The organism is Micromonospora sp. NPDC005237, from assembly GCF_040607775.1.
In the GTDB taxonomy this organism is placed as follows: Bacteria; Actinomycetota; Actinomycetes; order Mycobacteriales; family Micromonosporaceae; genus Micromonospora.
Map to the genome: position 1 here is coordinate 226,487 of NZ_JBEXHJ010000007.1, position 227,290 is coordinate 453,776.

The following is a 227,290-nucleotide window of genomic DNA, read 5'->3' on the forward strand; positions in this document are numbered from 1 at the left end:
CCGCGCCCAGCGGCGCCAACGTGCAGCCGTGGCGGTTCGTCGTCCTGACCGACCCGGCCCGCAAACGCCGGCTGCGCGAGGCCGCCGAGGCCGAGGAACGGGCGTTCTACGACCGCCGCGCCTCGCCGGAGTGGCTGGGTGCGATCGCCGGGCTCGGCACCGACTGGCGCAAGCCGTTCCTGGAGACCGCACCGGCCGTCATCGTCGTATTCGAGGTGCACCAGGGGCCGCACAGCCCGAAGCCGTACTACGTCAAGGAGTCCGTCGGCATCGCGGTCGGCCTGCTGATCACCGCGCTGCACCACGCCGGCCTGGTCACACTGACCCACACGCCCAGCCCGATGCGGTTCCTCAACGAGGTGTGCGAGCGACCTGCGGAGGAGCGCCCGTACGTCGTGATGCCCGTCGGTTATCCCACCCCGGACGCCCACGTCCCCGATCTGGCCCGCAAACCCCTCGACGAGGTCATGATCCGTTGGTGAGGTCCCCGGTCAGGAACTCGACCAACGGCTCGACGTGTCGGTCCGGGCGTCGCCACTCGGCGAGCAGATCCTCCAGCAGGTGCTGTTCGTGGACGAGTTCCGTACCGCGGTAACGCCGGATCACCGGGTGGATGAAGGCGCTCTCCCGGGCCCGGTCGGGCGTCGGGTGCCGGTCGATGGCGAAGACGTCGCCGTAGTCGTCGCGGCCCCACCGCAACGCGAGCGTGTACCACTGCGTGGCCGCCGCGAAACGCTCCACGGCGTAGTCCTCCGGCAGGTCCTCGTAGTGGTGGATGTCGCCGGTGGCATCGTCACGGACGAAGGCGTCGCAAAGGTACTCGAACTGGGTCCACAACGCCGAGGACCAGTTGACGCGGTCGAGCATCAGCTTGGTCAGCGACACGGCGTCGGCCGGCGTCGTCGCGTACGACAGCGGCACGCCCTCGTAGCGCTCCCGCAGGATCCGGGTGAACGTCCGGAGGTTGTACCGGAAGCCGTCGATGAACGGCGACGACGCGTGTTTCGCGTCCCGCGCCTGGGCGATCGTGCCGGCGAAGTACAGGTCGTCGATGGTGCTGGACTGCCAGTCGGGGCGTAGGCCGGGCATGCGGCCGTCGCGCACCATCTCGGGTCGGGACGTCTCGTCGAACATCGTCGTGTCCATCCGGAACCCGGTGCACCGCAGCACCGTGTGGTAGTCCAGTTCGGCGGTCTCCCCCTCGGCGTGGGTGTACGTGATCGACACCCGGAACCGCCCGTCGACGGGCCGGATCTCGTCGATCGTGCAGTCCAACACCGAGTGCAGCGTCTTGAACTGGTAGCTGTCGAGGATCGCGCCGTACTGACCACGCACGTCCCCGGGGTGCTTGGTGTTCCACGCCAGTCGCAGGGGCTGCCGGCTGGCGAGGTGCACCATCGACGCTCGGCCGAGGATGGCCGACGCGGTCTCGAAAGCCGAGTTGCCCTTACCGATGATCAGGACCCGCTGACCGTCGTACGCCGTGGGGTCGACGACCATGTCCTCGTACCCGATGGCATGCTCGATGCCCTTGATGGCCGGCACGAAGGGCCGGCCCCAGCCGGTCGCGACGACCAGGCAGCGCGCGCGCACCTCTCCCTGGTCGGTGCCCACGACGAAGCCGTCGCCGCTGCGCGTGATCCGCTCGACCGTCGTGCCGAACCGGATGTTGAGCGCATGGACCCGCTGGAACTCGGCGAGGTAGCGCACCAGGTCGTCAGCGGCGGGCAGATACTCCTCGCTGAAGCGCGGGAACAGCAGGTCCGGGGAGTCGTTGAGCAGCGAGTTCCAGTCCCAGCGCAGGCGGATCTCCGGATCGGCGCTGTCGGTGTGCACCTTGTTCAGCGAGATGAGCCTGCGGTGGCGCGGAAACCGCCGGAAGAAGCCGCCGGGCTCGTCGCCACTCTCCAGCGTCAGGTAGTCGGCACCGTGCTGCTGAAGGTAGTAGCTCAGTTGAAGGCCGGCGGGCCCCGCCCCGACGATGACGTACCGGTGTTCACTGCTGAGCATCCTGCGGCCCTTCGACGGAGGGATGAATCCATCGACCATGGGATGCCAAGCGATATGTGTCAATGCCGTTCGTCATCTTCCCGGGAACGCGGAGAGGGCCGGTCGTACCGGAAACCCAATGCCTTCCGGGAGTCCCGATCCGCCTTGTAGGCGGCGCCGAACGCCAGGTTGATCGCGACCCGTTCCGCGGTGTCGTCGAAACCCTCGATGTCGAACGCCCGGAACAGCTGGGTACCGTCTCCGGGCCCGTTGCGAATCTCGATCCGCCCGTCCACGTCGATGTAACTGGACGCCGTGACAGAGCCCTTGTCGAAGACGTCGTTCGGGCCGGCGACCACGGATTTGTCCACGACGCTGGTCAACTCGTGCGGAGCCGCGAGGAGCTGTTCCAGCCGGGACTGGGCTCGCCGTACTCCCGCAGCATCGTCGGGCTCGAACACCCACACCCAGGTCTCCTCCGGGCGGGCGTTCCAGCAGATGAGTTCGGGCCCGGCGAACGCACCCTCGACATCGCACGTCACGAGCGCGTCGGGGAAACGCCGTCGCAGCTCAGCCACCCGTGTGGCGAGGCCGCCCGCGTACGCGGCGTGTTCCGAGATGTCCCACGCCACCTACGGCTCGCGCATCCAGGTCTTCGGGTCGGTCACGAAGACGCCCTTGCCCTGCTGCCGCCGGATCACCCGCAGCGCCTCCAACCGGGCGTAGGCCATCTGCACAGTCCCGTGGCTGACGTCGTATCGCACACGTAGTTCAGCGATTGAGGGCAGCTTGTCCCCCGGCTTGACCTTCTTCGACCTGACGTCGGCGATCACATCATCGGCGATGCGCCAGTAATCCGGCACTTCTCGCATGGCACTCCTCGCGTGGCAACCCGATTTGATCACACCGCGACGCACCTAACAAGCAGCGTCGACTTAGCTAGCATGTCTAGATACGTTGAAGCGGAGCCGGTCCTCGCGTGGCAACGAGTGCGGCTCATCCCCTCGGTCGGGGCGGGTGCGTGTGCCCGTCCCGACCCCACCACCAGGACCTCGCGCTCCCGCCTGCTCTCAGAAAGGACTGTCGTGGCTCAGGTGTATCGAGGTGGCCGGACCTACCCCGCCGGCTACGCGGCCCGGTTGACCCCGTACGAGGTGCGGACCCGCGAGTTCGCCGCGCATCGGCGCGGCGTCGACCCCGTGGAGGTACGCGAGTTCCAAGCCCGGGTGGCCGATGAGCTGGGCATGCTCAACGAGACGGTACGGCTGCTCAGCCGGGAGAACGACCGGCTCGGACGGGCACTACGGGACTGGCAGACCATGCACGCGCAGGAGTGCCGGCCGCCGCACGAGCAGCATCCCAACTCCGGCCACTGGTGACCGCGCGCCCCTCCCCCGGCGGCCTTCTCGTCATCGACGGTCGAGCCTCGGTGCAGTTTTCCGGGGACCGCGCCCTGACCTTCCGCGTCGTGTCGGTGTCGAACCAGCCGACGTACGAGGGCTGGGTCTGGTTGACGGGCTACGTCCTCGACCGCCGAGGCGACGCGACCGTCAAACGCGAGGTCTTCGTACAACTCGCCGGTCTCCGGACTCCGAACGGCACCGGGGAGATCCCCTCCACGGTTCGTCACACGTCGTCGACGCGTACCGTGCTCTCGGCCGGTACGGTCGTCCGGCCGGCGAGCGCCTGACGTAGCGCGGCCGACTGCTCCACCGAGCCGCCCCGGACGCCGAGGCTCCGTCGGGCCGCCCGGTAGTAGCCGTCCCGGGCCTCGTTGACCCCGTCCAGTTGCGCCGAGATGTCTTCCGGAGCTTCGACGATCCCCCGGGCCAGCCGCTCCAACTGCCAGATCGCGTCCCGCCAGGCCGCGGCGGCGAGCACCGTGGGCTCGTCGCCGAGAAGCAGCAGGTTCTCCCAGACGATGGTGCGCCGCGCGTCCGACTCGGCGAGCCGGGCGAGGCCCTCCTCCCGGTCGATCGGGTGGCTGTGCGACCCAGGCCGCAGGTGGGCCGTCATCCGCAACGCCACCGCGTGACTCTCCTTGAGGGCGTGCGCGAACTCGACGTACGCGTCGAGGCGTCGCTCGTCCCAGCGCACGTTCTGGCTACGACGCCAGCGCGCGCGGTCGGCGAGCGAGGTGGCGAGGATCGTGCCCAAGGTGCCGACCAACACACCGAGGAGCGCCGGAAGCTGCGTCAGGAACGTGCCCACGACGCCGAGGCTGCCGTACCGGGGTGGGCTGTGCCAACCCGCCGCCGGCGGACGGGACGCGACGAGGGGGCACTGTCCGTCCTGCTGCCGGTCGGGAAACGTGACCTGATTGAGGGACGTCGCGGTGGCACCCGCCGTCCATAGTGGTGGTCGGTCACCGATGTCGCACAGGACGGACAACCGATGAAGACGGTAGCGAACCTGGGCCGGACGGGCATTTCATCGGTCCCCGCGGACCTGCTGGAGCGGACCGAGCTTGAGGTGCTGTCCCTGTACGGCAACGAGATCCGCAGGCTACCGCCCGAGATCGGCGCTCTGGGGCAGCTGGAGAAGCTGGACCTCGCTGGAAACAGGCTGAGCAACCTCCCGCGCGAGATCGGCGAGCTGAAGCGCCTCCGCGAGCTGGATCTCGGCGGAAACCGGCTCACGGTCCTGCCCGAGGAGCTTGGTGCGCTGCCCGATCTGCAACTGCTCGACCTGCGGGGCAACCTGCTCAAGACCCTCCCGACGAGTCTCGCGCCGCTGCTGATCCGGGGTCAGCTGACGATCCGGCTCGACGACAACCCGCTGGACCAGGCCCTGATCGAGACGCTGCGTCGTGGGGACGCCGCGCTGGGGGCGTACCTGCAGAGCCTGGGGGACGGGGCTCCGCAGTACGAGGCCAAGATCCTGCTGGTGGGCGAGGGGAACGTCGGCAAGACGTCGCTGGTGGGCGCGCTCAACGGCGAGCAGTTCGTGAAGGGGCGTCCGACAACGCACGGCATTCAGATCCGGGAGTTGGTTCTGCCGCACCCGTTCCTGAACGAGACGTTGACGCTGCGCACCTGGGACTTCGGTGGCCAGGAGATCTACCGGGTGACCCACCAGTTCTTCTTCAGTCGACGCGCCATCTACCTGCTCGTCTGGCACCCACGCGAGGGCCAGGAGCAGGGCGAGGTGGAGGGCTGGCTGCACCGCATCCGACTGCGGGTGGGAACGGAGGCCTCGGTGATGATCGTGGCCACCCACGCGGACGAACGGCGGCCGGAGTTGGACTTCCCGCGCCTGCGGGAGCTGTTCCCGGGCATGATCGCGGGCCAGTACGCGGTGGACAGCGAAACCAACCGCGGCGTCACGGCGCTACGGAGGGCCATCGGCGACGAGGCGGCACGGCTGCCGCAGATGGGCCAGTTGACCAGCCGCCGGTGGGCCAGCGCCCGGGACGAGATCCTGGCGCAGGCCGGTGCCCAGCCGCAGATGTCCTTCGAGGACTTCGCCGCGATCTGCCGCCGTCACCGGGTCCGCGACGACGAGGTCGTCCACCTTGCCGAGTTGCTGCACGACCTGGGCCAGGTCATTTACTACGGCGACGACGACGGTCTGCGCGACATCGTGATCCTCAACCCCGAGTGGCTGACGAAGGCGATCAGCCACGTGCTGGAGGACCACGGCGTTCGGGCTGGCGACGGAATCCTCGAACACCACGAGCTGCGGCACATCTGGCGTCCGCGCGACGACGGCCTGTCGTACAACCCGGTCCACCACCCGTTCTTCCTGCGGTTGATGGAGAAGTTCGACGTCTCGTACCGGCTCAACGACGGTGACCGGAGCCTGATCGCCCAGTTGGTCCGGTACGAGCGCCCCCGGCTGCCGTGGGAGGCGACACAGCCGGTACCGGACGGTATCCGGGTGCTGCGGCTCACCTGTGAACTCGGCGAGAGCGCGCCGCCGGGCCTGGTCTCGTGGATCACCGTCCGCCACCACGACGCGTCGACGGGTCGGCACTGGCGGCGAGGCGTGTTCCTGCGCCATCCGATCGACACGTACCAGTCCGAGGCGCTGGTGGAGTTGCAGGCCGACCACAGGTTGGCCATCGAAGTCCGCGCTCCGTCGCCCGATCTCTTCTTCAACGTGCTGCGGGACAGCCTGGAGCGCCTCCTCACCACGCGCTGGCCGGGCCTGCCCTTCAAGCTGTTCGTACCGTGCCCGAGCCGCGACGCCGACGGCGTGGCCTGCACCGGGCGTTTTCCGCTCGACGGGCTGATCAAGTTCCGGGAGCGTTCGACGCGTCCCGGCCCGGTCCAGTCCGTCGGCCTGTTCGACGTGACCCCGGCGGCCGGGACGAACCGGCCGGAGGTCGTACTCCCCTGCCTGACCTGCCAGCAGGACCACGACGTCGCCGGCCTGCTGACCGGTTTCGTGGCGCCGCAGCCCTTCGGCGCGGAGCTGAACCGGCTGGAACGACGGCTCAGCACCCTCAGCCAGGAGGTCGGCCTGATCGGGGACCATGTGGCGGAGACGGCGTCGTTCGCCGCGGACACGGCCCACCACCTGCGCCGACTGGTGCGGGCCGTCGGCACGGAGGTGACCGACTGCCCGCGGCTGTTCACCGTCGCCACGATCCCGCCCATCGGCTGGCGTCGTCTCTCGTTCGGGCAGCGGTCGATCCGGATCACCCTCTGGTGCGAGCAGCCCGGCGAATGGCACACCTGGGACGGGGCCAGCTACGAGCTGACCCAGCCGCGCGCCTGGCTGGAGAAGGCCGCGCCGTACCTGAACCTGGTGTTCAAGACCCTGCGCCTCGTGTATCCGGTGGCGGCCTCGGTGGCCGGCTACGTCGCGCCCAACCTGGAGCACGCGCAGCGGGAGTTGGACCTGATGAAGAGTCTGATCGACTCGTTGCCCACGTCGCTCGCCGAGGACGCGCTGGCCGCGCCGCCCGAGTCACGGCACGCCCTGACCGTGGCACAGGGCGCCGCCCTGCGCTCGTTCAAGGTGCTGCTCATGGAGTTGGACGCCGTACGGACGTTTGGTGGGCTCGGCCGGGTGCTGACGTCCACCGGGGAGTTCCTGTGGGTGTGCCCGACCCACCGACGCATGCACGACCCAGGTCTGCCGGTGCTGCCCGCCTGACACCGCGCCGCCCCGATCGGTGGCAGCTCAGCAGAACGGCACGCGGCGTGTCGAATCGCTCAGCTGCCACCGATCACGGGCGGCCACAGATCCCGGCGCGTCGCGAGGATCGCCAGGGTCTCCCGGCGTACGTCGTCGGCCTCGTTGACCAGCCGGCGATGGGCGAAGCGGACCACCAGGATTCCGACGGTCGCCAACAGAGCGTCCCGGCGCAGGTCGGCCTCCCGCTGGCGAGGGACGCCATGGGTGGTGGAGCCGTCGAGTTCGATGTTGACCCGTTCCCGCTCGGCGAACATGTCGAGGTACACGGTGCGTCGCCCGAGACGCACCGGCACCTGCCGGCAGAACTCCGGCATGGTCGGGCCGGTGAAGACGTGCTCGTGGCCCCAGATCTCCAGCGGGCTACGGCATCCCTCGCCGAGCCTGGTCAGCAGGATCCGCAACGCTGCCCGGTCGGTCAGCTTCGGCTCGCTGCTGAGGGCGACCGCCAGCCGCTCCGGGGTGGTCAGCCAGTCGTGACCGCCCGGATCACCGGCGCCCGTCGCTCGGCGGACGGCAGGATCGGCCACGAGTCGACGATGGTCTGCTCAAGACGGGTCACCGTCAGCCCTCTGCGGACGACCACGTGCGGCGGCTCGATGACGAGGCCCCTGCGTCGGTGCACCACCACTCCCGGGCGCGTCCGTAGGCCAGCGTTGATCGGTGCGCTGAGGTGCAGTGGCTCGTTGGCAGTCGGCGCGTGCAGGCCCCATGCGGCGAGCGCGCTGACATGGCTGAGTGTCGCGCACCCCCGTGCCCACGCGAGAGCCGCGAGCGGGGCCACGCCCGGGTCGAGCTGCTTCAGGACCGGGATGCCCGGCCGACTGTCCACCAGGTGCGCCGCCACGAAGACCTCCGGCAGCACCCGTACCAATTCACCGCCGCGGCAGGCATGCTCCAGCGCCCACTCCGGCACCACCTGGGTCACCGCCGCGCGGGTGACCAGCCCTCCGGACCGTTTCACCAGTTCCCGCAGCACCGAGTTCACACCACGCACCGTGCGGCTCCGCCCCCGAGGGCCGCAAGGACCCCCGTCGGCCTCTGTGGACAGCACTCCCCATGTGGAAAACCCCCACGTGCGCCCACGTTCTGCTAGCCCGCGATGATCGGTGGCACCTCAACAGCGAAGCTGTCGGCGTGTCATGTCGCCCAGCCGCCAACGATCAAGGGAGCAAGGGAGCAACGGGGGCTCACGCGGCCAGCGTGGCGTAGCGGCCGTCGTGATCGAGCAGGCTCTGGTGGGTGCCGGTCTCGACGATGCGGCCGTGGTCGAGGACGGCGATCTGGTCGGCGTCGCGGACGGTGGAGAGCCGGTGCGCGATGGTGAGCACCGTCCGACCCTCGGAGAGCACGTCGAACGCTCGCTGCACGGCGCGTTCGGTTTCGGTGTCCAGCGCGCTGGTGGCCTCGTCGAGGACCAGGATGCGCGGGTCGCGCAGCAGCGTACGGGCGATGGCGAGTCGTTGCTTCTCGCCTCCGGAGAAGCGGTGCCCGCGGGAGCCGACCATCGTGTCGTACCCGTCGGGGAGGCCGGCGATGAGGTCGTGGATCTGGGCGGCGCGGGCGGCGGCCTCGATCTGGGCGTCGGTGGCGTCCGGCCGGGCGTAGCGCAGGTTCTCCCGGACTGTGGTGTGCAGCAGGTACGTCTCCTGGCTGACGACGCCGACGATCGCGGCCAGGTCGGTCAGGCGCAGGTCGCGCAGGTCGACGCCGTCGATGGTGATGCGGCCGGCGGTCGGGTCGTGCAGGCGGCTGACCAGTCCGGCGAGGGTGCTCTTGCCGGAGCCGGTCTCGCCGACGAGGGCGAGGCTGGTGCCGGCGGGCACGTCGAGGGTGATGCCGGCGAGGGCGGCGGTGTCGCTGCCGGGGTAGCCGAAGGTGACGTCCGCAAGGCGCAGGTGGCCGCGGACCCGGGCGGGGTCGAGGCGGACCGGCTCGGCGGGGTCGGCCACGTCGACCGGCAGGTCGAGGTATTCGAAGATCCGGGCGAACAGCGCCAGCGAGGCGGTCAGCGACACGCCCACGTTGAGCAGGCCCATCAGTGGCCGAAACAGGCCGCCCTGCAGGGCGGTGAAGGCGACGAGGGTGCCGATGCTCAGCGTGCCGGCGGCGCCGGGCAGGCCGGCGGCGAGGTAGATCACTGCCGGTACGGCGGCGAAGATGATGCTCATCGAGGCCATCCGCCAACGGCCGGCCAGCTCGCTGCGCAACTCCAGGTCGACCAGGCGGGCCGACGAGGCGGTGAACCGGTCGATCAGCGCCGGGCCGGTGCCGAGGGTCTTGGCCAGCTGGACGCCGCTGACCGACAGCCCCTCCTCGACGGTGACGTTGAGGTCGGCGAGTTCGCGCTGGCGCTGGTCGGTGATCTCGCGGCGCATCCGGGCGACCCGGCGGGTCAGCCAGATGGCCGGCGGGAGCACCACGAGCGAGACCAGGGAGAGCTGCCAGGAGAGCGCGACCATGGCGACGGCGGTGGCGACCACTGTGGTGAGGTTGGCCGCGACGGCGGTGGCGGTGGAGGTGACCACCGACTGCATGCCACCGATGTCGTTGGTGATGCGCGACTGCACCTCGCCGGTGCGGGTGCGGGTGAAGAAGCCCAGCGACTGCCGCTGGAGGTGGCTGAACACGTCGGTGCGCAGCCGGTGCATGACCCGCTGCCCGACCTGGGTGGAGATCCAGGTCTGGACGACGCCGAGGGCGGCGGTCACGGCGGCCACGGCGACCATGCCGAGGACCAGCCAGACCAGCAGGGTCACGTCGCCCTGCGGAAGGGCACGGTCGATCACGGCACGCAGCAGGAACGGGCTGGCCATCGCGACGACCGAGGAGAGCACGATGATCGCGGTGACGATGGCCAGCGCGGGTCGGTGGGGGGTGAACAGGCGGCCGATGCGGCGCAGGGACACCTGGCGGGCCTGCGTCTTCTCCTCGGCGCTGACGGTGCGGTGGCCGCGGTCGCGGCCCATCGGGGTGGGTTCCAAGGGGGAACTCCTTCCGGAGGCGATATGCTGAGGTTACCTCAACATGAGGGAACAACAGTATCGGCTGCTACCGTATTCCGGTGACCGAGGACACCACCGACAGCGGCGACGAGAGCCTGGCCGAGACGTTCTGGGCGGTCGCGTCCCGTCTGCGCCGACAGACCCGGGAGTCGTTGGCGCCGTGGGACGTCACCCCCAGCCAGTCCCGGGCGCTCGGCGTGCTCGGCCGTCACGGTGAGGTACGCCCCGGCACGCTCGCCGAGCACCTGCACATCGCGCCCCGCTCGGCCACCGAGGTCGTCGACGACCTTCAGGCCCGAGGGCTCGTCGAACGGAGACCCGACCCGGCCGACCGCCGGGCGACCCTGGTCGCGCTCACCGACGAGGGCACCCGCGTCAGCGCCGCCATCCGGGCCGCCCGCCGCGCCGAGGCGGACCGCTTCTTCGGCCACCTCCCCGACGCCGACCGCGCCGAGCTGGCCCGCATCCTGCGCACCCTGCGCGCATAACCGCCCCGCGCGCGGGTAGCCAGCCGCCCCGTTCGTTCGCCGGACCCCCGCCACCACCAGCCGGGGAGACGTGACAGGAGGCGCTCATGTCTGCCCTGAACCACCGCCACCCCGCCTGATGTGCGGGATCAGCGGGGAGGTGCGCTTCGACGGCCGGCCGCCCGACGCGGCGGCGGTCACCCGGATGACCGAGGCGATGCGCTCGCGCGGCCCGGACGACGAGGGCCTGTACGCCGACGACTGGGTGCTCCTCGGGCACCGGCGGCTGACCATCATCGACCTGTCCGATGCCGGCGGCCAGCCGATGGTGCGCGACGACCTGGGCCTGGCGCTGGTCTTCAACGGGTGCATCTACAACTACCCCCAGCTGCGCGACGAGCTGCGGAACGCCGGGTACTCCTTCGGATCCACCAGCGACACCGAGGTGATCCTGGTGGCGTACGCGCACTGGGGTGAACGCTTCGTCGACCACCTGGTCGGCATGTTCGCGATCGGGCTGGTCGACCGGCCCCGGCGGCGGCTCGTCCTGGCCCGCGACCGGCTCGGCATCAAACCGCTCTACCTCGCCGAGGCCCCCGGGCGGCTCCGGTTCGCCTCCACCCTGCCCGCGCTGCTGCGCGCCGGCGACGTCGACACCGGCATCGACCCGGTGGGGCTGCACCACTACCTGTCCTGGCACTCCATCGTGCCGGCGCCCAGGACCGTGCTGCGCGGCGTCCGCAAGCTGCCGCCCGCCACGGTGCGGGTGATCGAGGCCGACGGGCGCAGCCGTGAGCAGGTGTACTGGCAGCCCGACTACGTGCGGGAGCCGGCCGACGCCGGGATGGACGCCGCCGACTGGCGGGCCGCCATCTCCGACGCGCTGCGCACGGCCGTACGCCGACGGCTGGTCGCCGACGTCCCGGTCGGGGTGCTGCTCTCCGGCGGTCTGGACTCCAGCCTCATCGTGGCGCTCCTGGCCGAGGCCGGCCAGGAGCACCTGCGCACGTTCAGCATCGGCTTCGACAGCCGGGGCGACGAGTCCGGCGACGAGTTCCACTACTCCGACCTGGTGGCCCGCGCGTACGACACCGACCACCACCGGATCCGGCTCGCCGACGACGATTTGACGCCCGCCGTACGAGGGGCCGTGCTGGCCATGACCGAGCCGATGGGCAGCCACGACGTGGTCGCCTTCCACCTGCTGTCCGAGCAGGTGGCGCGGCATGTGAAGGTGGCGCAGTCCGGGCAGGGCGCCGACGAGGTGTTCGCCGGCTACGGCTACCACCAGCCGCTGACCCAGGTGCCCCGCCACGGCGCCGCCGAGACGTTCGCCGCCGCGTTCTTCGACCGTGGCCACGACGAGCTGCGCGCCATCGTCGGCCCGGCGTACGCGCTGGAGCACGACGCCAGCCGTGACCTGCTCACCGACCACCTCGCCGCGCCCGGGGCGCAGACCGCGCTGGACGCCGTTCTGCGCCTGGACACCCACCTGATGCTCCCCGACGACCCGGTGAAGCGGGTGGACAGCATGTCCATGGCCTGGGGGCTGGAGGTGCGTACGCCGTTCCTCGACCAGGACCTGGTCACCCTCGCCGCGCGCTGCCCACCGGAGCACAAGGTGGCCCAGGGCGGCAAGGGCGTGCTCAAGGAGGTCGCCCGGGAGGTGCTGCCGGCCGAGGTGGTCGACCGGCCGAAGGGCTACTTCCCGGTGCCGGCGCTGCGCAACGTGGACGGGCCGGTGCGCGAGCTGGTCGCCGAAGCGTTGCAGGCCCCGGTCGCGCGCGAGCGGGGCCTGTTCCGCCCCGAGTACGTGGCGCGGCTGCTCGCCGAGCCGGACCGGGCCGAGGCTGCGGCGGGCAGCAACAAGCTGTGGCAGCTCGGTCTGCTGGAACTGTGGTTGCAGACCCACGACATCCGTTGAGAACCGTTGGTCAGCCGGCGGCGGTGTGGGCGGCGAGGTCGTCGATGACCGCGCGCAGGTCGCCGGTGTGCTCCAGCACCCGTCGCTGTCGGGTCGCGCCGGTGCCGTCGCGGCGCAGCCGGGCCAGTTGGGCCAGCACGTAACCGAGATCGCCGTGACGCAGCAGCGCCGGGGCGATCACCGCCATCAGCTCGTCCACCAGGTCCCAGGCCGGTCGGGCGCCGCCGGCGCGCAGGTCGATCAGCTCGCCGTCCAGGCCGTCGTGGGCCGCCCGCCAGTGCGCCGCGGCGACGAGGCAGTCGCGCACGGGCGGGGCGAGCACCCCGGCGCGTACGTCGTCGGCCAGTGTCGCGACCAGGCTGCGGACCAGGGCGGCGACCAGCACGGCGTCGTCCACGGTCGGACAGACGTCACCGACACGGACCTCCACCGTCGGGTACGCCGACGACGGCCGGGCGTACCAGTAGACCATCGCCGCGTCCAGCATGATGCCGGCGGCGATCAGCTCGTCGACGGTGCGGTCGTAGTCGGCGGCGGAGTCGAAGTACGGCGTGGGGCCGATGCTGGGCCAGCGCTCCAACTGCATCGACCGCCAGCTGGCGTGGCCGGTGTCGTACCCGTCGTGCAGCGGCGAGTTGGTGGTGATCGCCTGCACCACCGGCAGCCACACCCGCAGGTGGTTGCAGACCTGCACGGCCAGCTCCCGGTCCGGCAGCCCGACGTGCACGTGACAGCCGCAGACCGCCGGGTCGTGCGCCACCGGCCCGTACCGGCGGGACATGGCGTGGTAGCGCGGCCGGTCGGGCACCGTCCGGTGCGGCTCGGCCACCGGGGTGGCGCCGACCGCCACGAGCCGGGCCCCGGCCACGGCGGCGGCCTCGACGGCGGAGCGGCGCAGCGCCACCAGGTGGGTGCGCAGCTCGGTGAGGTCGGCGCAGACCGGGGTGACCATCTCCACCATGCTGTGCCGGAACTCCTGGCGGCCCTGGTCGCGGGCCGGGCCGCGCAGCGCCGCCAGCACCTGGTCGGCCACCGGCAGGTTCCGGCCGCTGTCCGGGTCGAGCAGCAGGAACTCCTCCTCGACGCCCAGGGTGAGGGTGAGGGTGCCGAGGTCGGGCACGGTGTCGACGGTCGCCGGTCGGTACGCCATGGCCGCCTCCATCCGCTGCTGCGGCCAGGGGTGGACACCCCGGCCGACGGGCGGCTCGGTTTCCCGCCCGGGGCGGCCGGCAAACGCGCGGTCAGCCCGCCGACACCGCCGCCGCCCGACGGTCGAGAAAGGCCCGTTCGGCCGAATTGTCGGTCAGCGCGACGGCCGTTCGGTACGCCTCGACGGCCTCCCCACGCCGGCCGAGCCGGGCCAGCAGGTCGGCGCGGACGGCGTGCCGCACGTGGTAGCCGGGCAGATCGAGGCGGTCCACCTCGGCCAGCGCCGCCGCCGCACCGGCGACCTCGGCGAGCGCGACGGCCCGGTTCAGCGCCACCACCGGGCCGGGGGCGACCACCGTCAGCTGGTCGTACAGGGCAAGGATCTGACGCCAGTCGGTGTCGGCGGCGCGCGGCGCGGCGCTGTGCACGGCGGCGATCGCGGCCTGGATCTGGTACGGCCCCGGCCGGTCGCGGCGCAGGCAGCGACGCACCAGCGACTGCCCCTCGGCGATCAGGGCGCGGTCCCACCGGTCCCGGTCCTGTTCTCCGAGCGGCACCAGCTCGCCGTCCGCCGTGGTCCGCGCGCCCCGGCGGGACTCGGTCAGCAGCATCAACGCGAGCAGGCCCAGCGCCTCCGGCTCGTCCGGCATCAGCTCGGCGAGCAGCCGGGCCAGCCGGATCGCCTCGACGCACAGCTCGGCACGGACCAGGTGCGGGCCGGCGCTGGCCGTGTACCCCTCGTTGAAGATCAGGTACAGCACGGCGAGCACGGCGTGGAGCCGGTCGGGCAGGTCTGCGTCGCGCGGCACCCGGTACGGGATGCGGGCGTTGCGGATCTTCGACTTGGCCCGGACCAGTCGCTGCGCCATCGTCGCCTCCGGCACCAGGAACGCGCGGGCGATCTCGGCGGTGCGCAGGCCGCCGAGCAGACGCAGGGTGAGCGCGACGCGGGTGGCCGGGGCGAGCGCCGGATGGCAGCAGGTGAAGATCAGACGTAGCCGGTCGTCGCGCACGGGCCCCTCCTCGTCGGGTGGGTCGGCGGCGTACAGCAGGGCCGCCTGGGCGTGCCGGTCGACGCGGGTCGCCTCCCGGCGCAGCCGGTCGATGGCCTGGTGGCGGGCCGTCGTGATGATCCAACCGGCCGGGCTGGGCGGCGGCCCGCTGTCCGGCCACCGGCGCAGCGCGATGGTGAAGGCGTCCTGGACGGCCTCCTCGGCGAGGTCGATGTCGCCGAGGAGGCGCACCAGCACGGCGACCGCGCGGCCGTACTCGGCGCGGAACACCGCCTCCACGTCCGGCACGGTCAGTCTCCGGCCCCGGGCCGGAAGGGGCGGACCTCGATCGGCAGGGTGGTGGCCAGCGCGTAGCGGCGACCCCAGTGCAGGGCGGCGTCCAAGTCCGGCACGTCGATGATGGTGACGCCGCCCAGGTACTCCTTGCCCTCCACGAACGGTCCGTCGGTGACCAGGACATCACCGTCGCGGGCGCGCAGCACCGTGGCGGTCTCCGGCCCGTGCAGACCCTGACCGAAGACCCAGGACCCGGCGGCTGCCAGCTCGTCGCGCAGCTCGCCGACCTCGCGCATCACCTGTGCCAGGAACTCCGGCTCCGGCACCCCACCCTGCGGCTGGTGCATGCTGAGCAGGTAGAGCGTCATCGTTGTTCCTCCTCGTGGCGGCCGGCGCGACGCCGACCTCTCATCCTCCATACGAACGACTACCGCCCACCTCGACAGGCCGGCCGGAAAAAATCGGCCGTCCCGGCCGCGGGTATGCGACGCCGCGCCGGGCGGCCCCGGTCGTACGCCAGGTAACGGCACGGTGGCCAGCGCGTACGGGCTGCGGTGTCGCGCCGTCCGGGGCCGGGTGCGATGGTGTAGAAAGGCGGAGTGAGCGCAGCGGTGACGCAGGTGCCGGTCTTCGACCGAAGGACGGTCCACGGTGGCTGACCACGACCAGCCGCCCATCGGACGCACTGTCGGCACCGCTCTGGTGCAGCTCGGCGACGTACCTCTGGCGGACCTGCTGGCCGGCGCCGGTGACGGCGTCCTGGCCCACGTGCTGGGCACGCTGGCCGCCGAGAGTGAGCCGGGCCGGCCCGGCGACGTGTCGGCGTTCGAGTCGAGCTTCTGACCGTGCCGGCCGACGCCCCGCCGTCGGCCACCCGACACCGGCCTGCCGTGGCCGCGCCCCGCATCCGCCAGGTGGTGCTGAAGGTCCACTCACGGTGCAACCTGGCCTGCGACTACTGCTACGTCTACCGGCACGCCGACCAGGGCTGGCGGGCCCGGCCACGGGTCATGGCCCCCGGCACCGTGAGCCGGGTCGCCGACCGGCTCGCCGCCCACGTGGCCCGGCACGGCACCGACCGGGTCCGGGTGGTGCTGCACGGCGGGGAGCCGCTGCTCGCCGGCCCCGCCGTGCTCGACCGGACGGTACGCACGCTGCGCGCCGCGATGCCCTCCGGCGTCGCACTCGACGTGGCGATGCAGACCAACGGGCTCCTGCTCGACGAGGCGGCGCTCGACCTGTGCCACACGCACGGCATCGACGTCGGGGTGAGCGTGGACGGCGACCGCACCGCCAACGACCGCCATCGCCGCCACGCCGACGGCCGGGGCAGCTTCGCCGAGGTGGCCGCCGCGCTGCGCCTGCTGGCCCGGCCCGAACACCGGGCCCGCTACGCCGGTCTGCTCTGCACGGTCGACCTGGCCAACGACCCGATCGCCGTCTACGAGGGCCTGCGGGAGTTCGACCCGCCCCGACTGGATCTGCTGCTGCCGCACGGCAACTGGAGCGCTCCCCCACCCGGACGCCACCCCGACGACCCCGCCACCCCGTACGCGGACTGGCTGATCGCCGTCTTCGACCGCTGGTACGCCGAGACGCCCCGGCGTACCGGCATCCGGCTGTTCGAGTCACTGATCGCGCTGCTGCTGGGCGGACGCAGCGGCACCCAGGCGCTGGGCGCCGCCGAGCCGGACGTCATGACGATCGAGACCGACGGCACCATCGAGGGCACCGACACGCTCAAGACGACCACCGCGTCGGCGATGCGGACCGGCTTCGACGTCTTCCGGCACAGCTTCGACGAGGCGCTGCGTCACCCGTCGCTGGCCGGGCGTCCCACCGGGACCGCGGCGCTCGCGCCGGCCTGCCGGGCCTGCCCGGTCGTCGACGTCTGCGGTGGCGGCCTGTACGCGCACCGCTTCCGCGACGGCGCCGGCTTCGCCCACCCGTCCGTCTACTGTGCCGACCTGCTGCGGCTGATCCAGCACGTGCGGACGGTGGTGACCGCCGACCTGGACGCGCTGCGCCGTCGCGTCGCCGGGGCGAGCGTGCCGACGCCGGTGGCACGCCCATGACGGGCCCGCTGTCGGCGGCGCAGCTCGCCGGGCTGGCCGGGGGCCACGGCGACGCCGCAACGGTCGCGGTGTTGCGGGGCGGGCAGCTCGGTCGCCGACGGCTGCTGACCGTCGCCGCGGCCCGCGCCTGCCGTGACGAGCCACTGGTCCGGCAGAGTCTGGAGCTGCTCACCCGCGCCGAGCACGCCGACCCGGCAACGGTGGCCGCGGTGCTGACCCATCCACCGGTGACCGGATGGGCCCGCGCCGCGCTCGACGGCGCCGCCGGGCCCGCCTACCTGGCCGCGCTCGCGGCGGCGGCGGCGACCCGCGCCGGCCTGACGTTCACGCTGACGCTGCCCCGCCCGGCCGACGGTGTGCTGCCGCTGCCCACCGTCGGCGCGGCGACGGGCCTGCCCTTCGACAGCCCGGTGCGGCTGTCCGGCGAGGCCGGCACGCTGCGGATCGACGCCGCCAGCGGCGACGGGGACGGGGTACGGGTCGAGGCCGGCGGTGGCCGGCTGCTCGACGCGGGCGTCGGCGGGATCGGCTGGTTGCCGGTCCGCAGGACCAGGCCGTTCGACGCGGTCGAGGTGCTGGTCGACGACCAGGACCCGTGGCGCGACTGCTACCACCGGCCGTCGGCGCCCCGACTGGACGACGTGTCGGCCGACCGACTGGACCGGCTCACCGCCGAGGCCGGGCAGTGGCTGCGTGCCCACCTTCCGGCGCACGCCGACGCGCTGGCCGGGCTGCTGCGCACACTCGTGCCGCTGCGACCGCCGCCCTCGGGCAACCCGGTGAGCGCCACCAGCAGGGACGCGCTCGGCGCCATAGCGCTCTCCGTGCCCGCCGACGCGCGGACCCTGGCGCTGTTGCTCGTGCACGAGTTGCAGCACACCAAACTCGGCGCGCTGCTCGATCTGGTTCCGCTTCACCGCCCGGGTGGGCCGGCCCGCTACCGGGCGCCCTGGCGACTGGACCCGCGCCCGGTCGGCGCGCTGCTGCAGGGCGCGTACGCGCACCTGGGGGTGGCCGAGGTGTGGCGCTGCCGGCGGCACGAGGGGACCGCCGCCGCGTTCGAGTACGCGTACTGGCGGGAGCAGACCATCCGCGCGGTCCGGCAGCTCGCCGACGCGGCCGAGCTGACCGCGGCCGGCCGGTCGTTCGTGGCCGACATGGCGAGCACCCTGCGCGGCTGGCGTGACCCGGTCGACGGCGCGGTCGCGGCGGCGGTGCGGGACGTGGCGGACGCCAGCGCGGTGCGGTGGGGGCTGGCCAACCTGGTTCCCGACCCCATGGAGGTCGAGCTGGCGTTACGCGCCGTGCGGCGAGGCGAGCCATGGTCGGGCGGCGGCCCCGCACCTATCGTGACGGCCACCGCGGCTCGACCCGCGCTAGCCGTGCGCAGTGGCCCCGAGGCGGCGGTGTGCCGCCAACTCGTCGCCCCCGGCAGCGGGTTTTTCCCTGACGATCCGGCGGACCGGGCTTACGTCGCAGGTGACGTGGCGGGCGCGTTGATGGCGTACCAGCGGCGGCTGATCGATGATCCCGAAGACAGCGACGCGTGGGTCGGCTTGATGCTCGCTGCCCGTCGAGGCGGCCACTCCGACGCGGCGCACACCTTGATGGCGCGGCCGGACCTGGTCCGCGCAACCCATCAGGCGGTCCCTGATACCGATGTGCTCACGGTGGCAGCCGCCCTGACGCAACGTCGGTGATCATGGTACGCGTCCACGAGGAAGCGGCCGAGCCGTCGTCACCAGAGGCGTTCGGCGGCGGTTCGGGCGAGTTCGACGAGCGCGCTCAGCACCGCTGGGTCATTCCGGAATTCGGGATCGCCGAGGGTAAGGCTCATCATCTCCGCACCATATCGGACAGACACCTCGTAGATTCCGGAACCGGCCGCCGCCACCGCCTCGTCTCCGATGTCGACGACGTGCGGCTTGATGCCGCCCCCGAGGCCGAGCGTCCCGTTGCGCATGGAGGCGAACTCGGCCCTCGCGGACGCTTCGTCTGGCTCGAGGTCCAGGGCGAGATTGAGTCGTACGGCGCCGTCGAACCACGCGCAGCTGGGCCGGAAATCCGAGTCGAACGACTGCGCCTCCACCCACTGTCGCAGCACCCGTCGGACCTCGGCGAGGGAGAGCGCCTTGCACCACCTGGTCGTCGGCACAGTGGCCGGAGCGACCGAAATGGTCCGATCGCCTCCATTGACCACCCACTCCCTCTTGTCCGCCAGCCAGTCGTAGTTGGCGTCGAGGTAGCGCAACGTGCTGTCGTAGAGGGAGAAGGGGCGGCCACCATCGTCGAGGATGTGGGTTTCCTGGACGCCGTTGATCGTCACGTCGACCTCGATCTGGAACCCGATCCGGTGGGCGGGCCCGCCATGCCCCGTCACGTAGAACGGCACCCGCAGGTCCCCGCCGGCCGGCACGTCCAGGTCCTCGCTGGTCACGCCCAGGTACGACATTCTGACTGCCGGCCGATCGACGGACTCTTCGGGCCTCGCAAGCTGTACGACCTCGGTCTTGGTTGATGCGGGCGCGCCCAGGATGCCGAACGTCTCCGCGAAGCGCCAGTTCCCCGGACGAGGATCCACCGTGTAGTCGGAGTTGGTGCAGACGACGGCGGCTCGAGGGTCGACGGCCTCCGAGTCGACGGTTCGCACCCGGATGTCGCGGACGTTGACCTGCACCCGTCTCGGGACTCGGATCGAGATCTCTGCCCGTGCCTCACCGATGGCCGCGCCACCTATCGCCCGCATCCAATTCATCGCCTCCGCACAGGTACGGGCGGGAGGCGGCTTCTCGCCGGTCTTCAGCGGCGTGGCGAACGCGCCGATCTGGAAGGGCACCACGTCCGCGCGCACTGTGGCCGGTGGTGCTGACGCCGCGTCGACGGGCTGGACGTCGGGCGGTCCGGATGGTTGGTGTCGGCCCTCGTTCCGCACCACGAGAAGCGCAGTCAGGAGGGACGGCACCAAGAGGACGACAGTCAGGAGGACGATGCGCACGCCAGGTCTTATCCCGAACCCGCTACTCATTCCGGTTTCCGCCACTGCTCACGCCGGCAGTCCGAGCCGCACACCTGCTCGACCGGCACCCGTTGCACGCCCTCGTCATTCCATCGGTACGAGTGGGAATAGCGGCTGGTCAGTGCGGTCACCCGCATGGGAGAGCCGCCCGGAAGCACCGTCAGCGTCCGGGCCCGACCACTGACCACATAGTCGATCTTGATTGACCACTCGACATAGCTGGATTTCGTACGTCCGACGAAATTGAACCTCAGCTTCTCGCCGCCGGTCAGCGTGAGGCCGGTTGTGTCAAGATACGGACCGGTCAAGACGTCGTGCTTGCCGAACGCCTGCGCGGACAGACTGGGCCCGTCAAGATCGAATCCGAGCGCGACCGGACCCGCACCGGGACCACCCCCCGCCCGCGAAATGACGACCAAGGAATCGCTCAGCGGCACGGCACGCCGGTGCACGGAGGCGGTGATCGCGGTCAGGACAGCCGTATCAGAGCGCTTGTTCTCGATCGTGACCGCGGTCGTGGCCTGACCCGCCCGGACCACGCCCGCGGCGAGCAGGACAGCGGTGAGCCGCTCCGGGCTCTGACCGCCCGTCGTGATGCTCGACGGCAATGGACGGTCCGACACCCAGGCAGCATCCAGCTCCGCGCCCAGGTCGCGGTCCGGAACCGCGTACACCTGCAACGGGTCACTGCCGATTACGTCCGCGGCCCCATCGACCACCGGATCGAAGCTGCGGGCGACCACCACGCCGGTGAGGGCGGCCAGCAGGCCGCTCGCGCCGACGATCGCCGCCAACCGCGATGCCATCCTGCGCGACCTCGACGACCCGTTCGATGGTTGCGGCGGCCCTTCGGCGGGGACCCGGCTCCGTGGCCTACGCCGCCTCGACATATGCACCATCCCGTCCCACTAGAGCAGCGCCGGTTCGATGTAGGCGTTGGAGCGTTCCCGTTGGCGGGCCTGCATCACCCGCGGGTTGTCACCGCCGAAGAGCTGCACCAACTGGCCGAACGCCTCGTCGTAGAGCGCCCGGCCGGCGTCCGCCTCGCTCTCGGTGGCCTGCCGGCTCAACGCCAGGTTGACCGAGGCGGAGAGCGTGTCCGGGTGCTCGGCGCCCAGCGCCCGGGTCAGCTCCACGTACGCGGTGGTGTCCAGCAGCAACGCGTTGTCGCGGTCACCGAGGGCGAACAGGTCGTTGGCCAGGTTGAGGGTGGCCAGCAGGGTGTGTGGGTGCCGCTCGCCGAGGTTGGTCAGCAACTGGTCGCGGACCCGCTGGGACAGCTCGCGGGCCTGGGTGTGGTCGCCCTGCTTGCGCAGCAGCACGCCGAGGTTGTTCAGGCAGGCCAGGGTGATGGCGTGCGACTCGCCGAGCACCTCGTTGTAGCCGTCGCGCAGGCGGCGTGCCACCCGCAGGGCGGTCTGGTTGTCGCCCACCGCCGACCAGGTGGTGGCCAGGGCCATCTCGGCGGAGAGCGTGTCGGCGTGCTCACCGCCGAGGGTGCGCTGGTAGCGGACCACGGTCCGCTCGATCAGCCGGTGCGCGTCGGCGAAGCGCCCGAGCTGACGCAGGGTGAGCGCCAGCTCCTTCGCCGTCCGCAGGGTCTCCGGATGGTCCGCGCCGATCACCTTCTGCTGGATGGTGTAGGTGCGTTGCAGGACGCTGTGCGACCGCCACAGCTCGCCGGTGTCGCGCAGGCCACGCCCGTAGTTGCTGGCCGAGGCGAGGGTGGACGGATCCTCCTCACCGAAGCGGTCCCGCCGCCGCTCGTGGATGTTCTGGTCGAGCGCGGCAGCGCCGCGGAAGTCACCGACCAGGCGCAGCGACACGGCGAGGTTGTTCTCCGCGGTCAGCGTACGGCCGCTGTCGTCGCCGAAGCTGCGCACGCTCAGCTCCAGGGTGCGCCGGTCCTGCGCCTCGGCCTCGTGGTAGAGACCCTGGGCGCGCAGGTCCGCACCGAGGCTGCGGGCCGTCATCAGGGTGTAGAGGTGCTCCTCGCCGAAGATCCGCCGTTGCCGGTCGTAGACGTCCCGGTCGATCTCGTACGCCCCGTCGAAGTGGCTCTGCGCGCGCAGGACGTTCGCCAGGTGGAAGCGCATCCGCAGCTTGGTGGGGTCGTCCTCGTCGGTGTCGCGCCACGCGGCCAGCGACTCCTCGGCCAGTGCGCGGCTGGTGTCGTAGTCGCCCCGGCGGTAGAGGTAGCGCACGATGTCCACGACCAGTTGCCGGGCCTCGTCCATCGTGGACAGGTGCAGGCCGCTGGGGCGTACGTGCGGCCACAGCTCGGCGTACTGCGGCCAGTTGACCGGCCTGTCGGGGTCGCGTGGGCTGGCGGCGGCGAGCAGCAGTTGGGCCTCCCGGCGGGCCTCGTCGGGGTCGGCCAGCTGGTCCTGGATGACGAGCTGGACCAGCCGGTGGATCCGCACCGAGTTGTTCTCCGCGTCGACCTGGGCCAGGCCGTAGCGGCCCAGTTCGGCGGTGACCAGGCCCTGCAGGATCGGGTCGGTCAGCGTCGGGTCGATCGGGGCCATGAAACTGGCGAAGCGGTCGCCGGTGAGCATCGCGACCGGGATCGGCTCCGGCGCGTAGAACGAGCACAGCTCCAGCAGCCGGGCCGCCGCCGGCTTCTCCTCGCGCAACTGGCCGAGGGTGAACAGCCAGGTCGCGGCGAGCGCCTTGGAGTAGCCGGCGGACTGCCGGCCGTCGAGGATGCGCAGCAGGCCGGGGGTGTCCAGCGAGCTGAGGTACTTCTCGACCTGCATGGCGCTGGCCCGCAGGTACGCCGCGCCCTGCTCGACGGCGAGCGGCAGGTCACCGAGCTTCTCGGCCACCTGGGCGGCCTCGGCCTCGGTGAGCCCGCGGACCCGGTCGCGCAGCAGTTGGACGCTCTCGGCGCGGTCGAAGACGGTCAGCTCGGTCGCGGTGGCGTACTCGCTCCAGCTCTGGTCGCGGGTCGTGAGCAGGACGTGGCCGGGCCCCTGCGGCAGCAGCGACCGGGTGGCGCGGGTGGGCTTGTCGGCGTTGTCCAGGACGATCAGCCAGCGCCGGTCGGGCCCGGCGCGGCGCAGCGTGTCGAGCACCCGGCGGGCCGCCTCGGCGCCGCCGCCCGTGCCCAGCCCCATCGCCTGGCCGAGGTCGGCCAGACCACCGCGGATGCGGTCCTCGCTGTCCGCCGGGATCCACCAGACCAGGTCGTAGTCGCGGCCGAAGCGCAGCGCGTACTCGGCGGCGAGCTGGGTCTTGCCGACGCCGCCGAGGCCGTGCACGACCTGGGTGGCCGAGTCCGGCGAGGTGGTGAGCCGGTCGCGCAGCGCCTCCAGCTGGGCGGCGCGGCCGACGAACGGCGTCCCGTGCTGGCGGACGTTGGAGATCGCCGGGAACGGGCCGGGGAACCGGCCGACCGCGCGACCGCCGGCCGTGATCGTCGGCGTTCCCGCCGCCTCCAGCAGCCGGGTCCGCGCGGTGGACGGGTCACTGTCGGTGAGGTCGACCGGGCTGTGCTCGCTGTACGGGGCGGTCAGCCGCGATTCGTCGACCCGCAGCGGCACCAGCACTCCCCCGCCGCCGAGCTGGTCGCGGCCGGTGGCGGTCTTCCACACCTCACCCGCGAGGGAGGTGCTCGCGTAGTGCCGGGTGAGCACGGCCAGCACCCGGCTGGCGCCGCTGACGGCCCGGTCGAACTCGGCCCGCCCGCCGGCGAGCAGCGGCACGTCCAGCGCGCGGCGGTCCACCCGCAGCCCGGCGTCCTCCAACTGGTCGGTGATCCACTCGGCCCAGAGCCGGTCGGCGGAGGCGTAGCTGAGCAGCACGGCCTGCTCGGCGGTGAGCCGGCTCCGTTCGAACTCGGCCAGCGAGCGGCGACGGTCCGTCTCGCCGATCGGGTGCAGCTGCGTGATCCGCCCGTCGGTGATCACCGAGGCGAGCTGCTCGTACGCGGCCAGCAGGGTGCCGACCTGCTCGGGCCGGTCGCCGAACGCGGCGAGGATCTCCTCGTAGGCGTAGAACGTGCGGTACGGCACCTCGATGGTGTTCCAGTAGCGGGCGGCCGCCGCGTCGGAGAGGTGGTCGAGGAACGGGGCGAACTCGGCGCGGACCAGGTCCCGACCGGTCTCCAGCTTGCGCAGCTCGGCGTCCTCCACGCGCATCGGCACCGGCAGCAGCAGCGGCGGGTCGTCCGGGCGCTGGCTGCGGATGGAGCGGGCCACCGCCGCCGCGCCACGGATGCTCTGGGTGGACATGGTGAAGCAGTTGACGACCAGGTCGGGCAGTTGGACGGTGCAGATGCCGGCGACGTCGCTGAGGCCGGTGCGGCTGTCGATCAGCACCACGTCGTACTCGGCGCGCATCTGCGCCCGGACCGCGTCGATGAACGACGCGCCGCCCTGCCGCTCGTAGAAGTTGGCCCAGTCGAAGGTGCTCACCAGCCGGGAGTACGCCGAGTCCTGCTGCCCGGCGGCCACGAAGTCGATCACGCCGCCGTGGCTGAAGTCCCAGTTCAGCGAGACCGCGCGTCGTTGGATCTTGGCATGACCGGTGAGGATCTCCTGGGAGTCCTCGTCACGGTTGCGCTGCATCGTGGCGATCGAGTAATCCCAGATCATCTCGATGACGCCGGGGGTGGCGCGCAGCTCCTTGTCGCGCAGGAACGGATGAAAGTAGCGGTGCAGGCCCGGAGACTCCAGGTCCCAGTCGACGACCAGCACCTGCAACCCCTGGCTGGCCAGGATCCAGGCCACGTTGGCCAGCGCCATCGTGCGGCCGGTGCCGCCCTTGTACGAGTAGAAGGTCACGATCTGGCCGCGTGCCGTCTCGTTCACCGCCATGGCGTGCCTCCCCTAGGGACCTTCGAGGATCGGGCGAAGACCGGAGCCGTCGGTGGGCGGCTCCTGGTAGACCGTGCCCGTGCGGTAGATCCGACCCTGCTCGACCACCAGCACGTCCTCCAGTTCCTCCTGGAAGCGTGCGGAGGTCGCGATCTCGGTGCGCCACACGTCGCGGGTGTTGTGCAGCACGTCATGCGGGAGCACCCGGGCCAGGGTGTCCCACATCTTGCGGTTGCCGCCGGCAGCCGCGTCGTCGGCGGCCGTCCACGGCACCAGCACCGGCGCCCGCGGCGAGTTCACGTCCCGGTCGTAGCCGATCAGGCTGACCTGGTAGCGCGGCAGGTCGGCGGACCAGACGTCGACCACCAGCACGACGATCTGGTTGTGCGCCCGCGCCCACTCCCGGACCACGGCCAGCTCCTCGGCGTCCTCCACCGTCCAGCCGTAGCTCTTGGTGGTGGCGATGGCCCCGGCCCAGCTGCCGATCGGCACCTCCAGCTCGGGCCGGTACGGCCGCCAGTCCCGCGAGACCGCGCCGTAGCGGTCCTCGGCGCCGGGCCGGCTGCCGGCCAGCTCGGCGGAGCTGCCGGCGACCAGCACGATGTGCACGTGCCGGGCACTGGTGGCCCGCTGCACCGCCGTCGACATGCTCGGGCCGTGGTGCGCCTGCGGCCTCGCCGGCCGGTCGAAGGCACTGGTCACCTTGGACAGCACGGGGCGCTGCGCCGGCCGGTGCAGGGTGTGGTCGCGGGCGGTCTGCACGATGTGCCGGGCGAGCGCGTCGACGAAGTCCTTGTAATCGTCCTCGTGCCGTTTGCGCTGCTTGAGGGTGAGCAGGCCGTCCTGGGCGTAGGCGGTGCCGGTGTGGAAGTTGCGGTACTGGAAGCCGGCGACCGCCGTGGGCAGCCGGTCGCACGGGAGCCACTGCACCGGCACGATCGCGGGCGGACGAACGTGGAACTGCCGCTCGTGCTCGTCGATCCGGTCGGCGAAGACCTGGAACTCCCGACCGCAGTAGTCGCTGACGACGTACCGCGGCGAGGTGAGCGCGACCAGGCAGGCGCTGGTGGACAACGCGTCGGACAGGGTGTCCGGCCAGGTGCTGCCGAGCGGGATGTGCCCGTCGATGAACCCCGCCTCGTCCCAGTGGAGGGCGGCCAGCCCGGCCACCGCCTCGCTGAGATCGACGAAGAACTCCTGTATCTGGCTGTTGCGGTTGTCCTCCTGGGCGTAACTCAGGAAAAAGAGTGGCACGCCCGCCTCCGCTCACGGGTTCCACGACCGGTAGGCACAGTATAGGACCGTCGATGCCACCCCACCCGGACCGCGATCATCGCTGCGGGCCCGCGAAGAGTCATATGCCCGACGCTTTGGGGTAGACCGTCGCCGTGTCCGAGGGCCTCCGGGTGGTCGTGGTCGGCGCCGGCTTCTCCGGTCTCGCCGCCGCGGCGGCGCTGCACCGGGCCGGCGCGCGCGTGCGGGTGCTGGAGGCCCGCGACCGCGTCGGCGGGCGGGTGCTGACCCGATGGCTGCCCGACGGGACGCAGCTCGACCTGGGCGCCCAGTGGATCGGCCCGACCCAAAACCGGATGTACGCGCTGGTCGCCGAGCACGGGCTGGTCACCTTCGCCTCGGCGGCGCTCGGCGCGTCCACCCTGCTGTGGGCCGGCGAGCGGCGACCCGACCCGCCGGCGCAGGTCGCCCGGGTACTCGGGCTGCTCGACGGGTACGCCGCCGTCCTGGACCCGGCCGAGCCGTGGCGGGCGCCGGAGGCCGCACGGTGGGACGCGACGACGCTCGGCGGCTGGCTGCGCGCCACGGCCGGGGACGCCGACACGGCCGACTACCTGGGGCGGCTGCTCGCCGGCGGGCTGCTGGCTACCGCCGCGGACGAGCTGTCCCTGCTGCACCTGCTGTTCTACCTGCGCAGCGCGGGCGGCACCGGGCCACTGCTGGGCATGGCCGGCGGCGCGCAGCAGGACCGGATCGTGGGCGGTCCCGCGGCTCTGGCCGAGCGGATGGCGGCCGGGTTGCCGCCGGAGACGCTGCGGCTGGGCGCCGCGGTGCACACGATCCGGCAGGACGCGGACGGGGTAACGGTGTGCACCGACGCCGGGCCCGTCGACGGCGACGCCGTGGTGGTTGCGCTGGCACCGGCGCTGGCCGGCAGGATCCGGTACGACCCCCCGCTGCCGGCGCTGCGCGACGGCCTGACGCAGCGGATGCCGATGGGGTCGGCGTGGAAGGTGCACGCCGTCTACGCCGAGCCGTTCTGGCGTGCCGACGGGCGCTCCGGCGTGTCCACCAGCAGCGCCGGACCGCTCACCGAGACGGTGGACAACTCCACCCCGACCTCGCCGCGCGGCGTGCTGACCGGGTTCAGCTACGCCGGCGACGCCGCCGCGCTGCGGGAGATGTCCCCGGCGCGGCGGCGGGAGTGCGTGCTCGACGCGTTCGCGGCCGTGGTCGGGCCGCGCGCGGCGGATCCGGTGGCGCTTGTCGAGTACGACTGGTCGGCCGACGAGTGGACGCGGGGCTGTTTCGGCGGTGTGCTGACTCCGGGGGCGTGGCGCACGTACGGGCCGCGGTTGCGAGCGCCGGTCGGGCGGGTGCACTGGGCGGGCACCGAGACGGCGACCCGCTGGGCCGGCTATCTGGAGGGGGCGGTACGCGCGGGCGAGCGCGCGGCGGCCGAGGTGCTGGCGTACTGAGGTGTGACCATGGCCGGCCCGGTCTTCGGCGGGACCGGGCCGGCCCGGCCCGCGGTGCCACCCGCGCCAGCCCGGTCACGTGCGCGAACGGGCCGGCGCGGGCGCGCCGGTCAGGGGTAGGTGGTCAGGTACACCTGCTGGGTGGCCGCGTTCGCGGTCCCGCCGGCGTTGTTGATCACCCGGTTGATGGTGCCGACACCCCCGAGCGAGACGGTCACCATGTTGGTGAACCGCACGTTCGAGTTGGTGGGCGCCTCGATGGCCCGGTCCGCGACGACGGCCGGGTTGACGTTGAAGTAGCAGTAGCTGCCCAGGCCCCACGCCCCGTGGCTGGTGACCGAGTCGGCCACCTTGTACGCGGCGTACCCCCGGGTCGACCCGTTCATCCAGGCGGCCTGGTTGGGCGGGTCGTACGGCATCTCGTTCTGGTAGAAGTACGTCCGGCCGCCGTTGCCGTTCCAGACGGTCTGGTACTTCTGGTAGTGCTCGACGAAGAGGCCGTACATGGTGACGTTGTCGCCGTTGACGGTCAGTCCGGTGTCGGCGGTGTTCAGCGTCCACCCGGTCGGTACGCCGCTGGCGGCGTGGTCGGCCCGCCACAGCCACATGTGGTCACCGATCACGTTGTCGCTGTTGACGGTCAGCGTGTTGGTGGCCTTGCCGACATGCGGCCCGCCGATGCGGAAGAACACGTCGTGCAGCGAGGTCGGGTTCGTGGCGTGGCTCGCCGCCGAGCCGGACGGCCCGACCTCCATCAGCACCGGCGAGTTGGTCGTGCCGGCCTCGAACATCAGGCCGGCGACCTTGACGCCGTCCACATCGGCCACCCGCATCCCCACGCTGCCGTTGTCGGCCTGGATGGTGGCCAGGCCGAGGCCGAGGACGACCGTGTCGGCCCGGTTGACCTGGATCGGCTCGGTCACGTGGTGCACGCCCGGGGTGAAGAGCAGGTGCCGGCCCTGGGCGAGGGCCGCGTTGATGGTGGCCGCGCTGGTGCCGGGCTGGACGACGAAGAACTGCGACAGCGAGATCGACGATCCGGCCGGGGTCTTGTTGTACCAGCTGGTGCCGGTCGAGTTGGTGCGCAGGGCGGGGACGAAGACCCGGTACTCACCGGTGCCGTCGACGTACAGGAACGGCTTCTCCCGCACCTGCGGGGTCTGCGCGATGACCGTGTGCGACGGGTTGGGGAAGCTCGGCGCCGGGGCGCCGACGACGCCCTGGAAGACCATGTTCCACACCGAGCCGGTCCAGCCGTTGCCGAACTCGCTGTTGCGGGAGTACCACTGCTGCTGCGAGCCGGAGACGACCAGGCCGTCGATGCGGGTGTCGGCCAGCAGGCCGCCGCTGGACCAGCCGTCGCCGCCGTTCCAGAGCTGGATCTGGTTCTGCGCGCCGCGCAGGTGCATCCGCCGGTACGGCGCGGCCTGCGACACCGCCCAGCGCTCCACGGTCTGCCCGGCGGGCAGGGTGACCGAGAGGTTCTCCGCGGCCCGCCAGAAGTTCTGGGTGGCGTTGCCGCCCATCCAGAACGCCTCGGTGCGGACGTGGCCGTTGAGGTTGACGTCGTCGGGGCTCATGCCGAGCCCGGCGACCTGGGTGAAGAAGCCGAGGTTGACGTCGGCGGTGTAGGTGCCCGGCTTGAACAGCACGGCGTAGCGCTGCGGGCCGAACTGGTTGGTCTCCTGCTGGGTGAAGAGGGTGTTCAGTCGACTCTGGATGGTCGACGTCGGCGTGCTCGGGTCGAAAACGTACGTGTTCGGCCCGAGGTTGGGGTTGTACGGGTCGGTGGTGCCGACCGGGGGCTCGGTGGTGCCGCCGCCGGTCGTGTTCACCGCCAGCTCCCACAGCGAGTAGCCGTAGGCGGTGCCCCGGGCGGTGCCGTACACGCGCAGGTAGCGACCGCTGCCGGTGACGGTGAGGCTCTGCGTGCCGCCGGTGGCCGTCGTGGTCGAGTAGATGGTGGTCCAGGTGGACCCGTCCGCGGAGGTCTGGAGCTGGAAGGCCCGGGCGTACGCGGCCTCCCAGGTGAGCGTCACCCGGCAGATCGTGCGGGTGCTGCCGAGGTCGACGCGCAGCCATTGCGGGTCGCTGGCCGCGCTGGCCCAACGGGTGCCGGTGTTGCCGTCGACGGCGGCGGACGCCGGGGTGCCGGCGTTCTCGGTGGACGAGGCGGTCGCCGGGCTGCCCTGGGCGACGTTGGTGCTGCCGCAGGTGGAGGTGCCGCCGTCGGTCTCGCCATAGACCTGGAACTCCCAGAGCGAGTAGCCGTAGCCGGTGCCCCGGGCGGTGCCGTACATGCGCACGTACCGGCCGGCGCCGGTGACGGTGAGGTTCTGGGTGCCGCCCGCGCCGGTGGTGGTCGAGTAGATCGTGGTCCAGGTGGCCGCGTCGTCAGAGGTCTGGATCTGGAAGGCGCGGCCGTAGGCGCCCTCCCAGAGCAGGTTGACCTGGCTGATGGTGGCCCGCGCGCCCAGGTCGACCTGGAGCCACTGGGGGTCGCTGAAGGCGCTGGCCCAGCGGGTGCCGGTGTTGCCGTCGACAGCGGCCGACGCGGGGGTGCCGGCGTTCTCGGTGGACGAGGCGGTCGCGGGGCGTCCCTGCGACAGCAGGGTGGGGGCGGCCTGCGCCGGGGCGGTGGCCACGGCCGGGGTCAGGGCCGCCACCAGGGCCACGGCGACTCCGGCGAGGAGGTGCCGGACGGTCCGCCGCCGGGGACGCGGGCGTACGGATGTAGCACGAGATGTCATGACATCGCCTGTCGATAGGGCGTTACGGACGCCGGGGGTGGGGAGCGGTTTTCGCCCGTGGTGCCGTGGGTGGTGCCGCCGATGCGACGCCGCGGGGAGAGGAGAGCGCTCTCGTAGGAGTGTTGCGGCGAGGTTGCGACGGAGTCAAGACATCGATCTATAACTTCGTTATTTATCCCGAGGATCGGTTTTGTGTAATTCCCAACCCCCACCCCCGTCCCCCCAACCCCGACCACTTCCGGTGATCAAGAGGTTTGCGTCAGAAATCGCGCCCAGGATGACGCGAACCTCTTGATCACCGGGTGGAGGAGGAGGCGGGGTCAGGCGGGTCAGGCGGGTCAGGTGCGGCGGACGCCGCCGTCGGTGAGGAAGCGGGCGATCGGGAGGGTGGCCGCGCCGAGGGCCACCGCGTCCACGCCGAGGCGGCACAGCTCGATCGACGCCTGCTCGTACGGCTGGCGCAGCGCCTGCCGACCGGCGGCCTCGCGGACGGCCGGCAGCAGATCGCCCAGCGCCATCGCCGCCCACCCACCGAGGACGACCCGCTCCGGGTTGAACAGGTTGATCAGGTTGGCCACCCCCGCGCCGAGATAGCCGGCGGTGTCGTCCAGCACCCGGCGGGCGGTGGCCGACGACTCGGCGGCGGTGACCAGCGCGGCGAGCTGCGACTCCTCGTCCTCGCCCGGCACGGCGCGACCCCGACGCGCCTCGCGGTAGCGGTCGATGATCGCCTCCGCCCCCACGTACGCCTCCAGGCAGCCGCGCGCGCCGCACCGGCAGGCCCGGCCGCCGTACACCAGGGTGGTGTGCCCCCACTCCCCCGCGCTGCTGGACGCGCCCCGGTAGGTGGCGCCGTTGGTCACCACGGCCGCGCCCACGCCGGAGCCGACCAGCGCGAAGACGGCGTGCCGGGCGCCGCGCCCGGCGCCGAACCACATCTCGGCCTGGCCGAGGGTCTTCGCGCCGTTGTCGATGTGCAGCGGCAGGTCGGTGCCGGCGGCGATGAGGCGCTCCAGCGGCACCCGGTCCCAGCCGAGGGCCTGGGCGTGCACGACGGCCTCGACGCCCTGCTCGACCACGCCGGAGACGCCGATGCCGACGCCGAGCACGTCGGCGGTGGCCACCCGGGCCTTCCCGGTGACCACCTCGATGCCGGCCAGCACGTGCCCGGCCACCACGTCGGGCTCGGTGCGCGCCGGGTCGAGCGGGTACTCGATGCTGGCGAGCAGGGTCATCGCGAAGTCGAAGAGCTCGACCCGGACCCGGGTCTCGCCGACGTCCACGCCGATCACGAAGGCGTACCGGGGGGCGACCCGCAGCAGCATGCTGGGGCGGCCGCCGTCGGACTCGGCGGCGCCGGCCTCGGCGACGATGCCCTCGTCGATCAGGTCGGCCACCACGTTGCTCACCGCCGGCTGGCTCAGTCCCGTGCTGCGCACCAGGTCCTGCCGGGTGAGCGGAGCATCGAGGAAGAGCTTCGTCAGCAGGGCGGACCGGTTGCGCAGCCGGACGCTCCGGTTGGTGGCACGCGCCAGCTCCACTCGTCACCTCGTTCCCATCGGCCGTTGGTGGCGACTGTAACCGCACCGTGCTTGACGACCCACCTGCCAGCAACTTTAATGACGACATTCATTAAGCCGTGATGTAACTCCCGGGAAACGCCGACGGACCCCCGACGGCGCATCCGGAGAAACCCCGTCCGCAGCCGGCAACCGTCGCCGCACCCCTATCGACGACGGCGGCCGGCGGACCCCCACCACGCACCGGAAGGGCTGACCGTGTCGAGACGACACCTCGGGATATTCACCGCCGCCGTACTGGCCGCCGCATCGCTGACCGCGTGTGGCGGCTCCGGCGACGACTCCGCCGCATCGCCCAAGACCCTCACCTACTGGGCCAGCAACCAGGGCGCCAGCCTGGAGGCCGACAAGACCATCCTCCAGCCGGAGCTGGACAAGTTCGAGAAGCAGTCCGGCATCAAGGTCAACGTCGAGGTCGTCCCCTGGTCGGACCTGCTCAACCGGCTGCTCGCCGCCGCCGCCTCGGGCAAGGGCCCGGACGTGGTGAACATCGGCAACACCTGGTCGGCGTCGTTGCAGGCCACCGGCGCGCTCGTCGAGTTCGACGACGCCGCCCTGCAGGCCGTGGGCGGCAAGGACCGGATCGTGCCCGCCGCGCTCGCCGCCGCCGGCGCCCCTGGCAAGCCGCCGGCCGCCGTGCCGCTCTACAGCATGGCGTACAGCCTGTACTACAACAAGAAGTCGTTCGCCGACGCCGGCATCACCGCGCCGCCGACCACCTGGGAGCAGCTCGCCGAGTACGGCAAGAAGCTCAGCACCGGCGGCAAGTGGGGCCTGGCGATCGAGGGCGCCAACCCGTCGGAGAACGCGCACCACGCCTTCACCTTCAGCCAGCAGTACGGCGGCGAGTGGTTCGACTCGGCCGGCAAGCCGACCTTCGACACCCCGCAGAACGTCTCGGCCATCAAGCGCTACATCGACTTCATGGCCGCCGACAAGATCACCAATCCGAGCAACGCGGAGTACGCGCAGAACCAGTCGGTCTCCGACTTCGCCAACGGCAAGGCCGCCATGCTGCTCTGGCAGTCCGCCGGCTCGAACCTCAAGACGCAGAACATGCCTGCCGACGCGTACGGGGTGGCCCCGGTGCCGTTCCTGGCCAGCCCGCCGGCCGGCGGCAAGAAGGTCAACAGCATGGTCGCCGGCATCAACATGGCGGTCTTCAAGCACACCAAGAACAAGGACGGCGCACTGAGCTTCGTCAAGTTCATGACCAGCGACGAGGAGCAGACGCTCCTCAACAAGACGTACGGCTCGCTGCCGGCCGTGAAGACCGCTGCCTCCGACCCGGCGTTCAGCGCGCCGGAGCAGAAGAGCATCCAGGAGACGCTGGTCACCACCGCCGCCCCGCTGCCGCAGGTGCCCGACGAGAGCACCTTCGAGACCCTGGTCGGCACCGCGATGAAGGAGTTGTTCGCCGACGCGGCGAGCGGCAAGCCGGTCACCGAACAGTCGGTGAAGGCGAAGCTGACCGACGCGCAGCAGAAGATGCGCTGACCCACGCAGCGCCGGTGGCCGTGGTCGGGCGACGAGCCCGGCCACGGCCACCGCCTCCGAGAGGACCCCGATGGCAACCAGCACCACCGCGCCGAACGCCGACCGGCGCGTACCCCGGGCCGGGTCACCCGCCCGGGGGGCCGCCCGCCGGCCGCGCGGGCCCCGCCGCTCGCTCCTGCCGTACCTGCTGCTCGCCCCGGCCATCGTGCTGGAACTCGCCATCCACGTGATCCCGATGGTCGTCGGGGTCTGGATGAGCCTGCTGGAGCTGACCCAGTTCCACATCCGGGACTGGTCCACCGCGCCCTTCGTCGGGCTGGAGAACTACCGGGCCACGCTCGACCTGAACTCCGCCGCGGGCAAGGAGCTGCTGCACTCGTTCTGGGTGACCCTGGTCTACAGCGTGCTCTCGGTCGGGTTCGCCTGGCTGCTTGGCATCGCCGCGGCCGTCGTGCTGCAGAAGCCGTTTCGCGGGCGGGCCATCCTGCGGGCGCTGTTCCTCACCCCGTACGCCCTGCCGGTCTACACCGCCGTGATCACCTGGAGCTTCCTGCTGCAGCGCGACACCGGCCTGGTCAACCACGTGCTCGTCGACCAGCTCGGGCTGCTGAACGAGCGGCCCTTCTGGCTGATCGGCGACAACAGCTTCTGGTCACTGCTGGTGGTGTCGGTCTGGCGCAACTGGCCGTTCGCGTTCCTCTGCCTGATGGCCGGCCTGCAGAACGTGCCGGGCGAGCTGTACGAGGCCGCCGCGATCGACGGCGCGGGATTCTGGCGCCGACTGCGCTCGGTCACCCTGCCCATGCTGCGGCCGGTGAACCTGGTGCTGCTGCTGGTGCTGTTCCTGTGGACGTTCAACGACTTCAACACCCCGTACGTGCTCTTCGGCGGCTCCGCGCCCGAGCAGGCCGACCTGATCTCCATCCACATCTACCGCAGCTCCTTCAAGACCTGGGACTTCGGGTCGGGCTCGGCGATGTCGGTGGCGCTGCTGCTGTTCCTGCTGGTCGTCTCGGCCGCGTACCTGCTGATCACCAACCGCCGGAGGGACGACCATGCGTGAGACCGCCGGTGAGCGCTGGGGCCGGCGCATCGTGCTGACCCTGCTCACCCTCTTCGTCGTCATTCCGCTGTACGTGATGGTCACCTCGGCGGCGAAACCGTTGCGGGACGTGCAGAACGGGTTCACCTGGTGGCCCAGCCGGCCCACCCTGCAACCGTTCGTCGACATGTGGAGCACCGTGCCGCTGGCCCGCTACCTGGTCAACAGCCTGGTGGTGTCGAGCGTCGCGGCGGTCTGCTCGGTGGCCGTGGCCATCTTCGCGGCGTTCGCGGTCAGCAGATACCGGTTCCGCGGCCGGGGCGTCTTCTCGGTGACGGTGCTGTCCACCCAGATGTTCCCCGGCATCCTGTTCCTGCTGCCGCTGTTCCTCATCTACGTCAACCTGGGCAACGCCACCGGCATCGAGCTGTACGCCAGCCGCACCGGCCTGATCATCACCTACCTGACCTTCTCGCTGCCGTTCTCGATCTGGATGCTGGTCGGCTACTTCGACTCGATCCCGCGCGGGCTGGACGAGGCGGCGCAGGTCGACGGGGCCGGGCCGCTGCGCATCCTGTTCCGGGTCATCCTGCCGGCCGCCGTGCCCGGCGTGGTCGCGGTGACCGTGTACGCGTTCATGACCGCCTGGGGTGAGGTGCTGTTCGCCTCCGTGATGACCGACGAGGGCAGCCGCACCCTGGCCGTCGGCCTGCAGGGCTACTCCACCCAGTTCAACGTCTACTGGAACCAGATCATGGCCGCCTCGCTGGTGGTCAGCATCCCGGTCGTCGCCGGGTTCCTGGCCTTGCAGCGCTATTTCGTCGCCGGCCTCACCGCCGGTGCCGTCAAGTGAGTCACCCCATCCCGGAGGAGAACCGTCCCGTGCCCGACCTGTCCAAGCTGCCACCCGACTTCCTCTGGGGCGTCGCCACGGCGGCGTACCAGATCGAGGGGGCCGTCGACGTCGACGGCCGGGCGCCGTCCATCTGGGACACCTTCTCGGCGATCCCCGGCAACGTCGACAACGGCGACACCGGCGCGGTGGCCTGCGACCACTACCACCGGTGGCCGGAGGATCTTGCGTTGCTGCGCCGGCTCGGCGTGGACGCGTACCGTTTCTCGGTGGCCTGGCCCCGGGTGATGCCCGACGGCGTCGGGCGGGTCAACCCCGCCGGGCTGGACTTCTACGACCGGCTCGTCGACACGCTGCTCGCCGACGGGGTCCGGCCGTTCGTCACGCTCTACCACTGGGACCTGCCGCAGGTTCTCCAGGATCGCGGCGGTTGGCCGGAGCGCGCCACGGCCGAGGCGTTCGCCGACTACGCGGCGGTGGTCGCCGCCCGCCTCGGCGACCGGGTGGCCGACTGGAACACGGTCAACGAGCCGCTCTGCGTGTGCTGGATCGGGCACCTGGAGGGGAAGATGGCCCCCGGCGAGCGGGACCTGACCCGCGCCGTGCACGCCTCGCACCACGCGCTGCTCGGGCACGGCCTGGCCACCCAGGCGATCCGGGCCAACGCCGCCCGACCGGCGTCGGTCGGTCTGGTGCTCAACCTCAGCCCGATCGAGCCGGCGACCGACCGACCCGAGGACGTCGCGGCGGCCCGGCGGGCCGACGGGCACATCAACCGCTGGTGGCTGGACCCGATCCACGGGCGCGGCTACCCCGCCGACATGATCGACACGTACGGGGTCGAGCCGCCGGTGCGCGGTGACGACCTGGCGGTGATCGCCACGCCGACCGACTTCCTCGGGGTGAACTACTACTTCCGTCAACTGGTCGTCGACGACCCGACCGGCCCGGCGCCGTACGCGAAGCAGGTGCCGGTGCCCGGTTCGGTGGAGACCGCCATGGGCTGGGAGATGTACCCGGCGGGCCTGGAGCGACTGCTGGTCGACGTGCACGAGGAGTACCGGCCGGGGCGGATCATCGTCACCGAGAGCGGCTCGGCGTGGCTCGACGAGGTCACCGCCGACGGCACGGTCGAGGACAAGGAGCGCACCGACCACCTGGAGCAGCACCTGGCGGCGTGCGCGTCGGCGGTGGCCCGGGGGGTACCGCTGGACGGCTACTTCGTGTGGTCGCTGCTGGACAACTTCGAGTGGGCGTACGGCTACGACAAGCGCTTCGGGCTGGTGCACGTCGACTACGCCACCCAGCGGCGGACGGTGAAGGCGAGCGGCCTGCGCTACGCGGAGCTGATCCGCGCCCACCGACACCTCGCCCGCGCCACCGACGCCACCGACGCCGCCGCGCCGGTGGCCTGAGCCCGCAAGCCCCGGGCGCCGCAGCCGGCGGCGCCCGGGGCGCCCCACGATGGGCTCTGTGCGTAATTCGCCCGCTTATGTGCCACTGCCGATAGTCTGGGCCGGTGCGGGGCGGACCGGAGAACGAGACGACGACCGACGAGCGTCACTCGTCCCGGGTGGCGTTCGAGGTCAACGGCGACCGCCGTGAGCTGACGCTGGACAACCGCACCACCCTGCTCGACGCGCTGCGCGAGCACCTGGGCCTGACCGGGGCGAAGAAGGGCTGCGACCACGGTCAGTGCGGCTCCTGCACGGTGCTGCTGGACGGTCGCCGGGCGAAGAGCTGTCTCGTCTTCACGGTCACGGTGGACGGCCGGTCGGTGCTGACCGTCGAAGGGCTCGCCGGTCCGGACGACCTGTCCCCGTTGCAGGCCGCGTTCGTCGCACACGACGCGTTCCAGTGCGGCTACTGCACCCCGGGGCAGCTCTGCTCCGCCCGGGGCATGCTCGACGAGGTCGCCCGGGGCTGGCCCAGCGCGGTCACCGACGACCTCGACTCGCCGCCCGAGCTGACCGACGCCGAGATCCGGGAGCGGATGGCCGGCAACCTCTGCCGCTGCGCGGCGTACCCGCACATCGTCGCCGCGATCCGCGAGACGGCGACCACGCCGTGAGGCCGTTCCGCTACCACCGGCCGGCCGACGTGGCCGACGCCGTCGCGGTGCTGGCCGGCGAGCCGCACGCGGCGTACCTGGGCGGCGGGACCAACCTGGTGGACCTCATGAAGCTCGGGGTGCAGCGGCCCGAGCTGCTGGTGGACGTGACCCGGCTGCCTCTGGACACGGTCGAGGAGCTGCCCGACGGTGGGCTGCGCATCGGCGCGACGGTGCGCAACAGCGACCTCGCCGCCCACCCGGCGGTTCGCCGCGACTACCCGGTGCTGGCCCGCGCCCTGCTCGCCGCCGCGTCCGGTCAGCTGCGCAACCTGGCCACCACCGGCGGCAACCTGTTGCAGCGCACCCGCTGTGTCTACTTCCAGGACACCGGCAAGGCGTGCAACAAGCGCGACCCGGGCAGCGGCTGCGCCGCCCTGCACGGGCAGAACCGCGACCTCGCCGTGCTGGACTGGTCCGAACAGTGCGTGGCCACCCACCCGTCGGACCTGGCGGTCGCCCTCGCCGCGCTGGATGCCGTGGTGGAGGTGCACGAGGCCGACGGTCCCCGCGACGTCCCGCTCGCCGCGCTGTACCGCTCCCCCGGCGCGCAACCGGAGCGGGAGACGACTCTGGCGCGTGGCGCGCTGATCACCGCCGTACGGCTGCCCGCGTTGCCGGCCGCGCGCCGCTCGGCGTACCTCAAGGTGCGCGACCGGGCGTCGTTCGCCTTCGCGGCCGGCTCGGTGGCCGCGGTCCTCGACCTCGACGGCGACGTGGTCCGCGACGTACGCCTGGCGTACGGGGCGGTGGCGCACCGGCCGTGGCGGGCGTACCGGGCCGAGGAGGAGCTGCGGGGTCGACTGTTCAGCCCGGAGCTGGCGGCGCGGGCCGCCGACGCCGAGTTGACCGAGGCTCGGCCGCTGCGGCACAACGGCTTCAAGCTGCCGCTGACCCGGGCCATCACGGTGCGGGTGCTCAGCGAGTTGGCAGCCGCGTGAGCACCGGGGCGGTCGGTCGGGCGCATCCCCGGCTGGAGGGTCGGGAGAAGGTCACCGGCACGGCCCGGTACGCGGTGGAGTACCCGGTGGACGGCGTCACCTACGGCTGGGCGGTGCCGGCGGCCGTGGTCCGGGGCCGGATCACCCGCGTCGACACCGACGAGGCGCTGGCGTCGCCCGGCGTGCTCGCCGTACTGCACCACGGCAACGCGCCCCGGATCGCGCCGGGTTCGCAGCCGGAGCTGTGGTTGTTGCAAGAGCCGGCGGTGTACTACCGGGGGCAGTTCGTCGCGGTCGTGGTGGCCACCAGCCTGGAGGCGGCCCGCGAGGGTGCCCGACTGGTGCGCATCGACTACGACGCCGCGCCGCACAGCACCGTGCTCACCGACGACCACCCCGGCCTGTACCGGCCGGAGCACGTCAACCCCAGCTATCCGACGGACACGGCCGAGGGGGACTTCGACGCCGGGTACGCCGCCGCGCCGGTGCGGGTGGACGCCACCTACCGGACACCGGCGTACCACAACAATCCGATGGAGTCGCACGCCACGACGGCACGGTGGCACGACGGGCGGCTGCTGGTGCACGACTCGACCCAGGGCGCCGCGCCGGTGCAGACCACGCTGGCCGAGCTGTTCGGGCTGCCCCAGGAGTCCGTGCGGGTCATCGCCGAGCACGTCGGCGGCGGCTTCGGCAGCAAGGGCTCCGCCAAGGCGGCGGTGGTGCTCGCCGCGCTCGCCGCCCGGCACGTGGACCGCCCGGTCAAGTTGGCGCTGACCCGCCAGCAGCTGTTCGGGCCGATCGGCTACCGCACGTCCAGCATCCAACGGGTCCGCCTCGCCGCCGACACCGACGGTCGGCTCACCGCGGTCTGTCACGACGCGATCAGCCAGACCTCGACCGTCCGGGAGTTCGCCGAGCAGATCGCCGTCTACACCCGCAGCATGTACGCGGCGCCGCACCGGCGCACCACCCACCGGCTGGTCCGCCTCGACGTGCCCACGCCGTTCTGGATGCGCGCCCCCGGCGAGTGCCCCGGCGCGTACGCCCTGGAGTCGGCGATGGACGAGCTGGCCATCGCCGTCGGCGTCGACCCGGTGGAGCTGCGGATCCGCAACGACGCCCAGGTCGACCCCGACCAGGGGGAGCCGTTCACCAGCCGCAATCTGGTGGCCTGCCTGCGCGAGGGGGCGCAGCGGTTCGGCTGGGCGCAGCGGGATCCCACGCCTCGGGCCCGGCGCGACGGGCGGTGGCTGATCGGCACCGGGGTGGCCGGGTCGAGCTACCCGGCCCGGGCGAGACCGTCCTCGGCGGCGGCCACCGCCCGGCCCGACGGCACCTTTCTGGTACGGATCGACGCCACCGACATCGGCACCGGCGCCAGGACGGCGCTCTGGCAGGTGGCCGCCGACGCGCTGGGGGTGCCGCCCGAGCGGGTCGAGATCCGCATCGGCGACAGCGACCTCCCGGTGGCTCCCGTGGCCGGGGGCTCGATGGGCACCGCCTCGTGGAGCTGGGCCGTGATCCGGGCCTGCGAGGCGTTGCGCGGGAAGCTGCGCGACGGTGCACCGCCGGGCACCGAGGTCAGCGCCGAGGCGGACACCACCGACGAGGTGGGCGGGCAGCCCGAGCGGCCCCGGTACGCGTACGGGGCGCAGTTCGTCGAGGTGCGGGTGGACGCGGACACCGGCGAGGTGCGGGTGAACCGGATGCTCGGGGTGTTCGCCGCCGGCCGGGTGGTGAACCCGACGACGGCGCGCAGTCAGCTGATCGGCGGCATGACGATGGGGCTGTCGATGGCGCTGCACGAGGAGGGCCTGCTCGACGAGCGCTACGGCGACTGGGTCAACCACGACCTGGCCGCGTACCACATCACCGGCTGCGCGGACGTGGAGGCCATCGAGGCGTACTGGCTGGACGAGCGGGACGACGAGCTGAACCCGGCCGGGGTGAAGGGCGTCGGCGAGATCGGCATCGTCGGCACCGCGGCGGCGGTCGCCAACGCCGTCCACCACGCCACCGGCGTCCGCATCCGGGACCTGCCGATCCGGTTGGACAAGCTGGTCGGAGTTTCAGGTTTGGCTTAAATAAGCCAGCGGTGATATAAATGTCCCCGTGCACGCCTTCGACGTGCTGGGCGATCCGGTCCGGCGCCGCATCCTGGAGCTGCTCGCCGACGGCGAGCAGACCGCGGGCGCGGTCAGCGCGGTCATCCGCGACGAGTTCGGCATCTCCCAGCCCGCCGTGTCACAGCACCTCAAAGTGTTGCGGGACAACGGCTTCGCCAGTGTGCGGCCAGAGGGCGCCCGGCGGCTGTACGCGGTCGACCCACGCCCGTTGCGCGAGGTCGACGGCTGGTTGGAGCACTTCCGCCGGTTCTGGGCGCCACCCCTGGCGGCACTCGCCACCGAGCTGGCCCGGGGCCGACGCGAACGTCGCCTGCGCGGGCCCGCCGACCCACCCGAGGAGAGGAACACCTGATGTTCGACGCGACCGAGCAGATCAACGCCGTCCAGCGGCAGGTCGGCAGCCGCACCCTGGCCGCAGGCGAGGCCCGGGTGACCACGATCAGCCAGACCTACCAGGCGACGGCCGAGGATCTGTGGGACGCCTGCACCAACGCCGAGCGCATCCCCCGCTGGTTCCTGCCGATCAGCGGCGACCTGCGGCTGCACGGCACGTACCAGCTCCAGGGCAACGCCCACGGCACCATCGAGAGCTGCGAGCCTCCGCACCGCTTCACCGCCACCTGGGAGATGGGCGGCGAGGTGAGCTGGATCGAGGTGCGGGTCACGCCGGTCGGCGACGAGCGGGCGCGCCTCGACCTGGACCACATCGCGCATGTCGACCAGGACCGGTGGGCACAGTTCGGGCCGGGCGCGGTCGGCGTCGGCTGGGACCTGGGCCTGCTCGGTCTTGCCACCTACCTCTCCGGCGACGGCAGCGGCGTCCGGCCGGAGGACAGCGCCGAGTGGGTCGCCTCCGCCGAGGGACGACGCGCCATGGAGCTGAGCAGCCAGCTGTGGTGCGAGGCGAGCATCGCCGCCGGCACCGACGCCGACGAGGCCAAGGCCGCCGCCGAGCGCACCACCGCCTTCTACACCGGCACTCCGGAAGCCTGAGCGGCTCCGACGACGGCGGCCGGCCCGCCTGCCGCCGTCGTCCGGCGCCTGACGTGAATCCGACTCATCGGTTGGATCAGCGGCCTCTCCTAGATCCGGTAGGGTCACGCAAAGCGTTGCTGTGCTGTCGCAACGTAGTTGCCCACTGGATCACCTGGGGGTGCTGTGATGAGCCGACGGTGGGCGATCCTGATCGGAGCCAACGCTTGCGGGTATGACGTCAACCTGCCCAGCCTGCGCTATGCCGAGGACGATGCGCGGGCGGTGCGGGCGGTGCTGTTGGACGAGCGGATCGGCACGTTCGACGACGGCGACGTCGACCTGTTCATCGGCAAGGGCGCCACCTGGCGGGAGATCAAGGCCCGGCTGCGCGAGCGGGTGGTGGAGTCGCGCCCCTCCGACGTGCTGCTGGTCTACTTCGCCGGCCACGCCCTCGTGCCGGAATGGGGCACGCAGTCCGACGCGTACCTGGTGACGGCGGACCTGGAGGCCGACGGCCTGCGCCGCGAGCCGGACAACGGACTGCGGATGGCGTTCCTCAAGCGGGACGTCTTCGAGGCGTTCGCCGGCACCTCGTTCCTGATCCTCGACTGCTGCCACGCGGGCGTCTACCTGGACTCGGAGCTGCGGCACACCGAGGCGATGCAGACGTACCGCACCCAGGTCGACCGGCACAGCGCCCTGCTGGCGTGCCCGAGCGGCGCCGCGGCCCGGGAGAGCGAGGAGCACCGGCAGGGTGTGCTCACCCACCAACTGCTGCGGGCGTTGCGCGGCGAGGCCGCCGACCCCAGCGGGAAAGTCTCCTTCGCCCAGATGGCCACCTTCGTCGCCGAGCAGGGCATCCACCCCGCACCCGGACAGCTCGTCCACATGTGGGGCCCGACCACCGTGCTCACCCAGCCGCCGGTGTCCCGCCACGAGCGGCAGTCATTGACGGCCCCGGTCAACCCCGGCACGATCCGGCCCTGCAAGAACCCACTCGACGACCTGTCCAGCTCGATCACCCAGCTGCTCGGGCGGGTGTTCCGCTCGCAGTCTCGTCCGCCGCGTTCCGCCCAACGGGCGGGGCACGCCGAACGGGTCGAGGTAATCCGGTACGCCCTGGAAGCGGATTCGGTCGCGGTGGTGGAATCCAGCCCCACGGGTATCGGCCAGGTCACCTCCACGGCCCGGTTCAACAAGGAGGAGTTGCGACCGCTGCTCGAACTGAGCGCCGCGGACACGACCCTGGTCCGCACCTCCTCCCCCGGGCATGTGGTGGCCGACGACGCCGGCCGACGGATCCTCTGCGTACCCCTGTCCCAGAAGAAGAGCCGGAACCTCACCCTCGCGGTGGTCGATCCCGCCCTCGCCGCACTAGACATGGGCGAGCCGTTGGCCACCATGCTGCGGGCCATCTGGAACTCCGATGTCCGCGACGACCCGGTGCACGCCGAGATGCAGGTGCTCACCGCCCTGCGCTCGGCCTACGGCCGGCTGCCGGTGGATCTGTACTCGCACGCCTTCAGCCTCTACCAGAAGCTGATCGAGTCACTGACCATGGTGTTCCAGCCGGTGATGTCGCTGGACCGGCGGCCCGCCGGGGTGGGCATCCACAGCTACGAGGCACTGGCGAGGCGGCTGGAGACCGACGTGCGCGCGCCGGTCGCGGCCCTTCAGATGGCGTACGCCTGGGGTGACCGCTTCGTCATCGAACGCGACGCGCTGCTGCTGGCCAAGGCGATCGACTCGTACGCCGAGGCGGACGTCGCGTCCGTCTTCGACGTCACCAAGCCGATCTCGGTCAACGTCGCGGTCCGCTCGCTGCTCAGCGACGCCTACATCGCCCAGGTGCGCACGGCGATCATGGAAGCGAACCTGGATCCGCGCACCGTCACGCTGGAGATCTCCGAGCAGGACCCGATCCAGCCCGATCCCGGCGAGGTGTGGCCTCAGGAGCCGCTGACGTACTTCCACCGTCGGCTGACCAGCCTGGCCCGTGACCTGGAAATCAGCTTCGCGGTGGACGACTTCGGGGTCGGCTACTCGTCACTCGCCCGGATGGCGGAACTTCCGTTGACCCAGATCAAAGTGGACCGGGCCGTCCTTCACCACCCGCTGGCCGTCGAGGAGCTGGACCTGGTGACCCGGGTCGCCCGCTACGCCAGCGACCTCGGACACGCGCCGAACCCACGCGCCGTCATCGTGGAGGGCTTCGACGAGCAGGCGCCGGTGACCCTCAAGCAGATCTACGACCTGCGGATCCGGCACGTACAGGGCTTCATCTGCGGGGAGACCGCGTCGACGTCCCTGCGTCCGCTCGGCCAGAGCGTCCGGGACCGGATCGCCGCGATGGTGAGGGGTGACGATGACTAGCGTTCGACTGTTGCTACCGCCCGAGGTCGTCGCCGAGCTGCGCCTGCCACACGAGGGCGTTCGGGACGCGGGCGCCCTGACCCTGGCCATCGAAGGAATCAGCGTCCTGGCGAATCTGGCCACGCTGGCCACCCTGCAACCACAGGCCGAGGCGCTGGTCTCCGCCATCCGAGGTTGGCGGCTGCGCGATCCCCGCCCGACGGTGACGCTGACCGTGCGAGGCCCGGGCCTGGACCTCACCATCGAGCTGCCGCGCAACGTGAGCCGGGCGCAGTTGCTCGACCAACTGCGCCCGTTGCTCGACCGGGACGACTGAGCCTCGGGCGGCGCGTCGATCCGATCGGGCCCGGGTAACGTGCTGCGTCATGACCGGCACGCCGTACTCGCACTGCTCCTACTGCGGCACCGCCTACCCGACGGCGGCGGGATGGCCGCGGGTCTGCGCGGTCTGCGGCGAGACCGTCTGGCGCAACCCGCTGCCCGTCGCGGTGGCGGTGCTCCCGGTCCGCACCGCCGACGGCCTCGGGGTGGTGGTCGTCCGCCGGGACATCGAACCGGCCCGCGGGCTGCTCGCGCTGCCCGGCGGCTTCATCGAGTACGGCGAGGAGTGGTCCGACGCGCTCGTGCGTGAGCTGCGGGAGGAGACCGGGCTGGTCGCGGCGGCCGAGGACGCCCGGCTTTTCGCAGTGCGCGGCGCCCCGGCGGGCGGCACCATGATGGTCTTCGGGGTGCTGCCCGAGCGGGCCGTCGAGGACCTGCCGCCGTCGGCGCCCACGGAGGAGGCCACCGAGTGGCTGGTGCTCACCGACCCGGTCGAGCTGGCGTTCTCCACCCACACCCGGGTCCTCGCTGACTTCCTCACCCGCGACCACGCCGCCTGACGGCACGGCGGGCGGAATGGTCGGGGGTCAGTGGTTTGCGGGGTCGGTGGCGCCGGCCCGGTAGCCGCTGGCCTGCAACTCGAACAGCTCGCGGTAGAGGCCGCCGGCCGCCATCAACTCGTCGTGGTTGCCCTGCTGGACGAGGCGACCCCGGTCCATGACGAAGATCCGGTCGGCGTGCCGGACGTTGGCCAGCCGGTGGGTGATCAGGACGACCGCCCGGTCGGGCCGACGGCGCAGGTGCTGGAACAGGGCGTGTTCGGCGCGGGCATCCAGGGCGGCCGACGGCTCGTCGCAGATCAGCAGGGCGGCGTCGCGGTAGAGCCCGCGGGCGGCGACGAGCCGCTGCCACTGCCCGCCGGACAACTCGTGACCGTTCTTGAACTCCCGGTCGAGCAGGGTGTCGTAGCCGTGCGGCAGACCGACGATCATGTCGTGGGCGGCGGCCGCGGCGGCGGCCTCCTGCACCTCGGGGCCGGGTTGGTCGGGCGTACGGTCGTGCCGGCCCACGCGGATGTTCTGCCCCGCGGTGAACGGGAACTTCCAGTACTCCTGCGTCATCACGGCCACCTGAGCGCCGAGCGTCCGCGGATCCAGCTCGGCGGCGTCGACGCCGTCCCAGCGGATCGTCCCACCGGTCGGCTGGTAGAGCCCGGCGATCAACGTGGCCAGGGTGGTCTTGCCGGAGCCGTTCTCGCCGACCAGCGCGATCACCTGACCACGTCGGATCGTCAGGCTGACCCGGTCCACCGCAGGCGCGTCGGTGTCGGGGTAGCGCAGGCTCACCTCGTGCAGGTCGATCGTCTCGACGCCGTCGACCATCCGGTCGCCGCCGACGGGCACCCGGCCCTGCGCCCGGGTCAGGAAGTCCCGGTAGTCCTGGTAGTAGAGGGCGTCCTCGTACAGCGAGTTGGTGGCGACGACCGCGACGCCCAGGCTGGTCCGGGCGGACTGCAGGGCGAGCAGGGCGGTGGCCGCGGCGGCGAGGGCGACCATGCCGGCCAGCAGCAGGCCGCCGAGCACGGCGTACACCCCGAAGGTGGCCAGCCCCGCCACGCTGGCGCCGGCCACGCGGGTGCCGGTCTGCGAGCGCACCAGCCGCAGTTGGGCGCGGGTCTCGACGGCCATCACACCGCGGTACTCGGCGAGCAGGAAGTCGCGCATCTGGTAGGCGCGCACCTCGGCGGCGGTGTGCCGGTTGGCCATCAGGTGGGCGAGCATCCACATCCGCCGGCGGCGGGTGATCCGGGCCAGCATCGCCAGGTACTCCCGGCGGGCCATCCGCACCGCCGTGATCGCCTGGGGCACGGCCGCGAGCAGCAGGCACGGCAGCAGCAGCGGCTGGATGACGGTGACCGCCACGGCGGTGGCGAGCATCCCGACCACGCCGGTGACCAGGTTGACGGTGTGGTCGACGATCCACGCCGCCTCGCCCATCCCCCGGTCGCGGACCCGGTCCATCTCCTCGGCGAACCCGGCGTCGTCGAACGCGGCCAGATCCACGGCGGTGGTGGCCTCGAACAGCCGCAGCTCCACCTGATAGTTGATCTGCGGGGTGAGCCGCGCCTGGGCCCAACCGGCCGCGATCGTCAGACCGCCGCGCGCCGAGACCGCCGCCGCGGCCACGACCAGCGCCGGCAGGGCGGAGCGCACCCGGTCCGGGGTGGGACCGGCGGCGAAGAGTTCCCGCAGCACGCTGGTCGTGGCGAGCAGGCCGAAGGTGGTCATCACCCCGGCGGCGACGTTCAGCCCGATGGAGGCGACCGTGTCCATGCGGTTGGTGGCCCACGCCAGCGCCACCGCCTCCCGCACCAACCTCGGCAGGCGTCGGGCCACCGCCCAGAAACTGGTGTGCGCGAACGTGTTCGCGTGGTGCATCCACGCGGCGTCCTCCAGCTCCGGAAGCATGGAGCTGTCGTGAGGGTTGTCGATCGGCTGGTCGTCGTCGTGGGGCGCGGTGCGCGGGCGGGCCATCGAGTCCACGGACGCTCCTCGGGGGGCGGGAAGCACGAACGCCGCCCGAGACTACTGCCAGCGACCACCTGATGTCTTTAGGTAGTCGGCGCGTCGTACGGGTGTTTCGCACAGTCGGCGCGACGTCCTCGGTGATCGGCAGCAGCACCCGGAACGTGGTGTTCCCGGGCTCGACCTGCTCGCCGCGCAGCTTGACCTCCCGCAGCGCGTCCAGCGCCTCCGGCCCGGAGGCGGCGCGCAGCACCCGGTAACGGTCTCCGTAGTGGCGCCGGATGTCCCGGGCCACCGCCCGGGACACCGCGGGATCGTCGTCGACGGTCAGGATCACCGGGTTTGCCATGGCGCCAATAGAACCACCCCGGCGGGCTCGATCGCACCACCGCGTGGGCACCGACGCATGCGTGACCCGGCCCGGGACGGGTAAGCGGGACCGCCGCGGGAGGTGTGCGACCGCCGACCCGCCGGCGGTCGCACACCTCGGGGGGCCCATGACGGACGCGTCGCCGACCGACCCGACGACCTCGGGTCGAGTAGTGGAGCTGCGGGTGCACGGCGTCTCCGGGGCGGGCGCCGACCAGGTCCTCAACCGGCCGCACGTGCAGCAGGTCGCCGGGGACCGCAGCGGCGGGTTCTTCCGCCCCCGCCCGGGCTACCCGGACTCGACCGGCACGGACGGGGTGACGCTGGAGGCGTACCGCTGGAGCGACCTGCCGTCCGGCACGGCCGTACGGACGCTGTCGCTGGTGTTCCTGTTACCGTTCATGCTCTGCAACGTGGCGCTCTGGATGCGCCCGGCGAGCCTCTCGGGGAAACACGTCATCGTCGCGCTGTGCCGGGTGCTCGCGCTCACCCTCACGATGCTCTACGTGCTCTCCATCGTCGGGATGGCGCTGGACCTCGTCGCCTGGCGCTGCATGGGCTCCCCGACCTGCACGGCCGGCCGGAGCTGGCTGTCCTGGCTCGGCGAGCGTCCGCCCGGAGTACGGCTGGGTGTGTTGGCCCTGGCGCCGGTCGCCGCCATCGGGATCGTGTGGTGGCTCGGCGCGCGGCCGAGCCACTCGTACGACGCCTTTCGCACCGGCGCGACCGAGGAGACCTCCGTCCAGCAGTTGAGCGCGGTCGGCCAGTGGGACGGGACCCCGGTGGTGGGACGGCTGCGCTCGGTGCACGTCGCGGCCGCGTTCGCCACGCTGGACGTCAGCCTGCTGGCCGCCTGGGACAGCCAGAACGAGTCGACGGTGCGGGCGACGCTGGCGGTGGCGACCGGGGCCGTGCTGCTCGCCTGCGTGGTCCTGCTGACGACGGTACGGGGCATGGACCGGCCCAGCCCGGTGCCCCGGCTGGAGGCGGTCACGCGAGGGCTGCGCACGATCGCCTGCGGCCTGACGATCCTGGTGATCGCGTACACCCTGACCAGCCGCGAGCCGTGGCCGCAGAGCAGGATGCTGCCCGGGTACAGCGCCACGGTGGCCTGGTTGTTCGTCAGCCAGACCGTCCTGCTGGTGATCCTCGCAGCGGTGGTGATCTGGGCGCGCGGCAGCGGGCGACGCGCCGGCGGACAGCGGCTCCCCCGGCTGCGCGCGCTGGGCGCTCCGGTCTTCGTCACAGTCGGCGCCGGGCTCGCGGTGGCGTTCTCCGCCGAGTTGGTCTATCGGGTGGCCGACGTGTTGGACCGCAACAGCGGGTACCGGGAACGGTTCGCGTTCGGCCCGCCGCTGGCGTACAAGTGGGCGATCGTCGGGTTTTTCCTGGCAGTGCTGGCCGCGCTGCTAGTGGGCGTGGTGGTCACCGTGGCGACCCGTCCCAGCCGGTGGCGGGTCGCGCGGGCGATCGTGGCCGCCGACTTCCCGCATGCCCCGCCGGAGGCGGCGGCGCGGCTGCGCCGGGTCGAGCAGGCGGTGGCGCGGGCCCGGTTCACCGAACGGCTGGAACCCCTCGCCGTGGTCTACGCCGGGTCCGCCGCGCTCGGACTGGCCACCAGCCTGCTCGGTCTGCTCCAGCTCTATCCCGGGGACGTGTTCGAGCAGTACGTCGGCGTGCCCGACAGCCTCGTCAACTTCCTCATCGGGGCGGGCAGCTACGCGATCGGCGCGATCCTGGTCGGGCTCGTGATCGGCGGCATCTTCGCGTACCGGACAGCCGGGTTCCGTAGGTACGTGGGCGTCCTGTGGGATCTGGGCACCTTCTGGCCCCGGGCGGCGCACCCCTTCGCGCCGCCCTGCTACGCCGAACGGGCCGTGCCCGAGCTGACCAAGCGGATCACCTACCTCGTGGACCAGGGCGAGGGGGCGCTGCTGGCGGGGCACAGCCACGGTTCGGTGCTGCTCGCGGCCACGCTGCTGCAACTGCCGCCGCGGGTCACCGACCGGGTCGCCCTGCTCACCTACCTGTCGCCGCTGAACCGGTTGTACTCGCGACTGTTCCCCGCCTACGTCGACGAGTCGACGCTGCGCGAGGTCGGCGAGCGCGTCAGCTGGCGCTGGGTGAACCTGTGGCGCGACACCGACCCGATCGGTGGGTGGATGTTCGCTCCGCACCGGCCCGGGGACAGCGCGACGCTGGCCGGGCCGGAGGCGGCGGTGGACCGCCGGTTGAAGGACCCGCAGGGCGTGGTGCCCCCGCCCAGCGACAGCGTGCCGCCGCCGATCCTGGGCCACTCGCCGTGCGAGTCGCAGGAGCAGTTCGCGCAGGCGGTGCGGGACCTGGCGGCGCGGCTGCGCGCCCAGCTCCGGACGACCGACTGAGGGGACGGCCGGATATCGTCGCCGGGTGAGCCCGTCCAAGCAGCCCGAGCGCCGACTGATCGCCTCGAACAAGAAGGCCCGGCACGAGTACACCGTGCTGCGCACGTACGAGGCGGGCATCGTGCTGGTCGGCACCGAGGTGAAGTCGCTGCGCGAGGGACGGGCGTCGCTGGTGGACGCGTTCGCGCACGAACGCGACGGCGAGATCGTGCTGTACGGGCTGCACATCGCCGAGTACAGCTACGGCACGTGGACCAACCACGCGCCGCGCCGCAACCGCAAGCTGCTGCTGCACCGCTCCGAGATCGGCCGGATCCTGGAGAAGGTTCGCGAGGGCGGGGTGACGCTGGTGCCGTTGTCGATGTACTTCGACAACGGCTGGGCCAAGGTCGAGCTGGCCCTGGCCAAGGGCAAGCGCGCGTACGACAAGCGGCAGACCCTCGCCGAACGCGACGCCAACCGCGAGATCGCCCGGGAGCTCGGCCGACACCTCAAGGGCCACCCCCGCCGCCACTGACCGGCTGCGCAATACCGCCACGTCGCCGGCCTGGCGGATAGCAGATGCTGGCGTATCGAGCGGCAAGGCCATGCGAATGCGGGTGGCATGGGGTCTATACCCTCGCGGATGCGGCCCGCTAGGGTGAGGCGGTGACGACGTTCCGGATCGGCGCGGCGGCCGAACTGCTCGGCGTCAGCGCCGACACGATCCGCCGCTGGGTGGACGCCGGGCGGCTGCGCGCCGGGCGTGACGAGCACGACCACCGGATCATTGACGGCGTCGACCTCGCGGCGTTCGCCCGCGCGCAGGCCGCCGACCCGGACGCGGGCGCCGAATTCTCCTCGGCCCGCAACCGGTTGCGCGGCATCGTCGTCGACGTCCGCAAGGACACGGTGATGGCCCAGGTCGACATCCAGGCCGGCCCCTTCCGGGTCGTGTCGCTGATGAGCCGGGAGGCCGTCGACGACCTCGACCTGAGGGTCGGTTCGGTCGCCGTCGCCGTCATCAAGTCGACCACCGTGGTGGTGGAGCGCGCCGCGCCCACCACCCCGGCCGGAGCAAGGGCGGTCGGATGAGTCGTCGGACCAGATTCGTCGCGGTGGCGCTGGCGGTGACCGTGCTGGCGACGGCCGGCTGCGACCGCGCCGGCGACCCGGCATCCGGGGGCGACACCCGGGACGGTCGGGCATCGGGCACGGTGACCGTGTTCGCCGCCGCCTCGCTGACCGAGTCGTTCACCCGCATCGCCAGGGATTTCGAGGCCGCCAACCCGGGCGTCACCGTCACCCTCAACCTGGCCGGCAGCTCCGCCCTGGCCAACCAGATCACCCAGGGCGCTCCGGCGGACGTCTTCGCGTCGGCCGCGCCGAAGAACATGGCGACCGTGACCGAGGCCGGTAACGCCGACGGCACACCGCTCGTCTTCGCCCGCAACCAACTGGTGATCGCGGTGCCCAGCGGCAACCCCAAGGGCGTGACCGGTCTCGCCGACCTGACCCGCCCAGGAGTGAAGGTGGCGCTCTGCGCCGAGCAGGTGCCCTGCGGCGCGGCGGCGCGTACCGCCCTGACCGCGGCAGGTGTCGCGCTGACCCCCGTCACCCTCGAACAGGACGTCAAGGGAGCCCTGGCGAAGGTCAAGCTCGGCGAGGTCGACGCGGCCCTCGTCTACCGCACGGACGCCCGCGCCGCGAGCAGCGACGTGACCGGTGTCGAGTTTCCCGAGTCGGCGCGGGCGATCAACGACTATCCGATCGTCGCGCTGAAGGACGCGCCGAATCCGGCCGGCGCGCGGGCCTTCGTCGCGTACGTCCGCTCGACGCCGGCACAGACGGTCCTCGCCGCGGCCGGCTTCCAGGCGCCATGAGACGGGCCGTCCCCGCACCGTGAGGCGGACTTTTCCCAGCGCCGGGCGACAGACCCTTCCCGGCAGCGCGAGGCGGCTTCCCGACGTCGCGCCGCGCCGACGGGGGCGGGTGCCGGCGGCGCTGCTGATCCCGGCGGGGCTGGGGCTGCTCTTCCTCGTCCTGCCGCTGGCCGGGCTGGTGGTCCGGGCGCCGTGGACGACGCTGCCGCAACGGCTCACCGCGCCGGGGGCGCTGACGGCGCTGCGACTGTCGGTGCAGACGGCGACGCTGGCCACTCTGTTCTGCCTGCTGCTCGGGGTGCCGCTGGCCTGGCTGCTGGCCCGGGTCGAGTTTCCCGGCCGCCGGCTGGTCCGCGCCCTGGTCACCGTGCCACTGGTGCTGCCACCGGTCGTCGGCGGCGTGGCGCTGCTGCTGGTCTTCGGCCGGCGGGGGCTGCTCGGCGGCTGGCTCGACGCCACGTTCGGCGTCACGCTGCCGTTCACGACCGCGGGCGTGGTGCTGGCCGAGGCGTTCGTCGCCATGCCGTTCCTCGTCATCGCCGTGGAGGGTGCGCTGCGCGCCGCCGACCACCGCTACGAGGAGGCCGCCGCGACGCTCGGCGCCGGGCGGTGGACCACCTTCACCCACGTCACGCTGCCCCTGGTGGCACCGGGTCTGGCCGCCGGCGCGGTGCTGTGCTGGGCGCGGGCGCTCGGCGAGTTCGGCGCCACCATCACCTTCGCCGGCAACTATCCCGGGCGTACGCAGACGATGCCGCTGGCCGTCTACCTGGCGTTGGAGACCGACCTGGAGTCCGCGATCGTGCTCAGCCTGGTGCTGCTGATCGTCTCGGTGGGCATCCTGGCCGCGCTGCGGGACCGCTGGCTGGCCAGCCCGTGACCGCGCCGCTGCACGACGAGGCCGGAAACCCGCTGCTCGACGCCCGGCTCGTCGTCGACCGGGGCGCCTTCCGGTTGGACGTGCCGCTGCGGGTCGCGTCGGGCGAGGTCGTAGCGCTGCTCGGGCCGAACGGCGCCGGCAAGACCACCGCGTTGCGCGCGCTGGCTGGGCTACACCCGCTCACGGCCGGGCACGTCACCCTCGGCGGCGTCGACCTGGATCGGCCGGCGAGCCGGGGCTGGGTGCCCACCGAACGCCGCCCGATCGGCGTGGTCTTCCAGGACTACCTGCTCTTTCCGCACCTCAACGCGCTGGACAACGTGGCCTTCGGGCCGCGCCGGCACGGCGTCGACCGGCGGGCGGCGCGGGCCACCGCCCGGGACTGGCTCGACCGGGTGGGCCTGGCCGGCCAGGCGCACCGCCGGCCCCGGCAGCTCTCCGGCGGGCAGGCGCAGCGGGTGGCGCTGGCCCGCGCGCTGGCCGTCGGGCCGTCGCTGCTGCTGCTCGACGAGCCGCTCGCCGCCCTGGACGCCCGCACCCGCCTGGACACCCGCGCGGAGCTGCACCGCCACCTGGCCGCGCACCCGGGCGCCACGGTGCTGGTCACCCACGATCCGCTGGACGCGTTGGCGCTGGCCGACCGCCTGGTCATCGTCGAGGGTGGGCGCGTGGTGCAGGAGGGCGACGGCCCGAGCGTCACCGCCCGCCCGCGCACCGACTACGTGGCCCGCCTGGTCGGGTTGAACCTCTATCGGGGCCGGGCGGAGGGCCACGCGGTACGTGTCGCGCCGGAGCTGACCCTCAGCGTGGCCGACCGGCTCGACGGGGACGCGTTCGTCGCGTTCCGCCCGGCGGCGGTGGCCCTGCACCCGGCCCGGCCGGACGGCAGCCCCCGCAATACCTGGGCGGGCACCGTGACCGGAGTGCAGCGCCACGGCGACAACGTCCGCGTGCAGGTGGACGGGCCGATCGGCGTGGCCGCCGACGTCACGCCGGCCGCCGCGGCGTACCTGCGGCTGATCCCCGGCCAGCGGGTCTGGGTCGCGGTCAAGGCGACCGAGACCAACGCCTACCCGGCCACGACCTGACGCCTGCGCGACGCCGGGGCCGGTGACGGCCCCTCGACGAGCGGCGGTCAGTCGGTGAGCAGGTCGGCGTGCGCGGCGCGCAGCCGGGACAGTCCCGGGTCGCTGCCCGGGACGACGCGGCGGTCCAGCTCGGCCCACACCTCGGCCAGCGCCGTGCGGACCGCCCCCAGCTCGGCGGCGTGCCGCTGGCTGCTGCGACGGTGCTGCTCGTCGAGGCGGCGGGCCCAACCGGCGGTGACCGCGGCGAGCCGGTCGGCGTCGGCGCGGGCCTGCGCGCCACTGCGGGCGGCGGCGGCGGGAACGATCGCGGCGACCGGGCGGGGATCGCCGTCGCGGGTGACGACGGTGACGGCGTCGGTCAGCTCGGCCAGCGCGACGAGCTGACTTAACCGGGTGCGCGCCTCACGCAGCGGCACAGAACGCGGCGGGTCGGAATGCGGGGTGAGCGCGGGGACGGCCATGAATGCATGGTGCCGCCCGGGTACGACAGGAATCCGCCGTCGTCAGTGGACGGTGGGCGGTGACGGTGTGGGCCGGGCCAGCCACTCGTCGGCCAGCACCGACCAGACCTCCAGGTCGATGCGTCCGCGCGGGCTCGGGTAGAGCTGGCGGAGGGTGCCGTCGTGGCGCAGGCCGAGCCGGCGGGCCAGGGCGATGCTGCGGGTGTTGGCCGCGTCGGTGCGCCACTCGACCCGCTGGATGCCGCGCTCGCGGACCGCCCAGTCGATGATCCGGCGGATCGCGGGGGCCATCATGCCCCGGCCCTGCGCCGCCGGCTCCAGCCAGCAGCCGACCTCGCAGACACCGAGCGTGACGTCGAACGACACGAACATGACCCCACCGACCAGGGTGCCGCGCCACCACAGCCCCCAGATGCCGCCGCTGTCGCTGGCCCAGCGGTCGGCGTAGCGCTGCAACACCGCGCGGGCCGACGGCAGGTCGGTGGCGACGAAGGACGGCGACACCCAGGGCCGGATGTGCTCGCGCGACCGGTCGAGGTTGGCGAGGAACTCCTCGGCCCGCCAGGGTTCCAGCGGGCGCAGCTCGACCTCGTCGGTCAGCGGCAGGGCGAACACCGGGCCTCCTCCGAAAGTTGTGGGCACGACGACGGGTAGCAGGCTCGCACAGGTCCGCCGACTGGCCCGGGCCGGGTCTCACACCGGCAGGTACGTCCGCAGGGCGGTGAGCCGGTCGTCGGCGCGCAACGCCTGCCGGGGCACCCGGTCCCGCTCGGGGAGGAGGGGCAGCTCCCTGCCCCGACCGGCGGCCACCCAATCAGATGATCATATGGGTCCAGTAGGTGAGCCAGAGCACGAACAGCGCACCCTGCACCACGGCGAGGGCCGCCGTCAGCCACACGTCGACACCGGCGCCACGGGCCCAGCGGGCCAGCACCAGGGCCACCGGGAACACGGCCAGCAGGTAGCGCAGCAGGCTCTTGTAGACCGGCGGGCCCATCGACAGCGGCACCAGCACCATGAGCACGCCGTAGACCAGATACGGCAGCTCCCGGCGACGGAACCCGGCGACCAGCACGGCCAGCACGACCACGGCGAAGAGGACCCGTCCGGCGTCGCGCGGCTCTCCGGCCAGAGCGTCCCACACCACCGGCACCGGGTTCTGCACCCTGATCCCCCAGCCGACCTGTTGGGCGTGCTGGTAGGCGAACCAGTCCCCGCCGCGCCACCGGCAGAACGCCATGAAGGTGAACCATCCGGCGGGCAGCAGCAGCAACGGCCAGCCGATCCGCAGGTACCCGAGCAGGGCGCGTGGGCCGAGCCGCCAGTCGTGCTGACGTAGCAGCACCAGCGCCAGCGGCAACGCGACGAGCAGCCCGACCGACCGGCTCATCGCCAGGAAGTAGCCGAGCACGCCGACCAGCAGCCACCGACGTCGCTCGGCGTAGTAGAACGCGGCCAGCGCGAGGCACACGAACAGCGACTCGGTCAGCGCGGCCTGGAACAGGAAGGCCGTCGGCAGCAGCACCAGGTAGCGGGTGAACCGACGGGCCGCGTCCGCGTCGCCGAGCAGCAGCTCGGCCAGCCGGTAGCCGTACGCGAGGGCCCCGAGGAACGCGACGTTGCTGATCAGCAGCAGGGCCAGTGCGTTGTCGCCGCCGAGCAGCGCGCCGACCGGCCGGGCCAGGAAGGGGTAGAGCAGCGGGAAGCCGAAGTCCCCCCACGGCCGCCCGGTCAGCGGCAGCTCGCTCAGCCGCAGGTAGAGCAGCGCGTCCCAGGCGAACCAGAAGGAGATCCACCGGTGGCCGGAGACCTCCCGCTGCTGCGCCCACATCATCGCCTCGTCCGGCGGCGGCGCGCCCGGAATGCCGTCCCAGGCGTGCAGGACCAGCAGGCCGAGCAGGGTCAGCAGCAGCTTCGCGCCGATAAAGAGCCCGATGAGGTACGGCCAGGGCGCCGGCACGCGGCGGGCCAGCCGCGCGCCCGCTCCGGCCGCCCCGGCCAGCCGGACCGCCCACGCCGTCGCGTGCCGCCGGCCGCTTCGCCACCGGTGCATCCGCCCCGCTCCCCCGGTCCGCCGACCCACCCGCCGCGTGGGGGTGCCGCCCCTTTCGTTGTACGCCCCGATGCGCCCCGCCGGAGCGAAACGACCACGACCAGCAGGTGACATCCCAGGCATAACGGGTACGCGCCGCGCCTCAACCATCGGCAGGGAGTACGAGCGGCATGAGCGAGCAGCACGGCACGGTGGTCATCGGCGCGGGACCGGCGGGGCTCACAGCGGCATACGAGTTGCTCCGGCACGGGCGGCCGGTCCGGGTCTTCGAGGCCGACGAGGTGGTCGGCGGGATCAGCCGGACCGTGGAGCGCGACGGGTGGCGCTTCGACATCGGCGGACACCGGTTCTTCACCAAGGTGCCCCGGGTGGAGGCGTTCTGGCACGAGATCCTCCCCGACGAGGACTTCCTGACCCGGCCCCGGATGAGCCGGATCTTCTACCGGGGCGCCCTGTTCAACTACCCGCTGAGCGCGACGAACGCGCTGCGCAACCTGGGGCTGCCGGAGGCGGTGCGCTGCCTGGGCTCGTACGCCCGGGCCCGCCTGCGCCCACCGAAGGACCAGTCGCACTTCGAGGGCTGGGTGTCGGCCCGGTTCGGCTGGCGGCTGTACTCGATCTTCTTCAAGACGTACACCGAGAAGGTCTGGGGCATGCCGGCGGACCGTTTGCAGGCCGACTGGGCCGCGCAGCGGATCAAGAACCTGTCGCTGGCCACGGCGATCCGCAACGCGGTGCTGCCCCGGCGCCGCCGGACCGACGTGACCAGCCTGATCGAGGAGTTCCAGTACCCGAAGTACGGGCCGGGGATGATGTGGGAGCGCTGCGCCGAGGAAGTGCGCCAGCGCGGCGGGGAGGTGTCGACCGGCACCTGGGTGACCGCCGTGCACCGAGACCCGAAACGACGGCGGGCGATCAGTGTGACGCTCAACGGCGCCGGCGGGCAGCGCACCGAGCCGGCCGACGACGTGATCTCGTCGATGCCGATCTCGGAGCTGGTCGCCGCGCTACGCCCGCCGGCGCCCCCGGAGGTGCTGGCCTGCGCCGCCGACCTGCGCTACCGCGACTTCCTGACGGTCGCCCTCGTGGTGCCGGCCGAGTTCTCGTTCCCCGACAACTGGATCTACGTGCACGACCCGGCGGTACGGGTGGGCCGGATCCAGAACTTCGGCTCCTGGTCGCCCTACCTCGTGAAGGACGGGCGCACCTGCCTGGGCCTGGAGTACTTCGTCTTCGAGGACGACGAGATGTGGCGTACCCCGGATGCCGACCTCGTGGCCCTGGCCACCGCGGAGCTGGAGCGGTTGGGGTTGGTCCGCCCCGGTGTCGTGGAGGCCGGCCACGTGGTGCGGATGCCCAAGGCATACCCGGTGTACGACGAGCGCTACCAGCACAACGTGGACGTGATCCGGGCCTGGCTGGCCGAGGCCGTGCCGAACGTGCACCCGGTGGGGCGCAACGGCATGCACCGCTACAACAACCAGGACCACTCGATGCTCACCGCGATGCTGACCGTCGAGAACATCGCCACCGGCGCCACGCACGACGTCTGGTCGGTCAACGTGGAGCAGGACTACCACGAACAGTCGACCGGCGGCGGCGGTCGGCCGGGCACGGGCCGCGACGCGCCGGTGCTGCCCAGCCGGATCATCACCGCCCCGATCACCGCTTCCGAGGGCGCCGGCGCGGCCGGCGACGGCGGCCGATCCGCGCAGGCGCCGCTGGTCTGACGGACCGTGGCTCGTTACGGGAACGCCGGCGTCAGATCGGGCCGCTGGTGTAGATCTCCGTGCTGCTCTCGTTGCCGATGAACGGGTTGTTGACCGCCCACAGCAGACCCTCGTCGTACTCCGGCACGTCGAAGTTGCACATGACCCAGCCGGCGTCCGCGCCGCTGCTGTTGAAGCACTGCCGGCTCCAGTCCGGTCCCTGGATCGTGCCGGCGGCGGACGCGCCGTTCGCCTTGGTGTCCTTCACCCAGACCCGATCCCCGTACGCGGCGAAGCACGCCTTGGCGCCGGTGGTCGACACGCACCACACGTCGACACCGTTCGCCGCCGGCGGCGCACCGCTCGGCGTGCCCGTGGCCGCCGACGCCGCCGAGGCGGTGCCGACCAGAATGAGGGCCACGGTCGCCGGCACCATGATCAGCGCGCCGACACGCCACGTACTCGGCTTTTTACGCATCCACGTCAACTCCCCAGCATTCACCATGATCGTCATCCCGGTGCAGGACCGTAGCAGCCGGGCGTGACTACCATCCCCTCGTGATCGAGGAGTTGATCAGACGTGCTGCCGCCGAGGACGACGACGCGATCGAGGAGTTGTGCGCGATCGCGGACACCGACCCCCGAAGGCTGACCCCGCACCTGAGTCTCCTGCTCGACCTCGATGTGCTGTACCCGGCGAAGTTGTACCGCGCGGCGGACGCCGACGTGGTCCGTCGGGTCATCGAGCAGGTCGACAGCGGCCGCACGCCCGATCGGCTCAACCACCTGCTCATGGTCCTGGCGCACAGTGCTCACCCGTCCGCCGAGAGCGCCCTGCGTCGCTGGACGCCGCAGCCTCCCGCAGGTTCGGGCGAGCTGTACGTCAATGCGCTCCGCTACGCCCACGAGGGCGGCTGGACGGTCGGCTCGGACGGCCGGCGACGGGACCTGTGCGGGAACACCGCGTACCGGTGGGTCATGCGCGAAACAGCACCAGGCGCGGATCGGCCCGGCTGCCCCTGGTGTGCCTCGCCGCTGTGGGTTGCAGCAGACCTCGACACCACGGATGCCGCCATCGCTGCGGCACTGGCCCACACGGGGTGGTCCGGGCGGTTGGTGATCGAGACCTGCCACTTCTGCGCCTGCTACACGACGTTGTACAGCCACGTCATTCCGGCCGGTGGCGCCACCTGGTGGGCCGGCAACACCCGCCCGAGCTACCTCCCGGACGCCGACGAACCGGAGGACCCTCCGACGCTGGCGCCGGTCCTCGGGCAGGCCTTGGCAAGCCCGTATCAGGTCAGCGCCTGGAACCAGGGTGGATCGACACTGGGCGGCCGGCCCGAGTGGATCCAGGACGCCGAGCACGCCGACTGCCCCGGTTGCGGCGAACCGATGGACTACGTGGGTCTGATCGCTGGCGCCGACCTGGACGACTACGGCGAGGGCGCCTACTACCTGCACCTGCACCAGCCGTGCGGGTTCGCCGCGGTGAACTACCAGCAGAGCTGAGGGCCGAAAGGGGCTCCATCACGGGCCGGTGGCAATTCCGCGTTCGACTCAGAACCACGTCCATGGGCGGATCGCCCTCCACACACGTCCGCGCATCCGTGCGCGCCGCGGGTGGAGGAAGACCTCGATGTCCTCCAGCGCGTTGCCGGCGGTACCGGTGACGTGTGGCAGCGCCCGGGCTCGGCGCAGAGCGGCGACCACCCGGCGTTCATCCAGTTGACGGTAGACCCTTGCGAGATGCCCCAGGCACGTCGCTGCGAGCGCACTGACCTGGCGATCGTCGTGTTCGAGCAACCGAAGGTGCAGTTCCTGGAGCTCTCTCCAGTCCCCGTCGCCGTACAGGGCGGTGCCGACCATGGCGTCCAGCGCGGCCGGCAGATCGCCGCGGTCGAGCGCGGCGCGTACCTCATCCGGTGTCGATGGCGGCGGGTTGTGGAAGACGTGATGCTCGTGAGGCACCGGCGCATCCTCCCTCATCCCGCGCTGCGACGCGTGGCCCGAGTCGTCGCGCTCGGCTGGCGGCGCAGGACTCCACCGACGTCAGAGCAGTTGAAGGTAGGAGACGGTGGCCGCGTTGTCCGGGCGTAGGTGGCCGCCACACTGCCCTCGATCGAGGTGCTGCGGGACCGCTGCAAGGCATCCGCGGTGAGTTGATTACGTGGAGTCGGCAGCAGACCTGGCCCAAGGAGTTACCCGTGGCACTTGGCAGCGAGCAACGTCGTGGGGAACGCAAGCCGCGCATCGAAGGGCTGTTCGCCGGTGAGCAGGTTGAAGCCGCGCTCGACCTCCTGCACCTCATGGACATGGCGTGGCACGACTGCTACGGCCCCCAGGAACTGGAGGTTCCGCCTTCCGTGCTCGACGATGTCCTGTTGCTGGCAGGAGGTGACCTCGCCGTCCTGATCACGGTTGCTCGCGAGGCAGTTGTCGACTTCCGTGACGTCCGGATCGCCGCCGACGCAAGACGTACGAAGAGCAGGTAGCGGCGCACGCCTCCAGCAGCCTGGCTCCTGTCGTCTGCGAGCGCGACCGGGTCACACCGCCAAAGGGGTGGCTGTCACTTCAGGTGGGCGGCGAGCGGGATGTTCTGCGCCCGGAGGGCGGTGGCGATCAGGCCGGCGATCTGTCTGGCGCCGGCCGCCTCGAAGTGGGTGTGGTCGTTGCAGAAGAACGCGCCGACCGCGCCCGTCGAGTAGTCGCCGTTGTTCGGGCACAGCCTGAGCGTGTTGTAGAGCGCCACGCTCTTGGCGTGCAGGTCGATGACCGGTACGCCGTTGGCGGCGGCCGCAGCCGTCGTCTCGGCGACGAAACCGCGATTGCCGACGGCGGAGCCGCCGCTGCAGGTGATTGCCGCGACCGGGGTGACGAAGATTGGCTTCACCCCTCTGGCTTTGGCAGCCGTCGCCATGACGCCGAGCAGTTCCTTGAAGCGATTGGTGCCAACGTGTCGCGGGCAGGCCGAGTCACCGTCGTTGATGCCGAACTGGATGATCAGATAGTCACCGTTCTTGAAGCCGCTGCCGGTGTCCAGCATCGCCGACCACCGCGCGCTGTAAGCAGTCGAGCTGAGCGTGCACTCGCCGGCCGAGTTCTTGGTGGAGGTCACATTGCCCTCGTAGAGCCACGTCTGGATGCTGCGACCGCCGACGGCACTGTTCTGCACGGTGACGTTCGACGTGAAGTAGGACGCGAACTGGCTGCCCCAGCCGATCGGACAGGAACTGGCGTTCATCATCGTGGAATCGCCGGCCATCCACACCTTGATCGGCGCGGGTGCCGATGACGTGGAAGGGGTCGCCTGCGGTGTGCTCGGCTCGGGGCAGGGCGTTGGCCCCGGCGTGGGCGTCTGCGCGGTGGGGGTCGCTGCCGGTGGGCCGGCACAGGTGATGCCGTTGAACGAGAACGACGACGGCACCGGGTTGCTGCCGCTCCACGAGCCGGTGAAGCCGAAGTTGACCGATGCGCCGGAGCCGACGGCACCGTTGTAGCTCACGTTGGTGGCGGTCACCGCCGTGCCGGTGACCGTGACGGCGGCGTTCCACGCCTGCGTCACGCCCTGCCCGGGGGCGAGACTCCACCCCACGGCCCAGCTGGTCACCGCGTCACCGAGGTTGGTGACGACGACATCGGCCCCGAACCCGCCGGTCCACTCGCTGGTGACCCGATAGGCGACACCGCACGCCGGGGTGGCGGCCTGGGCGGTGGCGATGCCGAGCCCGCCGGCCACGACGGTCAGGACCGTTGCTGCCAGGACCACGAGACGCCATCGGCGAACCGTCATCGGGTTACTCCTGCCTTGATCGGAGACGCTTGCCATCATGTGGCGGCGGCGCACGGGAAGCCGTTGAGGGCGAAACCGGTCGCTCCGCCGAGCGGGCTGTCGGTGACGAATCCGAAGCTGACCGAACCGGCGGCCGGGATAACCGCGTTCCAGGAGGCGTTCACCGCCGTGGCCGCAGCGCCGGACTGGGTGACGGTGGAATTCCAGGACTGCGTGATCCGCTGACTGCCTGGCAGGGACCAGGTCAGTGTCCAACCGTTGACCGGGATGGTGGAGGTGTTGCTGAGCGTCACGTCGAACTGGGCGCCCGTACCCCAGTCACCGGTCTTGCGGTAGGTGACCGCGCAGGCCCCCGCAGGAGCGGTCGGCGCAGGGGTGGTCGGCGCAGTCGTGGGGGGCGGGGTCGTCGGGTCCGGGGTCGTGGTCAGTCGTGCGCTGAGGACCGGGGCCAGCCTGTCGGTGATGGCCTGATGGCCCGCGTCGTTCGGGTGCACCGAGTCGCTCAGGCCGCCGGACGGCAGCCAGCCGGTGGTGTCCACGTAGAATACGTTGGCGTCACCCGCGGCGTTGCGTGCCCGCACCGCCGCCTCCGTCTCCGTGGCATAACGACCGATGAACGTCCGCATGGCGAAGAGCTTGGCGTTCGGGAACCTGGCCCGGATCCTCGTGAGGAAGGTGGTGTACGTCGCCTGGAAGGCCGCGGCGCTCACGCCATGGCTCTTGTCGTTGGTCCCCAGGTTGATCACCACGCCGTCGGCCGTGTAGCGGGAGAAGTCCCACGGGTCGGTGCCGGCCTGGCCACCGGACGACATCCAGTAGCGTGTCTCCTGCGCCCAGCATCCATCGGTCGTCTCGGCCAGACACATGCCACCGATCGCGATCTGGGTGTGGTCGTAGCCGAGCCTCTCACCGACCTTGAAGCCGTAGTCGGTCACGGCAAGCTGACTGCTCGTGGCCCCTGCGGTGATCGAGTCACCGACGAACTCGACCAGCTTGGGGCGGGCCGGTGGCGCGAATGTGCCCGCGCCCGACTCCAGGATCAGCCCCTGGAAGACCGCGTCACCCGTGTAGGAGCCGGCCACCTGCCGGTAACTGACGATCAACGTGTGGTTGCCGGCCGCCAGCGCGGTCGGCGTCAGGTTGATCGTGCCGGAGCCCGTGAAGGACGTGAACGCCCTACCGTCGATGCTGGCCCACAGCTGGATGGTGTTGCGCTGCCGGAGCTTCACCGTTCTGCCGGTGAACCCGACCCGCAGGTACGCGCCGGCCCAGTAGGGCACGTAGGCCGAGGCGTTCGTCTTGTTCCACCGGCCGACGAAGCTGATGTTCGAGTCGGCCGGCGTGCCGTCACCGACCGCAGCCTCGGCGCTGAGGACCGGCAGACCTGCGGCGAGCACCCCGGCGGCGACTGCGATGAGGGCCGCGGCCCGCAGGGAACGAATCTTCGTCATCGGATGGGGTTCCAGCCGTCGTTACCCGCCAGGTAGGCGGTGGGTGTGTACTGGGTGGCGGTGGAGGCGCTCATCTGGGGCCGGTCGGCGTTGATGACGGCGCCAGCCCCGGTGCTGCTGTACTCGGCGAACCGGGCGGTCCGCCACGAGAAGCCGGACATGTCGGTCCAGGGGTCGGTGCGGATGTGTGCGCCCATCGCGACGCCCCGGTAGAGGACCTGACCGCGGGCGTTGACGTCGCCGCTGGGGTGCCAGGGCCGGCCCAGATAGACGGTCCTGGCGGGAGCGTTGCTGGTCAGTGTGGTTCCCCAGAACAGGAAGCCGAACTTGTTGTTGATGTCGGTGGCCGCAGCGGTGAGGTAGCCGTTGTTCGACGACGAGCCCCGGGTGAGCGAGTGCACGGTGCCGTTCTGGAAGACCATGGTGCCCCGCCCGAAGATGAAGTCGACGTCACCCTCCACGTAGGAGTTGCGGACGTAGAGACGCCGGACCGAGCTGACACTGGGTGCGTTGACCAGCAGGGTGTCCTGGTTGCCGAGGATGCGGACGTTGTCGAACTGCACCCGGTCGCCGGAGGTGTTGACGGCGACGGCCTGCTCGGCGTCGAGGGTGTTGGCGGCCTCGTTGAAGTCGTTCGACATGGTCAGATTGCTGATCGTGGTGTCGTTGGCATTGACGAAGACCGAGGCACTGCCGGACGTGCCGTACGTGCCGCCACCGGGCTTGGTCTGGCCGGCCGCGTGCCCTTCGACGATCACCACCTGGGCGGCGGAGCTGCCGGCGCCGGCCAACGTGAGGTGGGGCTTGTTGGTGGGAATGGTGACCACGCCCCGGTAGGTGCCGGGTTTGATGGTGATGGTGACCGGAGCGCCGTTGTTCGCCGCGACACTGTCGATCGCCGCCTGCACGGTCGTGTAGTTGCCGCTGCCGTCGGCGGCCACGGTGATGGTCGCGGACGCGGACGCGGCAGAAGCCATCGAGACTGCGGCGGCGAGAGCGCACACCGTCACCACCGCCACCGAGCGCACGCGAAGAACCCTGCCGGACGTGGTCATAAGCGTTCTCCGATCCCACCGGGCCGCTGCCGAAGATGATGTCGACCGGCAGACGACGACGTTAAGTGAACGTTAACATCGATGACCGAGAATATAAAGGTGGCGGGCACGGAGGGTGCGCCACCCGTTCATCCGACCTGAACGTCTCTCTCGGACGCGGCGGGCTCGGTGGCCACCGACGGTGTCCGCCTGGGCAGCAGGAGCGGGGTGGCGAGCAGGAGAACGCCGGAGATGGTGATCGCCGCGAGAGGGCTGGTGAGGGTCGCGAGGACGCCCCAGATCACCACCAGGGCCGCCTGGACGAGTCTGCTGACGGCACTCCACGTGCTGAGGACGCGGGCGGTGTGGCCGAGCGGGGTGCGGTGCAGTCGCTCGGTCGCGTAGATCGGGTTGAAGACGCCCATGCAGGTGATCAGCAGGCCCTCGACGACGATCACGGTGACGAGTCCGGGGATGCCCGGCTGGACGAACGCGAGACCGAGTGGGAAGACCGAGCGCAGCCACCCGGACACGATCATGACGCGGTGCCGGCCGTGGCGGGCCACGAGGCGCGCGGACAGGCGGGCGCCCACCAGGCCGCCGAGCGCCGGGACGCCGAAGGCGAGGCCGTACTGCCAGGCCGGGAGGTGGTACTCGCCCAGCAGGAGGACCGCCAGGAGCGGGGCGGTGGCCATGATGAGGCCGCCGACCAGGATGGAGTTGAGGAACAGCCCTCGCAGGGCACGGCCGTGCAGGATGAACCGCCAGCCGACCAGAAGATCGGCGCCGCGCAGCCGGCCGGCACGGTCCTGGGGCGACGCGACGTCGCCGCCGCGAATGCGCAGGACCGCGAGCGCCGACAGCAGGTAGCTGAGAGCGTCGGCCGCGACACTGACGACCGGGCCGAGCAGCCCGACGAGCGCGCCACCGAGGGGCGGGCCCACCGCCGTCGCCGCCCAGCTCGTGGCCTCGAACCGCCCGTTCGCCACCAGCAGGTGATCGCCCTGGACGAGATACTTGAGGTACGCGCCGGACGCGGCGGCGAAGGCGATGCTCGCGGTCCCGGAGAGGACCGAGACGACCAGCAACTGGCCGTAGGACAGCAGACCGAAGGCGTACGCGAGCGGGACACTCGCCATGGCCACGAACCGGATCAGGTCCATGGCGACCAGCACCGGACGCTTCGCCCGGCGCTCGACCCACGGCCCGAGCGAGAACGCCACGACCGCCGCGACGGCCGGTCCGGCCGCCGCCAGGATCGACACGGCGAACGCCGGCGAGTGCAGGACGCGAACCGCGATCAGCGGGAACGCGCCGTAGGCGATCCACGTGCCGTACGTGCTGACGGCGTACGCAGACCACAGCCAACCAAAACTGGACCCCAACCGTGCGCCCATCCGCCCCCCTCGTGACAACCGACGTTCGGGTCCGGGCAGCACACCAGCGCCGCCGACGTCGGCGCAAACAACCAACGTCCGGGCGTGTCACAACCAACGGTTGTACGGGTGGATGATGGTCCGGTGGATACCGAGGCAGTGCGATCGTTCGTCCGGGCGGCCGAGTTCGGGCAGTTGCAGCACGCGGCCGAGGAGCTGGGCGTGACGCAGCAGGCCGTGTCGAAGCGGATCGCGGCCCTTGAGCGCGCCCTCGACGTCCGGCTGTTCACCCGTACTCCCCGAGGGGTCGAGCTGACGCTCGACGGCCAGGCATTCCTCCCGCACGCCCGGGGCATCGTGGCCGGGGTGGACCGCGCCCTCGCCGCGATCAGACCGGGCTCGCGGGCCCTGCGGATCGACGTTCTCGGCCTGCGGTCCGCGCAGGCCGTCGTCCTGCACGACTACTGGCGGTCACATCCGGAAACCAAGCTCGACGTGGTGACCCTGCGGGTCAACGACCCGCGCGCGGCGGTCGCCGCCGTCCAGGCGGGCGACATCGACGCCTCGTTCCGCTCGGTCACCGACCCGACCACGCTGCCGCGCGACGTGCGGATGATCCACGCGTTCGACTCACCCCTGGAACTGCTCGTCGGCCCGCGGCACCCGCTCGCCTCCGCGCGCACACTGACACCGGCCCAGCTGCGCGGGCACCGGATCTGGGTCCCCGGCATCGCGCCGGGAAGCGAATGGTCGGACTTCTACGACCAGCTCGCCACCGACTTCGACCTGCGCATCGACGCCGCCGGCCCGAACTTCGGCAACGAGGTGCTGCTCGACATCCTCGCGGACTCCGCCGACGTGGCGACAGTCGTCGGCGCGCGCGACCGGTACCTCTGGCCGACGAACCACGACCTGCGCCGCATCCCGATCGCGCGCCCGACGCTCGCGTACCCGCTCTCGCTCATCCTGCCGCGAGCGAACCCGCACCCGGGCCTGCGGGCGGTCATCGACCACGTCGCGAGCCTGGCGCCACTGCCGGCGACGACGTGGCGCCCGTCCTGGGCAGCGAAACCGGGCGGCATTCCCGGAAGCTGATGGCCGCGAGCCCGCAGCACCCCGCCGGCCGACCGCACTCGCCGCGGTCGCGCCCTAGCAGGATGAACGGATGTCGAGGGCGACCGGACTGCGACGAGGGTTTCTTTTGGGGGCCGCGTCGATCCACCGGCCGCTCGTTCGACGTGTGGGGTGAGGGCCGAGGGGCGGCCCCGCCGGACGAGGAGAACAAGTTGTCGAAGTACATGCTGATCATGCGAGGCACCGACGAGTCGAACGCCGCCATGATGGCCTCGATCGACGAGGCGATGGTCGCGACCCGCACGTTCATCGAGGAGATGGTCAAGGCCGGTGTCCTCCTCGCGGCCGAGGGGCTGGACGATCCGGCCCAGGGCGTCGTGGTCGACTTCGGCGGCGAGGCCCCGGTGGTCACGGACGGGCCGTACGGCGAGACCAAGGAACTGTTCGGGGGCTACTTCCTGCTCGATGTCGCCTCGAAGGAGGAGGCGGTGGAGTGGGCCAGGAGGTTCCCCGCGGTCCGCGGCTCCAAGATCGAGGTCCGGCGGGTGGCCGAGGCCGACGAGGTCCCGACGGACAGCGCGAGCAACGGCCACCTCTGATGGGTACGGCCGACGTCGAGGCCGTCTGGCGGATCGAGTCGGCGCGGATCGTCGCCGCGCTGACCCGGTTCACGGGCGATTTCGAGCTGGCCGAGGACGCCGCCCAGGAGGCGGTGGCCGAGGCGCTGGTGTCATGGCGGCGTGCCTCCCCGGTCAATCCGGCCGGTTGGCTGATGGCCACGGCCCGACGGCGGGCCATCGACGCGATCCGCCGCCGAAGCGCGCTCCAGCAGCGGTACGCCCTGCTGGCGGTCGACGCGGCGGCCTGCCTCGTTGACGAGGACATCGACCCCGACCGGATCGACGATGACGTGCTGGCGCTGATGTTCGTCAGCTGCCACCCGGTGCTCTCCCCCGAGGCCCGGGTGGCGCTGACCCTGCGCGTGGTCGGCGGCCTGTCCAGCGAGGAGATCGCCCGCGCGTTCCTCGTGTCCGTGCCGACCGTGCAGGCCCGCATCACCCGCGCCAAGAAGACGATCGCGGCGGCCCGGGTGCCGTTCGAGCTGCCGCCGGCCGCCGAGCGCCGGGAACGGCTCGGCGGCGTGCTCAGCGTCCTGTACGTGATCTTCACCGAGGGGTCGACGGCCACGTCGGGCGACCGGTTGCTGCGCCCCGACGTCGCGTACGAGGCGATCCGGCTGGCCCGTACGCTGGCCGCGCTGCAACCGGACGAGCCGGAGGTGCACGGCCTGCTCGCGTTGTGCGAGCTGACGGCCGCACGCTTTCCGGCCCGGACCGGCCCGGACGGCTCGTCGGTCCTGCTGGAGGACCAGGACCGACGGCGGTGGGACGTGTCCGCGATCCGTCGCGGGCTGACCGCGCTGTCCAGGGCGTCGGCTCGCGGGCTCGGCCCCTACGGCCTGCAGGCCGCGATCGCCGCCACCCACGCGTCGGCGCCCTCCGTCGAGGCGACCGACTGGGAGCGGATCGTCGTGCTCTACGAAGCGCTCGGCCGGGTCGCCCCCTCACCGGTGGTCGACCTCAACCGGGCCGTCGCCGTGGCCATGGCCTCGGGCCCGGCGCACGCCCTGGCCATCGTGGACGAGCTGATCGCCGCGAACCGGCTCCCCGGATCGCACCTGGTCCCGACCGTACGCGGGGAGCTGCTGGCCCGGCTCGGACGGCGGGCGGAAGCGCGGGCCGAGCTGGAGCTGGCCGCGCGGCTGTGCGCCAACCAGCGTGAGCGCTCGGTGCTGCTGCGCAAGGCGTCGGAGTCAGCGAGCCCAGGACCGGTGCCGCCCAGGCCCTCCGGACCGACCATAGATTGACACTTTTCGTTACGGCAGTGATAGTAACTGCATACCGCTCCCATCGGATCGCCTGTGGGGACCCCGCCGGGTGGTCGACGCGTTCGCCTCGACCTGGCCCGTGGCCTGCGCTGACCGCTGCGGTCGCAGCGTGAACGAACAGCCGCCACCGCCGCCGCCGCCGGGAGCCCACCGTGAGATCCGTTGGAGGGGTGCATGAGAAGGAGATCGAAGATCTACGTGGGGCTGGTGACCGTCATCGTCCCGGTTGCCTCGGTGATCATGATGCTCGGCGCTACACCGGCCGATGCCGCCGTCGGCGGTTCCGGGCCCTATCCCGCCGACTACGAGACGTCGGCCAGCCTGGCCAACCACACCATCTTCCGGCCCCAGACCCTCCCGTCCGAACGCCTCCCCATCTTCGTCTGGGGCAACGGCGGGTGCTCTGCCAACGGCCTCTCCCAGGGCAACTTCCTGCGCGAGATCGCCTCCCACGGTTTCCTCGCCATCGCCAACGGAGCCCCGAACGGGTCCGGCTCCACCACCTCCCAGATGCTCACCCAGTCCATCGACTGGGCCGTGGCGGAGAACTCCCGGCAGGGCAGCAAGTACTTCAACAAGCTCGACACCACCAAGGTCGCCGTCGCGGGCTTCTCCTGCGGAGGGCTGGAGGCGTACGCGGTCTCGGCCGACCCGCGCGTCACCACGACCGGGATCTTCAGCAGCGGCCTGCTGAACGACGCCGACGACTACCAGCTCAGGAGGCTGACCAAGCCGATCGCCTACTTCATCGGCGGGCCCAGCGACATCGCCTACCCCAACGCCATGGACGACTGGGGCAAGCTGCCGGCCGGGCTGCCCGCCTTCATGGGCAATCTCAACGTCGGTCACGGCGGCACCTACGACCAGGCCAACGGCGGCGAGTTCGGCCGCGTCGCGGTGCTCTACCTCAAGTGGCGCCTGAAGGGTGACACCACCGCAGGCGCCAACTTCGCCGGCCCCGACTGCGGCCTGTGCCGCAACCAGTGGACCGTCCAGCAGAAGAACCTGACGCTCGACGGCGGCACGCCGCCCACCACGCCGCCACCCACGACACCTCCGCCCACGACGCCCCCGCCCAGCACACCCCCGCCCAGCACACCTCCGCCGACCACGCCGCCGCCCACCGGCACCCCGGCCTGCACCGCCGTCTACTCAGTCCAGGACCAGTGGAACGGCGGATTCGTCGCCACCGTGACCGTCACCGCGGGGACGTCCGCGCTCACCGGCTGGCGGGTCACCCTCACCCTGCCGAGCGGAGCTTCGGTCAGCTCGGTGTGGAACGGCGTCGCCAGCGGTACCAGCGGCACCATCACCGTCGCCAACCAGAGCTACAACGGACGACTGGCGGCAGGTCAGACCACCAGTTTCGGGTTCCAGGGCACCGGTAACGGCAGCGGCACCACCGCCACCTGCACCGGAAGCTGACGTAGGCCAGTTCTGCGGTTCGGCGCCGGGGGCGCCGGCCCGCAGAGCGGGCATGCCCTTGCACGGCTAGACGAGTAAGTCCTAACTCAAGAGGGGGCTGGGGCTGGGGCTGGGGCTGGGGCGAAGGACGCTGGTCATCCGCTTTGGCTGCCCGCCGTCTCGATGTGCTGTTGAGCGGTATACCTCAGAGGTATGAATATGACTCTGCGGTATACCGCTTACCACCGCATCCGCCCCCACGAAGGTGGCCGAGGGTCTACCGCAGGCCGGCGGGTAGCTGCGCCCCGACGGGTCATCGGCGGAGCGTGGCGGGGAACGATCAGACCTGTCGCCACACCTGGAAGGTCTGCTGAACTCGCCACGTTCCGTCGGGCTGCTGTGCCTCGTTGCGCCAGCGGAACTCGTCGGCGCAGATGTCGGAGAAGGTCCACCGCAAATCACCGCCGTCGAGCACGATCTGCTCGCCGACGCGGGCCGCCCGGAAGGTGTGCGTCCGCTGCCGGCCCGGCCCCACCCAGGTCGAGCGCCAGATTCCCGGCCCTGCCGTAGGATCGGGGAATCGCACGCTGACGCCGTGTTCGACGCCGGGCAGGATCCAGACATCGGTGGTCGCCCGACCGCCCAACGCGTACCCGAAGTGCCACTCGCCCCGGCGGACGGACGACGACCCGTCTGGGTCGTACTCGGTGCAGTCCAGCGCCCAGGAACCCGTGAACTGTCCAAACAGGCTGAGGTCGACGCCATCGGCCGGGCCGTCCGCGAGGAAGGCGGCACCGACGGCGCGGGATGAGTCGCGGAGCATGTCAGAACGATAGCCACACCACCGAAGCGGGTGAGGTAGCTCGTGACGGCGGCCCGGAACTGGCGAATGAGCGCACGTTCGGAGAAGTCCGGTGTGAGCGAATGCCCGATACTGCTGGACGTGAGTGAAACGGCAGGCCCGGACCGCTGGAATGTGGCGAACACGGCCCTGCGGGCGGCTGCCGACCGGTTCACCGAGATGGTGGCCGCCGCGCCGTCGCCCACGGTCATGGTCACCGACGACTGGACCCTCGCCGACACCGTCGCGCACGTGGTGTCGATCGCGGTGCTTTACGTGTCCCGAGTGGACGGCACGGAGGTCGGCATCCGGGTGCCGGGCCTGGAGGACATGCTCGCCGTCACGAACGTCGACACGGTGGCCGACGTCAACAGCCACGTGCTCGCCCACTTCACCGAGCGGGAGCCCGAAGTCCTGCTGCCGCAGTTGAACACCGCGATCGCCCGCCTCCTGGCCACGACCGCGGATCCGCGGTCGACGGTGAGTTGGCTGGGCAACGCGCGGGTGACGGCCGGCGGCCTGTTCGCCCATCTGACCAACGAGCTGCTCGTGCACGGCTGGGACATCGCGCGGGCGCTGCGCCGACCGTGGCCGATGCCGGACGAACACGCCGCGCTCTACTGGGACCTGTTCATGTTCGACATGCTGCGCGACTCGTACGGGGTGCTGCTCAACACCGAGCTGCCGATGCCTCGCCACCACGTGTCGGTGCAATTCCGATCGGCGTTCACGCCGACCACGACGCTGACGCTGGGCGACCGCAGGGTGTGGATCGCACCGCCCGACGCCCCGTTCGACGTGCGCGTGAGGTTCCAGCCCGCCCGTTCAACCTGATGATGTTCGGCCGGATCAGCATCGCGCAGGCGATGCTGCGGCGCGACGTCGTCATCGGCGGGCCACGGCCGTGGCGGCTGCCCGCGTTCCTCCGGGTCGTCCACATGCCCAACGGTCGGCTCGCGCCGGCGGGAACGGAGAGCGCCGATCGACGACGGAGCGACAGGCCGAACGGCAGCGCTGGCGACCGGTGATCGTCGTACGCCGCGACGGCCGGCCAGCTGTCAGCTGGCCCGGTAGGTGAGGTAGCGGCCCTCCGGCCAGCTGTGGAAGTTGTTGAGCTCGGTTGCCGGACCGCTGCAGTCGGGGGTCCGGTAGCCGGGCACCGAACCGAAGCCACCGCTCCAGGTGAGCATCCAGGCCGCGTCGGCCGGGACCTGGTGGCAGATGCCGTCGGGTGTGGCCAGCCTGCCGGCCACTTCGGTCGGGTAGCTCGAGTAGAAGACCAGGCCCTGGTCCGGGCTCTGGAACGGTTCGCCGGCCACCGCGGGCGACCCCGGCAGCGTCACGGCCAGCGCGGCGATCAGGACGGCGGCGAAACCCGCCGCGGTCCGGTGGGCGAATGTGCGCATGAGCGTCCTTCCCGGAACGGCGTTGAAAGAGCGGACCGAAAGCTGACTCGGTCCAGAGTCAGAGTGACACGCATCGATGCCTCAGTCCATCCGGGACGCCTTTCGACACGGATCGCGGCAGACGCACGCGCTTGATCACGTCGGAGAGAAACCCTCCAGGTCCCGCCCGGCCAGCTCGACGTCGGCCAGGGAAGGTCGCTGCCCCGGGGGCACCTGCGGCCCGCCTCTCGGTGACGCAGGTCGACGGGCGGCGGCCTACGCGTGAGTGCCGCCGGTGATGGTGGCCAACGCATCGAGCAGCGGCAGTGGGTTGATGTAGTCGCGGTACGACAGGATCTGACCGTCCCGGACCCGGAACACGGCGATGACGATCTGCTCGAACGCCGCGCCGGTCGCGACGACGCTGCCGAGCGCCGCATTCACGATGTCACGGAGCGTGTCCAGGGGACATCGTAAGCGCCGCCGCGCGGGCGCGGTGTCCCGCTGCCGCGTCAGGAAACCGCTTACCCGAGGCTATTGACGGTCGTCACTGGCTGTCAGTACCGTGATGCGGGCAGCAAGAAAGCGCTTTCCGACCCTCACCGTCCGACAGGGAGCGCCCCCATGCCCAAACACCTGCGCGCGATCTGCCTCGCCCTGCTCACCGTCGCCACCGTGCTGAGCACCACCACCGCCCTGCCCGCCGAGGCCGCACCGCGCTTCCGGGTGCTGGTCTTCTCGAAGATCACCAACTTCTACCACGACTCGATCCCGGCCGGCGTCGCCGCGATCCAGCAGCTCGGCGCCACTCACAACTTCGAGGTCGTCGCCACCACCGACGCGGGCGCCTTCACCGACGCCAACCTCGCCACCTTCGACGCCCTGGTCTTCAACAACACCAACTCCACCCCCGCCTCGGGTGACCTGCTCAACGCCAGCCAGCGCGCGGCGTTGCAGACGTTCATCCGCAACGGCGGCGGCTGGGCCGGCCTGCACGCCGCCTCGGCCAGCGAACGCGACTGGCCGTGGTACGAGGGCCTGGTCGGCACCATCTTCGACTACCACCCCGACTTCTCGGCCACCGGCGGCACGTACCCGGGCCGGGTCAAGGTGCTCGACCGCGCCCACCCCTCCACCCGCAACCTGCCGGAGCTGTGGGAGCAGAGCGAGGAGTGGTACAACTGGCGGACCAACCCGACCGGCAACGTGCACACCCTCGCGCAGATCAAGGTGCGCGACGGGATCAGCGGTCTGGACGAGGGCGTCGACCACGCGTACTCCTGGTGTCAGCGCTACGACGGCGGCCGGTCGTGGTTCACCGCCGGCGGGCACGCCAGCTCCCGGTTCAGCGAGCCGGCGTTCCTGGAGCATCTGCGCTACGGCATCGAGTGGGCCGCCGGCGCGGTCGCCGGCGACTGCTCCGCCACCAGGACCGGAATCTTCGAGCGGGTGGGCCTGGTCACCGAGAACCTGGCCGACCCCTTCGAGCTGGCCGTCGCCCCGGACCGGAAGGTCTACTACATCCAGCGCACCGGCGCGCTGAAGGTGGTCGACTCGAACACGCTCCAGGTCACCACGCTGCTGGACTTCGCCTACACCTCGGCGATGACCGACCAGTCCGACGGGCTGCTCGGGATGACCCTGGACCGCAACTTCGCCAGCAACGGCTGGGTCTACCTGCTCTGGTCCGACAAGACCCTCAAACAGCTCAACCTGTCCCGGTTCACGGTGGCGAACAACAGCGTCGCGCTGTCCTCGGAGAAACGGCTGCTGACCGTTCCGACGTACCGCGGCGTGGGCCGGGCCAACTCGCACATGGGCGGCTCGCTGGCCATTGACGCGGCCGGTCGCCTGTACGCAGCGATCGGCGACAACACCGACCCGTTCGCCTCCAGCGGTTACACCCCCATCGACGAGCAGGCCGGCCGGGCCGCCTGGGACGCCCAGGGCACCGCCGGCAACACCAACGACCTGCGCGGCAAGATCCTGCGGATCACCCCGCAGGCCGACGGTACGTACACCGTGCCGAGCGGCAACCTCTTCCCGGCCGGCACGGCGAAGACCCGGCCGGAGATCTACGCGATGGGTATGCGCAACCCGTTCCGGATCACCATCGAGCCGCAGACGAACGCGGTGCTGGTCGGTGACTACGGCCCGGACGCCCGCGCCGCCGACCCCAACCGCGGTCCGGAGGGGACTGTCGAGTTCAACCGCATCACCGCCGCCGGCAACTACGGCTGGCCGTACTGCGTCGGCAACAACATCCCGTTCAACGACTACAACTTCGCCACCAGCACCTCCGGGGCGAAGTTCACCTGCGCGGCGCCGACGAACAACTCCCCCAACAACACCGGCCTGACCACCCTGCCGGCGGCGAAGTCGGCGCTGGTCTGGTACGCGTACTCCGCCTCCAGCCAGTTCCCCGAGGTGGGCACCGGGGGCGGCGGCCCGATGAGCGGGCCGGTCTACGACTACGACCCGGCCAACACCCGCACCACGAAGTTCCCGGAGTACTTCGACGGCAAGTGGATCACGTACGAGTTCACCCGCAAGTGGTTCAAGACGCTCTCGATCCACCGGACCGCGCAGACCTTCACCAACTCGCGCTTCGGTCCCACCGCGGTCGGCGACCTCCAGTCGATCAACGGAATCTTCGACAACATGAGCTGGATCCAGCCCTTCGAGGCGGAGTTCGGCCCGGACGGCTCGCTCTACGTCATCGACTTCGGCGAGGGCACCGGCAGCGGTCGTGGCGGCAGCAACGCCGGCGCCGGCATCTACCGGATCGACTACGTGGCCAACGGCCGACCACCGACCGCGAAGATCGCCGCCACCCCGGACAGCGGACGCGCGCCGCTCGCGGTCAGCTTCTCCTCGGCCGGTACGGCGGCCGGTGACGGCTCGGCGCTCAGCTACGCCTGGGACTTCTCCAACGACGGCACCACCGACTCCACCGCCGCCAACCCGAGCTTCACCTACTCGACGGCCGGGAAGTTCACCGCCCGGCTGACCGTGCGCAACAGCGGCAACGGGTTGACCGCCAGCGCCGTCACCGACGTGGTGGTCGGCAACACCCGACCCACGGTGACCATCACCGTGCCCGACGGCGGGTTCTTCGACTTCGGCGACAAGATCCCCTACACGGTGATTGTCACCGACCCGGAGGACACCACCATCGACTGCGCCAAGGTGACCGTCCAGACCCAACTCGGCCACGACACGCACGCCCACCCGCTGGACGTCTACACCGGCTGCTCGGGACTGCTCGCGACCGAGGCGGACGCCGGTGACGGCCACGGGCCGGGGCAGAACCTCTACACCGTCGTCACCGCGCAGTACACCGACGGCGGCGCGGCCGGCGGCGTACCGGCGCTGACCGGCTCGACCCGGGCGCAGCTGCAACCCAAGAGCAAGGAGGCCGAGCACTTCAGCGGCCAGTCCGGCCTCACCGTGAACGACCGGACCACCGCCCGCGCCGGCAAGCGGCTCGGCGATGTCGACCACAACGACTGGGCGGCGTACGGGCCGGTGGACCTGCGCAACATCGGCTCGGTGACGCTCGGGGTGACCAACGGCGGGCTCGGCGGCGTCATCGAGCTGCGCACCGGCTCCCCCACCGGCACCCTGATCGGCTCGGCCACCATCGGCTCGACCGGCGGGTGGGACAACCTGGTCTCGCCCACCGTCACGCTGACCAACAAACCCGCCGGCACCACAGTCCTGTACGCCAGGTTCGTCAACGCCGCACAGGTCGGCGGCACACCGGACCTGCTCTCACTGGACTGGCTGCGGTTCAACGGGGCCGGCGTCAAGCAGGAACCGGGCGGGACGCTGTCGCTCGCGGCCAACCCGGCCAGCGGCACCGCGCCGCTGACCACCACGCTGACCGCCACCGCGACGGCACCGTCGGGGCAGAGCATCACCGACTACGCGTGGGACTTCGGCGACAACAGCGCCGTCACGCACGGCGCGACCCTGCGGTCGACGAGTCACAGCTACACGCGCAAGGGGACCTTCACCGCCCGGGTGACGGTCACCTACACCAGCGGGGAGACCCGCTCGCTCAACCTCACCGTCACTGCCACCTGATCGGGAGTCGGGGGCGGACAGGCCAAACCGCCGTCCGCCCCCGCCGAGACGGCCCTGCGGAGCCGCTGACGGCGCAGATCTTGGACAGTTTCCGTTCGGCCCGAACGGAAACTGTCCAAGATCTCCCCTCGGACCTCGGCGACATCCACCTGAGCGTGTGACATATTGCCCACGTCCGGGGGCAGCGAGTTCCGGCAGCCGATACCTACAGTCGGGGCCATGAGCACCGACACCGCCGTGCGGGGCTGGCTGCGCGACCGGGGCGCTGAGCAGATCGCGCATCCCGGGGGCAATCTGTACGCCCACCTGTGTCGCGTCAGCGACCGACTCGCCGCGCTCGGCTGCGACGGCGACGTGCAGGCCGCGGGCCTCACCCACGCCGTCTACGGCACCGACGGGTTCGACCTCACCCTGCTCGATCGGGCCGATCGTGCGGTCCTGCGGGATCTGATCGGCGCCGACGCCGAGGAGCTTGTCTATCTGTACGGCGCCTGCGACCGGGAACGCAGTTGGCGGGAGCTGGCCACGACCGGCCAGGTGTTCGACCGCTTCGTGGGTCAGGTGAGAACGACGAGTGGGGCTCAACGTCGGTCGCTCATCGACCTGAGCATCGTCAACGAACTGGACGTCATCGAGCGACCCGCCATGGGAGCGCTCCCCCACCTAAGCCGTCGACGGTTAATCGAGGATTTGCACGGTGTTACGGATCGCCGGAGATAGAAGATCACGTCGCGGCCACTGTGCCTAGATCGTCTTTCCAGGCGCTGGCAGAGCGGGATCCGCGCTCCCAGGTGGATGGTCAGATCGGGAAGCGGCCCTGGCGCCATTGCCAGTGGCGGCCGGCCGCCAGGTGGTCGACGATCGCGCGCTGGAGGGCGGTGCGGCGCGGCAGTTGATCGAGCGGCGTGCTCAGGGTGCGGAACGTGAACCGCAGCACCTCGACGTCGGCGTCCAGCCCCTCCGGCTCCTCGTAGGGCTCCAGCTCGAACCGTCGCTGGAACCGGACGATGTTGGAGTCCTCGGGCAGGTACTCCCGCAGCTGCGGGTCGAGCAGCCACGAGCCGCAGGAGAACTCCGTGTAGCGCTCGTCGGGGAAGTGGCGCGGGAAGAACGCGCGGGCCTCGTCGAGCGACGCCGTGATCGCCTCCGGCGTCAACGGTCCCGACTCCGGGATGTGCAGGCCGAGGGTCGTGCCGCCCCGGTGGTGCTGCAGCCGGCCCAGCTCGTAGACGCCGCCGCGCACATGCAGCGTCAGCCAGCTCTGCATCACCGGCCAACCCTCACCCCGCATCCGCCGATCGACGGCGAGATTGCGGCCCAGGTCCGCGAGGGTCAGCCAGGAAACGGCATCGGGCACGCCGTGGTCGCGGTGGTAACCCCGGACGACGTCGACCAGGGCGAGGTACGCGTACACGTAGAGGTGCCGCCACGCGTTGCCCCGTTCGCGCGGCAGCTCCGGACCGGGCGGCAGCCAGACGTGGCCACCGAGATCGGCACGGACCAGTGCGATCGAGCGGTCGAGCAGCCAGCACAGCTCCGGAGTCCACAGTGCGGAGTCGGGGTCCGGCCAGCCCGCCATGATCTCCGCGGCGTCGTCCGGCCGCACCGCGAGCCGGTCAAGGAGCGCGGGCGCGTCGGCCCTGGCTGGCAGCGGAGCCGACGGCTGGTCCCCGGCGAGCCGGTGCACACGCTCGACGTCCTGGACGGGCACCCCGAGCCGGGCGGCGATGTCCTCCAGATCCATGCCGACGAACCTACCGCCGGCCGGCGCCTTCCCACAGCCCGCGACTGCTCAGTCTCCAGGCACCGCCCCAGCGAGGTACACGGCGAGCGGGCGGCGCAGTACGGTGATGTCGCTGGTCGGGTCGCCGTCCACGACCAGCAGGTCGGCGTCATAGCCGGGGCGGACGCGGCCCTTACTCCGCCCCAGGCCACACACCTCGGCGCCGACCGAGGTCGCCGCGGCGAGGGCTGCTGTGGCGGGGATGCCACACGCGACGTACTCGACGAGCGTCTCCGGCAGGATCCCGTGCGGCTTCGCGGGGCCGAGGCCCGCGTCCGAGCCGGCCACCAGGCGAACCCCGGCCCGGTGCAGGGTGGCGGCGGCGGCGCGCAGCGCGGCCTCGCTGAGCCCGGCCCGCGCCGCCATCTCCACCACCTCCGGCGGGGTGATCACGGCTGGGTCGGTGCCGAGCGTGGCACAGACCGCCACCCCGGACATGGCCAGGCGATCCGCGAGGTCGTCGGGGACGTGGGCGCCGGCCGCGGTCACGCACGTGCAGTGCTCGATGCCGTCGACACCGACGCGCAGGGCCTGCTCGACAGCGCTGAGCGCGTGCGCGTGCGCCGTCACCGGCAGGCCGAGATCATGCGCCCGGGTCACCGCAGCGGTCAGCTCCTGGTCGCTGAACTGCGGCCGGGTGGTGTCGGTGCCGGGGGTGAACACCCCGCCGCTGGCCATGACCTTCACCAGGTTGGCGCCGGCCGCCGCCTGCTCACGCACGGCCGCGCGGATCCCGTCGACGCCACTCGCCTCGCCCCCCATCCACCAGCAGTGCCCGCCGACGCTGGTGATCGGCGCGCCCGACCCGACCACCGTTGGTAGGTCGTCGCGCACCCCCCGGTCCCGCCACCGCAGCACGGCACCGCGGCGGTCGCCCAGGTCCCGGACGGTCGTGACGCCGGCCGCCAGGTGCGCACCCAGTGACGCCTCGACGACCGCGTCGAGGTCCGTCTCAGGACGTTCGGCGAGCCGGCCGAGCGCGTCCGGCCCGGCATCGGCGCACAGGTGCACGTGCGCGTCGATCAAGCCCGGAAGCAGGGTGCCGTCCGGATGCTCGCGCACCGGCCAGTCCTCCGGCGCCTGCGCCCAACCCCGGTGCACGTCGGTGATACGACAGTCGTCCAGCAGGACCAGCACCCCGCCGTCCACGAGCCGCTCGCCGTCGAACATCCGCGCCGCCCGGACAGCATGCTTCGTCATCGGTCCTCCCCCGTCGAGCTGAACAGTTACCACCGGCTCTGCGCTGACGGCGCCCCGCGAACAAGGGGCCCTGGTCAGCCCGAACCTGCTCGCCGGTTTCCCGGCGCCTCCCGTGGGCACGGCTGGCGTCAGGCTCGGACCGGTCGAGGTGGGGCTCATGGCGTCCACGATCCGCGCCGTCGAACCCTGCCACCTCCCCTTAGGAGGCGAGCCCTGTCCCTCACCAGAGGGAACGGCGCCAGCTCATGGTGAGCGCCCCGGCGAGGGCCAGCCCGAGCAGCGGCGCGACGCCCACCCCGGCGAGCGTGCACCCGACCGCGAGCAGTGCCGGCGGCACCCAACACCACGCGGGCACGGTCCGTGGGGCACGGCCGCGCCGCCGTGCCGCCGCCTCCACGGCCATCGGCACGACAAGCACCGGCAGCGCGGCGGCCAGCAGGGTCAACCACGGCAGGACGAGGCGGTCGAAGCGGGCAGCCGCCAGCATCCCGCCGAGCACCGCGACGGCGAGCATCGCCACGCGGGCCGGCACCCGGGGTGCCAGGCCGCGCACCGCCAGAGCACCGGAGTACGTCGTGGTCAGCGCCGCCGCGAAGACCGCCACCGCGACGAACAGATTCGCGTACGCCGCCAGTCCCGAACCGGCGGCGAGCAGCGCGACCACGTCCGCCGAGCCGGTTCGCAGCCACAGGCCGGCGCCCGCGAGCACCCCGAGCAGCGCGGGCCCGATCAGCAGGCCCACGCACCAGGCCAGGTCCCGCCGTCGGGCGAGGTCGACGCTGAAGTCCGGGGCGCGCAGCGCGAACACCGCGGCGTACCCGATCAGCGCAGCGGCGTCGGCGAGCCCGCCGGCGGCGACACGGACCGGAGCACCCGGTGGCGGCAGCACGGTCAGGCACCAGCCGACCAGCACCACCGCGCTGAGGGTGGTGACGACCGCGACCCGGTTGCCGAGCCGGGCCGGCGCCCAGGAGACGGCGAGGACCGCCACCTCCAGCAGCGCCGGCCCGGCCCAGCCCGGCAGGTGCGTCAGAGCGGCGAGGGAGGCGCCGCCGAGCCCGACGTTGAAACCGTTCCAGCCGATCATGGACACAGTCAGCACGGCCGCCAGCAGCAGCCGCGAGGTGTCGCCCAGGTAGGCGGGCAGCACCGCGGTAAGCGTTCCGCCGTCGCCGAGCGGCCGGCGCAGGCCGATCCGGCCCTGCCCCCACAGCAGCGCCGCCATCAGCACCCCGCCGACCAGCAGGCCGGTCACCGGCACCGGGCCACCGTGCCGGGCGGCCATCGCCGCACCGAGCACGAGGGTGGCCGGCGCGGTGCCGATGCCCAGCCAGGCGCCGACCGCCGCCGGCCACCGCCGTTCGGGAGCCTCAGACAACGTGGCGCAGGTAGCCGGTGATCGCCGCGTCCAGCACCTCCGCGCCCGGACGCGCCCACACCTCGGCGGAGAAGACCTCCACCTCGATCGGGCCGACGTAACCGGCCGCGTCCACGGCCTCGCGCAGCCGACGCAGCTCGATGCAGCCGTCACCGGGCAGCGCCCGACCCAGCAACACGCCCTCCGGCAGCGGAGTCACCCAGTCGCAGACCTGGAAGGCGGCGATCCGGGCCCCCGCGCGGGCGATCTGCGCGTACACCGTGTCGTCCCACCAGACGTGGTACGCGTCCACGACCACGCCGACCACCGCCGGGTCGAACCGCTCGGCGATGGCCAGCGCCTGGCCGAGGGTCGCGATCACGCACCGGTCGGCGCTGAACATCGGGTGCAGCGGCTCGATCGCCAGCCGTACCCCGGCAGCCGCCGCGTGCGGTGCCAGCTCGCCGATCGCGTCGGCGACCCGGGCCCGAGTGCCGTCGATGTCCCGACTGCCGGGCGGCAACCCGCCGGAGACCAGCACCAGCTCGGGCGCGCCCAGGACGGCCGCCTCCTCGATGGCCCGCAGGTTCTCCGCACGCCAGTCGTCGCCGGAGAAGAAGCCGCCCCGGCACAGCGAGGTGACGGCGAGACCCGCGTCCCGGACCAGCTTCGCCGAGCGGGCCAGCCCGTACTGCGTCACCGGCTCCCGCCACAGCCCGATGCCCGGCACGTTGGCCGCCACACAGCCGGCGACCACCTCGGGCAACGGCCAGTGCTGGGCGGTCGCCTGGTTGAACGAGAACCGCTCCAAACTCATTGCTCCACACCCGCCACTGTGAAGAACGACCGCGCGCGGGCGGCGGCCAGGTCGACGTCGGGCAGCAGCCCGGCCGCGTCGGCCAGGGTGAGCAGGGTCGCCAGGTGCGCCGGGGACCGCCCGGACTGCGCGCCGCCGACCATGGTGAAGTGGTCCTGGTGACCGGCCAGCCAGGCCAGGAACACGATCCCCGTCTTGTAGTGCCAGGTCGGCGCCGCGAACAGGTGCCGGGCCAGCGGCACGGTCGGCGCGAAGATCTCGTCGTACGCCGCCAGGTCGCCCCGGTCGAGGGCCGCCAGCGCGGCGGCGGCGGCCGGCGCGATCGCCGCGAACACCCCGAGCAGCGCGTCGGAGTGGCCCACCTCGTCACCCCGGATCAGCTCCGGGTAGTGGAAGTCGTCGCCGGTGTAGAGGCGTACCCCCGCCGGTAGCCGGCGGCGCAGCGCGACCTCCCGGCCGGCGTCGAGCAGCGACACCTTGACACCGTCCACGGTGGACTGGTGCGTCTTGATCAGCTCGATGACCGTGTCGGCGGCCAGATCCAGATCGACAGATCCCCAGTAGCCGGTCAGCGCCGGGTCGAACATCGGCCCGAGCCAGTGCAGCACCACCGGTTCCCCGGCGGCGGTCAGCAGCTCGTCGTACACCCGCAGGTAGTCCTCGGGGCCGCGGGCGGCGGCGGCCAGGTGCCGGCTGCACATCAGCACCGGCCGGGCGCCGGCCGCGCGGACGTCGTCGAGCTGTTCGCGGTACGCGGCGGCGACCGCCGCCAGGGTCGCCGGGCCGGCCGGCAGCTGGTCGGTGCCGACACCCGCGACGATCCGGCCGCCCACGGCGCGGGCCTCGGCGGCGCTGCGCCGGATCAGCTCCCGGGTCGCCGGATAGTCCAGGCCCATCCCCCGCTGGGCGGTGTCCATCGCCTCGGCGACCCCCAGCCCGTACGACCAGAGGTGCCGCCGGAACGCGAGGGTGGTGTCCCAGTCCACCGCCGCCGGGGCCCCCGGCACGTTCTCCGCGCCCGGGTCGGCGACCACGTGCGCGGCGGCGTACGCGATCCGGCCGGTCGCCGGGGCGGCCGGGCGGGCGAAGCCGCTCCCCCCGGCCAGCCGGTGTCGCCGCCCGCCCGGCAGCACCACGTCGGCGGCGCTCATGCGCGCAGCTCCGGAACCTGGACGCGGACGCCCTCGCGGGCCGCGCGCAGCCCCAGCTCGGCGAGCTGAACGCCGCGCGCGCCGGCCAGGAAGTCCCACTGGAACGGCTCGCCGGCCACAACGTGCCGCAGGAACGCCTCCCACTGCACCCGGAAGCCGTTGTCGAACTCCTCGTTGTCGGGCACCTCGGCCCACTGGGCGCGGAAGTCCTCGGTGACCGGCAGGTCCGGGTTCCACACCGGTTTCGGGGTGACCGCCCGGTGCTGCACCCGGCAGTTGCGCAGTCCGGCGACGGCGCTGCCCTCGGTGCCGTCGACCTGGAACTCCACCAGCTCGTCGCGGTACACCCGCACGCCCCAGGACGAGTTGATCTGCGCGATGATCCCGCCGTCGAGTTCGAAGATGGCGTACGCGGCGTCGTCGGCGGTGGCCGCGTAGGTGCGGCCGTCCTCGTCGACCCGCTCGGGCACGTGGGTGGCGGTCACGCAGGAGACCGCGTTGACCCGGCCGAACAACTCCTCCAGCACGTAGTGCCAGTGCGGGAACATGTCGGACGTGATCCCGCCGCCGTCCTCGGCCCGGTAGTTCCAGGACGGGCGTTGGGCCGGCTGCCAGTCGCCCTCGAAGACCCAGTAGCCGAACTCGCCCCGCACCGAGAGGATCCGGCCGAAGAAGCCGCCGTCGATGAGCCGCTTGAGCTTGCGCAGACCGGGCAGGAACAGCTTGTCCTGCACGACGCCGGTGCGGACGCCGGCCGCGTCGGCCGCCCGGGCCAGGTCGAGCGCGCTGGCAGTGTCCTCGGCCAGGGGCTTCTCGGTGTAGATGTGCTTGCCGGCCTCGATCGCCTGGCGGATCGCCTTCTCGCGCTGCTGGGTGACCTGGGCGTCGAAGTAGATCTCGACGTCGTCACGGGCCAGCGCCGAGGTCAGGTCGGTGGTCCAGTCGGTGAGGCCGTGCCGTTCGGCGAGCTCGCGCAGCTTCGTCTCGTTACGCCCGACCAGGACCGGTTCCGGCCAGATGGTCGTGCCGTCGGCCATTGGCACGCCGCCGGACTCGCGGATGGCAAGCAGGGACCGGACGAGGTGCTGGCGGTAGCCCATCCGTCCGGTCACGCCGTTGACGATGATGCCGATGGACCTGCGGGTCATGGTGTTCCTTCCGTCGTGCTGGTCGTGCCGATCCGCGTTCAGTGGTTGGCGGCCGCGCTGCCGAGCAACCCGCGCAGTTCGGTGGCGAGCCGGTCGAAGCGGGGGTCCGACATCACCTGCGCGTAGTCGCGGTGCGCCGGCAGCTCGACCGGGAAGGTGCGGATGATCCGGCCGGGCCGGGCACTCATCACCACGACCCGGGTGCCGAGGAAGACCGCCTCGGCGATGGAGTGGGTGACCAGCACCACAGTGGTGCCGGTCTCCCGCCAGATGCGGTGCAGCTCGGCGTTCATCTGCTCCCGGGTCAGCGCGTCCAGGGCGCCGAAGGGCTCGTCCATGAGCAGCACCGGCGGGGCGTGCAGCAGCGCGCGGCACAGCGCCACCCGCTGCTGCATGCCGCCGGACAGCTCGTGCGGCAACGCCTTCTCGAAGCCGGTCAGGCCGGTCATCTCGATCAGCTCGTCGGCGCGGCGGGCCGCCCGTGCCCGGTCCATGCCCCGCATCTCGGCCTGGAGCAGGATGTTGGCCCGCGCGCCGCGCCACTCGAGCAGCGCGGCCTTCTGGAAGACGAAGCCGATCTCCTTCTGCGGGCCGCGTACCGGGCGCTCCAGCAGCGACACCTCGCCGCTGGTGGGCTTGACCAGCCCGGCGACGATCTTCAGCAGGGTGGACTTGCCGCAGCCGGACGGGCCGACGATGGTGACGAACTCCCCCGGTTCGATGTCGAGGGACACGTCGTCGAGGGCGGTGGTCTGCGACCGCCGGGTGGTGAACCGGACGGTCACCCCGGACATCCCGATGGCGGTGCCGGTCGCTGCCGGCGCGGCGCTCACCCGGTCACCCCTGCGCCGCGTACGAGGAGTCCCAGTACGCCTTGGGCGCCCCCGGGTCCTTCAGCTCGGCGTAGCGCGACATCAGGTCGATGGTCTCGGACCACTGGGCCTCGGTGTTGACCCCGGGCGGGCCGTCCGGGCCGAGCAGCGGCAGGTTGAGGGTGAGCTGTTTGGTGAGCACCTCGGGGGCGGGCTCGTTCTCGGCGAGCGCGACCATGGCGCTCACCGCGCCGGCGGGGTCGCGGGCGGCGTCGGCCCAGGACTTCTGGGTGGCCCGGACGAACTTGCGGGCCAACTCCGGGTCCTTCTGCAGGGTCTGCGTGTTGGCGATCAGGCCGGTGCCGAGCAGGTTCATCCCGTAGTCGGCGAAGAGCAGCACGTCGACCTTCTTGCCGGTCTTGCTCTCGATCGTCGGGGCCTGGTCGTGGAAGAAGCCCATGATGGCGTCGACCTTGCCCTCGGCGAGCGCGGCGATCTTGCCGGCGGCGTCCACGTTGACGACCTTGACGTCGTTCTTGTTGACGCCGTTCTTCTCCAGCCAGGCCGGGAAGGTCGCGTAGAGGGCGTCGCCGGGGGTGCCGCCGACCGTCTTGCCCTTCAGGTCGGCCGGGGTCTTGATGTTCTTCTCGGTGAAAAACTCCACCGAGGACGGGCCCTTCTCCAGGTACGCGCCGAGGCTGCGCACCGGCATCCCGCTGGCCACGGACTTGAGCAGCACCGGGCTGTCGGCCCAGCCGAAGTCGGTCTGCTTCTGGGCGACCTGCTTGACGGTGTTGCCGGAGCCGTTGCCGGGCAGGATCTTCAGGTCGATGCCCTCGGCGGAGTAGTAGCCCTTCTGCAGGCCGTAGTAGAAGGGAGCGTGCTCGCCGTACGGCACCCAGTTGAGGGTGAGGGTGACCTGTTTGCTGCCGTCGGCGCCGGTCTTGCCCGTGGAGTCGTCCGCACCGCAGCCGGTGGCGGAAAGGAGCAGGGCGGCGGTGGCCAGGATGGTGGTGGCGGTGCGTTTCATCGGTGCCTCCGTGATGGGGTCGGTCAGGAGGTGGTGAGGGACACGCCGGCGCGACGGCTGGCGTGCCACGGGATGAGCAGTGCCTCGGCGATCTCGACCAGGACGAACAGGACGATGCCGATGGCGGACATCAGGATCAGGTCGGCGAACAGCAGTGGGGCGTCGAGGTTGCCGTTGGCCAGCAAGAGGACGTAGCCGAGCCCTTCGCTGGCGCCGACGAACTCGCCGACCACGGCACCGACCACGGCGAGGGTGACGGCCACCTTGAGGCCGGCCATCAGGTGCGGCAACGCGTTCGGAAAGCGGATCTTGCGGAAGGTGCGCCACGGCCCGGCGCCCATGGTGGCGGAGAGGTCGAGCAGCTCCGGGTCGGTGGACCGCAGGCCGGCCACCCCGGAGATGACCACCGGGAAGAACGCGATGAGCACGGCCAGGATGATCTTCGGGGTGAGGCCGAGACCGAACCAGACCACCAGCAGCGGCGCGATGGCGATCTTCGGGATGACCTGTGCGAACAGGACGATCGGGTAGAGCGCCTTGTCCAGGGTGCGCGAGTAGGCGATGGCGACAGCGGTGGCCAGCCCCAGCGCGGCGGCCAGCACGAAGCCGAGCACCGTCTCGTAGAGCGTGACCATGGTGTGCCGGGCCAGCTCGGACCACTGGCCGGTCATCGTGGTCCAGACCTGGCCGGGAGTGGGCACCAGGTAGTTCGGCACGTACTCCCGGGCGGCGACGAACCACCAGGCGACGAAGAAGGCGACCAGCACCAGCGCCGGTCGCCACAGCGAGTCGGCGAGGGCCGCCGCGCGCCGACCGAGCGTCGGGCGTGGTGGACGACCACCGCCAGGCGGCGGTGGCACCACCGTGGACGATGGCTGGCCGCCGACGACCGCCGGCGCACCGACGCTTCCGGACCGGGATGCGGGCTCGGAGGCGGCTGCCCGCGCACCGCTCGCCTGGTCGGCGGCGGCCGGCCGGCCCGCCGTGTCCAAAGAGTTCTCGGTCACGCGGAACCTCCTCGGGGGCCCGGCACGGCACTCGTGGAGCGGGCCGGTCGGCGGATCAGGCAAACGCTTTCCTGGAGCGTAGGCGGCCCCCTCACGCCGGGCAAGGCCTTTCCTCGATCTATTCGTCGATCGGCCCGGCGCCGCACGCGCCGGGCCACTTCGAGATCACCTCGACCTCCCGAAGACGGCTGTCGGGACACCCCGACGTCAGTGTTCGAGGAGATCAGAACAGTCCAACCTGGACCGACGGCGCCGTCAGCCGCCAGCCGGGTAGGTGTCGAGGAGGCCGCACATTCCGAGCCGGCCCCGCTCGACCGGCTCGGTCACCGCGTACACCCCGGCGTCGCCCAGGTGCCCGGCGTCCCCCCGCTCGAGTGCGTCGAGCTGCACGGCGGTGTCGGCGGCGGCACGGCCGGCGCCGGACTCCCACCGCTGCCGCCACCGCGTCAGCAACGGCTGGCGCAGCGCGATCGCGGCGGCGTGGAACGCGGCGAGCGCCGGCGGCCCGCCGGACCGCAGCGCCGAGAAGCCGGTCACCGCCAGATCCCGCCGGTGGTACGCGGCGCGCACGTCCGCGCCCGGCGCTCCCCCGTCGGGCAGCGCCGCCGCCGCGGCGTACGCCGCCGGATCGGCCAGCACCTCGGGTGGGAAGGTCAGCACCGCGTCGCCGGCCTCGGGCAGTCCGCTGTTCTGCATGAGCACCACGATGCTCAGCCCGCCCCCGTTCACCAGGCGGTGCACGGTGCCCGGCTCGAACCAGACCACCACCCCCGGCCGCAGCGGCGTCTCCCGGAAGCCGGCCGTGGTCAAGGTCTGCACCGCGCCTTCGCCGTCGGTCACCACGTACCCCTCGGTGCAGCACAGATGCACGTGCGGGGTGCCACCGACCACGCCGTCCGGCGCGACGGTGTCGTAGACGCGCAGCCGGGAGACGCCGATCCCGCCGGGAAGCGCCGCGAAGCGATCGGACATGGCCGGGCCTCCCTGCGGGAAAGGGCTTTCTCTGCGGTACGGTGACGCTAGCCGGCGCGGCGAAACGCCGTCAACAGACCGAGGGGGCGGGCCATGGCGACCCTGTCCGACGTGGCGCGGCGCGCGGGCGTCTCACCCGCCACCGCCTCCCGCGTCATCAACGGCAGCAGCAAACCGGTCACCGACGAGCTGCGCGAACGGGTGCTCGCCGCCGTCGCCGAATTGCAGTACGTGCCCAACGCGCACGCCCAACTGCTGGCCCGCTCGCACCGCAGCGCGGTCGGCGTGATCGTGCACGACGTCTCCGACCCGTACTTCGCCGAGATCACCCGAGGGCTGCAACGGGTCGCCACGGACCAGGGCCGGCTGCTGATGATCTGCAACAGCTACCGCGACCCGGACCGCGAGCTGGAGTACGTGGAGCTGCTGCGCGGCCACCAGGTGGCGGCGTTGATCCTGGCCGGCTCCGGCTACCACGACGAGGCGTTCACCCGGCAGCTCAACGAGAAGCTCGCCGCGTACGAGGCGACCGGCGGGCGGGTCGCGGTCATCGGCCGCCACGAGCACTCCGGCGACGCCGTCATGCCGGACAACCGGGCCGGCGGTCACCTCGCCGGTCGCGAACTGTGCGAGCTGGGGCACCGGGCGATCGGCGTGGTCGCGGGCCCCCGCATCCTCACCACCACCACCGATCGGCTGGCCGGGCTCAAAGAGGCCCTCGCCGAGCAGGGCCGCGAGCTGCCCGAGCGCCGCATCCGGTACGCCGAGTTCGACCGCGACGGCGGCGCCGAGGCCACCGCCCGGCTGCTCGACGCCGACCCCGGGCTGACCGCGATCGTGGCCCTCAACGACTCGATGGCCATCGGCGCCCTCGCCACCCTGCGGGCCCGCTCGCTGGCGGTGCCGCAGCAGGTCTCCGTGGTCGGCTTCGACGACATGCCGATCGCCCGGGACGTGACACCCGCGCTGACCACCGTCCGGCTGCCACTTGTCGACATGGGAGTCCGGGCGATGTCCCTGGTGCTCGGCGCGGAGGCGCCGGCGCCCCGGGTCGAGGTGCTCCCCGCCGAGCTGATCCGCCGCGACACGTCCGGGCCGGCGCCGGAGCATCGGCGCGAGACGGCAGGGTCGGCGCCCCGCGCCCGGCGGGCCGACGCCGCCTCGTGACCGGTGTCAGCCCGGCGGCGTCCCGTCACGACTGTCGACCGGGCGCATCTGGTCCGCGGATCGAGGACGAAACCGGAGTACTCGCCCCGGCGGCGCTGCTCGACGAGGAGGTCACCGCGCTCGGCCGGAACTGACCCCCACGGCGCGGCCCGCGCGGGTGGCGGCCGACGCGGGGTCGGCCGCCACCCGGGTGGGTCAGGGCAGGTCGATCGGGCGCAGCACCCGGTCCACGGTGTGCGCGATCTGCCGGTTGCCCTTGTTGACGTCGAACGCGACCACGCGTGCGTCACGGTCGTTGGTGTCGGCGTCGACCAGCCGCAGCTGGCGGAAGATGTGCCAGTAGGTGCGGACGTCGACCTCGACGGTCGGGCCGAGGGCGGTGGTCAGCTCCGCGCCGTCGGCCTTGAGGGCCGCCCGGCGGTCGATGGTCGCGCCCGGCACGACGTGGTAGAGCAGCACCGTCTCCACGGTGTCGATGCCCAGACCGGCGACCGCCGCGAACGCGGCGCTCTCACCGGGCAGCTTCCGGGCGTGGGTCAGCTCGCGCACCAGCTGCTGGAACGCGGCGTCGTTGGGCAGGAACGCGGTCAGTGCGACGGTGCCGTCCGTGAGCACCTTCACCGGCGAGTTCGGCTTGGCCTCGAGCACCGCCAGCACGGCCGCGGTCAGTACGTCGAAGTCCCGCGAGTTGCGGTCGAAGCCGCTCGTGTCCTTCGTGAGCACCTGGGCGAGCGACTTCGTGCCGAGCGGCTTGGCCTTACCGGTCGCCTGGGCCGGCACGGCCACGGCGGTGGTGGCCAGCGCGGTGGCCACGGCGCCCACCGCCATCCGGGCGGCGAATCGTGCGATCTTCATCAACGGGCCTTTCGTCGAAGCGACGGATCCGTGACGTCTCGTCACGACACATGCTTCGCGGCCTGCACACCGCCCGGATGCAGCCACCGCCGGGAAAGTTCGACAGTCGAAATCCGCTGTCCCCACCCGGAGCGCCGCGCGTAGCCTGCGCCGGTGCTGATCCGCGAGTTCGACGACCAGGACTGGTCGCAGGTGTGGCCGATCATCGAGGAGGTGGTCCGGGCACAGAAGACCTTTCCCTACGACCCGGACATGACGGCGGACACGGCGTACCGCATCTGGGTGGAGGCCCCGCCCGGGCGGACCGTCGTCGCGGTCGACGGCGAGCGGGTCCTCGGCACCGCGAAGATGGGCACCAACCGGCCCGGGCCGGGCGCGCACGTGTCCACCGCCAGTTTCCTGGTCGCCGCCGACGCGCGCGGCCGGGGCGTGGGTACCGCGCTGTGCCGCGACGCCCTGACCTGGGCACGGCGACGGGGGTACGCCGGCATGCAGTTCAACGCCGTGGTGGAGACCAACCGATCGGCGGTCGAGCTGTACCGCAGGGAGGGCTTCGACGTGGTCGGCACGGTGCCGGGCGCGTTCCGCCACCCCACCCTCGGCCGGGTCGGCCTGCACGTCATGTACCAGGAGTTCTGACCGCCCCGCCGGTGGTCAGCCGGCCTGACCCACCGGGACGGCCGGAGGCGACAGACGGGGCTGCGCGCCAGCTGTGCGGATCGGGGTGAACAGCCCGCCGACCGCGACCAGCAGGCAGCCCGCTCCGGCCACGAACGCGACAGCCGCGACGCCGTACCGGCCGGCGGTCCAGGTCAGGATGGCGGCGCCGGCCGGTCCGAGGGCGTAGTGCGTGCTCCAGAACGCCGAGGTGACCCGGCCGAGCAGATGGTCGGGGGTGATCTCCTGGCGCAGCGACATCGAGCAGATCCCGCTGACGCTGAGACAGCACAGGTAGACGGCGGTCAGCGCGGTGACCGCCGGCACGCTCGTCGCCATGCCGGCGCCCGCCACCGCGAATCCGCAGACGGCGTGCGCCCCGATCCAGGTGGCGCCGAAGCCGCGCCGACGACGCAGCGGGGCCACCAGCAGCGCCCCGGCGACCGTGCCCAGCGCCGCCAGGCCGAGCACCGTGCCGACCGTGCGCTCGGTGCCGCCGAGGTCGTGCGTGACGTGGTAGATCAGCACATCGGTGAAGCCGTAGGTCAGGAAGATGAACACCGACAGCAGGACGGTCAGCGCGCGGAGCACCGGCTGTCGCCACAGGAACCGCGCCCCGGCCAGGAACTCGGCCAGCGGGCGCTCCCGGGGCACCGGCGCGACGTCGGCGGCCTGAGCCCGGCGCAGCCGGACCAGCCGCAGGCCGGCGGCCGAGAGCGCGAAGCTCGCCGCGTTGACGGCGATGGCGACCGCCGGGCCGAAGCGGGCCGACACCACACCGGCGAGCAGCGGCCCGAGAACGGCGGCCGCCGCGAACGTCGCCTGGAGCCGGCCGTTGGCCTCGGTGAGCCGGTCGGAGTCGACGAGGTTGCGCACCGCGGTCACCGCCGCGACCTGGAACAGCATGCCGGCCGCCTCGCAGATCGGCAGCACGACGAAGAGCAGCCAGACCTGCGGGCCCGCGAGCCAGGCCAGCGGCACCAGGGCGTAGAGGACCAGACGGGCCAGGTCCGCGACGATCATGAGCGTACGGCGGTCGTACCGGTCGACCAGCACCCCGCCGAAGACCCCGGCGACCACGGATGCCGCGCCCGCGACGGCGGTGAGCAGGCCCATCTGCGCCACCGACCCGGTCGCCTGCAACACCAGCAGCGGCACCGCCAGGTAGGCGAACGCGTCACCGGCCGCGGAGAGCGACTGCGCGATCCAGTACGTGCCGAAGGAGCGGTCCCGCCACAGCGGAGCCCGCTGAGGGCTGGCAGCTCGGCTCATCCCGCCGAGGGTAGTGGCCCTCGTAGCGCCGTGCTGACCGTCACACCGGCGCCGCCCACGACGTCTGGTCGAACTCAGACGGCCCCGGGAAGGACTCCCGAGGCCGTCTTGAGGCGTACGCGAAGCGGGTCAGCCCTGGCGCAGCGGCGCGAGCGCGGTGCTCCAGGCCACGACCTGGTCGAGGGTCGGGCGCGTGGGAACGGCCGACTGAGCGAGGCCGAGCCCTCGACGTGGCGACCACCGCTAGGCGTTGGCCACCAGCCGCCAGCGGTTGTCCGCGCTGCCGTTGTCGGAGTCCTGTACGGCCTGCGCGCCACGCGCGGTGGAGCCGTTGAGGATGCCGAGCAGCTTGCCGCTGTTGACGTTGCGGATCTTGTAGGTGCCGTCGCCGTTGTCCACCAGGGTCCACCGGTGGTCGGCGGTGCCGTTGTCGGCCCACTGCAGGACGCGGGCGTTGTCGGCGGTGGACATGTTCTCCACGCCGAGGACCTTCCCGCTGTTGACGTTGCGGAACCGGACCGCGTTGCCGTCGGTCACCACCACCCAGTTGTGGTCGGCGGTGCCGCTGTCGTCCCACTGCAGAGCCAGCCCACCGTCGGCGGTGGACATGTTCTGGATGCCGAGCACCATCCCGCTGCCGACGTTGACCAGCCGGTGGCTGCCCCCACCGCTGCTGCCGCTGGTGTTCCAGTAGACGGTGTAGTTGAAGCCGTGGGCGTCCTGGAACGGCCCGAGGTTGACGGTGGACCCGTTCGCGGTGGCGGTGAACGTCAGCGAGCTGGTGCTGGTCCGGGCGATGGACGAGACGTTGAGTGCCGGCGGCGCGCTCAGCGTGGTGTTGCCGTAGTTGCCGCAGAGCACGCTCGGGCCGTAGGTGACGGCGGCGACGCTGGGGTTGTCGTTGGTCGGCTGCACGACGACACGCATCGGCAGACGCACGGTGATGGTGTCTCCGGCGGCCCAGGTACGCGTGACCGTGGCGTAGCTGCCGGGCGTCGTGGCGACGGACTGCGCCACACCGTTGACGCTGATCGTCGCGCCGCTGGTCCACGCCGGAATGCGGACGCGGACGCTCCACGAGCCGCTCATCGTGCCGCCGAGGGTGAGCGTGGTGGTGTCGCTGACCGGGTACGTGGTGCTCTGCGTGACCGTGATGCCCCGCTGCGACCAGGTCAGCTCCGAGGGCACGAACAGGTTCACGGTCAGCGTCGTGCCGCTGTAGAAGTAGATGGAGTCCATCAACTTCGTGTTGATCTCCACGCCGGTGCCCTGGCAGCACCAGAACGAGTTGTAGTCGGTGCTCCAGGTGCCGCCGCCCCACGCCGGGCCCACGCCCCGCCGGCCGCCCGGCTTCAGCGGGGTGAAGTAGGTGATGTGACCGTGGCTGTCGGCCGGGTTCTGCGCGCCGATCAGGTGGTTGATCGTGGCGCGCTCGTAGTAGTCGAAGTAGTCGGTGCGGTTCGGGTCGAGCAGCCACAGCTCCCGCGTCAGCTTGAGCATGTTGTAGGTGTTGCACTGCTCGCAGGTGTCGTTGGTGAGGTACCCGGCGATCGCGTTGGGCGCCCGGAAGTGCTCGGCCTGGCTGTTGCCGCCGATGACGTAGGAGTGCGCGCCGACGGTGATGTTCCACGCGTTGCTGGCGATGTCCCGGTAGCGGGTCGTCCCGGTGGCCTTGAACTCGCGGGCGGCGCCCACCCACTTGGGCACCTGCGTGTTGGCGTGCAGTCCGTTGAGCTGGTCCTGGTTGGAGGCCAGGGGGTTGAACACGGCGGCATGGTCGAACCGCTGGGCGGTGGTGAGCCACCGGGTGTCACCGGTCTGCTGGTAGATGTCGGTCAGCACCTCGTTCATGCCACCGAACTCGGTGCCGAGCATCGACTGCATCTGGCTGGAGCTGAGCCGGGACGTGCGGGTGTCGACCCAGCCGGCGAGGGCCAGCAGCACCGTACGGGCCTGGGTGTTGCCGGTGTAGCGCCAGACGTCGAGCAGACCGGCGAGCGTCTTGTGGATGCAGTAGTAGGGCACGTTGCCGTTGGACAGCGTCCGTGCCTCGAGCGCGGTGAAGTCGGACTCCGGGAAACCGGAGAGGTATCCCGACCCGAACCCGGCCGCGCCGTTGTTCGCCTGGCACTTGGCCATCTCGGCGACCATGTAGTTCGCCTTGTCCCGGCAGGTGGTGTCGCCCAGCACCGCGTACGCCTGGGCCCACGCGGTCAGGAAGTGCCCCTGCATGTGGGTCCGGAACGGGAAGTTCGGCGCGTCCCAGCCGCCGTTGGTGGCGGCGCCGTTGGTGGAGAGCCGGTGGTTGGCGCGGAAGTTGTAGAGCATCCGGTCGACGTCGACGACGCGCAGGTAGTTCAGGGTGCGGGTCTGGTTGTCCAGCCAGCGGCCGGCGGTCAGTCGCACCTGACCGAACTCGAAGGGGTAGGCACCGACGCCGATGTCCGACCGCGCTGGCGGGACCACGGCAGCGGCGGCGGGGCCCGCGCCGAGCGTCGTGGCTCCGGTCGCGGAGAGCACGGCGGTGGCGCCGGCCGCCTGCAGCACGCGGCGTCGGCTGAGGGGCAGGGACGACATGGGACCTCCAGATGAGCGCTACCGGCGACGGGGCGACAACCGGGCGGGACGGGCTCGGTGGGATGCAGGGGTCCGAACGTTAGCGTTCACATCCGTGTCCGGCATGTTACGGCCCACCGACCCACGAATTCAAGATGGTAACTGTATTCGTACGTCGTACACCTGTGCACGAGCTTGGAGAACCGGCGCGGTGAAGGGGATGCGGTATGCCCTGCCACCTCGTGTTATCGATAACACCGAAGGAATACTGCAAGATCGGTCCCGGGTAGGCGCACCCCAAAAAGGGATGCGCGCCGACGGGCGCCGCTGGTTGAATCTCGGGATGAAGCATGATCTTGTGCGTCCCCCGAAGGCACGACCGGGTGACCACATCGCGGTCCTGTCGCCGTCCTTCGCCGCGGCCGGCGCCTATCCCGAGATCCACGAGCAGGCCATGCGGCGGCTCGCCGACCTGACCGGCCTCGTCCCGGTCGAGTACCCGAGCACCCGCACGGTCGGCGCGAGCGCGCAGGCGCGCGCGGCGGACATCAACGCCGCCTTCGCCGATCCCCGGGTACGCGCGATCCTCGCCGTCGTCGGAGGCGAGGACCAGATCACGGTCATCCCCCACCTGGACGCCGACCTCGCCCGCGCCGACCCGAAGCCCTTCCTGGGCACCAGCGACAACACCAACCTGCACCAGTGGCTCTGGGGGCTCGGCATCGGGAGCTTCTACGGCGGGTCCTCCCAGGTGCACCTCGGCCCCGGGCCCGCCGTGGACGACATCCACGCCCGGTCGCTGCGGGCCGCGCTCCGCACCGGCGAGCGGTTGGAGATCACCGATCCGGGCGAGTCCGAGGACATCGGGGTCGACTGGGCCGACCCACGGGCGTTGCAGTCGTTCGGAGAACGCGAACCGACGGCGCCGTGGAGCTGGTACGGGCCGCGCCGCACGGTCACCGGCCCCAGCTGGGGTGGGTGTCTGGAAGTCCTCCAGTGGACCCTCACGGCGGGACGCTTCCCGTTTCCTCCGGAGGTTCTGCGCGGCGGCGTGCTGATCATCGAGACGTCGGAGAAGCTCCTTCCCGCCCGCGAGGTCGGTTGGATCGTGCGGTCGCTGGGTGAACGCGGTCTTCTCGACGCCGTCGACGCGGTCCTGGTCGCCCGTCCGCCGGTCTCCGACCACACCCGCCGACCCGCCGCCGAGGAGAGGGCGCGCCTACGCGAGCAGCAGCGCGACACGGTCGTCGACGTGGTGAACCGCTACAACCCGGAGGCGGTCGTCTGCGTCGGCGTCCCGTTCGGCCACACCAAGCCGCAGTGGATCCTCCCCCACGGCGGCCCGATCACCGTCGACGGTGTGGAACGTCGGATCTTCGCCGACTATCGCTGAGGTATGCCGCGTCCGCGTCCCGGCCGGCGGACGGACTCTCGGAGCCTGCCGGGACGCGGACGGCGTCAGCGGGCCGGAGCGTGGGCGGCCAGCGGATTCGTGAGGGTGCCGACGAACTGCAGGGCGGCCGACGGGTCGGCCAGGTCGATCATCTGCTGGTTGTCGCGCAACTGGAGGCGGTTGAGGCAGGACAATGCGAACTCGGGGGCGAACAGGTCGTAGTGGCGGACCCGCTCGGCCAGGTGCGGCACCCGCTCGAAGTAGTCGGCGGCGCAGGCCGCGACCGTGCCCCAGAAGGCGTCCTCGGTGAGCACGTCGGCCTCGACGAGCACCGCGTTGAGGTGGCGCAGGAAGCAGTCGACCACGTCGGTGAAGATGGTCAGCAGCTTGGTGTCGTCGGGCACCTCGACCCGGATCCGCTGCACCTCCGCCGGCAGCTCGACGTCGGCGCTCAGCACCGCGATCTCCTCGGCGATGTCCTTGAAGATCACCCGCTGGACGGTGTCGTGCTCGTCGAGGACCAGGATGACGTTCTCGCCGTGCGGCATGAAGGCCAGGTCATGGGCGTAGAAGCTGTGCAGCAGCGGGGTCAGGTAGGCGTCCAGGTAGCGGCGCAGCCACACCTCGGGCGCCAGGCCGGACCGGTCGATCAGGGCCGCCGCCAGTGAGCCGCCGTCGTCGTCGACGTGCAGCAGCGCGGCCATCGTGGACAGTCGCTGCCCCGGGGCCAGGCCGGGCACCGGGCTCTCCCGCCACAGCGCGGCCAGCATCTTGCGGTACGGGGAGGTGCGCTCGGTGGCCGCCTCGTACTGCCGGTGCCGGTAGCCGACCGCGGCCCGCTCCCGGATGACGGTCAGCCCGGTGCCGGTCAACACCTCGTCGCCGGCGATCAGGTCGGCCAGCCAGTCGTTGATGGCCGGGGTCGCGGCCATGTACGCGGCCGACAGCCCCCGCATGAAGCCCATGTTCAGCACCGACAGAGCGGTCTTGACGTAGTGCCGGCCCGGCTCGGTGACGTTGAAGAAGGTCCGGATGGACTGCTGCGCGAGGTACGAGTCCGGCCCGGGACCCAGGTGCACCAGCCGACGCTGGGCCAACTCCCCCGCGAACGTGACGGCCAGCTTGTTCCACCACTGCCACGGGTGCGCCGGGATGAGGTGGTAGTCGGCGAGGTCCAGGCCGAGGTCGGCCATCGTGGCGGCGAAATGGGCCCGGGTCTCGGCGTCCAGCTCGCCGGAGATGAGCGTGTCGTAGTCCAGGTCGGTGGCGCTGCTGAACATCGAGTGGTCCCGGTGCGCGGCCAGCCACTCCAGGCGTACGGGGGTGGCGGCCTCGGGGGCGTACCGGTGGTACTCGTCGACGCCGAAGCCGAGCCGGCCGTTGTTGGCCACGAAGCAGGGGTGGCCCTCGGTCATCGACGTCTCGATGGTCTGGAAGTCCGCCCCGGCCAGCTCGGCGGCGCTCGGCAGGGACTGGGCCAGCTTGTACGCGGTACCGGCGAGGGTGGAGGTGATCTCCTCCAGGTAGACCGGGAGCACCCGCGCGGACAGGCCGAGGGTGCCGCGCAGCTCGACGATCAGGTCCACGGCGTCCGGCGGCAGCGCGACGCCGTCCCGGTGCCGGGTGATGCTGTCGGCGTCGACCTGCCAGTGGGCCAGGGCGAGCACCCGGGCGACGAACCGGTACGTGACGGCGCCGTCGTCGCTGCGGACCTCGTACCACTGCCGGTCGTCGGGGCCGGGCACGGGCGCCGGGGTGAGCAGCCGTTCGTGGGTGAACTCGGCGAGCGCCTTGCGGACCAGCATCCGGTTGGCCCGCGCCCAGCGCTGCGGGGTGAGGTGCGCGACCGGGTCGCCGGGGGCGGCCTGGCCGGCGACGGTCGGCGGGGTGGGGACGGCGGTGGTGGTCACGCCGGGGCTCCTTCGGTTCGGGTGGCGGCAGGGGACTCGGCGGCGGCGGTGTGTCCGGCGTGCTCGGCGGCGGCCTCGAACTGGGCGCGGGTGCAGACGCTGAGCAGCGCGTCCTTCTCCGGCTTGGCGATCGGGCCGACGACCTCGAAGCCGACTGCGGCGTTCAGCGCGTGCACGGCGGTGTTGCGCACGTCCGGCTCGACCACCACCCGCCGGGTCGCCGGGTCGGCGAAGAGCCAGGCCATGACGGTACGGATCACCGCGCGGGTGAAACCGTGCACGGGAGCGCCGGCGGGCGCGCACAGGAAGTGCATGCCCACGTCACCGGGCTGGTGGTCGTAGAGGCCGACCAGTTCGACGTGGGCCGGATCGTAACGCTCGGCCAGGAATGCCGGACTCCCCCGCCACAGGCCGAGGTACGCGTCGTGGTGCGGGTGCGCGGCGATGCGCCGGTACTCCTCGATCACCTGGGCCTCGTCGGCGTCCTGCATCAGCCAGAACGCCGCCTTCGGGTGGGTCACCCAGCCGTGCAGCAGCGGGGCGTCGGCCTCCGGATCGAGGGTACGCAGGGCGAGCGCGCCGAGCCGGTCGTCGACGCGGGTGAAGACCGCGCTCACGAGATCACCCCGAACTCCTGGAAGGTGATGCTCTTCTCGATCGGGTAGTGCTCCCGGCCGAGCAGCTCACGGATGATCCAGGAGTTGCGGTACGCGCCCATGCCCAGATCCGGCGAGGTGATGCTGTGCGTGTGGGTGCCCGCGTTCTGCAGGAAGATGCCCCGCCCGCTGTGGTCGATGCTGTAGTTGCGGGCCACGTCGAAGCGGCCGTGCGCGTCCCAGCGGATCCGTTCGCGCACCGGGGCCAGGAACTCCGGCACCCGGTAGTGGTAGCCGGTGGCCAGCACGAGTCCCTCGGTGCGCAGGGTGAAGTCCCGCTCCTGCTCCACGTGCCGCAACCCGAGCGTGTACTCCCCGTCGCGGTGCGCGGCGTCGACCAGCTCGGTGTTGGTCAGCAGTCGGGTGCGCGCCGGCCCGTCGACGCTGTGCGCGTAGAGCAGGTCGAAGATGTCGTTGATCAGGTCGGCGTTGATTCCCTTGAACAGGCCCTTCTGCTCGGCCTCCAGCCGGTAGCGGGTCACCTCGGGCAGCGCGTGGAAGTAGTCCACGTAGTCCGGTGAGGTCATCTCCAGCGTCAGCTTGGTGTATTCGAGCGGAAAGAACCGGGGCGAGCGGGTGACCCAGTTCAGCTGGTAGCCGTACCGGTTTAGGTCGCCGAGCAGATCGTGGTAGATCTCGGCGGCGCTCTGCCCGCTGCCCACCACCGTGATGCTGCGCTTGGTGCGCAGCGCGTCCCGGTGCTCCAGGTAGCGCGAGTTGTGCACGGCGTCCCCGCTCAGCCCGGCGACGGCGGCCGGCAGGTGCGGCGGAGTGCCGGTGCCGAGCACCAGGTGCCGGGCCCGGTAGGTGACGCTCTCGGACCCGCCGGTGGTGGCCCGCACCACGTACCGCTCGTCGGCGCTGTCGTACTCCACTGTGGTCACCGTCTGGCCGAAGCGCAGGTTCGGCAGCTTCGCCGCCGCCCACCGGCAGTACGCGTCGTACTCGCTGCGCAGCGGGTAGAAGCTCTCCCGGATGTAGAACGGGTAGAGCCGGCCGATCTCCTTGAGGTAGTTGAGGAACGAGTACGGCGAGGTCGGGTCGGCGAGGCTCACCAGGTCGGCGATGAACGGGGTCTGCAACCGGGCCGACTCCAGCAGCATGCCGGGGTGCCAGGCGAGGCTCGGCCGGGCCTCCAGGAACACCCCGTCCAGCTCGTCGATCGGCGCGGTGAGGCAGGCCAGACCCAGGTTGTACGGGCCGAGCCCGATGGCGACGAAGTCGTGGGTGGACATCTTCTTCTCCAGGCGCGGATTCGGGGTCAGCCGACGGGGCAGGTCAGGTCGGCGGCGGTGTTGTCGCGCACGTACCGACCGGCGTGACCGGCGATCAGTTCGAGCACGTGGCCGACGTCGTCGCCGGTCGTGGCGGGGTTGAGCAGCGTGAACTTGAGGAAGTGCCGACCGTCCACCCGGGTGCCGGCGACCACGGCGAGGCCGGAGGCGGCCAACGCCTCCCGGGCGTACAGGTTGGCGGCGTCGGCCAGCTCGCGACCCGGGCCGGTGGGCAGGTAGCGGAAGACCACGGTGCTCAACTGCGAGCGGGTCACCACCTCGAAACGCGGGTCCTCACTGACGAGCTGCCAGGCCTCGGCCGCCCGGTCGACCACCTCGTCGAAGAGCGCGCCGAGCGCGTCCGGGCCCATCACCCGCAGGGTCAGCCAGAGCTTCAGCGCGTCGAACCGGCGGGTGGTCTGCAGGCTCTTGTCGACCTGGTTGGGGATCTGCTGCTGCACCATCCGCGCCGGGTTGAGGTAGTCGGCGTGGTACGTGGCGTGCCGCAGTGCCCGCCGGTCGCGGACCAGCAGGGCGCTGGAGCTGACCGGCTGGAAGAACGACTTGTGGTAGTCGACGGTCACCGAGTCGACCCGCTCGATGCCGTCGAGCAGGTGCCGGCGTGTCGGCGAGACGAGCAGCCCGCAGCCGTACGCGGCGTCGACGTGCAGCCAGACGCCCGCCGCCGCGGAGATCCCGGCCAGCTCCGCGAGCGGGTCGATGGAGCCGAAGTCCGTGGTGCCGGCGGTGCCGACGACCGCCATCACGACCAGTCCGGCCTGCCGGCACCGGGTGATCTCGTCGCGGACGGCGGCGGGCCGGATCCGCCGCTGCGCGTCGGTGGGCACCGCGATCACCGCGTCCGGGGCGAGGCCGAGGAGCTTGGCGGACTTCTGCACGCTGAAGTGCCCGGCGGCGGACGTGAGCACGCGCAGCCGGGGCAGCAGCTCCATGCGGGCCGCCGGGGTGGTCGCCGCGGCACACGCCTCCTCCCGGGCCAGCAGCAGCGCCTGGAGGTTGGACTGGCTGCCCCCGCTGGTGAACACGCCGTCGGCGTCCGGGCCGAGGCCGAGCCGGGCGGCGGTCCAGTCGATCAGTCGACGCTCGATGAGCGTGGCGCCGGCGCTCTGGTCCCAGGTGTCCAGAGAGGAGTTCACCGCGCTCAGCACCGCCTCGCCGAGCAGCGCCGGGATGACCACCGGGCAGTTGAGGTGCGCCAGGTAGCGGGGGTGGTGGAACCAGACGGCGTCGCGCAGGTAGACGTCCTCCAGCTCGTCCAGGGCCGCGCCGGCGTCGCCCAGGGGCCGGTCCAGGTCGACGGTGTTCACGAGGGGGGCCAGCTCGGCCGGAGCGACGCCGGTGGCGGGCCGGTCCACCGTGGCGACCCGGCGGGCGACCCGGTCGACACCGTCGGCGATCGCCCGCCGGTACTGCTCGACCGAGCCGCCGTGCAGCAGCTGCGCCCGCGCCGCGGGCAACGCGCTTGTCGACACCGGTGGTGGAGCGGCCTGCGCGCTGGTCGGCACGGGCGGGTCGGTCTCGACGGGGTACGTCGGCACGGTCACGGGATGTCCTCCACGTTCTCGACGATGGGCAGCCGGAACCCTCCCCCGGCGCGTCCGCGCGCCGGGGGCCGTGCTGCGGGTGTGGTGGGTCGCTACTCAGGCGGTGGCGCCGGCCAGCGCCGCGGCGCGCAGGTCCTCCTCGGAGAGCCCACGCCGCCAGTAGCCGGCGAAGGTCACCCGTCGACGGTCGAAGCCGCGCTCGCCGACCAGGTGCCGGCGCAGCGCCCGCACCACGCCGGACTCGCCGGCGATCCAGGCGTACGGGTTACCGGCGGGCAGCCGGGCGGCGCGGAGCGCGCTGACCAGCAGGTCACTGCCGGGTGTGGTGCTGCCGCGCACGATCCAGCGGATCTCCGCGGCGGCCTCGGTGGGCAGCTCGGTGATGTCCGCGGCGTCCGGGACCTCGATCCAGGCGCGGACCCGGGTGCCGGCGGGCAGCCAGGCCAGGATTCCGGCGGTGGCCGGCAGCGCGGTCTCGTCGGCGACCAGCACCACGAGGTCGGTGTCGTCCGGCGGGCGAAAGCAGACGCTGCGGTTGTCGTACACCGCCGGGCCGAGCAGCAGCACCCGGTCGCCGAGCCCCGCCAGGCTGGCCCACCGCGAGGCGGGACCGGTGCCCCCGTGGCCGACGAAGTCGATGTCCACCTCGCCGGCCGCCGGGCGGTGTTCCCGGATGGTGTACGAGCGCATGACCGCGCGGACGTCCGGCGCAAGGGCCCGCCAGGCGCCGAACCAGTCCTCGCCCCGCTCGACCGGGACGACCGGGGCGTCCTGCCCGGGGTGCGGCAGGAACAGCGAGACGCTCTGGTCCCGGCCGCCGCCGGCGAAGTCGGTCAGCTCCGCGCCGCCGAAGGTGACCCGGATCAGCGAGGCGCCGACCCGCCGGGCCCGCAGGACGTGCGCGGCGAAGAAGCGGTACTGCAGGGCGACGGGTTCGCGGGTGCTGGTGCTCACGGCGTCAGCTGACCTTCTTCGCGTTCCGGATGGCGGTGGCGAGGTTCTCCAGCAGCGGCGCGGCGCCGGCGTACGAGAAGCGGGGCACCGCGTCCCACGGGGTCACCTGGTTGGCCCGCACGGCGGGCAGCTGCTGCCAGGTCGGCTTGGCGGTGAGGTCCTTGGGTTGCAGGGCGGTGCTGCGGTTGTCCAGCAGGATCAGGTCGGCGGGGAACTTGCCGGCGTTCTCCCAGCTGAGCGCCTCGAAGTAGTCGCCGGCCTCGAGCTTGGTGGGCACCACGATGTCGACGCCCAGCTCGGCGAAGTACATGAGGTCGGTGCTGACCTTGGGGTTGGAGACGTAGAACAGGTCGGGGCTGCCGGAGCAGGCCATCACCTTGATGCCCGGGTTGGCCTTGACGGCCTGTCGGACGGCGTCGGCGGCGGCGTCGAAGCGGGTCTTCGCGTCGGTGACCTTCTTGGCCGAGAGGTCCGCGCCGAGCGACTGGGCCAGCGCGGCGTACCGCTCGATGGGCTTGGTCATCGGCACCCGGGCGGTGGTGATCGCCACGCTGGGCGCGAGCGGCAGGATCTTGTCCTTGCTCTCGTCCGGCACGTACCAGAGGGCGTCCGGGTCGTACATGTGGGTGACGAGCAGTTCGGGGCGCAGGGCCGCGTACTTCTCCAGGCTGAACTCGCCCCACACGTTGCCGAGGATCTCGACGCCCTCGACGTTCAGGTCGCCCGCCTGCGGGTCGGCCGTGCCGTCGGCGCGCTTGGTCTCCCCGAACACCCCGACGATCTGCTTGTCGAGACCGAAATCGACCAGTGCTGCCGCCACTCCGGTGAAGGCCACCACGCGCGCCGGGCGGGCCGCCGCCTCGATCTTCTTGTTGCGGTCGTCGGTGAACGACCAGGGGCCACCGGCACTTCCGCTGCCAGCGGGCTTGGCGGCATCGTCCTTGCCGCATCCGGCGAGCAGCGCGGCCAGCGTGGCGGCGCCGCCAGCGGCCAGCAGGCCACGACGAGAGAGGCGACGGGCGGACAGTGCATCGGGCATGGTGTCGTCTTTCGATCAGGGGAAGGTCGGGGTCGACCGGGACAGCGGAGTTAGGTTAGCCTAACCTCGGTCGTTGTCAACAGCGGTTCGCCGTGTCGCCACACCCCCGGAGCCCACACTGGACGCCACACCCACCGTCACCACGCTGGCACCCTCCGTGCCGGCCGGGTCGACGGCCCCTCCCCCGCAGCGACACCGGGCGGCCCGCGCCGTCGGCCTGCTCGGCGCGGTGACGCTGCTCGGCGTGATCCTGGTGCTCAGCATCGCGGTCGGCGCGAAGTCGTTGCCGCTCGCCGACGTCTGGTCCGGGCTGCTGCACCGCGACGCCGCTGAGTACGCGGTGGTGCACCGGATGCGCCTGCCCCGCACCCTGCTCGGGCTGCTCGCCGGCACGGCGCTCGGAGTGGCCGGCGCCGTGATGCAGGCCCTCACCCGCAACCCCCTCGCCGACCCCGGGCTGCTCGGCATCAACGCGGGCGCGTCCGCCGCCGTGGCCACCGCCGCCGCCTTCCTGGGCGTCACCGCCATCGGCGGGTACGTCTGGTTCGCGCTGCTCGGCGCCGCGCTGGTCACCGCGCTGGTCTACGCCGTGGGCGGCGGACGCGGCGCCACCCCGGCCCGCCTCGCGCTGGCCGGCGCGGCGCTCAACGCCACCCTGTACTCGTTCGTGAGCGCGGTCATGCTGCTGGACACCGCCTCGCTGGACCGGCTGCGGTTCTGGACGGTCGGCTCGCTGGCCAGCGCGGACTCCGCGACAGTGACCCGGGTGGCGCCGTTCATCCTGGTGGGCCTGCTGGTCGCGCTCGGCGCCGCCCGTCCGCTGAACGCTCTCGCGCTCGGCGACGACGCGGCCCGGGCCCTGGGCGCCCGACCGGCCCTGATCCGCGCCGCCGTGATCGTCGCGGTCACCCTGCTCTGCGGCGCGGCGACCGCAGCCTGCGGTCCGATCGTCTTCGTCGGCCTGCTGGTACCCCACCTGGTACGCGCGCTGACCGGGCCCGACCTGCGCTGGCTGCTGCCGTACTGCGCGGTGCTCGCGCCGGTGCTGCTGCTCGGCGCCGACGTGCTGGGCCGGGTGCTCGGCCGGCCCGGTGAACTCCAGGTCGGCATGGTCACCGCCGTGCTGGGCGGCCCGCTCTTCCTCTGGCTGGTCACCCGGGGACGGGTGGCGCACCCGTGAGCGGACGAACCAGCAGCTGCGCCAGCGCGAAGCGAAGCGGAGCGGTGACGTGACGGTTCTGCGTACCCCCGGTGGGTTGTCGGTGCGGTTCCGCCCCCGCGCCCTGGCCGTCGGCGTCGGCGCGGCGGTGCTCGCCGCCGGTCTCGGTCTGGTCGCGATGGGCAGCGGCGACTACCCGATGGGCCCGGCCGACGTGCTGCGCACCCTGACCGGCGGCGGCAGCGCGGCGGAGCAGTTCATCGTGACCGAGCTGCGACTGCCCCGACTGGTCACCGCCCTGCTGGTCGGCGCCGCGCTGGCGCTGGGCGGCACGGTGTTCCAGTCGCTGGTCCGCAACCCGCTGGGCAGCCCGGACATCCTCGGCTTCACCCAGGGCGCGTCGACCGGCGCGCTGGTGGTGGTCGTCCTGGGCGGCGGCAGCCTGGCCCTGGCCGGCGCCGCGGTCGTCGGCGGGCTCGCCACCGGCCTGCTGATCTACGCGCTCGCCTGGCGGCGGGGCGTGCACGGCTACCGGCTCGTCCTGGTCGGCATCGGCGTCGCCGCGATCCTCACCGGCGTCAACGGCTACCTGCTGACCCGGGCGCCGCTGATGGACGCCGCCCGTGCGGTGCTCTGGCTCACCGGCAGCCTGGACGGGCGGGGCTGGGCCAACGCCGGGCCGCTGCTCGCCGTCACCGCCGTGCTGGCGCCGCTGCTGCTCGTCGTCTGCGCCCCGGCGCTGCGGATGATGGAGCTGGGCGACGACACAGCCAACGCGCTCGGCGTGCCGGTCCGCCGGCTGCGCCTGGTGCTGCTCGCCGCGGCCGTGCTGCTGGTCTCGTTCGCAGCGGCCGCCGCCGGCCCGGTGTCGTTCGTGGCGCTCGTCGCGCCGCACGTGGCCAAGCGGCTGACCCGGGCGCCCGGCCCCAACCTGCTGCCGTCGATGGCCCTCGGCTCGGCCCTGCTGGTCGGCGCCGACCTGCTGGCCCAGCGCGCGTTCACCGGGCACCAGCTTCCGGTCGGCGTGGTGACCGGAGTGCTCGGCGGCGGCTACCTGGTCTGGCTGTTGGCCGTCGAACGCCGGGCGGGCCGGCTGTGAACACCCCCTCCGAAGGAGCCCTCATGACGTCCCGCCTCGGCGGCACCGCGCTGACCCTCGCCTACGACCGGCGCACCATCTCCGAGGACCTGACCGTGGCGGTGCCCGACCGGTCGTTCACGGTGATCATCGGGCCGAACGCGTGCGGCAAATCGACCCTGCTGCGCGCGCTGTCGCGGATGCTGCGCCCGAGCGCCGGCGCGGTGCTGCTGGACGGTCGGGACATCCACGACCTGCCCGCCCGCACGGTGGCCCGCACCCTCGGCCTGCTGCCGCAGTCGTCGATCGCGCCGGACGGGATCGGCGTCGCCGAACTGGTCGCCCGGGGTCGCTACCCCCACCAGGGTCTGCTGCGGCAGTGGTCCCGCGAGGACGAGCGGATCGTCGACGAGTCGATGGCCGCCACCGGGGTCGCCGACCTCGCCGACCGGCCGGTGGACGAGCTGTCCGGCGGCCAGCGTCAGCGCGTCTGGATCGCCATGGCGCTGGCCCAGCAGACGCCGCTGCTGCTGCTCGACGAGCCGACCACGTACCTCGACATCGCCCACCAGATCGAGATCCTGGACCTGTGCGCCCGCCTGCACGAGGAGCAGGGCCGCACGCTGGTCGCGGTGCTGCACGACCTCAACCACGCCGCCCGGTACGCCACCCATCTCATCGCGATGCGCGACGGGAAGGTGGTGGCCGCCGGCGACCCCCGCGAGGTGGTCACCGCCGATCTGGTCGCCGACGTGTTCGGGCTGCCCTGCCGGGTCATCGACGACCCGGAGACGGGCACCCCGCTGGTCGTCCCCGCCGCCCGCTGGCGCGCGACCGAGCCGGCATGAGCGCGCGGCGCTTCCGCGACCCGTGGGGCGTGCCGCACGTACGCGCCGACGACCCGCTGGCCCTCGCGGCGGCGCAGGGTCGGGTGACCGCGTACGACCGGGCGTGGCAGATCGAGGTGGAACGGCACCGGTCGGCGGGCACCAGCGCGGCGTTCCTCGGCGTCGACGCGCTCGCCTGGGACCGCTTCGCCCGCCAGGTACGGCTGGACGACACCGCCCGTCGTTGCCACGCCAACCTGGACGAGGCGACCGCCGAGTGGGTGGGCGCGTACGTGGACGGGGTGAACGCCGGCCTCGCCGCCGGGGCGGCCCGGTCACCGGAGTTCGCCGCCGTCGGGCTGACGCCGGGCCGGTGGGAGCCGTGGACGCCGCTCGCGGTGTGGCTGGGGCACCACATCCTGTTCGCGGGGTTCCCCGGCAAGCTCTGGCGCGAGCACGTCGCACAGTGCCTCGGCCCGGCGGCGGTCGAGGTGTTCGCCACCGACGGGCCGGCCGTCGCCGGCAGCAACGGGTGGCTGCTCGCCGGTTCCCGCACCGCCACCGGCGCCGCGCTGCTCGCCGGCGACCCGCACCGATTTCTGGAAGACCCGGGCGTCTACCAGCAGATCCGGCTGGCCTGCCCGGAGTACGACGTGGTGGGCCTGGCCGTGCCCGGTGTGCCGGGCATCGCGCACTTCGGCCACACCGGGACGGTGGCGTGGGCGATCACCAACGCGATGGCCGACTACCAGGACGTCTACGCCGAGCGGCTGCGCCGGCACGGCACCGGGGTGCGGGCGCTCGGCCCGGACGGCTGGCGCGAGGCGCACGTCCACGTCGAGACGATCGAGGTGGCCGGCGCGGACCCGGTCCGGGTGGAGGTGGTGGAGACCGAGCGGGGGCCGGTGATCGCCGGCGGGCCGGACGACGAGACGGCGGTGAGCCTGCGCTACCCGCCCCGGGTCCACGGCGAGCTGGGCTTCGCGGCGCTACCGGAGCTGCTGCGCGCCCGTGGCGTGTCCGATGTGGACGAGGCTCTGCGGCACTGGGTGGAGCCGGTCAACGTGGTGCAGGCGGCGGACACCGCCGGCGGGCTGCTGCACCGGGTCGCCGGGGTGGTGCCGCTGCGGCATCCGGACAACGGCCGCCGGGTGGTCCCGGCCTCAGACGCCGCGTACGCCTGGCGCGGCTGGCACGCGCCGATGCCCCGCGCCGAGGTGACCGGCCGGGCGGTGATGGCCAACGAGCGGGGGCTCGCGGCGCCGCTCGGCGTCGAGTTCGCCCCACCGCACCGGGCGCGGCGGATCACCGAACTGCTCGACGCCGGCCGGGACTGGACGGCCCCGCAGATGGCCGCCGTGCACACCGACACGCGCCTCGGCTCGGCCGGGCCGCTGCTGGCGGTGCTCGACGGGCTGACCGGGCTCGGCCCCGCCGCCGCCGCGCTGCGCGACCGGCTGCTGCGCTGGGACCGCCGGATGAGCGCCGACAGCACCGACGCGGCGGACTTCGCCATCCTGCGGGCCGCTGTCGTCCGCCGGATCGCCGCCCACCCGGCCCTGGCCGCGCTGGCCGAGCCGCCCGCGTACCCCGAGGTGTTCGCGCCCTGGTTGGCGCTGACGCCGCGGGTCGGCTACGCGCTGGAGCACCTGCTCGGCGGCAGGTCGCTGCCCGGCGTCGACACGGCGGCGGCGGTACGCGCGGCGGCGGAGGAGGTCGCCGGTGCGGCGGACGGCCCGGTGCGCTGGGGTGACCTGCACCGGTTGGCGGCCTGGCGGGCGCTGCCCGACCCGGACGCCGCGCCCGGTCCCCGGCTCGACGGCGACCACGACTGTGTGCTGGCCACCTCCAGCGTGCCCGGGGTCACTCACGGGTGCTTCCGGGGGCCGGCCGCGCGGTTCGTCTGGGACCTGGCCCGCCGTCAGGACAGCCGGTGGGTGGTCCCGCTGGGCGCCAGCGGCGTGCCCGGCGACCCGCACCACGACGACCAGCAGCCCGCGTGGCTGGCCGGCGAGCTGCTGCCGGTGACCACGGACTGGCACCACCTCACCGAGGAGCCCGATGAGCACTGACGGTCAGCACTACCGGCGCGACGTCACCGGGTTCGGGGTGGTCACCATCCGCCCGGTGCGCCCGGACGAGGACGCCGACCTGCTGCACGGCTGGGTCACGACCGAGCGGGCCCGGTTCTGGGGGATGCGCGAGGCCAGCCGCGAGCGGGTGCACGAGATCTACGCGTACCTGGATTCGCTGACCACGCACCACGCGTACCTGGCACACCGCGACGGGGTGCCGGCCGCGCTGGTGCAGACGTACGAGCCGGGGGCCGATCCGGTCGGCGGGTGCTACGAGGTGCGCCCCGGCGACATCGGCGTCCACCTGCTCATCGGGCCCCCGGTGAGCGCCGAGCGGGGATTCACCGGCGCCCTGTTCGGCGCGATCCTGGAGTTCGTCTTCGCCGACCCGGGGCGGCTGCGGGTCGTGATGGAGCCGGACGCCCGCAACGACCGGATGCTGCGGCGGCTGCGGCGCAGCGGGTTCCGAACCGGTCCGTTGATCGAGCTGCCGGAGAAGCAGGCGCGGCTGCACTTCCTCGACCGGCCGGAGGGCACCGGCTGAGCCGGTCGAGCCCGCGACGCGCCGGCCGCCGGAACCCCTCCCCGGGGGCGCGTCAGCGTGGGTGGGTTGTCAGCTTGGCCAGTTGGTCCAGCTGGGTGGGGTCGGAGAGGGCTGAGCCGACGGCTGCCACCCGTACGCCCGCGTCGAGGAACGCGGCGGCGTTGCCCGCGTCCAGGCCGCCCGTGGCGACGAAGCGCAGCTGCGGCAGGGGGCCGGCCATGGCCCGGAACCAGGCTGGCCCGAGGGAGATCGCGGGGAACGCCTTGAGCCAGGTCAGGCCGTGCCGCAGCGCCTGCTGCGCCTCGGTGGGAGTGGCCACGCCGGGCAGGTGCGGCAGGCCGCGCGCGGCGGCGGCGTCGGCGATCGCGAGGTCCAGACCGGGCGCGACGGTGAAGGCGGCGCCCGCGTCGGCCGCCGCCGCGACCTGATCGACATCGAGCACGGTGCCGGCGCCGACGATCCGGTCCCGCGCCGCGCCCGCCTCGACTGCGGCGCGCAGGGCGGGCACCGCGTCGGGGGTGGCCACCGGCACCTCCACCACGACGATGCCGAGGTCCCAGGCGCGCTCGGCGAGCCGGACGGTCTCGACGACCGGCAGGCCGCGCAGGATCGCCATCACCCGGGCGCCGCCGAAGATGTGCTCGAAGTCCGCTGTGGTCATGGTCCACTCCATCCGAGGTCACGGGAGATCTGCTGGGTGGTGGCCAGCAGACGGGGTAGCAGGAGGCGCAGGTCGGCGAGGGTGGCCACCACCGTCGGAGCGGTCACCGACACCGCCGCGCTGACCGACCCGTCGGCGTGGCGCACCGGCGCGGCCACACAGGTGATCAGCGGCTCGAACTCGCCGTCGTCGGCCGCCCAGCCCCGCTCGGCGACGGCCGCCAGCTCCGCACGCAGCGCGGCCGGGTCGCAGATGGTGGCCGGGGTGTACGCCCGCAGCGCGGCGCCCTCGACCAGCCGGGTCAGCTGCGGGCGGTACGCGAGGACCACCTTGCCGACCCCGCTGGCGTGCAGCGGCGCGGTGCGGCCGATCCGGGAGTACATCCGCACCTGACCACGGGCCTCGATCTTGTCCACGTAGACGAGGTCGTCGTCGACCAACTGTGCCAGGTGGATGGTGTGCCCGCAGTCGCGGCCGAGCGCCGCCAGGTGTGGACGGGCCACCGCGCGCACGTCCAGGGAGTCCAGTGCCTGCTGGGCGAGGTCGATCAGTCGCAGGCCCACCGTCCAGCCGCCGTCGGTGCGGCGGGCGAAGCCACCCGACTCGAGGGTCTGCAACAGTCGCAGCGCGGTGGACTTGTGCACGCCCAGGTCGGCGGCCACACCACCGAGCTGCGCGGGCTCGCGTGCCAGCAGTTCCAGCACGCGCATCGCCCGGTCGACGCCCTCGGACACCCCTCAGCCCTCCGCTCGTACGACGGTCAGGTCGGGTGGTGACCAGGGCGCGTCGAGCAGCCGCTGAAACCAGGACCACGGTGGCAGCGGCGCGTTGTCGCCGGGGCTGCCCAGCGCCTGCGCGGCGACGAGGTGGCCGAGGCGCAGGCGCCGCGTCGGGTCGAGGTCGCGCAGCAGCCCGGCCAGGTAGCCGGCGGCGAACGCGTCACCGGCGCCGACCGGCTCCACCACCGACACGCGGGGCGCCGGGACGACGACCGGTGCGGCGTCGCGGCACAGGGCGGTGGCGCACACCGCGCCGTCCTTGACGACCACTGTCCGCGGGCCGGGCAGCAGCCGGCGTACCGCCGCCGCGTCGGCGGTGCCCCAGAGGGCGTACGCCTCGTCCTGGCCGACGAAGACCAGGTCGCTGCGGTCGGCGAGGTCACGCAGCACCGGCGCGGCCCGCTCGGCGGGCCAGAGCCGCGCCCGGTGGTTGACGTCGAAGCTGACCAGCGCGCCCGGCAGCGGCCGGTCGGTCACCGCGTGCTCGACCAGCGCCCGGCAGGAGGCGGAGAGCGCCGGGGTGATCCCGGACAGGTGCAGCACCCGCGCGCCGGCCAGCCGCGGGTCGGCCAACGCGCCGGGGTCCATCCGGGACGCGGCCGAGCCCGCCCGGTAGTAGTGCACGGCGGTGGCCGTCGGGCCCGGATCCTTGAGGTAGAGGCCGGTCGGGGCGGCCGGGTCCACACCCACCAGGTCGACGCGGACGCCGGCGTCGGCGACGTGCCGGACGACTGCCCGGCCGAAGGGGTCGTCGCCGACCCGGCTCACCCAGGTCGCCCGGTGGTCGAGGCGGGCCAGGTAACCGGCCACGTTGGACTCCGCGCCGCCGACCGAGACGGCCACCCGCTCGGCGTGCTCCAGCGGCTCGCCCGGCGCTGGGCACAGCACGACCATGGTCTCCCCCACCGTGACCACCTCGGCCGGCGGGGAGCCGGCCGGGGCGGCCGCGTGGTCGGGTCGGGGCTTGCTCGACATGGCGGCACACGTCCTCGGGGAGGGGGTCCGGGGCGTCGCCGAGCCTAGGCGCGTTGTGCCAGACGAGCAATCTGTTGCGCTCAGCGCAACGAATGTCAGGGCAGGGTCAGTCCGTACGCGGCCAGCACCTCGGCGATCGGCTGGTAGTAGGTCGTGCCGCCGGAGGTGCAGTTGCCGCTGCCTCCGGAGAGGATGCCGATGATGGTGCCGGTGGACGCCACGTACAGCGGTCCGCCGCTGTCTCCCGGCTCGGCGCAGATGTTGGTGCGAATCAGGCCGTAGATCACGCCGGTGGCGTAGTTGACGGTCTGGTTGAGACCGGTGACGGTGCCGCAGCGGACGCCGGTCGTGACGCCGCTGCGGCAGACCGCCTGCCCGACGTACGCGTTGCCGGGGCCGTTGATGGTGAGCAGCCCGGGGTAGGTATAGACGGCGCTCGGGTGGGCGATCCGGCCGGTGTAGCGGATCAGCCCGTAGTCGTCGCCGGGATAGCTGGTGGCGGTGCGGGTGCCGAGGGCGGTGGTCTGCGCGCTGTCGGCGTACCAGGTGGCGGCGGCGGCGGTGCAGTGGCCGGCCGTGATCACGTAGTAGGTGCTGCCGCTGCGCGCGTTCGCGCCGAGCGAGCAGCGCGTACCGCCGGCCCGCGCCGACGCCGCCGATAATCCTCGGGAGAAACGGCGGGAGGCCGGGCATGACCACCGGAGGCACCGGGGCGCTGGTACGCCGGCTGGACGGGTCGACCCGGGCCACCCTGCTGGAGCTGCTCTTCGACGTGGTCTTCGTGGCCGCGCTCGCGCAGACCTCGAAGCTCCTCGCCGACCAGGAATCCTGGGCCCGCAGCGCGGCCGTGTTGCTGATGCTGACGGCGATCTGGTGGACCTGGTCGGTCACCACCACCACGACCGAGTTCTACGACCCGCAGCAGCGCCCCATCCAGGCCATCCTGATGATCGCCATGGTCGGTTCGGTGGGGATGGCGGCGTCACTGCCGATGGTCACCAGAGGGCAGGCCACGGCCTTCGCGCTCGCCTACGTCGGCACCCACGTGGTGCGTGGCATCGTCCTGGTCAGCACGTTGTACCGGCAGCAGCACCACGCGGCCATGGCGCGAGCCACCCGGTTCCTGTTCTGGTTCCTGGTCTCCGGCGTCCTCTGGATCATCGGCGCGCTGGCCGACACCGCGCGGTGGTGGATCTGGATCATCGCGATCGTGATCGACCTGCCCTCCGCGGCGGCGCGGTACCCCACACCCGGGCTCGGGCGGGTGCCGCTCGACCAGTACGACCGGACCACGGCGCACCTGGGCGAGCGGTACCAGCAGTTCGTCATCCTGGCTCTCGGCGACATCATCCTGGTGCCCACCCTGGAGGTCAGTCGCAGCGAATTCGACCGCCTCCGAGTCACCGCCCTGCTCTGCGCGTTCGCCATCATGCTGCTGCTCTGGCAGATCTACGTCTACCGAGCCGGCGAGTTGCTCGAGACCGCGGCCGCGTCGGTGCCCGGCAGGTCCACCCGGATCGCCCCGTACAGCCATCTGGTGCTGCTGGTCGGCGTGGCCGTCACGGCGGCCTCCTTCGACCTGGTCGTGGAGCGACCGACCGGAACGACCCCGGTGCGGTGGCTGATGCTGATCATCGGCGGGCCGCTGGTGTTCGTGCTCGGCCGGGCGCTGTTCACCTACCTGCTGTCCTCCCGCGTGCCGTGGCGGCGAGTGGCGACGCAACTGCCACCCCTGCTGCTGCTGCCCAGGGCCGGGGGCTGGCCACCGGTGCTGGTCACCGCGGTCGTGGCCCTCACGCTGGCCGGGCACGTTTTGGTCCCCACCCACGGCAGCCAGGAAACCACCCGAGGGCTCCAACCACGATGACCCGCCGGATGACAGTCGACGGTCAGGCGAGGTGCCGACCGGCCCAGTCGGCGAGGTCCCGGGCGCAGGCGTCCACCGACTCCCGCCACGTCCGGGCAGCGCCGTCGCCCGCCTCGTCGCTGACCTGCTTGATCAACCGGCAGGGCACACCGGCCTGGGCGGCGGCCCACGCCACCGCGTACCCCTCCATGTCGACCAGGTCGGCGCGCTGGGCCAACCGGTCCCGCGCGTCGTCGTCGGCCACGAACGTGTCGCCGGTGGCCAGCACCGCCCCCTCGGCGGCCAAGGCCAGCGGCGCCCCGTAGGTCTCGCCGGTGAGCGTGCGCAGCAGGGCCGTGTCCAGGTCGTGTTGGAGCACGGTGGCGACCTCGTGGATGCCCGCCCACCCGGGGCGCAGCGCCCCGGCCGTGCCGAGGTTGAGCAGCAGGCTGGGGCGCGGCCCGGCGGCCAGCACCGCCGCGACCGCGCTGGCGGCGTTGACCTTGCCCATGCCGGTGAGCAGCACCGGCAGGTCGGGCGGCAGGTAGCGGGCCTCCTCCCCGACGGCGAGCACCACCAGCGGACGATCGGCGCGGACCGTGCCCCGAAGAATCACCGCAGCATCCTAAGGGCCGTCGTCGACCGGCCCGCTGTGCACCCAGTCACCATCCAGGTTCGTCTCACCGCACGTCCAGGCACGTGCGGCAGGCTGGTCCCGCGACCATCGGGCCCACCCGAGCACACCGCCGCCGATCACCGGCGACGCCGCCGGGGGGTCCGGGCCGTCGACGAAAGAGGTGACGAGGGTGTACGACGGACAGGAGTTCCTCCGCGACAAGCGGTGGTGCCTGAGCAGGCGGACGCTGCTGACCGGAGCCGGCGCCCTCGGCGGGGCGGGGCTGCTGAGCGCCTGCGGTGGCGGCGACAGCTCCGCCGACCAGGCGGCCGCCACCCCCGGCACCGTGCTGGCTCGCACCGGCGACGTGCCGGTCGGCGGCGGCACGGTGGTCGACGGGGTCCTGGTCGTCCAGGCCGAGGCCGGCACCTTCACCGCGTACGACGCGACCTGCCCCCACCAGGGCGTACGGGTCGGCGCACCGCGCGACGGAGTGATCACCTGCCCGGCGCACAACTCCACGTTCGCGATCGGCGACGGCGCCCGCCTGGGCGGGCCCGCCAGCCGGGGGCTCACCGAGATCCCCGTGCGGGTCGACGGCACCGACATCGTCCGCGCCTGACCGCTGCCCGGCCGGCGGTCAGTCGTCGGTGAACCGGTACACCACGAAATCCTTGTCCGCGCCGCACGCGATCACCCGCGTGTTCCACGAGCAGGACGCGCTGCGGACGTCGACGAGCTGGCCCAACTCGTCGACGGCGCCCGACTCGGCCCACACGCCGGCCACGCTGCGGTTGTCCGCCACCGTGCTGGTCGGCTCGGCGAAGACGAGCAGGTTGCCGGCGTCCAGTCGGGCCGCCACGCCGGGGCGATCGGCCAGCACCGCCTTGCCGGTGGCGTCGAAGAGGGTGACCGTCGCCTTCGGGTACTCCCGTTGGGTGAGCACCTGCTCGCCGACCGGCACCAGACCGGTCGCGCCCGGCGCCGACCAGGAGATCGCCGACTTCCCCTCGGTCGCCGCCACCACCTCGGCGCGCTCGGCGTCGCTGTTGCGCACCTGCACCAGGCAGGCCCGCCGCTCGCCGCAGGCCACCAGCGCCTTCGGCCGGTACTCCGCGTTCTCGGCCCGGTAGAGGACCACCGGCGCCGCGTCGGAACCCAGGTCGTACGCCAGCACCTGGTACCCGCCGTCGGTGGGGGCCACGTAGAGGCGGTCCTCGTGCGCCACCACCAGGTCGTCGAGGTCGGCGACGTTGCCCCACTCGCGCAGAACCGAGCCGGAGGACATGTCGAGCAGCCGCGCCGAGCGGTCCGCCCCGATCTGCACGAGTCGTCGCCCCTTGCCCGTCCACGGGTCGCGGGCGCCGCCATCGAGGTACGCCGGCCCACCCGCCGCCTCGTCGGTGCCCACCGGCCGGACGACGGTACGCGCGCCGCCGTACTGGTCACGCGGGTTGGGCTTGCTCCACTTGTCGGTGCCGTCGCCCAGCCGCAGGCCGACCAGCCGCCCGGCGGCCCGGTCCACCAGCACGGCGGTGTCGTCGGAGAAGTAGACGTCGTCGTCGCCGCGGACCGCCCGGTGCCAGCGCTGGGCGCCGGAGCGGCCGTCCAGGACGGCCAGTTCACGCGGTGTGCTCTCGCCCGGCGCGTCGGCGAGGACCGCGACCGCCCCCGGTACGGCGACCAGGCCGGCCCAGTCGTCGGCGGTGACGCCGGTCTGCCGTCGCCACAGCTCGTCGCCGGTGCCGGTGTCGACGGCGACCACCTCCAGCCGGTCGTCCGGCAGCGGGTACCCGAGGTAGGCCCGGTCGCCGAGCACCGCGGTCCACATGCCGCTGGGCCGTTCGGCGCCGGCCGGCAGCCTCGACAGCTCGCCCAGCGATCCGAACTCCAGGTCTGGGTAGCGGTCCCGCAGCAGGTAGAGCGTCGCCGCGGTGGCCACCCCGGCCAGGGCGAGCACCGCGCCGAGCACCACCCAACGGGCCCGCCGCCACGTCGTACCGCCGGGCGGGGTGGGCGTCGGCGTGGCACCCGCCGCGCCGACCAGCGTGCCCGCGACGCCCGCCGGCTCCGGCACGGTCGGCGCGAGCGCTGGCGGCCATCCCGGGCCGCCCGGTCGGGCCGCCGCCGGCCCGGGTTGCGACGGTACGGTCGGCGCGGTCGACGCCGCAGCCGGCGCGGACGGTCCCGCGAGAGCCGGCTCCGGCGGGCCCGCCGGAGGCGGTACGGGCAGCGCGGTCGGGGCGGCCTGCCGTCCCGCGTACGCCGGCAGCGCTCGGCGCAGCGGAAGGTCCGTCAGCGCGCCCTCGGCCACCGGCAGCTCCGGCTGGTCCAGCACCGTCGGCGCCACTCCCAGCTCGGCGTGCAGCATCCGGGCGACCAGCGGAATCCGCGAGGAGCCGCCCACCAGGAACAGCCCGGCGAGCTGGTCGGGGCGGAGCCCGGCCGCGGCGATGACCTCCCGGGCCCGCTGCACCGCCCGGCGCAGCAGCGGCGCGGCCACCCGCTCGACGTCCTCCCGCGTCAACCGCACCGCCTCGGCCACCCCCGGCACCGCGACCGGGGCCTCGGCCGAGCGCGACAGCGTCTCCTTCGCACCGCGCACCTCGTCCCACAGCCGGACCTGGTCGCGGCGCTGCGCCGGATCCGACGGCCGGACCAGCCGGGCCCACCGCCGGGCGTGCCGCTCGCCGAGCAGCTCGCCCACCCGCTGCACCAGCGCCGCGTCCAGATCGAGACCACCCAGGTCGGGCAGGCCACCGTCGGCGACCACCCGGAAGCCGGAGTCACCCCACGGGTCGGCGCCCTCGTTGCGCAGCACCGCGACGTCGAGCGTTCCGCCGCCGAAGTCGAACACCGCGATCGCGCCCCCGACCGGCACCGGCCGGTGCAGCACCTGCGTGTAGTAGCGGGCGGCGGCCACCGGCTCGCGCAGCAGCCGGGTGCCCGGCGGCGTCGGCCCGGCGAGGGTGTGCTCGGCCGCCTGCGGCCAGCCCGCCCGCAGCAGCGCGTCGGCGAGCACCTGCCGGCGCGTGTCGTCCCAGGCCGCGGGGCAGGTGAGCACGGCCGGAGGCAGGAAGCCGACGGCGTCCACCGCGGCCCGACCGACCGCCGTCAGCACCGCGGCGAGCAGCTCCGCCGGAGGGTACGCGCGGTCACCGAGCTGCACGGTCGGCTCGTCCACCCGGCGCTTCGGGTTCGCCTCGAACCGGGCCGGATCGGCCTGCGCCAACCGCCGGGCGTCCATCCCGACGTGCAGGGTGCCGTCCGGGTCGGCGTACACGGCGGACGGGCTGACCGGCTGACCGTCCATCAGCAGCGGACGGGTCCGCCCGTCCGGCCACCGCAGCACGGCGACCGTGTTGGACGTGCCGAGGTCGACACCGAGGGCGTAACCCTCGTGCTGGCCTGCCATCTGCCGATACCTCCGCCGCGACGAGGGAAACCCAGCCCCGCATCGTACGCAGCCCGCGCCGCCGGACCGATCAGTCGGTGCGGGTTCGGTGGGCAGTGCGCCTACCAGCGGAACAGGGCGTAGATGTCACAGACGTTGGTGCCGGTCAGCGCCGCCTCGATGATCTGCCCCATCCTCGCCAGCGGCTCGTAGGTGTTGTTGTCGGCCAGGACCCGTTCCCACGAGTAGCCGAGGTCGCTCAGCAGGCCGAAGCTCCCGCCGGTGACCCACGCGCCCATCGCCTCGGCGACGAAGTCCTGGCCGTCCGTCGCCAGAGCGACGAAGCAGGTCGAGCGGGAGCCCGAGATGTGCCGTGCCACCCGCCAGGCCAGTTCCTGACATCTGCCGCCCCGCCCGCCTCCACGGACGTTGACGGTGGCTTCGCCGCCGCCCAGCACGACCCGGGGTGGTGGCCCGCCGTCGCGGGTCGCCAGATCCAGACGGCGGGCGAAGAGCGCCGCCACATCCTGCGTACTGCCCTGCAGGGCGCTACCGATGATGTCGGTTCGAAACCCGCGACGCGCCGCCTCCTCGGCGCAGAGCCGCACCGCGAGCCCCGGATCGCCGACCATGGTGTTCCGGCATTCCGCGTGACCGGCGAACCTGCTTCTGCGCAACTCCATCGCGGCGACGAAGTTCGCCGTCAACCTGCTCGGGATCTCGGCCTTCTGCATGATCTCGACGACCGCGTCGGCATCCGTGACGGACGGGTACGTCATGCCCGAGCCGACGCCGGCCGGCCCCACCTGAACGTTGTCGCACAGTATGTACGAGCAGCAGCGGGCACCCAGTGAGTACGACAGGAGCCCGCCGTTGTGAATGGCGGACACCGACCGCCTGACCATGTTGACGGTGGTCACGTCCACCCCGGAGAGCACGAGGATCCGGGTGACCTCGGTGAGGTCTTCGAGAGTGACCGGTGGCAGCGGCAGGACCGCCAGCGCCGACGCTCCTCCCGAGATGCCGAACACGATCACGTCGCGCTGGTCGTAGGCGCCTGACGTCAGGAACGAGCGGAGTTGGATGCCGGCGGTGAGGCTGTTGCTGCGCGGGAAGGGATGGTCTCCCACCAGTTGGGTCACGCCGGGGATCGGCGTGCCCACGGACTTCGACACGCAGATTCCGCCTCGAAATCGGGTGCCGCTGGCCGCGACGATGGCCGACGCCATCTCGTGCGCGGCCTTTCCGACGGTGACGGACCGGACCGAGCGCACCCCGGGATGGAGGAACGGTTCACGATCTATCGCCGTCGCGGTCAGCTTCGTCGCGTGCAGACCGGGCAGGCAGGCGGCCGCGACCGACACGCACGTCTGGACTTCTGGCAACGAACGCACAACAGGCCCCCGCGTCATCGTCTGAGGTCCCTAGAGCACGACTCGCACGATGCGGCGGGCGAGCGTGCGGGGATCCTCGCGGTCACTGGAAAAGACCTCTGTTCTGCCCGGACTCTCCTTCAGCCCGTCGAGATATCCGGCCCGCAGCGCCGTCCAGTAGGACTCCAGCCCGATGTCCTTGCGGCTGAACGGGCTGAGTGCGCTCCGCTCGAGCGTGGTCGACAACGAGACATCGAGGAAGACCGTCACGTCCGGTTCGATTCCCCTGCTGGCAAAGGCGGTGACCCCTGCCACGACCTCCGGCGGCAGGCCCCGCACGTGAACGAAGAAGGCGGAGACGGACAGCGACCAACGGTCCGCGATGACGATGGCGTCCGGAGCGTCGGCGGAGACCCTGCTCAGGAGGTGGGCCTTCCTGCTGAGGTGACCGGCATACAGCATGAGTTCGGTGTTGGCGTCCAGCTCGTCCGCGAGCTTGGCCGGGTTGGTGATCGACTTCAGCCGCGTCGAGATCGGATCTCTGACCACGAGATCCTTCAGTTCGACGCAGGGCACTCCGTCGGAACGCAGGAGCGCGGCGACGGCCCCGCAGGTCGTGGACTTCCCGGCATTGGTCATTCCCTCGATCGCGACAAGCACCGACTGCACCCTCCTAGTTCGATCCCGCACCGACCTCCTTGGGCCCGGTGTCGAGCGCGAGCGCATCGGACTCCGCCGCACGGCGCTCGTCGAACGGCGTGAACAGGACGTTCTGCCGCGGTTTGGCAGACAGATCCCGGACTGCCCGACGCTTCACACGGGCAGGTATGGTCAGCGAACCCTGGGCCAGGTCATCCATTTGTTTCTTGATGGCACCGAGCGCGTCCCGCAGATCAGAGTCACGTCCGGGTGGGATCGCCATGATCTGTTCCAACTCCCGGCGGATGGCGCCGTACCTGGCCGAATCCGCGCGGTAGCGATCGGCCCGCTGCTCGAAGCGGAGGAACGTCTGGAGACTGGACAGGACCACGGAACACAGACTCAGGACACCGGTCGCGATCCGTATCCAGAGTGCCGGGTCGGCCGCGAGGGTTGCGAAGATTCCCGTGCTCACGACGGCGGAGAGCGCGATCGTCGTGCCGCCGATCAGGCTGTTCAGGCGGGAGTAGTGGTTACCGGTGTCGTACTGCACACGCTGACTCTGCCTGCTGCGTCGATGCCAGTCGGCGATGAGCTTCTTGGTCGAGTCGTCCATTCCCGACCTCCGGATGTCAAGAAGTGCCCGCGCTCAGGCGGTCACGCAACCGCCGGTGTCGTTCTTCGACGGGCGCTGCGAAGACGAACCTGTTCTTCTGGGGCGAGAAGCAGAGGTCTCCCGCAGCGTCCTTGAGGAACACCGCCTCAAGTTTCGGCTTCTCGATGAACTCGCCGGGATCGAGCAGGAACGCCGCGCGCGTGTAGGCGCCGGCATCGACCTGGTAATAGATGGTCAACAGGTCGACGAAGGGCCCCGGCTCGGCACGACCACCGACGGACGCCATGGTCGTGATCCGGTCGCAGGACTCGTCCAGAGAGATCTTCTCCCGCACGTACAGACCGAGGGCGTCGTCGGACAGGAGCCCTCGGCAGATGGCCCACTCCCGATCACTGATCGGCAGCGCGTCCCGCAGATCCGACCAGACCGCCAGGGTGTATTCGTGCTGCAGGCCCTTCTGCTCCTCGGCCAGAGCGCGGGGCTTACCGATGTCGTGAAGGCACAGCATGAGTCGGAGCGCCCGCAGCCGCAGGCCAAGCGGCAGCGGGACGGCACTGAACCACTTTTCGAACAGGGAACAGACCATGATCGTGTGGTCCCGGAGCGAATAGTCACGCTTTCGGGAATTCCTTCCCCGGAGCTGTTCCTCGATCGCCGGAATGGTGGCCAGAACGCCCAGAGCGCGCTCGGGAAGGTACGTCGCGTCATCGACCAGGCCCTCAAGTCGCGAGCGGACGACCGAATGATCCAACTGAACCTCCCACCGTGCCCCTACGGCGTGCCCTACGCCTAGCTTGCAGCGACACCGATGAGTAGGCAAGGCGACCCTGCTCCACATCCTCCGAAACGGTCGACCTCGTGCTCGCCTCCCCTTCCCGTGCGTACTGGTGCAGGATTGCCGACATGCTTCGCTCACCTCGCGCGCTCCTGCTGGACTTCGGTGGCGTCTTGGTCGACGCGCCGCCACAGCCCCCGGCGCCGCCCGCGCTGGTCGACCGGTTCTCGCACCTCCTGGGTGGGCTGGTCTCCGACGCGCAGATCGCCGCCGACCTGCGCGAGGGCACGACCGCGTACGCGCATTGGCGTGACGAGGTGGGCACGACAGGCGACCCGGTCGAGCTGCCGCACGCGCGGGTATGGGCCGAGTTCGTGACGCCACGATGGCCGCCTGCGGCCCGTGCGGCCGTCGAGCGGGAGGCGACCGCACTGGCGTACGCCTGGACCTCGCGAGCCGAGTGGGAGGTCCGCCCGGGCATCCCGGAGGCGCTGCGTGCCGCCGCTGCTGCCGGCCTGCGGCTGGCGGTGGTCAGCAACACGCTGTGCGGCGCCGCCCACCGGGACTACCTGAACACCGCCGGCTTGTCCGAGCTGTTCGCCGCCGAGTTCTACAGCGACGAAGCCGGGCCCCGCAAACCCAACCCACAGCTCGCGCTTCTGGCGGCGCGGGCCATCGACGTGTCCATCGACGAATGCTGGTTCGTGGGTGACACCGTGCACCGGGACATCGCCTGTGCCCGCCGCGCCGGTGCTCAGGCGGCGATCCTCATGCGGTCGCCCCGGACCGACCGGGAGCCGCCACATCCGGAACTCGTTCCCGATGCCGTGATCGAGGACGGGCACGGTCTGCTCGCGCTGCTTCGACAAGTGTGGGGCACGGCGGTCGCGGCACCGTAAGCGAACCGCAAGATCTGCCGGGTCGGGGCCGTCGGCTCCGCTGGCTAGGCTGGCCCGGGAGGTGGCCGGTGGCGCAGCGGGTGCTCGTGGTCGACGACGATCGCACCGTCAGCGATGTGGTGTGCCGCTACCTGGAGCACGCCGGGTACGAGGTGAGCCACGTCGGGGACGGGCTAGCCGCCCTGGAGGCCGTCCAGGACCGGCCGCCGCACCTGGTCGTGCTGGACCTGATGCTCCCCGGGCTGGACGGGTTGCAGGTGTGCCGGCGGCTGCGGGAGCGGCCGGACGGCGTACCCATCATCATGCTGACCGCACGCGGCGACGAGGCGGACCGGGTGCTCGGCCTGCAACTGGGCGCCGACGACTACCTGGGCAAACCGTTCTCTCCGCGCGAGCTGGTGCTGCGGGTCGGTTCGGTGCTGCGTCGGGCCGGTGAGCCGGCCGCGCCGGCGGCCGAGCTGCTGGCCGACGCGGGGCTGGAGGTGGCCACCGGGCCACGGATCGCCCGGCTGCACGGCCGCGAGCTGGCCCTGACATTGCGCGAGTTCGATCTGCTGGCACACCTGATGCGGCACCCCACGCGGGCGTTCAAACGCACCGAGCTGCTGGAACGGGTGTGGGGGTGGAACTTCGGCGACCAGTCCACGGTGACCGTGCACGTGCGACGGCTGCGGGAGAAGATCGAGGACGACCCGGCCGAGCCGCGACGGATCGTCACGGTCTGGGGCGTCGGCTACCGGTACGAGCCAGCCGATGCGTGACCTGGCGCTGATCTTCGGGGCGGCGCTCACGGCCGCGCTCGGCGTGGGCCTGCTGGGCGCGCTCACCCTGCGGCTGCTGCGCCACCGGTCGATCACCGTGCACGTGTGCGTCCTGCTCACCGTCACCGTGGCCGCCGTGGTGGCCGGAGTGGTGGTGGTCGCCCAGGCGATGTTCCTGTCTCCGCACGACCTCCAGGTCGTCCTGCTCACCGTCGCCGCGGCGGCGGTCGTGAGCCTCGGCGTCGGCTGGTACTTCGGGCGGCGACTGGCCGTGGCCGCGGTCTGGGCGGCCCAGGCCCGGGAGCGGGAACGGCGAGTCGAGAAGGGCCGCCGGGACCTGGTGGCCTGGGTGTCACACGACCTGCGGACGCCGCTGGCCGGCCTGCGGGCGATGGCCGAGGCGCTGGAGGACCGGGTGGTCGACGACCCGGAGACGGTCGCCGAGTACCACCGGCGGATCCGCCTGCAGACCGACCGGATGACCCGACTCGTCGACGACCTGTTCGAGCTGTCCCGGATCAACGCCGGGGCGCTGCGCCTGACACTGTCGGCGGTGCCGCTCGGTGAGGTGGTCTCCGACGCGTTGGCCGGCACCGCGCCGCTGGCCAAGGCCCGCCGCATCCGCCTGGTGGCCGCCGAGTCGGGCTGGCCCACGGTGCTGGCCAGCGAACCCGAGCTGGCCCGGGTCGTGGGCAACCTGCTGCTCAACGCGGTGCACTACACGCCGAGCGACGGCACCGTACGGGTGGACGCCGGGTGCGAGAGCGACGCCGCCTGGCTGGCGATCGCCGACACCTGCGGCGGCATTCCGGAGGACGACCTGCCCCGGCTGTTCGACGTGGCGTTCCGGGGTGAGCCGGCCCGTACGCCCCGCTCCGGTGGGGAGGGCTCCGGCGGGCTGGGGCTGGCGATCGTGCGCGGCCTGGTCGAGGCGCACGGCGGCCGGGTGGACGTGCAGAACGTCGTCGGCGGCTGCCGATTCGTGGTCCGCCTGCCGACGGCCTGACGCCCCGCGGCGTCAGCGTCCCGCTGCCAGCTCGCCGAACCAGCGTCGCCCCCGCCGGAACACGTCCCGCACCGCCAGGCCGGCGGCGTCGGCGACCGGGTGCACGGCGCGCGCGTCCAGCCGGGCCCAGCGGAACGCCGGGCCGAGCAGCAACCGGCCGGCGCGCTGCTCGGCGGCCACCCGGGCCAGGCCCTGCCACAGCCCCGCGCCGGGCGGCTCCAGCTCGACCAGCACCGTTCCGTCGGATGCGAGCAGCTCCCGGCAGCGGCGCAGCAGCGCGACCGGTTCACCGCCGATGCCGATGTTCCCGTCGATCAGCACCGCGTGCGCCCACCGGCCCTCGCCGGGCAGCGGCTCGAACAGGTCGCCGTGCACCGCCACCGCGCCCCGGGCCCGCGTCAGCCGCACCGCCGTCGCGGAGACGTCCACGCCGACCGCCGTCCGCCCGGCCCGGGTCAGCGCCACGGTGAGCCGCCCCGGCCCGCAACCGAGGTCGAGTGTCGGCCCGGCGCACCGCTCGACCAGCCCGGCGACCGCCGGCTCGGCCGGTCCGTGCCAGCGGTCCACCGGTAGCCGGCTGCGGACACCGTCGCCGTGCACCAGCCACCGCCTCCGGGCCGCACGGTCGGCGAGGGCGGCAGCGAACGGATCCGCCCCCGTGCCCGCCGACGACCCGTCGTGCCCCCGCGCCGGCACCGCAGGCGACGTCGATAGCGCCTCGATCGGGGCGGTGTCGACGGGATTCACCGCCGACCTCCCGGCTGCAGGGCGAGGCGGACCGCCGCGACCTGTCGGGCGAACCGACCCTCGGGCGCCTCGACGGCCACCGCGAGGGCGTCGGACCACTCGTCGACGTCGCGCAGCACCGGCAACGGCGCGGTACGCAGGCCGCGCCCGGTCAGGGCCGCCCACGTGTCGTGGCCGGTGTCCGGCGTCGACATCGGCACGTCGCGCAACACCCGGGCGTGCCGGGGGTCGCGCAGCCCGAGCGACCACCAGCCGCCGTCGCGCGCCCGGCCGAGCACCGCGTCGGTGGCGCCCAGGCGCACCACCGCCGCGGCCAGCCCGGTCGGCGTCACCTGCGGGGTGTCCATCCCGATCTGGAGCACCGGCCGACCCGGGTACGCCGCCGCGACCTCGGCGTACGCGTTGGCGAGCCGATCGCCCAGGCCGACGCCGCGCTGGTCGAGCACCACCCAGCCGGCCAGCGCGGCGGTCAACGCGGCGGCGTCCTCCGCCTCGGTCAGCCGACCCGTCCAGGCCAGCACCGGCGTGACACCGGGGGTGGCGCGGACGGCGTCGAGGGTGTCGCGCAGCGCGGCGGCCGCGATCCGGGCCGCCTGCGCCGGGGTGGCCGGTGGGCAGAGCCGCGTCTTCACCGCCCCCGCGACGGGCGCCTTGGCGACCACCAACAGGACGGTCACCGGGGGCCCTCCACGGTACGCAGCACCCCGGCGAAGTCACGGGTCGCGCGCAGGGTGCCCCGCACCGAACCGGACACCTTGGACCGGGTGCCGGCGGCCCGGGGCGCGTAGGTGACGTCCAGCTCGTAGATCCGCCAGCCGGCGGCGGCGGCCCGGATCAGCAGTTCGAGGGGGTAGCCGAAGGCTCGGTCGGTGACGCCGAGGTCGAGCAGCGCCTCGCGGCGGGCCACCCGGATCGGGCTGAGGTCCCGCAGCGGTACGCCCCGACGGCGCAGCAGCGCGGCGACCAGCGCCGTACCGGCGCGGGCGTGCCACGGCCACACCCCGGCCCCGACCGGCCGTCGCCGGCCCACGCTGAGGTCGGCGGTGCCCGCCTGCACCGGGGCGACCAGGGCCGGCAGCTCGGTGGGATCGAACGACCCGTCGGCGTCGAGGACGCACACCACCTCGGCGTCGGCGGCCTCCAGGCCGGCGTGCACCGCCGCGCCGTAGCCGCGCCGGGGCTCGTGCACCACCCGGGCGCCGTGCCGCGCGGCCACCTCGGGCGAGCCGTCGCGCGAGCCGTTGTCCACCACGATGGCCCGGTAGCCGGGCGGCAGCGCGGTCAGCACGCCGGGCAGGGCGGCCGCCTCGTCCAGGCAGGGCAGCACCACGTCGATCTCAGTCGGCATACCGCCGACGCTAGGGCGGCAAGCCCGCGGCGGAGGCCGAAATGTGCTTACCGAACCCTTACCACCTGGGCATTTCTTACCGTCCGGTGACGGGCCGCCGATTGGCGAGCGCGAGGGCGGGCTGTCGCCGTACCGTCCGGTGGTCATGGCCTCGACCACCACTCTCGCCGCCGCCCCCGGGCGGACCCCGCCCCGCCGCCGGGCCGGCGACCTCCTGATACTGGGCGTGGAGGCGGCGCTGCTCGCCGCCGCCGTGCTGGTGGGCGCCCTGCTCAACGCGCGTGGCGCCGGGCTGCACGCCGACGCCGCTCCGCTGTACGCGACGTGGCGGCCGCACGTCGGCTGGGGCAGCCCCGCCGCGCTGGCCGTAGCGGTCGCGGTGGTGGGGTGGGGAGCGCGGTGGGCCCGCACCGCCCGGTGGGGTGTCCTGCTGGCTGCCGCGTGGCTGACCGCGGTCGCCTGGACGTTGTCGTTGGCCCTGGTGGACGGCTGGACGGCAGGGCTGACCCGGCGGCTCACCCCGCAGGCCGAGTACCTGCACGAGGTTCCCGGGGTGACCGACATCCCGGCGATGCTGGCCGGCTTCACCGGCCGGATCGTCGACTTCCAACCCGACGCGTGGTCCACCCACACCGCCGGGCATCCGCCGGGCGCGCTGCTGATCTTCGTCTGGCTGGACCGCATCGGCCTCGGCGGAGGCGCCGCCGCCGCGCTGGCCTGCGTGCTGGTCGGCGCCACCGTCGCGGTGTCGGTGCCGGTGACCCTGCGGGCGCTCGGCGCGCCCGACGCGGCCCGCGCGGTGCTCCCGTTCCTGGTGCTGCTGCCGGGGGCGGTCTGGGTGGGCGCCTCGGCCGACGGCATCTTCGCCGCCGTGGTCGCGGCCGGCCTGGCGCTGCTGGCGGTCCGTGGCCGCGTCGCCGCTCTCGCCGGCGGGGCGGTGCTCGGGTTCGCGCTGTACCTGTCGTACGGGTTCCTCCTGGTCGGCGTGCTCGCGCTGGCCGTGGTGACGCTGCGACGTACGCACCGTGGGGGCGCGCTGCTCGCCGCCGCCGTCGGGGTCGCGGCCGTGACGGCGGCCTTCAGCGCGGCGGGCTTTCACTGGTGGGTCGGCTACCAGTTGGTCGTCGAGCGGTACTACCAGGGCTGGGCCGCCGACCGCCCGTACGCCTACTGGGTGTGGGCCAACCTGGCCGCGCTGCTGCTCAGCGCCGGGCCCGTGCTCGGGCCGGCGCTGCGCCGCGTGCTGTCGGCCGCACGGTCGCCGTGGCCAGGGCTGCGCGCGGCGCTGCCGGCGCGTGCCCCCACCCCGCCGGGCGGACCGGCGCCGGGTGGGCCGCGCTTCGGGCCGGGCGCGGCCGCGCGCGGGTGGCGGGCCGTCGGCCGGCTGGCCACGCCTGCGGCAGCAGCGGTACGCGCAGCCGGCCCCACCGTGCTGCTACCGCTGGCCGCCCTGGTGGCGGTGCTCGGCGCGGACCTGTCCGGGCTGAGCAAGGCCGAGGTGGAGCGGATCTGGCTGCCGTTCGTCGTGTGGCTGCTGGTGGCCACCGCCCGCCTGCCGACGGGGTCCCGGCGCTGGTGGCTGGCCGCGCAGGCGCTCACCGCGCTGGCCGTCAACCACCTGGTCTGGACTGTCTCCTGACCACCCCGGCCGCACCGCCCGGCCACACCGCCGCCCGGCTGCACTGCAGCACCGCCCGGCCGCGCCGCCGCACCGCCCGACCGCGCCGCCCGCCCTCCGGCCGCCTACCACTCCGTTGAGCGGAATGACTGTGAGTCATACTTATGACCCACAGTCATACCGCTCATTGTCGGTACCGGCTCGTCGCGCGCGCCGACCACCGCGAGCCACCACCGCCGGAGCGAGCACCCACGCCCGAGCGAGCACCCCCGCCGGCCAAGCACACCGCGCCGCGCGAGCATCACCGCCGCGCGTACCACTCGGCGTGGACCAGCCGCGGGCGGCGGGCGGCGGGCGGTCAGCCTGCGACGGCGGCTGGTTCCCGGAGCGGGTCGGTGGCGAAGCCGGCCACGCCCTCGGCGAAGCCGACCCGGGCCGTGTAGCCGAGCAGTTCCACGGCCCGGCGGGGGTCGGCGACCACGTGCCGCACGTCGGCCGCGCGGGCCCCACCCACCACCTGCGGGGCCGGCCCGCCCATCGCCTCGGCCAGGGTGACCGCCAGCTCTCCGACCGTGTGCGGCTCGCCCGAGCAGACGTTCACCGGCACCAGCGTGGCCGGCGGCGCGCTGCTGGTGAGGGCCAGCAGGTTGGCCCGCGCCACGTCGGTGACGTGCACGAAGTCGCGCCGTTGCCGGCCGTCCTCCAACACCCGCGGCGCCACGCCGGCCGCCAGCGCCGACCGGAAGATCGATGCCACTCCGGCGTACGGGGTGTCGCGGGGCATCCGGGGGCCGTAGACGTTGTGGTACCGCAGCGCCCACACGGCGCCGCCGGTCTGCCGGGCCCAGGCGGCGGCCAGGTGCTCCTGGGCGAGCTTGCTCGCGGCGTACGTGCTGCGGGGTTCCAACGGCGCGTCCTCCGGCACGAGCACCGGATCGAGTCCGCGGCCGCAGTGTGGGCAGGTCGGGTCGTACCGGCCGGCCGTCACGTCCTCGGGCCGGCGGGGCGCGGGGCGCACCGTGGCGTGCTCGGGGCAGGCGTAGCGCCCCTCCCCGTAGACCACCATCGAGCTGGCCAGCACCAACCGACCGATCCCCGCCCGGTGCAGCGCCGCCAGCAGCACCGCCGTGCCGTAGTCGTTGTGCGTGACGTAGTCGGGGGCGTCCGACGGGTCGAGGCCGTGGCCGACCATCGCCGCCTGGTGACAGACCGCGTCCACGCCGGTCAGCAGCCGGTCCAGCAGGGGGCCGTCCCGGACGTCGCCGCGGACCACCTGGTGCCCGCGTGACCAGGCGGGCAGCTCGCCGCCGTGTGCCTGGGGCAGCAGCGCGTCCAGCGCCACCACCTCGTGGCCCTGCTCGACGAGCAGGTCGACGACCTGCGACCCGATGAACCCGGCCGCGCCGGTGACCAGTACGCGCATGCCGGTCACGGTAGGGCGGACGGGACGCCCGGCGGGCCGGTTCGGCGGACCCGTAAGGAGTTCGCAACAGCTCGGCGGGCGCCGACGCCCCGGTAAGCGTTCGGTAATGCGGTAAACCCGGCCCGGCCGTACCCCTGCGGTCTAACCTGCCGGCAGTGCCCGCCACCGGCCCACGCGCCCGGCCGGGCCGACCGGTGTGGACGACAACGGCGCGTGACGGCGAGGAAGGGGCAGCGGGTGCCGGTTAGCAGACCCGGCCCGAGCGGCAGCGAAACCCGGGCAACGGACGCGGACGGCTACGGCGCGCCGCGCCGGCTCTGGCGCGGGCTGGCCCAGCACCCCCCACCGGGTGTGGACGCCGCCAAACGGAGCTGGCGCAGCCCGTTGCGCGGCCCCTGGCTCACCGCCGTCTACGGGTCGGTGCTGCTGGTGGCGCTACCACTGGTGATCATCACCGGGCTGCTCGACTACGCCGCCTACAGCCCGCAGTTCGACCAGGCGTTCCCGGCGAACGTGGGCTGGCTGCGGCTGCCCGCCTTCGGCTGGCCGACCCGGCCGTCCTGGCTGTTCCGGGTCACCCAGGGGCTGCACGTGACGCTCGGCATCGTGCTCGTCCCGGTGGTGCTGGGCAAGCTGTGGTCGGTGCTGCCGAAGCTGTTCGACTGGCCGCCGGCCCGCTCCCTGGCCCAGGTGCTGGAACGACTGACCCTGCTGCTGCTGGTCGGCGGGATCCTGTTCCAGATCGCCACCGGCCTGCTCAACATCCAGTACTCGTACGTGTTCGGCTTCGACTTCTACACCGCCCACTACTTCGGGGCCTGGATCTTCACCGGCGCCTTCGTGGCGCACGTGATCATCAAGTTTCCCCGGCTGGTGACCGCGCTGCGGTCCCGCCCGCTGGGCGCGGAACTGCGCACCCCGCGCGCCGCGACACGACCCGAGCCGCCCGACCCGGACGGCCTGGTCGCCGCCGAACCCGGGCCGGCCACGGTCAGCCGGCGCGGCGCGGTCGGCCTGGTCGGCGGTGGTGCGCTGCTGCTGGCCGTCCTCACCATCGGGCAGAGCCTGGACGGCCCGCTGCGACGCACCGCGCTGCTGCTGCCCCGCGGACGACAGCCCGGCACCGGGCCGAACGGTTTTCCGGTCAACCGCACCGTCGCCGCCGCCGGCGTACGCCCCGAGCAGACCGACGCGAGCTGGCGGCTGACGCTGCGGGGCGGCGGCCGGGCCGTGACCCTGGACCGGCCCGGCCTGCTGGCCATGGCGCAGCACACCGCCGCCCTACCCATCTCCTGCGTGGAGGGCTGGTCCACCCGGCAGACCTGGACCGGCGTCCGTCTTCGTGACCTGGCCGCGCTCGCCGGGGTCGCGGACCCGGCCTCGGCGCGCGTGTCGTCGCTGGAGCAGGCCGGGCTGTTCCGCACGGCGGTGCTCGCCGCCAACCAGGTCCTCAATCCGGATTCGCTGCTCGCCCTGCGGGTCAACGGCGTCGACCTCGCCCCCGACCACGGCTACCCGGCTCGGGTCATCGTGCCGGCCCTGCCCGGGGTGCACTGCACGAAGTGGGTCACCGAGATCGACTTCCGGGGTCAGGCCGATGGCTGAGCGGGCCGGGCCGACCGGCGGACGGGAGGGGCCGACGGAGGGACGGGCCGGGCCGACGGCTGGGCGGGCCGGGCGGTTGCGGGCCGCCTACGGCGCCGCGCCGTGGCATTTCGTCCTGGTGACGTCGGCCATCGTGCTCGCCGGCTGGGTGGCGCTGCGGCTGGCGCAGGAGGCGACGTTCAGCCGGATGCTGCTCTGGTTCGTCGGCGCGGTCATCGCCCACGACCTGGTGCTGTTCCCGGTGTACGCGAGCGCCGACCGGGTGCTGCGCGCGGTGGTACGCGATCGTGTCACGCTGCTCAACCACCTGCGGGTGCCGGCGCTCGGCACGGCGCTGCTGTTCGTGGTCTTCTCCCCCGGCATCCTGCGGTGGGGCGAGACCACCCACGAGGCGGCCTCCGGCCTGACCCAGCGGCCGTACCTGGTGCGCTGGTTGGTGCTCAGCGCGGCGCTCTTCCTGCTCAGCGGCGCGACGTACGGCCTGCGCGCGGCGTTGGGCCGGCGCGGTTCGGCGTCCCGCGCCCGGCGCTGACGGCCCCGGGCGCCCGGCCTGCCGGTCGGGCGCCCGCAGTGGTCAGGCCGCCGGCGCGTTGGCGTACGCCGCGACGGCCCAGGCGCCGTCCGTGCGGTGCAGGACCCAGGTGGCGTGCCGACGCCGTTCCGTCGGCAGCTCGTCCTCACCGGCCATCAGGATGCCGGCAGCGCTCACGACGATCGCGGTCTCTCCGAGCACTCGGATGTCCAGTGGCTCGTCGACCCCACGGGATCCCTTCAGCGGTCCGGCGAACCCGGCGGCCATGTGCGCCCGCACCGCCTCGCGGCCCTGGTGCAGCACACCGGGCATGACCACTGTGGCGTCCGGACGGTAGAGGGCAGCGAAGGCGTCCGCGTCGTTGTCGCCCCAGGCGGCGTAGAGGCGCCGGAACAGGTCGAGGATGGCATCGGTGGCGGTTGGCGCGTCGCCTTTCGGGGCGAGCGAGGTGTTGCTCATGCGGGTGACCTCTCTGTCGGTGGCGCCGTCGATCCGACGCCGCGCTGGACGTGCCGCGCCGCACCAACGGGGCGCGGGCCGACGGCACGTCTCACAGGGGGATACCGGCGAGCGGCAGTGAACTCATCGCTGCCGGCGGTGGGCATTTCTCACCGCGCCCGCAGCTGGGCGGGGAGCGTGCCGCGCTGGCATGCTGCCGGTGGAGGTGGCGCATGGATGTGCTGGCGGGCGACGGTTTCGTGACGACGACGGCCGGGCTGCGACCCGAACTGCTGGCGCACTGCTACCGGATGCTGGGCGCCGTCGACGAGGCCGAGGATGTCGTCCAGGAGACGATGCTGAGGGCCTGGCGGGCGCGGGACCGCTACGACGCCGCCCGGGCCACGCCGCGTACCTGGCTCTACGCGATCGCCACCAACGCCTGCCTGACCGCGCTGGAGGGCCGCCGACGACGACCGCTGCCGACCGGTCTCGGCCCGGCCAGCGAGGACGCGGACGCGCCGCTGACTCCGCGCATGGACGTGCCCTGGCTCCAGCCGCTGCCGGACGCCCGGCTCACCGGCACCGATGACCCCCAGATGGTGGTGCAGCGGCGTAGCAGCCTGCGGTTGGCGCTGGTGGCGGCCCTGCAGCTGCTGCCGCCGCGGCAGCGCGCGGTGCTGATCCTGCGCGACGTGCTGCGGTTCAGCGCCGCCGAGGTGGCGGGGCAGCTGGGCACCTCGGTTGCCGGCGTCAACAGCGCCCTGCAGCGGGCACGCGCCGGGCTGGCCGACACCGGACTGCGCGACGACGCCGTGCGGGAGGCCGACGATCCCGAGGTACGCGCCACGGTGGACCGGTACGTGCGGGCGTTCGAGGCCGCCGACGTGCCCGCGCTGGTCGACCTGCTCACCGACACGGCGGTGTTGGAGATGCCGCCGGTCCCCCTCTGGTATTCGGGCCGGGCGGCGTACGGCCGGTTCATGTCCCGGGTTTTCGCCCTGCGGGGCCGTAACTGGCGGGTGCTGCCGACGGCGGCGAACGGTCAGCCGACCCTCGCCGCGTACTGTCGGCAGGACGGCCCGGGGTACCGCCTGCACACGGTGCAGGTGCTGACCGTCGTTCGGGCCAGGGTGGCGCACAACGTGGTCTTCCAGGACCCGGCGGTGCTGCGCGCCTTCGCTCTGCCGACCACGCTGGGCTGAGCGGCGGGCGTCAGGTCTCGCCGAAGCGGTCGGAGAGCGCGTAGCGCAGCAGCACCACATCGCCGATCTGACGGGCCTCGGCCAGCCGGGCGCGGCGACCCGCGTGCCAGGGGAAGCTTCCCTCGCCGACAAACCGGGGCGCCCGGCGGTCGCCGACGAAGAACGGGGCGACCACCAGGTGCAACTCGTCGGCGAGGCCCGCCGTGAGGAACTGCGCGTGCACCGTCCCGCCGCCCTCCACCATCAGCCGCCGCACACCCCGCGCCGCCAGGTCGGCGAGGACCCACCCCGGGTCGACCGGCTCGCCCCCGTCCACCACGGTGGCCAGCCGACCGACCCGCTCGCGAGTCTTGTCCAGCACACCGCTGGCGCAGTAGACCAGCCGGTCGGGATCGCCCGCGGTGAAGAACCGGGCGGTCGGATCGAGATCCCCCCGGGCGGTCAGGGTCACCTTGGTGGGCGAGGCGGGCCGCCCGCACGCCACCCGCTCGGCCCGGCGCCCGGCGGAGCGCACCAGCAGGCGCGGGTCGTCACGGCGGACCGTGGCGGCGCCGACCAGGATCGCGTCGCAGCTGGCCCGTACCGCGTCGACACGGTCCAGGTCGTCCTCGTTGGACAGCAGCAGCCGCTGGTCGGAGGCGTCGTCGATGTACCCGTCGAGGGAAGCGGCGCAGCTCAGCAGCACGTACGGCCGGCTGATCATCGGGAGACGGGCCGGTCAGGGGTACGACCCGCCGGCGCCTCCGCCGCCTCGGTCTCCGCCGCCTCGGTCTCCGCCGCCTCGGTCTGCGCCGCCTTGGCGGCCTTCGCCGCGAGGTACTCGGCGTTGGCCGGGGAGAGGAAGATGCTGGTGGGGACGCGCTCGACGACGTCCACGCCGAGCCGGGTCAACTGCTCGGCCTTGTCCGGGTTGCTGCTGAGCAGGCGCACGCGCGGCACGCCGAGGGTGGCCAGCATCTGCGCGGCGGCGCTGTAGTCGCGCTCGTCCTCGCCCCGGCCCAGCGCCACGTTGGCCTGGTAGGTGTCCAGCCCGGCATCCTGCAGGGCGTACGCGTCGAGCTTGGCGTACAGGCCGATGCCCCGGCCCTCCTGGCGCAGGTAGAGCAGGAACCCTCCGGTCTCGGCGATCCGCTGCACCGCCTCGCGCAGCTGCGGCCCGCAGTCGCAGCGCTGGCTGCCGAACACGTCACCGGTGAGGCACTCGCTGTGCGGGCGGACCAGCGGCGGCTCGCCACCGGCGGCGAGCCGGTCCAGCGCCCCGGCCCAGTCACCCAGGCCGAGAGCGAGGTGCTCCCGACCGTCGATGAGGCCCTTGAACGTGAACACCCGGACGGTGGTGGTGTAGCCGTCGGGAAACGCCAGCGGCACCGTGACCTGCGTACGGACCGTGGCGACCGGCAGTGCTTCGGGCATGGGACTCCTTTGTCCGGCGCCGCCAACAGGCGGCGACGCGTACCGTCTCACCACCACTCAACAGCCGCCGCCGGAGGCAGCTTCCCGAGCGGTGGCGGGATTGCGGGCCCGCCGGGCGAGCAGCACGGCCGCGCCGGGCAGGCTGGCCACCAGCACGAGGGCACCGTAGACGGTGGCGGTGGCGACACCTTCGGCCGCGCTGAGTCCGGCCGCGCCGAACACCCACGCGGCCACCCCCTCGCGGGGTCCGAACCCGGCGACGTTCAGGGGCAGACCCATGGCGAGCAGGGCCAGCAGGGTCAGTGGCAGCAGCCGTGTCAGCGGAGCGTCCGAACCGGCGGTCCGTGCCGCCACCAGGAAGGTGGCGAGGTGCCCGGCGACCATCACGGCGGAGGCGACCAGCACGCCGAGCCAGGTTCGCCGGGCCAGCAGCCCGGACCGCACGTCCGCCACGGCGGTGCGTACGCCTCGGGACCACCGGGACCGGCCGGCGCCGGGCAGGCGCCGCGCCAGCAGCACGACGGCCAGCCCGCCCGCGAGCAGCAGGGCGGCGGCGGCCGGCAGGTACGGCCGCACCGGCGACGGAAACGCCGCCAGCACCACCAGCGCGACACCCACCAGGACCACCTGCCCGGCGGTACGCTCCCAGACCACCGCGCGGATGCCCCGGCTGACGTCGCCGGCGTCGCGGCCGTGGCGTACCGCCCGGTGCACGTCCCCGAGCACCCCGCCGGGCAGCGTGGCGTTGAGGAACACCGCCCGGTAGCAGTGCGCCACCGCGGTCGCCAGCGGCAGTCGTACGCCGAGGCCACCGGCGACGAGGCTCCACCGCCAGGCCGCGCAGACCGTGGTGAGCACGCCGATGAGCAGGGCCGCGGCCAGCGCCGGCGCGTTGATCAGCCGTACGCCGGCGAGGAACGGGCCGCCGCCCACCTGCCACAGCAGGGCGGCGAGCAGGCCCACCCCGCCGACCACTCGTGCCCAGGCCCACACCATCGACGCCGGTCCTCCCTGAAGATCGTCCACTCCCTCTAGTGCACGTACCCAGGGCGTCGACGGTTCATCCGCCGGCCAGAAGGTCCAGGTGCTCGACCAGCACGCCGAGCCGGCCGGCGGCGGCGTCGGCCAGCCGGCGCTGGGCGTACGCCCCGGTTGCGCCGGCCAGTTCCGGGCGTTGCTCGCAGGCCGCGCCCAGCCAGCCGCGGAACCACTCGGCGGCCAGGTCGGCCTGCTCCGGGCCGAGCCGCCACGGGCTGGGCCGCTCCCGCACCGGCACGCCCCGCCGGGCGAACGCGGCGGCGGTGGCGTCGGCGGCGTCCGGGCCGAGCAGCCGGCGGCCGTCGACGGTACGCCGCTGATGCTCGTTGAACGCCTCCTCGACGGCGGCGTCGAGCGGGTCGGCCGGGGTGAGCCGGACCCGGCCGGTCACCGATATCGCGAACAGGGCGGGGCGGCCGGCGTCGACGCAGGCGGCCACCACCCGTTCGACCTCCTCGGCGGTCAGCATGTCCAGCAGCGCGGACGCGGTGACCAGCGCGCCGTCGGACAGGTCGGCGGCGCTCAGCCGGGTCAGGTCGCCGCAGCGGGTGTCGACGGTGACCGGCGCTCCGTCGGCGGCGGTCACCCCGGCCATGCCGTCGGCGGCCCGGGCCAGCAGGTCGGCGTCCCGGTCGTGCAGCACCCAGTGCTGCGGCCCGGTCAGCCGGGCCGCGAGCCAGCGGCTCATCGAGCCGGTGCCGCTGCCCAGGTCGTGGATCAGGATCGGGTCGTGGCCGGTCAGCCGGGGCCGGACGGCGTCCACCAGGTCCTCGGCGCGGGCCGCCGCGTCGGCCGGCTCGCGCAGACGCAGCCAGTCGGCGAACGGCAGGGTCTCCTCGACGGTCATTCCGCCACCTCCTCCAGCACGGCGGCCAGGCGCGCGGTCGTCACCGGCCAGTCGGTCAGGGTGTCGCGCCGGGCGAGCGCGGCGTGCCGCAGCCGGGCCCGCAGCTCGTCGTCACCCCACCACCGGCTCAGCGCGTCGGCCAGGGCGGCCGGGTCGTCCGGCGGGACCAGCAGCCCCGGCAGGTCACCGTCGGGGGCGCGGCCCAGCGCCTCGGGCAGGCCCCCCACCTCGGTGGCCAGCACCGGCACGCCGCGGGCCAGCGCCTCGGTGACGACCATCCCGTACGTCTCGCCCCGCGACGGCAGCACCAGCAGGTCGGCGGCGGCGTATGCGGCGTCGAGCGCCGGGCCGGTCAGCGGGCCCGCCAGCCGGACCCGTTCCGACAGGCCGGCGCCGGCGAGCCGGTCGCGGAGTCGGTGCACCAGTTCGGGTTCCCGGGTCAGCGTGCCGGCGCAGACCAGCGTCCAGGGCATCTCGGCCAGCACGCACAGGGCGTCGACCAGCACGTCGTGGCCCTTGTGGCGGGTGACCGCGGCGACGCAGAGGAGTCGGTGGCCGGCCGCCGAGCCGGGGGGCGCCGGCGGTGCGGGCGTCACCCCCGGCGGCGCGACCCGGACGCGGTCGGCCGGCAACCGGTGGTGGGCCAGCAGGCGACGGCGGGTCCAATCGCTGGTGGCGACGACCGCTCGCGCGGTGGCCAGCGCCCGGCCCTCGGCCTCGTCGTTCAAAGGCATGTGCACCAGGAGGACGAGGCGCAGCCGTGTCGCGTGCGGGGCGAGCAGGTCCGGCACCGTCGAGGCGATCAGGCCGTCGACGAGCACCACGGCGTCGTCCGGCGCGGTGGCCAGCAGCCGGGCCAGCGCCGCGAGCGCCGCCGGGTCGGGGTGCGGCCACGCTCCGGGCACCGAATGCTCGTGCACCACCCAACCGCGCTCGCCGAGCCCGGCGCAGACCCGCCGGTCGTACGTGTTGCCGCCGCTGGGCGCTGCCGGGTCGTCGATGTCGCCGGGCAGGACGACGTGCACCGTACGGCGGTGCGGGCCGACGACCCCGGCGGCGTGGGCCGGCGTCGGCCGGCCCGCGTCGATCACAGCGACCGCTCGTAGCTGGCCCAGGCGACGTGTGACTCGTGCAGGGTGACGGTGATGCCGGCCAGCTCACGTGCCCCGGCGCCCAGCTCACCGGCGTGCACCCGCTCGGCCAGGCGGTCGGCGACGGTACGGGCCAGCACCTCGGTGGTGGTGTTCATCCCGGCGAACGCGGGCTCGTCGTCGAGGTTGCGGTAGGACAGCTCGCCGACCACGGCGCGCAGCTGCTCGGTGGCCAGCCCGATGTCGACGACGATGCCGTCGGCGTCCAGGTCGGGCCGGCGGAACGTCGCGTCCACCACGAACGTCGCCCCGTGCAGGCGCTGAGCCGGGCCGAACACCTCGCCCCGGAAGCTGTGGGCGATCATCATGTGATCCCGAACGGTCACGCTGAACACGGTAACTCCCCGTCGTCGTAGCTGATGAGGTGGCAGAGCGCGGGCAGGTCACCCGTGCTCAGTTGGGCGAGTACGTCGGGCAGTTCGGTGAACCGGGACGCGCCGGTGATCAGCGCGTCGAAGGCCGGGTCGTCGAGCAGGTCCAGGGCCAGCGCCAGCCGATCGGCGTAGCTGCGGCGGCCCCGCCGCGCGGGCGCGACCATGCCGACCTGGCTGCTGCGCACGGTGAGCCGTCGGGAGTGGAACGCCCCGCCCAGCGACACCTGCACCGGGCGGTCGCCGTACCAGCTCAGCTCGATCACCGTGCCCTCGGGCGCGAGCAGGTCCAGCGCCTGTTGCAGCCCGGCGGACGTGGCGCTGGCGTGCACGACCAGGTCCCGGTCGCCGGTCGCGTCGCCCGGCCGGGCGAACCGCACACCGAGCGCCCCGGCCACCCCGACCCGGCGCGCGTCGGTGTCGATCAGCTCGACGTCCACACCGGGGAAACGCGCCAGCAGCGCCGCGACGCAGCAGCCGACCATGCCCGCGCCGACCACGCTGACCCGGTCGCCGACCAGGGGCGCGGCGTCCCACAGGGCGTTCACGGCGGTCTCCACCGTGCCGGCGAGCACGGCGCGGGCGGGCGGCACGTCGTCCGGCACCGGCACGACTGCCGTCGTCGGCACGACGTACGCGCTCTGGTGCGGGTGCAGGCAGAACACCGTACGCCCGAGCAACTCCGGCGGGCCCTCTTCGACCACGCCGACGCTGAGGTAGCCGTACTTCACCGGGCCGGGGAAGTCACCCTCCTGGAACGGGGCGCGCATCGCCGCGTACTGGTCGGCGGGCACCCGGCCGGCGAACACCAGCGTCTCGGTGCCCCGGCTGACCCCGGAGTAGCGGGCTCGCACCAGCACCTCGTCCGGCCCCGGGACGGGCAGCGACACCGGCCGGATCTCCGCCGCGCCGGGCTCGCGCACCCAGCAGGCGTACGCCTCGCGGATCACCCTCGCACACCTCACCTTTTGTCCCGGTCGAACCGAACGGCCCTGATTTCCGTGTTCCCTGTCGGGGTCGTCGATCATAAACACGGAGGTACGGTGCCCACAGTTCGAAGCGGTCCGGTGATCGGGCTGAGCGCGCAGTTGGTCGTGCTGGCGGCGCTGGCCGCCACCGTGGGTCTGAGCACGGCGGGCTGGCTGGCCGGGGCCGGCTACGCGGCGCTCACCTGCCTCGCGTTGAGCCGGGGCCTGCACCTGTCCGGCGCGTCGCGGCTCGGCCCCGCCGACCGGGTGACGCTGGCCCGGGCAGTCCTGGTCGGCGCGGTCACCGCGCTGGTGGTGGACTCGTTCGGCCACCCGACGCCGGTGGGGCTGCTGGTCGCGCTGAGCACGGTGGCCCTGCTGCTGGACGCGGTGGACGGTCAGGTCGCCCGGCGCACCGGCACGGTCAGCGCGCTCGGGGCCCGCTTCGACATGGAGGTCGACGCGTTCCTCATCCTGGTTCTCAGCGTGTACGTCGCCCCGGCGGCCGGGAGCTGGGTGCTGGCCATCGGCGCGATGCGGTACGTCTTCGTCGCGGCCAGCGCCGTGCTGCCCTGGCTGCGCGGCGCGTTGCCGCCGCGCTACTGGCGCAAGGTGGTGGCCGCCGCGCAGGGCGTGTTGTTGACGGTCGCCGCCGCGCGGGTGCTGCCCGAGCCGTGGACCACAGTGGTCCTGGTGACCGCGCTGGCGCTGCTGGTCGAGTCGTTCGGCCGTGACGTGGCATGGCTGTGGCGTCGCCGCCCGGCACCTCGACGGGCCCACCCGCTGCCGGTCCCCGGCCCGGCCGGCGCGGCGATCACCGCCCTGCCCGCCGCGCCGATCGCACCGCCCGCCGCGCCGGTGGCGGTGCCCCTGCTGCCGCTGGGCGGGCACCCACCCGTCGTCGTACCGCCGCTGCTGCCGGTGCCGACGCCCGCGCTGGCGGCCCGCTCGGGCGGTACGGTCCACTCCGACTGGAGGCCCTGATGACCCTTCCCGCCCGGCTACGCCGGCTGACCGGCCGGCAACGCCCGCGCCCCGCGTCGACCGGTGACGCTTCGGCGCGTATCCCCGCGGTGTCGCCCGTGCCACGCGGCCGTGCGCGGCGGGCGCTGGGGTGGGTGGGCACGGTGCTGGCGGTTCTGCTGGTGTACGCCGTCCTGGTCGGCCCGGACCGGCTCGGCGAGCTGACGCCCGGCGCGTTTGTGCGGATCCCGCTGGAGGGTCTGCTGGTCGCCGCGCTGCTGCTGGCGCTGCCGCCGCGGCCGCGGCGGGTGGTGGTGGCCGTGGTCGGGCCGCTGCTGGGCCTGCTGGCCATCGTGAAGCTCGCCGACCTGGGGTTTCGCACGGCCCTCGACCGGCCGTTCGATCTGGTGCTGGACTGGCTGCTGCTGGACGACGCGTTCGGTTTCGTGCGGGACTCGGCGGGGCGGGCCGGCGCGGTCGGCGCGGTGGTCGGCGTCGTGCTGCTGGTCGGTGTGCTGCTGGTGGTGGCGACCGTGGCGTTGCGGCGGCTGGCGGCGCTGCTCGTCGGCCACGAGCGGGTGGCGACCCGGGCGGTGGCCGCGCTGACGGTGGCCTGGGTCCTCTGCGCCGTCGTCGGCGTGCGGATCGTCCCGGGCGTGCCGGTGGCCGACGCCGGAACCACCGCCCTGGTCGGCGCGCACGCCGAGCAGGTGGACGCGCGGCTGCACGACCGGGAACGGTTCACCGCCCAGATCGACGCCGACCCGTTCCAGGGTGTCCCGGGTGACCAACTGCTGACCGGGCTGCGCGGCAAGGACGTCGTCCTCGCCTTCGTGGAGAGCTACGGGCGCGATGCCGTCGAGGACCCGCAGTTGGCACCGCAGGTCAACGCCGTGCTGGACACCGGCACCGAGCGGCTGCGCGCGGCCGGGTACGGCGCGCGCAGCGGCTTCCTCACCTCCCCCACGTTCGGCGGGGGCAGCTGGTTGGCGCACGACACGCTGCTGTCCGGTCTGTGGACGGACAACGAGCAGCGGCACCGCAGCCTGCTGGCCAGCGACCGGCTCACCCTCAACGGCGCGTTCCGCCGGGCGGGCTGGCAGACCGTCGGGGTACTCCCGGCGGCCACCCAGCCCTGGCCGGAGCAGGGTTTCTTCTCCTACGACCGCTACTACGACGCCGAGGCGCTCGGCTACCGGGGCCCGAAGTTCAGCTACGCGCCGATGCCCGACCAGTACACGCTGTCGTTCTTCCAGCGGCGGGTCCGCGCCGGTGCGGACCGTCCGATCATGGCGGAGATCCCGCTGATCTCCAGCCACTCGCCGTGGACGGCGGTGCCCCGCATGATCGGCTGGGACGAGGTGGGCGACGGTTCGATCTACCACGCCGACGCCGGCGCGAAGGACGACGGTGACGCCGACGACCGGGACACCGGCCGGATCCGGGCCGGCTACCGGCAGGCCGTCGCCTACTCACTGTCGGCGCTGATCTCCTACGTCCAGACCTATGGTGACGACGATCTGGTGCTGGTCTTTCTCGGCGACCACCAGCCGGCCCCGGTGGTGACCGGCGAGGGCGCCAGCCGGGACGTGCCGATCACCATCGTCGCCCGGGATCCGGCGGTGCTGGACCGGGTCGCCGGTTGGGGCTGGCAGGACGGCCTGCGGCCCGGCCCGCAGGCTCCGGTGTGGCCGATGGACACCTTCCGCGACCGGTTCCTGACCACCTTCGGGCCGTCGACGTCACCTCTCGCCGCCCCGCGCTGAGAACCATCTATTCCGACAAAGCGCCGCTTCGTCCGTGCCCCGCGTCAGCGGCGTTGGGCTCGGCCAGTCGGCCGAGTTCGGTGGCAGCGAGCCGACGCAGAGTCGGGTCGGGATCGCTGGTGTAGCGGTGGAGGATCTCCGGCGCGGCGTCAGGAGCGAGACGTCGGACCAGAACCGCGACACGCTGGCGAACCATCGGGTCGCGGTCGTCCGCCACCTCCGCCAGGAGCTGCCCCCACTCCGATGAGCCGTCACCGGCGCCGGCGAGGCCACTGATGGTCGCGGCCCGTACCGCCGCCTCGTCGTCTCGCGCCAGCACCGTGAGCTGCGGCCGCACCCGCGGATCCGAGTCCACGGCCTTCGCGAGTGATGTGGCGGCTCGGGCCCTCAACCGGGGATCCGCCGCGGCGGCCATCGTCAGCAGCGTCGTGACCGCCGCCGGCCCCCCGACCGAGCCGAGGGCTTCCCCAGCGTCCTCGCGGACGTGCTGGTCCGGGTCCTGAAGCAGCCGCTGCAACGTCGGCGTCGCCTCGCGCGCGCCGAGTCGCCCCAGCGCGTACGCGGTCATCGACCGCACCCGCGCCGCCGGGTCCGCGGCGACCGCAGCCAGTGGCGTCACGGCGTCGGCCCGGCCGGTGTAGCCGAGCCTGCTCACTGCCGAGACCCGCACCCGCTCATCACCGTCCCCCAAGGCCAGAACGAGGACGCGAAACGCCCGGTCGTCGCCGGCGGGATCGGGGACCGAGCCGACCGCGATCGACCTGACCGTCGGGTCGGTGTCGGCTGCGGCGGCGGCCAGCAGGTCGAGATCCTCCGCCTCGACCACGAACCCCAGCGCCCACAACGCCACGCGACGCACCTCGGCCGTGTCGCTCGTGACCGACTCCAGCACGATGCGCCGGCTGGCGTCCCGGTCCGTACTCAGCAGGTCGATGATCTCGGCCTGCAGACTGTCCTGGTCATCCCCCAGGTCGCGCGCTGCGGCGCCCAGCAACACCGGGAGCGCCGCCACCTTCTGGATACCAGCCAGGACGCCGGCGATCAGGTCGCGGCCGTAGAAGTTCTTCTCGTCGAGGAACCGGGCCAGTGCCTGCTGAAGCAGTGGCACCAGGGTGGTGTCCCCGCATGCCTGGAGGGCGGCGAGGGTCGGCGCTATCTCGTCGTAATCGTCCTCAAGTTCCACGGCATGTCGGACCACGGCTTCCAGGGCCGCACGGCTGTCAAACACCTCGGCACCATGCCACACCAGGATTCGTGCTGTGGTCCCGCCCGGCTTCTCGTTCAGGCGGTGCTGTCGTCCCGCAGCCAGCCGACGAAGGCGCCCATCCGCTCGGCGCTCCAGCGTCTCCGGGCCGGGTACCCGTACCAACGGCCCTCTGCGATCTCGAAGCGCCAACGCATGATGAGCCCGGGTCGGTAGACGGGGAGGTCGATGCCCCACTGTCTGGCGATCCCTTCCGCGGTGCTGGTCAGACGATCGATCTCGCCGGGCTTCAGCTCGAGATCACGGGTGGCGGTGATGACCACCGCCAGCTCCGTCGTTCCGTGCCGTACGGGGCGGACGTCGTCGTCGGCCGCCTTTCCCAACTCCCGGTCGAGCTCGGCCCTCGCTCGCAGCCGACGCGCCAGCGGGACATTTCCGAGCAGGATGGCGTGCCGGTAGTGGCCCTGCGTCGTACTCAGTCCGTTCGTCCGCCCGGTGGCCACGCCCACACGGTAGGAACGACCCACAAGCTGAGCACCGGCCAGCAGGCCAGGTCGCCCGACTACCCCCGGTCGGTGGTGGCGGGGCGGGCGCGGACGTGCAGCCGCTCCCCCTGCGGCCCGAAGAGGCTGAGCGCCTCGGCGGTGCCGGGGCCGGGATTGAAGAAGAGGTGCGGGACGCGGGTGTCGAACTCGGCCACCTCCCCGGGCGTCAGGATGAGGTCGCGGTCACCGAGCAGCAGGCGCAGCCGGCCCGAGAGCACGTAGAGCCACTCGTACCCCTCGTGGACCTGTGGGGTCCGTCCCCCGGCGGACGGGTCCGGCGGGAATATCTGCTTGAACGCCTGGAGGCCGCCCGGTCGGCGGGTCAGCGGCAGGTGCGTCACGCCGTGCCTGACGATCGGCGTGGGGCGTACGCGGGGGTCGCCGGTGGTCGGGGCGTCCACCAGCTCGTCCAGCGCCACCTGGTACGCCCGCGCCAGCGGGAGCAGCAGCTCCAGGGTGGGCCGGCGGGTGCCGGACTCCAGCCGGGACAGGGTGCTCACCGAGATGCCGGTCAGCTCGGCGAGCTGGGTCAGCGTGATGCCGCGCTGGTGGCGCAGGGCACGCAGCCGGGGACCGACGGCCGCCAGCGCGACGCTGTCCTCGTTTGCCATAACGGCAAGGATACTTGCCACCCGGGTTGCGGCGACGGATGGTGGGCTCAGCCGACAAGTAGGGGGACATTCCGGTGGACGAGACATACGACGTGGTGGTGGTGGGCGGCGGCGCGGCCGGGCTCAGCGGGGCCCTGGCGCTGAGCCGGGCCCGGCGGTCGGTGCTGGTGATCGACTCCGGCGAGCCGCGTAACGCGCCGGCCGACCACGTGCACAACTACCTGGGCCGCGAGGGGACGCCGCCGGGCGAGCTGCTCGCGGCCGGACGCGCCGAGGTGGCCGGGTACGGCGGGCAGTTCCGCGCCGGCCGGGTCCAGACCACCACCCGCGACGACGACGGCTTCCGGCTCGCCCTCGACGACGGGAATTCGGTGCGGGCCCGCCGCCTGCTGGTGGCCACCGGGCTCACCGACGAGCTGCCCGACGTGCCCGGGGTGGCGCAGCGGTGGGGCCGTGACGTGCTGCACTGCCCGTACTGCCACGGCTGGGAGGCGCGGGACCGGCGGGTCGGCGTGCTGGCGACCGGGCCGATGTCCGTGCACCAGGCCGAGATGTGGCGGCAGTGGACCTCCGACGTGCTGCTCCTGCTGCACGACGCCCCGACCCCGGACGAGGAGACGGCCGAGCGGCTGGCCGCCCGGGGCATCGCGGTGGTGCCCGGCCCGGTCGCCGCGCTGGAGGTGAACGGGGACGCGCTGAACGGAGTACGGCTCGCCGACGGCCGGGTGGTGGCGCTCGACGTGGTCGTGGTCACGACCCGCACGGCGCCCCGCGCCGACCTGCTGGTGGGGCTGGGCCTGGCCCCGGAGGAGGTGACGATGGGTGGGCACGTGATCGGCACCCAGATCCCGGCCGACGCGACCGGGGCGACGACCGTGCCGGGTGTCTGGGTGGCCGGTAACGTGGCCGACCTGCGTGGCCAGGTCATCACGTCCGCCGCCGCTGGCCTCACCGCCGCGGCGGCGATCAACGCCGACCTCATCGCCGAGGACACCCGCGACGCGGTCACCGCGTACCGGCAGTTGGTGGCCACCACCTTCGAGGAGCCGGCGTGGGAGGAGCGGTACCAGGCCAAGCCGGCCGTCTGGAGTGGGCGCCCGAACCCACAACTGGTCGCCGAGGCCGCCGATCTGGCCCCGGGGCGGGCGCTGGACGTGGGCAGCGGCGAGGGCGCCGACGCGGTGTGGCTGGCCGAGCGCGGCTGGCGGGTGACCGCGGTGGACATCTCGACCACCGCGCTGACCCGGGCCGCCGAGCACGCCGAGACCGCCGGGGTAGGTGACCGGATCGAGTTCACGCACGCCGACCTGCGCGACAAGCCGCCCGCCGAGGAGGCGTACGACCTGGTGTCGGCGCAGTTCATGCACCTGCCGCCGACGCAGCGGCGGGAGTTGTTCGCCCGGCTGGCCGACGCGGTGGCCCCGGGCGGCCTGCTGCTGATCGTCGGGCACCACCCGTCAGACCTGTGGACGCCGGGGCACCGGATGCACATGCCCGACATGATGTACACCGCCGAGGACGTGGCCGCCTCGCTGGACCCGACCCGGTGGGACGTGCTCGTCACCGACACCCGCCCACGTCCCGGGCCGCACGACGTCGTCCACCACGACGCGGTCCTGCTGGCTCGCCGCCGCTGAACCGGCCGATCGGGGAGTCGTGGTGCATGACAAGAGCCGCGGATCAGGGCCTTTTGGGCACCGCGGCTCCACGATCGACCACGGTGTGGCGCGGAGGCGGGACGGGCCTTCGCACGGGGGTGGGCTCGGCGGTAGCGTTGCGCCACACTCACGGCCCGCAGGGGCGGTTGACCGCCGGCCCTGACGCCCCCGATCGTACGGAGGATGGTGCATGTCCATCGGCGCTGAGCCGCTCGCAGCACGCGACGACGCGGCCTCGCGGCCAACCTTCGAGCTCGCCCTGCGCGGCTACGACAAACGCCAGGTGGACCGGCACCTGGAGCAGCTCGACGGCCAGATCGCGATGCTCAGCGGCGAGCACGGACGTTCCGCGGTGCGGGTTCGTGAGCTGACCGCCGAGGTGCAGCGGCTGCGCGCCGAGCTGTCCGAGCTGCACGAGCAGCCGGTGCAGGTGGACCGCGCCTCGTTCCAGGATCTGGGCCCGATGGTCGGCGAGATCCTGACCCTCGCCGAGAAGCAGGCCGCCCTCATCACCGAGTCGGCCAGCGACCGGGCCAACGAGCTGCGCACCGAGGCCGAGCGGATCCTCGCCGACACCCGCGAGCGGGCCGCGCAGGCACGCCAGGACCTGTCGGAGGAGCTGGCCGCGCGGCGCACCGAGCAGGAACAGGCGTACGAGGAGCGGCGCGCCGTGGCCGAGGCCGAGCTGACCGCGATCCGGGAGCGCGCCGAGCAGTTGCGCGCCGACGGCGAGGCCGCGCACGAGCGCGCCCAGCACGAGGCGAAGCGCATCACCGAACAGAGCGCGCAGCAGCTCAACCAGACCCGGGTCGCCGCCGATGCCCTCATGAAGTCGGCCCGCACCCAGATCCAGCAGGAGGTTCAGGCCGCCCGGGCCAAGAACCAGCAGGAGATGGCCCAGTGGCAGGCCGGGGTGGAGCGCGAGGTCGCCGAGCGGCGCAGCGCCGCCGAGCAGGAGATCGCCGAGTTGCAGGCCGCCGCGGAGGAGGAGCTGGCCGAGCAGCGCAGCTCCACCGAGCAGCAGATCGCCGCGCTGCTGGCCGAGGCGCAGCAGCACGTGACCGAGCTGCGTAACCGGGCCGACGAGCAGGCGGCCAGCCACCAGGAGCAGCTGACCGCGCTCCAGCAGGAGATCGAGGAGCGCCGGCAGGAGTCGGCCCAGCTGCACGCCGAGCTGGCGACCGCCCAGCAGCAGCTCGCGGAGGTCCGCCAGGAGGGCGAGACCCTGGAGAACGAGCTGTCCCGCGTCCAGCAGCGGTTGGGCGAGGTGCGCCGGGACCTGACCGCCGAGGCGGCCCGGCTGGACGAGGCCCGACGGGCCGGGGATTCCGCCGAGCGGCACGCCAAGGAGGTCCGCGCCCGGGTGCAGCGTGAGGCGAAGCGGGTGGCCGACCTGGCCGCCGCCGCCGTGATGGCCGCCGCGGCCGGCGGCACGGAGACCGCCGAGTACCCGATGGTCGGCCCCCGGTCGAACCCGTCCCGTGCAGGTGTCGACCTGCTCCCCGTGGACCGGCCCGGGAGCGACCGCGCCGACGCCGACCGGACCGACGCCGACGACACCCGGGCCGACCAAGCCCGGGTCGAGGTCGAGCATGCGGAGGTCACGCACGCCGATGCCACGCACGCCGGTGGTGAGCACGCCGATGCTGAGCACGCCGGTGGTGAGCACGCCCATGCTGAGCACGCCGAGGCCGAGCACGCCGGTGGTGACCATGCCGACGGCGAGCGCCCGGGTGGGGCGCCCATGCGGTACCCGGTGGAGCCGGCCGACCGGACGGCCACGTCGGGGATGCCGACCAACGACGCCGAGCGGATCTTCACGCGGCCCGAGGCCCCGACGCCCGTACCGTTCCTGGCCTTCGGGCAGCCGGTCAGCGACAACGGCACCGCCCGGCACTGACCTCGCCGGTGGCTGACCCGGGCCCCGCGCGCGGATGCGCGCGGGGCCCGGGGTCACGGTTCGGCGCGGCCAGGCCGGCCCGTCGACGACGGCGGCTTACACCGAATCTGCGCGCCGTGTTCGCGGTACGCCCACAATCCGGTGTTTGGATGGGCCGATGAGCCAGCTCACGAGCGCGACGCCCACCGCCGCCGACCAGATCGCGTACCTGGACACGGCCGCGGCCACTCCGGTCGGGCGCGACTACAAGAGGCGTGCCCTCGACGCCCTCGACCTGCGGCCGGGGCACGCCGTGGTGGACATCGGCTGCGGCCCGGGGACCGATCTCGGGCGGCTGGCCGACGCGGTCCAGGCCGGCGGCCGGGTTGTCGGAGTCGACCGTGACGCGCGGATGCTCGCGGAGGCCGGCCGGCGGCTGGCCGACCGGCCGACGATCGAGCTGCGCGCGGGCGACGCGCACGCGCTTCCGCTGGACGACAGCAGCATGGACCGGGCCAGGATGGACCGGGTCCTCATGCACGTCGAGGATCCCGCGACGGTGCTGACGGAGGGTCGTCGGGTGCTGCGTCCGGGCGGTGTGCTCGCGATGGCCGAGCCGGACTGGGACACCCTGGCGGTCGCGGACGAGGATGTGCGGACGAGCCGCGGCTTCGCCCGCTTCGTCGCGGGGCGGGTGCGGAACCCGACGATCGGACGGGAGCTGGTCCGGCTGTCGGTGCAGGCGGGCCTGCGGGTGAGATCGGTCGAGGCGGTCGCCGTCGTCTTCCGGGACTTCGACACGGCGGACCGGATTCTGGGGCTGCGGCGCAATTCGGCCCGCGCCGTGGCGGCCGGCGAGCTCACCGACGCGGACGTTCAGCCGTGGCTGCGGCGTCTCACCGACGGTCCCCTGCTGGCGGGTTTCACCCTGTACCTGGTCACTGCCGAAGCCTGACGCCGCGCGGCGGGCCGGTCCCGACTCGGCGTCGCCCCCGTCGTCGGGCGCGACGTACCCGGGGCGATTCTGCACCGAACCTTCCCGAACGTCCCGTCGCTGCTGGCAGGCTGGGTTGGCCGACGCGCACCGAGGGCCGCCGGCCCGACCGGCGACCCGACAGCGCCTCGCGGCCGAGAGGAGCGCCCGTGACCGACCAACCGGAGGACTTCGACCTGCTCGTCGTGGGCGGCGGCAAGGCCGGCAAGACGCTGAGCATGGACGTTGCCCGGTCCGGCCGTCGGGTGGCGATGGTGGAGCGCGGCATGATCGGCGGTAGCTGCATCAACGTCGCGTGCATCCCCACGAAGGCGCTGCTGACGAGCGCGCGGGCGGCCCGCCAGCTGCGCCACGCCGCCGCGCTCGGCGTCGTGGTCGAGGGCGGCCGGGTCGACGTGGACCTGCTGCGGGCGCACAAGCAGGACGTCGTCGATCAGATGGTCGCCGCCAACCGGCAGCAGTTCCTCGACTCGGGTCTGCACCTGGTGATCGGTCAGGCCCGGTTCGTGGCCGCGCGGACCGTGCGGGTGTCACTGGCCGACGGCGGCGAACGACTGCTGCGCGACGACGACGTGGTCATCAACACGGGCACCCGGCCGTACCTGCCGTCCGTACCCGGGATGGCCGAGGCCGGGGTGCTGACCAGCGACGATCTGCTGCGCCTGAACCGGTTGCCGGCACGACTGGTGGTGCTCGGCGGCGGCACCGTCGGGGTGGAGTTCGCGCAGATGCTCGCGTCGTTCGGCAGCGCGGTGACGGTGATCGAGGGCGGTCCTCAGCTGCTGACCCGTGAGGACCCCGACATCGGCGACGCGATGATGCGGGTCTTCCTCGACGATTGCATCGACGTACGCGTCGGGGTGACGGTCGCCCGGGTCGACCGCGACGCCGACGGTACGGTCCGGATCACGCTCGACGACGGCAGCGTGGTGACCGGCGACGACGTGCTCGTGGCGGCCGGCCGGGCGCCGGTCACCGACGGGCTCGGGCTGGACGCGGCCGGTGTCCGACTCGACGACCGTGGCTTCGTGCTTGTCGACGAGTACCTGCGCACCAGCGCCGAGCGGACATGGGCCGCCGGGGACGTCGCGGGCAGCCCACAGTTCACCCACGCCTCGCTCGACGACTATCGGATCATCCGGGCGAACCTGGCCGGTGAGCAGCGCAGCACGGCGGGCCGACTCATCCCGTACACCGTCTTCACCACCCCGGAGCTGGCGCGGGTCGGTCTCGGCGAGAGCGACGCGCGACGCGCCGGGTACGACGTCCAGGTGGCCCAGCTGCCCGTCGCCGCGATCCCCCGGGCCCGCACCCTGCGCCAGACGCAGGGCATGTGGAAGGCGGTGATCGACGCCCGCACCGACCAGATCCTGGGCGCGGCGCTGCTCGGCGCGGAAGCGGGCGAGGTGATCACCTCGGTGCAGTTGGCCATGCTCGCCGGCATGCCGTGGACCGCGCTGCGAGACGCGATCATCACGCATCCGACCATGGCCGAGGGCCTCAACCTGCTCTTCGCGTCGCTGAAGTCCCGCCCGGTGCGCTGACCCGGCCCGTCAACGCCGCCGAGCGGGATGTCAGCGGTGGGCGGCGACCTCGGCGCGTACCCGCTCCTGGAAGGCACGCGCCTGGGCGCCCGTGGGCGGTGGCCCACCGTGCCGCGCGGCGATCGCCCGGCGGATCACCTCGGCCGGGTCGCCGGTGTCGACGAGCCGCCGGCCGGCGGCCACCTTGGACAGCCACTCACCGTCGCGGTGGCGCACCAGCGAGCGGCAGGCGCCGAGCACCGCGTCCTCCGCGCCGGGCGCGGGCCGGTCGCCCGGTGGCGTCGGCAGGGCCAGCCACCAGGTCAGCGCCTCGATCAGCAGGCGGCTCAGGTCGGCCGGGGTGAGGTCGCCGAAGACCTCCGCCGCCGGCGGCCCGAGCAGCGCCACCCCGCTCTGGTGCAGGATGCTGCGGTCCAGCCCGTACCAGAAGCGGCCGTCGGCGCTCGGGCGGTCCGCCGGGTCGAGGGTGCGGCGGAACGGCATCGCGGGCCCGGTGTTCAGCTCGACCTCGAAGCCGGGCTCGGGGCTGCCGGCCGCGGCCACGGCCCGCTGGTACACGACCAGTTCCAGCCCGCGCGCCGGGCAGGGCAGCGCCTCGTGGCGCAGCCGTGCCACCAACGTCCGCTTGACGGCCTCGGTCAGCGCACCGGCGCAGACCAGCGCCACGTCCACGTCGCTCCGGCCGGCCTGGTACGCGCCGAGCCCCACCGAACCGGCCGCGTACGCGCCGACGAGATCGCCGCCGAGCACGTCCCGGGCGGTGTCCACGAGGTCGTCGAGGTAGCGCCGAAGATCGGAGTCCACGCCCCATCCTCACCCGTGGACGCGGGCGCGTCGGCACCGGGCCGGCGGCCCTAACCGGCGTAGAGCAGCAGCAGGCCGGCGACGGTGTACGCGACCATCAGCGCGAGCAGCGGGAGCTGACCGGCCACCGCCCGCGCCCGGGGAAACAGGTACAGGGCACGGTCGTGGGCGAGCAGCGTGCCGAGCAGGTGCCCGACGATGATGACGGTGATCTGGAGGTTGGCCACCCCGGACGGGGTGACCAGCCCGGTGTGTGGTTGCCAACCCGCCGTGCCGAACCAGTCCGCCCCGGTGTCGCGAGGGTCGGACAGCAGGGCGACGGTGCGCTGACCCTCCAGGATCAGCAGCGAGTAGTAGTGCGCCACCACGTAGCCCACCGCGATCGGCACGATCGAGTGCGCGAGTTCGCTCGGCACCCGCGCCGGCTCCGCGGCGTCTGCCGGCTCCGCGGCGCTTGGCGGTCTGGCACGGCCGACGCGGGCGGCGGCGCCGGTGGCGAGGAGGTACGCCACGGCGACGACGCCGATGACCACGATCAGTCCGGCGCTGCCGGTGACCGCCGGGGGCAGGCCGTTCTCCTGGGAGAAGCGCAGCCACGCCGGCGCGTTGGAGAGGCTGTCGAACATGGTCGAGCCGAGCAGCACGATCACCACGGCGACGAGCCCGGGACGGGGCCGCAGCCCGGCGATCCCGTCGAGCGGGTTGCGCCACACCAGCACGCCGTCGGCGGCCCTGCCGATCGGGGCGAGCTGGCCGACGAGCGCGCTGTAGACCTCGAACGGGTCGGCCCGGTCGAACCAGCCCGCGCCGAACAGCGCGGCGCCGCCCAGCATGACCACGGCGTACCCGGCCAGCCACGCGGTGATGACCGGCAGGGTGGCCCGGTCCGGCGCGACCAGCTCCAGCCAGACGAACCCGAACAGGGTGAGCGCGGCCGGCCAGAGGCCCAGGCCGGCGGGCAGCTCCCGGACGCCGCGCGCCGGCTCGCGCCGCGCCGCCAGGGCGACGAGCAGGTGCACGGTACGCAGCGGGTTGACCGCCCGCCAGACCGGACCGAACAGCAGCGAGACGGGTACCAGCCCGACCCAGAGGAGCACGTAGAGCGCGCCGGCCGTCGGATTGTCCGGGGTGTCCGGCCCGCCGAGCAGGCCCACGCAGAACCAGCCGGCGGCGAGCAGTCCCAGTCCGCGCAGCGCCCACCGGAACGCGGGGGCGTCGACGAGGCCGGCCAGCCGGTCGGGTACCGGTCGGCCACCGGCGGCGTCCCGGTCGAGGCGTGGCTCGCGCCAGAGCAGGCCCAGGGCGAGGAACGTGACGACCAGGGTCAGGGCGGCGGCGACGACGAGTTCGGGCAGTGTGATCGGCAGGTCCTGGCGGCCGCCGACGCCGTGCGCCAGCAGCGCGGGAGCGGCGGACATCCCGCTCAGCGGACGACGAGCTGGAACAGCACCAGCTCGGTCTCGTGCGTCTCCACCTCGAACAGCCCGGTCTTCTCGGCCCGGAACTCCACCGAGCCGGGCGTGCCGGCTGGCAGTCGGGCGCCCAGGTCGTAGCCGTGCACGTGCAGTTCGTCGTCCGCGTCCGAGGTGACAGTGATCCGGACGAGTTGGCCCTTGGCCACGGTCACCCGGCCGGTGGGCGGGCTGATCCGTCGTTTGGCGATGGTCACGGTGATCTCCCGGTCGACCGCGGGCGTGCTGGCGGTGGCGGCGGGAGTGGGACTGTCCGCCGAGGCCGGCGCGGAGGCGGTCGGTGCGGCGGCCGACGTGGCCGGCGTCGAGGGGGCGGCCCCGGACGGGTCGTCGTCCTGCCCGCAGCCGGCGGTGAGCAGGGCGCTGAGCAGACCGGTGACGAGGAGGGTGGTGGGGACGGCGGCGCGGCGGGCACCGGGGGCGCGGACGAGCACGGGCGGACTCCGAACGACGCGGGGGGCGGGGTGTCGAGCTGATCGTCGGAGGGTGAACTCTACGTCTTGTTCGGCGGTGGGGAAATGACCATGATGAACGAATGCGATCGAGGCTGGTCACTGTCTGTCACGTTGTGTGCCGCACCGTCGCGGTGCTGGCGGCGCTGCTGGTGGTGTCGCTGGCGCTGCCCGCCGCCCCGGCGTCGGCGCACGGGCAGTTGGCGACCTCCACGCCGCTGACCGGCACCGTCGTCCGCAAACCCCTGGCCCAGGTCGGGTTGTACTTCACCGAGAAGCCGGCCGCCAACGCGCACTTCACCCTCACCGGCCCGAACGGGTCACGGGTGGACAGCGGCTGGTCGTACGGCGAGCCGAAGCGGCTGGACAAGCCGGTCCAGGAGTACTTCATGGTCAACGGCGTCTTCGAGCCGCGGCTGTACCACACCGGCTTCCCCGCCATGGTGACCGTCGCCCACTGGCCGGCGAAGGGCCGCTACACCGCCAGCTACCTCACGGTCGCCTCGGACGGCGAAGCGGTGCGGGGCACCGTCACCTTCGACTACCAGGGCCCGAGCACGGCCGCCCCGGCCGGCTGGACGGCACCGACGAACGGTCCCGAGCCCGCCCTCCTCGCCCAGGCCGAGGGCACCCCCTCGGCCTCCGCCGTGCCGGCGGCGACACTCCCTGCGGACGCCACCCCCGCGGCCGCGCCACCGGCGTCCCCACCGGAGGGAGGGCTTCCGCCCTGGGTGGTGCCCGCCGCCGTCGTGGTGGTCGTCGGCACGATCATCGTGGTGGCGGCCCGCCGCCGGCCGGCGCCGTCCGGCGGCACCACCCGCCCGCGCGGCGCAGCGCCTCGGCCACGGGGCGCGGCCTCGCGTCCGCGCGGTGGAACGGACCGCCGGCCGGCTCGTCGCGGCCGCCGCTGAGGCGCACCGACGTGACCCCCCGGGCCGGGGCGCGGTCCGCCTTCTGTCCAGCAACGACCATCGGCGGCTGGGTGTACCGCCCGGAGCACCCCACCCCCTGGCCGGGACCTGAAACGCCGTACGGCGCTGGCGCATTTCCGACATCCAGGGACCAGTGCCGCGATCTTTCGCACGAACATCGAAAACTTTTGATGTATCGATGCAAAGGCATGGACAGCCCTATCGAAACCCCTTAATGTCTCGACCCATCAACCCGGTGTTTCCGGAGCGTCACTCGTCGGCGTCGAGGACGTTACGGACCGGGCCGGCGGCCACCGCCTCACCATCTCTGCACGCCGGCCGTCGGTCATTCCTATCCTCTGTGGAGGAACGATGGGCACACCGCTGCTGCGCCGATTCCGCAGTCCCGTCCTGGGCGCGCTCGCGCTCGTCCTCGCGGTCGGCTTCTGGGCCGACCCGGCCGACGCCGCCCCCGAGCAGGAACCGGGCGTCACTCTGCGCGTCTACGACGTCCAGGTGCCGCTCTCCGAAATCTGCACGCTCAAGCCCGCGCAGACCCCGAACGTGGACAAGCTGATGTCCACGATCAACTGGACGTCGCCGGCCGACTTCGGCTTCGACGACAACTTCGTCTCGCAGGTGCTCGGCAACATCACGATCACCCAGGCCGGGAGCTACACCTTCCGGCTCAGCAGCGACGACGGGTCCAAGCTGACGATCGACAACACCGTCGTGATCAACCACGACGGCCTGCACGGCGCCACCCCACCCAAGGAGGGCGCCGTCACCCTCGCCGCCGGGCTGCACCCACTGCGCATCGACCACTTCGAGCGCGCCGGTGGCCAGCAGATCACGCTGGAGTGGCGGACGCCCGGCTCGTCGTCCTTCGTGGTCGTGCCGACCTCGGCGCTGAGCACCGACGCCGGAGTCGTACGGGTGACCGCACCGGGGCGCAAGGAGTGCGAAGGCGTCACCGACTCCCCCGGCGACGGGTTGCCGCTCACCGGCGTGCACCCCGGCTACACGCTCACGAACCTGCGACCCTCGGGCTTCCAGCCGAAGGTCACCGGGATGGACTGGCTGGCCGACGGCCGGCTGGTCATCAGCACCTGGGGTGGCAGCGACCAGTCCGGCACCTCCCAGGACGGCGAGGTGTACATCATGGGCAACACCGGCGGCGCGACCGGTCCCGGGTCGGTGACCACCAAGAAGATCGCCGGCGGCCTCAAGGAGCCGATGGGGCTCAAGGTCGTCGACGGCGTGGTCTACGTGTCGGAGAAGCAGCGGCTGACCCGGCTGGTGGACACCACCGGAGACGAGGTGGCCGACCGCCTCGACACCGTCGCCACCTGGCCGTACGGCGGCAAGTTCCACGAGTTCGCGTTCGGTCTGCTCTACCAGGACGGTTCCTTCTACGTGAACCTGTCGGTGTCGATCGACTACGGCGGCGCGACCACGGTGCCGCAGCCCGCCGCCAACCGGGGAACCACCATCAAGGTCAACAAGGACACCGGCGCGGTCAGCTACATCGCCGGCGGCCTGCGGACGCCGCACGGCATCGGCTGGGGCCCGGAGGGCGGCATCTTCGTCACCGACAACCAGGGCGGCTGGCTGCCGTCGTCGAAGCTGGTGCACATCAAGCAGGGTCGCTTCTTCAACCACTACATGACCCCGGCGGGCCCGTTCGACGCCAACCCGGTCACCCCGCCGGTGCTCTGGATGCCGCAGAACGAGATCGCCAACTCCCCCAGCACGCCGCTCTACCTCACCACCGGGCGCTACGCCGGGCAGTTCGTGATCGGTGACGTCACCTACGGCGGCCTCCAGCGCGCGTCGGTGGAGAAGGTCAACGGCGAGTACCAGGGTGCGCTGTTCCGGCTCACCCAGGGTCTGGAGGCGGGCGTCTCCGAGGTCAACCTCGGTCCGGACGGCGCGATCTACGTCGGCGGGCTCGGCGCGGGCGGCAACTGGGGGCAGACCGGCAAGCTGACGTACGGGTTGCAGAAGCTCACCCCGAACAGCACCAGCACCTTCGAGATGCTGGCCATGCGGGCCACCACCGCCGGTTTCGAGGTGGAGTACACCCAGCCGGTCTCGGCGGAGACCGCCGCCAACCTGGCCGCCCACTACAAGGTCAAGCAGTGGCGGTACGAGCCGACGTCCAACTACGGCGGCCCGAAGATCGACGAGGAGACGTTGACCGTCAGCGGGGCCACCCTCTCGGCGGACGGCAGGAAGGTCAGCCTGACCGTCGACGGCCGCAAGGCCGGCCGGGTGGTCTACCTGCGGTCACCGCGCCCGTTCACCTCCACCAGCGGGCAGTCGTTGTGGAGCACCGAGGCGTGGTACACGCTCAACGCCATCCCGGGCGTCACCCCGCCGAGCGGCGGGACCAACCTGGCGCTCAACAAGCCGGCCACCGCGGACAGCTCCTGCTCGACGACCGAGGGGCCGGCCAAGGCCGTCAACGGCAGCGTCACCGGCGGAAACAGCGACAAGTGGTGCTCGAAGGGCACGTCGAAGTACCTCCAGGTGGACCTGGGGGGCAGCTACGCGGTGAACCGGGTGGTGGTCAAGCATGCCGGCGCCGGTGGTGAGGACACCGCCTGGAACACCCGGGACTTCACGATCGCGTCCAGCCCCGACGGCACGAGCTGGACCACCCGGGCCACGGTGACCGGCAACACGGCGAGCACCACGACGCACGACGTCACCGCGCCCGGTGCCCGTTACGTCCGGTTGGCCGTCACCGCGCCGACCAGCACCAGCGACACCGCGGCGCGCATCTACGAGTTGGAGGTGTACGGCAGCGCCGCCAGCGGCGCAGGCAGCATCACCGGCATCGGCGGCAAGTGCCTGGACGTGGACAACGCCGGTACCGCCGACGGCACGAAGGTGCAGTTGTGGACCTGCAACGGCACGGGCGCGCAGTCGTGGAGCCGGTCCGGCGACACGTACCGGGCGCTGGGCAAGTGCCTCGACGTGGACAACGCCGGCACCGCCGACGGCACCAAGGTGCAGTTGTGGACCTGCAACGGCACCGGCTCGCAGGTGTGGCAACCGCAGTCCGACGGGTCGATCCGCAACCCGCAGTCGGGCAAGGTGTTGCAGGCCGCCGGGGGCGGCACCGCCGACGGCACCCAGATCCAGATCGGCACGTACGTCGGTGGCGCACACCAGAAGTGGGTGGTCACCGCCGGCTGACACCCGTTGGGGCGCGGTCTGGCCGGCCGGTCAGACCGCGCTCCGCGCCGACCGTCGGTCGGCCAGCCCGACGGGACACGGCTTCGGTCAGGGACCCTGCGGCAGGGGTTGGGCCAGTGCGCGCAGGTCCGCCGGGAGTTGGGACAGGGCGTCGGAGAACTCGCGGTGCCCGACCACCCGGTGCATGGTCTGCAGAACCGCCCGTACGCCCCGTTCGGCCCCGGGCCGGTCGGTCCCGGCGCGGTCGGCCACGCGGCGCAGGAACTCGTCGTACCCGAACGCTTCCGGCGGCTCGGCGGCCTTGACCAACAGTGGGCTCAGCTCGACGGCCAGGTGGGGAGCGAGCGCGGCGGCCTCGCCGCCGCTGAGGCGCTCGGTGAGCGTCCGCAGCACGGCCTCGGTCAGCGGGCGTGCCTGCGCGGGCGGGATGCCCGCCCGCGCCGCGACCTTGTCGACGAATCCCAGATCGGCCATGGTCCCGCCCTTTCCGTTGCCGAGACGCGTGGCTACCCCGGCCCACCGGCGGCAAACCCGGGCGCGACGAGGTCGCTTCTGTCGGTTGCCCCGCGCCCGGCCAGCGCCGTCTCGTACGGTGAGATCGGACCGGGTTCACGCCGGCCGCCCGGCGGCGGCCCGTGCCGCAGGAGGAGCAGATGGCGGTCGACCTGCCCGACGTGATCGACAGGTACTTCCGGGCCGTCCGCGACGGCGACCTCGACGCCTTGGTCGCCTGCTTCGCGGACACCGCGAGCGTGGCCGACGAGGACCGGTTGTACGAGGACCGGCCGTCGATCCGCTCCTGGGCGCAGCGGACGATGGCGGCCTCCTCGTACACCGCCGAACCGCTGCGGGTGACGCCCCAGGCGGGCGACTCGTACCTGGTCATCGCACGGGTGTCGGGCGAGTTTCCGGGCAGCCCGATCGAGCTGCGGTACCGGTTCACCCTGCGCGACGACCTGATCGGCGCCCTGGACATCCGCCCGTAGCGACCACGCGAGTCGCCCGCCAGGAGAGACGTCGTGCCACGGGTCCGTCGCGTTCGAGGCGACGCCCTGACCTCCTCGAAGGGCGAATCGCCGACCCGCGCCCGACGCTCCGCGTCCCGTCGTCGGGCCTCGGAAGCGCACCGGAACGGCTTATGGTGATCACCCGCCGAACGGACGACGTGGTCGGTCGGCCGACGGATGACATGATGTGCCGACAACAGCTGACGCTACGAGGAAGGGTGCTGCTGTCTGATGGCGCACTTCGAGGCCCGCACGTCCACGACACCCGGGCGGATCGTGGTCACGCTGACGGGTGAGTGTGACCTGGCCGCCCAGGCTGAGCTGACGGCCGTGCTGTCCGCGGCGGTACGCGCCGCGCCGGTGGTGGTGGTCGACGTCGGCGGGCTGCGGTTCCTCGACTCCACCGGCCTGCACGGCCTGGTGACCGCCCATCAGGAGGCACGCGCGAACGGCCGACATCTGTACGCCGTGAACGCCGCCGGCCCGGTCGCGACCGTCCTCGACATCACCGGCATCGGCAACCTGCTGCGCCCACCCGCCGACGACTCGCGGCTGGCGGGCTGATGGCGGCCGACCGGCGGGAGACCCGCGGCGTGACCGAGCAGCCCTCACCAGCCCTGCGGACGGACACCATGGCGTACGAGGTGGCGACCGACCTGCGGGCGCTGCGCGCGTTCGTCTGCTCCGGCGCCATCGCCCGGGGCCTGTCGGCCGAGCGGGTGGAGCTGCTGGCGCTGGCGGTCAGCGAGCTGGCCACGAACACGTTGCAGCACACCGCCGACGGTGGCCGCGTCCGGCTCTGGGCCGAGGGTGACCAGTTGTTCTGCGACGTCGTCGACCAGGGCCCGGCGCGGGCGTTCGGCCGGGCCATGCCGGCCGCCGACGCGGTACGGGGTCGCGGGCTGGCCATCGTCGAGCAGATCTGCGACGAGGTGGCCGTGCTGGCCGCCAGTGAGGGCACCGTGGTCCGGATCCGGCTGGCGCTGTGAGCGGGGCGGCTCAGGGCCCCACGCGCACGGCCAGGGTGCACGTGTCGTCGTCCGGGTTGGGATGGTTGAGCAGGTCACGCAGCCGGGCGAGGGGCTGCTCCCCCGGCGTCGCGGTGAGCGCCGAGAGGGTCGCGCGCACCTGCGGCAACCGGTCCTGCTCGGGCGCGCGTCGCTCGATGAGGCCGTCGGTGTAGAACAGCACGAGGTCGCCGGGGCTCAGGCGCGGGGAGAGCACCGGGTACACCGCGTCGTCACCGGCGCCCAGCAGCAGACCCGGGGGGCGGTCGAGCGGGTTGGTCTCGCCGGCGCGGGACAGCAGCGGCACCGTGTGCCCGGCGCGGCCCCAGCAGAGCACCCGAGTGGCCGGGTCGTACACCGCGACCACGGCGGTTCCGGTGATCGAGAGCTGCCCGCAGAGCCGGTTGAGGTGCCCCAGCAGCACCGACGGGTCCCGGATGCCGATCGACAGCCAGGCCACCAGGGCGAAGCGCAGGTGCGCCATTCCGCTCGCCGCGTCCAGCCCGTGACCGGTGACGTCGCCGACGGCGAGCACGACCTTTCCGTCCGGCAGGGACTGCGCGTGGTACCAGTCCCCGCCGACCCGCGCGGCGCTCTCGGCCGGCAGGTAGTTGACCACCGCCTCCAGGCCGGCCAGCGGAAACGGGTCGCGGGGCACCGGCTGGATGAGGTTCTGCAACTGCCCGGCCAGCCGGTGCTCGGCGAGGGCGGTCATCTCCCGCGTCCGCAACTGGTCACTGAGTCGCTCGATGGCGGTCCGGGAGTCCACCCGGGCGGTCACGTCCTGCACCACAGCGTGGATCTTCAGCGGTGCGCCGTTCGCGTCGCGGGAGACGTCGGAGAGGATCCGCAGGTACCGGACCGCGCCCGCCGCCTGGAACCGGACCGTCACGTCCGAGGAGGCACCGCTGTCCAGCGTCTGCCACGCCGTCTCGCGCAGCATGTAGTCGTCGGGGAGCAGGGCGGCTGCCTGCTCGGCGCGCGACATCGGGCCGAGCGCCGGATCACGCTCGAAGATGCGGTACATCCCGGGTGACCACTGGCTGACCCCGCTGGCCAGGTCGTACTCCGCCCAGCCGAGGTTGCCCAGCAGCTCGGTACGGTCCATCCGCCGGCGGTCCTCGTCGAGGCGCTGCCAGGACACCAGCAGACCGCCGAGAACGCGGTGCACGTGGACGTCGAACAGCGAGTCGGCGACGACGCCGGTGCGCTTCTCCACGTACCGGAAGTCGGCCAGGCGGCCGGACGAACCGGTGGCGAGCACCTGCTGGTACAGCTGCCAGAGGGGTCCGCCGACCATGCTGGGGTACAGCTCGCTGAGCCGGGCGCCCACCCGGTCCACGCCCCGACCGTAGATGTCGTGGCTCTGGCCGCTGGTGGCCGCGATCCGGAAGTCGGCGACCGCCCGGTGGTCGTCGGGCACGGGCAACAGCCACGTACACCCGGCCGGGACGACCGCAAGGATCTCCCGGACGACCGCCTCGACCGGCCACGTCGCTTCGGCGGCGTGCGCGCCGGGACCACCGTGGTCCGCCATGGCACGAAGCCTAGTCACCGACCGGCGAACGGCACACAGCCGGCGCATCGAGGTGGCATTCCGGCCGGGTGGGCCCACGGTGGGACGAGACGCGCCGCCGCGCCGATGCGCCCCCGTCGAGGCGTGCCGACTGCCACAATGCGGTCAGTCCGGACGGTGGCGTCGGACGGAGGAGACCAGGAGGACGGCCATGCCGGACAGCGAACGCGAGGCGGAGCTGCTCGACGCCGAACGCACCCTGCAGGCCGCGCAGCGCGCCGGTGACGTCGCGGCCCTCGATCAGTTGCTGGTCGACCAGCTCATCGCGATCGGCCCCGACGGCCGCCAGCACGGCAAGGCCGAGGACCTGGCCGCGCACCGGGACCGGACCTCGGTGATCGAGGAGCTGATCGAGGAGGAACTGGACCTGCTCGTCGTCGGACGGACCGGTGTGACGTTCTTTTTGGGCCGGGTGGCCGGGGTGTTCAACGGCGAGCCGTTCGCCGCGCGCCTGCGCTACACCCGGACCTGGATCCACGACGACCCGCACGGCTGGCGGATCCTCGCCGCACACATCAGCCCGGTCTGACCCGCCGGGCCGGGCTGTCCCGCTTCAGCTCACGGTGGCGTCGATCGGGCCGACGCGCAGCAGACCGTCGTTGAGCGGGGTGCAGCGGATGCCGCCCGTGGTGCGCAGCGCCTTCCAGGCGCCCGGACCGACCGTGACGTCCATCCAGGCGCACGGGCGGGCCGCCCGGTTCACCCGCAGGCTGACCGGGCCGTCGCCGGAGTCCAGGATCAGGACCCGGCCGATCAGCTCGTCCACGGCGATGCCTGCGGTGAGGATGTTGCGCCGGACCTGCGCCAGGCCGATGCCGGCCGGCAGGGACTCCTGGGCGATCACGGTCACGCTGGCGTCGCGGTGCGCCGGCTTGCCGAAGTAGCGGTCGCCGACGATGCCGAGGCTGGCGCGGAGCGCAACGGTGTCGACCAGCTCGCCGGGCGGGGCCGGCGCCGGGCCGTCGGAGGGCCGGCCCCGAAAGCGGTGCACGGGCGAGGCCAGCAACTCGACGATCTGCGGCATGGCACGGATTCTACGAACCGGACGTGCCCTGCGGGCCGGCTCGGCGGACGGGGTGCAGTGCCGGGGACGACCGCACGAAAGGCCGCCGTCCCCGGCGGTCTCAGGCCGGTGTGCCGGTGACGGTGAGGTTGCGCAGTCGGCCGACGTTGTCGAACGAGCCGAAGCCCACCCGCCCCGAGCCGAAGGTGGTGTCCTTCGCGGTCAGCAGCGGGTCCCGGTGCCCGTCGACGTAGACGGCGATCTCGCCGGTGGCCGGCAGGTGCACGAGGCGTACGCGGTGCCAGTCGGCGTCGGTGATCGCCGGGTTGGCGCCACGGGAGCGGCCGTTCCACTGGTGGTCGATGCGCTCCCGGTCGGCGTTGTTGACCTTGAAGATGCCGTTGTGCGGATAGATCGTGTTGTCGGTGGAGAGGTGGGCGTAGTAGAACTCGGTGTCCGAGCGCCAGCCGAAGACGATGATCACGTCGCGGTTGCTGACCTCCACCGGCGTGTCGAGTCGTACCCGAGCGTCGAGGAGGACCGACGACCACGCCGGGCCGGCGGTCAGCACGGCGTACTCGAAGGGCCGGCGCGGGCCCGGCCGGCTCTCGCCGGCCTCGGCGAGGATGACCTGGTCGCGGGTGAACTGCCACTTCGCGGGCGTCACCGGCGCCCAGTTCGCGGCGCCCGAGGTGTGGCGCAGCGTGGTGTCGCCGACGTCGCCGCTGGCGAACTCCCTCGTGCCGGTCACCTTCCAGATCGTGCCGTTGGCCTTGGCGACGAGGTACAGCTCGCCGGCGGCGTCGGTGCCGAAGCGCAGGTCGACCCGGTTGGGGTCGCCGGGGGCGCCCGGTCCGGAGAGGTCCCGCATCCGCACCGGGCCACCCGCGGCGTCGAAGAGCGCGAGCTGGTGGATCGGGGCGAGGCCGTGACCGCGGCGCATCTCGTTCGCCTCGGTGTAGAGCACCCGGCCGTCGACGAGGTCGCCGAAGACGTACTTGCCGCGTAGCGCGGGCACCGCGTGCCCGCGGTAGACGAACCCGCCGGCCACCGCGACGCCGACGTCCGCGGTGCAGTTCCAGTCCGCGGCGGGGTCGTGGTCGTACGCGGCGACGGGGTACGTGTAGCCGTAGCGCTCATCGTCGGCGGGCAGCGGGAACAGCCGGTCGCAGGGGTTGGTGGCCGTCTTGTCGAAGACGAAGGAGCCCTCGCGCTCGCTCCAGCCGAAGTTGTCGCCGGCGCGGACCTCGTAGATCGCCTCGATGGCGTGCTCACCGATGTGCCCGAGGTACATCCGGCCGGTCGCCCGGTCCCAGCTGAACCGGTGCGGGTCGCGGAAGCCCACGGCGTAGATCTCGCCGAGCGCGCCGGCCTGCCCGACGAACGGGTTGTCGGCGGGAATGCCGTACCGGCCGTTGGCCGAGTTGGCGCCTCGCGGGTCGATGCGCAGCAGCTTGCCGTGCGGCAGGCCCAGGTTCTGCGGGTCGGTGTTGCGGACGCCCAGGCCGCCGTCGCCGACGGCGAGGTACAGCAGGCCGTAGTCGCGGTCGTGGCGCTTGGCCGTCGGGTTGAAGTTGATCTCCTGGATGCCGTGCACCTGCCCGCCGAAGCCGATGCGCAGCACCTCCCGGCGGGTGCCGGCGAAGGTGTCGGCGGCCGGGTCGGTGGCCGTCCACTCGGTGATGACGCCGTGGTAGATCGTCCCGGCCTGGGCGTAGTCCGGTGGCGTGGTCGCCGCCGACGCCAGCTCGGTGTGGATGGTGTAGAACCGGCCGTTGACGCCGAACTCGGGGTGGAAGGCGACGTAGCCGAAGCCCTGGCCGAGCCCCCGGCCGGAGAAGAACCGGGGCGCGAACGTCGCCGCCACGTCGAGGTAGACGTGCGGCACGCCGTTCTCGACCAGGTAGAGGTTGCCGTTCAGGTCGGGCACCGCGCGCCGGCCGGAGCCGTCGGGCAGCTCCATGATGGTGTTGATCCGGGCGGTCCGCATGAGCCGTTGGTCCGTCGGCGCGGGGGTCGGGTACGACTGCGGGAAGCGGGCGTACTCGCTCAGGACCAGCCCGAGGCGGGACTGGGTCGGCATCTCCGGGATCGGGTCGTAGACCGCGTCGGCGGCTCGGGCGGGGCCCGCGACCAGGGTGGACAGCACCACCACGAGGGCGGTGAGGCCGGCCGTCAGCGCGGACCGACGTCGCCGCCATCGGCCGGCACGCGCTCGGCGTCGACGCCGTCCTGCCGGACAACGAGGCCGGCGGCCGCGCGCTCGCCGCGCACCTGATGGACCTCGGCCACCGCCGCATCGCGGTCGCCGCCGGCAGCGCCGGCCTCACCACGGTCGCCGACCGGCTCGCCGGCGTGACGTCCGCGCTGCGGCAGCGCGGGCTGCGCCCCGCCGACCTGACGGTCGTGCACGGGGACTTCACCCGCGGCGGCGGACGGGCCGCCACCGAGCAGATCCTCAACGAGCACCCGGAGACCACGGCGATCATCGCGCTGAACGACGCCATGGCGATCGGCGTCCTCTCGACGCTGCGGTCGCGCCGCGTGCCGGTGCCCGCGCGGATCTCCGTCGTCGGCTTCGACGACGTCTCCGTCGCCGCCGACCTCGCGCCCAGCCTCACCACCATCCGGCTGCCGATGACCGAGATGGGCCGTACGGCGCTCACCCTCGCCCTCAAGCCCCGCTCGGCGCGTCCCCGCCGCCGCGGCACCGGCCACCTGCTGGTCGTCCGCGACTCGACCGGCCCCGCCCCGACGACCTGACCGGCGGCAGGGGTGCGGTCAGACCGCCAGGGCCGCCCGGACGTCCCGCTCCGCCGTGACTCCCCCGTCGCCGTCCGAGGTGACCCGACCGGATTCCAGCACGTGGTAGCGGTTCGCCACCCGCAGCGCGAAACCCAGGTGCTGCTCGACGAGCAGCACGCTGAAGCCGGGCTGTCGGGTCAGCTCGACGATCCTCTCCTGGATCTCCGCGACCACCGACGGCTGGATGCCCTCGGTCGGCTCGTCGAGCATCAGCAGCCGGGGCCGGGTGATCAGCGCGCGGGCGATGGCCAGTTGCTGGCGCTGGCCGCCGGAGAGCAGCCCGGCCCGCCGGCGCAGCAGCGGGCGCAGCGCCGGGAACAGGTCCAGCACCTCCGCCGTGGCCACCGCGCCGTCGCGCCGGCCGTCGGCGACCAGGCGCAGGTTCTCCGCGGCCGTCAGGTGCCCGAAGCACTGCTGGCCCTGCGGGACGTACGCCATCCCGCGCTCCACCCGCTCGTGCGGCGCGAGACGGGTGACGTCCTCGCCGTCCAGCTCGACGGTGCCGGCGCTGGGTCGCAGCAGGCCCGCCGCGACCCGCAGCAGGGTGCTCTTGCCGGCGCCGTTGTGCCCGAGCACCGCGGCCACCCCGTCGGGCGGGACGGCGAGGTCCACCCCGTGCAGCACCCTCGAACGCCCGTATCCGGCGTGCACCCCGCGCAGGGTCAGCATCATGCCTCCAGAGGACTGGGGGCCGACCCGGCGGCGACCGGGTGGCCAAGGTAGACCTCCTGCACGCGCGGGTCCGCCTGGACCTGCGCCACCGTGCCCTCGCTGAGCACCTTCCCCGCGTGCAGCACCGTGACGCTGCGCGCGAACCGGCGCAGGAAGTCCATGTCGTGCTCGATCACCACCACCGTGCGGTCCCGGCTCACCGTCCCCAGCAGCGCGCCGGTGGCGTCGCGCTCCTCGTGGCTCATCCCGGCGACCGGCTCGTCGAGCAGCAGCAGCCGCGCGTCCTGCACCAGCAGCATGCCGATCTCCAGCCACTGCTTCTGGCCGTGCGCGAGCGTCCCGGCGAGCTGGTCGGCCCGCCCGGCGAGGCCGATGGTCTCCAGCGCGGCGGCCACCTCGTCGGGAATCCCCCGCCGGCGCCGCGCCAGGGTCACCCAGCTCCGCCGGGCGCCGGCCGCGATGTCGAGGTTCTGCACGACCGACAGCTCCTCGAACACCGTCGACGTCTGGAAGGTTCGCCCGATGCCCAGCCGGCTGATCCGGTGCACCGGGCGGCCGAGCAGCTCCTGGTCGCCGAACCGCACCGAGCCGGTGGCCCGCACCAGACCGGTGACCGCGTCGACGAGGGTGGTCTTGCCGGCGCCGTTCGGGCCGATCAGGAACCGGATGTCGCCGGCCGGCACCTCCAGCGAGACGCCGTCGACGGCGGTGAAGCCGTCGAAGCTGACCCGCACGTCACGGACGGACAGGCCGTCCAGCCGCTCGCCGCTCATGCCGCGCTGGCTGGGCATGCGCTCACGGCCCTCGCTGCGCTCGGTGCGTTCGCTCATGCCGCCGGCACCTCCGTCCGCTCGACGCGACGTCGACCCAGTGGTGACCACCCGCGCCGGCTCGGCTCCGGGCCGCCGTCGCGGCGGCGGGCCAGCGCCCACAGCGACGCCAGGCCGCCGGGAAGAAACGCCACCACGACCACGAAGAGCAACCCTTGCAGGTACGTCCAGGTGCCCGGGAAACGCTCCGACAGGGCGGTACGCGCCCAGGCCACCGCCACCGCGCCGAGCACCGGGCCCAGCAGCGTCGCCCGGCCACCCACCGCGACGCCGATGACGAACTCGATCGACGGGACGATCCCGATCAGCGCGGGCGAGATGATTCCCACCGCCGGCACGAACAGCGCCCCGGCCAGCCCCGCCATACCGGCCGCGACCACGTACGCGACCAGCTTGACCGACGCCGGGTCGTAGCCGAGGAAGCGGACCCGCTCCTCGCCGTCGCGGACCGCCACCAGCAGCTCGCCGTAGCGGCTGTGGATGAGCTGACGGGCCAGCGCGAGCAACGCCAGCAGGACGCCGGCGATGATGAAGTAGACCATCCGCTGGTTGACCGGATCGTCGAGGTCGTAGCCGAAGAAGCCCTCGATGTCGGTGAGCCCGTTGGTGCCGCCCGTGGTGCCCTGCTGCCCGATCAGGAGGATCACCATGGCGGCCGCGAGGGCCTGGCTGAGGATGGCGAAGTACGCGCCCCGCACGCGGCGGCGGAACACCAGCGAACCGAGCCCGAAGGCGACAGCCATCGGCAGCAGCACCGTGGCGGGCAGCGCGAACCACGGGCTGGCGAACGGCCGCCACCACAGGGGCAGTTCGTCGAGCTGCCCGTACAGCTGCATGAAGTCGGGCATCCCACCCGGGCCCGCGTCGGCGAGCTTGAGGTGCATGGCCATCGCGTAGCCGCCCAGGCCGAAGAAGACGCCCTGGCCGAGGGTGAGCATCCCGCCCCGGCCCCAGGCGATCCCGATGCCCACCGCGACCATGGCGACGCAGAGGTACTTGGCGAGCAGGGCCAGCCGGAAGTCCGACAGCACCAGCGGCGCCACGGCGAACAGCAGCGCCGCGCCGAACGCGAAGCCCGCCGCCGCGCGCAGCCGCGACCGGCCCCCCGGCGGGTTCGGCGGTACGGCGCCGGCGGGTGCCGGTCGCACGGCGGTGTCCGGTGGAGCGGGGGTCACGGCGGTCATGCGAGGCTCCTGGTCCGCAGGGTGAACAGGCCCTGTGGCCGCCACTGGAGGAACGCGACGATCGCCACGAACACGATCACCTTGGCGACGCTGAGGGTCGTGAGGTACTCCCCGCTGGCCTGGAGCACCCCGAGGGCGAAGGCGACGATCACGCTGCCCTTGAGTTGGCCGATCCCACCGACCACGACGACCAGGAAGGCGTCGATGATCAGGTTGGTGCCCATGGTCGGGCCGATCGGGCCGAGCAGGGTGAGCGCCACCCCGGCGAGCCCCGCCAGGCCGGAGCCGAGGAAGAACGTCGTCCGGTCGACGCGGGCGGTGGGAATGCCGGACACCGCGGCGAGGTCGCGGTTCTGCACCACCGCGCGGATCCGGCGCCCGAGCGGGGTGAGCCGCAGCGCCAGGGTGAGCGCCGCGACGGCGGCCAGGGCCAGGGCCAGGATGAACAGCCGGTTATTGGCGATGGTCAGCCCGCCGGGCAACGCCACGTTGCCGGTCAGCAGGTCCGGCGCGCGGGTCTGCACGTTCGGGCTGCCGAAGACGTCGCGGGCGAGCTGTTGCAGCATCAGCGACACACCCCAGGTGACCAGCAGGGTGTCCAGCGGGCGCGCGTAGAGCCGGCGGATCAGCAGGATCTCCAGCAGCACACCCATCGTGCCGGCGACCACGAACGCCACCGGCAGCGCGACCAGCAGCGACAGGCCGGCGCCGGTGATGCTCTGCTGCAGGACGTACGTGGTGTACGCGCCGGCCATGATGAACTCGCCGTGCGCCATGTTGATGACGTTCATCTGGCCGAAGGTCAGCGCCAGCCCGAGCGCGATGAGCAGCAGCACCGCGCCGATGCTGATGCCGGTGAAGAGTTGACCGAAGAGGACTGTCACGGTGGGTACTCCGTACTGCTGGTCGGGTGGCCCGGGCGGGCCGCGAGGCGCGCGCCGCCCGAACCGGCGTCGTCAGCTCAGGCCGCTCGCCCACGGGTAGGTCTTGAGGTACGGGTCCGGCGCGACCGGCTTGCCGGAGTTCCACACCTCGGTGATCAGACCGTCGGCGCCGATCTTGCCGATCCGGGCGGTCTTGGCGATGTGCTGGGTCTTGCCGTCGACGGTGACCAGGCCCTCCGGCGCGTCGAAGGTGATGCCGTCGGAGGCGGCGCGGACCTTCTCGACGTCGAACGCGCCGGCCTTCTCGACCATCGCCTTCCACAGGTACACGCTGACGTACGCGGCCTCCATCGGGTCGCTCGTCGGCTTGTCCGCGCCGTACTTCGCCTTGTACGCGGCCACGAACTTCTCATTCGCCGCGCCGGGCGTGGTCTGGTAGTAGTTCCAGGCGGTGAGCTGGCCCTGGAGGTACTGGGTGCCGATGCCCTTGACCTCCTCCTCGGCGATCGACACCGACACCACAGGCATCGCCGCGGCGGTCAGGCCGGCCGACTTGTACTCCTTGAAGAAGGCCACGTTGCTGTCGCCGTTGAGGGTGTTGAACACGGCATCCGCGCCGGACGACTTGACCTTGTTGACGATCGTGCCGAATTCGGTGGACCCGAGCGGCGCGTAGTCCTCACCGGCGACGGTCATCCCGTTCGCCGCCGCGTACGCCTTGATGATTTTGTTGGCGGTACGGGGAAACACGTAGTCACTGCCGACCAGATAGACCGACTTCACCCCCTCGGCCTTGAGGTAGTCGAGCCCGGGAACGATCTGCTGGTTGGTCGTCGCTCCGGTGTAGAAGATGTAGGGCGACTGTTCCAACCCCTCGTACTGGACCGGGTAGAACAGCAGCGCCTTGTTCTTCTCGAACACCGGCTTGACCGCCTTGCGGCTCGCCGACGTCCAGCAGCCGAAGACGGCGGCGACCCGGTCCTCGGAGATGAGCTTCTCGGCCTTCTCCGCGAAGGTCGGCCAGTCCGAGGCGCCGTCCTCCCCGACCGGCTGGATCTTCTTGCCGAGCACGCCGCCGGCCGCGTTGATCTCCTCGACGGCGAGCATGATGGAGTCGCGGACGGTGACCTCACTGATCGCCATGGTGCCGGAGAGCGAGTTGAGCAGGCCCACCTTGACGGTGTCGCCGGAGACGTCGGCGGTGACGCCGGCCGCGCCGCCCTCGTCACTGGTCTTGCTGCCGCACGCGCTCAGCGCGGCCGCGGCGACGACGGTCATGGTGCCCGCCAGGATGCGGCGGCTCCAAAGAAGTGACATCTATTCTCCCTGCGGTGCACTCACGTGACGAATGGACGGTCGGTGCGGTCCGGTGGAGCTGAGTGGGCGATGCCGAGGTCGACGGGTGGACGCCGCCTGTGGTCATCGCATCGGGTACGGGCACGCAAAGCGTCGACCGGCTTGATTGCGTGAGTGTTTCCCAGTCCTTAATTGACTGTTTCCCGCGCCCGTTCGAAGGCGCACACCACAATGGCCGACACCGTCAGTCGGAGACGGCGCCGGCCTTGGGAAATTCCGAGGAAGAATGGCCACCACAATGGTCGGCGAACAGATTGCGCCGACGGTGGACACACATTCGCGGTATCCGGCCTTCGGCCAGATACTTCACACAGGAAGCATCTTAGGGTCGAGCCGGGTGGGGCTGTCAAGGGCCGGAGGCGGCGGTCAGAGCTGGGCGAGCACCGTGAAGTCGAGACCGTCGGCCTCGGCGAGGTAGATCCGCTGGCGCACGTGTCGCCGTCGCAGCCGCAGCCGACCGCGCGGCCCGTGGTACGCCACCGTGTCGGCGGCCGTCTCGATCGCCCGCACGTCGAGGGTGCGGGCCTGCCCGATCAGGGCGGCGAGCAGCATCACGCCCTCGTAGCAGGACTCCCCCAGGCTGCCCAGCGGCGGCGCCTCCACCCCGAACCGGCGGGCGAACTCACCGTGGAAGTCGAGATTCTCCTGGGTCACCAGGCCGGCGAAGAAGCCTGCCGTGCTGTAGAGCCGCCGCGTCGCCCCGACGCCGCTGGCCAGCAGCATGTTCTCGTCCATGAGGGTGCTCAGTCGCAGGCAGCGCTGATCCATTCCGGCGCGGGCGAACGCCCGGTTGAACCGCACCGCGTCGGCGCCGACGAGCAGCATCACCACCGCGTCGGCCTCGCTGCGCTCGATGTGGCGCAGCACGTCGTCGAAGTCGTGCGTCTCCAACGGCAGGAACGACTGCCCCACCACCCGTCCACCGCCACGCAGCGCGTACCGCTGGGCGGCCCGCGCGGTGCGCCGTGGCCACACGTAGTCGTTGCCGACCAGGAACCAGCGGCGTACGCCCTGCTCCCCGGCGAGCAGCCGCATCGCGGGCCACAGCTGGGCGTCCGGCGTCTCGCTGGTCAGGAACACCCCCTCGGTACGCTCACCGCCCTCGTACAGGGCGGTGTAGACGTACGGCACCCGGTGGGCGACCCGGGGCGCCAGCGCCTGCCGCACCGAGGAGATGTGCCAACCGGTCACGCCCTGCACGGCGCCCACCGACACCAGCGCCTCGACCTCGGCGGCCACCTCGGCCGGCGGGGCGCCGCCGTCGACCGGCACCAGCCGCACCTCGCAACCCAGCACCCCGCCACAGGCGTTGATCTCCTCGACCGCGAGCTGGGCGCAGAGTTCGCAGGTCGGGCCGAACATTCCCGCCGGCCCGCGCATCGGATAGACCAGCGCAATGCTGACCACGGCCCGATCGACGGTGAGCCACGGCGGTGCCGGCGCGGACATGAGCACATGATTGCCCGGCCCACCTCGGAAGACCAGAGCTCACCACGGACCGGGACGACTCGGTACCATGGCAGGGCCACCGCACCAGGGAGATCCATGTCAGACGTGCCCGGGGCGCCAGCCGACCTGCTGCGCTCGCTCACCCGCGCCGAACGGCTGCTCTCCCGCCGGTTGGGCGCCGTCCTGGCCGACGACGAGCTGACCACCGAGGCGTGGCGGGTGCTCTGCCTGCTCGCCGACGGTCAGGGTCACCCGATGAGCGAGGTGTCCGTTGAGGCGTCGCTCCCGCCGGGCACCCTCACCAAGCTGGTCGACCAGCTCGTCGACCGCAACCTCGTCTTCCGGCGGATCGACCCCCTGGACCGCCGACGCATCCGGGCCTACCTGACGGCCCGGGGCCGCGGCGAACACGCCCGCCTCGACGAGCGGATCCGGGCCAGCCTCGCCGACCTGGGTGTACCGGCCGACCCCGCCCTGATCGACCACCTCGACGACCTGATCGCCCGCCTCGACCCGACCCGTCGCCGCGACCACGCCGACGCAGCCGGTCCGCGCCACTGACCCGATCTCGGCGGGTCACTCCACCTTGGTGAGAAGCGGCTTACCCTTCTCGACGACGTACGTGGCCAGTTCGACGGCGACGCCGTCGCCGACGTTGCGTGCCTGGTGATGGACGCCGTACGGCACGGTGAGAGCGTCACCGACGTTGCACACCACCGGTGGCTGGCCCTCAAGGGTGTACTCCAGCGATCCCTGGAGTACGCAGATGATCTCTTCGCCGGGATGGAAGTGCTTGAACGGCGGTGAGTCCGGCGTGAATTCCACCCGACTCTGGATGACCTCGCGGCCCTCGATGCTGAGATCGTGTCGCTGGAGATCGACACGCCACAGCCCGGGCGCGCCCTCCACGGCTGTCGGGCTGATGCCCTCGGGGCGATCTTTCCCACTCATCACGGCCTCCTGTGAGCCGTCATCCGAACGGCGGTCGCTCCGGTTGGCACATCCCCTCGAGGATAGGAGGCTCCCCACCCCTGATGGGCCGAGATGCCGAACAACAGGGGTCCACCTACCCGCTGAGGTGGGCGCGCAGGGTGTGCGCGTCGGGGGCGGTCGCGGTCCACAGTGTCGCCGGGCCCCCGGCCAGCGGCAGTCGGGCGACGGTCCCGTCGACCGTCGCCGGCTCGGCGGGCCGCGACGGGTCCACCAGCAGCAACGAGCCGGTGGCCGGCGCCCCGCCGAGCACGGCGGGGCCGGCCCAGCCGGGCGCCTGCGGTCCCACCGCCAACGACTGGCGCAGCAGCGGCCGGCCGTCGTAGTCGACCCGGGTGTGCACGACCGCACCGCCGGGCGACTCGCCGTACCGGCCGCAGATCAACTCGTCCCGCCAGCTCAGCCTCGCCCCGGCGGCCAGCTCGATCCGGGATTCGGCCAGGTGGGCGCAGCCGGCCGCCGCGATGAGCTGCTCGGGCAGCCAGTGCAGCGCTGCGCCGTCGTGGACCACCGCCCGCACCGCCATCCGCGACACCGCGCCGGGCCGGCCGGGCAGGGCGACCGACGCGGCGACGCTGTGCACCCGTACCGCCGCCCCCGGCCCCACGTCGATCTCCAGACGGAGGTCGTCGCCGGCGAGCGGGCCGGCGGCCCCGCCCACGACGTGCACGGTCGCGACGCCACCGTCGCCCGGCGTCTGCCGTAACAGCAGCGGCGTCTCGCCGTGCAGCTCGGTCAGGACCGTGCCGCCCCGGCCGTCGGCCCGGGCCACCAGCCGGGCGAACGCTCGCATCAGGCCGGGCCGGCCGGCGCGGCGACGGGGTGCAGGGCCGCGTGGTGGGCCAACTCGTGGCGGATCCAGTCGGCGACCCGACCTGCCGTCGGGTCGCCGACGATCGACAGGAAGAGGGTCGGGAGGTCGCCGCGCCGGGCCCGCGCGTCCCGGTCCATCACCGCGAGGTCGGCGCCCACCATGGGCGCCAGGTCGGTCTTGTTGATCACGAGGAGGTCAGCGGACGTGACCCCGGGCCCGCCCTTGCGCGGCACCTTGTCCCCGCCGGCCACGTCGACCACGAAGATCTGCCGGTCGACCAGGCCCCGGCTGAACGTGGCGGTGAGGTTGTCGCCGCCGCTCTCCACCAGCACCAGGTCCAGCGGACCGAGCGCCTCGGCCAGTTCGTCCACGGCGTCGAGGTTGGCGCCGATGTCGTCGCGGATGGCGGTGTGGGGGCAGCAGCCGGTCTCCACGGCGCGGATCCGGGCCGGGTCCAGGACGCCGGCCCGCTTGAGGAAGTCGGCGTCCTCGGTGGTGTAGATGTCGTTGGTCACCACGCCGAGCCGCAACTCGTCGGCGAACGCCCGGCACAGGGCGGCCACCAGCGCGGTCTTACCGGACCCGACCGGCCCCCCGATGCCGACCCGCAGCGCTCGGCCCGAGGGTGCCAGCTGCGGGTGCGGGTCCACCCCCGGCTCGGGATGGGTGTGCGGAACGGTCTCGTCGTGCGGCGGCCCGGCAGCGGGTGCAGCGGCGGGTACATCGGTCGGCTCAACAGTGTCAGGACGCAAAGAGACGCACCTCCCAGGTGGCGTGGACCTCGGCAGAGATGTCGGCGAGCGGGGCGGCGGCGGCCGGCAGCCGCTCCGGTGGATCGTCGGCCGCGCGGGCCGCGTCGGCGGCTGTGCCGTCGCAGAGGTCGGCGAGGCCGACCAGCAGGGCCTGGACCTGGTACGGGTCGAGGCCGAGCAGACGTACGCCGGCACTGGCCGCACCGGTCACCGTCCCGTACGCGGCGACCGTTGCGGTCTCGGTGCGGCTCAATCCGGCGGCGGCGCAGAGCAGCCCGAGCACCAGCGGCTGGTGCGCTCCCCCGGGTGCAGCGGGCAGGTCACCGAACGGCGCCTGCGGCCAGATGGCCCGTCCGGCGCGCAGCAGCGCCCGCCCCTGGCGGCGGGACACCGCGCGCAGCGCCGGGGCGGCGGTCCGCGCGTCCAGCTCCGCGTCGAGCCGGGCCAGAGCGTCCGACCGCGCGGCCGAATCGGCCGGCGCACGCGACCGGTCCGCGGAATCGGCTGGCGCACCCGGCCGGCCGGCGGGGTGGCCGCGTCCGAGCGACCGTGCGGTGGCCTGGGCTGGTTCGGTTGCGGTGCCGCAGGCTGGCAGCGCCACCCGGTGTGCCGCCGCCGCGAACGCCGCGCCGACCAGCCCGGCGGTGGTCAGCCGGCCGACCAGGAACGACTCCAACGAGGCCAGGTCGCTGACCCGGCCGGCGGCGACGGCCGCCTCCAGGCCGCCGGAGTGCGCGTGCGCGCCGGCCGGGAAGCGCCCGTCGGCCAGCAGCAGGAGCAGGCTCGACGTCGCCATCAGAACAGGAAGTACCGCTGGGCCATCGGCAGGTGGGGCACCGGGTCCGGCTCCACCACCTCGCCGTCGATCCGCACGGTGAAGGTGTCCGGGTCCACCTCGATGTGCGGCATCGCGTTGTTCTCCGGCAGGTCGGCCTTGCCCCGGGACCGCACGTCGGCGACCGGCACGACCCGCCGCCGCACGTCCAGGCGCAGTCCGGCGTCCAGGGCCGCCGGCGCGACGAACGTCAGACTGGTGGCGGCCGCCGCGACCCCGTACGCCCCGAACATCGGGCGCGGCAGCATCGGCTGCGGGGTGGGGATCGACGCGTTGGCGTCACCCATCTGGGCGTACGCGATCATGCCGCCCTTGAGCACGAGGTGCGGTCGTACGCCGAAGAACGCCGGGTCCCAGAGCACCAGGTCGGCGAGCTTGCCGGGCTCGACCGAGCCGATCTCCCGTTCCAGCCCGTTGGCCATCGCCGCGCAGATGGTGTACTTCGCCACGTACCGTCGCGCGCGGTGGTTGTCGGCCGCGCCGTCGCCCGGCAGCGTGCCCACCCGCTCCTTCATGACGTGGGCGCTCTGCCAGGTCCGCAGGATCACCTCGCCGACCCGGCCCATCGCCTGCGCGTCCGAGCCGATGATGGAGATCGCCCCGAGGTCGTGCAGCAGGTCCTCGGCGGCCATGGTGGACGGTCGGATCCGGCTCTCGGCGAAGGCCAGATCCTCCGGCACGGACGGGTTGAGATGGTGGCAGACCATCAGCATGTCCAGGTGCTCGGCGAGTGTGTTGCGGGTGTACGGGCGGGTCGGGTTGGTCGACGACGGCAGCACGTTCGGCTCGCTGGCGACCGTGATGATGTCCGGCGCATGCCCGCCTCCGGCTCCCTCGGTGTGGTACGAGTGGATCGCCCGCCCGCCGATCGCGCGCAACGTGTCGGCCACGAATCCGGCCTCGTTGAGGGTGTCGGTGTGGATCGACACCTGGACCCCGGAGGCGTCCGCCACCCGCAGGCAGGCGTCGATCGCCGCCGGGGTGGTGCCCCAGTCCTCGTGCAGCTTGAAACCGCCCGCGCCGGCGCGTAGCTGCTCCCAGAGCGCCTCTTGCGAGACGGTGTTGCCCTTGCCGAGCAGCAGCACGTTGACCGGCAGCGTGTCCAGCGCCTCGTGCATCCGGGCCAGGTGCCAGGCGTTGGGCGTGACCGTCGTGGCCCGGGTGCCCTCGGCAGGGCCCGTGCCGCCGCCGACGAGTGTGGTGACGCCGCTGGCGAGCGCCTCGGTGACGATCTGCGGGCAGATGAAGTGCACGTGGGTGTCGACGGCGCCGGCGGTGAGGATCCGGCCGTTGCCGGCGATCACCTCGGTGGCCGGGCCAATGACCAGGTCGGGGTGGACGCCCGGCATGGTGTCCGGGTTGCCGGCCCGGCCGAGGGCGACGATCCGCCCGTCGCGCAGCCCCACGTCGGCCTTGACCACACCCCAGTGGTCGAGCACGACGGCGCCGGTGATGACGGTGTCGAGGGCTCCTTCGGCGCGGGTGGCCCGCGACTGCCCCATCGACTCGCGGATCACCTTCCCACCGCCGAAGACGGCCTCGTCGCCGCCGACGCAGTGGTCGGTCTCCACCTCGATCAGCAGGCTCGTGTCGGCCAGCCGGATGCGGTCACCGGTGGTGGGTCCGTACAGGTCGATGTAGCGGTCCCGCCGCACGGCGCTCATCGCGCCAGCCCGTCGCTCGTCGGCGCGTCTGTGGTCGGCGCGGGCGGGGACGCGTCGTCCAGCGGCCCGGCGCACTCCCCGCGCAGGCCCGGCACGATGCGCGCGCCGCCGAGCGGGACCAGGTCCACGCTGCGGCTCACGCCCGGCTCGAAACGGACCGAGGTGCCCGCCGGTACGGCGAGGCGCTGCCCCCAGGCCGCGACCCGGTCGAAGGTCAGGGCCGGGTTGGTCTCGGCGAAGTGGTAGTGCGAGCCCACCTGCACCGGCCGGTCGGCGGTGTTGACCACGACCAGGGTGGTCACCGGCCGGCCCGCGTTGATCTCGACCGGGTCGGCCGCCGGCAGGATCTCCCCGGGGATCACGGGATCGGGTGGTGCACCGTCACGAGCTTGGTGCCGTCCGGGAACGTCGCCTCCACCTGCACCTCCCTCAGCAGCTCGGGGATGCCGTCCTGGACGTCGTCGCGGCCGAGCACGCTCCGACCGGCCGACATGAGGTCGACCACCGACCGACCGTCGCGGGCGCCTTCGAGCAGGAAGGCGGTGATCATCGCGACGGCTTCGGGGTAGTTGAGGCGCAGGCCGCGTTCGCGGCGGCGGCGGGCGACATCGGCCGCGACGTGGACGAGCAGGCGGTCCTGCTCGTGCGGGCTGAGGAACACGGGACTCTCCGGTGGGGATCGGCGTGTCCGGCTCGCCGTCGGCTCCGTACGGAGCCGCGCCGGGCAGCAGTCACCCGGGGACGAGCTGGAGTCACACGACCGCCGGAACCACAGTCGACGGGGTGGCCCGGGACTCCACCATCCCGGCCCGCGCGACGGGCATCCGGCGGTGTCCGGTCGGATGCGGACCGCACCGCCCACCGCTTGAGCAGACCGTAGAGGATCGTCACCGGCCGGGGCAACAGTCCGTTCGGGATCAGCGGCGACGCCACGGCCCGTCGGATAGCCGACTCGCCCCCGCGCATCCTGGCGGTGTGCGGCACCTGGCGCACGAGCGCGTCGATGGGATCATGACAGCGCGGGTCCGTCCCGTCGTCCCGCCCACTCCCGCGCGGTCGCGCGGCGTCCATAGTGGAGGCAGGTCTTGGGAGAGTCGGCCACGCCGCCCGCAACGAGCGGCGGCAGCGGCAGCGGCGATCACCGGATCCGGACGCTCGCCGTGATCGGCGTGGTGGCCAACGTCCTCGGTGTGGTGACCGCGGTGGAGAGCGTGCTGCGCCGGGACGTGCTGCTGTTCGTCCTCACCCTCACCGCGGTCCTGCTGCTCGCCGGGTTCTGGCTGTGGTATCGGCGGACCCGGCTCGCGGTCGCGCTGCTGACGCTGGGCTGCCTCATGCTCGGCGGTGTCGTGGCGACCCAGCTCAACCGCCAGTCGACGTCGCCGCCCACCGCCGGCGCCCCGACGGGGACGTCGGCCGCCGCGCCCCCGCCGACCACCGGCCCCGCCACGCCGTCCGCGAGCCAGGCCACCCCGACCACCGGGGGTACGACGGCGACGGACCCGGACACCCCCCGCACCCTCGTGGACCGGAACGTCGTGCTGCCCCGCGCCGCCGCGGTCGACGTCGACCGGCCCGACCAGCAGGTCGTCGCGCACCACTCGAACGGTGCGACCGACGGGCTCGACCTCTATCACGACTGGGGGCAGGTGCGCTCGGACAACATCCAGGTCGCCAACCCGCCGAACGTGTACCCGTACTCCGGCGGCAACCCCGCCCAGGCGTACGCGGGCTGCGTCGCGTCGGCCACCGGATCGGCGCGGCCCTCGTTCACGCCCGGCGCCGACTTCTGCTTCCGTACCTCGGAGGGGCGGATGGGGTTCGCCACCATCACCACCACCCGGGCGGATCAGGCGTTCGTCGTCCATGTCGTGGTGTGGGACGCCACGGGCGCCTGACGCTCGGGCTGTCGACGGGTACGGGTACTCATTCCCGCGCGAGCCATTGCGGGAGATGATCGCGCGATGACGGCGACGAGGCGTACGCACGCACTGTTCGGTGCGGTGTTCCTGGCGGTGGCCACGGTCGGGGTGTGGCTGCTCTGGCTGGGCTGGGACACCGGTTACACGGTCGACGCGCGGACCGGCGCGACCAGCGGCCCGTACGAGCCGTGGCAGGTGATCGGCTGCGTGCTGACGCTCGTGCTGCTGGCCGCCCTGGCCGCGTGGCGACTCAGCCCGTGGCTGGTGGCCCCCGTGATGACTGTCGCGTTCACCGCTGCCTGGTCACGCCAGGCCGCGTCGCGCGACGACAGCGGGCTGTGGGTCGTCGGGGCGGTTCTGGTGCTGGTCGGGATGGCGGTGGGCAGTACGGCGGTGAGCCTCGCCGTACGCCGGGTCGCCCGTGGTCGGGTCGGCCGTTCCGCCTAGGACGGGTCAGCGGGCCGCCACGGGCTCCCGTGCCGGGCGGGGTGTCGACGTCCCGGCGAAGGGGATGTCGACGGCGTCCGCCGGACCCGGTTGGCCGTCGGGGTGCCGCCACAGTCCGCGCTCGCGCAGGATCGGCAGGACGCCCTCGCCGAACCAGTACGCCTCCTCCAGGTGCGGATAGCCGGACAGGATGAACTCGTCGATGCCGAGCGCGTGGTACTCGGCGATCCGGTCGGCGATCTCGCGGTGGCTGCCGACGAGCGCCGTGCCCGCGCCGCCCCGGACCAGTCCGACGCCGGCCCACAGGTTGGGTGAGACCTCCAGGCTGTCGCGGGAGCCGCCGTGCAGGTCGAGCATCCGGCGCTGCCCCTCGGACTCGCTGCGGCGCAGCCCGTCCTGCACGGCCCGGATGTCGGCCTCGGCGATGCCGTTGAGCAGGCGGCGGGCCTGTGCCCACGCCTCGTCGGCGGTGTCCCGGGCGATGACGTGCAGCCGGATGCCGAACCGCAGCTCCCGGCCGGCGTCGGCGGCCAGCGCCCGCACCCGGTCCAGTTTGTCGGCGACCTGGGCCGGCGGCTCGCCCCAGGTGAGGTAGACGTCGCTGTGGCGTACCGCCACCGGCAGGGCGGCGGCGGACGAGCCACCGAAGTAGACCGGCGGCGCCGGGTCGGGCAGCCGGTGCAGCCGCGCCTGCTCGACGCGCAGGTGCGCGCCGTGGTGGTCGACCGTCTCACCTCGCCACAACGCGCGGACGACGTGCAGGAACTCGTCGGCCCGCGCGTACCGGGCGTCCTTGTCCAGGAAGTCGCCGTACGCCCGCTGCTCCTGCGACTCGCCGCCGGTGACCACGTTGAGCAGCAGGCGGCCCCGGGACAGCCGCTGGAACGTCGAGGCCATCTGGGCGGCGAGGGTGGGTGAGGTCAGGCCGGGCCGGAAGGCCACCAGGAACCTGAGGCGTTCGGTGACCTCGGTGAGCATCGCCGTGGACAGCCAGGCGTCCTCGCACCACGCGCCGGTCGGGGTGAGCGCGCCGACGAAGCCGAGCTGCTCGGCGCTGCGGGCGATCTGCCCGAGGTACGCCACGCTGGCCGGGCGAGCGCCGCCGGCCGCCCCGGTCGGCACGCCGTGGCCACCGCCGACGATGTCGCGGCTGTCGCCGTTGGTGGGCAGGAACCAGTGGAAGGTGAGGGTCATCGGGGCTCTTTCCTCCAGTACGCGGCGGAGCGGGTGCGGGCGGCGCGCGCGGTGAGGCGGCACCTCCTGAGGGGTGGGACGATCCCGCCGACAGCCTACCCATAAAACCTATCGGGTTAGTAGGCTACCGCCCACGGTCACCCACGCCGGTCGATGCGGCCCGGCACACCTGCTCGATCCAAGGAGCCGCCATGCGCACCCCCTCGACGAGTCATTCCCCGCGTCGCCGTCTGCTGACGGCCGCGTTCACCGCCGTGGTCCTGCTCGCCACGGCGGGCGTGAGCGCCTGCGGCGGGCCCGCCGACGCCGGAGGCGACGCGGGCAAGCTACGGGTCGGCTACCAGCGCTTCGGAGGGCTGAGCCTGGTCAAGGCCCGCGGTGGCACCCCGAGCGTCGAGTGGTCGCTGTTCGAGAGCGGGCCGGCCCTCACCGAGGCGCTCAAGGCCGGGTCGATCGACATCGGACAGGTCGGCGAGGCGCCACCCGTCTTCGCCGCCGCCGGAAAGATCCCGTTCTCGATCATCGGCACCTCGGCGCCGATCCCGCAGGGCGAGGCGGTGCTGGTCAAGGCCGACAGCGGCTACCGCAGCTTCGCCGACCTCAAGGGCAGGACGATCGCCCTCAACAAGGGCTCCAACGTGCACTGGCTGCTGGTCCGGCTGCTGCAGGCCAACAAGATGACGTTGGACGACATCAAGGTCAAGTACCTCAAGCCGGCCGAGGGGCGGCCCGCGTTCGACAGCGGGCAGGTCGACGCCTGGGTGATCTGGGACCCGTACTTCGCGCTGGCCGAGCAGCCGGGCGTCCGGGTGCTCGCCGACGCGACCGGCCTGGCCAGCAACCGCGAGTACGTGCTGGCCGCCCCCGACGCGGTCGCCCAGCGCTCGGACGACATCCGGGCGTTCCTGCGGCGCTACCGCGGGGTGACCGACTGGGGCATCGCGAACCCGCAGGAGCGGGCCAGCACGCTGGCGCCGGAGCTGAAGATCCCGCAGGACGTCACCAGCCGCGCCCTGGACCGCAGCGCCAAGCCGCTCGCCCCGATCACCCCGGCCATCGGCGACGAACTCCAGGCGATCACCGACAGCTTCATCGCGCTGGACCTCATACCGGGCCCGGTCGACATCAGGAGCCGGCTGGACGACCGCTTCAGCGCGGTGTTCCAGTGAGCCGTACACCTCTGCTGGAAACGCCGCCCGAGGCCGCGGCCGTCGCGCCGCCCGACCCCCGCCGCCCCCGGCCGACCCGGCGGTGGCGGCGGCTGGTCAGCCCGGTCGTGCTGGTGCTGGGCTGGGAACTGGCCGCCCGGACCGGGGTGCTGGCGCCGGAGAAGCTGCCCGCGCCGAGCGACGTGCTGGCCACCGGCTGGCGACTGTCCCGCGACGGAACGCTCGCCGTCCACCTCGTGGACTCCCTCACCCGGGCCGGAGCGGGGCTGCTCATCGGCGGCGTCCTGGCGCTGGTCCTGGGCACGGTGGCCGGGCTGCTGCGACTCGGCGACGACCTGGTCGACCCGCCGGTGCAGATGGCCCGGATGCTGCCGCACCTGGGCCTCGTGCCGCTGCTGATCATCTGGGTCGGCATCGGTGAGTCACTGAAGATCAGCCTGGTGGCCCTGGGCGCGTTCTTCCCCATCTACTTCAACACCTACGCCGGCATCCGGGACATCGACGAACGGTTGGTGGAGGCGGCCCGCGCCTGCGGGCTCGGGCAGGCCGCCCGGCTGCGCCACGTGGTGCTGCCCGGCGCGCTGCCGTCGCTCTTTCTCGGCCTGCGCCTCGCGATCGGGGCGGCCTGGCTCAGCCTCGTCGTCGGCGAGCAGGTCAACGCCCAGACCGGCATCGGCTTCCTGATGATGGAGGCGCGGGAGTTCAGCCAGACCGACGTCGTGGTCCTCGGCCTGCTCGTCTACGCGCTGCTCGGGCTGATATCCGACCTTGCCCTGCGCGTTGCGGAGAGGAGGATGTTGACATGGCGACGCGGACTGCGGGCCACCTGATCGGCGCGACCCCGGTGCTGACCGCCCACGCGATCCGCCGGTCCTTCGGGCCGACGGTCGTGCTGGCCGGGGTCTACCTGACCATCGCGCGGGGCGAGGTGGTGGCCCTGCTCGGCGGCAGCGGCTCGGGCAAGAGCACCCTCCTGCGCATCCTCGCCGGCCTGGACGGCGAGGCCACCGGGGAGACCGTCGTACACGGCACCGCCGCAGTGGTCTTCCAGGAGCACCGGCTGCTGCCCTGGAAGCGGGTGGCGGCCAACGTCGGGCTCGGCCTGTCCGGCCCGGACACCGCCGGGCGGATCGATCGGGCGTTGCGCGAGGTCGGGCTGGCCGAGCGGCACCGGGCCTGGCCGGCCGAGCTGTCCGGCGGGCAGGCGCAGCGGGTGGCCGTCGCGCGCGCCCTGGTCCGCGAACCGGACCTGCTGCTGCTCGACGAACCGTTCGGCGCCCTCGACGCGCTCACCCGGCTGCGGATGCAGGTGCTGCTGCGCCGGCTACGCGCCGAGCACGGCTTCGCCGCCCTGCTGGTCACCCACGACGTGGAGGAGGCGCTCCTGCTGGCCGACCGGATTCTGCTCCTCGACGACTGCCGCATCGCCGCGGAGTTGCCCGTCGACCTGACACCCACCCGTACGCCGGACGACCCGGGCTTCGGCGCGCTGCGCCGCCACCTGCTCGACCGACTCGGCGTTCCCACCACCTGAGGAAGCGGAGACCCGATGACCCGCTGGACCCCCGACCCCACCTTCTACCCGTCACCCCGCGAGGCGGCGACCGCGCCGGCGGAGAAGCTCGCCTACGTGGCCGCCTTCGACCGTACGGCCAGCCGCCCGGACGCCATCGCGGTGCTGGACACCGATCCCGACTCCCCCGACTACGGCCGGGTCGTCGGCTGGACCGACCTGCCGTACGTCGGCGACGAGGTGCACCACTTCGGGTGGAACGCGTGCAGCAGCGCGCTCTGCCCGACCGCCCCGCACCCGCACGTCGAGCGGCGCTACCTGATCGTGCCCGGCCTGCGCTCGTCGCGAATCCACGTTCTCGACACGCAGCCCGACCCGCGCCAGCCGCAGGTCGTCAAGGTGGTCGGGCCGGAGGAGCTGGCGAAGCGGGCCGGCTACTCCCGGCCGCACACCGTGCACTGCGGCCCGGACGGCATCTACCTCTCCGCCCTCGGCGGCGCGGACGGCGAGGAGGGTCCGGGTGGCATCGCCATCCTCGACCACACCACGTTCGACGTCCGCGGGGCGTGGGAGGCCGACCGGGGGCCGCAGTTCCTGGCGTACGACGTGTGGTGGCACCTCACCCAGGACGTGCTCGTCACCAGTGAGTGGGGCACCCCGTCCATGATCGAGGACGGGATCATCGGTGAGCTGCTGCTGGGACGGCGCTACGGCCATGCGATCCACTTCTGGGACCTCGCGAAACGCCGGCACGTGCAGCGGGTCGACCTGGGTGATCAGTACCAGATGCCGCTGGAGTTGCGCCCGGCGCACGATCCGACGAAGTCGTACGGGTTCGTCGGGGTGGTGATCAGCGTCGAGGACCTGTCCGCCTCGGTCTGGCTGTGGCACCGCGACGGGGACGCCTGGGCGGTCACCAAGGTGATCGACATCCCGGCCGAGCCGGCCGACCCGGCGGATCTGCCCGACCTGCTCAAGCCGTTCGGCGCGGTGCCGCCGCTGGTGACCGACATCGACCTGTCGGTGGACGACCGGTTCCTCTACGTCTCCTGCTGGGGCACCGGTGAGCTGCGCCAGTACGACGTCAGCGACCCGCTGCACCCGGTGCAGACGGGCTCGGTGCACCTCGGCGGGATCGTCCGCCGGACCGCGCACCCGTCCGCACCGGACGAGGCCCTCGCGGGTGGGCCGCAGATGGTCGAGGTGAGCCGCGACGGCCGGCGCGTCTACGTCAGCAACTCGCTCTACGGCGCCTGGGACGACCAGTTCTATCCCGACGGGGTGGGCGCCTGGCTGGCCAAGCTCGACGTCGACGTCGAGGGCGGCGGGCTCACCCCCGACGAGCGGTTCTTCCCGCACGGCGAGGAGTTCCGAGGGCTGCGCGTGCACCAGACGCGACTGCAGGGCGGGGACGCGTCCTCCGACTCGTACTGCTTCCCGTGACCCTCGCGACCCTGGCGACGCTGGCGGCGCTCGGCGCGTTCCACGGTCTGAACCCGGCGATGGGGTGGCTGTTCGCGGTGGCCCGGGGCCTGCAGGAGCGCAGCCGGGCGGCGCTGCTGCGCGCCCTGCCGCCGATCGCGGCGGGGCATCTCGCCTCGGTGGCGATCGTCGCCGCCCTGGTCACCGCGACCAGGTCGGTGACGGCGAGCACGGCCCTGGCGGTGGTCGGCGGCGTGCTGCTGGTCGGCTTCGGGTTGTGGCGGTTGCTCTCCGAGCGGCACTTTCGCTGGGCGGGGATGCGGCTGTCCGCGGCACAGCTCGCCGGCTGGTCGTTCCTCATGTCGTCGGCGCACGGCGCGGGGCTGATGCTGCTGCCGGTGCTGGTCGCCGAGCCGGTGCCCGGAGGTCACTCCGGGCACCTGGCCGCCGCGCCGGTCGGTGCGCTGCCCGGGTTGGCCGCGGCGGGCGTGCACACCGTGGCGATGCTCGGCACCGCCCTGGTCGTGGCGGTGCTGGTCTACCAGGTGCTCGGGGTCGGGGTGCTGCGTCGGGCGTGGTTCAACGTCGATCGGCTCTGGGCCGGCGTGCTGGTGGCCGCCGGGCTGGTCACCCTGCTGCGGGCGTAGACCGACCATCGTGGACGGTCGAGATCTGTGATCTCATGTCGCCATGGTCACTCCGACTCCCCTCATGCAGCTGGTGGCCGGTGTGTGGGGGTTCAAGACCCTCGCGGCCGGCGTCGACCTCGGTCTGTTCACCCGGCTCGCCGGTGGGCGGACGATGACCGTCGAGCAGGCCGGCGCCGAGTTCGGGCTGCCGGACCGGCCGGCGGACCTGCTGCTCGCCGCGTGCGCCTCGCTCGACCTGTTGGAGAAGGCCGGCGACGGCAGCTACCGCAACTCCGAGTTGGCCGAGCAGTTCCTGGTCGAGGGCCGCCCCTACTATTTCGGCGCCCAGATCCGCTACTCCGACCTGCGCACCTACCTGCCGTGGCACCGCATCGGCGAGGCGCTGCGCACCGATCGACCGTTGACCTGGGACCCCGAGTCTCAACAGTCCATGTTCGACACCGCCGACCCGGAGATGCTGGCGCAGTTCTGGGACGCGATGTATTCGACGTCGAGCTTCACGGCGACCGCGCTGGCCGACGCGTACGACTTCTCCGCGTACCGCCGACTGCTCGACGTGGGCGGCGGGGCCGGCGCGTTCCCGATCGAGTTCTGCCGCCGCCTGCCCGAGCTGCGGGCGACCGTCCTGGACCTGCCGCACGTCTGCGTACGGGCGCGGGAGCGGATCGCGGAGGCCGGTCTGACCGGTCGGATCGACGCGGTGCCCGGGGACTTCCTCGCCGATCCCGCGTTGCCGGGTGGGCACGACGTCATCCTGCTCAGCATGATCCTGCATGACTGGGACGAGCCGACGAACCGGGCGCTGCTGGCCCGCTGTCACGCGGCGCTGCCGCCCGGCGGCGCCATCGTCGTCTGCGAGCTGCTGCTCAACGACGAGCGCACCGGGCCACCGGAGGCGGCTCTGATGGGCATGAACATGTTGGTCGAGACCGAGGGCGGCCGGAACTACTCGGCCGCCGAGTACGGCGCGTGGCTCACCGACGCGGGGTTCGTCGACGTCCGTACCGTGCCGTTCGATGCCCCCGGCGCCAACGGCGCGGTCGTGGCCCACCGGCCCTGAACAGCCGACGGCACCCGACCCCGGAGAGGGTCGGGTGCCGCAGCGTCATCGTGACGCTGGTGTCCGATCGGCTACCGGTACGGGTCAGGCGTTAGCCATGGCGGGCTGCTTCATGAAGTCCATGATCGCCTTGTTGACCTCGTCGGCGTGCGTCCACGGGATGCCGTGCGGCGCGCCCTTGAGCGTGACGAGCGTGCCGGTCGGCATCATCGGGCCGAGCCGCTGGCCGGTCACCGGGTAGGGCAGCACCCGGTCCTGGTCACCCTGCACTATCAACACCGGAATATTGATCTTCGGTAGGTCCTGTCGGAAGTCCTCCTGCCAGGCGTTCACACTGTCGTGGGTGGCCTTGCCGGAGGCCATCGCGCCGATCTGCCAGTGCGCCCGGTACGCCTCCTCGCTGACCCGCTTGCCCATGTTCTGGTCCGGGTTGAAGAACGCGTCGCAGAACGACGTCAGGTAGGCGAAGCGGTCCTTCATGATGGCGTCCTGGAAACCCTTGAAGAGGTTCCGGTCGACGCCCTCCGGGTTGTCGTCGGCCTTGGCCAACATCGGCTGCAGCGGGCTCAGCAGCACGGCCTTGCTGACCCGCTGGGAGCCGTAGTTGCCCAGGTAGCGGACGACCTCACCGGTGCCCATCGAGTGACCCACCAGGGTGACGTCGCGCAGGTCCAACTCGGTCATCAGCACGTCGAGGTCCGCGGCGAACGTGTTGTAGTCGTAGCCGAAGGCCGCCTGCGCCGAGTTGCCGTAACCGCGTCGATCGTAAGTGATCGTCCGGTATCCGGCGTTGAGCAGCGCGCTGGTCTCCTTCTCCCACGTTGCCCCGTTGAACGGGAAGCCGTGGATCAGCACCACGGGCTGACCGGATCCGTGGTCCTCGTAGTACAGGTCGATGGGTGCGGAGTTTTCCGTCCCCACGGTAACGAAAGGCATGTTTTTCTCCTGCTCCGGTTTGGGCTGTCGGACGCCCCGCGCTTTCCCGTCGAGTCGCCGGATATGCGGCCGACCGTCGTCGCCCAGGTCAGCCGCCCGCGGCTCCGGGCGACCGAGCCCGGCATCGACATTTATCAACCTCTTCGGTAGGGTCGCCGGTAGGAAAGTTTCGGCGTACGGGAGGTGGGCATGCTTCGAAGAAATCTCGCGGCGCTGGCCGTCGGAGCGGCCGTGGCCGCCCTGGGCGCCACGCCGGCCCAGGCCGACCCGGTGGTGCCACGGCACGCCATCGTGGTCTGCCAGAGCGCCAGCTTCTACGCCAACTACGACTCCGCCGGCGGCCCCACCGGCCTGAAGCGCACGCTCGGCTACGGAAACAAGATCGGCCACACCCCGGGCGCGCATCCGGTCTACAACGGGTGGGCGGCCTCCTTCGACTTCGGCCCGAACGACTGGGGTTACCTGCGCGCCGAGTGCATCGGCGGGTACGACTCATGGTGAGGACCCGGGTGATGGCCGGCGTGCTGGCCGGGATCGCCGCCGCGACCCTCGCCGCGCCGGCGCCGGCGCAGGCCGCCAACGGCACGATCGGCCAGCGGGAGACGGTGTGCGCGAGCGACCTGTTCGTCCGCACGCAGCCCAACGGCGCCTGGATGGGCACCCTCTACCAGGGTCAGACGTTCCTGGTCGAGGGTCCCCGCAGCGGCGGCTACGTCTACGGCTTCGCCTACGGGTACATCAACCGGCGCGGCTGGGTGCAGGATGGCTGGTTCTGCTGAACGGTTGGCCGGCGACGCGACCGGATCGGAGTGCCCCGATCCGGCCGCGGCGGCCTAGCCTCGAACGGTGAGCCCTTCGCCCCGGCTGCGAGCCGTCAGCGACCTGCACATCAGCTACGCGGAGAACCGCGCGTTCGTCCAGGAGCTACGGCCGGACCACCCCGGCGACTGGCTGCTCGTCGCCGGTGACGTGGCCGAACGGTACGCCGACATCGAGTGGGCGCTCACGCTGCTGAGCAGCCGGTTTGCAAAGGTCGTCTGGGCGCCCGGCAACCACGAGCTGTGGACGCCGCCCGGCGACCCGGAGCACCTGCGCGGCGAGACCCGCTACCGCGAGCTGGTCGAGCTGTGCCGACGGCTCGGGGTCGTCACCCCTGAGGATCCGTACCCGGTGTGGGACGGCGAGGGCGGCCCCGCCACCATCGCCCCGCTCTTCGTGCTCTACGACTACACGTTCCGGGTGCCGCAGGCGCGTACCAAGCAGGAGTCGCTGGACCTGGCGTACGCGGCGGGGGTGGTCTGCACCGACGAGGCGCTGCTGCACCCCGACCCGTACCCGAGCCGGGAGGCGTGGTGCGACGCCCGCGTCACCGAGACCGAGCGCCGGCTGGCCGAGCGCGACCCGGCGCTGCCGACCGTGCTGGTCAACCACTACCCGCTGGTGCGCGAACCCACCGACATCCTGTGGTTCCCGGAGTTCGCCCAGTGGTGCGGCACCGTCCGCACCCGCGACTGGCACCTGCGCTTCGGCGCGTCCACGATGGTCTACGGGCACCTGCACATCCCCCGCACGACCTTCTACGACGGCGTCCGCTTCGAGGAGGTCTCGCTGGGCTACCCGCGCGAGTGGCGGCGACGCGGCCCGGTCCCGGACCCGGTCCGCACCATCAACCCCGCCGACGACCTGCGCCGGCGCGAGTCCGTCAGCGGGTGAGGCCGACCAGCGTCGCCAGTCGCGCCACGCCGGCCGGCGCCGGCTGCGCGCGGGCGACATCGGCGATGAGAGTACGCGCCAACGGCCGCCACCGAACCTCAGCCGGCGCGACACTGTCCGCGTCCACCAGGGCGCGTGCCGCCCCGCGCAGGTCACCCGCGTGCAGGTACGCCCGCGCGACGTCGAGCAGGTAAGCGCCCCGATACTCCACCGGCAGCCGCCGCCACGCCTCCCGCCGAACGATCGTCGAGTGCCTGATCAGTGCGGCGTCGGCATCACCTCGTTGCGTTGCCAGCAGCACGCGCGCCATCTCCACGGCGACCGGTCCGAAGCTGGTGCGGTGCTGATCGTCGTACCCCCGCAGGCTGGCGGCGACGCCTGCGGCCCGGTCGGTCAGCTCATCGGCGCGGTGGTGCTCACCGCAGCCGGCGGCGGCCAAGGCGGCCTGGAGCAGCAACGTCCCACCCACGGCCCAATCCCGACGGTCGCCCTCGTCCCGGTGGACGCCCTCGCCCTCGCCCTGGTGATCAAGAGGTTTGCGTCGACTTTGATCTCCAAAAGCCCCGCAAACCTCTTGACCACCGTCCTGCCGTAGGCGCGGCAGGACCCGGTGGGCGGCGGTGAGGGCCGCGGACAGGGCCAGCCGGTCGCGGCCCGACGCGCTTAGCGCCTGGGCCACCGCGACGGCCGCCGTCGCCGCGAGCAGCGGGTCGTCGCCGGCAGCGCCCATGGCCCGGTCGGCGGCCAGCCAGGCGAGGTCGGCCTCACCGAGCTTGACCAGCAGCAGCGAGGTGATCCGGTACGCCTGCACCAGCAACTCCGCTGACCGCGCGCCCTGAGCCGCATCGAGCAAACCCGGCACCGCGCGCACCAACTGCGGGTAGTGCGCGTGCTGGTATGCCAACCAGGCATGCCCGACCTGCCGCCTCAGCTCGTGCGTCTCTGGTGGAGCCGGCGGGGTGTCGTAGCGGGCGAGCGCCGCCCGGATGTCGTCCAGTCCGGCCGGTGTGCCCGCCGGGCTGCTGCTGGGCGGTTGGCCAAGCAGCACCTCCGGATCGACCCGCAGAACGCCGGCCACCTCCTGGATCACCGAATACCGGTCCAGAGGGCGAACACCCCGCTCGATCTTGTCGACCCAGCTCTTCGACCTGCGCAGCCGATCGGCAAGCATCTGCTGCGTCATTGACCGCCGCACCCGCCAGCTCGCCACGCGTCGCCCGATCGGCAGGTCATCGCTGGTCACGCCGCCACCGCCGGTCCGGGAGCGCTCGGGTCGTGTCGTCGAGCGGTACGCGCTCCGCCTCGGCCTGATCCAGAAGGCGCTGCTTGGCAGCCTCCCGCTCGGCCGCCTCAGCCTGTTCACCCTTGCTCGCCGTCTCGTCCCCGCGCATGCTCACCTCCGTCAACTAGGCGCGACGGCGTTTCCCCCCGTCGCCGCCTATGAACTTCTGTGACCAGCAAAGTCAGCCGCCGAGGGACGGACCAGATGGCAAGCAATGCGTGCCGTTGCGCTGCTCAGGACGTGGGTTGCGCGGGGTTGCGCGGGTCCCCATAGGACCAGATCTACCCATAGGCTCGTCACTAGTTGTAGTTGGCTGATGCCTGGAGGCGAACCCATGGCGCGACCGGTGACGAACGTCGCTTTAGAAGGGCTGTTGCTTGCCGCCGGCTACGGCAACGCTCACGCTGCCTTCGCTCGACAGCTCAATCACGCCGGTCGCGACCAGGGCGCCTGGCGGTACGACGCTGCCAGCGTCTATTGGTGGTTACGCGGCCGCCGGCCGGGCGAGCACGTCCAGGCCGCCATGGCCGAGACTCTAGGCCGCAAGCTCGGCCGCCCTGTTGCCGTCACGGAACTGGGTTTCGGCACGACCGACGGCATCGAAACCTGCGTCTACCCGGCGACCGTCGATGGGACGATCGATACTGCCGAGCGGATCTGGGCGACGCTCAGTAAGCACATCAACCAACAAGCCAGCGGAGCATTCGACAGCGGAAAGGCTGAACAAGCTGCGCTCGGATGGCGGTATGACCTGCCCGACGGCATGCTGAGCCGGAGCGGTCGGCAGTTGGTCAGCCTCACCGACGTCCAGTCGCTGTACGCCCTGGCGAATCACTTCACCGACCTCGACCGACGTCACGGCAGCGGCTCGCCGCGCACCCGGGTTCTATTAGCGGACTTCCTCGTGCGTCAGGTCGCTCTCATGCTGCGCGGCACCTACACGGATGCCGTGGGTCGCGACCTCATGCGAGCAGCCGCGACGCTATGCGGCCAGCTCGCTTTCATGTCGTATGACGCGGGCGACCAAGCCAACGCCCAACAGCACGTGACCATCGCCCTGCGGCTCGCCAAGGCCGCCGACGATCGCCTCTACGGCGCTCACCTGCTGGCCAATCTCGCCACCCAGGCCGTGCACCTGGGTCACTCCCGGGAGGCGATACGGCTCGCCGAAGCGGCCATCGACGGAGCAGGCGGTGCACCAGCCGCGGTGCTCACTCGACTGCACGCCACCGCCGCCACCGCATACGGGCAGTCAGGTGAGCGACGTGCCTGCCAGCTCGCGCTTGCCAGAGCCGAGCGGGCTCTCGACCGCATCGGCGCGGACCCCGGCCCGCGCTGGGTCAGCTACTTCAGTCCAGCCCACCTCGCCGGAGCCGCACTCAGGTGCCTGGCGGATTTACGTCAGTACTCGCAAGCCCTCCGACACGCCCCGGAGGCGCTCACGCTCGACAGCCAGAACACCCGGACGCGTGCCCTACACACTGCCCTCGTCGCCATAACTCATGCCCGCGCCGGGGACACCGATGCCGCCTGCATCTGGGGTCGAGAGTTGGCGCAGCACGCTGAGGGTATCCAGTCGTCGCGTGTTCAGCAGCGCGTCCGCGAACTCGCTATCGCACTCAGCCCACAGCGCACGTCTCCCCAGGTCAACGACGTCCTCCGCGCCCTCGCCGCCATGCCCGCAGCCACATAGAGCCGTAGTCGCCCTCAGCCTCTCCGCTAGCGTCACCTGGGTGACCTGGACGGAGCCTGCCACCTGGTACGCCAACCTGGCGTCCTTCTACGCCGCCGCCGCAGCCTTCATCACCGACCCGGCCGGCAACGTGCTGCTTGTCAAACCCACGTACCGCGACCACTGGGCCCTCCCCGGCGGCTATGTCGACGAGGACGAATATCCCCATGTTGCCTGCGCCCGTGAGATCCGAGAGGAGTTGGGAATCTCCGTGGTGGTGGGTGACCTTCTCGTAGTCGACTGGGCACCGTCCGCCGGGCAGCGGCCACGGGCGATCATCAGCTTCACGTTCGACTGCGGGTCGATCGCCAATCTCGATGACGTCAGCTTGCCGAAGGAGGAGTTGGAGGACGTCGCCTTTCTCCCGTGGCGAGAAGCCGAGCAGCGACTTCCCGACAACGTCGCCACGCGAATCCCTGCCGCAATGGGAGCCCGTGACCGTCGCGCGCCGGTGTACTTCGCTGGCGGCTCGGTCGTTCCAGCATCCCCTGTTGATCGAGCGGAACACGACGCAGAACCTCGGTCGCAGACTGCGTGAACAGGATCCGGCGTACAGGTCGACTCGTCCGTCGCCCACCAGGCCAGAGCCGCGATCAAGGCTCTGAGCTGGTTCTAGTTCGGGCGTCGATGGTCGTTCATGGTCAACATTGGGCGGCGTTTGACGCCCTGGAGGCGCCCTGAGCGCCGGCTCAGTTGACCTCGTCTCGGGTCGGGCTGGCTGTGCCGCTGTGGGGCCTCTCCGGGCGGCGCTCGGTTGTTCGGGAGCCGGAGTCGGAGCCGGCGCTGCGGGAGAGGGCTCTTCACGTCCTAACGGTGGAACTGGCGCCGCGACCCGGTGACTCGGTGGCAAGCCAGTCCCGGGGTTGGACTGGCGCGGCAGGCGGAAGCCCCGACCCCGACGGCGGTCGAGGTGCCGGCTTCCGTACCGCTTGCTGGCAAGCCGGCTACGCGAATCTGCCGGTGCCGCCCAACCGGATGTCCAGGTCCCGCAGGAGGGCGCGGAGCCGTCTGCTGGTCTCGGCGTCCATGTAGGGGATCGGCCTACCTGCGGCCTGATGCTCGCCCAGGTCGTACAGCGCGATGCGAAGATCCTCGGCGGTGGCGAGGTCGAGACGCAACTCGATTGGGTCGTCCATGCTGCGACCCCGTAAGGCTCTGCCGTCATCTGCCGTGAGGGCGGTGTCCCGGCGGCTGTCGGTGGCTCACCGCCCCGGTGCCGTAGGCGGCCGGGGCGGCTTGCCGCCGGCCGGGCTTGCCGCCCAGCACCGCGCGGAGCGCGGTGCCTTGATCCTCTACAGGACTATTCGGCAGTTGCAAGCGCGAGGCATAATGCGCAATGTGAATCATGAGTGGTCGCGCGTAGAGGTCGTCATCGAGGCTGCCGAAGATGATGCGCTGCTAGGGCTAAGGGACGACTTGAGAGCGATTGGGTCGTCCGTAAACGCAGAGATGGCCTTGCTTAGTCGAGAAGCGCCGGAATATCGACTGCCGCATGGTTGGGTGCCAAAGGCAACGATGGATCCGGCGATGGCTGTCCTTGTCGTGGGGGCTTCACTCCAGGCGGTCCGCATCGTTGCCAACGTTGTAAGCCTTTGGATCCAGCGACAGCATGCCCGTTCCATTACCCTTTCCGTAGGGTCCGATCGGTTGGAGATCAAATCGGCGTCAGGGGCGCACCAGGCTGCCGTTATCGAAGCCTGGTTGGAAAATCTCCCTCAGGGTAGTTCAGCTTCCCCGGAGTTAGAGCAGGCCAAGGATGCCTAAGAAGGCTCTATTGATTGCCTGCTCGGAGTTCGGTGATCGGAGGCTTCCTCAGCTTGCATCCCCCGTTGCTGACGCATCCCGCCTTGCTAAAGCCCTCCGCCGAAGCGGGGTGGGTGATTTCGATGTGACGATAGTTGCTAACCCAACTCTGCGTGATGCGCAAATCGCTATCCATGAAGTGTTTGCTAATGTTAGAGCTGATGACCTTGCATTCGTCCATTTGTCTGGCCATGGCATCAAAGATGCCAATGGTCGGTTCTATTTCGCAGTCCCCGACACGGACGTAAACGCACTCCCGGCGACGGCTCTATCTGGAAGATATCTGCGAGAGCAGCTAAACGATACGTCTGCGCGTCAGATTGTACTTGCTTTGGATTGCTGTTATTCGGGAGCGTTTGGCCGTGATCTGGTTGCAAAATCGATCACGAACGTTGTGGGCCTTCCAGAAGAGTTGAGTGGAAGCGGGCGAGCGGTGATGACTGCGAGCAGCGCTATCCAGATCGCCTTAGAGTACACTCAGGAGGATGTCGCTGCGTCGCTCTTTACTCAAGCGTTGGCGGATGGCCTCTTAACAGGCTTGGCGGACCTAAATGGTGATGGATGGATTACCCTAACTGAGCTGTATCAGTTCGCCAGCGCCGAAGTCAGGAAGAGAAATTCTGAGCAAACCCCCGAGTTGAATTTAGTGGGGCTGAACGGCGATATTGTTATCGCCCGAGCGCCGACTGTCGTCAGACCCGCTGATTCATTGGACGATGACGTTGCCATCGCACTAGAAAGTCATCACTACCTTCTGCGTTTGGCGGCGGTCCAGATCATTGAAGGGCTAATGTATAGCCGGGACCATTCGCGGGCATCAGCTGCCAAGGGGTTACTTCGTAAGCTGCGAAGCGATGAACACCCGGCGGTGAGAGATGAAGCTGGCCGTGCTCTGTTTCGGGGGCCGAAGCAGCGTCGTCGGACACTGAAGATACAGGAGCGTCCGAGCGAAAACACGACTGCGCAGAAGTGGGCCGTTGTTCGAGGTGAAGCGCTGGCCAAGGCGGCCGAGCTGGTAAGTAACGTCGTTAGTGCCGATAACGGCCCCTACTATCGGTCGGAGCGAGAGCAGTTGATCGCGAATGTCCTAGTTGTGCATAACGGCGAGTGCTTGAATTTGATGGCAACTGACAAGTATCAGGCTATCTCCCTGGACCTGCCGGTAATGAAAGGTGAAGTCGAATTTAAGGGTTTGCTAAGCGGCTTTGATATTCTTTCACTTCGAGCGTTTCGTCGAAGCGCCGAGGTAATGCTGCTTGCAGACGTGCATCGGGTAGAGGTAATCGCCGGAAATAAATTCATTGCCTTTGATTGCCATCTCGATCCGGAGGCATACCCGCCACTTCAATCAATCCTAAATGCTGGACCTAAGGGTACTATTGTTGAGATAAGCAGGATTGCGCTTCTTGATGCCGTCAATAAGATCATTAGCCTCACTTTGGATGGTTATCTTCCGTGGATTGTTTTGGAGTATGGTCTTGCTCCTGACGAGATCCGCGTATGGGATTCGATGAACGTCGGGCGCGAATCTTTCGTTGTGCCGGCGGTGGTGAGCGGGCGGCGTGTGCGTGTAGCCCTGAATTCTTCGTACTTACTGAATGCGCTAGAGGGATTTCGCTCTCCTACGATTCGGTTGGGAATAGAGAACTCACAGGTGGCTGTTTCGGTTACCTCCCCTCAGGAGACTTCTCATCGACGGGTAATCATGCCCATCCGCAGCAAATCTGGCGCGGTTGTCAATCAGCGGTAAATCCCGCCTCCTTCATCGTCTGCGCGTAGGTGTGGGGCTGTCTGATGACTTCGAAAAAGAGGACTCATCCTGGTTGTAAGCGAAACGTTGGCAGGATTACGGCCTTGCGGAGCACAAACAGCTCTCGCCGGACCGTGGCAGCACCCTTGCTGTCAAGTTAAAGCGGAACTTAGACGGTCTCTCTCGTGACCTGCGGCGATTTGGTCGGCGCGCTGGTCACGCTCGCTCCCGGCCTCACGTCGTTGATGGCTGATTGCCGACGATTCACACTGTCTTATGCCCCGTATGTGCCCCGGAGACTCCTTGCCCCCAGGCAACTGAACAGACCCCGACAGCCTGCGGATTCGCAATGCCGCCCCCGGGCCGCTGGACTCAGCCCGCCGCTGCCGAGAGATTTACCGCGTAGGCTCCTAGAACGAGAGCTACGGACAAAGCAGTCAGCTTCAGAATCCCCATGGACTTCTCCTCCGTCAGTTCAGCCACTCTTTCGAGTGCAACTGCCAGGAACGTGAAGAGCCAGCCGGCGACCATGAACAGGAGCGACGGAACCCGCAGCTGCGGGCTCAGCCCAGCGTTGGCGTCGATGCTTCTACGCACCAGCGGCCTGACCTCCTCGTCCCAGAGGAACCACCGGTCGTGGATGAGCTCCGTCAGCAGCATGGCCGACCCGGCCGAACGGTCCACCGCAGTCCATGGGCATCCAGCGTTGCTCGGGCTCGTCGTCACCCAGTTGGTCACACAGCACGACTGTAAGACGCTGAAGCGGCACTCAGAGCTGCTGCCCTGCCACCAGCGGGACCGTGGTCGGTGCTGACCGGCCGGCTCATGTATCGGTTGGCCGCTTAGGCCGAAGGAACGGCCGCCTTTGGGCAGCAAATACTTCTCGCAAACTGGACATGCACCCGGCCGTAGGGCACGCTCTAGCTATGAGTTCTTCTCAGCCGCCTTCCGAGCAAGCTTTAGCCGCCGGGACCAAGCTTTCCAGTCTGGTATGGCTTATGGAAGTGGCCGGAAGAGAATTTGTGACGTACATACTGAATTGCGGCGAAAACCTCGACTCCATCTTGTCGGGGATCACAACTCTAACGCCCGAACAAGCTGCCAACACCGAAATCCTCGACCGAACCCTACGAGGACTCCCTGAAGATATAGACCAAACAGTCCGAGTTCGCGCCGCCCTGAGCTGGCTGTCAGAATGCCAGGCGAACGGCCAGTTGACCGCGCAGATGCTTTATCTCAACGCGGGCGGCCAGCAGATCTCGGTGCCTGCGGCCGACGACCTAGAAGAGTCCATTGCCGATCTTGCCGATGCCGTTTATTCAGCGTTGCTTCTGCCGGACGAGTTCGCGGAGATGTTCGACCACTACAACCTCCGCGTCGGCATCTACGCCAGTCGAGCAATCTTCGATCATCCTAGCGCCAGCGGTTTCCGCGAAGCCGTAATGAATGACTCGACCCTAGGTCAGCTATTTGCCATCGAAGGAGAGCGCACGGGCCGAGTTACGAAGCGCATCTATCTCAGCACCGGCACCGCTCACTCGATCCAACTGCTAAGGTTGCCCGAGATTATTTTGACTCGGGCATGGCACTCGATCCCCCTCGCGGAACAGGGCCCGATGCAGTTCGTCGAGGCCGCCCTGAAAGAGCTTCGGAATATTCGCAGTATCCTGAGTCGCAAGCGGGGGATAACCAGAGGGAAGATCGCCTTTGCCGGAATCCTCCTTCCGGAAGGCAGTGGACTGACCCTGAAGGGTGCCTCTGTTCGGAGCACAACGGATGACGATCGCAAACTCGCGCCTCCGTCCCTTAAAGGTCAGGCCAGCGCTACTGACTTTTCAGGAGTCACCACCACTGTCAGTTACGACGGTGACATCGTGCTGGAGATGCAGATTCCACTCACGATACGTGTCGTCGACGGGTCGTCTGGCAATCTGAGATGGCCGGATGACATGCATCTCCCCGATGAAGTCGAGGCGACGATCAATAGGTTGCGTTTTGGGCTAATCATGGCGGTGGAACGGGAGGCCCGTGCGCTTCTCGTTCCTACATGGCGGCACTTTGACGATCCGTTGGACACAACGATGAGTTTGTCGTGGTCGGATCCGCGCGAGGGCGCGGGCTTCATGCCCACACAGCTAACTGCAGACGAAGTAACTTCCTGGGCGTCGTGGTACGAGAGACTTAGCAAGCCATATGTGGCGAAAATCGACCTCGCGCTCAGTCGCATACTCAAGGCGAGTGGGGAGCGGCGAGATCCATCAGATGTTCTTATCGACTCAGTTATCGCATGGGAGAGACTATTCGGAACAAAGGAGGGCGAGCCCACTTTCCGCATTAGTACTTCTATCGCCATACTGCTAGGTGAGACATTCGAAGAACGAATGGAGATCAAGACCAGGCTGTCCACAATCTACGGCCTTAGAAGCAAGGTCGTCCATGGCAGCGGGCACCTGAAGCCTTCCGAGTATGCGTTTTGCTACGAGGCGCTCGATGTTGCCATTAGAGCCGTTCGTATTCTATTTCTCGACCGTGCTGACATTTTGCAGCTGCCGGATGGGGCAACACGTAGTTCGGCGCTGCTGCTCGGTGCTAGGCCATCGCCCGACGAGGAGCCACCGTAATCGCCTGTATCCGGCAGCACCCTCGGAAGCCCTCCCGATGCTCCTATGGAGGTCAAGGGGCGAGGGCGGCGAAGTCAGCGCGTAGGGCGGTGTAGACGTCGCGGACGATGTAGCGCTTCAGGCAGCGCAGGATCTCCTGCTTGCTGAGGCCTTCGGTTATGCGGCGGTGGACGTAGGCGGGGGTGCGCTGGTCGTAGCGCATGCGGCACAGCGCGATGGTGTGCAGGGCGTGGTTGGCGCCGCGGTCGCCTCCTCGGTGCAGGCGGTGGCGGCGCACCCGTCCGGAGCTCGCTGGGATGGGGGCTGCGCCGCAGAGGTGAGCCAGAGCCGCTTCGGAGTGCAGCCGGTCGGGGTTGTCGCCGGCGGTGGTGAGCAGCTGGGCGGCGACGTCGGGGCCAACGCCGAACAGGGCCGTGGTGCGGGGCGCTGCGCGCTGGACGATGGGTGTCACCTGCCGGTCGAGTGTGGTGAGCTCCTCCGTGAGGATGGTGACCCGGCGGGCGAGCCCGACCAAGGCTGCGGCGGTGGCGTGTTCCGGCTCGTGAAGTCTGGCCGGGTCGTAGGTCAGCGCAGCGCACCGGCTGACCAGCATGGCGCGCTGGCCCTGGTCAGGTGGGCACGCAGTTGCTCGGGGGCAGCGGCGACCAGGCCGCGCATCTGATTCAGGGCGGCGGTGCGGGCCTTGACCGCTCCTCGGCCGGCGAACCGGAGGGCGCGGATCGCCTCGACCGGCCCAGTGCGGGTCTTCGGCGTGCCCATCGCGGTGCCAGCAAGGGTTGCCTGGGCGGCGGCGATCGCGTCGATCGGATCGGACTTGCCCTGTGCGCGGCGAGCGCGGCGGTCCGGCCGGTCCACCTCCACGACGGCGATCTTTTTGCTGGTCAGATAACGGGCCAGGCCGGCCCCGTAGCTGCCGGTGCCCTCCACGCCCACGGCAGTTACCCGCCCGAAGGAGCGCATCCAGGCCAGCAGATCCGCATAGCCGGCGGTGGTCGCGGGAAAATCGGCGTCGCCGAGGAGCCCGCCGGTGCTGTCGATGACAGCGGCGTGGTGTGTGTCGCGGTGGGTGTCGACACCACCGATGAGAGATCGCTCCTTGGCTGCCATGCTGGTGAGGTCCGCCTTTCTCGGTCGCGTCGAGAACACGTGGACACGTCACCGGTCAGACGATGCGGACAACACAGTAGTGGGCGCCTCTCGCACAGGCTTCTATCACGTCACGACGCCTGACCGGTGACATGCAGCTACCGGGGCCACCAGGCCGGCCGACGAATCGGGATGAGGACAACAACCGTCGGTCTGCCGATGAGTCAGACCAACCCGGCGACCCACCCCACCATCCTCACTGTCTGCCGCCGACCCGCCTCATGGAAAGCGGGCCGCCGCCCGGCCTGCTACGTCAAGCGGACTTGACGCAGGGTCGGACGCTGGCGGGTCGGGTGGTGGTCTGCCCGCCTTGCCAGCGGGCCGCCGGCTGGCGGGATGGCCCGCGCGACCACCCACGGAGGTGGTGCTGATCAGGTGTCTGTCCAGTGTTAGGTCTGGCCGGGCCGTCGCCAGGTGTATACGGTGCATCGGTGCATGACCCATCCGTGCTGGACGGTCTGGCGGAGATGACCGGCGTGCAGATGCTGTGGTTCGCCGACTACTACGACGGACCGTTGGATGGTCTCGCGCTGCTCGACGGCAGGGAGTACTGGTTCATCGCCGTTGCCAATGAGCACGGCTGTCCCGTTGATCAGGAACGGCGCTGCTACGTGCTTCATGTGATCTCGGAGGAGCAGGCACGGGCGGAGTGGGCGGAGCACCGCAATTTTGTGGCAGTGGTCGGTGGGCCTGGGTGCGTACACACACCCGCTTGCCCCCGCGGCCTCGGTGATGCCGACGCGGCTGCTGCCTGGCACCGCGATCATCCTTGGGAGCTGCGGCCCGACCATGCCAGTGGGCCAGCGGTCGGATGGTTCCGCGGGTAGACCGTCGACATAGGCGAAGACTGCGCAGTGGCGTTCTCCCGCTCATCGGTCGAGCCGTGGCGGTTTCATCAACCCTTACCGGCATGACTAGTCCGGGTAGGAGTCGTTGATGACCAGCTCTCGGGTCTCGATGATGCCGGGCCAGTGCGGGGAGACCGGGTCGGTGCCTCGGCGCAGCCAGAGGGTCGTGCCGTCGGTGGCCGTCGCAGTCTCGATGACGTGCTCGGCGTCCGCTTCGATGCGGCCGGTCTCGACCAGGCCCATGCCCAGCCTCTCCGCCTCGGTGCGCAGGTCGGCGCGGGCAAGGTAGAGCAGAGCAGCACGGCCCGGGCCCACGCTGACGGCGGCCGGCTCGACGCGGGCCAGCCACGGCCCCAGCGCCTGCACGCTCGCGGCGATCCCCGCCCCCGGAACGGCGACGAAGAGCCGGGCGACGACATCAGCTTCGGCCGGCCCGATGTCCAGGGTGCGGTCGGGCGTGAGGCCGGAGCCGTGGGTCGCGCCCTCCCAGCCCAGATCCTGGTCGGCCCGATCGATCACCAGGCGGGTGGCAGGCGGCCCGGACGGGGGTACGACGGTCTCGGCGTAGCGGACGTTGCGCGAGTAGCTGAAATCCTGATCGCGCCAGCCGAAGCGGTGCAGCAGCGGCTGCGCCAGGGCGTGCATGGCGCGTTCCTCATTCCCGGCGACCCGGTAGCCCGACAGCAGCAGGTCCGCGCGGTCGACGTCGACGTCGATCCCGTCGGCGCCGAGCTCGTCGGCGAGCGGAGCGTAACGGCGCAGGGTGTCGGTGGCGGTCGCGGTGCCGCGTTCCAGCCTGAGCATCGCCTTCATTCTGAACGGCGGCTTGTTCTTCGCCACTCGCTTCACCACCAATCCGCGGCATGCACCGTCACGCGGGGCACCGTAACCAGCGGCTACGAGGTGAACAACCGATTTGGGCCGGGTCGGCTGGGCACCTGCGCCGACGTCACGGTCGAGAATCGTGGGAGGCGTCGAGTCCACGTGCCCGCTCGCCGGACAGGTGGCGGCCGCCGGTCGGCGTCCGGCGGCCGCCCCACGTCCGGTCAGCTGGCGTACACCTCCAGTGCCGCCAGTTGCCCGGCCGGCCAGCCGGTGTTACCGGTCACGGTGATCCGTACGTAGCGGGTCTGCGCGGCGCTGAAGGTCAGCGTCACCTGGTTACCCGTCGACGGGTCGAAGGTGCGCGCCGCCGCCCCGACCAGCGTGCCGAAGCTGCCCCCGTCGGTGCTGCCCGCGACGGCGAGGGTCTGCGTACGGGTGGCCCAGGCCGATGACGGCGGCAGCTTCAGCACCACCCACCCGACCGTGCGCGTCGCGCCCAGGTCGACCTGCACCCACTGCGGGAAGGCGTTGTTGGCGCTCTCCCAGTAGCTGTTCGCGTCGCCGTCGACCACGTTCCCCGAGCCGTAGCTCTGGACGTGGCTGCTCTCGCTGGTGGACCGCCCGCGGGCGAGGTCGGCGTTGGCCGGGGCGTCGGTGGTCACGGTGACCGCGTTCGACGCCGCCGAGGTGTTGCCGGCGGCGTCGCGGGCGGTGACGGTGAAGGTGTACGAGGTGGACGCGTTGAGCCCGCTCACGGTCGCCGTGGTGCCCGTGACCGTGCTGACCACGGTGCCGCCCTGGCGCACCTGGTAGCCGGTCACGCCGTTGTCGTCGGTCGACGCCGTCCAGGCCAGGGACACGCTGCTGGCCGTCCGGCCGGTCACCGTGAGACCGCTCGGCGCGGTCGGCGGGTTGTCCGTGGAGCCGCTGGCGGCGTACACCTCGACCTGGGCGAGCTGGCCCGCCGGCCAGCCGGTGTTGCCGGCGATGCTCAGCCGGATGTGGCGGGCCGTGGTGGTCGTCAGCGTGCGGGTGACGGTGTTGCCGGTCGCCGGGTCGAAGGTGAACGCGGAGGCCGCGGCGATGGTGGCGAAGGAGCTGCCGTCGACGCTGCCCAGCACGGTGATGGTCTGGGTACGCGCGCCCCAGCTGGCGGGCAGCCGCACCACGAGCTTGTTGACCTGGTGGCTGGCGCCGAGGTCGACCTGCCACCAGTGCGGGAACGAGCCGCCGCCGCTCTCCCAGTAGGTGCCGGCGTCGGAGTCCACCGCGTTCGACGCCGGGAACCCGCCGCCCTGGCTGCTGGCCGAGGTGGGTCGGCCGGCGGCCAGGTTCCCGCTGGCCGGCGGCGGGGTCCCGAGCGTCGGCGGCGTCGGGCGTACGGCGGTGAGCGCGAGCTGTCCCTTGAGCATCCGGCCGCCGTCGCCGGTGATCCGGAGGTAGTAGTCGGAGGAGCAGGCCACGCCGTCCTCGTCCAGGGCGCGGATGTTCGCGCCGGCCGGGGTGGTGGCCTGGGTCTCGGACGTCTTGGCGATCTGGTTGCCCTCGTTGTACTCGTCGAACATGGACACGTAGAGGCCCTGGGAGCCGAGCCGGACCATGTTGTAGATGTGCCGCCAGTAGAAGTCGCCGTGCTTGCGGTGCCCACCGGCGAGGTCTCCGGGCATCACGCAGGGCAGGTAGTCGATGCCGCGCGCGGCGCAGTCGGCCATGTCGCCGACGTTGACGTTGTTGTAGTACGAGTCGAGCTCCTCCACCGTCCTGGCCCGGTAGACCATCCACGGCGAGATGGCGTGGAACGCGTGGTAGACGTCGAGGAAGCCGGCGCGGGAGTCCTCGATGCCCTGCCGCCACCAGGTGGGGACGCCACCGATGACGTAGCAGCCCTGCGCCTTGAACCAGTTGACGACCTCCAGACACGGCCCGGGGGCGAAGGGCCGGCTCGATTCGCTGAAGCCGAAGCCCCAGATGCAGACGACCGGCTTGCCGTTCTGGCGGGCGTACGCGCCCGACGCGGTGTGCGGGGACATCTTCGTCGTCCAGTCGGTCTTGATGTCCGTCTGCATGGTCAGCCAGTCGGTGACGTCGTACATGATGTAGAACTTGCGGCCGTAGCGTTCGGCTGCCGCGCGGACCTTCTGCGTCATCGCGTCGCGGGTCGGCCCCTCGTCGCCGGTCGGGTTGAACCGTTGCAGCGCGGCGGTGTCACAGCCGTACTCCTGCATCCAGCGAAAGTGGGTGTCCACGGTCTGCTGGTCGAAGGAGGAGAAGAGGGTGGCCGGCGAGCCGTTGCCGAGGTTGGGGTACGCGGTGGGATAGCTGCGCGTGTACTCGCGCATGTCCGGCCAGGACACGATTGTGGTGTTGGACGGCGACGGCGGCTGGAAGCGGTCGCGGCTCCAGTGCCACCAGCCGCCGATGGGCGCGGAGTCGCCGGGAGCGCTGAACCAGCCCTGGTAGCCGACCGTCACCTTGCCGACCACGTCGCCTACCGGGCTGGCGGCGTACGCCGGGTTGGCGAGGGTGGTGAGCAGCTCGGTGGTGGAGGTGGCGGCGAGGGCGGACCCGGCCAGCACGGACGTGACGAACCTGCGGCGGGAGACCGCCATGAGGACCACTCCTTCGGGACGGAAGGCATTGACGGCCATCGTGGCAGCAGTCGATGTGACCCCGCAAGAGTGAGACTGATCGATGAAAATGTTCGTCAAGGCGTCGGAAGGAACCGAGCGCCATCGTGGCCCAGGCGCGCGGAGGGCCGGCGCCGCTCGCCGGCGCCGGCCCTTTCGTTGGTACGCCCCGAAGCGTTACGAGGCCGGGTACCGCGCGATGTAGACCGGCACGCCGACCTTCGTCGTGTCGGCCGCGTCGCCGACGCCGTTGACCACGTGATCGATCGTGCCGGCGCTGAGGTTGACGGTCATGATGTGGTGCAGCCGCACCCCCGGCCGGTTCGGGACCTCGAAGCCGTTCTCGGTGTGGATCGACGGGTTGTTCTGGTTGAAGACGTACACCCCGCCGCCGTAGAGGTCGTGGTGGCGCACCCGGTCGCCGACCTTGTAGCCGGCGAAGCCCTCGACCGGGCCGTTCATCCAGTCGGCCTGCGTCGGCGGGTCGTACGGCAGCTCGTTCTGGTAGAGGATCGTGGTGCCGTGCTCGCCGTTCCAGACGGTGTTGTAGCGCTGGAAGTGCTCGACGAACAGGCCGGTGGCGGTCACGTGGTCGCCGTTGATGACAGCGCCGTAGCGGCCGGTGTTGGTGCGCCAGCGGTCGGTGTCACCGTTGACACCCTCGGTGAAGCCCTCGACGCCGTGGTCGCCGCGCCACACCCAGGTGTGGTCGATGAGCACGTTGTCGCTGTTGACCTCCAGGGCCGTGTTGGTCCGGCCGATGTGCGGGCCGCCGACCCGGAAGTACACGTCGGACAGCGTGGTCGGGTTGGCCGGACTGCTGGCGTCGTGCCCGTGCTGCCGGCCCACCCGCAGCAGGACCGGCGACTCGACCGTGCCGGCGTCGATCGTGACGCCGGCGACGATCACGCCGGGCACTCCTGCGACGTCCAGCGGGACCGCGCCGTTAACGGCGGTGAGGGTGGCGTGGCCGATGCCGAGGACCACGGTGTTGGCGCGTCGGATCTCGATGCTGCGGGCGATGTCGTAGACACCGGGGGTGAGCAGCAGGTGCTTGCCGCGCGCGAGCTGGCTGTTGATGACGCGAACCGGGTCGGACGGCTTCGCGATGAAGAAGTCGTCGATCCCGATGGTCCGCCCGGGGGTCATCCCGTTCGCCCACGAGACGCCCCGGGTGTCCCGCTGCGCCGACGGCACCCGCACGTTGTAGCGGCCCTTGCCGTCGACGAACAGGTACGGCTTCTCCCGGCTCACCGGCGTGGTGTCGAGGGTGGTGTACGGCGGGTCCGGGAACGTGGCGTCGTCCGGTGCGCCCTCGACGCCCGCGAAGACCTGGTTCCACACGGCGTTGGACCACCCGGCGACCTCGCTGTTGCGGGTGAGCCACTGCTGCTGCGAGCCGTTGGTGGTGGCCGGCAGCCGCGAGTCGGCGATGAAGCCGCCGCTGGCGTACTGCGGGCCGGCCGTGCAGTAGTCCATCAGGGACAGCCCGCCGCCGGTGATGTTCAGCCGGCGCATCGAGACCGCCTGGGACACCGCCCAGAAGTTCGCCGTCGACCGGCAGCCGTCCTGGCCGGCGGCGTTGACGGTGAGCGAGAGGTTGGACAGGGTGCGCCAGAAGTTGACCAGCGCGAGGCAGTTGCTAGTGCCGCCGTCGGCCAGGCAGCGGTTGTAGACCTCCAGTTTGCCGTTGACGGCGACGTCGGTGGGCGACGCGCCCAGGCCGGCGACCTCGGTGTAGTAGCCGACCTTGGCCTGCAACGGCTGCTCGGCAGTGCCGTACGCGCCCGGCTTGAACAGGTAGGCGTGCCGCTCGGTGCCCATCTCGTTGTCGACCTGCCGGGCGTGCGCGGCGTCGAGGGTCTGCTGGATCTCGCTGACCGGCATGGTCGGGTCGAAGATCGTCACGTTCGGCCCGAAGTCGGGTGCGCCGTGCGTCGGGCGGCCGGCGCTGGCGGCGGTGCCGGTCGTCGTGAGGGCGGTGGTGACCAGAAGGGCGAGCAGGAGGGTACGTCGGGACGGGGTTGTCATGTGGTTCGTCCTCTCCGCGACCGGGTGGTACTCCCGGCGCAGCTGGGGCGTGAGAGCGCTCTCTGGTGTTTCTACCCGGTCCGGCGGCCCCACGCCATGACCGGGGACGGCGAACTTCGGGCCGGACCGGTGAGAATGGACGGTGGCTCGCAACTCAAGGAGGCGACGATCGTGGGTGGCACGTTGGCCGACGTCCTGGACGCGGCGGCACGCGGGCACTTCCCGCCGCCGGACGGCGGGACCACCATCGTGCCGCAGCACAGCCGTCGGGACGCCGGGGTGATCGCGTTCACCGCCCACTCCGTGGTGTTCACCGACGAGGACCCCGACTGGGTCCGCCGTACCCTGGCCGCCCTCGACTGCGACGCTCTGGCGGCCACGATGAATCCGCGTTTTTTGAGCGCGCTGCTCGACCGCACCGGACGGTCGACGGACACCATCGACCTGCTGACCGTCGCCTCCCCGCTCGCCGGTGCGCCCCCGCTGGCGCTGCGCGAGCTGACCGACGCCGATCATCCCCGCGAGACCCGGGCGCGCAGGCGTCGTGACGACGTCCGCGTCTGGGCGGCCGACGGCGGCGTGGTCGTACTCGGCCGTGGCGTGGCGGGTCGCTGGGAGGCGGCGATTGAGGTCGACGAGGACGTTCGCCACCGGGGCCTGGGTCGGGCGCTGGCGACCGCCGCCCGGCACCTGGTGCCCGACGGGCAGCCGGTCTGGGCACAGCAGGCCGCCGGCAACGCGCGCAGTGTGCGGGCCTTCCAGGCCGCCGGTTATCGCCCGGTGGGAGCCGAAGCGCTGCTCCTGGCGAAGTAGCCACTCCGGCGCTGGTGTCAGGCATCGCTCAGGAACTCGTCGATCATCGGGGCCAGCCAGTCGGCGCCTGACCCGCCCACCCCCACGGTCTTGCACTTTGTGCGGCCGGCACGCGGCTTTCGCACCTTATGTCACGGCAGCAGCTAAGGGAAGGCACCTGCCCATCGCACCCCTTTGCTCTGCTTCAACCCACGCAACAGGTTGGGTCTCCCGGTGTTGCGCGGGTTGAAGCAGAGCAAAGCGCGACCTGAACGTCCGCCGCCCTCCGCTCTCCACCCCCAGTTCCGCCCCCAACGGGCGTCCGTCCTAACACGACGGTGCTGTGGATCGGCGCCCTGCTGCTATAAAGATCGCCATGACGCGTGTTCGATTCATCGCCGGACTGTTGCTGGTCGTCGCACTGCTCAGCCTGGCCGCCTCGAAAGCCGCCCCGTTCCTGGATGACGCTCCGGCGGCGGCACGGACGGCGATCGTTGTCGTTGGCGTGGTGTGCGGCCTCGGCGGCGTCTGGCTGTGGCTCCGACGCTCCCCCGAACAGCGGTAACCCTCCCGCCCTGTCGATCATGAAGTTGTGGTGGTGCGCGAAACAGACTTTGGCTGCCAAAATAGCCACCACGAGTCCATGATCGATGCTGTGCGGGACGGGGTGCGGGGTTGAGCGCGCTTTAGAGGTTCGAGCCGGCCTCGGTCAGGAACTCGTCGATCATCGGGGCCAGCCAGTCGGCGCGCTGCGGGATCGTGGTGTGGGTGGTGCCCGGCAGGATGGCCAGCTGGCAGGGCGGCAGACCGGTCAGGTCGCCGGGCACCCCGCCGCCGAGCAGCCGGAACATCCGCACCGCGTGCTCGGGCTGGACGATGTCCGAGTCGGCCAGCACGATCATGGCGGGCGCGGCCAGGGCCCGGATCTGCTCGGGCGTCCACCGCGGCAGGTTCGCGTCCAGGACCTTCATCTTGGTGACCAGGGTGGCCCAGCCCGCCGGGTCCGGCGCGGTCCGCAGGTACTCCTCGTGGAACTCCGAGCCGTGCAGATGCTCCGGTTGCAGGTCCTGGATCCCGTCGAGCAGCCCGGGGTGCAGGCCGTCCTCGTCGAAGCTCACCGAGGCGAGGACGAGCCGCCCGACCCGCTCGGCGTGGTCGGTGCCCAGGCGCAGCGCCACCGCCGAGCCCATGCTCCAGCCGAACACGTCCGCCCGCTCGACACCCAACCGGTCGAGCAGCTCGACCACGTCGGCGGCGAAGTGCTCCACGGTCAGCGGACGGTCGACGTCCGGGGTGTGGCCGTGCGCCTGCAACTCCACGGCGATCACCCGCCGCGCCTTCGCCAGGAACGGCAGGATCGTGCCGAACGAGGTGCCGATGCCGGAGAGCGCGCCGTGGATGAGCACCAGGGGCCGGCCCTCGTCACTGCCATGTGTCTCGTGATAGATCTCCATGCCCACACGGTGCGCCGGCGCGCTTACGGTCTGCTTCAGGTCGTCTTACCGGCGCTAAAATGTCCGCCGTGCAGTTCGGGGTGCTCGGGCCGCTCGCCGTGACCACGGACGCCGGCGAGCCGGTGGTGGTGCCCGGCACCAAGGTGCGCGCCCTCCTGGCGGACCTGCTGACCAACCGCAATCAGGTCGTCTCCGCCGACCGGCTCATCGACGACCTGTGGGGTGACGACTCCCCCGCCAACCCGGCCGGCGCCCTCCAGGTGCGGGTGTCGCAGCTGCGCAAGGCGCTCAACGACGCCGAGCCGGGCGCCCGCGACCTGGTCGAGTCCCGCGCTCCCGGCTACCTGCTGCGGGCCGGCACTGTCGACGCCGACCGGTTCGCCGAGCTGGCCCGGCACACCGACGTCGACCGGTTGACCGAGGCCCTCGGGCTGTGGCGGGGCGAGGCGTACGCCGACGTGGCCGACGCCGAGTTCGTCCGCGCCGAGGCGACCCGACTCGCCGAGCAGCGCCTCGCCGTGCACGAACGGCTCGCCGAAGCCCGGGTGGCCCGAGGTGAACACGACCTGGTCGCGGCCGACCTGGCCGAGCTGGTCGCCCGACACCCGCTGCGCGAGGGCCTGCGGGCGGTGCAGCTGCGCGCGCTGTACACGGCCGGTCGCCAGTCCGAGGCCCTGGACAGCTATGCCGACCTGCGGGACCGGCTCGCCGACGAGCTGGGCCTCGACCCCGGCCCCGAACTGGTCGCCCTGCACCGCAGGATCCTCGAACAGGACGCCGGCCTGAGCGCGCCGCCGAAGGCCGCGATCATCCGCAACAGCCTGCCGGCCCAGCTCGACGAGCTGGTCGGCCGGGCCGAGGCGCTGACCGAGCTGCGAGCCCTGCTGCCCGCGCAGCGCCTGGTCACGCTGATCGGGCCGGGCGGCGTCGGCAAGACCCGGCTGGCCACCGAGACCGCCCGCGGCCAGTCCTTTCCGGACGGCGTCCTGCTGGTCGAGCTGGCGCCACTGCCGACCGGCGACCCGGGCGTCGCCGAGCAGGTGCTCGGCGCGCTTGACGCCCGCGAGGCCGCTGGCACGAGCCTGTCGGCCACCGACCGACTCGTCGCGGCGCTGCGGGCGCGACACCTGCTGCTCGTGCTGGACAACTGCGAACACGTCATCGAGCCGGTCGCCGCGCTGGTGGCCCGGCTGCTGCGCGACGCGCCCGGGGTGCACGTGTTGGCCACCAGCCGGGAGCCGCTCGGCCTGACCGGGGAGCTGCTCTGGGAGGTACCCCCGCTGTCCCTGCCCTCGGACAGCGACCCGGACGCGGTGCGGCGCTCGGCGGCGGCCCGGCTGTTCGCCGCCCGTGCCGCCGCCCAGCACCGCGGTTTCCGACTCGACGAGCGCACCGCGCCGGCGGTCGCCCAGCTCTGCCGTCGCCTGGACGGCCTGCCGCTGGCGTTGGAGCTGGCCGCGACCCGCGTCCGCGCGCTGGGTCTGCGGGGTGTGGTGGACCGGCTCGACGATCGGTTCCGGCTGCTCACCACGTCTCAGCGCGACGTGCCGCCGCGACAGCGGACGCTGACCGCGGTGATCGGCTGGAGCTGGGACCTGCTCGACGACGCCGACCGCGCGGTGCTGGCCCGGCTCGCGGTGTTCGGCGACGGCTGCACCCCGGAGGCGGCCGAGTTCGTCTGCCGGACCGATCTCGACACACTGGCTCGCCTGGTGGACCGGTCGCTGGTGGTGCTCGGCGACTCCGGCACCAGCCCCCGTTACCGGCTGCTCGAGTCGGTCGCCGCGTTCTGCCTGGACCACCTGGTCGACGCCGACGACACCCGGGCGCGGCACGCCGGGTACTACACCGACCTGGCCGAACAGGCCGACCCGCAGCTGCGCGGCCCCGACCAGCAGCGGTGGCTGGCGCTGCTCGACGCGGAGACGGTGAACCTGCGCGCGGCGCTGGTGCACGGCGGCGGGTTGCGGCTGGCCGTCGCGCTGAGCTGGTACTGGTACCTGCGGGGCCGGCTCACCGAGGCGCGGCGAGCCCTCGCGACGCCCGGCGATCCGACGCAGGAGAGCCGCGCCGCAGCCTGGCGGATCGGTTTCGCGCTGTTGCAGGGCGAGCAGATCCCACCGGCCGAGGTGCGCGCCACCCTGGCCGGTGTCACCGACGCCCGAGCCGTCTGGTTCGCGGCGAACGCGGTACTCGAGAGCAGTGACCTGCCGCTGGCGTCGGAGCTGCTGCCCACCGCCGCCACCGATCCGTGGACCGAGGCCGCAGTGCTCAGCTCCCGGGCCATGATCGCGCACGCCGGCGGTGACCTGGCCGCGTTGGAGAGCGCGGCGACGCGCAGCACCGCGCTGTTCGCCGAGGTGGATGACCGGTGGGGCCGCCTCCAGGCGAACGACTGGGTGGGTGGGCTGGCCGAGATTCGCGGCGAGTACGAACGCGCGGCAGCCCTGCACCGGGAGGGGCTGCGCTGGGCCGAGGAGCTGGGGCTGTGGCCGCACGTGGCCGGCAAGCTGTCCTGGCTGGCCTGGATCGCGGTGCAGACCCGCGACTACGCGCAGGCCCGGGAGCTGGCCGAGCGCGCGTACCAGCTGGCGGTGGAACAGGGTTCGCCGAGCGCGATCGTCTTTGCCGAGCTCGGCCTCGGCTTCGCCGCCCGCCGCGACGGCAAGCTCGACCTGGCCACCACCCACCTCACCCGCCTCGCCGAGCAGGGGCGCAACGAGGCCCAGCCGGCGCTCTACCTGCCGATGGTCCTCGTGGAGTTGGGTTACGCGGTCGAGCAGAGTGGCGACCCCGCCGCCGCGCTGGCCCTGCACCTCGAGGCGTTCGACGTCGCCGAGGCGATGGCCACCGCGCGCGACGTGCTCGGCCCGCTGGAGGGGATGGCGTCGGCGGTACGGTCGCCCGAGGTCGCGGCCCGGCTGCTCGGCGCCGCGGCCGCCGCCCGGCAGGCCGCCGGCGTTCCGGCCGCGCCGGCGGAGCGCGACGACACCGACCGGGTGACCGAGCGGGTGCTCGCCGTGCTCGGCCGGGAACGGTTCGACGCGCTGGTCGCCGAGGGCGCGAAGCTGAGCCCGGGCGAGGCCCGGGCCCAGCTCTGATCAGCCGCTCAGCTCGCCGCTCAGCCGCTCAGCTCGCCGACTTCGGCCGGTACGAGGCGATGATCACGCCGCTCTTGTGCACCCGGGTGTCGATCAGCTCGAACGTCGCCTTCACGTCGGTGAGCGGGGTGCTCAGGTTGGCGGCGCCCTCCAGCACCGGGTGGATCCAGAACCGGACCTCGTCCATCAGGCCCGCCTTGACCAGCTGGGCGGTGACCGAGCCGTAGCCGTACTGGATGATGTCCTTGCCGTCCTGGGCCTTGAGCTTCGCGACCGCCTCGACCAGGTCCCCCTGGAGCACCTCCGTGTTGTTCCAGGTGGGGTTGGTGAGGGTGGTCGAGGCGACGTACTTCTTGACGTTGTTGAAGAACGCGGCGCCGGTGCTCGGGTCGCTCTCGTCCATCGTCGGCCAGGCCTGGGAGAAGCCGTCGTAGGTGGCCCGGCCCATCAGCAGCGCGTCGGCGTCCTCGGTCTGCGAGCCGGCGAAGGCGGCGGCCTCCTCGTCGAAGTAGGGCGCGGTCCACATCGGGTTCTCGATGACACCGTCGAGGGTGAGGTAGGTCGAGTTGATGAGCTTGCGCATCGGAATCTCCTGGGTGTCTGTCGTGTTCTGCTGACACCCGGAACACTGCAGGCCTCCGCTTACGATTCGCTTCAGATGCCCTTACCCGGGTCGGTCAGCGGGATCGGCAGCGCCTGCGGGGCCGCCGTGCCGCCGCCGGGCGAGTGCGCCGGCGCGGGCCGGTCGCCGGTGCGGCTGTGCAGGCGTCCGCGCCCGGCCGGCCCGGCGCGGCGGGTCACCTCGACGGTCACCATCCGCACCGGCGGTGGCGGCGCGGTGAAGCGGCCGACGCCCCAGCGCACCCAGATCGGGATCCGGCCGGCGTCGGCCTCGGCGGTCAGCTTCTGCACCGTACGCGCCCGGTCGGTGTGGTCGACCTCGATCACCACCGGTGGGCCGTCCGGTCGGGCGCACGCCACGTCGAGGACGGAGTGCCGCTGCTGCATCGGCGGCGGCAGTGGTACGACGCTGGGCGCGCGCCGGTAGACCCGCCACCGGTGCGCCTGACCCCACCCCACCACCGCGGCGATGATCCGCGCGGTCACCTCGTCGGCGTCCAGGTCGACGAAGGTCACGTCGGTCAGCCATCGGCTCAGGTCGGCGGCCAGCCGCTCACCCTGCTCCGTGACGTCCACCGGCGCAGGATAACGCCTCAGCCGAGGGTGGCCGGCGTCGCGGCGAGGTGCCGGGTGAGCCAGGCGGTGGTGGCCGTACGCGCCGTCTCGGCGTTGTCGCGGGCCAGGAAGTCGTGCCCCTCGCCGGTGAGCACGAGGTGCCCGTGCGGGACGTCCCGCGCGGCGAGGGCCTGCGCCACCTGGGCCGACTCGCCGGCCGGCACGTTGGTGTCGTTGGCGCCGTGGATGAGCAGCACCGGCACGTCGAGCTGGTCGATGTGGGTCATCGGCGACAGGTCCCGCAGCAGGTCGGCGTCGCGCACCGGGTCGCCGTACTTGCTGACGGCGGCGGCGGCGATCCACGGTTCGGTGCCGGCGTAGAACGTACGGAAGTCGGAGATGCCGCACTCGGCCACACCCGCGGCGAACAGGCCCGGGAAGTTCACCAGCACCGCGAGGACCAGGTAGCCGCCGTAGGAGCGGCCCAGGCAGCCGAGCTGGCCCGGGATCGCGACGCCGCTGTCGAGCAGGTGGTCGGCGCACGCCGCCACGTCGGCGATGGCCCCGTAGCGGCCGGCGAGGTTGTCGGCGGCGACGAAGGTGCGGCCGAAACCCGACGAGCCGCGCACGTTTGGCGCGAACACCGCGACGCCCTGCGCGACGAGGGCCTGGAACAGCGGGTTGTAGCCGGGACGTTCCTGCGCCTCGGGGCCACCGTGCAGGCTGATCGCGGTCGGCCAGGGGCCCGGACCGGGCGGGCGGTAGAGCCAGCCGGACAGCGGCAACCCGTCGCGGGCGCGCAGGTCGACAAGCTGCGGGGCGACACCGCTGTCGCCCGTACGCGCGGCGCCGGTGTCCGGCCGCAGCGGGCGGGGCGTGCCGGTCGCCGGATCGACCAGCCAGATCTCCCGGGGCTGCACCGGCCCCTGCGCGGTGACGCAGAGCAGGTCGCCGTCGGCGGCGAAGACGGCGCCGTCGAGCACCTCACCCGGGGCGGCGACGGCCCGCTGCACGCCGCTGGCGAGGTCCAGCAGGCTCAGCTCGCCGCGCCCGCCGTAGGTGTTCCAAAGCAGCGCGGCACGTCGCCGGTCGGCGCTGAGCGCGACGTGCTCCAGCTCGGCGTCCGGACGCGCCGCGAGCCGCGTCGGGGCCAGCGTCGGTCGCGCGAGGTCGACGCGCACCAGCGCGGCCAGCTCCGAGAACGCGTCGGTACGCGCCAGCACGCTCGTCCCGTCGGGACCGAAGCAGCCCTGGTCGGTGCTGCCCCGGCCGGTGTCCGGCAGCAGCCGTACCCGGTCGCCGGTGGCCACGTCCAGCAGCTCCAGCCAGCGGGCGTTACGCGGACCGCGACGCAGCAGGGCGGACCCGCCGTCCGGGCTGACGTCCAGGAGGGTGAGCAGGTCGCCCTCGGCGAGCACCCGCCGGTGCCCGGTGCCGGCGTCGACCAGCACTGCGGCACCCCGCTCGGCGGTCTCGGTGACCGCCAGCAGCGCGCCGTCGGGCAGCCAACCCGACAGGGCTGCGCTGCGGCGGCCGAACCCGGCGACCTGGCGGCGCTGCGTGCCGTCCGGGCGCAGCACCCACAGCTCGGTGCGGGGTGCGCCGCCGGGCGCGACGACGCAGGCCAGCCACTGCCCGTCCGGGGACCAGCTCACCGCCAGGACCGGTGCGTCGCCGCTGGGCAGCGCGACGGCCTCGGCCGCGTCGACGTCGCGGACCCAGACGGCCGGGATTCCGGCCCGGTCGGACAGGTACGCCACCCGTCGGCCGTCCGGCGACGGCGCGGGCGCGAAGTCCTCGCCGGCCGGCAGCGGCGGCACCGGCCGGTGGCGCACGGGTCGGACCCGGCGCGGCACCTCGATCCGTACGCTCATCTAAACCCCGATCCGCTGCAACCAGAGCTCCAGCAGCCCGAGCTGCCAGAGCGCGTTGGAGCCCAACGTGGTCCGCCGGGCGTTCGGCGCGTCCAGCAACTCCTCCAGGTAGTCCTTGCGGAACAGGCCGCGCTCACGCGCCGGCCGCGCGGTCAGCGCGTCACGGACGTCGTCGAGCAGCGGGCCGGACAGGTGCCGGATGGCGGGCACCGGGAAGTAACCCTTCGGCCGGTCGATCACCTCGTCGGGCACGATGCCCCGGCTCGCGGCCTTGAGCACGCCCTTGCCACCCTGGGCCAGCTTCAGCGCCGGTGGGCAGGCGGCGGCCAGCTCGACGACCTCGTGGTCGAGGAACGGCACCCGGGCCTCCAGCCCCCACGCCATCGTCATGTTGTCGACCCGCTTGACCGGGTCGTCGACAAGCATCACCAGGCTGTCCTGGCGCAGCGCCGCGTCGAGCGCGGTGTCCGCCCCCGGCGCGCCGAAGTGGGCGGTGACGAACTCCAGGCTCGCGTCGTGGTCGAGCATCCACTCCGGCGCCAGGTGCCCGGCGAGCGCGTCGTGGCGACGATCGAAGAACACCCGGGCGTACGCCTCGACGGCGTCCGCGCGGGCCACGTTGGCCATTGGCGGGTACCAGTCGTAGCCGGCGAAGATCTCGTCGGCGCCCTGCCCGGACTGCACCACAGTGATCCGCTGCGAGACCTCCTCGGAGAGCAGGTGGAACGCCACGCAGTCGTGGCTGACCATCGGCTCGCTCATCGCCGCGATGGCCTCGTGCACTCCCGGCACGAACCGGGCCGCGCCGATGCGGATCTGGTGGTGGTCGGTGTCGTACTCGCGGGCCACCAGGTCGGAGTAGTGGAACTCGTCGCCGCTCTCCCCCGCCGCCGCCTCGAAGCCGATGCTGAAGGTGGCGAGGCCGGTCTGGCCCTGCTCGGCGAGCAGGGCGACGATCAGGCTGGAGTCCAGGCCGCCGGAGAGCAGCACGCCGACCGGCACGTCGGCGACCATCCGCCGGCGTACGGCGGTGCGCAGCGCCGCCATGATCCGTTCCTGCCACTCGTCGGGGGACATGGCCGGCGCGGCGGCGCGGGTGAACTCCGGCCGCCAGTAGACGGTGTCGGTGCTACGGCCGTCGCCGGTGATCACCCGTACGGTGGCCGGGGGCAGCTTGCGGACGCCGGCCAGGATGGTGCGCGGTGGTGGCACCACCGCGTGGAAGCTCATGTAGTGGTGCAGCGCCACCGGGTCGAGGTCGGTGTCCACGTCACCGGCGGCGAGCAGCGCCGGCAGGGTCGACGCGAAGCGGATCCGGCCCGGCGTCTCGGCCAGGTAGAGGGGCTTGATGCCGAGCCGGTCGCGCGCCAGCACCAGGGTGTTCGTGGCCAGCTCCACCAGGGCGAACGCGAACATCCCGTAGAACCGCTCGACGCAGGCCGTCCCCCACCGGTGGTACGCCTTGAGGATCACCTCCGTGTCCGAGGTGGACCGGAAGGAGTAGCCGGCAGCGGTCAGCTCGTCGCGCAGCTCCCGGTAGTTGTAGATGCAGCCGTTGAAGACCATGGCGAGGCCCAGCTCGGGATCGACCATCGGCTGGGCGCCGGCGTCGGACAGATCGATGATGCGCAGCCGGCGGTGCACCAGCGCCGCCGGGCCGTGCTGCCACCGCCCTTCGCCGTCCGGGCCCCGGGAGGACAGGACCGGGAGCATCCGTTCCAGCGCCGCCTGATCCGGTGGCGCCCCGTCGAGGCGGAACTCGCCTCCGATACCGCACATGGCACACACCTCTCATCGGCTCGGTTCGCTCGGGCCGCTGACCGGTCCAGGCTTGGCGGACCGGATTGCGTCCCGATGACATCCGGGTCAAGCGTGAGTTACGCCGGGGGCTGCTCGGCTCCGCCGAGCAGCCAGGTGTCCTTCGACCCACCGCCCCGCGACGAGTTGACGATCATGCTGCCGGCCGGCGCGACCCGGGTCAGCGCCACCGGGGCCACCTCGGCCGTCTCGCCGAGGAACACGAAGGCCCGCAGGTCGACGTGGCGCGGCGCGAGGGCCGTACCGTCGAAGACCGGGTGGGTGGTCAGCGCGACCACCTCCTGGGCGATCCACCGGTGCGGCGCGGCGAGGATCTGCTCCCGGACGGCGTCCAGCTCCTCGGCCTCGGCACGCGGGCCGATCACCACGCGGTCCCCGCCGTACCCGTCGACCGGCTTGAGCACCAACTCGTCGAGCCGGCCCAGCACCTCGGCGCGCTGCTCGGGCAGCCCGCACAGGTACGTCGGCACGTCGCCGAGCAGCGCCTTCTCCCCCAGGTAGTACTCGATGAGCCGGGGCACGTACGCGTACAGCGCCTTGTCGTCGCCGACGCCGTTGCCCAGCGCGTTGGCCAGCGTGAGCCGCCCGGCGTGCACCGCGGCCAGCAGCGGCCAGCCCAGCGGCACGCCGTCGGCGCCCGGGGCGTGCAGCAACGCGTCCTCGTCCATCCGCAGGTAGAGCACGTCGACCTGGCTGCGGCGGCCCTCCCGGACCAGGTGGACGCGGCCGTCGGACACCAGCAGGTCGCCGCTCTCGGTCAGCGGCACGCCCATCTCGTCGGCGAGGAGCCGGTGCTCGAACCAGGCCGGGTCGCCCGGGCCGCTGCTGAGCACCACCACGGCGGGGTCGTCGGCGGAGGCGGGGGCGGCGGCGAGCAGCGCCCGGTGCAGCATCGCGGGTGTCTCGTCGGCGGGCAGCAGGTCATCGGGCACCGGCAGCTCGGGCAGCACCGCCCGGGTGAGCCGGCGGTTCTGCACGGCGTAGCCGATGCCCGAGGGCACCCGGAGGTTGTCCTCCAGCACGTACCAGCCGCCGGCCGGGTCGCGGACGAGATCGGTTCCGGACACCTGGGCCCGCGCGCCACGCCGGCCCATCAGCGCACCGGTCGGGCGCAGCCCCGGCGAGGACTCCACCACCCAGGCCGGGACGACCCCGTCGGCGACCACCGCCCGGTCGGCGTACACGTCGCGCAGGAACGCGTCGAGCGCGCGGGCGCGCTGCACCAGGCCGGTCCGCAGCGCCCGCCAGTCGTCGGCGGGCACGACCCGGGGCACCAGGTCGACCGGGAAGAGCCGGGTGCTGGCCTCACCGGCCACGCTGAACGTCACGCCCCGGGCGCGCTGCTCCTCGTCCCGGTCGTGCTCGCGTTGGCGCAGGCCGGCGGCGCCGAGAGTGCGCAGGGCGGCGAGCAGCGGACGGAACGTCGGCTCCGGCCCATCCGGGCCGAAGACCTCGTCGCCGGCATCGGCGTACGCGGACAGCGCGGGCGGTGGCGGCACTCCGGGCAGGGGCGTACGCACCCGACCCCGCGTCTCGTCGAGCAGCAGGTCGACCACGTCGGCCAACCGGCCCCGCCGCTCGTACGCCCGCCGCTGCCGCGCCGCGGAGCTGCCGCGCTCCAGCGCGTACCGGGTCAGCTCGCGGACCTGCTCCCAGTCACCGGTCGCCTCCAACTGCGGTCGCAGGTCGGTCACCAGGCGGCCGACCGCCTCGGCGGCCGGCACCGGCCGGGCCGAGCGAGGCAGGTCGAGCAGGTCGCCTTCCAGCCCGGAGCGGGCGGCCCGCCACACGGCGGCGCGCAGCACCGGCGGCCGGACGGCGGTGCGTTCGACTCCGGCGCGCAGGGCGGCGACCTCCCGGCGCACCAGCGCCCGGAACAGCCCGGTGAGCAGGACGATCGTCTCCACGTCGGCATTGGCGTCGGTGATGCGCAGCTCCACGGTGGGCACGTGCGCCGACGGCCGAACATCGAAGTAGATCATCGCGGGGTCGGTGATGGTCTCCGAGGAGATCAGCTCGGCTACGAGGGCCTCGTGGTCGGCCGCGCTGGTCACCTCGCCCGGGTCACCGGCCGTGGGCCAGCGCTGCCAGACCAGCGAGCGGACGCTTGCGTAGCCGCTGTCCTGACCCATCCAGTACGGCGAGCTGGTGGACAGGGCGAGCAGCACCGGCAGCCAGGGCTGCACCCGCCGGGTGACGGCCACCGCCAGGTCCCGGTCTGAGACCCCGACGTGCACCTGCGCGCCGCAGATCAACTGCTCCCGGGCGAGCATCTGGTACTCGTCGAGCATCCGTCGGTAGCGCGAGGTGGGGGTGACGCTCGGGTCGCCGTCGGCGCGCAGCGGCACCGTGCCGGCCGCCACGATGCCCAGCCCGGCCCGGTCGGCGACCTGGACCGCCGACTGGCGCAGCCGGGTCAGCTCGGCGCGGATCTCGTCCAGGGTGCGGCAGACCGCGGTGTTGGTCTCCACCACGCTGCGGTGCAGCTCGGCGGTGAACGACGTGGCCGGCAGCCGGTCGAGCAGCTCCCCGGCCCGGGGCACCAGCTCCCGGGTGTGCAGGTCGACGACGTGGAACTCCTCCTCCACGCCGATGGTGGCGAGGTCGGCCGGGTCGTCGTGCACCGCCATCGCCGGGGCGGGACGGGACGTGGGCACGGCCCGACCGTTGCCGGACCGGCCCACCGGCCCGTCGAACGTCGCCGCGTTCGTGGTGTTGTCGACCATGGTCACCCCGATTCGCGTGTCGGTGGTCTCGACTGTCCGACGAGCGTTCCCAGGCTTGGTACCGGGGGCGTTTCCGGCGCGTTAAGGTGACGCACCGTTCTGCCCCCGTGGCCGCGCACCGACGAGGGGCGCCGCTGATCCTCTTCGGACATTTGGTCCCGTGATCGACGCGGGATCGGCGATGTCGGGGCATCCCACTGGCCCGGATACCCCGACATCGGCGATCTGGAGGTGATCAAGCGGTCAGGTCACCTCATGTTGGCGACCACGAACGGCGCGTGGCCGTGCAGGTAGTTGTTCCACCCGCCGGTCACCGGGGCGCCGGGGCTGAGCAGGTTGGTGGTGTCGGTGCCGACGTCGAGCTTCCAGGCGGTCCAGGAGATGTTGTTCGCCTTCATCCAATCGATCCAGGACTGCGCCTCCGGCAGGCAGGCCCGGCCGTCGAGGCCGCCGTCGGCGTTGCTGGCGCCCCACTCGGTGACGAACAGCGCCAGGCCGGCCCGGATCGCCGCGTCGCCCTTGGCGCGCAGTGACCCGCCGTGGGTGCACGAGTAGAAGTGCAGCGTGTACATGAGGTTGGTGCCGGCAACGGGGCTGGCCGCGGCGGCGTCCACGTCCTGCGACCAGGTCGGCGTCCCGAGCACGACGATGTTGTCCGGATCCGCGGCGCGGATCGCGGACACGACCGCCTGGTGGTACGGCTTGATGACGCCGGTCCAGCTGAACTGCAACGGCTCGTTCCACGTCTCCCAGATCACGTTGGGCAGGTGACCGTAGCGACGTGCCAGGTCACCGAAGAACGCCACCGCCTGGGACTGGTTGTTCTGCGCCTCGTGCGCGTGCCAGTCGACGATCACGTACACCCCGGCGGTGACCGCGTTGTTGATGATCGTCTCCACCTGCGCCCGCGCCCTGCCCGGATCGCTGAGGTACGCCCCGGCCGGCTCCACGCCCATCGCCGCGCGGATCACCTGGAGGTTCCAGTTGTCGCGCATCCAGGTCAGCGCGGACAGGTTCTCGGCGTAGGGAGCGGTCTCCCAGTTGAGCCACATGCTGCTGACGCCACGCAGCTGCACCCGCGCGCCGTTCTTGTCGCACATCGTGGTGCCGCAGACCCGCAGCTGCCCGTACCGCTGCACGGGTGTGCCGGTCGGCGGCGGCGGAGTGGTGGGCGGCGGGGTCGTGGGCGGCGGAGTGGTCGGTGGCGGGGTCGTGGGCGGCGGGGTGGTCGGCGGCCGGGTCGTGGGCGGTGTGCCGCCGGTGCAGGACACGCTGTTGCCGTTGACGGTGCAGTTCACCGGAGTGCCGGAGCCGTTGACGAGGAAGCCGAACGACGTCGAAACGCCGGCCCCGAGGGTGCCATTCCACGACACGTTGCTGAAGGTGTAGTGGTTGCCCGAGGTCACCTGCTGGGCGTTCCACGACTGGCTGATGCTCGACCCGGCCGGCAGGTCGAACTCGACCCGCCAACTGCTGATCGGCGCGGAGGTGTCGTTGGTGACCGTGACCTGGCCCTGATAGCCACTGCCCCAGTTGTTGGTCACGGAGAACACGACAGTTGCCGCGCTGGCCGGCGTGGCGATCATCGCCACCGCGCCGGCGAGCAGGCCGGCGACGGCCAGCGACGTGACAAGTCTCAGTGTGCGCATGCGGAACCCGCTTCTCTTCGACGGTGATGGTCTGAGGCGGGGCGGCGCCTTCACGCACAGTATCGATCAACGACGATGTCCGGCAAGACGGGCGCGCCGGTGCCCGCCGCTCGGCAGGTCAACCCCGCCGCCAGCCCCAACGGCGCGAACCAGTCGCGTGCCCCGACCCACCCTTCTCCCGGGCCAGCATCTCGGCCGCGACCCGCAGCTTCTGGGCGGGCTCCGCGGCGGCCGGGCCCAGCGTCTCCACGAAGCGGTTGCCCATCGCCAGCACCATGGCCGCCCGGTCGAGGTCGCCGATCAGGACCAGGCACTGGGCGTACACCCCGTAGGTGTTGGCCATCTCCCAGAAGGTCAGCGGACGCGCCAGGTCGAGCAGCCCCTGCCGCAGCTCGCAGGCCCGCGACGCCGCCAGCGCCGCCTCCTGGGCACCGTCGCCCGACGACGGCCGCGTGAGGTGCCGGTGCAGCAGCGCCGCCGCCTGGTTGTGGTAGGCCGTGCCCATCGCCTCCCGGGTGCGGGGCCCAGCGGACGGCGGAGATCCGGCGGAGGTCAGACCCACCGTCACGGCCCGTTCCAGCAGGTCCCTGCGCGTGGCGGGCTGACCGGCGGCGAACGAGACCTCGGCCAGGTCCACCAGTGCGGTGATCAGCTCGGCGAGGGCGTCGTCCCGGGGTGCGGCCGCCACGTTGCCGCCCTCGGCCGCCACGGCGTCGTACACCCGCTCGAAGACGACCACCGCCTCCCCGCCGGGCGCCATCCCGTCGGCGGCCCTGCCGCGCGCCGAGAGCAGCATGCTGTGCCGCCACAGCGCCCGGGCCAACTGCTGCTGGTCCTCGCGGACCCCACCCGGACCGCGCACAGCCTCCCGGTACGCCTCGATCACCCGGACCCACAACCGGTCCGCCTCCGCCCAGGTGTCCTGTCGCGTTGAACGCTCCCGCGCCTGCTCGAACAACCGTCGCCGCTCGTCCGGTCCCATCGTGCGCACCGCCCTTCGTGGTCGCCCCCAGCCCACACCGCCAAAAGCAGTGAGACTCGTCGATTCTAGGTCGCCCCGATGGTCACCCCCCGCGCCCACTGCGGCGGCGCGTTCGGTACGCGGTCCACCTCCTCGCTCCACGACGCCCGGTCCCGAGGTGGTCAGGCCGCCGGGCGTACGCGGTAGGCCAGGTGCGTGACGCCGTCGCCCTCGACGACGCGGAAGGGGCCGTCGAGGTGCAGCGGCGCGATCGTCAGGCCGGCGAAGAACGGTATGCCGGCGCCGAGCACGACCGGGACGAGGTCGACGTGCACCTCGTCGAGCAGGCCGGCCGCGGCGACCTGGGCCGCGATGGTGCAGCCGTTGACGCCGACCTCCTTGTCACCGGCGAGCGCCTTCGCGCGGTCGATGGCGCTGGCGATGCCGTCGGTGACGAAGACGAACGAGTCATTCTCCGGCTCCCAGCCCTGCGGCACGGTGTGCGTGACGACCACGACGGGTACGTCCATCGGGTGCCGGCCGCCCCACCCGCCGGTCATGTCGAACAGCCGCCGGCCGACGACAAGCGCGCCGGTTCGTTCGGTGAGGTCCCGCAGGTGGCGCGCGCTCGCGGCGGACGTCCGGAACGTCATCTCGGGGTTGGCCGTCGGCGTCTCGACGTCGCCGCTGCCGTACCACTGGAAGAGGTGCTCGAAGCTGCCATGAGCCGGGATGGACCGCCGTTGGACGCCGCCGGGCGGCAGGCGGAGGACGGTCGTAGCGTGGTGCCCATGAGAACCACCACGCTGGGCAGTGCAGGGCCCGAGGTCGGCGTCATCGGTCTCGGGTGCATGGGCATGAGCCACGGATACGACATCACCGGCCCCCGCGACGACGACACCTCGATCTCGGTGATCCGGCAGGCGCTGGACCTGGGCGCCACGCTGATCGACACGTCAGACGTGTACGGGCCGTACACCAACGAGGAGCTGGTCGGCCGGGCGCTGGCCGACGGCCACCGGGAGCGGGCCGTCCTGGCGACCAAGGTCGGGCTGGTGGCCACGTCCCTGACCGGAGGCCCCGGCAACTCGCCGAAGATCGGCAACAACGGCCGGCCGGAGCACATCCGCGCGGCGATCGACGACAGCCTGCGCCGCCTCAACACCGACCATGTCGACCTCTACCAGCTGCACCGCGTCGACCCCGAGGTGCCCATCGAGGAGTCCTGGGGCGCGATGGCGGAGGTCGTCGCGGCGGGCAAGGCCCGTCAGATCGGCCTGTCCGAGGTGACGGTGGACCAGATCGCGCGGGCCCAGGCCGTGCACCCGGTGGCGTCGGTGCAGTCCGAGCTGTCCCTGTGGACCCGGGACCCGCTGGCCGAGGTTCTGCCGTACTGCGTCGCGCACGGCATCGCCTTCCTGCCGTTCTCCCCGCTGGGCCGGGGTTTCCTGACCGGCCGGTTCTCGTCGTTCGACGATCTGCCGGCCGACGACTTCCGACGCGGCCTGCCGCGGTTCCAGCAGGACGCGCTGCGGGCCAACCTGGCCATCGTCGCCCGGGTCCGGGAGATCGCCGACCGGGCCGGCGTCACTCCCGCGCAGGTCGCGCTCGCGTGGGTGATCGCCCAGGGTGACCGGGTCATCCCGATCCCCGGCACCAAGACACCGAAGTACCTGGTGGACAACTGCGCGGCCGGCGACGTGCAGCTGGGCGCCGAGGAACTGGCCGACCTCGACGCGCTGCCCGCCCCCGAGGGCGGTCGCTACTGAGCGTCCGGCGGCCCGGCGCTCAGCCGGGCCGCCGGAGCGTCACCGGCGGGCCGAACCGCACCCCGACACCGGGCGAGTAGAGCACGCTGACCGGCGGTCCGACCGGCGCCGGCAGCCCGGCGGCGGCGACCAGCCCGTCGTCCAGGTGCAGGAGCTCGGCCCGGTGCAGCGGCCAGCGGGGATGCCAGTTCGGCAGGTGCAGCGTGCGACCGTACGCCCGGGTGTGCAGCCCCCACCGGGCGGTGAGGAAATGGTCCAGGGGGGTGGGGTCGGCGATCGGCTCCCCCACCCGGACCGCCATCCGGCTCGTCGTACCCGCCGGGCCGGGCCAGCGACGCCGGCACCGGTAGGTGAGTCGGTCGCCGTCGCGGTCCAGCCGCATCGACGACCAGAGGTACGGCAGACGCAGCGTCGCCCGTGCCACCAGCACCGGCACCAGTCGGGACGCGTCGAGCGAGCGGAACACGACGGCCCGTCGACCGGTGTCGTCGACCGAGTAGAGCCGTACGTTCGTCTCGGCGAAGGTGCCGAAGTACGGCACCCCCGGGCCGCGACCGAAGCCCAGCCCGACCATCCGGAAGCCGATCAGGCCGACGTAGCTCACACCGTCCAGCGTGTCCGGACGAGTGCCGGCGGGCAGCAGCGGCGCGACGAGTGCCGGGTCGACGGCCCAGTGCAGAAAGGTGAGATCCTCCCAGCGCTGCCGCAGCATCGACCAGGGGAACACCTGCCGGGGTGAGTGGTCGACCGGTTCGATGTCCACCCCCTCATCCTGCCCGGCGTCCGCGAGGACGACGAGGCCGACTCGGTCGCCTGGGACGGGATCGACACGGGCGCCGCCAGCGCGGAGGAAGCGGCGATCCACCTGGTCGAGGACCCGGACGGACCCGGCGACGGTCCACTGCGCTGACGCCGTACCCGCCGCGCTCAGCATCCGGAAGGGACGCTGAGCGCGGCGGGTCGGTCAGTGGATGACGACGGGCGTCTTGACCTGCTCGCCCTGCGGGTCGTCGAGCTGCGCCGGCTGACGCCGGCGCGGCAGCAGCGCGGCCGGGATGAACGTGAGCACGACAAGCGCGAACGCGACCCAGAACGTGGTGGCGAACGAATTCGCGGCGAAGTCGAGCCCGCGCTCGATGATCGACGGGTCCACCGGCATCTGCTGCAGCAGCTCCGGCCGCTGCTGGGAGGCGATGGCCAGCCCGGCCTCGGTGATCGGCTTGCCGCTCTCGTCCACCAGTCCGGGGATCGGCCGGGATCCGTTGAGCTCGTTGGTGAGGATCACCGACATGACGGCGGCGCCGACCGAGCCGCCGATCTGCTGGAGGATGTTGACCAGCGTCGAGCCGCGGGCCACCTCCTGCGCCTGCAACGTCCGCAGCGCCGACGTCATGATCGGCATCATCGTGCCGCCCATGCCCAGACCCATCACGAACAGCGACCCGCCGAGCAGCCAGTACGAGGTCTGCGGGTCGACCTGGGTGAAGCTGAAGAACCCGACGACGATGAGCGCCAACGCGAACGGAACGGTACGGCCGATCGGCACCCGGTCGGCAAGCGTGCCCGCGATCGGCATGGTGAGCATCGCGCCGATGCCCTGCGGGGCCATCAGCAGGCCGGCGGCCAGCGTCGACTCACCGCGCACCTGCAGGAAGTAGCTCGGGAACAGCAGGCCGGCGCCCATGAACGCGATGATGAACACGAACAGCGTCACCGAGGCGATGGTCAGGCTGCGGTTGCGGAACAGCCGCAGATCGAGCAGCGGGTGCCGGGGCTTGAACGAGTAGAGCACGAACGCCACCACCAGCGCGCCGCCGACCAGCATCGGCGCCCACACCTTGGCCTCGGCGAAGGTGCCCGCCTCCGGCAGCGACGAGACGCCGTAGAGGAACAGCGCGAGACCCGGCGAGAGCATCAGCATGCCGACGAAGTCGAAGGACTCGGAGGGCTCGGGCGCGTCCTTCGGAAGCGCGAACTGTGCGTAGATCAGCGCGACGACACCGATCGGCAGGTTGATCAGGAAGATCCAGTGCCAGCTCGCGGTGTCGATCAGCCAGCCGCCGAGGATCGGGCCGCCGATCGGCCCGAGCAGCATCGGAATGCCGAGGACGGCCATCAGCCGGCCGATCCGGTGGGGCCCGGCCGCGCGGGTCATGATGGTCATGCCCAGCGGCATGAGCATGCCACCGCCGAGGCCCTGCAGCACGCGGTAGCCGATCAGCTCGCCGATCGAGTCGGCGGTGGCGCAGAGCCCCGACCCGATCGTGAACAGCGCCAGCGCCACCATGTAGAGCCGTTTGGTGCCGAACCGGTCGGCGGCCCAGCCACTGAGCGGGATCACGGTGGCCAGGGCGAGGGTGTAGCCGGTCATCGTCCACGCGACGCGGGCGTAGGACGCGTCGAACTCGTTCTGGAATGTGGGCAGCGCCACGCTGACCACCGTCACGTCGAGGATCGACATGATCGCGCCGAGGACGACGACGCCGGCCACCTTGAGCACCGCGGCGTCGAGTTTGTCCGATGTCGCGACGGATTGCTGTGTCACAAATTCTCCTGAAGTCGATTGAGCCGGCCATTGGTGGGCGGTGGCGGCGAAGCCGCGCCGACCAGGCGCGGGGCGCGGCGTGCCAGGACGACGACGCGCGCAGGAAGACTAACCGCCGGTGGTGACGATTTGCCGCCGGATTCGTGACCGCCCGGCCGCGCATCCGAATGGCCGTGGATTTACAGCCGGTCGTCGGGGTGGCGACCAGGTCGTGGGGCTGGCAATCAGGTCGTTGGGCTGACCGTCGTCACACTCGCGGCCTCGACGTGCTCGTCAACAACGCCGGCGTGACCGGCGGAATGCCGCAGGAACCCACCACGGTCGACCTCGCGGTCGGACGCACGGCGATGGAGACCAACGTGATCGGCGTCACTCGGTCGGCCTGCTTTTCCGGGTGATCGGTGGTGGTGGTGGTTACGTTCGTCGGTGGTACTGGTTGCGGCGGGGGATCTGGTCGGGGTCGAGCCAGGCGGGTGGTACGAATTCGGGGTGGCCGTCGCCGCCGAGGCGCACCACCCAGTCGGTGTGGTGCAGGTGTCGGTGGTGGTGGCCGCAGAGGAGGACGGCGTTGTGGAGGGTGGTGGTGCCGCCGTCGGCCCAGTGGTGGATGTGGTGGGCGTCGCACCAGCGTGGTGGTCGGTCGCAGCCGGGGAAGGCGCAGCCTCGGTCGCGCAGGACGAGTGCGCGGCGTAGGGGTCCGGTGATGAGGCGGCGTTGTCGGCCCACGTCGAGTGGTTGGCTGGCGCTGCCGAGGACGGCGGGGAGGATCGCGGCGTCGCAGGCGAGCCGACGCACCGTCTCGGGGGTGAGTTGCGGGCCGATGTCGAGGGAACCGCTGCCCAACTGCCGGGTCAACCCGTCGTAGCTGGTGGTGACGACGATCTGGGCGGGGTCGCCGCCGTTGTCGGGTAGTTCGCCGGTGCGCAGGGCGAGGCGGCACACGTCGGCCAGGGCGTCATGCCGCCGTTGGCCGGGGTTGCGTGCGTCGTCGGGGCCGGTGGGCACGGTCAGCGGGTCGATGGCGGCGCGCAGCAGGCCGGCGGTTTCGGTGTCGAGGATGCCGCTGAGCCGCAGTCGTCCGTCGGTCCGTTCGGAGATGGTGAGGTGCCGGTCGCGCGCAGCCCGGTCGGTCTCGGCCTTGAGTGCCGCGGCGGCGACCGCGTCGGCGGCCTCGGGTGCGACGTGGTCGAGGATGCGGGTGCCGAGTTTGCGCAGCAGGGTGGGGTCGAACTGCCCGGCCCACTGCACCAGAACACCGACGGCTTTGTCGGCGGCCTCGGCGCCGGCCGACGCCGCCACCGCGCCAATCGTGTCGGTGATGACGCGGGCCTGCTCGGCGGTGACCGTCCCGGCCGCGAGGGCGTCCCGCACGGCGGGCGGTGCGGCGTCGAGGGCGGCGGCGAGATCGACGAGCCGGCGGGCGGCCGGGATGGTGAGGTGCAGCCGTTCGCGCAGCCACACCGCGGTGGACGACGCGCCCTGGGTGCGGGCCGTGCCGCGGCCGTCGAGCTCACGGACCAGGGCGAGAGTCACGGCGGCGAGGCGCTGCTCAATGCGGTGCGCGGCGTCGAGCGCCGCGATCAACTCCTGCTCGGGCAGAGCCCAGGCGGCGGCGTCGGCGCAGGCTGCGATCGCGTCCTCTGCCTGCGCCAACTCCTCGACCATGACCCGAGACTAGAACGGGTGTACGACACTTTCAGTCACCATGATCGATTGGTCGCGGGGGCAGTCCGCCATCATCCCGGAACGCTCGGACCAGGGCGCCCACCGCCCGGCTAGGGCAGCATCGGTGGGAGTTTGCTGGCGTCGAGGGCTGCCTGCTCCACTCGCCGGCGGTGGTCCAGCCACCATGGCTCGTGCCCGGTGGGCAGGTTGTCGTTGCTGGGCAGCAGCCCGGCCGCGCCGTCGATGAGTTCGCGCACGATGTCGGCGTGGCCGGCGTGCCGTTGGGTTTCCGCGATGACGTGGACCAGGACGTGGTGCAACGTGACCGCTGCGTCGCCCCACCACGGCACGCGTCCGACCTCATCCAGCGCAAGGGCGTCAATGGTGGTGTCGGCGTGGACGATCGCGCGGCGATACAGTTCGACGATCTCCTCGCGGGTCTCATCCGCGCTCGCCCACATGTCGGCATTGGTCTCCGCACCATCGCCGATGTACGGCAGCTCCTGCTCGAACGGTCGGCCGAACACGACGCCGAAGTAGAGGATCTCCATGGCCGCCGAGTGCTTCACCAGACCGAGCAGGTTGGTCGCGGTCGGGGTCAACGGCCGCCGAATGTCGTATTCGCCGAGCCCGTCGAGCTTCCACAGCAGCGAGTCGCGGCCGCCCTTCAAGTAGCTGTGCAGGTCTGCCTTCATGGCCGGCACTATGGCATCTGTTGGTGTCGGCGTTGCCCCGGACGATCCGCGGAGCTCATGGGCACCCGAAGCGCAGCTAGGCGGTGACCACCGGGACGGCGGCGGTCAGCGCCCAGTCGTGCCCGATGTCGGCCGCCGCGCGGAGCAACCTCGGAAGGTGCTCCTCGCGCAGGGTCTCCAGGGAGGTCTCGGCCGCGTGCACGGTCACGTTGATCGCCGCGACGACCCGCCCGTCGCCGTCGCGCACCCCGGTGGCGACGGACCGGATTCCCGGGGCCAGGTCCTGGTCGGCGAGTGCCCAGCCCTTCGCCCGAGTCTCCCGCAGCACCGCGTCGAGCTCGCCCGGCGAGGGCTGCCAGCGTGGCGTGATGCCGGAGCGCGTCGGCTCGGCGAGTACGGCGGCCAGGGTCTCCGGTGGCAGCGCCGCGAGCAGCACCTTGCCCATCGACGTCGCGGGCGCGGGGAAGCGGGTGCCGATGGTGACACCGAGCGTGACGATCTTCGGGACGGCCACCCGGGCGACGTAGACGATGTCGCTGCCGTCGAGCTGGGCCATCGAGGTCGACTCGTTGGTCTGCGCGACGAGCTTCTCCATGTGCGGGCGGGCCACGTCCCACATGTTCAGCGCGTTGACGTACGCCATCCCCAGCTCCAGGACGCGCGGGGTGAGGGCGTGGCCACGGCCGACCGCGCGGACGTAGCCCAGCGACTCGAGCGTGATGAGGATGCGTCGGACGGTGGGCCGGGCCAGGCCGGTGGCGGCGGCGATCTCGCTGAGCGTCATCGACGGGCAGGCGGGACGGAAGGAGCGCAGGACGTCGAGGCCACGGGCGAGAGCCTCGATGAAGTCGGGCCCGGCGCCCCTTCCGTTGTCACTCATGTCCTAATGCTTCCATTGGGCCGAGCCGGCGTCCCACTCGGTGTACTGGTACGGGTTCTCCAGGATGGCGGTCTCCGGGACGTCCGGGTTCATGCCACGCTGCCACGCCTCCTCCCCCATCGTCTCGCGCAGGTGGTCGATGGTCGCCGCCACCCGGGCCCGCGCGGCGGCCAGGTCGACACCGACGAGGCGGCCGTCCCGCTTCACGACCCGGCCACCCACCAGCACGGTGTGCACGTCGCCGCGCTGGGCCTGGAAGACGACGTGACCGTGCGGGTTCAGGATCGGGAACATCACCGGGGAGGCGTCGTTCTTGATCAGAACGATGTCGGCCTGCCGGCCGGGGGTCAAGGCGCCGACCGTGGAGTCCATGCCGAGGGCACGGGCGCCGCCCCGGGTGGCCCACTCGACGACCTGCTCGGCGCGCAGGTGGCAGTGGGTGATCGTGTCCTGCTTGGCGTGCGCCTCCAGGTGCTCACGGGAGCGGTCGGCGCCGAGCGTGCTCCGCATCGCCGAGAAGAGGTCACCGCTCCACCACACGCTGGTGTCCATCGACAGCGACACCGGAATGTCGTGGTGGCGCAGCTGCCAGGTGGGCGGGTACCCCTGCCCGGCGCTCTGCTCGCTCTCGGTGGAGACGGAGACGGAGCCGCCGGTCGCAGCGATCCGGTTGTACGAGTCGTGGGTGAGCGTGGCCGCGTGCACGTACACGGTCGACGGGGTCATGAAGCCGCCCTCGTGCATGAGCCGGATGCCGTCGTCGTTGGTGGCGCCCCACACGCCGGCGTGCGTGGTCACCGCGGCGCCCAACTCCCGGGCCACCTCGAACGCGGCCCGCTCGGGGAACGCGGGATCGCCGGTGACGTCGAACGCCATCTGGAAGCCGGCCAGCTTGCCGCCGTCGATCCGCCGGCGGTGGAAGTCGCGGAACTCCGGCGAGGTGGCCCACTCCCACGGCCCCTGCTGGATGTTGCCGTAGGCCAGCACGAACCGGCCCGGCACCGCTTCGAGGGCGTCGACGGCCGCGTCCGCGTGAGCGGGCGTCTGCAGGCCGTGTGACCAGTCGACAGTGGTGGTCACGCCGGCGTCGATCGCCTCGATGGCGCCGAGCAGGTTTCCCGCGTACACGTCCTCGGGGCGGAACAGCTTGCCGGATTCGAGGTAGTACCAGACGAAGTACTGCGTCAGCGTCCAGTCGGCGCCGTACCCGCGCATGGCGGTCTGCCACATGTGCCGGTGGGTGTCGACCATGCCCGGCATGAGGATGCCGTCGGTCGCGTCGATCTCCAGGGCGTCGTCGGGCGCGGTGAGACCGACGCCGACCTCCGCGATCCGGTCGCCGACGACCAGCACGTCGGCGCCGGGCAGCACCGTGTGGGCGTCGTCCATGGTGAGAACCAGGCCGTTGCGGAAGATCACCGGCCGGTCGGTTGCGCTCATCGCCACCCATTCCTCTCCGGGTACGAGGTGTCCGGACTGTTGTCCGCTGTGCGGCCAGCCCGAGTGGCGCAAGTGTGGTCCCGGCCACGATTC

At 72.1% G+C, this 227,290-nt stretch carries 205 protein-coding genes and 4 pseudogenes (1 of these 209 only partly in view); 91 read left to right on the forward strand and 118 right to left on the reverse strand.

Annotation, left to right across the window (positions count from 1 at the left end):
• A protein-coding gene (locus ABZT87_RS20655) for a nitroreductase family protein (protein WP_355137763.1) crosses the window boundary here: on the forward strand, positions 1-482 show its 3' portion. 118 nt of this gene lie to the left of the window's left edge; the window shows 482 of its 600 coding nt (coding positions 119-600); its start codon lies beyond the left edge, outside the window; the stop codon is at positions 480-482.
• On the opposite strand, the gene ABZT87_RS20660 is transcribed toward ABZT87_RS20655, so the two are convergent.
• The 3 genes from ABZT87_RS20660 to ABZT87_RS20670 are packed head-to-tail and all read right to left on the reverse strand — an operon-like array spanning position 466 to position 2,861.
• A complete protein-coding gene (locus ABZT87_RS20660; protein ID WP_355137428.1) occupies positions 466-2,010 on the reverse strand; it encodes an NAD(P)-binding domain-containing protein in 1,545 nt (514 codons plus the stop codon). The genes ABZT87_RS20655 and ABZT87_RS20660 overlap by 17 nt on opposite strands.
• A gap of 59 nt (positions 2,011-2,069) precedes the next feature.
• Entirely contained in the window at positions 2,070-2,621 is a 552-nt protein-coding gene (locus ABZT87_RS20665; protein WP_355137430.1) for a hypothetical protein, read from the reverse strand.
• Complete coding sequence (locus tag ABZT87_RS20670) at positions 2,622-2,861, reverse strand: winged helix-turn-helix domain-containing protein (RefSeq protein WP_354859612.1); 240 nt, start codon at positions 2,859-2,861, stop codon at positions 2,622-2,624.
• Between the two features lie 213 nt (positions 2,862-3,074).
• Here ABZT87_RS20670 and ABZT87_RS20675 point away from each other — a divergent pair, with 213 nt between their 5' ends.
• A complete protein-coding gene (locus ABZT87_RS20675; RefSeq protein WP_355137432.1) occupies positions 3,075-3,368 on the forward strand; it encodes a DivIVA domain-containing protein in 294 nt (97 codons plus the stop codon).
• Between the two features lie 247 nt (positions 3,369-3,615).
• On the opposite strand, the gene ABZT87_RS20680 is transcribed toward ABZT87_RS20675, so the two are convergent.
• Complete coding sequence (locus ABZT87_RS20680) at positions 3,616-4,200, reverse strand: hypothetical protein (protein WP_355137434.1); 585 nt, start codon at positions 4,198-4,200, stop codon at positions 3,616-3,618.
• Between the two features lie 183 nt (positions 4,201-4,383).
• Here ABZT87_RS20680 and ABZT87_RS20685 point away from each other — a divergent pair, with 183 nt between their 5' ends.
• The gene (locus ABZT87_RS20685) at positions 4,384-7,092 is read left to right on the forward strand and encodes a COR domain-containing protein (RefSeq protein ID WP_354859618.1); all 2,709 of its coding nucleotides are present in this window, start codon (positions 4,384-4,386) and stop codon (positions 7,090-7,092) included.
• Between the two features lie 59 nt (positions 7,093-7,151).
• Here ABZT87_RS20685 and ABZT87_RS20690 read toward each other — a convergent pair whose 3' ends face one another.
• From ABZT87_RS20690 to ABZT87_RS20700, 3 genes are all read right to left on the reverse strand, one after another.
• Entirely contained in the window at positions 7,152-7,661 is a 510-nt protein-coding gene (locus tag ABZT87_RS20690; protein WP_355137436.1) for a DUF559 domain-containing protein, read from the reverse strand.
• Entirely contained in the window at positions 7,598-8,128 is a 531-nt protein-coding gene (locus tag ABZT87_RS20695; RefSeq protein WP_355137438.1) for a hypothetical protein, read from the reverse strand. Before ABZT87_RS20695 ends, ABZT87_RS20690 begins: the two co-directional genes overlap by 64 nt.
• Positions 8,129-8,321: 193 nt before the next feature.
• Positions 8,322-10,100, reverse strand: a complete 1,779-nt coding sequence (locus ABZT87_RS20700) for an ABC transporter ATP-binding protein (protein ID WP_355137764.1) — start codon at positions 10,098-10,100, stop codon at positions 8,322-8,324.
• Positions 10,101-10,195: 95 nt separating this feature from the next.
• Between ABZT87_RS20700 and ABZT87_RS20705 the strand changes: the two genes are divergently transcribed.
• Both ABZT87_RS20705 and ABZT87_RS20710 read left to right on the forward strand, forming a co-directional pair.
• Positions 10,196-10,624, forward strand: coding sequence for a MarR family winged helix-turn-helix transcriptional regulator (locus tag ABZT87_RS20705; protein WP_354859624.1), 429 nt, complete (start codon positions 10,196-10,198; stop codon positions 10,622-10,624).
• 118 nt (positions 10,625-10,742) lie between these two features.
• On the forward strand, positions 10,743-12,527 hold the full coding sequence (locus tag ABZT87_RS20710) for an N-acetylglutaminylglutamine amidotransferase (protein WP_355137440.1): 1,785 nt from the start codon (positions 10,743-10,745) through the stop codon (positions 12,525-12,527).
• A gap of 10 nt (positions 12,528-12,537) precedes the next feature.
• On the opposite strand, the gene ABZT87_RS20715 is transcribed toward ABZT87_RS20710, so the two are convergent.
• From ABZT87_RS20715 to ABZT87_RS20725, 3 genes are all read right to left on the reverse strand, one after another.
• On the reverse strand, positions 12,538-13,677 hold the full coding sequence (locus ABZT87_RS20715; protein WP_355065185.1) for a glutamate--cysteine ligase: 1,140 nt from the start codon (positions 13,675-13,677) through the stop codon (positions 12,538-12,540).
• Positions 13,678-13,768: 91 nt separating this feature from the next.
• Positions 13,769-14,977 (reverse strand): sigma-70 family RNA polymerase sigma factor, encoded by a 1,209-nt coding sequence (locus tag ABZT87_RS20720; RefSeq protein WP_355137442.1) that lies wholly within the window; start codon positions 14,975-14,977, stop codon positions 13,769-13,771.
• 2 nt (positions 14,978-14,979) lie between these two features.
• Entirely contained in the window at positions 14,980-15,333 is a 354-nt protein-coding gene (locus ABZT87_RS20725; RefSeq protein WP_354859633.1) for a YciI family protein, read from the reverse strand.
• 283 nt (positions 15,334-15,616) lie between these two features.
• Here ABZT87_RS20725 and fxsA point away from each other — a divergent pair, with 283 nt between their 5' ends.
• The 3 genes from fxsA to ABZT87_RS20740 are packed head-to-tail and all read left to right on the forward strand — an operon-like array spanning position 15,617 to position 18,740.
• Positions 15,617-15,808 (forward strand): FxSxx-COOH cyclophane-containing RiPP peptide, encoded by a 192-nt coding sequence (gene fxsA / locus ABZT87_RS20730; RefSeq protein ID WP_354859636.1) that lies wholly within the window; start codon positions 15,617-15,619, stop codon positions 15,806-15,808.
• A 2-nt stretch (positions 15,809-15,810) separates the two neighbouring features.
• Positions 15,811-17,040, forward strand: coding sequence for an FxsB family cyclophane-forming radical SAM/SPASM peptide maturase (locus tag ABZT87_RS20735; RefSeq protein WP_355137444.1), 1,230 nt, complete (start codon positions 15,811-15,813; stop codon positions 17,038-17,040).
• Positions 17,037-18,740, forward strand: a complete 1,704-nt coding sequence (locus tag ABZT87_RS20740) for an HEXXH motif-containing putative peptide modification protein (protein WP_355137446.1) — start codon at positions 17,037-17,039, stop codon at positions 18,738-18,740. Before ABZT87_RS20735 ends, ABZT87_RS20740 begins: the two co-directional genes overlap by 4 nt.
• Before the next feature lie 38 nt (positions 18,741-18,778).
• Here the strand turns inward: ABZT87_RS20740 and ABZT87_RS20745 are convergent, their stop codons facing one another.
• The 4 genes from ABZT87_RS20745 to ABZT87_RS20760 all read right to left on the reverse strand — a co-directional run bounded on the left by ABZT87_RS20745 (position 18,779) and on the right by ABZT87_RS20760 (position 26,130).
• Positions 18,779-20,065 (reverse strand): hypothetical protein, encoded by a 1,287-nt coding sequence (locus ABZT87_RS20745; protein ID WP_355137448.1) that lies wholly within the window; start codon positions 20,063-20,065, stop codon positions 18,779-18,781.
• Positions 20,062-20,862: a hypothetical protein gene (locus tag ABZT87_RS20750; protein ID WP_355065176.1), complete on the reverse strand. Its 801-nt coding sequence runs from the start codon at positions 20,860-20,862 to the stop codon at positions 20,062-20,064. The genes ABZT87_RS20745 and ABZT87_RS20750 overlap by 4 nt, the downstream gene beginning before the upstream one ends.
• Before the next feature lie 102 nt (positions 20,863-20,964).
• Positions 20,965-24,876 carry an FxSxx-COOH system tetratricopeptide repeat protein gene (gene fxsT / locus ABZT87_RS20755; protein ID WP_355137450.1) on the reverse strand — a complete coding sequence of 1,304 codons (3,912 nt, stop codon included), beginning with the start codon at positions 24,874-24,876 and terminating at the stop codon, positions 20,965-20,967.
• A 12-nt stretch (positions 24,877-24,888) separates the two neighbouring features.
• The gene (locus ABZT87_RS20760) at positions 24,889-26,130 is read right to left on the reverse strand and encodes a TIR-like protein FxsC (RefSeq protein WP_355137452.1); all 1,242 of its coding nucleotides are present in this window, start codon (positions 26,128-26,130) and stop codon (positions 24,889-24,891) included.
• A gap of 134 nt (positions 26,131-26,264) precedes the next feature.
• Between ABZT87_RS20760 and ABZT87_RS20765 the strand changes: the two genes are divergently transcribed.
• Positions 26,265-27,587: an FAD-dependent oxidoreductase gene (locus ABZT87_RS20765; protein WP_355137454.1), complete on the forward strand. Its 1,323-nt coding sequence runs from the start codon at positions 26,265-26,267 to the stop codon at positions 27,585-27,587.
• A gap of 110 nt (positions 27,588-27,697) precedes the next feature.
• Here ABZT87_RS20765 and ABZT87_RS20770 read toward each other — a convergent pair whose 3' ends face one another.
• Positions 27,698-30,337: a discoidin domain-containing protein gene (locus ABZT87_RS20770; RefSeq protein WP_355137456.1), complete on the reverse strand. Its 2,640-nt coding sequence runs from the start codon at positions 30,335-30,337 to the stop codon at positions 27,698-27,700.
• A 338-nt stretch (positions 30,338-30,675) separates the two neighbouring features.
• On the reverse strand, positions 30,676-31,878 hold the full coding sequence (locus ABZT87_RS20775) for an ROK family transcriptional regulator (RefSeq protein ID WP_354863171.1): 1,203 nt from the start codon (positions 31,876-31,878) through the stop codon (positions 30,676-30,678).
• A 237-nt stretch (positions 31,879-32,115) separates the two neighbouring features.
• On the opposite strand from ABZT87_RS20775, the gene ABZT87_RS20780 reads away from it, so the two are divergent.
• The 12 genes from ABZT87_RS20780 to ABZT87_RS20835 all read left to right on the forward strand — a co-directional run bounded on the left by ABZT87_RS20780 (position 32,116) and on the right by ABZT87_RS20835 (position 44,718).
• The gene (locus ABZT87_RS20780; protein ID WP_354863172.1) at positions 32,116-33,414 is read left to right on the forward strand and encodes a sugar ABC transporter substrate-binding protein; all 1,299 of its coding nucleotides are present in this window, start codon (positions 32,116-32,118) and stop codon (positions 33,412-33,414) included.
• A 70-nt stretch (positions 33,415-33,484) separates the two neighbouring features.
• Positions 33,485-34,477, forward strand: coding sequence for a sugar ABC transporter permease (locus tag ABZT87_RS20785; RefSeq protein ID WP_355137458.1), 993 nt, complete (start codon positions 33,485-33,487; stop codon positions 34,475-34,477).
• Positions 34,470-35,309, forward strand: coding sequence for a carbohydrate ABC transporter permease (locus ABZT87_RS20790; protein ID WP_007460899.1), 840 nt, complete (start codon positions 34,470-34,472; stop codon positions 35,307-35,309). The genes ABZT87_RS20785 and ABZT87_RS20790 overlap by 8 nt, the downstream gene beginning before the upstream one ends.
• Positions 35,306-36,724, forward strand: coding sequence for a GH1 family beta-glucosidase (locus tag ABZT87_RS20795; RefSeq protein ID WP_355137460.1), 1,419 nt, complete (start codon positions 35,306-35,308; stop codon positions 36,722-36,724). The genes ABZT87_RS20790 and ABZT87_RS20795 overlap by 4 nt, the downstream gene beginning before the upstream one ends.
• A gap of 158 nt (positions 36,725-36,882) precedes the next feature.
• Positions 36,883-37,380 carry a 2Fe-2S iron-sulfur cluster-binding protein gene (locus tag ABZT87_RS20800; protein WP_354862173.1) on the forward strand — a complete coding sequence of 166 codons (498 nt, stop codon included), beginning with the start codon at positions 36,883-36,885 and terminating at the stop codon, positions 37,378-37,380.
• Positions 37,377-38,360 (forward strand): xanthine dehydrogenase family protein subunit M, encoded by a 984-nt coding sequence (locus ABZT87_RS20805; protein ID WP_355137462.1) that lies wholly within the window; start codon positions 37,377-37,379, stop codon positions 38,358-38,360. The genes ABZT87_RS20800 and ABZT87_RS20805 overlap by 4 nt, the downstream gene beginning before the upstream one ends.
• Positions 38,357-40,447: a xanthine dehydrogenase family protein molybdopterin-binding subunit gene (locus ABZT87_RS20810; protein WP_355137464.1), complete on the forward strand. Its 2,091-nt coding sequence runs from the start codon at positions 38,357-38,359 to the stop codon at positions 40,445-40,447. The genes ABZT87_RS20805 and ABZT87_RS20810 overlap by 4 nt, the downstream gene beginning before the upstream one ends.
• A 28-nt stretch (positions 40,448-40,475) precedes the next feature.
• Positions 40,476-40,841, forward strand: a complete 366-nt coding sequence (locus ABZT87_RS20815) for a metalloregulator ArsR/SmtB family transcription factor (protein WP_355137466.1) — start codon at positions 40,476-40,478, stop codon at positions 40,839-40,841.
• Entirely contained in the window at positions 40,841-41,482 is a 642-nt protein-coding gene (locus ABZT87_RS20820) for an SRPBCC family protein (RefSeq protein ID WP_355137468.1), read from the forward strand. Before ABZT87_RS20815 ends, ABZT87_RS20820 begins: the two co-directional genes overlap by 1 nt.
• A gap of 168 nt (positions 41,483-41,650) precedes the next feature.
• Entirely contained in the window at positions 41,651-43,837 is a 2,187-nt protein-coding gene (locus ABZT87_RS20825; RefSeq protein WP_355137470.1) for an EAL domain-containing protein, read from the forward strand.
• Entirely contained in the window at positions 43,830-44,153 is a 324-nt protein-coding gene (locus ABZT87_RS20830; protein ID WP_355137472.1) for a hypothetical protein, read from the forward strand. Before ABZT87_RS20825 ends, ABZT87_RS20830 begins: the two co-directional genes overlap by 8 nt.
• Before the next feature lie 49 nt (positions 44,154-44,202).
• Positions 44,203-44,718 carry an NUDIX domain-containing protein gene (locus tag ABZT87_RS20835; RefSeq protein ID WP_355137474.1) on the forward strand — a complete coding sequence of 172 codons (516 nt, stop codon included), beginning with the start codon at positions 44,203-44,205 and terminating at the stop codon, positions 44,716-44,718.
• Between the two features lie 27 nt (positions 44,719-44,745).
• Here ABZT87_RS20835 and ABZT87_RS20840 read toward each other — a convergent pair whose 3' ends face one another.
• On the reverse strand, positions 44,746-46,692 hold the full coding sequence (locus tag ABZT87_RS20840) for an ABC transporter ATP-binding protein (protein WP_355137766.1): 1,947 nt from the start codon (positions 46,690-46,692) through the stop codon (positions 44,746-44,748).
• Between the two features lie 488 nt (positions 46,693-47,180).
• On the opposite strand from ABZT87_RS20840, the gene ABZT87_RS20845 reads away from it, so the two are divergent.
• From ABZT87_RS20845 to ABZT87_RS20870, 6 genes are all read left to right on the forward strand, one after another.
• Complete coding sequence (locus ABZT87_RS20845) at positions 47,181-49,436, forward strand: hypothetical protein (protein WP_355137476.1); 2,256 nt, start codon at positions 47,181-47,183, stop codon at positions 49,434-49,436.
• A 25-nt stretch (positions 49,437-49,461) separates the two neighbouring features.
• Positions 49,462-49,953 (forward strand): SsrA-binding protein SmpB, encoded by a 492-nt coding sequence (smpB, locus tag ABZT87_RS20850; RefSeq protein ID WP_354856048.1) that lies wholly within the window; start codon positions 49,462-49,464, stop codon positions 49,951-49,953.
• Positions 49,954-50,084: 131 nt separating this feature from the next.
• Entirely contained in the window at positions 50,085-50,510 is a 426-nt protein-coding gene (locus ABZT87_RS20855) for a TOBE domain-containing protein (RefSeq protein WP_355137478.1), read from the forward strand.
• Positions 50,507-51,298: a molybdate ABC transporter substrate-binding protein gene (gene modA / locus ABZT87_RS20860; protein WP_355137480.1), complete on the forward strand. Its 792-nt coding sequence runs from the start codon at positions 50,507-50,509 to the stop codon at positions 51,296-51,298. The genes ABZT87_RS20855 and modA overlap by 4 nt, the downstream gene beginning before the upstream one ends.
• Before the next feature lie 109 nt (positions 51,299-51,407).
• Entirely contained in the window at positions 51,408-52,178 is a 771-nt protein-coding gene (locus ABZT87_RS20865) for an ABC transporter permease (protein WP_354856051.1), read from the forward strand.
• Positions 52,175-53,266 carry an ABC transporter ATP-binding protein gene (locus tag ABZT87_RS20870; protein ID WP_355137482.1) on the forward strand — a complete coding sequence of 364 codons (1,092 nt, stop codon included), beginning with the start codon at positions 52,175-52,177 and terminating at the stop codon, positions 53,264-53,266. The genes ABZT87_RS20865 and ABZT87_RS20870 overlap by 4 nt, the downstream gene beginning before the upstream one ends.
• 47 nt (positions 53,267-53,313) lie before the next feature.
• On the opposite strand, the gene ABZT87_RS20875 is transcribed toward ABZT87_RS20870, so the two are convergent.
• The 3 genes from ABZT87_RS20875 to ABZT87_RS20885 all read right to left on the reverse strand — a co-directional run bounded on the left by ABZT87_RS20875 (position 53,314) and on the right by ABZT87_RS20885 (position 55,780).
• Positions 53,314-53,727 carry a type II toxin-antitoxin system Phd/YefM family antitoxin gene (locus ABZT87_RS20875; RefSeq protein ID WP_355137484.1) on the reverse strand — a complete coding sequence of 138 codons (414 nt, stop codon included), beginning with the start codon at positions 53,725-53,727 and terminating at the stop codon, positions 53,314-53,316.
• A 42-nt stretch (positions 53,728-53,769) separates the two neighbouring features.
• Positions 53,770-54,342, reverse strand: coding sequence for a GNAT family protein (locus tag ABZT87_RS20880; RefSeq protein ID WP_354856054.1), 573 nt, complete (start codon positions 54,340-54,342; stop codon positions 53,770-53,772).
• A gap of 199 nt (positions 54,343-54,541) precedes the next feature.
• Positions 54,542-55,780 carry a hypothetical protein gene (locus tag ABZT87_RS20885; RefSeq protein WP_355137486.1) on the reverse strand — a complete coding sequence of 413 codons (1,239 nt, stop codon included), beginning with the start codon at positions 55,778-55,780 and terminating at the stop codon, positions 54,542-54,544.
• A 170-nt stretch (positions 55,781-55,950) separates the two neighbouring features.
• Here ABZT87_RS20885 and ABZT87_RS20890 point away from each other — a divergent pair, with 170 nt between their 5' ends.
• Positions 55,951-57,510: an NAD(P)/FAD-dependent oxidoreductase gene (locus ABZT87_RS20890; protein ID WP_355137488.1), complete on the forward strand. Its 1,560-nt coding sequence runs from the start codon at positions 55,951-55,953 to the stop codon at positions 57,508-57,510.
• 31 nt (positions 57,511-57,541) lie between these two features.
• On the opposite strand, the gene ABZT87_RS20895 is transcribed toward ABZT87_RS20890, so the two are convergent.
• A complete protein-coding gene (locus tag ABZT87_RS20895; RefSeq protein WP_355137490.1) occupies positions 57,542-58,003 on the reverse strand; it encodes a hypothetical protein in 462 nt (153 codons plus the stop codon).
• A gap of 44 nt (positions 58,004-58,047) precedes the next feature.
• Between ABZT87_RS20895 and ABZT87_RS20900 the strand changes: the two genes are divergently transcribed.
• Entirely contained in the window at positions 58,048-59,001 is a 954-nt protein-coding gene (locus ABZT87_RS20900; RefSeq protein WP_355137492.1) for a hypothetical protein, read from the forward strand.
• A 48-nt stretch (positions 59,002-59,049) separates the two neighbouring features.
• On the opposite strand, the gene ABZT87_RS20905 is transcribed toward ABZT87_RS20900, so the two are convergent.
• Positions 59,050-59,478 (reverse strand): hypothetical protein, encoded by a 429-nt coding sequence (locus ABZT87_RS20905; RefSeq protein ID WP_355137494.1) that lies wholly within the window; start codon positions 59,476-59,478, stop codon positions 59,050-59,052.
• Between the two features lie 218 nt (positions 59,479-59,696).
• On the opposite strand from ABZT87_RS20905, the gene ABZT87_RS20910 reads away from it, so the two are divergent.
• A complete protein-coding gene (locus ABZT87_RS20910) occupies positions 59,697-59,984 on the forward strand; it encodes a hypothetical protein (RefSeq protein WP_355137496.1) in 288 nt (95 codons plus the stop codon).
• 74 nt (positions 59,985-60,058) lie between these two features.
• On the opposite strand, the gene ABZT87_RS20915 is transcribed toward ABZT87_RS20910, so the two are convergent.
• The 4 genes from ABZT87_RS20915 to ABZT87_RS20930 form a co-directional block, all read right to left on the reverse strand.
• Entirely contained in the window at positions 60,059-61,282 is a 1,224-nt protein-coding gene (locus tag ABZT87_RS20915) for a cellulose binding domain-containing protein (protein ID WP_355137498.1), read from the reverse strand.
• Positions 61,283-61,317: 35 nt separating this feature from the next.
• Entirely contained in the window at positions 61,318-62,733 is a 1,416-nt protein-coding gene (locus ABZT87_RS20920; RefSeq protein ID WP_355137500.1) for a cellulose binding domain-containing protein, read from the reverse strand.
• Positions 62,730-63,761 (reverse strand): pectinesterase family protein, encoded by a 1,032-nt coding sequence (locus ABZT87_RS20925; protein ID WP_355137502.1) that lies wholly within the window; start codon positions 63,759-63,761, stop codon positions 62,730-62,732. The genes ABZT87_RS20920 and ABZT87_RS20925 overlap by 4 nt, the downstream gene beginning before the upstream one ends.
• 155 nt (positions 63,762-63,916) lie before the next feature.
• Positions 63,917-65,164, reverse strand: a complete 1,248-nt coding sequence (locus ABZT87_RS20930; RefSeq protein ID WP_355137504.1) for an MFS transporter — start codon at positions 65,162-65,164, stop codon at positions 63,917-63,919.
• 123 nt (positions 65,165-65,287) lie between these two features.
• Between ABZT87_RS20930 and ABZT87_RS20935 the strand changes: the two genes are divergently transcribed.
• The 4 genes from ABZT87_RS20935 (at position 65,288) to ABZT87_RS20950 (ending at position 69,530) form a co-directional block, all read left to right on the forward strand.
• Positions 65,288-66,238 carry a LysR family transcriptional regulator gene (locus ABZT87_RS20935; protein ID WP_355137506.1) on the forward strand — a complete coding sequence of 317 codons (951 nt, stop codon included), beginning with the start codon at positions 65,288-65,290 and terminating at the stop codon, positions 66,236-66,238.
• Between the two features lie 191 nt (positions 66,239-66,429).
• The gene (locus ABZT87_RS20940) at positions 66,430-66,816 is read left to right on the forward strand and encodes a YciI family protein (protein WP_355065115.1); all 387 of its coding nucleotides are present in this window, start codon (positions 66,430-66,432) and stop codon (positions 66,814-66,816) included.
• Positions 66,816-68,084 carry a sigma-70 family RNA polymerase sigma factor gene (locus ABZT87_RS20945; RefSeq protein WP_355137508.1) on the forward strand — a complete coding sequence of 423 codons (1,269 nt, stop codon included), beginning with the start codon at positions 66,816-66,818 and terminating at the stop codon, positions 68,082-68,084. Before ABZT87_RS20940 ends, ABZT87_RS20945 begins: the two co-directional genes overlap by 1 nt.
• A 195-nt stretch (positions 68,085-68,279) precedes the next feature.
• Positions 68,280-69,530: a cellulose binding domain-containing protein gene (locus tag ABZT87_RS20950; RefSeq protein ID WP_355137510.1), complete on the forward strand. Its 1,251-nt coding sequence runs from the start codon at positions 68,280-68,282 to the stop codon at positions 69,528-69,530.
• A gap of 319 nt (positions 69,531-69,849) precedes the next feature.
• Here ABZT87_RS20950 and ABZT87_RS20955 read toward each other — a convergent pair whose 3' ends face one another.
• Positions 69,850-70,332 (reverse strand): hypothetical protein, encoded by a 483-nt coding sequence (locus ABZT87_RS20955; RefSeq protein ID WP_355137512.1) that lies wholly within the window; start codon positions 70,330-70,332, stop codon positions 69,850-69,852.
• Positions 70,333-70,452: 120 nt separating this feature from the next.
• Between ABZT87_RS20955 and ABZT87_RS20960 the strand changes: the two genes are divergently transcribed.
• The gene (locus ABZT87_RS20960; protein WP_355137514.1) at positions 70,453-71,184 is read left to right on the forward strand and encodes a maleylpyruvate isomerase N-terminal domain-containing protein; all 732 of its coding nucleotides are present in this window, start codon (positions 70,453-70,455) and stop codon (positions 71,182-71,184) included.
• A gap of 224 nt (positions 71,185-71,408) precedes the next feature.
• Here ABZT87_RS20960 and ABZT87_RS20965 read toward each other — a convergent pair whose 3' ends face one another.
• Both ABZT87_RS20965 and ABZT87_RS20970 read right to left on the reverse strand, forming a co-directional pair.
• Positions 71,409-71,756 (reverse strand): hypothetical protein, encoded by a 348-nt coding sequence (locus ABZT87_RS20965; RefSeq protein WP_354856073.1) that lies wholly within the window; start codon positions 71,754-71,756, stop codon positions 71,409-71,411.
• Between the two features lie 255 nt (positions 71,757-72,011).
• Positions 72,012-72,179, reverse strand: a complete 168-nt coding sequence (locus ABZT87_RS20970; RefSeq protein WP_355137516.1) for a hypothetical protein — start codon at positions 72,177-72,179, stop codon at positions 72,012-72,014.
• Positions 72,180-72,359: 180 nt separating this feature from the next.
• On the opposite strand from ABZT87_RS20970, the gene ABZT87_RS20975 reads away from it, so the two are divergent.
• Both ABZT87_RS20975 and ABZT87_RS20980 read left to right on the forward strand, forming a co-directional pair.
• Positions 72,360-75,824: a ThuA domain-containing protein gene (locus ABZT87_RS20975; RefSeq protein ID WP_355137518.1), complete on the forward strand. Its 3,465-nt coding sequence runs from the start codon at positions 72,360-72,362 to the stop codon at positions 75,822-75,824.
• A gap of 219 nt (positions 75,825-76,043) precedes the next feature.
• Positions 76,044-76,544: a DUF6817 domain-containing protein gene (locus ABZT87_RS20980; RefSeq protein ID WP_355137520.1), complete on the forward strand. Its 501-nt coding sequence runs from the start codon at positions 76,044-76,046 to the stop codon at positions 76,542-76,544.
• Positions 76,545-76,623: 79 nt separating this feature from the next.
• Here ABZT87_RS20980 and ABZT87_RS20985 read toward each other — a convergent pair whose 3' ends face one another.
• From ABZT87_RS20985 to ABZT87_RS21030, 10 genes are all read right to left on the reverse strand, one after another.
• On the reverse strand, positions 76,624-77,568 hold the full coding sequence (locus ABZT87_RS20985) for an acyltransferase domain-containing protein (RefSeq protein WP_355065099.1): 945 nt from the start codon (positions 77,566-77,568) through the stop codon (positions 76,624-76,626).
• A gap of 48 nt (positions 77,569-77,616) precedes the next feature.
• A complete protein-coding gene (locus ABZT87_RS20990; protein WP_355065097.1) occupies positions 77,617-78,807 on the reverse strand; it encodes an amidohydrolase family protein in 1,191 nt (396 codons plus the stop codon).
• Positions 78,808-79,027: 220 nt separating this feature from the next.
• Positions 79,028-80,185, reverse strand: a complete 1,158-nt coding sequence (locus tag ABZT87_RS20995) for a hypothetical protein (RefSeq protein ID WP_355137522.1) — start codon at positions 80,183-80,185, stop codon at positions 79,028-79,030.
• Positions 80,178-80,981: a sugar phosphate isomerase/epimerase family protein gene (locus ABZT87_RS21000; RefSeq protein ID WP_355065093.1), complete on the reverse strand. Its 804-nt coding sequence runs from the start codon at positions 80,979-80,981 to the stop codon at positions 80,178-80,180. Before ABZT87_RS21000 ends, ABZT87_RS20995 begins: the two co-directional genes overlap by 8 nt.
• Positions 80,978-82,132, reverse strand: coding sequence for a dihydrodipicolinate synthase family protein (locus tag ABZT87_RS21005; RefSeq protein ID WP_355137524.1), 1,155 nt, complete (start codon positions 82,130-82,132; stop codon positions 80,978-80,980). Before ABZT87_RS21005 ends, ABZT87_RS21000 begins: the two co-directional genes overlap by 4 nt.
• On the reverse strand, positions 82,129-83,280 hold the full coding sequence (locus ABZT87_RS21010; RefSeq protein ID WP_355137526.1) for a Gfo/Idh/MocA family oxidoreductase: 1,152 nt from the start codon (positions 83,278-83,280) through the stop codon (positions 82,129-82,131). The genes ABZT87_RS21005 and ABZT87_RS21010 overlap by 4 nt, the downstream gene beginning before the upstream one ends.
• Before the next feature lie 38 nt (positions 83,281-83,318).
• Positions 83,319-84,113, reverse strand: a complete 795-nt coding sequence (locus tag ABZT87_RS21015) for an ABC transporter ATP-binding protein (protein ID WP_354856086.1) — start codon at positions 84,111-84,113, stop codon at positions 83,319-83,321.
• Between the two features lie 4 nt (positions 84,114-84,117).
• Entirely contained in the window at positions 84,118-85,122 is a 1,005-nt protein-coding gene (locus ABZT87_RS21020) for an ABC transporter substrate-binding protein (protein ID WP_355137528.1), read from the reverse strand.
• A 23-nt stretch (positions 85,123-85,145) separates the two neighbouring features.
• A complete protein-coding gene (locus tag ABZT87_RS21025; protein WP_355137530.1) occupies positions 85,146-86,129 on the reverse strand; it encodes an ABC transporter permease in 984 nt (327 codons plus the stop codon).
• Positions 86,130-86,384: 255 nt separating this feature from the next.
• Positions 86,385-87,101: a cupin gene (locus ABZT87_RS21030; protein WP_355137532.1), complete on the reverse strand. Its 717-nt coding sequence runs from the start codon at positions 87,099-87,101 to the stop codon at positions 86,385-86,387.
• Between the two features lie 93 nt (positions 87,102-87,194).
• On the opposite strand from ABZT87_RS21030, the gene ABZT87_RS21035 reads away from it, so the two are divergent.
• Complete coding sequence (locus ABZT87_RS21035) at positions 87,195-88,268, forward strand: LacI family DNA-binding transcriptional regulator (RefSeq protein ID WP_355137534.1); 1,074 nt, start codon at positions 87,195-87,197, stop codon at positions 88,266-88,268.
• Between the two features lie 195 nt (positions 88,269-88,463).
• On the opposite strand, the gene ABZT87_RS21040 is transcribed toward ABZT87_RS21035, so the two are convergent.
• Positions 88,464-89,123 (reverse strand): fasciclin domain-containing protein, encoded by a 660-nt coding sequence (locus ABZT87_RS21040; protein WP_354856091.1) that lies wholly within the window; start codon positions 89,121-89,123, stop codon positions 88,464-88,466.
• A gap of 153 nt (positions 89,124-89,276) precedes the next feature.
• Between ABZT87_RS21040 and ABZT87_RS21045 the strand changes: the two genes are divergently transcribed.
• The gene (locus ABZT87_RS21045; protein ID WP_355137536.1) at positions 89,277-89,762 is read left to right on the forward strand and encodes a GNAT family N-acetyltransferase; all 486 of its coding nucleotides are present in this window, start codon (positions 89,277-89,279) and stop codon (positions 89,760-89,762) included.
• 15 nt (positions 89,763-89,777) lie between these two features.
• On the opposite strand, the gene ABZT87_RS21050 is transcribed toward ABZT87_RS21045, so the two are convergent.
• Entirely contained in the window at positions 89,778-91,052 is a 1,275-nt protein-coding gene (locus tag ABZT87_RS21050; RefSeq protein ID WP_355137538.1) for an MFS transporter, read from the reverse strand.
• Positions 91,053-91,295: 243 nt separating this feature from the next.
• On the reverse strand, positions 91,296-93,629 hold the full coding sequence (locus ABZT87_RS21055; RefSeq protein WP_355137540.1) for a beta-L-arabinofuranosidase domain-containing protein: 2,334 nt from the start codon (positions 93,627-93,629) through the stop codon (positions 91,296-91,298).
• Between the two features lie 322 nt (positions 93,630-93,951).
• On the opposite strand from ABZT87_RS21055, the gene ABZT87_RS21060 reads away from it, so the two are divergent.
• Complete coding sequence (locus ABZT87_RS21060; protein ID WP_355065064.1) at positions 93,952-95,001, forward strand: S66 peptidase family protein; 1,050 nt, start codon at positions 93,952-93,954, stop codon at positions 94,999-95,001.
• A gap of 65 nt (positions 95,002-95,066) precedes the next feature.
• Here the strand turns inward: ABZT87_RS21060 and ABZT87_RS21065 are convergent, their stop codons facing one another.
• The 6 genes from ABZT87_RS21065 to ABZT87_RS21090 all read right to left on the reverse strand — a co-directional run bounded on the left by ABZT87_RS21065 (position 95,067) and on the right by ABZT87_RS21090 (position 102,399).
• Positions 95,067-96,806, reverse strand: a complete 1,740-nt coding sequence (locus tag ABZT87_RS21065; protein ID WP_355065315.1) for an IucA/IucC family siderophore biosynthesis protein — start codon at positions 96,804-96,806, stop codon at positions 95,067-95,069.
• Positions 96,807-96,907: 101 nt separating this feature from the next.
• Complete coding sequence (locus ABZT87_RS21070; RefSeq protein WP_355137542.1) at positions 96,908-97,528, reverse strand: GNAT family N-acetyltransferase; 621 nt, start codon at positions 97,526-97,528, stop codon at positions 96,908-96,910.
• The gene (locus ABZT87_RS21075) at positions 97,525-98,802 is read right to left on the reverse strand and encodes a SidA/IucD/PvdA family monooxygenase (RefSeq protein WP_355137544.1); all 1,278 of its coding nucleotides are present in this window, start codon (positions 98,800-98,802) and stop codon (positions 97,525-97,527) included. The genes ABZT87_RS21070 and ABZT87_RS21075 overlap by 4 nt, the downstream gene beginning before the upstream one ends.
• 26 nt (positions 98,803-98,828) lie before the next feature.
• Complete coding sequence (locus ABZT87_RS21080) at positions 98,829-100,367, reverse strand: aspartate aminotransferase family protein (protein ID WP_355137768.1); 1,539 nt, start codon at positions 100,365-100,367, stop codon at positions 98,829-98,831.
• Positions 100,368-100,502: 135 nt separating this feature from the next.
• Positions 100,503-101,360: a siderophore-interacting protein gene (locus ABZT87_RS21085; RefSeq protein WP_355065059.1), complete on the reverse strand. Its 858-nt coding sequence runs from the start codon at positions 101,358-101,360 to the stop codon at positions 100,503-100,505.
• A gap of 4 nt (positions 101,361-101,364) precedes the next feature.
• Entirely contained in the window at positions 101,365-102,399 is a 1,035-nt protein-coding gene (locus ABZT87_RS21090; RefSeq protein WP_355137546.1) for an ABC transporter substrate-binding protein, read from the reverse strand.
• Positions 102,400-102,544: 145 nt separating this feature from the next.
• Here ABZT87_RS21090 and ABZT87_RS21095 point away from each other — a divergent pair, with 145 nt between their 5' ends.
• The 5 genes from ABZT87_RS21095 to ABZT87_RS21115 are packed head-to-tail and all read left to right on the forward strand — an operon-like array spanning position 102,545 to position 108,082.
• Positions 102,545-103,579: an iron chelate uptake ABC transporter family permease subunit gene (locus ABZT87_RS21095; RefSeq protein ID WP_354856119.1), complete on the forward strand. Its 1,035-nt coding sequence runs from the start codon at positions 102,545-102,547 to the stop codon at positions 103,577-103,579.
• Between the two features lie 49 nt (positions 103,580-103,628).
• Positions 103,629-104,657: an iron chelate uptake ABC transporter family permease subunit gene (locus ABZT87_RS21100; RefSeq protein WP_355137548.1), complete on the forward strand. Its 1,029-nt coding sequence runs from the start codon at positions 103,629-103,631 to the stop codon at positions 104,655-104,657.
• A gap of 23 nt (positions 104,658-104,680) precedes the next feature.
• On the forward strand, positions 104,681-105,484 hold the full coding sequence (locus ABZT87_RS21105) for an ABC transporter ATP-binding protein (protein ID WP_355137550.1): 804 nt from the start codon (positions 104,681-104,683) through the stop codon (positions 105,482-105,484).
• Complete coding sequence (locus ABZT87_RS21110; protein WP_355137552.1) at positions 105,481-107,535, forward strand: penicillin acylase family protein; 2,055 nt, start codon at positions 105,481-105,483, stop codon at positions 107,533-107,535. The genes ABZT87_RS21105 and ABZT87_RS21110 overlap by 4 nt, the downstream gene beginning before the upstream one ends.
• Complete coding sequence (locus ABZT87_RS21115; protein WP_355137554.1) at positions 107,525-108,082, forward strand: GNAT family N-acetyltransferase; 558 nt, start codon at positions 107,525-107,527, stop codon at positions 108,080-108,082. Before ABZT87_RS21110 ends, ABZT87_RS21115 begins: the two co-directional genes overlap by 11 nt.
• Positions 108,083-108,134: 52 nt before the next feature.
• Here ABZT87_RS21115 and ABZT87_RS21120 read toward each other — a convergent pair whose 3' ends face one another.
• From ABZT87_RS21120 to ABZT87_RS21135, 4 genes and pseudogenes are all read right to left on the reverse strand, one after another.
• Positions 108,135-108,743: a bifunctional 4-hydroxy-2-oxoglutarate aldolase/2-dehydro-3-deoxy-phosphogluconate aldolase gene (locus ABZT87_RS21120; protein WP_355137556.1), complete on the reverse strand. Its 609-nt coding sequence runs from the start codon at positions 108,741-108,743 to the stop codon at positions 108,135-108,137.
• Entirely contained in the window at positions 108,740-109,477 is a 738-nt protein-coding gene (locus ABZT87_RS21125) for an IclR family transcriptional regulator (RefSeq protein WP_355137558.1), read from the reverse strand. The genes ABZT87_RS21120 and ABZT87_RS21125 overlap by 4 nt, the downstream gene beginning before the upstream one ends.
• Positions 109,478-109,480: 3 nt before the next feature.
• Entirely contained in the window at positions 109,481-110,497 is a 1,017-nt protein-coding gene (locus ABZT87_RS21130; protein WP_355137561.1) for a sugar kinase, read from the reverse strand.
• A 95-nt stretch (positions 110,498-110,592) separates the two neighbouring features.
• Positions 110,593-111,135: pseudogene (locus ABZT87_RS21135) on the reverse strand (S1 family peptidase); the annotation flags it as partial.
• 53 nt (positions 111,136-111,188) lie between these two features.
• Between ABZT87_RS21135 and ABZT87_RS21140 the strand changes: the two are divergent.
• Positions 111,189-112,364, forward strand: a complete 1,176-nt coding sequence (locus ABZT87_RS21140) for a low temperature requirement protein A (protein WP_355137563.1) — start codon at positions 111,189-111,191, stop codon at positions 112,362-112,364.
• Between the two features lie 22 nt (positions 112,365-112,386).
• On the opposite strand, the gene ABZT87_RS21145 is transcribed toward ABZT87_RS21140, so the two are convergent.
• The gene (locus ABZT87_RS21145) at positions 112,387-112,959 is read right to left on the reverse strand and encodes a nucleosidase (RefSeq protein ID WP_354856108.1); all 573 of its coding nucleotides are present in this window, start codon (positions 112,957-112,959) and stop codon (positions 112,387-112,389) included.
• Positions 112,960-113,149: 190 nt separating this feature from the next.
• On the opposite strand from ABZT87_RS21145, the gene ABZT87_RS21150 reads away from it, so the two are divergent.
• Positions 113,150-113,581 (forward strand): Rieske (2Fe-2S) protein, encoded by a 432-nt coding sequence (locus ABZT87_RS21150; protein WP_355137564.1) that lies wholly within the window; start codon positions 113,150-113,152, stop codon positions 113,579-113,581.
• Positions 113,582-113,599: 18 nt separating this feature from the next.
• On the opposite strand, the gene ABZT87_RS21155 is transcribed toward ABZT87_RS21150, so the two are convergent.
• Both ABZT87_RS21155 and ABZT87_RS21160 read right to left on the reverse strand, forming a co-directional pair.
• Positions 113,600-116,374 (reverse strand): Hsp70 family protein, encoded by a 2,775-nt coding sequence (locus ABZT87_RS21155; RefSeq protein ID WP_355137566.1) that lies wholly within the window; start codon positions 116,372-116,374, stop codon positions 113,600-113,602.
• Between the two features lie 101 nt (positions 116,375-116,475).
• On the reverse strand, positions 116,476-117,627 hold the full coding sequence (locus tag ABZT87_RS21160; protein ID WP_355137770.1) for a DUF4147 domain-containing protein: 1,152 nt from the start codon (positions 117,625-117,627) through the stop codon (positions 116,476-116,478).
• Here ABZT87_RS21160 and ABZT87_RS21165 point away from each other — a divergent pair.
• Entirely contained in the window at positions 117,509-117,772 is a 264-nt protein-coding gene (locus ABZT87_RS21165; RefSeq protein WP_355069191.1) for a hypothetical protein, read from the forward strand. The genes ABZT87_RS21160 and ABZT87_RS21165 overlap by 119 nt on opposite strands.
• Before the next feature lie 5 nt (positions 117,773-117,777).
• Here ABZT87_RS21165 and ABZT87_RS21170 read toward each other — a convergent pair whose 3' ends face one another.
• The 3 genes from ABZT87_RS21170 to ABZT87_RS21180 are packed head-to-tail and all read right to left on the reverse strand — an operon-like array spanning position 117,778 to position 119,732.
• Entirely contained in the window at positions 117,778-118,386 is a 609-nt protein-coding gene (locus ABZT87_RS21170; protein WP_355137568.1) for a dTMP kinase, read from the reverse strand.
• A 13-nt stretch (positions 118,387-118,399) separates the two neighbouring features.
• On the reverse strand, positions 118,400-118,981 hold the full coding sequence (locus ABZT87_RS21175; RefSeq protein WP_354856113.1) for an SLATT domain-containing protein: 582 nt from the start codon (positions 118,979-118,981) through the stop codon (positions 118,400-118,402).
• Positions 118,982-118,997: 16 nt separating this feature from the next.
• Entirely contained in the window at positions 118,998-119,732 is a 735-nt protein-coding gene (locus ABZT87_RS21180) for a hypothetical protein (protein WP_355137570.1), read from the reverse strand.
• Positions 119,733-119,884: 152 nt separating this feature from the next.
• Between ABZT87_RS21180 and ABZT87_RS21185 the strand changes: the two genes are divergently transcribed.
• From ABZT87_RS21185 to ABZT87_RS21195, 3 genes are all read left to right on the forward strand, one after another.
• Complete coding sequence (locus ABZT87_RS21185) at positions 119,885-120,655, forward strand: HAD family hydrolase (RefSeq protein ID WP_355137572.1); 771 nt, start codon at positions 119,885-119,887, stop codon at positions 120,653-120,655.
• 68 nt (positions 120,656-120,723) lie between these two features.
• Positions 120,724-121,416 (forward strand): response regulator transcription factor, encoded by a 693-nt coding sequence (locus tag ABZT87_RS21190; protein ID WP_007461060.1) that lies wholly within the window; start codon positions 120,724-120,726, stop codon positions 121,414-121,416.
• On the forward strand, positions 121,409-122,422 hold the full coding sequence (locus ABZT87_RS21195) for a HAMP domain-containing sensor histidine kinase (RefSeq protein WP_354856116.1): 1,014 nt from the start codon (positions 121,409-121,411) through the stop codon (positions 122,420-122,422). Before ABZT87_RS21190 ends, ABZT87_RS21195 begins: the two co-directional genes overlap by 8 nt.
• A gap of 12 nt (positions 122,423-122,434) precedes the next feature.
• On the opposite strand, the gene ABZT87_RS21200 is transcribed toward ABZT87_RS21195, so the two are convergent.
• The 3 genes from ABZT87_RS21200 to ABZT87_RS21210 form a co-directional block, all read right to left on the reverse strand.
• Positions 122,435-123,025 carry a class I SAM-dependent methyltransferase gene (locus ABZT87_RS21200; protein WP_355137772.1) on the reverse strand — a complete coding sequence of 197 codons (591 nt, stop codon included), beginning with the start codon at positions 123,023-123,025 and terminating at the stop codon, positions 122,435-122,437.
• Positions 123,026-123,165: 140 nt separating this feature from the next.
• Positions 123,166-123,846 (reverse strand): DUF2064 domain-containing protein, encoded by a 681-nt coding sequence (locus tag ABZT87_RS21205; RefSeq protein ID WP_354860863.1) that lies wholly within the window; start codon positions 123,844-123,846, stop codon positions 123,166-123,168.
• Entirely contained in the window at positions 123,843-124,517 is a 675-nt protein-coding gene (locus tag ABZT87_RS21210; RefSeq protein WP_355137574.1) for a glycosyltransferase family 2 protein, read from the reverse strand. The genes ABZT87_RS21205 and ABZT87_RS21210 overlap by 4 nt, the downstream gene beginning before the upstream one ends.
• Before the next feature lie 145 nt (positions 124,518-124,662).
• On the opposite strand from ABZT87_RS21210, the gene ABZT87_RS21215 reads away from it, so the two are divergent.
• Positions 124,663-126,156, forward strand: coding sequence for a hypothetical protein (locus tag ABZT87_RS21215; protein ID WP_355137576.1), 1,494 nt, complete (start codon positions 124,663-124,665; stop codon positions 126,154-126,156).
• Between the two features lie 337 nt (positions 126,157-126,493).
• Here ABZT87_RS21215 and ABZT87_RS21220 read toward each other — a convergent pair whose 3' ends face one another.
• Entirely contained in the window at positions 126,494-127,558 is a 1,065-nt protein-coding gene (locus tag ABZT87_RS21220; RefSeq protein ID WP_355069211.1) for an NAD-dependent epimerase/dehydratase family protein, read from the reverse strand.
• A 237-nt stretch (positions 127,559-127,795) separates the two neighbouring features.
• On the opposite strand from ABZT87_RS21220, the gene ABZT87_RS21225 reads away from it, so the two are divergent.
• Positions 127,796-129,163: a molybdopterin-dependent oxidoreductase gene (locus ABZT87_RS21225; RefSeq protein WP_355137578.1), complete on the forward strand. Its 1,368-nt coding sequence runs from the start codon at positions 127,796-127,798 to the stop codon at positions 129,161-129,163.
• Complete coding sequence (locus ABZT87_RS21230; RefSeq protein ID WP_355137580.1) at positions 129,156-129,695, forward strand: hypothetical protein; 540 nt, start codon at positions 129,156-129,158, stop codon at positions 129,693-129,695. Before ABZT87_RS21225 ends, ABZT87_RS21230 begins: the two co-directional genes overlap by 8 nt.
• A 42-nt stretch (positions 129,696-129,737) precedes the next feature.
• Here the strand turns inward: ABZT87_RS21230 and ABZT87_RS21235 are convergent, their stop codons facing one another.
• Positions 129,738-130,154, reverse strand: coding sequence for an SgcJ/EcaC family oxidoreductase (locus tag ABZT87_RS21235; RefSeq protein ID WP_355069206.1), 417 nt, complete (start codon positions 130,152-130,154; stop codon positions 129,738-129,740).
• Positions 130,155-130,366: 212 nt separating this feature from the next.
• Here ABZT87_RS21235 and ABZT87_RS21240 point away from each other — a divergent pair, with 212 nt between their 5' ends.
• Complete coding sequence (locus ABZT87_RS21240; RefSeq protein ID WP_355137582.1) at positions 130,367-131,338, forward strand: RNA polymerase subunit sigma-70; 972 nt, start codon at positions 130,367-130,369, stop codon at positions 131,336-131,338.
• A gap of 10 nt (positions 131,339-131,348) precedes the next feature.
• On the opposite strand, the gene ABZT87_RS21245 is transcribed toward ABZT87_RS21240, so the two are convergent.
• From ABZT87_RS21245 to ABZT87_RS21275, 7 genes are all read right to left on the reverse strand, one after another.
• Positions 131,349-132,041 carry a dihydrofolate reductase family protein gene (locus ABZT87_RS21245; protein ID WP_354860850.1) on the reverse strand — a complete coding sequence of 231 codons (693 nt, stop codon included), beginning with the start codon at positions 132,039-132,041 and terminating at the stop codon, positions 131,349-131,351.
• Entirely contained in the window at positions 132,038-132,751 is a 714-nt protein-coding gene (gene ribA, locus ABZT87_RS21250) for a GTP cyclohydrolase II (RefSeq protein ID WP_355137584.1), read from the reverse strand. Before ribA ends, ABZT87_RS21245 begins: the two co-directional genes overlap by 4 nt.
• 57 nt (positions 132,752-132,808) lie before the next feature.
• On the reverse strand, positions 132,809-133,747 hold the full coding sequence (locus ABZT87_RS21255) for a lysylphosphatidylglycerol synthase transmembrane domain-containing protein (RefSeq protein WP_355137774.1): 939 nt from the start codon (positions 133,745-133,747) through the stop codon (positions 132,809-132,811).
• 64 nt (positions 133,748-133,811) lie between these two features.
• Positions 133,812-134,636, reverse strand: coding sequence for a class I SAM-dependent methyltransferase (locus tag ABZT87_RS21260; RefSeq protein ID WP_355137586.1), 825 nt, complete (start codon positions 134,634-134,636; stop codon positions 133,812-133,814).
• A complete protein-coding gene (locus tag ABZT87_RS21265; RefSeq protein WP_355137776.1) occupies positions 134,633-135,661 on the reverse strand; it encodes a glycosyltransferase family 4 protein in 1,029 nt (342 codons plus the stop codon). Before ABZT87_RS21265 ends, ABZT87_RS21260 begins: the two co-directional genes overlap by 4 nt.
• A 62-nt stretch (positions 135,662-135,723) precedes the next feature.
• Entirely contained in the window at positions 135,724-136,122 is a 399-nt protein-coding gene (locus ABZT87_RS21270; protein WP_354860845.1) for a 6-carboxytetrahydropterin synthase, read from the reverse strand.
• Complete coding sequence (locus ABZT87_RS21275; protein WP_355137588.1) at positions 136,110-137,108, reverse strand: NAD(P)-binding protein; 999 nt, start codon at positions 137,106-137,108, stop codon at positions 136,110-136,112. Before ABZT87_RS21275 ends, ABZT87_RS21270 begins: the two co-directional genes overlap by 13 nt.
• Positions 137,109-137,201: 93 nt before the next feature.
• Here ABZT87_RS21275 and ABZT87_RS21280 point away from each other — a divergent pair.
• Positions 137,202-137,891, forward strand: a pseudogene (locus tag ABZT87_RS21280) (CDP-alcohol phosphatidyltransferase family protein); the annotation flags it as partial.
• Between the two features lie 365 nt (positions 137,892-138,256).
• Positions 138,257-139,855 (forward strand): annotated as a pseudogene (locus ABZT87_RS21285) (sulfatase-like hydrolase/transferase); the annotation flags it as partial.
• A gap of 7 nt (positions 139,856-139,862) precedes the next feature.
• Here ABZT87_RS21285 and ABZT87_RS21290 read toward each other — a convergent pair.
• The 3 genes from ABZT87_RS21290 to ABZT87_RS21300 are packed head-to-tail and all read right to left on the reverse strand — an operon-like array spanning position 139,863 to position 142,215.
• A complete protein-coding gene (locus ABZT87_RS21290; RefSeq protein WP_355137590.1) occupies positions 139,863-141,083 on the reverse strand; it encodes a HEAT repeat domain-containing protein in 1,221 nt (406 codons plus the stop codon).
• Positions 141,084-141,136: 53 nt separating this feature from the next.
• A complete protein-coding gene (locus tag ABZT87_RS21295; RefSeq protein ID WP_355137591.1) occupies positions 141,137-141,562 on the reverse strand; it encodes a hypothetical protein in 426 nt (141 codons plus the stop codon).
• Positions 141,563-141,621: 59 nt separating this feature from the next.
• On the reverse strand, positions 141,622-142,215 hold the full coding sequence (locus tag ABZT87_RS21300; protein ID WP_355137593.1) for a helix-turn-helix domain-containing protein: 594 nt from the start codon (positions 142,213-142,215) through the stop codon (positions 141,622-141,624).
• Between the two features lie 74 nt (positions 142,216-142,289).
• Between ABZT87_RS21300 and ABZT87_RS21305 the strand changes: the two genes are divergently transcribed.
• The 4 genes from ABZT87_RS21305 to ABZT87_RS21320 all read left to right on the forward strand — a co-directional run bounded on the left by ABZT87_RS21305 (position 142,290) and on the right by ABZT87_RS21320 (position 148,290).
• Positions 142,290-143,852, forward strand: coding sequence for a bifunctional NAD(P)/FAD-dependent oxidoreductase/class I SAM-dependent methyltransferase (locus ABZT87_RS21305; RefSeq protein WP_355137595.1), 1,563 nt, complete (start codon positions 142,290-142,292; stop codon positions 143,850-143,852).
• Between the two features lie 211 nt (positions 143,853-144,063).
• The gene (locus tag ABZT87_RS21310) at positions 144,064-145,773 is read left to right on the forward strand and encodes a hypothetical protein (RefSeq protein ID WP_355137597.1); all 1,710 of its coding nucleotides are present in this window, start codon (positions 144,064-144,066) and stop codon (positions 145,771-145,773) included.
• Positions 145,774-145,930: 157 nt separating this feature from the next.
• Positions 145,931-146,707 carry a methyltransferase domain-containing protein gene (locus ABZT87_RS21315; protein ID WP_355137599.1) on the forward strand — a complete coding sequence of 259 codons (777 nt, stop codon included), beginning with the start codon at positions 145,931-145,933 and terminating at the stop codon, positions 146,705-146,707.
• A 188-nt stretch (positions 146,708-146,895) separates the two neighbouring features.
• A complete protein-coding gene (locus tag ABZT87_RS21320) occupies positions 146,896-148,290 on the forward strand; it encodes an FAD-dependent oxidoreductase (RefSeq protein WP_355137601.1) in 1,395 nt (464 codons plus the stop codon).
• 30 nt (positions 148,291-148,320) lie between these two features.
• Here the strand turns inward: ABZT87_RS21320 and ABZT87_RS21325 are convergent, their stop codons facing one another.
• The 3 genes from ABZT87_RS21325 to ABZT87_RS21335 are packed head-to-tail and all read right to left on the reverse strand — an operon-like array spanning position 148,321 to position 151,000.
• Complete coding sequence (locus ABZT87_RS21325) at positions 148,321-149,094, reverse strand: nucleotidyltransferase domain-containing protein (protein ID WP_355137603.1); 774 nt, start codon at positions 149,092-149,094, stop codon at positions 148,321-148,323.
• A gap of 50 nt (positions 149,095-149,144) precedes the next feature.
• The gene (locus tag ABZT87_RS21330; protein WP_355137605.1) at positions 149,145-150,512 is read right to left on the reverse strand and encodes a hypothetical protein; all 1,368 of its coding nucleotides are present in this window, start codon (positions 150,510-150,512) and stop codon (positions 149,145-149,147) included.
• 5 nt (positions 150,513-150,517) lie between these two features.
• A complete protein-coding gene (locus tag ABZT87_RS21335) occupies positions 150,518-151,000 on the reverse strand; it encodes a hypothetical protein (RefSeq protein WP_354860679.1) in 483 nt (160 codons plus the stop codon).
• A 101-nt stretch (positions 151,001-151,101) separates the two neighbouring features.
• Here ABZT87_RS21335 and ABZT87_RS21340 point away from each other — a divergent pair, with 101 nt between their 5' ends.
• Both ABZT87_RS21340 and ABZT87_RS21345 read left to right on the forward strand, forming a co-directional pair.
• Positions 151,102-151,929: a copper resistance protein CopC gene (locus tag ABZT87_RS21340; protein WP_355137607.1), complete on the forward strand. Its 828-nt coding sequence runs from the start codon at positions 151,102-151,104 to the stop codon at positions 151,927-151,929.
• Positions 151,930-152,301: 372 nt separating this feature from the next.
• A complete protein-coding gene (locus tag ABZT87_RS21345; protein WP_355137609.1) occupies positions 152,302-155,133 on the forward strand; it encodes a ricin-type beta-trefoil lectin domain protein in 2,832 nt (943 codons plus the stop codon).
• An 87-nt stretch (positions 155,134-155,220) separates the two neighbouring features.
• Here ABZT87_RS21345 and ABZT87_RS21350 read toward each other — a convergent pair whose 3' ends face one another.
• Complete coding sequence (locus ABZT87_RS21350) at positions 155,221-155,607, reverse strand: DUF2267 domain-containing protein (RefSeq protein WP_354860673.1); 387 nt, start codon at positions 155,605-155,607, stop codon at positions 155,221-155,223.
• Between the two features lie 179 nt (positions 155,608-155,786).
• On the opposite strand from ABZT87_RS21350, the gene ABZT87_RS21355 reads away from it, so the two are divergent.
• The 3 genes from ABZT87_RS21355 to ABZT87_RS21365 all read left to right on the forward strand — a co-directional run bounded on the left by ABZT87_RS21355 (position 155,787) and on the right by ABZT87_RS21365 (position 157,129).
• Entirely contained in the window at positions 155,787-156,119 is a 333-nt protein-coding gene (locus ABZT87_RS21355) for a nuclear transport factor 2 family protein (RefSeq protein ID WP_354860672.1), read from the forward strand.
• 252 nt (positions 156,120-156,371) lie between these two features.
• Positions 156,372-156,704, forward strand: a complete 333-nt coding sequence (locus ABZT87_RS21360) for an STAS domain-containing protein (RefSeq protein WP_354860671.1) — start codon at positions 156,372-156,374, stop codon at positions 156,702-156,704.
• Positions 156,705-156,733: 29 nt separating this feature from the next.
• Positions 156,734-157,129, forward strand: a complete 396-nt coding sequence (locus ABZT87_RS21365) for an ATP-binding protein (RefSeq protein WP_354860669.1) — start codon at positions 156,734-156,736, stop codon at positions 157,127-157,129.
• 10 nt (positions 157,130-157,139) lie between these two features.
• Here ABZT87_RS21365 and ABZT87_RS21370 read toward each other — a convergent pair whose 3' ends face one another.
• On the reverse strand, positions 157,140-158,684 hold the full coding sequence (locus ABZT87_RS21370; protein ID WP_355137611.1) for a SpoIIE family protein phosphatase: 1,545 nt from the start codon (positions 158,682-158,684) through the stop codon (positions 157,140-157,142).
• Positions 158,685-158,874: 190 nt separating this feature from the next.
• Between ABZT87_RS21370 and ABZT87_RS21375 the strand changes: the two genes are divergently transcribed.
• Complete coding sequence (locus tag ABZT87_RS21375; protein ID WP_354860666.1) at positions 158,875-159,252, forward strand: nuclear transport factor 2 family protein; 378 nt, start codon at positions 158,875-158,877, stop codon at positions 159,250-159,252.
• Between the two features lie 24 nt (positions 159,253-159,276).
• On the opposite strand, the gene ABZT87_RS21380 is transcribed toward ABZT87_RS21375, so the two are convergent.
• Together ABZT87_RS21380 and ABZT87_RS21385 are read right to left on the reverse strand one after the other, a co-directional pair.
• The gene (locus ABZT87_RS21380) at positions 159,277-159,747 is read right to left on the reverse strand and encodes a molybdenum cofactor biosysynthesis protein (protein WP_355137613.1); all 471 of its coding nucleotides are present in this window, start codon (positions 159,745-159,747) and stop codon (positions 159,277-159,279) included.
• A 100-nt stretch (positions 159,748-159,847) separates the two neighbouring features.
• A complete protein-coding gene (locus ABZT87_RS21385) occupies positions 159,848-161,878 on the reverse strand; it encodes a PQQ-dependent sugar dehydrogenase (protein WP_355137615.1) in 2,031 nt (676 codons plus the stop codon).
• Between the two features lie 122 nt (positions 161,879-162,000).
• Here ABZT87_RS21385 and ABZT87_RS21390 point away from each other — a divergent pair, with 122 nt between their 5' ends.
• Positions 162,001-162,489 carry a substrate-binding domain-containing protein gene (locus ABZT87_RS21390; RefSeq protein WP_355137778.1) on the forward strand — a complete coding sequence of 163 codons (489 nt, stop codon included), beginning with the start codon at positions 162,001-162,003 and terminating at the stop codon, positions 162,487-162,489.
• An 18-nt stretch (positions 162,490-162,507) separates the two neighbouring features.
• On the opposite strand, the gene urtE is transcribed toward ABZT87_RS21390, so the two are convergent.
• The 6 genes from urtE to ABZT87_RS21420 all read right to left on the reverse strand — a co-directional run bounded on the left by urtE (position 162,508) and on the right by ABZT87_RS21420 (position 168,906).
• The gene (gene urtE / locus ABZT87_RS21395) at positions 162,508-163,203 is read right to left on the reverse strand and encodes an urea ABC transporter ATP-binding subunit UrtE (RefSeq protein WP_355137617.1); all 696 of its coding nucleotides are present in this window, start codon (positions 163,201-163,203) and stop codon (positions 162,508-162,510) included.
• On the reverse strand, positions 163,200-164,033 hold the full coding sequence (gene urtD / locus ABZT87_RS21400; protein ID WP_355137619.1) for an urea ABC transporter ATP-binding protein UrtD: 834 nt from the start codon (positions 164,031-164,033) through the stop codon (positions 163,200-163,202). Before urtD ends, urtE begins: the two co-directional genes overlap by 4 nt.
• On the reverse strand, positions 164,030-165,217 hold the full coding sequence (gene urtC / locus ABZT87_RS21405; RefSeq protein WP_354860656.1) for an urea ABC transporter permease subunit UrtC: 1,188 nt from the start codon (positions 165,215-165,217) through the stop codon (positions 164,030-164,032). The genes urtD and urtC overlap by 4 nt, the downstream gene beginning before the upstream one ends.
• Positions 165,214-166,101, reverse strand: coding sequence for an urea ABC transporter permease subunit UrtB (urtB, locus tag ABZT87_RS21410; RefSeq protein ID WP_355137621.1), 888 nt, complete (start codon positions 166,099-166,101; stop codon positions 165,214-165,216). The genes urtC and urtB overlap by 4 nt, the downstream gene beginning before the upstream one ends.
• A gap of 72 nt (positions 166,102-166,173) precedes the next feature.
• Positions 166,174-167,418 carry an urea ABC transporter substrate-binding protein gene (urtA, locus tag ABZT87_RS21415; RefSeq protein WP_355137623.1) on the reverse strand — a complete coding sequence of 415 codons (1,245 nt, stop codon included), beginning with the start codon at positions 167,416-167,418 and terminating at the stop codon, positions 166,174-166,176.
• A 405-nt stretch (positions 167,419-167,823) separates the two neighbouring features.
• Positions 167,824-168,906: a substrate-binding domain-containing protein gene (locus tag ABZT87_RS21420; RefSeq protein ID WP_355137625.1), complete on the reverse strand. Its 1,083-nt coding sequence runs from the start codon at positions 168,904-168,906 to the stop codon at positions 167,824-167,826.
• Between the two features lie 96 nt (positions 168,907-169,002).
• Here ABZT87_RS21420 and ABZT87_RS21425 point away from each other — a divergent pair, with 96 nt between their 5' ends.
• A complete protein-coding gene (locus ABZT87_RS21425) occupies positions 169,003-169,467 on the forward strand; it encodes a MarR family transcriptional regulator (RefSeq protein ID WP_355066514.1) in 465 nt (154 codons plus the stop codon).
• A 15-nt stretch (positions 169,468-169,482) separates the two neighbouring features.
• Here the strand turns inward: ABZT87_RS21425 and ABZT87_RS21430 are convergent, their stop codons facing one another.
• The 7 genes from ABZT87_RS21430 to ABZT87_RS21460 all read right to left on the reverse strand — a co-directional run bounded on the left by ABZT87_RS21430 (position 169,483) and on the right by ABZT87_RS21460 (position 174,622).
• The gene (locus ABZT87_RS21430; protein WP_354860647.1) at positions 169,483-169,857 is read right to left on the reverse strand and encodes a cupin domain-containing protein; all 375 of its coding nucleotides are present in this window, start codon (positions 169,855-169,857) and stop codon (positions 169,483-169,485) included.
• A 115-nt stretch (positions 169,858-169,972) separates the two neighbouring features.
• Entirely contained in the window at positions 169,973-170,689 is a 717-nt protein-coding gene (locus tag ABZT87_RS21435) for an urease accessory protein UreD (RefSeq protein WP_355066513.1), read from the reverse strand.
• Positions 170,689-171,462 (reverse strand): urease accessory protein UreG, encoded by a 774-nt coding sequence (gene ureG / locus ABZT87_RS21440; protein ID WP_355137627.1) that lies wholly within the window; start codon positions 171,460-171,462, stop codon positions 170,689-170,691. The genes ABZT87_RS21435 and ureG overlap by 1 nt, the downstream gene beginning before the upstream one ends.
• Positions 171,452-172,258, reverse strand: coding sequence for an urease accessory UreF family protein (locus ABZT87_RS21445; RefSeq protein ID WP_355137629.1), 807 nt, complete (start codon positions 172,256-172,258; stop codon positions 171,452-171,454). Before ABZT87_RS21445 ends, ureG begins: the two co-directional genes overlap by 11 nt.
• On the reverse strand, positions 172,258-173,961 hold the full coding sequence (locus tag ABZT87_RS21450; RefSeq protein WP_355137631.1) for an urease subunit alpha: 1,704 nt from the start codon (positions 173,959-173,961) through the stop codon (positions 172,258-172,260). Before ABZT87_RS21450 ends, ABZT87_RS21445 begins: the two co-directional genes overlap by 1 nt.
• Positions 173,958-174,323, reverse strand: coding sequence for an urease subunit beta (locus ABZT87_RS21455; RefSeq protein WP_355137633.1), 366 nt, complete (start codon positions 174,321-174,323; stop codon positions 173,958-173,960). The genes ABZT87_RS21450 and ABZT87_RS21455 overlap by 4 nt, the downstream gene beginning before the upstream one ends.
• A complete protein-coding gene (locus ABZT87_RS21460) occupies positions 174,320-174,622 on the reverse strand; it encodes an urease subunit gamma (RefSeq protein ID WP_354860532.1) in 303 nt (100 codons plus the stop codon). Before ABZT87_RS21460 ends, ABZT87_RS21455 begins: the two co-directional genes overlap by 4 nt.
• 424 nt (positions 174,623-175,046) lie before the next feature.
• Here ABZT87_RS21460 and ABZT87_RS21465 point away from each other — a divergent pair, with 424 nt between their 5' ends.
• Both ABZT87_RS21465 and ABZT87_RS21470 read left to right on the forward strand, forming a co-directional pair.
• On the forward strand, positions 175,047-175,859 hold the full coding sequence (locus tag ABZT87_RS21465; RefSeq protein WP_355137635.1) for a hypothetical protein: 813 nt from the start codon (positions 175,047-175,049) through the stop codon (positions 175,857-175,859).
• Positions 175,860-175,925: 66 nt separating this feature from the next.
• Positions 175,926-176,330, forward strand: coding sequence for a hypothetical protein (locus ABZT87_RS21470; RefSeq protein WP_355137637.1), 405 nt, complete (start codon positions 175,926-175,928; stop codon positions 176,328-176,330).
• 6 nt (positions 176,331-176,336) lie between these two features.
• On the opposite strand, the gene ABZT87_RS21475 is transcribed toward ABZT87_RS21470, so the two are convergent.
• The gene (locus ABZT87_RS21475; RefSeq protein ID WP_355137639.1) at positions 176,337-177,524 is read right to left on the reverse strand and encodes an LLM class flavin-dependent oxidoreductase; all 1,188 of its coding nucleotides are present in this window, start codon (positions 177,522-177,524) and stop codon (positions 176,337-176,339) included.
• A gap of 191 nt (positions 177,525-177,715) precedes the next feature.
• Between ABZT87_RS21475 and ABZT87_RS21480 the strand changes: the two genes are divergently transcribed.
• Genes ABZT87_RS21480 through ABZT87_RS21505 form a run of 6 tightly spaced genes read left to right on the forward strand, consistent with a single transcriptional unit; the run spans position 177,716 to position 183,338 of the window.
• Positions 177,716-178,693, forward strand: a complete 978-nt coding sequence (locus tag ABZT87_RS21480; RefSeq protein ID WP_355137641.1) for an aliphatic sulfonate ABC transporter substrate-binding protein — start codon at positions 177,716-177,718, stop codon at positions 178,691-178,693.
• Positions 178,690-179,523 (forward strand): ABC transporter permease subunit, encoded by an 834-nt coding sequence (locus ABZT87_RS21485; RefSeq protein ID WP_355137643.1) that lies wholly within the window; start codon positions 178,690-178,692, stop codon positions 179,521-179,523. The genes ABZT87_RS21480 and ABZT87_RS21485 overlap by 4 nt, the downstream gene beginning before the upstream one ends.
• Complete coding sequence (locus ABZT87_RS21490; RefSeq protein WP_355137645.1) at positions 179,496-180,227, forward strand: ABC transporter ATP-binding protein; 732 nt, start codon at positions 179,496-179,498, stop codon at positions 180,225-180,227. Before ABZT87_RS21485 ends, ABZT87_RS21490 begins: the two co-directional genes overlap by 28 nt.
• 15 nt (positions 180,228-180,242) lie before the next feature.
• Positions 180,243-181,649, forward strand: a complete 1,407-nt coding sequence (locus ABZT87_RS21495) for a selenium-binding family protein (protein WP_355137647.1) — start codon at positions 180,243-180,245, stop codon at positions 181,647-181,649.
• Positions 181,646-182,275: a hypothetical protein gene (locus tag ABZT87_RS21500; RefSeq protein WP_355137649.1), complete on the forward strand. Its 630-nt coding sequence runs from the start codon at positions 181,646-181,648 to the stop codon at positions 182,273-182,275. The genes ABZT87_RS21495 and ABZT87_RS21500 overlap by 4 nt, the downstream gene beginning before the upstream one ends.
• A 43-nt stretch (positions 182,276-182,318) precedes the next feature.
• On the forward strand, positions 182,319-183,338 hold the full coding sequence (locus ABZT87_RS21505) for a methyltransferase (protein ID WP_355137650.1): 1,020 nt from the start codon (positions 182,319-182,321) through the stop codon (positions 183,336-183,338).
• A gap of 84 nt (positions 183,339-183,422) precedes the next feature.
• On the opposite strand, the gene ABZT87_RS21510 is transcribed toward ABZT87_RS21505, so the two are convergent.
• Entirely contained in the window at positions 183,423-184,274 is an 852-nt protein-coding gene (locus ABZT87_RS21510; RefSeq protein WP_355137652.1) for an alpha/beta hydrolase, read from the reverse strand.
• Between the two features lie 189 nt (positions 184,275-184,463).
• On the opposite strand from ABZT87_RS21510, the gene ABZT87_RS21515 reads away from it, so the two are divergent.
• The 3 genes from ABZT87_RS21515 to ABZT87_RS21525 all read left to right on the forward strand — a co-directional run bounded on the left by ABZT87_RS21515 (position 184,464) and on the right by ABZT87_RS21525 (position 185,987).
• Entirely contained in the window at positions 184,464-184,775 is a 312-nt protein-coding gene (locus ABZT87_RS21515) for a hypothetical protein (RefSeq protein WP_354860551.1), read from the forward strand.
• Entirely contained in the window at positions 184,769-185,053 is a 285-nt protein-coding gene (locus ABZT87_RS21520) for a hypothetical protein (RefSeq protein WP_355137654.1), read from the forward strand. The genes ABZT87_RS21515 and ABZT87_RS21520 overlap by 7 nt, the downstream gene beginning before the upstream one ends.
• A 67-nt stretch (positions 185,054-185,120) precedes the next feature.
• Positions 185,121-185,987, forward strand: a complete 867-nt coding sequence (locus ABZT87_RS21525; RefSeq protein WP_355137656.1) for a metallophosphoesterase — start codon at positions 185,121-185,123, stop codon at positions 185,985-185,987.
• Here the strand turns inward: ABZT87_RS21525 and ABZT87_RS21530 are convergent.
• Both ABZT87_RS21530 and ABZT87_RS21535 read right to left on the reverse strand, forming a co-directional pair.
• Positions 185,977-187,230 (reverse strand): helix-turn-helix domain-containing protein, encoded by a 1,254-nt coding sequence (locus ABZT87_RS21530; RefSeq protein ID WP_355137658.1) that lies wholly within the window; start codon positions 187,228-187,230, stop codon positions 185,977-185,979. The genes ABZT87_RS21525 and ABZT87_RS21530 overlap by 11 nt on opposite strands.
• The gene (locus tag ABZT87_RS21535) at positions 187,217-187,378 is read right to left on the reverse strand and encodes a hypothetical protein (RefSeq protein WP_354860556.1); all 162 of its coding nucleotides are present in this window, start codon (positions 187,376-187,378) and stop codon (positions 187,217-187,219) included. Before ABZT87_RS21535 ends, ABZT87_RS21530 begins: the two co-directional genes overlap by 14 nt.
• A gap of 225 nt (positions 187,379-187,603) precedes the next feature.
• Between ABZT87_RS21535 and ABZT87_RS21540 the strand changes: the two genes are divergently transcribed.
• Together ABZT87_RS21540 and ABZT87_RS21545 are read left to right on the forward strand one after the other, a co-directional pair.
• The gene (locus ABZT87_RS21540) at positions 187,604-188,962 is read left to right on the forward strand and encodes a hypothetical protein (protein WP_355137660.1); all 1,359 of its coding nucleotides are present in this window, start codon (positions 187,604-187,606) and stop codon (positions 188,960-188,962) included.
• A 40-nt stretch (positions 188,963-189,002) separates the two neighbouring features.
• Complete coding sequence (locus tag ABZT87_RS21545) at positions 189,003-189,539, forward strand: NUDIX hydrolase (RefSeq protein WP_355137662.1); 537 nt, start codon at positions 189,003-189,005, stop codon at positions 189,537-189,539.
• Positions 189,540-189,945: 406 nt separating this feature from the next.
• Here ABZT87_RS21545 and ABZT87_RS21550 read toward each other — a convergent pair whose 3' ends face one another.
• Positions 189,946-190,137 (reverse strand): hypothetical protein, encoded by a 192-nt coding sequence (locus ABZT87_RS21550; protein ID WP_354860561.1) that lies wholly within the window; start codon positions 190,135-190,137, stop codon positions 189,946-189,948.
• 620 nt (positions 190,138-190,757) lie between these two features.
• On the opposite strand from ABZT87_RS21550, the gene ABZT87_RS21555 reads away from it, so the two are divergent.
• A complete protein-coding gene (locus tag ABZT87_RS21555) occupies positions 190,758-192,554 on the forward strand; it encodes a caspase family protein (RefSeq protein WP_355137664.1) in 1,797 nt (598 codons plus the stop codon).
• Between the two features lie 372 nt (positions 192,555-192,926).
• On the opposite strand, the gene ABZT87_RS21560 is transcribed toward ABZT87_RS21555, so the two are convergent.
• Positions 192,927-193,214 carry a hypothetical protein gene (locus ABZT87_RS21560; RefSeq protein WP_355137666.1) on the reverse strand — a complete coding sequence of 96 codons (288 nt, stop codon included), beginning with the start codon at positions 193,212-193,214 and terminating at the stop codon, positions 192,927-192,929.
• 266 nt (positions 193,215-193,480) lie between these two features.
• On the opposite strand from ABZT87_RS21560, the gene ABZT87_RS21565 reads away from it, so the two are divergent.
• Positions 193,481-195,175, forward strand: coding sequence for a hypothetical protein (locus tag ABZT87_RS21565; RefSeq protein ID WP_355137668.1), 1,695 nt, complete (start codon positions 193,481-193,483; stop codon positions 195,173-195,175).
• A 52-nt stretch (positions 195,176-195,227) separates the two neighbouring features.
• Here the strand turns inward: ABZT87_RS21565 and ABZT87_RS21570 are convergent.
• Positions 195,228-196,282, reverse strand: a pseudogene (locus ABZT87_RS21570) (IS110 family transposase).
• Positions 196,283-196,752: 470 nt separating this feature from the next.
• Between ABZT87_RS21570 and ABZT87_RS21575 the strand changes: the two are divergent.
• Entirely contained in the window at positions 196,753-197,148 is a 396-nt protein-coding gene (locus ABZT87_RS21575; RefSeq protein ID WP_354860567.1) for a hypothetical protein, read from the forward strand.
• 87 nt (positions 197,149-197,235) lie between these two features.
• Here ABZT87_RS21575 and ABZT87_RS21580 read toward each other — a convergent pair whose 3' ends face one another.
• The 3 genes from ABZT87_RS21580 to ABZT87_RS21590 all read right to left on the reverse strand — a co-directional run bounded on the left by ABZT87_RS21580 (position 197,236) and on the right by ABZT87_RS21590 (position 202,652).
• On the reverse strand, positions 197,236-198,009 hold the full coding sequence (locus tag ABZT87_RS21580; RefSeq protein WP_355137780.1) for a hypothetical protein: 774 nt from the start codon (positions 198,007-198,009) through the stop codon (positions 197,236-197,238).
• Between the two features lie 206 nt (positions 198,010-198,215).
• Complete coding sequence (locus tag ABZT87_RS21585) at positions 198,216-200,603, reverse strand: discoidin domain-containing protein (RefSeq protein ID WP_355137670.1); 2,388 nt, start codon at positions 200,601-200,603, stop codon at positions 198,216-198,218.
• A 195-nt stretch (positions 200,604-200,798) separates the two neighbouring features.
• Entirely contained in the window at positions 200,799-202,652 is a 1,854-nt protein-coding gene (locus ABZT87_RS21590; protein WP_355137672.1) for an adenylyl cyclase, read from the reverse strand.
• Positions 202,653-202,823: 171 nt separating this feature from the next.
• On the opposite strand from ABZT87_RS21590, the gene ABZT87_RS21595 reads away from it, so the two are divergent.
• Together ABZT87_RS21595 and ABZT87_RS21600 are read left to right on the forward strand one after the other, a co-directional pair.
• Positions 202,824-203,465, forward strand: a complete 642-nt coding sequence (locus ABZT87_RS21595) for a GNAT family N-acetyltransferase (protein ID WP_355137674.1) — start codon at positions 202,824-202,826, stop codon at positions 203,463-203,465.
• Positions 203,466-203,820: 355 nt separating this feature from the next.
• Entirely contained in the window at positions 203,821-204,009 is a 189-nt protein-coding gene (locus ABZT87_RS21600) for a hypothetical protein (RefSeq protein WP_355137676.1), read from the forward strand.
• 121 nt (positions 204,010-204,130) lie between these two features.
• On the opposite strand, the gene ABZT87_RS21605 is transcribed toward ABZT87_RS21600, so the two are convergent.
• On the reverse strand, positions 204,131-204,898 hold the full coding sequence (locus ABZT87_RS21605; RefSeq protein WP_355137678.1) for an alpha/beta hydrolase: 768 nt from the start codon (positions 204,896-204,898) through the stop codon (positions 204,131-204,133).
• 59 nt (positions 204,899-204,957) lie between these two features.
• On the opposite strand from ABZT87_RS21605, the gene ABZT87_RS21610 reads away from it, so the two are divergent.
• Positions 204,958-207,999, forward strand: coding sequence for a BTAD domain-containing putative transcriptional regulator (locus ABZT87_RS21610; RefSeq protein WP_355137680.1), 3,042 nt, complete (start codon positions 204,958-204,960; stop codon positions 207,997-207,999).
• Between the two features lie 28 nt (positions 208,000-208,027).
• Here ABZT87_RS21610 and ABZT87_RS21615 read toward each other — a convergent pair whose 3' ends face one another.
• The 8 genes from ABZT87_RS21615 to ABZT87_RS21650 form a co-directional block, all read right to left on the reverse strand.
• Entirely contained in the window at positions 208,028-208,582 is a 555-nt protein-coding gene (locus ABZT87_RS21615) for a dihydrofolate reductase family protein (RefSeq protein WP_355137682.1), read from the reverse strand.
• 71 nt (positions 208,583-208,653) lie between these two features.
• Complete coding sequence (locus tag ABZT87_RS21620; RefSeq protein ID WP_355137684.1) at positions 208,654-209,196, reverse strand: hypothetical protein; 543 nt, start codon at positions 209,194-209,196, stop codon at positions 208,654-208,656.
• Positions 209,197-209,213: 17 nt separating this feature from the next.
• Positions 209,214-211,049, reverse strand: a complete 1,836-nt coding sequence (locus ABZT87_RS21625; RefSeq protein ID WP_355137686.1) for a prolyl oligopeptidase family serine peptidase — start codon at positions 211,047-211,049, stop codon at positions 209,214-209,216.
• A complete protein-coding gene (locus ABZT87_RS21630; protein WP_355137688.1) occupies positions 211,050-212,828 on the reverse strand; it encodes an N-acetylglutaminylglutamine amidotransferase in 1,779 nt (592 codons plus the stop codon).
• 98 nt (positions 212,829-212,926) lie between these two features.
• Positions 212,927-215,593, reverse strand: a complete 2,667-nt coding sequence (locus ABZT87_RS21635) for a carboxylate--amine ligase/circularly permuted type 2 ATP-grasp protein (protein WP_355137782.1) — start codon at positions 215,591-215,593, stop codon at positions 212,927-212,929.
• A 248-nt stretch (positions 215,594-215,841) separates the two neighbouring features.
• Complete coding sequence (locus ABZT87_RS21640) at positions 215,842-217,242, reverse strand: cellulase family glycosylhydrolase (RefSeq protein ID WP_355137690.1); 1,401 nt, start codon at positions 217,240-217,242, stop codon at positions 215,842-215,844.
• A gap of 118 nt (positions 217,243-217,360) precedes the next feature.
• Complete coding sequence (locus ABZT87_RS21645; RefSeq protein ID WP_355137692.1) at positions 217,361-218,224, reverse strand: hypothetical protein; 864 nt, start codon at positions 218,222-218,224, stop codon at positions 217,361-217,363.
• Positions 218,225-218,385: 161 nt separating this feature from the next.
• Positions 218,386-218,856, reverse strand: coding sequence for a deaminase (locus tag ABZT87_RS21650; protein WP_355137694.1), 471 nt, complete (start codon positions 218,854-218,856; stop codon positions 218,386-218,388).
• A 138-nt stretch (positions 218,857-218,994) separates the two neighbouring features.
• Here ABZT87_RS21650 and ABZT87_RS21655 point away from each other — a divergent pair, with 138 nt between their 5' ends.
• A complete protein-coding gene (locus tag ABZT87_RS21655; protein WP_355137696.1) occupies positions 218,995-219,972 on the forward strand; it encodes an aldo/keto reductase in 978 nt (325 codons plus the stop codon).
• A 19-nt stretch (positions 219,973-219,991) separates the two neighbouring features.
• Here ABZT87_RS21655 and ABZT87_RS21660 read toward each other — a convergent pair whose 3' ends face one another.
• On the reverse strand, positions 219,992-220,735 hold the full coding sequence (locus ABZT87_RS21660; RefSeq protein WP_355137698.1) for a DUF2071 domain-containing protein: 744 nt from the start codon (positions 220,733-220,735) through the stop codon (positions 219,992-219,994).
• Between ABZT87_RS21660 and ABZT87_RS21665 the strand changes: the two genes are divergently transcribed.
• Entirely contained in the window at positions 220,712-220,882 is a 171-nt protein-coding gene (locus ABZT87_RS21665) for a DUF5709 domain-containing protein (RefSeq protein ID WP_354859124.1), read from the forward strand. The two genes, ABZT87_RS21660 and ABZT87_RS21665, sit on opposite strands and share 24 nt — an antisense overlap.
• A 54-nt stretch (positions 220,883-220,936) precedes the next feature.
• On the opposite strand, the gene ABZT87_RS21670 is transcribed toward ABZT87_RS21665, so the two are convergent.
• Positions 220,937-222,517, reverse strand: a complete 1,581-nt coding sequence (locus ABZT87_RS21670) for a DHA2 family efflux MFS transporter permease subunit (protein ID WP_355137700.1) — start codon at positions 222,515-222,517, stop codon at positions 220,937-220,939.
• A gap of 143 nt (positions 222,518-222,660) precedes the next feature.
• Between ABZT87_RS21670 and ABZT87_RS21675 the strand changes: the two genes are divergently transcribed.
• Positions 222,661-222,915, forward strand: a complete 255-nt coding sequence (locus tag ABZT87_RS21675) for a hypothetical protein (RefSeq protein ID WP_355066479.1) — start codon at positions 222,661-222,663, stop codon at positions 222,913-222,915.
• A 16-nt stretch (positions 222,916-222,931) separates the two neighbouring features.
• On the opposite strand, the gene ABZT87_RS21680 is transcribed toward ABZT87_RS21675, so the two are convergent.
• The 4 genes from ABZT87_RS21680 to ABZT87_RS21695 all read right to left on the reverse strand — a co-directional run bounded on the left by ABZT87_RS21680 (position 222,932) and on the right by ABZT87_RS21695 (position 227,197).
• The gene (locus ABZT87_RS21680) at positions 222,932-224,182 is read right to left on the reverse strand and encodes a DUF222 domain-containing protein (protein WP_355137702.1); all 1,251 of its coding nucleotides are present in this window, start codon (positions 224,180-224,182) and stop codon (positions 222,932-222,934) included.
• A 110-nt stretch (positions 224,183-224,292) separates the two neighbouring features.
• On the reverse strand, positions 224,293-224,877 hold the full coding sequence (locus tag ABZT87_RS21685) for a DinB family protein (protein WP_355137704.1): 585 nt from the start codon (positions 224,875-224,877) through the stop codon (positions 224,293-224,295).
• A gap of 76 nt (positions 224,878-224,953) precedes the next feature.
• Complete coding sequence (locus ABZT87_RS21690) at positions 224,954-225,757, reverse strand: IclR family transcriptional regulator C-terminal domain-containing protein (RefSeq protein ID WP_355137706.1); 804 nt, start codon at positions 225,755-225,757, stop codon at positions 224,954-224,956.
• A gap of 3 nt (positions 225,758-225,760) precedes the next feature.
• Entirely contained in the window at positions 225,761-227,197 is a 1,437-nt protein-coding gene (locus tag ABZT87_RS21695; RefSeq protein WP_355137708.1) for an amidohydrolase family protein, read from the reverse strand.
• Positions 227,198-227,290: the final 93 nt, after the last annotated feature.

What these genes read in the sequence shown, in the direction of transcription:
- ABZT87_RS21645 (WP_355137692.1), bottom strand. Translation starts at nt 218,224, where the DNA reads ATGGGACCGGACGAGCGGCGACGGTTGTTCGAGCAGGCGCGGGAGCGT.
- modA (WP_355137480.1), top strand. Translation starts at nt 50,507, where the DNA reads ATGAGTCGTCGGACCAGATTCGTCGCGGTGGCGCTGGCGGTGACCGTG.
- ABZT87_RS21215 (WP_355137576.1), top strand. Translation starts at nt 124,663, where the DNA reads ATGGCCTCGACCACCACTCTCGCCGCCGCCCCCGGGCGGACCCCGCCC.
- ABZT87_RS20830 (WP_355137472.1), top strand. Translation starts at nt 43,830, where the DNA reads ATGACTAGCGTTCGACTGTTGCTACCGCCCGAGGTCGTCGCCGAGCTG.
- ABZT87_RS21625 (WP_355137686.1), bottom strand. Translation starts at nt 211,049, where the DNA reads ATGAGCGTACGGATCGAGGTGCCGCGCCGGGTCCGACCCGTGCGCCAC.
- ABZT87_RS21000 (WP_355065093.1), bottom strand. Translation starts at nt 80,981, where the DNA reads ATGAGTTTGGAGCGGTTCTCGTTCAACCAGGCGACCGCCCAGCACTGG.
- ABZT87_RS20670 (WP_354859612.1), bottom strand. Translation starts at nt 2,861, where the DNA reads ATGCGAGAAGTGCCGGATTACTGGCGCATCGCCGATGATGTGATCGCC.
- ABZT87_RS21030 (WP_355137532.1), bottom strand. Translation starts at nt 87,101, where the DNA reads ATGTCCGATCGCTTCGCGGCGCTTCCCGGCGGGATCGGCGTCTCCCGG.
- ABZT87_RS20770 (WP_355137456.1), bottom strand. Translation starts at nt 30,337, where the DNA reads ATGACATCTCGTGCTACATCCGTACGCCCGCGTCCCCGGCGGCGGACC.
- ABZT87_RS21690 (WP_355137706.1), bottom strand. Translation starts at nt 225,757, where the DNA reads ATGAGTGACAACGGAAGGGGCGCCGGGCCCGACTTCATCGAGGCTCTC.
- ABZT87_RS21640 (WP_355137690.1), bottom strand. Translation starts at nt 217,242, where the DNA reads ATGCGCACACTGAGACTTGTCACGTCGCTGGCCGTCGCCGGCCTGCTC.
- ABZT87_RS21060 (WP_355065064.1), top strand. Translation starts at nt 93,952, where the DNA reads ATGAAGCATGATCTTGTGCGTCCCCCGAAGGCACGACCGGGTGACCAC.
- ABZT87_RS21140 (WP_355137563.1), top strand. Translation starts at nt 111,189, where the DNA reads ATGACCACCGGAGGCACCGGGGCGCTGGTACGCCGGCTGGACGGGTCG.
- ABZT87_RS20950 (WP_355137510.1), top strand. Translation starts at nt 68,280, where the DNA reads ATGAGAAGGAGATCGAAGATCTACGTGGGGCTGGTGACCGTCATCGTC.
- ABZT87_RS21685 (WP_355137704.1), bottom strand. Translation starts at nt 224,877, where the DNA reads ATGAAGGCAGACCTGCACAGCTACTTGAAGGGCGGCCGCGACTCGCTG.
- ABZT87_RS21020 (WP_355137528.1), bottom strand. Translation starts at nt 85,122, where the DNA reads ATGAAACGCACCGCCACCACCATCCTGGCCACCGCCGCCCTGCTCCTT.
- ABZT87_RS21340 (WP_355137607.1), top strand. Translation starts at nt 151,102, where the DNA reads ATGCGATCGAGGCTGGTCACTGTCTGTCACGTTGTGTGCCGCACCGTC.
- ABZT87_RS21310 (WP_355137597.1), top strand. Translation starts at nt 144,064, where the DNA reads ATGTCCATCGGCGCTGAGCCGCTCGCAGCACGCGACGACGCGGCCTCG.
- ABZT87_RS20985 (WP_355065099.1), bottom strand. Translation starts at nt 77,568, where the DNA reads ATGGATCTGGAGGACATCGCCGCCCGGCTCGGGGTGCCCGTCCAGGAC.
- ABZT87_RS20840 (WP_355137766.1), bottom strand. Translation starts at nt 46,692, where the DNA reads ATGGCCCGCCCGCGCACCGCGCCCCACGACGACGACCAGCCGATCGAC.
- ABZT87_RS21510 (WP_355137652.1), bottom strand. Translation starts at nt 184,274, where the DNA reads ATGCCTTTCGTTACCGTGGGGACGGAAAACTCCGCACCCATCGACCTG.
- ABZT87_RS20980 (WP_355137520.1), top strand. Translation starts at nt 76,044, where the DNA reads ATGAGCACCGACACCGCCGTGCGGGGCTGGCTGCGCGACCGGGGCGCT.
- ABZT87_RS21155 (WP_355137566.1), bottom strand. Translation starts at nt 116,374, where the DNA reads ATGGCAGGCCAGCACGAGGGTTACGCCCTCGGTGTCGACCTCGGCACG.
- ABZT87_RS21120 (WP_355137556.1), bottom strand. Translation starts at nt 108,743, where the DNA reads ATGACCACAGCGGACTTCGAGCACATCTTCGGCGGCGCCCGGGTGATG.
- ABZT87_RS21345 (WP_355137609.1), top strand. Translation starts at nt 152,302, where the DNA reads ATGGGCACACCGCTGCTGCGCCGATTCCGCAGTCCCGTCCTGGGCGCG.
- ABZT87_RS20955 (WP_355137512.1), bottom strand. Translation starts at nt 70,332, where the DNA reads ATGCTCCGCGACTCATCCCGCGCCGTCGGTGCCGCCTTCCTCGCGGAC.
- ABZT87_RS20660 (WP_355137428.1), bottom strand. Translation starts at nt 2,010, where the DNA reads ATGCTCAGCAGTGAACACCGGTACGTCATCGTCGGGGCGGGGCCCGCC.
- ABZT87_RS20895 (WP_355137490.1), bottom strand. Translation starts at nt 58,003, where the DNA reads ATGACGATCATGGTGAATGCTGGGGAGTTGACGTGGATGCGTAAAAAG.
- ABZT87_RS21055 (WP_355137540.1), bottom strand. Translation starts at nt 93,629, where the DNA reads ATGTCGTCCCTGCCCCTCAGCCGACGCCGCGTGCTGCAGGCGGCCGGC.
- ABZT87_RS21655 (WP_355137696.1), top strand. Translation starts at nt 218,995, where the DNA reads ATGAGAACCACCACGCTGGGCAGTGCAGGGCCCGAGGTCGGCGTCATC.
- ABZT87_RS20685 (WP_354859618.1), top strand. Translation starts at nt 4,384, where the DNA reads ATGAAGACGGTAGCGAACCTGGGCCGGACGGGCATTTCATCGGTCCCC.
- ABZT87_RS21375 (WP_354860666.1), top strand. Translation starts at nt 158,875, where the DNA reads ATGCCGGACAGCGAACGCGAGGCGGAGCTGCTCGACGCCGAACGCACC.
- ABZT87_RS21565 (WP_355137668.1), top strand. Translation starts at nt 193,481, where the DNA reads ATGAGTTCTTCTCAGCCGCCTTCCGAGCAAGCTTTAGCCGCCGGGACC.
- ABZT87_RS21065 (WP_355065315.1), bottom strand. Translation starts at nt 96,806, where the DNA reads ATGCTGGTCCGCAAGGCGCTCGCCGAGTTCACCCACGAACGGCTGCTC.
- ABZT87_RS21005 (WP_355137524.1), bottom strand. Translation starts at nt 82,132, where the DNA reads ATGAGCGCCGCCGACGTGGTGCTGCCGGGCGGGCGGCGACACCGGCTG.
- ABZT87_RS21550 (WP_354860561.1), bottom strand. Translation starts at nt 190,137, where the DNA reads ATGGACGACCCAATCGAGTTGCGTCTCGACCTCGCCACCGCCGAGGAT.
- ABZT87_RS21230 (WP_355137580.1), top strand. Translation starts at nt 129,156, where the DNA reads ATGGCTGAGCGGGCCGGGCCGACCGGCGGACGGGAGGGGCCGACGGAG.
- ABZT87_RS21615 (WP_355137682.1), bottom strand. Translation starts at nt 208,582, where the DNA reads ATGCGCAAGCTCATCAACTCGACCTACCTCACCCTCGACGGTGTCATC.
- ABZT87_RS20790 (WP_007460899.1), top strand. Translation starts at nt 34,470, where the DNA reads ATGCGTGAGACCGCCGGTGAGCGCTGGGGCCGGCGCATCGTGCTGACC.
- ABZT87_RS21430 (WP_354860647.1), bottom strand. Translation starts at nt 169,857, where the DNA reads ATGAGTGGGAAAGATCGCCCCGAGGGCATCAGCCCGACAGCCGTGGAG.
- ABZT87_RS21195 (WP_354856116.1), top strand. Translation starts at nt 121,409, where the DNA reads ATGCGTGACCTGGCGCTGATCTTCGGGGCGGCGCTCACGGCCGCGCTC.
- ABZT87_RS21505 (WP_355137650.1), top strand. Translation starts at nt 182,319, where the DNA reads ATGGTCACTCCGACTCCCCTCATGCAGCTGGTGGCCGGTGTGTGGGGG.
- ABZT87_RS21040 (WP_354856091.1), bottom strand. Translation starts at nt 89,123, where the DNA reads ATGAAGATCGCACGATTCGCCGCCCGGATGGCGGTGGGCGCCGTGGCC.
- ABZT87_RS21520 (WP_355137654.1), top strand. Translation starts at nt 184,769, where the DNA reads ATGGTGAGGACCCGGGTGATGGCCGGCGTGCTGGCCGGGATCGCCGCC.
- ABZT87_RS21535 (WP_354860556.1), bottom strand. Translation starts at nt 187,378, where the DNA reads ATGCGCGGGGACGAGACGGCGAGCAAGGGTGAACAGGCTGAGGCGGCC.
- ABZT87_RS21315 (WP_355137599.1), top strand. Translation starts at nt 145,931, where the DNA reads ATGAGCCAGCTCACGAGCGCGACGCCCACCGCCGCCGACCAGATCGCG.
- ABZT87_RS21515 (WP_354860551.1), top strand. Translation starts at nt 184,464, where the DNA reads ATGCTTCGAAGAAATCTCGCGGCGCTGGCCGTCGGAGCGGCCGTGGCC.
- ABZT87_RS20875 (WP_355137484.1), bottom strand. Translation starts at nt 53,727, where the DNA reads ATGGCCGTCCCCGCGCTCACCCCGCATTCCGACCCGCCGCGTTCTGTG.
- ABZT87_RS21220 (WP_355069211.1), bottom strand. Translation starts at nt 127,558, where the DNA reads ATGCGCGTACTGGTCACCGGCGCGGCCGGGTTCATCGGGTCGCAGGTC.
- ABZT87_RS21435 (WP_355066513.1), bottom strand. Translation starts at nt 170,689, where the DNA reads ATGCGAGCGTTCGCCCGGCTGGTGGCCCGGGCCGACGGCCGGGGCGGC.
- ABZT87_RS21240 (WP_355137582.1), top strand. Translation starts at nt 130,367, where the DNA reads ATGGATGTGCTGGCGGGCGACGGTTTCGTGACGACGACGGCCGGGCTG.
- ABZT87_RS21635 (WP_355137782.1), bottom strand. Translation starts at nt 215,593, where the DNA reads ATGGTCGACAACACCACGAACGCGGCGACGTTCGACGGGCCGGTGGGC.
- ABZT87_RS20945 (WP_355137508.1), top strand. Translation starts at nt 66,816, where the DNA reads ATGGGTACGGCCGACGTCGAGGCCGTCTGGCGGATCGAGTCGGCGCGG.
- ABZT87_RS20715 (WP_355065185.1), bottom strand. Translation starts at nt 13,677, where the DNA reads ATGGCGTACCGACCGGCGACCGTCGACACCGTGCCCGACCTCGGCACC.
- ABZT87_RS21555 (WP_355137664.1), top strand. Translation starts at nt 190,758, where the DNA reads ATGCCTAAGAAGGCTCTATTGATTGCCTGCTCGGAGTTCGGTGATCGG.
- ABZT87_RS20740 (WP_355137446.1), top strand. Translation starts at nt 17,037, where the DNA reads ATGACGGGCCCGCTGTCGGCGGCGCAGCTCGCCGGGCTGGCCGGGGGC.
- ABZT87_RS21300 (WP_355137593.1), bottom strand. Translation starts at nt 142,215, where the DNA reads ATGGCAAACGAGGACAGCGTCGCGCTGGCGGCCGTCGGTCCCCGGCTG.
- ABZT87_RS21650 (WP_355137694.1), bottom strand. Translation starts at nt 218,856, where the DNA reads ATGACGTTCCGGACGTCCGCCGCGAGCGCGCGCCACCTGCGGGACCTC.
- ABZT87_RS20930 (WP_355137504.1), bottom strand. Translation starts at nt 65,164, where the DNA reads ATGGGCGCACGGTTGGGGTCCAGTTTTGGTTGGCTGTGGTCTGCGTAC.
- ABZT87_RS21115 (WP_355137554.1), top strand. Translation starts at nt 107,525, where the DNA reads ATGAGCACTGACGGTCAGCACTACCGGCGCGACGTCACCGGGTTCGGG.
- ABZT87_RS20920 (WP_355137500.1), bottom strand. Translation starts at nt 62,733, where the DNA reads ATGACGAAGATTCGTTCCCTGCGGGCCGCGGCCCTCATCGCAGTCGCC.
- ABZT87_RS21245 (WP_354860850.1), bottom strand. Translation starts at nt 132,041, where the DNA reads ATGATCAGCCGGCCGTACGTGCTGCTGAGCTGCGCCGCTTCCCTCGAC.
- ABZT87_RS21075 (WP_355137544.1), bottom strand. Translation starts at nt 98,802, where the DNA reads ATGTCCACCCACGACTTCGTCGCCATCGGGCTCGGCCCGTACAACCTG.
- ABZT87_RS21255 (WP_355137774.1), bottom strand. Translation starts at nt 133,747, where the DNA reads ATGGTGTGGGCCTGGGCACGAGTGGTCGGCGGGGTGGGCCTGCTCGCC.
- ABZT87_RS21470 (WP_355137637.1), top strand. Translation starts at nt 175,926, where the DNA reads ATGACGGCGACGAGGCGTACGCACGCACTGTTCGGTGCGGTGTTCCTG.
- ABZT87_RS21380 (WP_355137613.1), bottom strand. Translation starts at nt 159,747, where the DNA reads ATGCCGCAGATCGTCGAGTTGCTGGCCTCGCCCGTGCACCGCTTTCGG.
- ABZT87_RS20975 (WP_355137518.1), top strand. Translation starts at nt 72,360, where the DNA reads ATGCCCAAACACCTGCGCGCGATCTGCCTCGCCCTGCTCACCGTCGCC.
- ABZT87_RS21680 (WP_355137702.1), bottom strand. Translation starts at nt 224,182, where the DNA reads ATGGTCGAGGAGTTGGCGCAGGCAGAGGACGCGATCGCAGCCTGCGCC.
- ABZT87_RS21495 (WP_355137647.1), top strand. Translation starts at nt 180,243, where the DNA reads ATGACCCGCTGGACCCCCGACCCCACCTTCTACCCGTCACCCCGCGAG.
- ABZT87_RS21560 (WP_355137666.1), bottom strand. Translation starts at nt 193,214, where the DNA reads ATGCTGCTGACGGAGCTCATCCACGACCGGTGGTTCCTCTGGGACGAG.
- ABZT87_RS21590 (WP_355137672.1), bottom strand. Translation starts at nt 202,652, where the DNA reads ATGACAACCCCGTCCCGACGTACCCTCCTGCTCGCCCTTCTGGTCACC.
- ABZT87_RS21360 (WP_354860671.1), top strand. Translation starts at nt 156,372, where the DNA reads ATGGCGCACTTCGAGGCCCGCACGTCCACGACACCCGGGCGGATCGTG.
- ABZT87_RS20700 (WP_355137764.1), bottom strand. Translation starts at nt 10,100, where the DNA reads ATGGGCCGCGACCGCGGCCACCGCACCGTCAGCGCCGAGGAGAAGACG.
- ABZT87_RS21105 (WP_355137550.1), top strand. Translation starts at nt 104,681, where the DNA reads ATGACGTCCCGCCTCGGCGGCACCGCGCTGACCCTCGCCTACGACCGG.
- ABZT87_RS21475 (WP_355137639.1), bottom strand. Translation starts at nt 177,524, where the DNA reads ATGACCCTCACCTTCCACTGGTTCCTGCCCACCAACGGCGACAGCCGC.
- ABZT87_RS21130 (WP_355137561.1), bottom strand. Translation starts at nt 110,497, where the DNA reads ATGTCGAGCAAGCCCCGACCCGACCACGCGGCCGCCCCGGCCGGCTCC.
- ABZT87_RS20845 (WP_355137476.1), top strand. Translation starts at nt 47,181, where the DNA reads ATGACGGACGCGTCGCCGACCGACCCGACGACCTCGGGTCGAGTAGTG.
- urtE (WP_355137617.1), bottom strand. Translation starts at nt 163,203, where the DNA reads ATGATGCTGACCCTGCGCGGGGTGCACGCCGGATACGGGCGTTCGAGG.
- ABZT87_RS21490 (WP_355137645.1), top strand. Translation starts at nt 179,496, where the DNA reads ATGGCGACGCGGACTGCGGGCCACCTGATCGGCGCGACCCCGGTGCTG.
- ABZT87_RS20710 (WP_355137440.1), top strand. Translation starts at nt 10,743, where the DNA reads ATGTGCGGGATCAGCGGGGAGGTGCGCTTCGACGGCCGGCCGCCCGAC.
- ABZT87_RS20825 (WP_355137470.1), top strand. Translation starts at nt 41,651, where the DNA reads ATGAGCCGACGGTGGGCGATCCTGATCGGAGCCAACGCTTGCGGGTAT.
- ABZT87_RS21425 (WP_355066514.1), top strand. Translation starts at nt 169,003, where the DNA reads ATGTCAGACGTGCCCGGGGCGCCAGCCGACCTGCTGCGCTCGCTCACC.
- ABZT87_RS21605 (WP_355137678.1), bottom strand. Translation starts at nt 204,898, where the DNA reads ATGGAGATCTATCACGAGACACATGGCAGTGACGAGGGCCGGCCCCTG.
- ABZT87_RS21330 (WP_355137605.1), bottom strand. Translation starts at nt 150,512, where the DNA reads ATGTCCGCCGCTCCCGCGCTGCTGGCGCACGGCGTCGGCGGCCGCCAG.
- urtD (WP_355137619.1), bottom strand. Translation starts at nt 164,033, where the DNA reads ATGAGCGAACGCACCGAGCGCAGCGAGGGCCGTGAGCGCATGCCCAGC.
- ABZT87_RS21260 (WP_355137586.1), bottom strand. Translation starts at nt 134,636, where the DNA reads ATGACCGTCGAGGAGACCCTGCCGTTCGCCGACTGGCTGCGTCTGCGC.
- ABZT87_RS21035 (WP_355137534.1), top strand. Translation starts at nt 87,195, where the DNA reads ATGGCGACCCTGTCCGACGTGGCGCGGCGCGCGGGCGTCTCACCCGCC.
- ribA (WP_355137584.1), bottom strand. Translation starts at nt 132,751, where the DNA reads ATGCCCGAAGCACTGCCGGTCGCCACGGTCCGTACGCAGGTCACGGTG.
- ABZT87_RS21585 (WP_355137670.1), bottom strand. Translation starts at nt 200,603, where the DNA reads ATGGCGGTCTCCCGCCGCAGGTTCGTCACGTCCGTGCTGGCCGGGTCC.
- ABZT87_RS21235 (WP_355069206.1), bottom strand. Translation starts at nt 130,154, where the DNA reads ATGAGCAACACCTCGCTCGCCCCGAAAGGCGACGCGCCAACCGCCACC.
- ABZT87_RS21355 (WP_354860672.1), top strand. Translation starts at nt 155,787, where the DNA reads ATGGCGGTCGACCTGCCCGACGTGATCGACAGGTACTTCCGGGCCGTC.
- ABZT87_RS21050 (WP_355137538.1), bottom strand. Translation starts at nt 91,052, where the DNA reads ATGAGCCGAGCTGCCAGCCCTCAGCGGGCTCCGCTGTGGCGGGACCGC.
- ABZT87_RS21370 (WP_355137611.1), bottom strand. Translation starts at nt 158,684, where the DNA reads ATGGCGGACCACGGTGGTCCCGGCGCGCACGCCGCCGAAGCGACGTGG.
- ABZT87_RS20890 (WP_355137488.1), top strand. Translation starts at nt 55,951, where the DNA reads ATGAGCGAGCAGCACGGCACGGTGGTCATCGGCGCGGGACCGGCGGGG.
- ABZT87_RS20990 (WP_355065097.1), bottom strand. Translation starts at nt 78,807, where the DNA reads ATGACGAAGCATGCTGTCCGGGCGGCGCGGATGTTCGACGGCGAGCGG.
- ABZT87_RS20820 (WP_355137468.1), top strand. Translation starts at nt 40,841, where the DNA reads ATGTTCGACGCGACCGAGCAGATCAACGCCGTCCAGCGGCAGGTCGGC.
- ABZT87_RS20915 (WP_355137498.1), bottom strand. Translation starts at nt 61,282, where the DNA reads ATGACGGTTCGCCGATGGCGTCTCGTGGTCCTGGCAGCAACGGTCCTG.
- ABZT87_RS20905 (WP_355137494.1), bottom strand. Translation starts at nt 59,478, where the DNA reads ATGAGGGAGGATGCGCCGGTGCCTCACGAGCATCACGTCTTCCACAAC.
- ABZT87_RS21175 (WP_354856113.1), bottom strand. Translation starts at nt 118,981, where the DNA reads ATGGACGACTCGACCAAGAAGCTCATCGCCGACTGGCATCGACGCAGC.
- ABZT87_RS20745 (WP_355137448.1), bottom strand. Translation starts at nt 20,065, where the DNA reads ATGAGTAGCGGGTTCGGGATAAGACCTGGCGTGCGCATCGTCCTCCTG.
- ABZT87_RS20725 (WP_354859633.1), bottom strand. Translation starts at nt 15,333, where the DNA reads ATGACGCTCTACCTGCTCAGCATGCACCAGCCGCAGGGTGGGGTGCCG.
- ABZT87_RS21610 (WP_355137680.1), top strand. Translation starts at nt 204,958, where the DNA reads ATGTCCGCCGTGCAGTTCGGGGTGCTCGGGCCGCTCGCCGTGACCACG.
- ABZT87_RS20885 (WP_355137486.1), bottom strand. Translation starts at nt 55,780, where the DNA reads ATGCACCGGTGGCGAAGCGGCCGGCGGCACGCGACGGCGTGGGCGGTC.
- ABZT87_RS21185 (WP_355137572.1), top strand. Translation starts at nt 119,885, where the DNA reads ATGCTTCGCTCACCTCGCGCGCTCCTGCTGGACTTCGGTGGCGTCTTG.
- ABZT87_RS20785 (WP_355137458.1), top strand. Translation starts at nt 33,485, where the DNA reads ATGGCAACCAGCACCACCGCGCCGAACGCCGACCGGCGCGTACCCCGG.
- ABZT87_RS20835 (WP_355137474.1), top strand. Translation starts at nt 44,203, where the DNA reads ATGACCGGCACGCCGTACTCGCACTGCTCCTACTGCGGCACCGCCTAC.
- ABZT87_RS21540 (WP_355137660.1), top strand. Translation starts at nt 187,604, where the DNA reads ATGGCGCGACCGGTGACGAACGTCGCTTTAGAAGGGCTGTTGCTTGCC.
- ABZT87_RS20750 (WP_355065176.1), bottom strand. Translation starts at nt 20,862, where the DNA reads ATGGCATCGCGGTTGGCGGCGATCGTCGGCGCGAGCGGCCTGCTGGCC.
- ABZT87_RS21445 (WP_355137629.1), bottom strand. Translation starts at nt 172,258, where the DNA reads ATGGCGACGTCGAGCCTGCTCCTGCTGCTGGCCGACGGGCGCTTCCCG.
- ABZT87_RS21480 (WP_355137641.1), top strand. Translation starts at nt 177,716, where the DNA reads ATGCGCACCCCCTCGACGAGTCATTCCCCGCGTCGCCGTCTGCTGACG.
- ABZT87_RS21010 (WP_355137526.1), bottom strand. Translation starts at nt 83,280, where the DNA reads ATGACCCGCAGGTCCATCGGCATCATCGTCAACGGCGTGACCGGACGG.
- urtA (WP_355137623.1), bottom strand. Translation starts at nt 167,418, where the DNA reads ATGTCACTTCTTTGGAGCCGCCGCATCCTGGCGGGCACCATGACCGTC.
- ABZT87_RS21210 (WP_355137574.1), bottom strand. Translation starts at nt 124,517, where the DNA reads ATGCCGACTGAGATCGACGTGGTGCTGCCCTGCCTGGACGAGGCGGCC.
- fxsT (WP_355137450.1), bottom strand. Translation starts at nt 24,876, where the DNA reads ATGGCGGTGAACGAGACGGCACGCGGCCAGATCGTGACCTTCTACTCG.
- ABZT87_RS21695 (WP_355137708.1), bottom strand. Translation starts at nt 227,197, where the DNA reads ATGAGCGCAACCGACCGGCCGGTGATCTTCCGCAACGGCCTGGTTCTC.
- ABZT87_RS21450 (WP_355137631.1), bottom strand. Translation starts at nt 173,961, where the DNA reads ATGAGCGCCGTGCGGCGGGACCGCTACATCGACCTGTACGGACCCACC.
- ABZT87_RS21090 (WP_355137546.1), bottom strand. Translation starts at nt 102,399, where the DNA reads ATGCCCGATGCACTGTCCGCCCGTCGCCTCTCTCGTCGTGGCCTGCTG.
- ABZT87_RS21600 (WP_355137676.1), top strand. Translation starts at nt 203,821, where the DNA reads ATGACGCGTGTTCGATTCATCGCCGGACTGTTGCTGGTCGTCGCACTG.
- ABZT87_RS21350 (WP_354860673.1), bottom strand. Translation starts at nt 155,607, where the DNA reads ATGGCCGATCTGGGATTCGTCGACAAGGTCGCGGCGCGGGCGGGCATC.
- ABZT87_RS20965 (WP_354856073.1), bottom strand. Translation starts at nt 71,756, where the DNA reads ATGCGCACATTCGCCCACCGGACCGCGGCGGGTTTCGCCGCCGTCCTG.
- urtC (WP_354860656.1), bottom strand. Translation starts at nt 165,217, where the DNA reads ATGACCGCCGTGACCCCCGCTCCACCGGACACCGCCGTGCGACCGGCA.
- ABZT87_RS21420 (WP_355137625.1), bottom strand. Translation starts at nt 168,906, where the DNA reads ATGTCCGCGCCGGCACCGCCGTGGCTCACCGTCGATCGGGCCGTGGTC.
- ABZT87_RS21630 (WP_355137688.1), bottom strand. Translation starts at nt 212,828, where the DNA reads ATGTGCGGTATCGGAGGCGAGTTCCGCCTCGACGGGGCGCCACCGGAT.
- ABZT87_RS21110 (WP_355137552.1), top strand. Translation starts at nt 105,481, where the DNA reads ATGAGCGCGCGGCGCTTCCGCGACCCGTGGGGCGTGCCGCACGTACGC.